Source organism: Allobosea sp. 10L422 (assembly GCF_056395345.1).
This window is the reverse complement of sequence record NZ_JBFTJI010000012.1, coordinates 1-193,490: the sequence shown is the minus strand read 5'-3', so window position 1 is coordinate 193,490 and position 193,490 is coordinate 1. Positions and strand designations below refer to the sequence as shown.

Annotated in this window: 178 protein-coding genes, 2 tRNA genes, 1 pseudogene and 2 riboswitches; of the genes and pseudogenes, 82 read left to right on the top strand and 99 right to left on the bottom strand. The window is 64.9% G+C overall.

What is annotated here, in order from left to right; translation table 11 throughout:
• From AC1DEZ_RS21725 to AC1DEZ_RS21700, 6 genes are all read left to right on the top strand, one after another.
• A partial coding sequence (locus AC1DEZ_RS21725; RefSeq protein WP_476780621.1) for a DUF3606 domain-containing protein occupies nt 1-228 on the top strand: 228 nt, incomplete at its 5' end.
• 79 nt (nt 229-307) lie between these two features.
• Nucleotides 308-553, top strand: a complete 246-nt coding sequence (locus tag AC1DEZ_RS21720; RefSeq protein WP_441512551.1) for a hypothetical protein — start codon at nt 308-310, stop codon at nt 551-553.
• 294 nt (nt 554-847) lie between these two features.
• A complete protein-coding gene (locus tag AC1DEZ_RS21715; protein WP_441512550.1) occupies nt 848-985 on the top strand; it encodes a hypothetical protein in 138 nt (45 codons plus the stop codon).
• 464 nt (nt 986-1,449) lie between these two features.
• Nucleotides 1,450-1,635, top strand: coding sequence for a hypothetical protein (locus AC1DEZ_RS21710; protein WP_476780620.1), 186 nt, complete (start codon nt 1,450-1,452; stop codon nt 1,633-1,635).
• A 297-nt stretch (nt 1,636-1,932) separates the two neighbouring features.
• Nucleotides 1,933-2,178 carry a hypothetical protein gene (locus AC1DEZ_RS21705; protein ID WP_441512549.1) on the top strand — a complete coding sequence of 82 codons (246 nt, stop codon included), beginning with the start codon at nt 1,933-1,935 and terminating at the stop codon, nt 2,176-2,178.
• A 144-nt stretch (nt 2,179-2,322) separates the two neighbouring features.
• Nucleotides 2,323-2,592, top strand: coding sequence for a hypothetical protein (locus tag AC1DEZ_RS21700; RefSeq protein ID WP_441512548.1), 270 nt, complete (start codon nt 2,323-2,325; stop codon nt 2,590-2,592).
• A 28-nt stretch (nt 2,593-2,620) separates the two neighbouring features.
• Here AC1DEZ_RS21700 and AC1DEZ_RS21695 read toward each other — a convergent pair whose 3' ends face one another.
• Both AC1DEZ_RS21695 and AC1DEZ_RS21690 read right to left on the bottom strand, forming a co-directional pair.
• A complete protein-coding gene (locus tag AC1DEZ_RS21695) occupies nt 2,621-3,637 on the bottom strand; it encodes a sensor histidine kinase (RefSeq protein WP_441512547.1) in 1,017 nt (338 codons plus the stop codon).
• A gap of 18 nt (nt 3,638-3,655) precedes the next feature.
• Nucleotides 3,656-4,414, bottom strand: coding sequence for an SOS response-associated peptidase family protein (locus AC1DEZ_RS21690; protein WP_441512565.1), 759 nt, complete (start codon nt 4,412-4,414; stop codon nt 3,656-3,658).
• Nucleotides 4,415-4,935: 521 nt separating this feature from the next.
• Here AC1DEZ_RS21690 and AC1DEZ_RS21685 point away from each other — a divergent pair.
• Both AC1DEZ_RS21685 and AC1DEZ_RS21680 read left to right on the top strand, forming a co-directional pair.
• Nucleotides 4,936-5,190: a hypothetical protein gene (locus tag AC1DEZ_RS21685; RefSeq protein WP_441512546.1), complete on the top strand. Its 255-nt coding sequence runs from the start codon at nt 4,936-4,938 to the stop codon at nt 5,188-5,190.
• 61 nt (nt 5,191-5,251) lie between these two features.
• Nucleotides 5,252-5,473, top strand: a complete 222-nt coding sequence (locus AC1DEZ_RS21680) for a DUF4167 domain-containing protein (RefSeq protein WP_441512545.1) — start codon at nt 5,252-5,254, stop codon at nt 5,471-5,473.
• A 389-nt stretch (nt 5,474-5,862) separates the two neighbouring features.
• Here the strand turns inward: AC1DEZ_RS21680 and AC1DEZ_RS21675 are convergent, their stop codons facing one another.
• Nucleotides 5,863-6,162, bottom strand: a complete 300-nt coding sequence (locus AC1DEZ_RS21675) for a PRC-barrel domain containing protein (RefSeq protein ID WP_441512544.1) — start codon at nt 6,160-6,162, stop codon at nt 5,863-5,865.
• Nucleotides 6,163-6,392: 230 nt separating this feature from the next.
• Complete coding sequence (locus AC1DEZ_RS21670; RefSeq protein ID WP_441512543.1) at nt 6,393-6,797, bottom strand: PRC-barrel domain-containing protein; 405 nt, start codon at nt 6,795-6,797, stop codon at nt 6,393-6,395.
• A 390-nt stretch (nt 6,798-7,187) separates the two neighbouring features.
• Here AC1DEZ_RS21670 and AC1DEZ_RS21665 point away from each other — a divergent pair, with 390 nt between their 5' ends.
• Nucleotides 7,188-7,679, top strand: coding sequence for a hypothetical protein (locus tag AC1DEZ_RS21665; protein WP_441512542.1), 492 nt, complete (start codon nt 7,188-7,190; stop codon nt 7,677-7,679).
• 176 nt (nt 7,680-7,855) lie between these two features.
• Here AC1DEZ_RS21665 and AC1DEZ_RS21660 read toward each other — a convergent pair whose 3' ends face one another.
• Nucleotides 7,856-8,350 (bottom strand): outer membrane protein assembly factor BamE, encoded by a 495-nt coding sequence (locus tag AC1DEZ_RS21660; RefSeq protein WP_441512541.1) that lies wholly within the window; start codon nt 8,348-8,350, stop codon nt 7,856-7,858.
• Nucleotides 8,351-8,530: 180 nt separating this feature from the next.
• Here AC1DEZ_RS21660 and AC1DEZ_RS21655 point away from each other — a divergent pair, with 180 nt between their 5' ends.
• The 6 genes from AC1DEZ_RS21655 (at nt 8,531) to AC1DEZ_RS21630 (ending at nt 12,772) form a co-directional block, all read left to right on the top strand.
• Nucleotides 8,531-9,031, top strand: a complete 501-nt coding sequence (locus AC1DEZ_RS21655; RefSeq protein ID WP_476780619.1) for a ubiquinol-cytochrome C chaperone family protein — start codon at nt 8,531-8,533, stop codon at nt 9,029-9,031.
• Entirely contained in the window at nt 9,021-9,578 is a 558-nt protein-coding gene (locus AC1DEZ_RS21650; RefSeq protein WP_441512539.1) for a YceD family protein, read from the top strand. Before AC1DEZ_RS21655 ends, AC1DEZ_RS21650 begins: the two co-directional genes overlap by 11 nt.
• 114 nt (nt 9,579-9,692) lie before the next feature.
• Nucleotides 9,693-10,751, top strand: coding sequence for a phosphate acyltransferase PlsX (gene plsX / locus AC1DEZ_RS21645; RefSeq protein ID WP_441512538.1), 1,059 nt, complete (start codon nt 9,693-9,695; stop codon nt 10,749-10,751).
• A 12-nt stretch (nt 10,752-10,763) separates the two neighbouring features.
• Nucleotides 10,764-11,741 carry a beta-ketoacyl-ACP synthase III gene (locus tag AC1DEZ_RS21640; protein ID WP_441512537.1) on the top strand — a complete coding sequence of 326 codons (978 nt, stop codon included), beginning with the start codon at nt 10,764-10,766 and terminating at the stop codon, nt 11,739-11,741.
• A gap of 189 nt (nt 11,742-11,930) precedes the next feature.
• A complete protein-coding gene (locus AC1DEZ_RS21635) occupies nt 11,931-12,245 on the top strand; it encodes an integration host factor subunit alpha (RefSeq protein WP_055726295.1) in 315 nt (104 codons plus the stop codon).
• Entirely contained in the window at nt 12,242-12,772 is a 531-nt protein-coding gene (locus AC1DEZ_RS21630) for a MerR family transcriptional regulator (protein ID WP_441512536.1), read from the top strand. Before AC1DEZ_RS21635 ends, AC1DEZ_RS21630 begins: the two co-directional genes overlap by 4 nt.
• 9 nt (nt 12,773-12,781) lie before the next feature.
• Here the strand turns inward: AC1DEZ_RS21630 and AC1DEZ_RS21625 are convergent, their stop codons facing one another.
• Nucleotides 12,782-13,396, bottom strand: a complete 615-nt coding sequence (locus tag AC1DEZ_RS21625) for a translation initiation factor 2 (protein ID WP_476780618.1) — start codon at nt 13,394-13,396, stop codon at nt 12,782-12,784.
• Between the two features lie 76 nt (nt 13,397-13,472).
• Between AC1DEZ_RS21625 and sugE the strand changes: the two genes are divergently transcribed.
• On the top strand, nt 13,473-13,790 hold the full coding sequence (gene sugE, locus AC1DEZ_RS21620; protein ID WP_441512534.1) for a quaternary ammonium compound efflux SMR transporter SugE: 318 nt from the start codon (nt 13,473-13,475) through the stop codon (nt 13,788-13,790).
• Nucleotides 13,791-13,800: 10 nt separating this feature from the next.
• Here the strand turns inward: sugE and AC1DEZ_RS21615 are convergent, their stop codons facing one another.
• The 3 genes from AC1DEZ_RS21615 to AC1DEZ_RS21605 all read right to left on the bottom strand — a co-directional run bounded on the left by AC1DEZ_RS21615 (nt 13,801) and on the right by AC1DEZ_RS21605 (nt 15,477).
• The gene (locus tag AC1DEZ_RS21615; protein WP_441512533.1) at nt 13,801-13,968 is read right to left on the bottom strand and encodes a hypothetical protein; all 168 of its coding nucleotides are present in this window, start codon (nt 13,966-13,968) and stop codon (nt 13,801-13,803) included.
• Between the two features lie 83 nt (nt 13,969-14,051).
• On the bottom strand, nt 14,052-15,005 hold the full coding sequence (locus tag AC1DEZ_RS21610; RefSeq protein WP_441512532.1) for a LysR family transcriptional regulator: 954 nt from the start codon (nt 15,003-15,005) through the stop codon (nt 14,052-14,054).
• A 46-nt stretch (nt 15,006-15,051) separates the two neighbouring features.
• Nucleotides 15,052-15,477 (bottom strand): DoxX family protein, encoded by a 426-nt coding sequence (locus AC1DEZ_RS21605; RefSeq protein ID WP_441512531.1) that lies wholly within the window; start codon nt 15,475-15,477, stop codon nt 15,052-15,054.
• Nucleotides 15,478-15,671: 194 nt separating this feature from the next.
• Between AC1DEZ_RS21605 and AC1DEZ_RS21600 the strand changes: the two genes are divergently transcribed.
• Both AC1DEZ_RS21600 and AC1DEZ_RS21595 read left to right on the top strand, forming a co-directional pair.
• Nucleotides 15,672-16,604: a ring-cleaving dioxygenase gene (locus tag AC1DEZ_RS21600; protein ID WP_441512530.1), complete on the top strand. Its 933-nt coding sequence runs from the start codon at nt 15,672-15,674 to the stop codon at nt 16,602-16,604.
• A 135-nt stretch (nt 16,605-16,739) separates the two neighbouring features.
• Nucleotides 16,740-17,363 carry an alpha/beta hydrolase gene (locus tag AC1DEZ_RS21595; RefSeq protein ID WP_441512529.1) on the top strand — a complete coding sequence of 208 codons (624 nt, stop codon included), beginning with the start codon at nt 16,740-16,742 and terminating at the stop codon, nt 17,361-17,363.
• Nucleotides 17,364-17,658: 295 nt separating this feature from the next.
• Here AC1DEZ_RS21595 and AC1DEZ_RS21590 read toward each other — a convergent pair whose 3' ends face one another.
• From AC1DEZ_RS21590 to AC1DEZ_RS21510, 17 genes are all read right to left on the bottom strand, one after another.
• A complete protein-coding gene (locus AC1DEZ_RS21590; protein WP_441512528.1) occupies nt 17,659-18,405 on the bottom strand; it encodes a class I SAM-dependent methyltransferase in 747 nt (248 codons plus the stop codon).
• Between the two features lie 234 nt (nt 18,406-18,639).
• Complete coding sequence (locus AC1DEZ_RS21585) at nt 18,640-19,566, bottom strand: DMT family transporter (protein ID WP_441512527.1); 927 nt, start codon at nt 19,564-19,566, stop codon at nt 18,640-18,642.
• 197 nt (nt 19,567-19,763) lie between these two features.
• Nucleotides 19,764-21,920 (bottom strand): sodium-translocating pyrophosphatase, encoded by a 2,157-nt coding sequence (locus AC1DEZ_RS21580; RefSeq protein ID WP_476780617.1) that lies wholly within the window; start codon nt 21,918-21,920, stop codon nt 19,764-19,766.
• Between the two features lie 212 nt (nt 21,921-22,132).
• Entirely contained in the window at nt 22,133-22,933 is an 801-nt protein-coding gene (gene allE, locus AC1DEZ_RS21575) for a (S)-ureidoglycine aminohydrolase (RefSeq protein WP_441512525.1), read from the bottom strand.
• A gap of 31 nt (nt 22,934-22,964) precedes the next feature.
• The gene (locus AC1DEZ_RS21570) at nt 22,965-24,167 is read right to left on the bottom strand and encodes an MFS transporter (protein ID WP_441512524.1); all 1,203 of its coding nucleotides are present in this window, start codon (nt 24,165-24,167) and stop codon (nt 22,965-22,967) included.
• A gap of 37 nt (nt 24,168-24,204) precedes the next feature.
• Complete coding sequence (thiL, locus tag AC1DEZ_RS21565; RefSeq protein ID WP_441512523.1) at nt 24,205-25,200, bottom strand: thiamine-phosphate kinase; 996 nt, start codon at nt 25,198-25,200, stop codon at nt 24,205-24,207.
• A complete protein-coding gene (nusB, locus tag AC1DEZ_RS21560; RefSeq protein ID WP_441512522.1) occupies nt 25,200-25,667 on the bottom strand; it encodes a transcription antitermination factor NusB in 468 nt (155 codons plus the stop codon). The genes thiL and nusB overlap by 1 nt, the downstream gene beginning before the upstream one ends.
• Nucleotides 25,664-26,173, bottom strand: coding sequence for a 6,7-dimethyl-8-ribityllumazine synthase (gene ribH, locus AC1DEZ_RS21555; RefSeq protein ID WP_441512521.1), 510 nt, complete (start codon nt 26,171-26,173; stop codon nt 25,664-25,666). Before ribH ends, nusB begins: the two co-directional genes overlap by 4 nt.
• A gap of 185 nt (nt 26,174-26,358) precedes the next feature.
• On the bottom strand, nt 26,359-27,006 hold the full coding sequence (locus AC1DEZ_RS21550; protein WP_441512520.1) for a riboflavin synthase: 648 nt from the start codon (nt 27,004-27,006) through the stop codon (nt 26,359-26,361).
• Entirely contained in the window at nt 27,006-28,136 is a 1,131-nt protein-coding gene (ribD, locus tag AC1DEZ_RS21545; protein WP_441512519.1) for a bifunctional diaminohydroxyphosphoribosylaminopyrimidine deaminase/5-amino-6-(5-phosphoribosylamino)uracil reductase RibD, read from the bottom strand. The genes AC1DEZ_RS21550 and ribD overlap by 1 nt, the downstream gene beginning before the upstream one ends.
• The gene (gene nrdR / locus AC1DEZ_RS21540) at nt 28,129-28,623 is read right to left on the bottom strand and encodes a transcriptional regulator NrdR (RefSeq protein ID WP_441512518.1); all 495 of its coding nucleotides are present in this window, start codon (nt 28,621-28,623) and stop codon (nt 28,129-28,131) included. Before nrdR ends, ribD begins: the two co-directional genes overlap by 8 nt.
• Before the next feature lie 42 nt (nt 28,624-28,665).
• Entirely contained in the window at nt 28,666-29,967 is a 1,302-nt protein-coding gene (gene glyA / locus AC1DEZ_RS21535) for a serine hydroxymethyltransferase (protein WP_441512517.1), read from the bottom strand.
• A gap of 502 nt (nt 29,968-30,469) precedes the next feature.
• On the bottom strand, nt 30,470-33,301 hold the full coding sequence (locus tag AC1DEZ_RS21530) for an autotransporter domain-containing protein (RefSeq protein WP_441512516.1): 2,832 nt from the start codon (nt 33,299-33,301) through the stop codon (nt 30,470-30,472).
• Between the two features lie 287 nt (nt 33,302-33,588).
• Nucleotides 33,589-34,833 (bottom strand): L,D-transpeptidase family protein, encoded by a 1,245-nt coding sequence (locus AC1DEZ_RS21525; RefSeq protein WP_441512515.1) that lies wholly within the window; start codon nt 34,831-34,833, stop codon nt 33,589-33,591.
• 299 nt (nt 34,834-35,132) lie between these two features.
• A complete protein-coding gene (gene ldtR, locus AC1DEZ_RS21520) occupies nt 35,133-35,645 on the bottom strand; it encodes a transcriptional regulator LdtR (RefSeq protein ID WP_441468360.1) in 513 nt (170 codons plus the stop codon).
• A gap of 264 nt (nt 35,646-35,909) precedes the next feature.
• A complete protein-coding gene (locus AC1DEZ_RS21515) occupies nt 35,910-36,350 on the bottom strand; it encodes a DUF6163 family protein (protein WP_476780616.1) in 441 nt (146 codons plus the stop codon).
• Between the two features lie 2 nt (nt 36,351-36,352).
• Entirely contained in the window at nt 36,353-37,408 is a 1,056-nt protein-coding gene (locus tag AC1DEZ_RS21510; RefSeq protein WP_476780615.1) for an enoyl-CoA hydratase/isomerase family protein, read from the bottom strand.
• A gap of 249 nt (nt 37,409-37,657) precedes the next feature.
• On the opposite strand from AC1DEZ_RS21510, the gene hemB reads away from it, so the two are divergent.
• Nucleotides 37,658-38,713, top strand: a complete 1,056-nt coding sequence (hemB, locus tag AC1DEZ_RS21505; RefSeq protein WP_441512512.1) for a porphobilinogen synthase — start codon at nt 37,658-37,660, stop codon at nt 38,711-38,713.
• Nucleotides 38,714-38,731: 18 nt separating this feature from the next.
• Here the strand turns inward: hemB and AC1DEZ_RS21500 are convergent, their stop codons facing one another.
• On the bottom strand, nt 38,732-39,370 hold the full coding sequence (locus AC1DEZ_RS21500) for a VOC family protein (RefSeq protein ID WP_441512511.1): 639 nt from the start codon (nt 39,368-39,370) through the stop codon (nt 38,732-38,734).
• Nucleotides 39,371-39,531: 161 nt separating this feature from the next.
• Here AC1DEZ_RS21500 and AC1DEZ_RS21495 point away from each other — a divergent pair, with 161 nt between their 5' ends.
• The 3 genes from AC1DEZ_RS21495 to AC1DEZ_RS21485 are packed head-to-tail and all read left to right on the top strand — an operon-like array spanning nt 39,532 to nt 42,687.
• A complete protein-coding gene (locus AC1DEZ_RS21495) occupies nt 39,532-40,872 on the top strand; it encodes a branched-chain amino acid ABC transporter permease (RefSeq protein ID WP_476780614.1) in 1,341 nt (446 codons plus the stop codon).
• A gap of 42 nt (nt 40,873-40,914) precedes the next feature.
• Nucleotides 40,915-42,159 carry a threonine ammonia-lyase gene (locus AC1DEZ_RS21490; RefSeq protein ID WP_441512509.1) on the top strand — a complete coding sequence of 415 codons (1,245 nt, stop codon included), beginning with the start codon at nt 40,915-40,917 and terminating at the stop codon, nt 42,157-42,159.
• 57 nt (nt 42,160-42,216) lie between these two features.
• The gene (locus AC1DEZ_RS21485) at nt 42,217-42,687 is read left to right on the top strand and encodes an RDD family protein (RefSeq protein ID WP_441512508.1); all 471 of its coding nucleotides are present in this window, start codon (nt 42,217-42,219) and stop codon (nt 42,685-42,687) included.
• Here the strand turns inward: AC1DEZ_RS21485 and AC1DEZ_RS21480 are convergent, their stop codons facing one another.
• A complete protein-coding gene (locus AC1DEZ_RS21480) occupies nt 42,688-43,518 on the bottom strand; it encodes a class I SAM-dependent methyltransferase (protein ID WP_476780613.1) in 831 nt (276 codons plus the stop codon).
• Nucleotides 43,519-43,664: 146 nt separating this feature from the next.
• On the opposite strand from AC1DEZ_RS21480, the gene AC1DEZ_RS21475 reads away from it, so the two are divergent.
• The 6 genes from AC1DEZ_RS21475 (at nt 43,665) to AC1DEZ_RS21450 (ending at nt 48,685) form a co-directional block, all read left to right on the top strand.
• Nucleotides 43,665-44,429, top strand: a complete 765-nt coding sequence (locus AC1DEZ_RS21475; RefSeq protein ID WP_441512506.1) for an arginyltransferase — start codon at nt 43,665-43,667, stop codon at nt 44,427-44,429.
• Nucleotides 44,430-44,542: 113 nt separating this feature from the next.
• On the top strand, nt 44,543-45,190 hold the full coding sequence (locus tag AC1DEZ_RS21470; protein WP_476780612.1) for an RraA family protein: 648 nt from the start codon (nt 44,543-44,545) through the stop codon (nt 45,188-45,190).
• A gap of 152 nt (nt 45,191-45,342) precedes the next feature.
• Complete coding sequence (locus AC1DEZ_RS21465) at nt 45,343-45,657, top strand: UxaA family hydrolase (protein WP_441512504.1); 315 nt, start codon at nt 45,343-45,345, stop codon at nt 45,655-45,657.
• Nucleotides 45,654-46,853, top strand: coding sequence for a UxaA family hydrolase (locus AC1DEZ_RS21460; protein WP_441512503.1), 1,200 nt, complete (start codon nt 45,654-45,656; stop codon nt 46,851-46,853). The genes AC1DEZ_RS21465 and AC1DEZ_RS21460 overlap by 4 nt, the downstream gene beginning before the upstream one ends.
• 123 nt (nt 46,854-46,976) lie before the next feature.
• Complete coding sequence (locus AC1DEZ_RS21455) at nt 46,977-48,002, top strand: DUF2336 domain-containing protein (protein WP_441512502.1); 1,026 nt, start codon at nt 46,977-46,979, stop codon at nt 48,000-48,002.
• A gap of 89 nt (nt 48,003-48,091) precedes the next feature.
• Nucleotides 48,092-48,685 (top strand): outer membrane protein, encoded by a 594-nt coding sequence (locus tag AC1DEZ_RS21450; protein ID WP_476780611.1) that lies wholly within the window; start codon nt 48,092-48,094, stop codon nt 48,683-48,685.
• A gap of 315 nt (nt 48,686-49,000) precedes the next feature.
• Here AC1DEZ_RS21450 and parC read toward each other — a convergent pair whose 3' ends face one another.
• The 3 genes from parC to AC1DEZ_RS21435 all read right to left on the bottom strand — a co-directional run bounded on the left by parC (nt 49,001) and on the right by AC1DEZ_RS21435 (nt 52,650).
• Nucleotides 49,001-51,247, bottom strand: coding sequence for a DNA topoisomerase IV subunit A (gene parC / locus AC1DEZ_RS21445; RefSeq protein ID WP_476780610.1), 2,247 nt, complete (start codon nt 51,245-51,247; stop codon nt 49,001-49,003).
• Between the two features lie 122 nt (nt 51,248-51,369).
• Nucleotides 51,370-52,131, bottom strand: coding sequence for a DNA repair protein RecO (gene recO / locus AC1DEZ_RS21440; protein ID WP_441512499.1), 762 nt, complete (start codon nt 52,129-52,131; stop codon nt 51,370-51,372).
• A gap of 135 nt (nt 52,132-52,266) precedes the next feature.
• Nucleotides 52,267-52,650 (bottom strand): tautomerase family protein, encoded by a 384-nt coding sequence (locus tag AC1DEZ_RS21435; RefSeq protein ID WP_441512498.1) that lies wholly within the window; start codon nt 52,648-52,650, stop codon nt 52,267-52,269.
• 116 nt (nt 52,651-52,766) lie between these two features.
• Between AC1DEZ_RS21435 and AC1DEZ_RS21430 the strand changes: the two genes are divergently transcribed.
• Nucleotides 52,767-53,612 (top strand): LysR substrate-binding domain-containing protein, encoded by an 846-nt coding sequence (locus AC1DEZ_RS21430; RefSeq protein ID WP_441512497.1) that lies wholly within the window; start codon nt 52,767-52,769, stop codon nt 53,610-53,612.
• On the opposite strand, the gene AC1DEZ_RS21425 is transcribed toward AC1DEZ_RS21430, so the two are convergent.
• From AC1DEZ_RS21425 to AC1DEZ_RS21415, 3 genes are all read right to left on the bottom strand, one after another.
• Nucleotides 53,609-55,825, bottom strand: coding sequence for a RelA/SpoT family protein (locus AC1DEZ_RS21425; RefSeq protein ID WP_476780623.1), 2,217 nt, complete (start codon nt 55,823-55,825; stop codon nt 53,609-53,611). The two genes, AC1DEZ_RS21430 and AC1DEZ_RS21425, sit on opposite strands and share 4 nt — an antisense overlap.
• 163 nt (nt 55,826-55,988) lie before the next feature.
• Nucleotides 55,989-56,378, bottom strand: coding sequence for a DNA-directed RNA polymerase subunit omega (rpoZ, locus tag AC1DEZ_RS21420; RefSeq protein WP_441512496.1), 390 nt, complete (start codon nt 56,376-56,378; stop codon nt 55,989-55,991).
• A gap of 87 nt (nt 56,379-56,465) precedes the next feature.
• Complete coding sequence (locus tag AC1DEZ_RS21415) at nt 56,466-58,175, bottom strand: ATP-binding protein (protein ID WP_441512495.1); 1,710 nt, start codon at nt 58,173-58,175, stop codon at nt 56,466-56,468.
• 231 nt (nt 58,176-58,406) lie between these two features.
• On the opposite strand from AC1DEZ_RS21415, the gene AC1DEZ_RS21410 reads away from it, so the two are divergent.
• Together AC1DEZ_RS21410 and acpS are read left to right on the top strand one after the other, a co-directional pair.
• Nucleotides 58,407-59,159 carry a pyridoxine 5'-phosphate synthase gene (locus tag AC1DEZ_RS21410; protein ID WP_441512494.1) on the top strand — a complete coding sequence of 251 codons (753 nt, stop codon included), beginning with the start codon at nt 58,407-58,409 and terminating at the stop codon, nt 59,157-59,159.
• A 52-nt stretch (nt 59,160-59,211) separates the two neighbouring features.
• A complete protein-coding gene (gene acpS, locus AC1DEZ_RS21405; protein ID WP_441512493.1) occupies nt 59,212-59,628 on the top strand; it encodes a holo-ACP synthase in 417 nt (138 codons plus the stop codon).
• 70 nt (nt 59,629-59,698) lie between these two features.
• Here acpS and aqpZ read toward each other — a convergent pair whose 3' ends face one another.
• Entirely contained in the window at nt 59,699-60,424 is a 726-nt protein-coding gene (gene aqpZ / locus AC1DEZ_RS21400; protein WP_441512492.1) for an aquaporin Z, read from the bottom strand.
• 245 nt (nt 60,425-60,669) lie between these two features.
• Between aqpZ and lepB the strand changes: the two genes are divergently transcribed.
• The 5 genes from lepB to AC1DEZ_RS21375 all read left to right on the top strand — a co-directional run bounded on the left by lepB (nt 60,670) and on the right by AC1DEZ_RS21375 (nt 64,478).
• On the top strand, nt 60,670-61,437 hold the full coding sequence (lepB, locus tag AC1DEZ_RS21395) for a signal peptidase I (protein ID WP_441512491.1): 768 nt from the start codon (nt 60,670-60,672) through the stop codon (nt 61,435-61,437).
• Entirely contained in the window at nt 61,434-62,165 is a 732-nt protein-coding gene (gene rnc, locus AC1DEZ_RS21390) for a ribonuclease III (RefSeq protein ID WP_441512490.1), read from the top strand. Before lepB ends, rnc begins: the two co-directional genes overlap by 4 nt.
• Nucleotides 62,158-63,075 carry a GTPase Era gene (gene era, locus AC1DEZ_RS21385; protein ID WP_441512489.1) on the top strand — a complete coding sequence of 306 codons (918 nt, stop codon included), beginning with the start codon at nt 62,158-62,160 and terminating at the stop codon, nt 63,073-63,075. Before rnc ends, era begins: the two co-directional genes overlap by 8 nt.
• 18 nt (nt 63,076-63,093) lie before the next feature.
• Nucleotides 63,094-63,639 (top strand): sugar O-acetyltransferase, encoded by a 546-nt coding sequence (locus AC1DEZ_RS21380; RefSeq protein WP_441512488.1) that lies wholly within the window; start codon nt 63,094-63,096, stop codon nt 63,637-63,639.
• A gap of 206 nt (nt 63,640-63,845) precedes the next feature.
• Nucleotides 63,846-64,478, top strand: a complete 633-nt coding sequence (locus AC1DEZ_RS21375; RefSeq protein ID WP_441512487.1) for a LabA-like NYN domain-containing protein — start codon at nt 63,846-63,848, stop codon at nt 64,476-64,478.
• Nucleotides 64,479-64,553: 75 nt separating this feature from the next.
• Here AC1DEZ_RS21375 and smpB read toward each other — a convergent pair whose 3' ends face one another.
• Genes smpB through dapA form a run of 3 tightly spaced genes read right to left on the bottom strand, consistent with a single transcriptional unit; the run spans nt 64,554 to nt 66,615 of the window.
• The gene (smpB, locus tag AC1DEZ_RS21370; protein WP_441512486.1) at nt 64,554-65,027 is read right to left on the bottom strand and encodes an SsrA-binding protein SmpB; all 474 of its coding nucleotides are present in this window, start codon (nt 65,025-65,027) and stop codon (nt 64,554-64,556) included.
• Nucleotides 65,024-65,671 (bottom strand): FMN-binding negative transcriptional regulator, encoded by a 648-nt coding sequence (locus AC1DEZ_RS21365; RefSeq protein WP_441512485.1) that lies wholly within the window; start codon nt 65,669-65,671, stop codon nt 65,024-65,026. The genes smpB and AC1DEZ_RS21365 overlap by 4 nt, the downstream gene beginning before the upstream one ends.
• 50 nt (nt 65,672-65,721) lie before the next feature.
• Nucleotides 65,722-66,615 (bottom strand): 4-hydroxy-tetrahydrodipicolinate synthase, encoded by an 894-nt coding sequence (gene dapA, locus AC1DEZ_RS21360; RefSeq protein ID WP_441512484.1) that lies wholly within the window; start codon nt 66,613-66,615, stop codon nt 65,722-65,724.
• A gap of 171 nt (nt 66,616-66,786) precedes the next feature.
• Between dapA and AC1DEZ_RS21355 the strand changes: the two genes are divergently transcribed.
• Both AC1DEZ_RS21355 and AC1DEZ_RS21350 read left to right on the top strand, forming a co-directional pair.
• Entirely contained in the window at nt 66,787-68,865 is a 2,079-nt protein-coding gene (locus AC1DEZ_RS21355) for a transglycosylase SLT domain-containing protein (protein ID WP_441512483.1), read from the top strand.
• Nucleotides 68,866-69,042: 177 nt separating this feature from the next.
• Nucleotides 69,043-69,936: an alpha/beta fold hydrolase gene (locus AC1DEZ_RS21350; RefSeq protein ID WP_441512482.1), complete on the top strand. Its 894-nt coding sequence runs from the start codon at nt 69,043-69,045 to the stop codon at nt 69,934-69,936.
• A 2-nt stretch (nt 69,937-69,938) separates the two neighbouring features.
• Here the strand turns inward: AC1DEZ_RS21350 and AC1DEZ_RS21345 are convergent, their stop codons facing one another.
• The 5 genes from AC1DEZ_RS21345 to AC1DEZ_RS21325 all read right to left on the bottom strand — a co-directional run bounded on the left by AC1DEZ_RS21345 (nt 69,939) and on the right by AC1DEZ_RS21325 (nt 81,399).
• Complete coding sequence (locus AC1DEZ_RS21345) at nt 69,939-70,640, bottom strand: hypothetical protein (RefSeq protein WP_441512481.1); 702 nt, start codon at nt 70,638-70,640, stop codon at nt 69,939-69,941.
• A gap of 9 nt (nt 70,641-70,649) precedes the next feature.
• Nucleotides 70,650-73,004, bottom strand: a complete 2,355-nt coding sequence (locus tag AC1DEZ_RS21340; protein ID WP_441512480.1) for an OmpA family protein — start codon at nt 73,002-73,004, stop codon at nt 70,650-70,652.
• Nucleotides 73,005-73,275: 271 nt separating this feature from the next.
• Nucleotides 73,276-74,664 (bottom strand): porin, encoded by a 1,389-nt coding sequence (locus AC1DEZ_RS21335; RefSeq protein WP_441512479.1) that lies wholly within the window; start codon nt 74,662-74,664, stop codon nt 73,276-73,278.
• A gap of 406 nt (nt 74,665-75,070) precedes the next feature.
• Entirely contained in the window at nt 75,071-79,387 is a 4,317-nt protein-coding gene (locus tag AC1DEZ_RS21330; RefSeq protein WP_441512478.1) for a translocation/assembly module TamB domain-containing protein, read from the bottom strand.
• On the bottom strand, nt 79,387-81,399 hold the full coding sequence (locus tag AC1DEZ_RS21325; RefSeq protein ID WP_441512477.1) for an autotransporter assembly complex protein TamA: 2,013 nt from the start codon (nt 81,397-81,399) through the stop codon (nt 79,387-79,389). Before AC1DEZ_RS21325 ends, AC1DEZ_RS21330 begins: the two co-directional genes overlap by 1 nt.
• 267 nt (nt 81,400-81,666) lie before the next feature.
• Here AC1DEZ_RS21325 and AC1DEZ_RS21320 point away from each other — a divergent pair, with 267 nt between their 5' ends.
• Nucleotides 81,667-82,935, top strand: a complete 1,269-nt coding sequence (locus tag AC1DEZ_RS21320) for a GGDEF domain-containing protein (RefSeq protein WP_441512476.1) — start codon at nt 81,667-81,669, stop codon at nt 82,933-82,935.
• A 52-nt stretch (nt 82,936-82,987) separates the two neighbouring features.
• On the opposite strand, the gene AC1DEZ_RS21315 is transcribed toward AC1DEZ_RS21320, so the two are convergent.
• A complete protein-coding gene (locus tag AC1DEZ_RS21315) occupies nt 82,988-83,743 on the bottom strand; it encodes a hypothetical protein (RefSeq protein ID WP_441512475.1) in 756 nt (251 codons plus the stop codon).
• Between the two features lie 131 nt (nt 83,744-83,874).
• On the opposite strand from AC1DEZ_RS21315, the gene AC1DEZ_RS21310 reads away from it, so the two are divergent.
• Nucleotides 83,875-84,396 (top strand): DUF4142 domain-containing protein, encoded by a 522-nt coding sequence (locus tag AC1DEZ_RS21310; RefSeq protein ID WP_441512474.1) that lies wholly within the window; start codon nt 83,875-83,877, stop codon nt 84,394-84,396.
• An 18-nt stretch (nt 84,397-84,414) separates the two neighbouring features.
• Here AC1DEZ_RS21310 and AC1DEZ_RS21305 read toward each other — a convergent pair whose 3' ends face one another.
• Nucleotides 84,415-85,680, bottom strand: coding sequence for an alkyl sulfatase dimerization domain-containing protein (locus tag AC1DEZ_RS21305; RefSeq protein ID WP_441512473.1), 1,266 nt, complete (start codon nt 85,678-85,680; stop codon nt 84,415-84,417).
• A gap of 245 nt (nt 85,681-85,925) precedes the next feature.
• Here AC1DEZ_RS21305 and AC1DEZ_RS21300 point away from each other — a divergent pair, with 245 nt between their 5' ends.
• The 6 genes from AC1DEZ_RS21300 to AC1DEZ_RS21275 all read left to right on the top strand — a co-directional run bounded on the left by AC1DEZ_RS21300 (nt 85,926) and on the right by AC1DEZ_RS21275 (nt 91,897).
• Nucleotides 85,926-87,059, top strand: a complete 1,134-nt coding sequence (locus AC1DEZ_RS21300) for an ABC transporter substrate-binding protein (RefSeq protein ID WP_476780609.1) — start codon at nt 85,926-85,928, stop codon at nt 87,057-87,059.
• A gap of 125 nt (nt 87,060-87,184) precedes the next feature.
• A complete protein-coding gene (locus tag AC1DEZ_RS21295; RefSeq protein ID WP_441512471.1) occupies nt 87,185-88,063 on the top strand; it encodes a branched-chain amino acid ABC transporter permease in 879 nt (292 codons plus the stop codon).
• Complete coding sequence (locus tag AC1DEZ_RS21290) at nt 88,060-89,064, top strand: branched-chain amino acid ABC transporter permease (RefSeq protein ID WP_441512470.1); 1,005 nt, start codon at nt 88,060-88,062, stop codon at nt 89,062-89,064. The genes AC1DEZ_RS21295 and AC1DEZ_RS21290 overlap by 4 nt, the downstream gene beginning before the upstream one ends.
• A complete protein-coding gene (locus tag AC1DEZ_RS21285) occupies nt 89,061-89,804 on the top strand; it encodes an ABC transporter ATP-binding protein (protein WP_441512469.1) in 744 nt (247 codons plus the stop codon). The genes AC1DEZ_RS21290 and AC1DEZ_RS21285 overlap by 4 nt, the downstream gene beginning before the upstream one ends.
• Nucleotides 89,805-89,904: 100 nt before the next feature.
• A complete protein-coding gene (locus AC1DEZ_RS21280) occupies nt 89,905-90,642 on the top strand; it encodes an ABC transporter ATP-binding protein (RefSeq protein WP_441512468.1) in 738 nt (245 codons plus the stop codon).
• 130 nt (nt 90,643-90,772) lie between these two features.
• Nucleotides 90,773-91,897 carry a zinc-dependent alcohol dehydrogenase family protein gene (locus AC1DEZ_RS21275; RefSeq protein ID WP_441512467.1) on the top strand — a complete coding sequence of 375 codons (1,125 nt, stop codon included), beginning with the start codon at nt 90,773-90,775 and terminating at the stop codon, nt 91,895-91,897.
• Between the two features lie 123 nt (nt 91,898-92,020).
• Here the strand turns inward: AC1DEZ_RS21275 and AC1DEZ_RS21270 are convergent, their stop codons facing one another.
• Nucleotides 92,021-93,454: an aldehyde dehydrogenase family protein gene (locus tag AC1DEZ_RS21270; RefSeq protein WP_476780608.1), complete on the bottom strand. Its 1,434-nt coding sequence runs from the start codon at nt 93,452-93,454 to the stop codon at nt 92,021-92,023.
• A 204-nt stretch (nt 93,455-93,658) separates the two neighbouring features.
• On the opposite strand from AC1DEZ_RS21270, the gene AC1DEZ_RS21265 reads away from it, so the two are divergent.
• Nucleotides 93,659-94,804: a CaiB/BaiF CoA transferase family protein gene (locus AC1DEZ_RS21265; protein WP_441512465.1), complete on the top strand. Its 1,146-nt coding sequence runs from the start codon at nt 93,659-93,661 to the stop codon at nt 94,802-94,804.
• Nucleotides 94,805-94,814: 10 nt separating this feature from the next.
• On the opposite strand, the gene AC1DEZ_RS21260 is transcribed toward AC1DEZ_RS21265, so the two are convergent.
• Nucleotides 94,815-95,441, bottom strand: a complete 627-nt coding sequence (locus AC1DEZ_RS21260; RefSeq protein WP_441512464.1) for a glutathione S-transferase family protein — start codon at nt 95,439-95,441, stop codon at nt 94,815-94,817.
• A gap of 113 nt (nt 95,442-95,554) precedes the next feature.
• Here AC1DEZ_RS21260 and AC1DEZ_RS21255 point away from each other — a divergent pair, with 113 nt between their 5' ends.
• From AC1DEZ_RS21255 to AC1DEZ_RS21240, 4 genes are all read left to right on the top strand, one after another.
• A complete protein-coding gene (locus AC1DEZ_RS21255) occupies nt 95,555-97,525 on the top strand; it encodes a bifunctional 2',3'-cyclic-nucleotide 2'-phosphodiesterase/3'-nucleotidase (protein ID WP_441512463.1) in 1,971 nt (656 codons plus the stop codon).
• Between the two features lie 125 nt (nt 97,526-97,650).
• On the top strand, nt 97,651-99,594 hold the full coding sequence (locus tag AC1DEZ_RS21250) for a putative bifunctional diguanylate cyclase/phosphodiesterase (RefSeq protein ID WP_476780607.1): 1,944 nt from the start codon (nt 97,651-97,653) through the stop codon (nt 99,592-99,594).
• Nucleotides 99,595-99,636: 42 nt separating this feature from the next.
• A complete protein-coding gene (locus AC1DEZ_RS21245) occupies nt 99,637-100,677 on the top strand; it encodes an aspartate carbamoyltransferase (RefSeq protein WP_441512461.1) in 1,041 nt (346 codons plus the stop codon).
• Nucleotides 100,674-101,597, top strand: coding sequence for a hypothetical protein (locus tag AC1DEZ_RS21240; protein WP_476780606.1), 924 nt, complete (start codon nt 100,674-100,676; stop codon nt 101,595-101,597). The genes AC1DEZ_RS21245 and AC1DEZ_RS21240 overlap by 4 nt, the downstream gene beginning before the upstream one ends.
• Here AC1DEZ_RS21240 and AC1DEZ_RS21235 read toward each other — a convergent pair.
• Nucleotides 101,555-102,292 carry an SIMPL domain-containing protein gene (locus AC1DEZ_RS21235; protein ID WP_441512459.1) on the bottom strand — a complete coding sequence of 246 codons (738 nt, stop codon included), beginning with the start codon at nt 102,290-102,292 and terminating at the stop codon, nt 101,555-101,557. The two genes, AC1DEZ_RS21240 and AC1DEZ_RS21235, sit on opposite strands and share 43 nt — an antisense overlap.
• A gap of 213 nt (nt 102,293-102,505) precedes the next feature.
• Between AC1DEZ_RS21235 and AC1DEZ_RS21230 the strand changes: the two genes are divergently transcribed.
• Nucleotides 102,506-103,051, top strand: coding sequence for a cytochrome b (locus tag AC1DEZ_RS21230; RefSeq protein ID WP_476780605.1), 546 nt, complete (start codon nt 102,506-102,508; stop codon nt 103,049-103,051).
• A gap of 114 nt (nt 103,052-103,165) precedes the next feature.
• On the opposite strand, the gene AC1DEZ_RS21225 is transcribed toward AC1DEZ_RS21230, so the two are convergent.
• The 4 genes from AC1DEZ_RS21225 to ccrA form a co-directional block, all read right to left on the bottom strand.
• Entirely contained in the window at nt 103,166-104,854 is a 1,689-nt protein-coding gene (locus AC1DEZ_RS21225) for an acyl-CoA dehydrogenase family protein (protein ID WP_441512457.1), read from the bottom strand.
• 95 nt (nt 104,855-104,949) lie between these two features.
• The gene (locus AC1DEZ_RS21220) at nt 104,950-105,828 is read right to left on the bottom strand and encodes a DMT family transporter (protein ID WP_441512456.1); all 879 of its coding nucleotides are present in this window, start codon (nt 105,826-105,828) and stop codon (nt 104,950-104,952) included.
• A 96-nt stretch (nt 105,829-105,924) separates the two neighbouring features.
• Nucleotides 105,925-106,584 carry a glutathione S-transferase family protein gene (locus AC1DEZ_RS21215; RefSeq protein WP_441512455.1) on the bottom strand — a complete coding sequence of 220 codons (660 nt, stop codon included), beginning with the start codon at nt 106,582-106,584 and terminating at the stop codon, nt 105,925-105,927.
• A gap of 76 nt (nt 106,585-106,660) precedes the next feature.
• Nucleotides 106,661-107,932 (bottom strand): crotonyl-CoA carboxylase/reductase, encoded by a 1,272-nt coding sequence (ccrA, locus tag AC1DEZ_RS21210; RefSeq protein ID WP_441512454.1) that lies wholly within the window; start codon nt 107,930-107,932, stop codon nt 106,661-106,663.
• 211 nt (nt 107,933-108,143) lie between these two features.
• On the opposite strand from ccrA, the gene AC1DEZ_RS21205 reads away from it, so the two are divergent.
• Nucleotides 108,144-108,446 (top strand): hypothetical protein, encoded by a 303-nt coding sequence (locus AC1DEZ_RS21205; RefSeq protein WP_441512453.1) that lies wholly within the window; start codon nt 108,144-108,146, stop codon nt 108,444-108,446.
• 3 nt (nt 108,447-108,449) lie between these two features.
• On the opposite strand, the gene AC1DEZ_RS21200 is transcribed toward AC1DEZ_RS21205, so the two are convergent.
• Complete coding sequence (locus AC1DEZ_RS21200; RefSeq protein WP_441512452.1) at nt 108,450-109,391, bottom strand: PLP-dependent cysteine synthase family protein; 942 nt, start codon at nt 109,389-109,391, stop codon at nt 108,450-108,452.
• 69 nt (nt 109,392-109,460) lie between these two features.
• Between AC1DEZ_RS21200 and AC1DEZ_RS21195 the strand changes: the two genes are divergently transcribed.
• Nucleotides 109,461-109,916 (top strand): MarR family winged helix-turn-helix transcriptional regulator, encoded by a 456-nt coding sequence (locus AC1DEZ_RS21195; RefSeq protein WP_441512451.1) that lies wholly within the window; start codon nt 109,461-109,463, stop codon nt 109,914-109,916.
• Between the two features lie 15 nt (nt 109,917-109,931).
• Here the strand turns inward: AC1DEZ_RS21195 and ubiG are convergent, their stop codons facing one another.
• The gene (gene ubiG, locus AC1DEZ_RS21190) at nt 109,932-110,693 is read right to left on the bottom strand and encodes a bifunctional 2-polyprenyl-6-hydroxyphenol methylase/3-demethylubiquinol 3-O-methyltransferase UbiG (RefSeq protein WP_441512450.1); all 762 of its coding nucleotides are present in this window, start codon (nt 110,691-110,693) and stop codon (nt 109,932-109,934) included.
• Between the two features lie 143 nt (nt 110,694-110,836).
• On the opposite strand from ubiG, the gene AC1DEZ_RS21185 reads away from it, so the two are divergent.
• Complete coding sequence (locus AC1DEZ_RS21185) at nt 110,837-112,075, top strand: aspartate kinase (RefSeq protein WP_441512449.1); 1,239 nt, start codon at nt 110,837-110,839, stop codon at nt 112,073-112,075.
• 76 nt (nt 112,076-112,151) lie between these two features.
• Here the strand turns inward: AC1DEZ_RS21185 and AC1DEZ_RS21180 are convergent, their stop codons facing one another.
• From AC1DEZ_RS21180 to AC1DEZ_RS21170, 3 genes are read right to left on the bottom strand one after another with little or no spacing between them, the layout of a single operon-like run.
• On the bottom strand, nt 112,152-115,274 hold the full coding sequence (locus AC1DEZ_RS21180; protein ID WP_441512448.1) for an efflux RND transporter permease subunit: 3,123 nt from the start codon (nt 115,272-115,274) through the stop codon (nt 112,152-112,154).
• Complete coding sequence (locus AC1DEZ_RS21175; protein WP_441512447.1) at nt 115,271-116,461, bottom strand: efflux RND transporter periplasmic adaptor subunit; 1,191 nt, start codon at nt 116,459-116,461, stop codon at nt 115,271-115,273. The genes AC1DEZ_RS21180 and AC1DEZ_RS21175 overlap by 4 nt, the downstream gene beginning before the upstream one ends.
• A gap of 15 nt (nt 116,462-116,476) precedes the next feature.
• On the bottom strand, nt 116,477-116,953 hold the full coding sequence (locus AC1DEZ_RS21170) for a MarR family winged helix-turn-helix transcriptional regulator (RefSeq protein ID WP_441512446.1): 477 nt from the start codon (nt 116,951-116,953) through the stop codon (nt 116,477-116,479).
• A gap of 197 nt (nt 116,954-117,150) precedes the next feature.
• Here AC1DEZ_RS21170 and AC1DEZ_RS21165 point away from each other — a divergent pair, with 197 nt between their 5' ends.
• Complete coding sequence (locus AC1DEZ_RS21165; protein ID WP_441512445.1) at nt 117,151-118,242, top strand: NADH:flavin oxidoreductase/NADH oxidase; 1,092 nt, start codon at nt 117,151-117,153, stop codon at nt 118,240-118,242.
• Nucleotides 118,243-118,325: 83 nt separating this feature from the next.
• Nucleotides 118,326-119,819: a carboxypeptidase M32 gene (locus AC1DEZ_RS21160; RefSeq protein ID WP_441512444.1), complete on the top strand. Its 1,494-nt coding sequence runs from the start codon at nt 118,326-118,328 to the stop codon at nt 119,817-119,819.
• A gap of 254 nt (nt 119,820-120,073) precedes the next feature.
• Here the strand turns inward: AC1DEZ_RS21160 and AC1DEZ_RS21155 are convergent, their stop codons facing one another.
• From AC1DEZ_RS21155 to AC1DEZ_RS21125, 7 genes are read right to left on the bottom strand one after another with little or no spacing between them, the layout of a single operon-like run.
• A complete protein-coding gene (locus tag AC1DEZ_RS21155) occupies nt 120,074-121,126 on the bottom strand; it encodes an ABC transporter substrate-binding protein (protein WP_441512443.1) in 1,053 nt (350 codons plus the stop codon).
• On the bottom strand, nt 121,123-122,325 hold the full coding sequence (locus tag AC1DEZ_RS21150) for an NAD(P)/FAD-dependent oxidoreductase (RefSeq protein WP_441512442.1): 1,203 nt from the start codon (nt 122,323-122,325) through the stop codon (nt 121,123-121,125). Before AC1DEZ_RS21150 ends, AC1DEZ_RS21155 begins: the two co-directional genes overlap by 4 nt.
• Nucleotides 122,322-123,710 (bottom strand): FAD/NAD(P)-dependent oxidoreductase, encoded by a 1,389-nt coding sequence (locus AC1DEZ_RS21145; RefSeq protein WP_441512441.1) that lies wholly within the window; start codon nt 123,708-123,710, stop codon nt 122,322-122,324. Before AC1DEZ_RS21145 ends, AC1DEZ_RS21150 begins: the two co-directional genes overlap by 4 nt.
• A complete protein-coding gene (locus AC1DEZ_RS21140) occupies nt 123,707-124,015 on the bottom strand; it encodes a (2Fe-2S)-binding protein (protein WP_441512440.1) in 309 nt (102 codons plus the stop codon). The genes AC1DEZ_RS21145 and AC1DEZ_RS21140 overlap by 4 nt, the downstream gene beginning before the upstream one ends.
• Nucleotides 124,016-124,020: 5 nt before the next feature.
• Complete coding sequence (locus AC1DEZ_RS21135) at nt 124,021-124,815, bottom strand: ABC transporter permease (RefSeq protein WP_441512439.1); 795 nt, start codon at nt 124,813-124,815, stop codon at nt 124,021-124,023.
• A gap of 11 nt (nt 124,816-124,826) precedes the next feature.
• Entirely contained in the window at nt 124,827-125,681 is an 855-nt protein-coding gene (locus AC1DEZ_RS21130) for an ABC transporter permease (RefSeq protein WP_476780604.1), read from the bottom strand.
• A complete protein-coding gene (locus tag AC1DEZ_RS21125; RefSeq protein WP_441512437.1) occupies nt 125,678-126,727 on the bottom strand; it encodes an ABC transporter ATP-binding protein in 1,050 nt (349 codons plus the stop codon). The genes AC1DEZ_RS21130 and AC1DEZ_RS21125 overlap by 4 nt, the downstream gene beginning before the upstream one ends.
• Nucleotides 126,728-126,901: 174 nt before the next feature.
• Here AC1DEZ_RS21125 and AC1DEZ_RS21120 point away from each other — a divergent pair, with 174 nt between their 5' ends.
• Both AC1DEZ_RS21120 and AC1DEZ_RS21115 read left to right on the top strand, forming a co-directional pair.
• Nucleotides 126,902-127,720, top strand: coding sequence for an IclR family transcriptional regulator (locus AC1DEZ_RS21120; protein WP_441512436.1), 819 nt, complete (start codon nt 126,902-126,904; stop codon nt 127,718-127,720).
• 90 nt (nt 127,721-127,810) lie between these two features.
• Nucleotides 127,811-128,125 carry an Rdx family protein gene (locus AC1DEZ_RS21115; protein WP_047580587.1) on the top strand — a complete coding sequence of 105 codons (315 nt, stop codon included), beginning with the start codon at nt 127,811-127,813 and terminating at the stop codon, nt 128,123-128,125.
• Between the two features lie 111 nt (nt 128,126-128,236).
• Here AC1DEZ_RS21115 and AC1DEZ_RS21110 read toward each other — a convergent pair whose 3' ends face one another.
• Genes AC1DEZ_RS21110 through thiO form a run of 4 tightly spaced genes read right to left on the bottom strand, consistent with a single transcriptional unit; the run spans nt 128,237 to nt 130,808 of the window.
• A complete protein-coding gene (locus tag AC1DEZ_RS21110) occupies nt 128,237-128,845 on the bottom strand; it encodes a thiamine phosphate synthase (protein WP_441512435.1) in 609 nt (202 codons plus the stop codon).
• Nucleotides 128,846-128,859: 14 nt separating this feature from the next.
• A complete protein-coding gene (locus AC1DEZ_RS21105; RefSeq protein ID WP_476780603.1) occupies nt 128,860-129,630 on the bottom strand; it encodes a thiazole synthase in 771 nt (256 codons plus the stop codon).
• A 1-nt stretch (nt 129,631) separates the two neighbouring features.
• Nucleotides 129,632-129,829, bottom strand: a complete 198-nt coding sequence (gene thiS, locus AC1DEZ_RS21100) for a sulfur carrier protein ThiS (protein ID WP_441512433.1) — start codon at nt 129,827-129,829, stop codon at nt 129,632-129,634.
• Nucleotides 129,813-130,808: a glycine oxidase ThiO gene (gene thiO / locus AC1DEZ_RS21095; RefSeq protein WP_441512563.1), complete on the bottom strand. Its 996-nt coding sequence runs from the start codon at nt 130,806-130,808 to the stop codon at nt 129,813-129,815. Before thiO ends, thiS begins: the two co-directional genes overlap by 17 nt.
• 77 nt (nt 130,809-130,885) lie before the next feature.
• A riboswitch (TPP riboswitch) is annotated at nt 130,886-130,987 on the bottom strand.
• 197 nt (nt 130,988-131,184) lie between these two features.
• Between thiO and AC1DEZ_RS21090 the strand changes: the two genes are divergently transcribed.
• The 7 genes from AC1DEZ_RS21090 (at nt 131,185) to AC1DEZ_RS21060 (ending at nt 141,760) form a co-directional block, all read left to right on the top strand.
• Nucleotides 131,185-131,275, top strand: a tRNA-Ser gene (locus AC1DEZ_RS21090).
• 67 nt (nt 131,276-131,342) lie between these two features.
• Nucleotides 131,343-133,175, top strand: coding sequence for a tyrosine-type recombinase/integrase (locus AC1DEZ_RS21085; protein ID WP_476780602.1), 1,833 nt, complete (start codon nt 131,343-131,345; stop codon nt 133,173-133,175).
• Between the two features lie 394 nt (nt 133,176-133,569).
• On the top strand, nt 133,570-134,451 hold the full coding sequence (locus AC1DEZ_RS21080; RefSeq protein WP_476780601.1) for a DUF6615 family protein: 882 nt from the start codon (nt 133,570-133,572) through the stop codon (nt 134,449-134,451).
• Between the two features lie 145 nt (nt 134,452-134,596).
• Nucleotides 134,597-136,024 carry an ATP-binding protein gene (locus tag AC1DEZ_RS21075; RefSeq protein ID WP_476780622.1) on the top strand — a complete coding sequence of 476 codons (1,428 nt, stop codon included), beginning with the start codon at nt 134,597-134,599 and terminating at the stop codon, nt 136,022-136,024.
• Entirely contained in the window at nt 136,025-138,715 is a 2,691-nt protein-coding gene (locus AC1DEZ_RS21070) for a Z1 domain-containing protein (protein ID WP_476780600.1), read from the top strand. It abuts the gene before it with no gap.
• Nucleotides 138,705-139,685: a PD-(D/E)XK motif protein gene (locus tag AC1DEZ_RS21065; RefSeq protein WP_476780599.1), complete on the top strand. Its 981-nt coding sequence runs from the start codon at nt 138,705-138,707 to the stop codon at nt 139,683-139,685. Before AC1DEZ_RS21070 ends, AC1DEZ_RS21065 begins: the two co-directional genes overlap by 11 nt.
• Nucleotides 139,685-141,760: an AIPR family protein gene (locus AC1DEZ_RS21060; RefSeq protein WP_476780598.1), complete on the top strand. Its 2,076-nt coding sequence runs from the start codon at nt 139,685-139,687 to the stop codon at nt 141,758-141,760. Before AC1DEZ_RS21065 ends, AC1DEZ_RS21060 begins: the two co-directional genes overlap by 1 nt.
• Nucleotides 141,761-141,876: 116 nt before the next feature.
• Here AC1DEZ_RS21060 and AC1DEZ_RS21055 read toward each other — a convergent pair whose 3' ends face one another.
• The 8 genes from AC1DEZ_RS21055 to AC1DEZ_RS21020 form a co-directional block, all read right to left on the bottom strand.
• Nucleotides 141,877-142,449, bottom strand: a complete 573-nt coding sequence (locus AC1DEZ_RS21055; RefSeq protein WP_476780597.1) for a recombinase family protein — start codon at nt 142,447-142,449, stop codon at nt 141,877-141,879.
• 239 nt (nt 142,450-142,688) lie between these two features.
• The gene (locus AC1DEZ_RS21050; protein WP_476780596.1) at nt 142,689-144,455 is read right to left on the bottom strand and encodes a UvrD-helicase domain-containing protein; all 1,767 of its coding nucleotides are present in this window, start codon (nt 144,453-144,455) and stop codon (nt 142,689-142,691) included.
• Entirely contained in the window at nt 144,448-146,517 is a 2,070-nt protein-coding gene (locus AC1DEZ_RS21045; RefSeq protein WP_476780595.1) for an ATP-dependent nuclease, read from the bottom strand. The genes AC1DEZ_RS21050 and AC1DEZ_RS21045 overlap by 8 nt, the downstream gene beginning before the upstream one ends.
• Nucleotides 146,518-146,539: 22 nt before the next feature.
• A complete protein-coding gene (locus tag AC1DEZ_RS21040; protein WP_476780594.1) occupies nt 146,540-147,901 on the bottom strand; it encodes a type II restriction endonuclease in 1,362 nt (453 codons plus the stop codon).
• Nucleotides 147,898-148,353 carry a very short patch repair endonuclease gene (locus AC1DEZ_RS21035; protein WP_476780593.1) on the bottom strand — a complete coding sequence of 152 codons (456 nt, stop codon included), beginning with the start codon at nt 148,351-148,353 and terminating at the stop codon, nt 147,898-147,900. The genes AC1DEZ_RS21040 and AC1DEZ_RS21035 overlap by 4 nt, the downstream gene beginning before the upstream one ends.
• Nucleotides 148,346-149,632: a DNA (cytosine-5-)-methyltransferase gene (gene dcm / locus AC1DEZ_RS21030; protein WP_476780592.1), complete on the bottom strand. Its 1,287-nt coding sequence runs from the start codon at nt 149,630-149,632 to the stop codon at nt 148,346-148,348. The genes AC1DEZ_RS21035 and dcm overlap by 8 nt, the downstream gene beginning before the upstream one ends.
• A 108-nt stretch (nt 149,633-149,740) precedes the next feature.
• A complete protein-coding gene (locus AC1DEZ_RS21025; RefSeq protein WP_476780591.1) occupies nt 149,741-150,010 on the bottom strand; it encodes a hypothetical protein in 270 nt (89 codons plus the stop codon).
• A gap of 259 nt (nt 150,011-150,269) precedes the next feature.
• Nucleotides 150,270-151,295, bottom strand: coding sequence for a hypothetical protein (locus AC1DEZ_RS21020; protein ID WP_476780590.1), 1,026 nt, complete (start codon nt 151,293-151,295; stop codon nt 150,270-150,272).
• Nucleotides 151,296-151,691: 396 nt separating this feature from the next.
• Here AC1DEZ_RS21020 and AC1DEZ_RS21015 point away from each other — a divergent pair, with 396 nt between their 5' ends.
• The 3 genes from AC1DEZ_RS21015 to AC1DEZ_RS21005 all read left to right on the top strand — a co-directional run bounded on the left by AC1DEZ_RS21015 (nt 151,692) and on the right by AC1DEZ_RS21005 (nt 155,205).
• Nucleotides 151,692-152,006, top strand: coding sequence for a hypothetical protein (locus AC1DEZ_RS21015; protein WP_476780589.1), 315 nt, complete (start codon nt 151,692-151,694; stop codon nt 152,004-152,006).
• Nucleotides 152,003-153,778 carry a hypothetical protein gene (locus AC1DEZ_RS21010; RefSeq protein WP_476780588.1) on the top strand — a complete coding sequence of 592 codons (1,776 nt, stop codon included), beginning with the start codon at nt 152,003-152,005 and terminating at the stop codon, nt 153,776-153,778. Before AC1DEZ_RS21015 ends, AC1DEZ_RS21010 begins: the two co-directional genes overlap by 4 nt.
• 323 nt (nt 153,779-154,101) lie before the next feature.
• Nucleotides 154,102-155,205 (top strand): DUF6538 domain-containing protein, encoded by a 1,104-nt coding sequence (locus tag AC1DEZ_RS21005; RefSeq protein WP_441512432.1) that lies wholly within the window; start codon nt 154,102-154,104, stop codon nt 155,203-155,205.
• Between the two features lie 140 nt (nt 155,206-155,345).
• Here the strand turns inward: AC1DEZ_RS21005 and AC1DEZ_RS21000 are convergent, their stop codons facing one another.
• The 3 genes from AC1DEZ_RS21000 to AC1DEZ_RS20990 form a co-directional block, all read right to left on the bottom strand.
• Nucleotides 155,346-155,678, bottom strand: coding sequence for a hypothetical protein (locus AC1DEZ_RS21000; RefSeq protein WP_441512431.1), 333 nt, complete (start codon nt 155,676-155,678; stop codon nt 155,346-155,348).
• A 309-nt stretch (nt 155,679-155,987) separates the two neighbouring features.
• On the bottom strand, nt 155,988-156,533 hold the full coding sequence (locus tag AC1DEZ_RS20995) for a GNAT family N-acetyltransferase (RefSeq protein WP_441512430.1): 546 nt from the start codon (nt 156,531-156,533) through the stop codon (nt 155,988-155,990).
• 14 nt (nt 156,534-156,547) lie between these two features.
• Nucleotides 156,548-158,917: an Orn/Lys/Arg family decarboxylase gene (locus AC1DEZ_RS20990; protein ID WP_441512429.1), complete on the bottom strand. Its 2,370-nt coding sequence runs from the start codon at nt 158,915-158,917 to the stop codon at nt 156,548-156,550.
• Nucleotides 158,918-159,155: 238 nt separating this feature from the next.
• Nucleotides 159,156-159,355, top strand: a riboswitch (cobalamin riboswitch).
• Between the two features lie 123 nt (nt 159,356-159,478).
• On the opposite strand from AC1DEZ_RS20990, the gene AC1DEZ_RS20985 reads away from it, so the two are divergent.
• Nucleotides 159,479-161,419, top strand: a complete 1,941-nt coding sequence (locus AC1DEZ_RS20985; protein WP_441512428.1) for a TonB-dependent receptor plug domain-containing protein — start codon at nt 159,479-159,481, stop codon at nt 161,417-161,419.
• Nucleotides 161,420-161,555: 136 nt separating this feature from the next.
• Here AC1DEZ_RS20985 and AC1DEZ_RS20980 read toward each other — a convergent pair whose 3' ends face one another.
• The 12 genes from AC1DEZ_RS20980 to AC1DEZ_RS20925 form a co-directional block, all read right to left on the bottom strand.
• Nucleotides 161,556-162,269: a cytochrome c3 family protein gene (locus AC1DEZ_RS20980; protein ID WP_441512427.1), complete on the bottom strand. Its 714-nt coding sequence runs from the start codon at nt 162,267-162,269 to the stop codon at nt 161,556-161,558.
• A gap of 12 nt (nt 162,270-162,281) precedes the next feature.
• Nucleotides 162,282-162,785, bottom strand: coding sequence for a nitrate reductase cytochrome c-type subunit (locus AC1DEZ_RS20975; RefSeq protein WP_441512426.1), 504 nt, complete (start codon nt 162,783-162,785; stop codon nt 162,282-162,284).
• On the bottom strand, nt 162,752-165,253 hold the full coding sequence (napA, locus tag AC1DEZ_RS20970) for a periplasmic nitrate reductase subunit alpha (RefSeq protein ID WP_441512425.1): 2,502 nt from the start codon (nt 165,251-165,253) through the stop codon (nt 162,752-162,754). The genes AC1DEZ_RS20975 and napA overlap by 34 nt, the downstream gene beginning before the upstream one ends.
• Nucleotides 165,250-165,537 (bottom strand): chaperone NapD, encoded by a 288-nt coding sequence (locus AC1DEZ_RS20965; RefSeq protein ID WP_441512424.1) that lies wholly within the window; start codon nt 165,535-165,537, stop codon nt 165,250-165,252. The genes napA and AC1DEZ_RS20965 overlap by 4 nt, the downstream gene beginning before the upstream one ends.
• Complete coding sequence (napF, locus tag AC1DEZ_RS20960; RefSeq protein WP_441512423.1) at nt 165,530-166,039, bottom strand: ferredoxin-type protein NapF; 510 nt, start codon at nt 166,037-166,039, stop codon at nt 165,530-165,532. The genes AC1DEZ_RS20965 and napF overlap by 8 nt, the downstream gene beginning before the upstream one ends.
• A gap of 9 nt (nt 166,040-166,048) precedes the next feature.
• On the bottom strand, nt 166,049-166,237 hold the full coding sequence (gene napE, locus AC1DEZ_RS20955) for a periplasmic nitrate reductase, NapE protein (RefSeq protein WP_441512562.1): 189 nt from the start codon (nt 166,235-166,237) through the stop codon (nt 166,049-166,051).
• A 355-nt stretch (nt 166,238-166,592) separates the two neighbouring features.
• Nucleotides 166,593-167,624 carry an alcohol dehydrogenase AdhP gene (gene adhP / locus AC1DEZ_RS20950; protein WP_441512422.1) on the bottom strand — a complete coding sequence of 344 codons (1,032 nt, stop codon included), beginning with the start codon at nt 167,622-167,624 and terminating at the stop codon, nt 166,593-166,595.
• A gap of 433 nt (nt 167,625-168,057) precedes the next feature.
• The gene (locus tag AC1DEZ_RS20945) at nt 168,058-170,346 is read right to left on the bottom strand and encodes a glycoside hydrolase family 31 protein (RefSeq protein ID WP_441512421.1); all 2,289 of its coding nucleotides are present in this window, start codon (nt 170,344-170,346) and stop codon (nt 168,058-168,060) included.
• Nucleotides 170,347-170,365: 19 nt separating this feature from the next.
• A complete protein-coding gene (locus AC1DEZ_RS20940; RefSeq protein WP_441512420.1) occupies nt 170,366-171,433 on the bottom strand; it encodes an ABC transporter ATP-binding protein in 1,068 nt (355 codons plus the stop codon).
• A 16-nt stretch (nt 171,434-171,449) separates the two neighbouring features.
• Nucleotides 171,450-172,520: a carbohydrate ABC transporter permease gene (locus tag AC1DEZ_RS20935; RefSeq protein ID WP_441512419.1), complete on the bottom strand. Its 1,071-nt coding sequence runs from the start codon at nt 172,518-172,520 to the stop codon at nt 171,450-171,452.
• Entirely contained in the window at nt 172,517-173,539 is a 1,023-nt protein-coding gene (locus tag AC1DEZ_RS20930; RefSeq protein WP_441512418.1) for a carbohydrate ABC transporter permease, read from the bottom strand. Before AC1DEZ_RS20930 ends, AC1DEZ_RS20935 begins: the two co-directional genes overlap by 4 nt.
• Nucleotides 173,540-173,544: 5 nt before the next feature.
• Nucleotides 173,545-174,822 carry an ABC transporter substrate-binding protein gene (locus AC1DEZ_RS20925; protein ID WP_441512417.1) on the bottom strand — a complete coding sequence of 426 codons (1,278 nt, stop codon included), beginning with the start codon at nt 174,820-174,822 and terminating at the stop codon, nt 173,545-173,547.
• Nucleotides 174,823-174,987: 165 nt separating this feature from the next.
• Here AC1DEZ_RS20925 and AC1DEZ_RS20920 point away from each other — a divergent pair, with 165 nt between their 5' ends.
• The 9 genes and pseudogenes from AC1DEZ_RS20920 to AC1DEZ_RS20880 all read left to right on the top strand — a co-directional run bounded on the left by AC1DEZ_RS20920 (nt 174,988) and on the right by AC1DEZ_RS20880 (nt 186,320).
• On the top strand, nt 174,988-176,019 hold the full coding sequence (locus AC1DEZ_RS20920) for a LacI family DNA-binding transcriptional regulator (RefSeq protein ID WP_441512416.1): 1,032 nt from the start codon (nt 174,988-174,990) through the stop codon (nt 176,017-176,019).
• Between the two features lie 425 nt (nt 176,020-176,444).
• Nucleotides 176,445-179,528 (top strand): formate dehydrogenase-N subunit alpha, encoded by a 3,084-nt coding sequence (gene fdnG, locus AC1DEZ_RS20915; RefSeq protein WP_476780587.1) that lies wholly within the window; start codon nt 176,445-176,447, stop codon nt 179,526-179,528.
• A 10-nt stretch (nt 179,529-179,538) separates the two neighbouring features.
• Nucleotides 179,539-180,459, top strand: a complete 921-nt coding sequence (gene fdxH, locus AC1DEZ_RS20910; protein ID WP_476780586.1) for a formate dehydrogenase subunit beta — start codon at nt 179,539-179,541, stop codon at nt 180,457-180,459.
• Nucleotides 180,443-181,138 (top strand): formate dehydrogenase subunit gamma, encoded by a 696-nt coding sequence (locus AC1DEZ_RS20905; protein ID WP_441512413.1) that lies wholly within the window; start codon nt 180,443-180,445, stop codon nt 181,136-181,138. Before fdxH ends, AC1DEZ_RS20905 begins: the two co-directional genes overlap by 17 nt.
• Nucleotides 181,139-181,204: 66 nt before the next feature.
• Entirely contained in the window at nt 181,205-182,125 is a 921-nt protein-coding gene (fdhE, locus tag AC1DEZ_RS20900; protein WP_441512412.1) for a formate dehydrogenase accessory protein FdhE, read from the top strand.
• 25 nt (nt 182,126-182,150) lie between these two features.
• The gene (gene selA, locus AC1DEZ_RS20895; protein ID WP_441512411.1) at nt 182,151-183,557 is read left to right on the top strand and encodes an L-seryl-tRNA(Sec) selenium transferase; all 1,407 of its coding nucleotides are present in this window, start codon (nt 182,151-182,153) and stop codon (nt 183,555-183,557) included.
• Nucleotides 183,544-184,305, top strand: a complete 762-nt coding sequence (locus AC1DEZ_RS20890; RefSeq protein ID WP_476780585.1) for a tetratricopeptide repeat protein — start codon at nt 183,544-183,546, stop codon at nt 184,303-184,305. The genes selA and AC1DEZ_RS20890 overlap by 14 nt, the downstream gene beginning before the upstream one ends.
• Nucleotides 184,302-186,119: pseudogene (gene selB, locus AC1DEZ_RS20885) on the top strand (selenocysteine-specific translation elongation factor); the annotation flags it as partial. The gene AC1DEZ_RS20890 and the pseudogene selB, both read left to right, overlap by 4 nt.
• Before the next feature lie 105 nt (nt 186,120-186,224).
• Nucleotides 186,225-186,320 (top strand) — tRNA-Sec (locus tag AC1DEZ_RS20880).
• A 483-nt stretch (nt 186,321-186,803) separates the two neighbouring features.
• On the opposite strand, the gene AC1DEZ_RS20875 is transcribed toward AC1DEZ_RS20880, so the two are convergent.
• Nucleotides 186,804-187,232 (bottom strand): DUF669 domain-containing protein, encoded by a 429-nt coding sequence (locus AC1DEZ_RS20875; protein WP_476780584.1) that lies wholly within the window; start codon nt 187,230-187,232, stop codon nt 186,804-186,806.
• 74 nt (nt 187,233-187,306) lie between these two features.
• On the opposite strand from AC1DEZ_RS20875, the gene AC1DEZ_RS20870 reads away from it, so the two are divergent.
• A complete protein-coding gene (locus AC1DEZ_RS20870; protein WP_476780583.1) occupies nt 187,307-187,564 on the top strand; it encodes a helix-turn-helix domain-containing protein in 258 nt (85 codons plus the stop codon).
• Here AC1DEZ_RS20870 and AC1DEZ_RS20865 read toward each other — a convergent pair.
• A complete protein-coding gene (locus AC1DEZ_RS20865; protein WP_476780582.1) occupies nt 187,561-187,776 on the bottom strand; it encodes a helix-turn-helix transcriptional regulator in 216 nt (71 codons plus the stop codon). The two genes, AC1DEZ_RS20870 and AC1DEZ_RS20865, sit on opposite strands and share 4 nt — an antisense overlap.
• 203 nt (nt 187,777-187,979) lie before the next feature.
• On the opposite strand from AC1DEZ_RS20865, the gene AC1DEZ_RS20860 reads away from it, so the two are divergent.
• The gene (locus tag AC1DEZ_RS20860) at nt 187,980-189,200 is read left to right on the top strand and encodes a hypothetical protein (RefSeq protein ID WP_476780581.1); all 1,221 of its coding nucleotides are present in this window, start codon (nt 187,980-187,982) and stop codon (nt 189,198-189,200) included.
• Nucleotides 189,201-189,413: 213 nt separating this feature from the next.
• Here AC1DEZ_RS20860 and AC1DEZ_RS20855 read toward each other — a convergent pair whose 3' ends face one another.
• On the bottom strand, nt 189,414-189,800 hold the full coding sequence (locus AC1DEZ_RS20855; RefSeq protein WP_476780580.1) for a hypothetical protein: 387 nt from the start codon (nt 189,798-189,800) through the stop codon (nt 189,414-189,416).
• A 172-nt stretch (nt 189,801-189,972) separates the two neighbouring features.
• Here AC1DEZ_RS20855 and AC1DEZ_RS20850 point away from each other — a divergent pair, with 172 nt between their 5' ends.
• The gene (locus AC1DEZ_RS20850) at nt 189,973-190,227 is read left to right on the top strand and encodes a DUF7696 family protein (protein ID WP_476780579.1); all 255 of its coding nucleotides are present in this window, start codon (nt 189,973-189,975) and stop codon (nt 190,225-190,227) included.
• Between the two features lie 9 nt (nt 190,228-190,236).
• Here the strand turns inward: AC1DEZ_RS20850 and AC1DEZ_RS20845 are convergent, their stop codons facing one another.
• The 5 genes from AC1DEZ_RS20845 to AC1DEZ_RS20825 all read right to left on the bottom strand — a co-directional run bounded on the left by AC1DEZ_RS20845 (nt 190,237) and on the right by AC1DEZ_RS20825 (nt 193,367).
• Entirely contained in the window at nt 190,237-191,277 is a 1,041-nt protein-coding gene (locus AC1DEZ_RS20845; protein ID WP_476780578.1) for a hypothetical protein, read from the bottom strand.
• A gap of 184 nt (nt 191,278-191,461) precedes the next feature.
• Nucleotides 191,462-191,671: a hypothetical protein gene (locus tag AC1DEZ_RS20840; RefSeq protein ID WP_476780577.1), complete on the bottom strand. Its 210-nt coding sequence runs from the start codon at nt 191,669-191,671 to the stop codon at nt 191,462-191,464.
• 497 nt (nt 191,672-192,168) lie between these two features.
• Entirely contained in the window at nt 192,169-192,396 is a 228-nt protein-coding gene (locus AC1DEZ_RS20835) for a hypothetical protein (RefSeq protein ID WP_476780576.1), read from the bottom strand.
• Between the two features lie 201 nt (nt 192,397-192,597).
• On the bottom strand, nt 192,598-192,981 hold the full coding sequence (locus AC1DEZ_RS20830) for a hypothetical protein (protein ID WP_476780575.1): 384 nt from the start codon (nt 192,979-192,981) through the stop codon (nt 192,598-192,600).
• On the bottom strand, nt 192,978-193,367 hold the full coding sequence (locus tag AC1DEZ_RS20825; RefSeq protein ID WP_476780574.1) for a glycoside hydrolase family protein: 390 nt from the start codon (nt 193,365-193,367) through the stop codon (nt 192,978-192,980). Before AC1DEZ_RS20825 ends, AC1DEZ_RS20830 begins: the two co-directional genes overlap by 4 nt.
• Between the last annotated feature and the right edge of the window lie 123 nt (nt 193,368-193,490).

Genomic DNA, 193,490 nt, shown 5'->3' with positions numbered 1-193,490 from the left:
GCAGACGGGCTGGCAGGACGAACTGCGCAGCAGGGAGAGGCCGAGATGGCAGAGACCGATTATTCCCGCGGCCCGCAGGATCACTCAGTTATCAACCTCTCCAGGGACCACGAAGTTAGGTATTGGGCCGACAAATTTGGCGTGTCGCAGGCTGCACTTGAAGACGCGGTGCGGAAGGTCGGTTCTTCGGCTCCCGCCGTCGAGGAGGAGCTTTGGAACGCCCGCTAGACAATGTCTGGTTGAGCGTTACCGCGCCGGGAACATCCTCCGCGGATCGAGGTTGTTGGGCAAAGCGGAGGAGGCAGCCGTGGCAAAGCAACCTGAATCTCTCGCCACTTTCTCGGCGACAGCGAAGAACGCCGGAAAGAAGCCCAAGGACGTTGCGCTGACGGCGACTCCCGAAACAATGCCCATCCCAACTGACCCAACGAAAAAGGCCGATGCTGCCACGAAGGTGTTGCGCGAGGGCGTGCTTCACCGGGACCAGGGCGCCGACAAGGCTATCGATGCATTACCCGATCGGACGCGCACCACGGGGAAGTCGCAACGCTAGCGAGTAATGCCCGGCTCAGGTCCCATTGCCAATCATCCCTACGCGATCATTCTAGAAACCGGTGACGAGCCGGTGGGCTGTCTGAAGCAGGTAGCGGTCGAGCTGTACAGCTCGACCGCTACCTTCAAGGCCAACGGTGGTGCTTCAGTCCGGCCGATCTCAGCTATTTCGACTGGGAATGGGTATATCCCGCCCCGTACAGGAGCAGGTTGAAGTAGCGGCTCTGACCCCAGACATCGCGTGAGCCTGACGAACTGCCGGGAGTCTATGTGCACGCCGTTCTTGGAAAGCGCGATGGCAGCACCGTTTCCGGTCACCTCGACGAGGGCGTTGTCCCCCACGCTCGACCTCATGCTCGAGCAAACGCCTGCGCATCTGTGGAAGCGTCGCGACGCCCTGACTGATCAAATGCTGATCGGCTTGGATGGCTGACTCACGCGCTTGTTACTTCTCGACATGTGCGCCCTTCACGTACCGCCCTGTTAGCGCGGCGATCTGATGTCTACTCCCCCGCGCCGGTTGCCGGCTTGGACGGAGCCATTTCGTCGTGCTCCCCAGAGGATGCTAACTTCGTTCGGTTCGGATCAATCGACACTTTGTCGAGGGAACTCTTGTCCGGTGTTCCCTGAATTGATCTTACCTTTTGCTCCTCTTCGAGGGAGAGCTTGTTCCCTTCTCCATCTCGCATGAGTGCCTCCGTATGTGCTGCTAGCCGTGCAACGAGCGGCTCGCTCGATGGTTCCGGATCTCCTCGCTCGCTCCTCGCGCGATCAACGATGCAAGCGTAACCGGCGCTCCCGCCAGATCTTGGTTTGCGAACACGTCGCCGAGAGGGGGAACGAGGTCGAGCTGCGCGCGTTCAGCCTCCGCAGCCTACCCAGGAGTTGGAGGGAAAGATGGCGAATGATAACAACCCCGCGGTCGAAAGTCTCCGGCAGGAGCAGAAGGCCCAACGGAAGGACGAGCGGGAATTGACCTCGGACCAAAAGCTCGAACGGGCGCTTAAGGATACCTTTCCAGCGAGCGATCCCGTGGCGGAGCAGGTTCCAACTACACCCGGCAGCGCGGAGGATCAGAAATGATCAGGGCAGCTTTTTCCGGCTTGGCGGGGGCCTGGATCGCGCGAAACGTTGAACAGGGAGAGATTCCCGAGAAGTTAGCGGTCCCGCTATCTCTCTTGGCGACCCGGCTTCCGACGCCCGTCATCCTCGCTGGCGCCATTGGCTATGCATTCTATCGGGCAAATTTGGAAGTACGGGCGCGGTTGGCGAAGGATATTTCGCCGAAACGGCGCGCACGACCGACAGCCCAAAGACCAAAGGCTCCTTCTCGCCGACCGTGGCGCCAGGCCCGGAAAGCCGAAACAAGCGGTGGTGGCAATGTTTAAGCTGTTCCGTGAAATGTCGATGCTAACATTCGAAGCTCAGCAGGCGATCTGGCTCAGGAGCATGAAGATCGCTACTGGCGGCGCGGCGGGAAAGCACGAAGCCAGTTTGATGGTAAAGGAGAAGGTTTCAGCCGCTCAGGCCGCGGTTATGAATGCGGCGACCGGGATGGCGCCGGTCGACATTGTCCGCGGATATCGGCGCAAGGTGCGCGCGAACATTCGGCGTTTGTCGAGATAGATGATGTCGATGCGGCGAAAATGGTCGAGCGACGTTTGCGGTCGCTGCATCCCGAGCGGGTAGAATACCTCTGAGGAAACGCCAGCTAGGCTAGGGAACCTGGTGCCGAAGGGAAGCGTTTGCTCCGGATAACTGGAGCATCTCATGAAACGTCGACTGATTGTGCTGGCGGCCGTGCTTGTCGTTGCCGGCGTCGCCATTGCCCAGACGATCCACCCACCGACCAAGGAAGGCGCCGGAGCGAAGCCTGATTCCGCGGAATCTCAGCGCGGTCGTATCCCCGAGCCGGCAGGAGCAAATCGCCCCGAGGCGCAGGGGGGCGCCAATTCCCAGCAGAACCGGGACTATGGGAAAGAGACGCAGCCGGAAGGTCAGAAATTGCACGAAGGCCAGCCGGCGAATGCGAAGCCTTAGCGGGCAAGACCCCTTGAGCAGATCGCGCCTATTTTTCCAAGCGAGCGATGGGGATCTCAAGTGTGACCACCAATCCTGACGATCGCCAATCAAACGTCATCTCCGCGCCCAATTGAGATTTCGCCGCCCGGTCGACCAACAAGCTGCCGAAGCCCCGCCGTCCCGGCATTTCGCCAATCGGGGGACCGCCGACTTCGCGCCACGTCAAACGCACGGTTCCGGCGGCGGTAGCAGCGTCAATCTGAACTGTTCCGTGGGGGGTCGAAAGCGCTCCATATTTGACGGCATTGGTGGCAAGCTCATGAATCACGAGCGCAACCGCCGTTGTCGAGGAGCGGCCAACCGCGACATTGTCACCCTGAGTACTTATTCGCTGATCCAGCTCGGCGTTATACGGCTCGATCAGCCTGGCGATAAGGTCGCAAAGATGGTCCGCGGGGCGGTCCGCGTTGCCATCCAAGACAATGCTGTGAGCTCGATAGAGAGCTCCGATTCGTGCAACGATGTCAGCGGCAAATTTCCGGGCGCTAGGCTCCGCCCGAGCTGACATTGTGATCAGACTGCCGATCACAGTGAAAACGTTCGAGATGCGGTGCTGCAATTCGCGAGCAATCAGTTCTCGCTGCTCTTCAGCCTGACGTCGGGCAGTGATGTCGATATGGGCCCCCACCAGCTTTAGGGGCCTTCCAAGCTCATCCCGTTGGATTTCTGCCTTGGCAAGTATCCAACGTACTTCCCCATCTGAGGGGCGAATGATCCGATACTCCGCCTCGTAGTCGGTCGCGGGGCTTCGGACACTCTGTTGAAAATGGTCGACGACCCGATCCCGGTCGTCGGGATGAATACGCGCAACCCACTCTTCGTGGGTTTCGTTCGCGGCCTCCGCTGGCAAACCATGAACTGCGAGATATTCAGGGGATCGCGTGTTGCGAAACGCGCCTTCCCACAAATCAACTTCGAGGCCACCGATCTGGCCGATACGCTGAACGCGCGCGAGCTCGGCTTCTCGGGATCGTAGCTGCCTTAAGGCTTCGTTCAACGGCAAGCAGCGCCCCCAGTGCTTTCAGAGCAAGAATACTTGCTTCGGTAACTCTGGTTCCGGGCTTTCGCCATCTTTTTTGACACCTCGGGCCACGATAGCCAGCGATCGGTCAGGGAGCGGACGCTGAAGCGAAAACGCTCGCTCCCATGGCGCGGTCATCCAGGTCTCGCATTCCTCCGGCGTCGTCAGGATGACGGGCATTGCCGTGGGATGGATCGCTTTCACCTCGGCATTCGGATCGGTGGTGAGGAAGGCATAGAGATCGGCTGTGACCTCCCCCTCCTTGACCTTGCGCACACTCCGCCACTGCGGCGTCCACACCCCGGCGAAGAATGCGGTTGGCCGCTCCTCTCCGAAGGCGAACCAGATGTCGCCGCCGGCATCCTTGTTGAACTCCGAGAAGGAAGTGAATGGCACCAGGCAGCGATTCTCGACCCCCAGGAACTTCTGCCAGTGCGAGTATTTCGTATCGCGGATATTCGTGTTGCCCGCGCTCGGCTCCATTCGGATCAACTCGGTCATATCGACGGCTTTGCCCTTCGCGGCGAATTTGTCCGCCCGCTGCTTTGCCGCCTTCTCGATGACGAAGAACGGGGACGGCATGCCCCAGCGCGCCATGGCAAGCTCAGGGACGCCACCTCCCGCCGGATTGCGGATCACCGGAGCAGTGTAGTCGGGGAAGATGCCCGGCTGCGGCACCACCTGCGCCGCTACGTCGAACTTCGCGAACAGCTTGCGCATCGCCTCGACGTTGCGGGTGTGGCTGTAGAGATTACACATCGTCACCGCCAATCGCCGACGCTCGATCGGCGCCGGCTCGGCCGGCAGCATGTCCGCCTTGCCGCCCTCGATCAAGCTGAGCCCCATCATTGGCGCAGGCCAGTGGGGGCGGTGACGCCTGCCATGGCGCGATCTCGGAGAAAAAGCAGAGACGCTGCACTGCCAGACATCCGCCGAGCCCTGGAGCCCTACCTTGAGTTCATGGGGCCGGAAGGCTGCGCTGTCAGGGAGCGGGTCGCCGCAGACCAGACTGGCACAATGGGTGGGGCTAATGCGAGCGGCCTGCAATTACCCGAGGTGGCCATGCAGATCACCACGCAGGCGAAGTATGATGTCGCGGTCAGCCGCATCCAGGAGCTGAGTGGCGCGTCGGAACATCCGAGGAGCGCCTCACTGCGACGCATCAAATGACATAGACAACCGGCGAGAATGGGCAGTTACTCACTCTGCAGTTGTCTCCATGCCGACGTTTGGGAATGACCGCAGCGGGGCGTTTTAGCGCCGCCAGGCGGAGACAAATCATGCATTCCGGGAATGGTACGCTCATCCTGAGTAGCGGGCACCGGCTCCGTGTCGTCTACAATTTCGGCACCGACCACGATGACGCTCGCGCTGGCTACTTGCTCTGCAACACGTCTGGCGTCGATCCGGTCGCGCTCCATGATCGGATGCATATGTTGTGCGACGACGGCACCAAGGTCGTCATGATGGTGACCCGAACGAGCGACCGATACCTCCTGATCACGGGGCGGGTCGCACCTCCGGCAGCCGCTTAAACAAGAAGAATGCCTGAGCCAGCAGATTGGCACCTCAGCCGTCTGAGTTATGGAGGGCAAGATGCATCTCACATCTCAAAGGCCGCGAAGTCGAAATGGGCGCAATCAATCGGACGCGCAGAGCGCGTGCGATCTTCAAGCGCGTTACGAACGCACCATCGCCTTGGCCCGTGGGGCGGAAGCGCTAGGTGACACGATTAATGCTGAACGCCTCTATCAGCAGGCCGATCACTATCGCCGGTTGTTGAACCAAAAGCCGCAAACCATTGGCGCGGTGCAATAAAGCGCTGGGCGGCCTGGCGGTAGGAAAAGACGCCGAGCCACACACGCCATGGGAGGGGGAAGACGGCAGCTCGGCGCCACGCCGCATCGAAGGCGCTCGGAGAGCTTGACCCCAAATCGTAAACGCCAGCCGAACGTCGACCGCGGATACATTCAAGAGCCAAAACGCAAAAATGGCCGCGCGCCATCGAGCCGAATGGCGGTCAGCGCGTGACGCGACGCGTCTCCCGCACGACCGTTGGCGCTGAAACCGCTCCCGCTGCTCCCCCGACGGACCGCGCCAACTGGCCCGCCCACTTCGGCGCCGGGCCGGCACGGCTGCGGCTCCGCCGACACTCTGCTCAGTCGTGCTGCAGGCGGTCGCGACGATCGCGGTAGTTCGCTGCTGCGCTAGCGATCAATATGCTCCGGCATCGCCTTGAGCTGCTCCTTGGTCCAGTTTGTGACGGCATGGACGTTGCCGTCTTCGTCGCGCATGAATTCAAGGTCGCTTATCGAGATCGCGACGGGCTTCGCGCCTATGCCCAAAAAGCCTCCGACATCAACGACGACCTGCGCCGTCGGTCCGGCCCCGTGGACATGCGAAACCGAGCCGATCTTTTCATCGCCAGGGCCGTAGATCGTCGCATCATCGAGGATGTCGGCAGTCAACTCGCTATCGGTTAGACGCGGATGCCTGGAATGGTCCATTGTCATCTCCCCTCGCTCAGAAGCGGATTGAACGAGCTGACGGCCTGGTCGTTCCTAAATGCCTGCGCCGCATGGCTAAGCGACAGAACGGGGGCAATGCTGTCGAGAGGCAGCGCTTTGCGACAATCGAAGTCCGGGAGGTTCGCCCGCGAAGGTGCCGACGTACATCCAGAGCAAGCAGCCCGGCCTCCACTCAGAGACCGGGCCGACCGCTGTCGAAAGGTCTCGACTTATCTCTTCCAGCGGCCCTCATACTTGAATTCCGGAGCAGCCTTCAGAGCGTCCTTCGTAGTGTCCATGGTCGCGGACCATTTCTTGTCGTTCTCCGAATAAACCACCTTCACCGCGGCCGGGGTCACCACGACATAGCGCTCACCGATACCAAGAAATCCGCCGACTGAGACGATTATTCCCGAGAGATGGCCGCCGCTGGAAACGACGAGGTCCTTGATCTCGCCAACATTTTCCTTGGCGTTGTTCTGCACGTTCAGGCCGATCAGGTTGCTGCTCAAAACATCCGTCGGCTGCGCTTTGATGTAGACTTCGCGCGTGGCAGTCGTCGCAGTCTGAGCTTGAGCCGCAGGCACTCCAGCAAACGCTGTGGCGAGAGCGATGGCGACGAGCGAATTACGCATCGAGAAATCTCCAAGGTGTTTTTCCATTGTGCGTCAATAACGTTCGCTCCTTGCGCTTGTTCCTTTCAACTCTCCGAGAAACGAGAACAAACCGATCATATTTCTGAGGCCGAGCAGTCGGGAACGAGCGTCGGGGTCGGCCACTCGTCAGGGAGGCTTGAAGCCAAAGCCCAGCGCTTCAAATGCTGTGGGATGAATTGCGCGATAGGCCGTCGTCCGCAGAGTGAAAACCAAAAGACCGTCGCAAACGGCGACGCGCCGACACGCCCTCCGCTATCCCCAGGCAGTTAAGACTCTTGGCGCTTTGCCGTTGCGTCAGTTTCGGTTCCTTCCGTATTTCGACGAGGTGCTGCAAGCCATCTCCATGGTTTGGCAAAAGAGACCCTCTCGATGTCCATCACTCGCATCGCCGCCGGCGCCCTCATGCTCGGGCTCCTCGCGTTTCCAGCGTTCGCCAAGAACTTCGCCGTCCCGGCCAAGAACCCGTCGATCACCATCACTCTTCCCAACGATTGGTCGACCGAGGAAATCGAGTACGGCTTCCAGGCACGGCCGAAGGATGAGGGGGTCTTCCTCTCCGTGGAATCCGCGGAAGCACGTCAGATCGACAAGATGATCGGCGATACCCAAAAATGGATGCGCGACAACAAGATCAAAGCTGTCGAGCCGATCAAGGCCGACATGAAACTCAACGGCATCGACTCGACGGTTTTCCAGTTCCGCACGAGTGACGAGAACGGCCCCACGACGGTCGATCTGATCCTGATGCCAGCGGGCAATAATCGCGTGATGATGTTGACCGTCTGGGGCAACGACGAGGAGCGCGGGACCAACGGCAAGGCGTTGGACGCGATTTTCGGCAGTATCAAGTCGATCAACTAAACGGCTTGCCTGGGGCTGAGCGGCTAAGGCGGCGATGGCTGCGCCAGCCGCTCAGGCTCCAGATCATAACCGTCCTTTGTTCGCGCCGGGTGCGCCGATTTGCAACCGCCCCGCACGGCAACCCACCCCGCGACCAGGGCCGCGGGGTTTTTCGTGTCTGGAAGCGAAGACCGAACTCAGCTGCCGAGCGGGTTGAACTTGGTGACGCCGCGGAAGAGGTTGCGCAGGAAGCTCTGCTCCTCGCCACCGGTCGCGGTGGTGCGGCCGATGAAGTCGAAGATCACGCCATCCTGCAGGCCGTAGCGGGCGATGCGCTCCACCTTGAAGCCCTTGTTGAAGTAGATCACCAGCACCTGCTGGTCGATGATCTGCGGATCCTGGAACTGGAAGCGACGCCGCACCGTTTGGCTGATGTAGTAGAAGGTGCGATTGCCGACGGTCGAGGTCGTCGAGGGCGTGCCGAGGATCTGCAACACGGACTGGACGTCCATGCCCGGCTTGATCTGCGCGACCAGCCCGTCGTCCATCACGAAGCCGCGGGTGAAGGTATCGTTCAAACCGGTCGAGGTGGGCAGCACGAAGCCGCCGGCGTCGGGCCCGCAGCCGGCAAGCAAAAGGGAAGAGGTCGCGAGGGCTCCGAGCAGAGCCGCGCGGCGGGTGATGTGGGTCATGCGGGCACGATCCAAGGCAGCACGGCTCAGGAAAACCCCAAGCCGCTTGTCAAAAGGGTGAGGGTTGGCGTAACGCCCGAGGATGGCTTTGGCAAGGCAAGGACGCCCGCATGAATGGCGGGCGGAGGCAAACAGGTGATTTTCGGGTTGTTTGGCAAGCGCGCCCAGCGGCGTGCCCCTGTGGATGTGTTGTTTGGGCGCGTCGCGGAAGCGTCGCGCCAGCCTGGCCTCTATCTGGCCGGCGGCGTTCCCGACAGCTTCGAGGGCCGTTTCGAATCGCTCACCCTGCATGTCCTGCTGGTGCTGCGGCGTCTGCGCGAACTGCCGTCCCCAGCCTCCGAGCTGGCGCAGGAGCTCGTCGATGCCTGCTTCGCCTATCTCGAACTGGGCTTCCGCAATGGCGGTGTCAGCGATATCGCCGTGCCCAAGCGCATGAAAAAGATCGGCCAGATGTTCTATGGCCGCGTCCAGGCCTATGAGGCCGCCCTGGCTCAGCCTGGAGTCGACGCCCTCGCCGACGCGTTGCGCCGCAATGCCTGCACGCCGGAGGGCGCCCCGCGCCTCGCTGCTTATGTCCGTGAGGCGCAGGCAGCCCTCGCGAGCTGCGAGCTCACCGCGCTTCTCGAGCGCGATCCCCTGTTCCCGGCCTTTCCCCATGAGGAGGCTCGCCATGACGCCTGAACACGCGCCGGCTTCTCCGCTGCGCCATCCCATCCGCGTCGAGGCCATCCGCCTGCGCGGCACCGAAACCACGGTCCGCGCCGAACCTGAGCAGTTCGCCGCGATCGCTCGGCTGCTTGGCCTTGCCTCGCTCGAATCCCTGGAAGCGCGCTACCTGCTCTCGCGCAATGGCGACCGGGTGAAGCTCGAAGGCCGGATTGCAGCGCAACTGCATCGGACCTGCGTCGTCACGCTCGATCCTTTCCCGGTCGAGCTCGACGTGCCGGTAAAGCTCGACTTCGCGCCCGAGCAGGAGGCAGAGGTCGCTGGGCGCCGCGCGGAACGGGACGATGCCGAGATCGACATCGAGGTGCTGCTCAACGAAGACGACCCGCCGGAGCCGATCCTCGACGGAGTCATCGATCTGGGTAGCGTCACGCTCGAATTCCTGGCGCTGGCGCTCGATCCGTATCCGCGCAAGCCGGGTGTGGATTTCGAAGCCCCGGCCGGCGAAGCCGGCGCGGAATCGCCTTTTGCTGCCCTCGCGAAGCTGAAACGCGGTGACTGAAACTTTCATCGGCCCTTGCGCGTCTTGCGGCATCCGTCCAAGTCGCTATTGTCCGGCCGGCCGTGAGCCGTCCCGGATCGAAGGTCGGCCATTTCCGGGATACGCCAGAATTCCATGACAAGACCGGTTACAATCGCGCTCGATGCGATGGGCGGGGACCACGGTCCCTCCGTCGTCATTCCAGGCGCTGCCCTCATGCTGGAGCGCCGCCCGGACGCCCGCTTCGTGATCTTCGGCGACGAGAAGCAGGTGCTGCCGCTGCTCGAGCAGCATCCGAAGCTCAAGGCGGTGACGACGTTCCATCACACCGATGTCTCGGTGAAGATGGACGACAAGCCGAGCCAGGCGCTGCGCTACGGCCGCTACAAATCCTCGATGTGGCGGGCGATCGACGCGACCAAGACCGGCGAGGCCGATGTCACCGTCTCCGCCGGCAACACCGGCGCCCTGATGGCGATGTCGAAGTTCTGCCTGAAGTCGATGCCGCAGGTCGATCGGCCGGCGATCGCGGCGCTGTGGCCGACGCTGCGCGGGGAGAGCATCGTGCTCGATGTCGGCGCCACCATCGGCGCCGATGCACGCCATCTCGTCGATCTCGCGGTGATGGGCGCGGCGATGGCCCGTGTCGTCTTCGATCTCGACCGGCCGACCGTCGGCCTGCTCAATGTCGGCGTCGAGGAGATCAAGGGTGTCGAGGCGGTCAAGGAGGCCGGCCGCATCCTGCGCGAGAGCAACCTGCCGCACCTCACCTATCACGGCTTCGTCGAGGGCGACGATCTCGGCAAGGGCACGGTCGATGTCGTGGTCACGGAAGGCTTCACCGGCAATATCGCGCTGAAGACCGCCGAGGGCACTGCCCGGCAGATCGCCTCATACCTGCGCGCGGCGATGAACCGCTCGCTCATGGCCAAGATCGGGTATATCTTTGCGCGTGGTGCCTTTGCAGCCTTGCGCGAAAAGCTCGATCCGCGCAAATCGAACGGCGGCGTCTTTCTGGGGCTCGAAGGCATCGTCATCAAGAGCCATGGCGGGACTGACGCCATCGGCTTCGCAAGCGCCGCCGAACTCGGCTATGAGATGGCGCGAGAAGATCTGATGGCGAAGGTCCGCGAGATGGTCGCCGCAAGCACGCGCCCCGAGCTGCCCGCCGCGCAGCCGGCCGACGCCGAATAGGGAACGGTTTCCTTGTCCATTCTGCGCTCACAAGTCGTCGGTTGCGGCTCCTATCTGCCCGCCCGCGTCGTCACCAATGCCGAACTCGCAAAACAGGTCGACACGAGCGACGAATGGATCGTCCAGCGGACCGGCATCCGCCAGCGCCACATCGCCGCCGATGACGAGCCGACATCGATCGTTGGTCTCAAGGCCGCGCAGGCGGCAATCGCTGACGCCGGCATCGATCCATCCGAGATCGACCTGATCATCGTGGCGACGGCCACGCCGGACCACACCTTTCCGGCAACCGCCACCCAGATCCAGGCGGCGCTCGGCATCCATGGCGGCGCCGCCTTCGACGTGCAGGCCGTCTGCTCGGGCTTCGTCTTCGCGCTGGCGACTGCCGACAAGTTCCTGACGACGGGCGGAGCCCGGGCGGCGCTCGTGATCGGCGCCGAGACCTTCTCGCGCATTCTCGACTGGGAAGACCGCGCCACCTGCGTGCTGTTCGGCGACGGAGCCGGTGCGGTCGTACTCAAGGCGGTGCCGGGAGAAGGCACCCTTGCCGACCGTGGCATCCTGACGACCCATATCCGCTCGGATGGACGCTACAAGGACAAGCTCTATGTCGATGGCGGCGCGGGCTCGACCAAGACGGTCGGCTTCCTGCGGATGGAGGGCAAGGAGGTCTTCCGCCACGCCGTGACCAATCTCGCCGAAACCGTGCGCCACACCTTCCAGCAGACCGGCCTCACCGGCGCGGATATCGACTGGTTCGTGCCGCACCAGGCCAACCGGCGCATCATCGACGCCACGGCCGACAAGCTCGGCATCAGCCATGACCGGGTCGTCGTCACCGTCGACCGCCATGGCAACACCTCCGCGGCCTCTATCCCGCTGGCGCTGGCGGAGGCGCACGCCGATGGCCGCATCAAGCCGGGCCAGCTCGTCCTGATCGAGGCGATGGGCGGCGGCTTCACCTGGGGCTCGGCCCTGATCCGCTGGTGACGCAGCGGCAGCAAATTCGCGAAAATTGTCACTTTTCGTCGCCAATCCGGGTTGATTCAGGCCAAATCCGGCTCCGCGAGGGCGCTTAAGGATTGACCCGCGCGGCGCGGACGCCTAGCGTCCGCCATCCGTAATGGCGAAAGGCCGGCGGTTGCCGCCGATGCCTGCAATACGCCTTGGAGGATATGAATGGCGGGGCAAACGGTCACTCGCGCGGATTTGTGCGAGGCTGTCTACCAAAAGATCGGCCTGTCGCGGACGGAATCGTCGAAACTCGTCGAAGCCGTGCTCGACGAGATCTGCGATGCGGTCGCGCGCGGCGAGAACGTGAAACTCTCGTCGTTCGGTTCGTTCGTCGTGCGAGACAAAGGCGAGCGAATCGGGCGTAATCCGAAAACGGGTGTTGAAGTCCCGATCGAGCCGCGTCGGGTGATGGTCTTCAAGCCCTCGAATGTGATGAAGGCCCGCATCAACGGGCAGAGTGGCGAGGGTGAGACTGAGTGAATCTGGAGTTCCACGCCGGCGAAACCGAGGCCGAATTGGACACCAAGAGCCCAGATGCCTTCCGAACCATCAGCGAGGTCGCCGAAGACCTCGACATTCCCCAACATGTGCTCCGTTTCTGGGAAACCCGCTTCAGCCAGATCAAGCCGCTGAAGCGCGGTGGCGGACGCCGCTACTATCGGCCTGACGACGTCGCCCTGCTCAAGGGCATAAGGCGCCTGCTCTATGGCGAAGGCTATACGATCAAGGGCCTTCAGCGCATCCTGAAGGAACAGGGGCCACGCCACGTCCAGGCGATCGGCCGCGGCGCCCCCATTGGCGCCGCCAGCGGAGCACTTGCTGCGGCTGCAGCCGAGTCCCCGTCCGCCATGCAGGCCGACGAGGCGGCCGGCTGGGTGCCGCCGCGTACGCAGATCGTGCCGGAAGGGCTCGACGACATCACCGTGCTGACAGCGGTGATGGATGAGCTCGGTGAATGCCGGCGCATCCTGGAACGCGCCCTGGAGCCGGCAGCCGACGCTTCCTGAGCCCGTCAGTCAGCTTTGCGGCGTTCCGTCATCGGCACCCGGCGTTTCGGTGCGCTCGCGGCGGGCGACCGGCTTGTGTTTCCGATGCCGGGCAGTTGCGGCCTTCTTTTGCGGCACCAGGCTCGCCAACACCGGGTTTGGATAATGCTCCAAGGTAGAGCCGGTTGCGGCATCGACGCCCATGCCGACGAGGCCGCCGACGAGAACATTCCCGGCGAAGCCCACGGCACCTGCCTCTGCGATGCGCGTCGAAACCGGAACCTGAACGTCTTCATAGCCATTCTTCGTAAAATTGACGACGAATTCCGATTTGCGGCTCACCTCCCAGGTACAGGGCGTGGCCGTGCAAGCGTGCCCGAGGGACGACCGCGCCTCAGCTCCCGCCGGCTCGCTCGTGATCGTCACCTGGCTCGTCGTTCCCCGCGTAACCGTCGCGCAACCGCCCAGCGCGGCCGCTGCGGCGGCCGCTACAAGAACATTTATTTTCAGCATGTTAGCCCCCTTCAACCCCACATGACAGCTAGGTGGGGCACAAGGAGACGTGCAAGCCTTGCGTGCAAGCCAGCTGTGCACAACTTGCACACACGCCAGTTTCTCCCGGTTGACGTCATCGGCCTGCAACATAGCTCAAGTCCGAAAATCGGCTCGCTCGCTCCCATCGGGCGCGGACGGCAGCGCCACATCGCTTGGGAGTGCCGGAATGCCTTGGCTCTATCTCTTTGTCGCGGGTCTGTTCGAGGTCGGCTGGGCGATCGGCCTGAAATACACGCAAGGCTTCACCCGGCTCGTGCCGACGCTGTTCACCGCGATCAGCATGGTCGTCAGCCTCGGACTTCTCGGCCTGGCGCTGAAGTCTCTGCCGGTCGGCACCGCCTATGCGGTGTGGACGGGCATCGGCACGATCGGAACGGCAATCCTCGGCATCATCCTGCTCGGCGAGCCTGCGACCGTCCTGCGGCTCCTCTGCATCGGCCTGATCGTCGCCGGCATCGCCGGGCTCAAGCTGGTTTCGCCCTGAGGGCGCCGGCTCAGCGGCGCCAAGCCTCGGGCCAGTAGCCCCCGCGATCCAGCGCGACGATCAGGATGACGATCGCGAGCGTAACCACGATCGTCATCAGCTTCGCATTCCACGGCACGCCCCGGCCGATCAACCAGATCAGGCTCAGGCCGATGACGAGAGGGACCAGGATCTCCATGACGGGATCGTAGCCCGCGCATTGGTCGCACGGCAATCCGCCCGCCGCTTCGAAGCGCCGCCCTGCCCCTCCGATCAGGCGCCTTACTCTGCAGGCAGTTCCTTCGGCGGCGGGTTGCGCCCGATCGGGAGTGCGCCCTCGATCAGCGGCCGCAGCTTCGCGACCTCGGCGGCAAGAAAATCGAGGAACAGCCGAACCCTGGGCGTGTGCCGCAGATCCGGATGGGTCAGCAGCCACAGATCGGCCGATAGTTCGGGATCGGGCGGCGCCAGCCGGGTCAGGCCCGGGCGGGTGTCGCCGATAAAGCAGGGCAGGAAGCCCACCCCGATGCCGGCTTCGACCGCCTCCGCGAGCCCCAGCACCGTGTTGAGCTTGTAGACCACGCGTTCGGGCGCGACATGGCGGGCAAGGTAGCGGACGGCGCTCAGCATGGTGAACTGCTCGCCGAGCGAAATCCAGCTGCGCTCCCACAGGCTTTCCACGCCCGGCAGCTCGGTATCGGAAAAATCGGCGGCACGGCCATAGAGCGCCCAGGCGATGCGGGCAGGCTTGCGGCCGACCAGCGTCTCCGGCGGATTGTCGGTGGCGCGGATCGCGACATCGGCGTCGCGCTTGGACAGATTGGCCGCCTGATTGCCGATCAGCATGTCCAGCCGGATATCCGGGCATTGCCGGAGAAACTGCGCGAAGAGCGGCGTCAGCAGGTCGACCAACAGGGAATCGTTGGTGGCAACGCGCAACTCGCCAGCGGGCTTGATCTCCTGCCCGGCGAGCTTGCGGGCGAAGGCGGTGATGTCGTCGTCGACGCGCCCCGCGAGCTGGACCATCTCCTCGCCGGTCGGCGTCGCGACATAGCCGCTGCGGTGGCGCTCGAACAGCCTGACGCCAAGCGCCTCCTCGATCTGGCCGAGGCGGCGGAAGACGGTGGAGTGATTGACGCCGAGCGCCGCGGCGGCTGCCGGCAGCGCTCGCTTCTCGGCGATGGCCTTGATCAGGCGAAAATCGTCCCAGGCCAAGGGTGTCGCGGATTGATTCATCCGCGCACTCTTGGCCAAGGTTTCGATCCCAGCAAGTGCCGTCGGCTCAGGCAATGGCGGGCTTCGCCTGCCAATCGCTGCGACCGGACTTCAGCGCCAGCGCGCCGTCGCCGATGAGGGCATGGGCGAAAGCGGTGAGCGCCAGGAAAGCGGGGTATTCCCAACCGCCATTCGGAGCGTTGAAGACCCAGCCGTTCGGGGCGTGCACCGAGAGGGCGCCGAGCAGGATCGGGATGAGCGCCAGCGAGACATAGCGGCCGTAGAAGCCGAGGAGGATGGCGATGCCGCCGAGCAGCTCCGCGAGCATGATCGGCCAGGCGAGAGCGCCCGGCAGGCCGACCTGGCCGAGGAAACCGGTGAAGCCCGCAGGGGTGAAGATCACGAGCTTCAGATAGGCGTGGGCGATGAACATCAGGCCGAGCGCGACGCGCAGGCTGAGGGCGCCGTAAGGAGCAAGACGAGAGTCGATCATGGTGGTGTCTCCTGAGAACGGGACCGGTTGGTCTCGGGTCAGGATTTTGGATGAGCACGCACGCAAATCAAATTGTAAATCGATGCATCTTACATTGCAACAATGCAATGAATTACCTCTGGCGCTTTTGCGGTTCCGGGCCAATCTTTCGGCCAACAGGGCAGCCGCCCCGCATTATCCGGAGGACATTCACCATGCAGACCAACGGTCTTCACCACGTCACCGCCATTTCCGGCCCCGCCCGCCGCAATCTCGACTTCTACACCCGCGTGCTCGGCCTGCGCCTCGTCAAGAAGACGGTGAATTTCGATGATCCCGGCACCTATCACCTCTACTTCGGTGATGCCGATGCGGCGCCGGGCTCGATCCTGACCTTCTTTCCGTGGGAGCATGCCGCTCCGGGCCGGCTCGGCGTCGGCGAGACCCAGGAGACCGTCTTCCGGGTTCCCGAAGGCTCGATCGGCTTCTGGGCTCACCGCTTCGTCGAGCTGGGCGTGCCGCATGAAGCGCCCGCCAAGCGCTTCGGCGAAAGTGTGCTCAGCTTCCGCGATCCGGACGGGATGAGGCTCGCCCTCGTCGGCCTGCCCGGCGTCGAAAAGGAGCCGGCCTGGTCCGAGGGCAACATCGCGCCGGAGAACGCCATCCGCGGCTTCCACAGCGTCAGCCTGCTGCTGGCCGATGCGGCCCCGACGGGTGCAATCCTGAGCGACGTCTTCGGCTTCACCGAAGCGGCTCGCGAGGGCACGCTGATCCGCTACGAGGCCAAGGGGACCGCGATCGGCGGCGTGATCGACCTGCGCGTTGCCGGCGGATTCCTGCCGGCCCGCCAGGGCGCAGGCTCGGTGCACCACATCGCCTTCCGGGCCGGCGACGACGCCGTACAGGAGGAGATGGTGCGTCGCCTCGGCGAGAACCACGGCATCCGCACCACGGAGCAGCGCGACCGGAACTACTTCCGCTCGGTCTACTTCCGTGAGCCCGGCCATGTCCTGTTCGAAATCGCGACCGACATCCCCGGCTTCGCGGTCGACGAGCCGGCTGCCGAGCTCGGGCGGTCGCTGAAGCTGCCTGCCGGCCTCGAGGCCCATCGCAAGCAGATCGAAGCGGTTCTGCCGGAGCTTGCCTGACGACATCCTGCCGCCCGGCCGCAATCGGCGGGCGGCAGGCGATCATGCGAGGCGGATGGCCCGGCCCGCAATCCCACCGCCCTGCCCGCCCTTGTCGGGGGCAGGACGGCTCCGCTTTCCGAAGGGAGAATGACCATGAGCGATACGAAGACCGATACGGACTTCATCCATGTCTTCGAGGAGGGCAGTGATCCCACCCGCAAACCGCTGCTGTTGCTGCACGGCACCGGCGGCGACGAACGCGATCTCCTCTCGCTCGGCCGCACGGTCGCGCCGGGCGCGAGCCTGCTTTCGCCACGCGGCAAGGTGTTGGAAGGCGCGGCCCCGCGCTTCTTTCGCCGACTCGCGGAAGGTGTCTTCGACGAGGTCGATCTGCGTCGCCGCACGGACGAGCTGGCGGATTTCGTGCTGCAGGCGCGGGAGCGTTACGGCCTTCCCGCCCCGATCGCGCTTGGCTTCTCGAACGGCGCCAATATCGCGGCGGCGATGTTGCTGCAGCGTCCGGAAGCTCTGGCCGGCGCGGCGCTGCTACGCGCGATGATGCCCTTCGCGGATGCACCACGCGGCAGCCTCAACGGCAAGCCCGTGCTGATCCTCTCCGGAGCGCTCGATCCGATCGTGCCGGCGGCCAATGCCGATGGCCTGGCCTGCCAGCTCGAGGACAGCGGCGCGCAGGTCGAGCATCGCGTGCTGCCGGCCGGGCATGGCCTCGGACAGGCCGATCTCGGCTTGCTGCGCGACTGGCTGGCGCGGGTCTGAGAAGGCGGCGGGTTTTCCCGCCGCCGCTTCGGCTGGTATCGTCAGCCCGTGAGCGGAACGATGATCGCCAAGGCCACGGCAACGACGACAAGCGCGCGCAGCAACATGGCGCGGTGGCTCGAAAGTGGAATATCCGACGTACGCGATAGAGCGTGCATGACCGACTCCCATCAACGCGACAACGGCCGATGGTGACCTAGCGTTAGGTTAGTTGGCAAGCAGTATCGCCCCGTTAAGCGTGGACAACCACGCTTTCAGGCCGGTTTCATCGTCAAAAGGCCTATCTGCGGCTGCTTCAACCCCTGTCCTTGCGCACGACGGCATAGGCGTAGGTCGTGACGAAGCTCCAGCCTGTCCGAGCCGCCAGCGCATTGAAGGCATGGTCGAGCTGCTTCAGGCCGGGCATGCGATCGAAATAGCCATGCCCCCAGAAGCGCTGGATGTGGACATCGGTGAAGCCCGCCCGGTTCAGCATGGGTGTGAGCAGTGCCGGATTGCCGCGGCACCAATCATAGAGAGCCGGAAATTTCGGGTCGCCTCCGCCGTCGCGCCGCGCCGGAAAGAGCGCGTGAACAATGGCCCGTGAGGCCGTCTCCGGCAGGATATGGTTCAGAGCGAAGACCGGCGCCCACAATGTCGGGAAGAAGGCGAGCGCGACACCGCCTGGCGCTAGCAGCGCGTGGATGTTGCGCCAGGCCTGCTCGACGCCGTCGATATGCTCGAAGACCATGCGCGAGACCATCATGTCGTAGCTTCCGCGCGCGACATCCGGCTCCGAAAGATCGCCGGAGATATCGAAGCAGGCCGTCTTCAGGCCCGGGGGCGTCAAGGCGAGCTCGCCGGCGTCGATATCATTGACGATGAATTCGATGCCGGCAGCTCCCGCCTGCTCCCTCGTGAACAGCGGATCGCGCCCGCCGCCGATCTCGCAGATGCGGCGCAGGCCGAACTGGCGCGCCAAGGCGAGGATCGTCGGCTCGTAATTGTCCCATGCCCATTGCGAGTGCCAGTCCGGCGCAATGCGGTCAAAGTACTCGGCCATCGAGCCCGTTGCGGGACCGGACGCTTGCGAGGCCGGCTGCAAGCGAGCCGGTGCCGTGCTTGCCAGGGACATGCTTGCCTTCGCCTCCGTGTGCCCACGCTTCGGCATGTAAAATGGCCCTGCCCTAAGACGCCTGCAATCCTAGCCTTAATCCAAGGTTAACCGAAGGGTTGCGGTCACCTGCGGCAAGGCCTCTCCGCATGAGGTATCCCCAACGAACGGCACAAGCCGGGCTCAGCGCGGCGTGTCCGCGCGCCGTTCGGGCAATGTCATCGCCACCACTCCGAGCACGACGAGGCCGAGGCCGGTCCAGGCCGTCGAGCTCAGCCTCTCCCCCAGGAAGCCTATGCCGATGGCCACGCCGATCGGCACGCGCAGATAGGACACGGCCGTCGTCCCGACCGAGCCGAGCGAGCGGATCAGGCGGAAATAGATCGCGAAGGCGAGCGCCGTCGAGAAGACCGAGAGCGCCAGCAGCGCCAGGATCGATTCCTGCGATGGCGCCAGCGTCCAGGGCCGATCCACGACCAGCGCCGCCGGGATGAGCAGAGCCGTGCCAGCCAGCATCGAGCCCGCAGCCGGCAGCAGCGGGTCCATGCCGGCGAAATTGCGCCCGAACAGGGCCGCGCAGGCATAGGCGACGGTCGCCGCGACGATGGCAAGTTGCGGCAGGACGGCATGGCCGAGGCCGGAGAAGGCGTCGACGCCGACGATCAAGCTGACGCCGGCAATGCCGGCGACGACCCCGATTCCCTTGCGCCAATCCGGGCGCTGGCCCGGCTTCAACACCAGCGAGATCAGGAAGACGAAAACCGGCGTGGTGCCGTTGAGAATCGAAGCGAGGCCAGCATCGACGCTGCGCTCGGCCCAGGCGATCAGGGTGAATGGCACGACGCTGTTGAGCAGGGCCTGCGTCAGAAAGCGCTGCCATGACGCCGCATCCCGCGGCATCCGCAAGCCACGCCAGCGAATGACGGCAAGCAGGATCAGGCCTGCTATCAAGGTGCGCGCGGCGATCAGGGTCAACGGCGGAATCGTCTCCACGCCGATTTTGATGAAGGTGTAGGAACCGCCCCAGAGCGTGGCGAGCACGAGCAGCAGGGCAAGTTCGGTGGAGCGGTTCGGCACGGCGGCCGGGCTATCGAGCGCTTGCGTGGACATGATCTCTCCTCGGGTTGGCGAGACCATGCCAGCAACTCTGCGCGACAGCATGCGGCAACACTACGGTTTCGGCCGTAGCTTCAGAGCGTGATTCAACGGCCTATGGGATTGAATCAATCGCACCCGATAAGCCTTTGCTAGAAAAGAAGAACCCGCGGCTTTCGCCGCGGGTTCGGTCGTCACGACGACGCCTTCGGTCAGGAATGCGCCAGGATCGCCAGCAGCAGCAGGGCGATGATGTTCGTGATCTTGATCGCCGGGTTCACGGCGGGGCCCGCCGTGTCCTTGTAGGGGTCGCCGACGGTGTCGCCTGTGACCGAGGCCTTATGCGCCTCCGAGCCCTTCATATGGCGCACGCCGTCCTTGTCGACGAAGCCGTCCTCGAAGCTCTTCTTGGCGTTGTCCCAGGCGCCGCCGCCCGAGGTCATCGAGATCGCGACGAAGATGCCGGTGACAATGACGCCCAGCAGCATGGCACCGACGGCAGCGAAGGCCTGGTTCTTGCCGGCGATGGCGTTGATGACGAAGAAGGTCACGACCGGCGCCAGGACCGGCAGCAGCGAGGGGATGATCATCTCCCTGATCGCGGCCCGGGTCAGCATGTCGACGGCGCGGCCGTAATCCGGCCGGTCCTTGCCCTCCATGATGCCGGGCTTCTCGCGGAACTGCCTGCGCACCTCCTCCACCACCGAACCGGCGGCACGTCCGACGGCAGTCATGCCCATGCCGCCGAAGAGGAAGGGGATGAGTCCGCCGAGGAGCAGCCCGACGACGACGAAGGGGTTCGACAGCGAGAAATCGACTGTGACGCCCTTGAAGTACTGGAAGSTGGTCGAGCCYGCCTTGTTGGCCTCGGCSAYGAAGAARTTCAGGTCCGAGGTATAGGCGGCGAACAGCACGAGGGCGCCGAGGCCGGCGGAGCCGATCGCGTAGCCCTTGGTGACGGCCTTGGTGGTGTTGCCGACCGCATCGAGCGCGTCGGTGGAGTGGCGGACTTCCTTGGGCAGGCCCGCCATCTCGGCAATGCCGCCGGCATTGTCGGTGACCGGGCCGAAGGCATCGAGCGCCACGACCACGCCGGCCAGCGCGAGCATGGCGGTCGTGGCGATGGCGATGCCGAACAGGCCGGCCAGGCTGTAGGCGACGATGATGCCGGCGACGATGACGATGACCGGCGCAGCGGTCGATTCCAGCGAGACCGCGAGACCCTGGATGACGTTGGTGCCATGGCCGGTGACCGATGCCTGGGCGATCGAGACGACCGGGCGCTTGCCGGTGCCGGTATAGTATTCGGTGATGATGACGATGCAGAGCGTCACGGCGAGGCCGACCAGCGCGCAGCCGAAGAGATTGCCTGAAGTGAAGCTGACGCCCTGCACGGTGGTGAAGGAGGCCGAGAAGCCGCCGAACATCAGATAGTTGACCACCGCGATCGCACCGACGGAGAGCACGCCCGCGGCGATGAAGCCCTTGTAGAGCGCGCCCATGATCGACTGGTTGGCACCGAGCTTCACGAAGAAGGTGCCGATGATCGAGGTGACGATGCAGGCCGCACCGATCGCCATCGGATAGAGCATCATTGTGCCCAACACTGGCTGGCCGGCGAAGAAGATCGCGGCGAGCACCATGGTCGCGACCAGCGTCACCGCATAGGTCTCGAACAGGTCGGCGGCCATGCCGGCGCAGTCGCCGACATTGTCGCCGACATTGTCCGCGATGGTCGCAGGGTTGCGCGGGTCATCTTCGGGGATACCGGCCTCGACCTTGCCGACGAGGTCGGCGCCGACGTCAGCGCCCTTGGTGAAGATGCCGCCGCCGAGACGGGCGAAGATCGAGATCAACGAGGCGCCGAAGCCGAGCGCCACCAGCGAATCGATCACCGTGCGGCTGGAGGGCTCGAAACCGAGATAGGATGTCAGGACGCCGTAATAGACGGCAACGCCGAGCAGCGCGAGGCCAGCCACCAGCATGCCGGTGACCGCGCCGGCCTTGAAGGCGACGTCGAGGCCCTCGCCCAGCGACTTCATCGCGGCCTGGGCCGTGCGGACGTTGGCGCGCACCGAAACGTTCATGCCGATGAAGCCGGCCGTGCCCGAAAGCACCGAACCGATCAGGAAACCGATCGCCACCCATTTGCCGAGCAGCCACGCGAGAACGAGAAAAAGCACGATTCCGACCATGGAAATCGTGAGATATTGGCGCTTGAGATAGGCTTGCGCGCCCTCGGCCACCGCGCCGGAAATCTCCTGCATGCGCTGGTTGCCGGCATCGCGCTTCATCACGTCGCCATAGGCCCAGATGCCGTAGGCTATCGACAGCGCACTCAATATGATGATGAGAAGCAGAGCTGACATTCGTTTTCCTGACCTTGAGCTTCCGAGCCGTCGGGAGCGCTGCCGCTCCTCTTTTGCAGCGTTGGACGTCAGGCAACGAAAAACGGGCCCTGAAGACTACAAGGCCCGCTCCGCGTCGCCAGTGTCAGGCGAATTTGTGGCAAGTTTCGGCGAAGAGCGCAAACGGCCACGCTTACAAATTTCGTCGAATGTCAGGCGAGCCTTGTCGCGCCTCAGAGTGCGACGTCGCGGTTGACGTTCTTGTAGAGCAGATAGCAGGCGTCGTCTTGGCCGGTCGGATAGAATTGCTGGGGGCAATAGCCGCCCATCCAGATGAAATCCTGCGCCCAGATCTCGTGCCATTCTTCGCCGAGCAAGTAGAGCCCCTGCCCTTCCAGCATGTAGAGGCCGTGCTCCATCACATGCGTCTCGACTGCCGGGAAGCAGACTCCAGGCTTGAACCACATCAGGTTCATCTCGAAGTCGAATCGCATGTCGCCATAGGGCAGCAGGAACTGGAAGCCGCGCCCTTCCTTGCCGGTGTGATTCGTCATCGGCACGGCGTCCTGATGCGACAGGATCGGCTCGGGCACGGCGAGGCCGGGGGCCGGCTCGTAGCGCTTGCGGAGCGCAAGAACGCGCGCCGGTCCCCCGCTCTCGTTGCGCAGCGTGAATAGCGTCGCCGGCGGGAGATAGGCGAAGCCGCCCGGTGCCAGCCCCCCTGCCGCCGCGCCGTCGATGGACAAGGCGACCTCGCCGGACAGGACGTAGAAGAAGTGCTGGACGCCATCCTCGCCGAAAGAAGCCGGCGTGCCGCCGCCCGGCGCGATTTCGAGAACATATTGGGCGAAGGCTGCGCCAAGGACCGGGGCGGCGAGCACGCGGACGATGGTGTCCTTATATTGCGGCAGGCGGCTGATCAGCACGCCTTCCGGCGGCATGAACGCATAGTTGGGGCGTACGACGCCGCGATTATGGCCAATCGCTCCCGGCGGCACGCGGCCGGTCGCGGGGGGAAACGCGCGGTTGCTCATCGGAAACTCCCGGAAGAAAGCGCCTCGCCCCTCAGGCGACGGCCGGACGCTGGAGACGCGCCCAGGCCACCATCGCCAGCGCGATTGCAACAGGCGGGAAGACGAGCCAGTTCACGCTGTCCCAGCCGCCATGGCTGAGCAGCCCGCCAGCCGAGAAGGAGGCGATGGCGACCGAGCCGAAGACGAGGAAGTCGTTGGCCGCCTGCACCTTCACCCGCTCCTCCGGCCGGTAGCAATCGGTCACCAGGGCAGTCGCGCCGATGAAGCCGAAATTCCAGCCGAGGCCGAGGAGGATCAGGGCCAGCCAGAAATGACCGACACTGAGACCGGTGAGGCCGACGACGGCAGCCAGTGCCGTCAGCACGAGACCGACGGATGTGATCGTGCCCTTGCCGAAGCGGGCGATCAGCCGGCCGGTGAAGAAGCTCGGCCCGAACATCGAGAGCACATGCCATTGGATGCCGAGGGCGGCATCGCCGACCGAATGACCGCAGGCAACCATCGCCATCGGCGCAGCCGTCATCACGAAGCTCATCAACCCATACGCAACCAGCGAGGCGGTGACGGAGGCGATGAACTTCGGTTGACGCATGATTTCGCCGAGCGGGCGCCCGCCACCGGAACGGACGGCCGCAACCCGCGGTGCACGGAGGCGGGAGACGATCAGGATGGCGATCAGCGCCAAGACGCCCTGCGCGAGGAAGCTCGCCGCGAACGGGGCCGAAGGCGTGAGATCGCGTGTCCAATAGACCGATTGCGGCCCGATGATGCCGGCGGCAAGACCGCCGAACATCACCCAGGAAATGGCGCGGGGCCGAAATTCCTCGCTCGCCGTATCGGCCGCGGCGAAGCGATAGCTCTGGACGAAGGAGCCGTAGAGCCCGCAGACAAATGTGCCGATGCAGAACAGCCAGAACAGGCGCAGCGTCGCACCGCCGGCGGCGAGGCTCGCTCCCGTTGCGCCGACGAGCGCGCCGATCAGATAGCCGCTGCGCCGCCCGATGCTTCGCATCACCATCGCAGCCGGAATTACTCCGACGGCGATGCCGAGCTGAAGCAGGCTGACCGGCACCGTCGCGAAGGCCTGGTCGGCGACGAGCTGCGCGCCGACGATGCCGCCGAGAGAAACGATGATCGCGGGATTGGCACCGCCGAGCGCCTGTGCGCCGGCCAGCACCAGAGCATTGCGCTTCGCGAGCCTGTCGCCATCGAGGACCGGAACATGCTGGTTCATCACAATGCCGCCTCGCGGTCGCAGTGACGCGCCGCTGTCAGAAGTGAGAGAAGGAGCCTTGCGCGAAACTGCGCAATCCACCCTTCTCGCGATATTCAACCACGCCGGCCTCTGCGGTGATCCGCCCGATCGGCGTCAGCGGAAGCATTGCCTCCTTTGCCGCCGCGATCAGAGCAGGATATTCCCCTTCTGAGGCCGTACAGAGAATTTCGTAGTCGTCTCCGCCGGTCCAGGCCAGTTCCGCCAGTGCGGGATCGGCCATGACCGCCGCGCGGACCGCCGACGAGAGCGGGACGGCATCGAGAGTGATCTCGGCGCCCACCCCCGAGGCCCTCAGCAGCTTGGCGAGATCACCGACAAGACCGTCCGAGACGTCCATCGCGGCCGAGGCGTGGCGCTGCAACGCCGTCGCAAGCGCATGGCGGGACTGCGGATGCAGATAGCGATCGATGAGGAAGGCGCGGTCCTCGGAGACGAGTGCAGCGACCCAGCCCGGTTTGTCCGGGCCGTGCACCTTCAGCCCAAGCGCGCCGTCTCCCATAGTGCCGGAGACGAGCACCACATCCCCCGGCTTCGCGCCGGAGCGCCGGACCATCCGCCCTGCCGGAACGGTGCCGAAGGCGGTGATCGACAGGGTGAGCGGCCCCGCCGTCGAGACGGTGTCACCGCCAATCAGCGGGCAGGCGGCGGCTTCGGCGATGCGGGCGAGGCCTGCCACGAAACCGGCGAGCCAGGCTTCGGTCCAGCCGCGCGGCAAGGCGAGCGTGAGGACGAAGCCCTCGGGCTTCGCGCCCTTGGCCGCGAGATCGGAGAGATTGACGGCCAGTGCCTTCCAGCCAATCGCCTCCGGTGGATCGTCGGCAAAGAAGTGCACGCCGGCGACCAGCGCATCGGCCGTGACGACGACCTCATAGCCGCGGCCCGGCCGCAGCAGGCCGGCATCATCGAGCAGCCCAAGCCCGCCCGGCCCGGCGATCGGCGCGAAATAGCGGGCGATCAGCTCGAATTCACCCGGGCGGGAGGTTTCGGACATCAGGCCGCCGGTGCGTCGAACTCGTCGGCGCGGAAGTCGCGGGCCATGCGGTCGAGCACGGCGTTGACCATGCCGATCTCGTCGCCCTCGTAGAAGGCGCGGGCGACCGCGACATATTCGGAAATGACGGCGCGAGCCGGCACGTCCTTGCGGAAGGCAAGCTCATAGGCGCCGGCGCGCAAGATCGCGCGGACCACGGCCTCGACCCGCTTCAGCGGCCAGTCCTTGGCCAGCAAATCGTCGACAGTGCGATCAACCAGGCGCTGCTCACGGACGACGCCGCCGAGAATGTCGCGGAAGAAGGCGATCTCCGCCTCCGGCAACTCGATCTCCTCGACCTCCTTGCCGATCCAGAAATGCTCGAACTCGGCCATCGCCTCGACGACGCCACGGCCGCCGATTTCCATCTCGTAGAGCGCCTGCACGACCGAGAGCCGCGCCCCGCGCCGCTTCTCGGCGCGGCTCATTGCGATTGCTCCACCAGGGAGCGCTTGTAGCGCAGCACGGCGAGCGCGGCTTCCGCCGCGCCACCGCCCTTGTTCATGTCCGAGCGGTTGGCACGGGCCCAGGCCTGAGCGTCGTTCTCGACGGTCAGAATGCCGTTGCCGAGCGGCAGAGCGAAGGCGACCGAGAGATCCATCAACGCGCGCGAGCTTTCGCCGGCGACGATGTCGTAATGGCCGGTCTCGCCGCGGATCACCGTCCCGAGCGCGACGACGGCTTCATAGGGATCGACGGCCTCGTCGGCGGCGCGCAGGCCGATGACGATGGCGGAGGGGATTTCCAGCGCGCCGGGGACGGTGACGACATCGACGCGGCAGCCGGCTTCTTCCAGCACGGCGACGGCGCCGGCCAGCAGCTCATCGGCGAGCTTGTCATAGAATCGCGCCTCGACGACGAGGACGCGGGCGCCGTCGATCTCGACGGCGGAAGTTGCGGCCTTATCGGCCGAGGTCTGCCGGGGTCCGGCCATTTCTTCTATCCTTCTTGCACACGGTCCAGTCGACGCGATCGGGCCGCACAGCGCTCGTCACGAGGAGCCATTTCGACAGAAATGGCGTCTCGAAGGATGATCCAGAGCGGGCTGGAACATCCGTCGAGACGCCGCTTCGCGGTTCCTCAGGATGAGGGCTCGAATTCTTGAGTTGAAGCAGGCTCTTACCCCTGCGGGCGCGCCTCCGCAAGCCGCGCGGCATACCGTGCCATCAGATCGACCTCGAGATGAACGGGGTCGCCCTCCTTGCGCTGTCCCCAGGTGGTGACGGCGAAGGAGTGCGGAATCAGCAGAACAGTGAAGACATCGTCCTCCACCGAATTGACCGTCAGCGAGGTGCCATCAAGGCAGATCGAGCCCTTGGTCGCGATAAAGCGGGCGAGCTCCTGCGGCGCGCGGATGTGGAAACGCGCGGTCGCGCCCCAGGGCTCGTCCGGGTCGGCCTCGATCGCATCGATCTTCAGGATGCGGGCGATACCGTCGACATGGCCGGTGACGAGATGGCCGCCAAGCTCCTCGCCGACCTTGAGCGAGCGCTCCAGATTGACCTGCGTGCCCGGCTCCCAATCGCCGACGGTCGTCTTCGCCAGCGTCTCCGCCGCGGCCTCGACCTGGAACAGGCAACCCATCGCGCCGTCCGTGCGGGGCCTCAGCGCCGTGACCGTCAGGCAGACGCCAGCGCAGGCGATCGAGGCGCCGATTGCGATGCCTTGCGCCTCATAGGGGCAGGCGATGGCGAAGCGCTTGAGGCTCGGCCCCTTGCGCTCAGCCTCCACGACCTCGCCGATGGCGGTGACGATGCCGGTGAACATCAGCCTCTCCTCACGAAATGCTCGAAACGGTCCTGACCGATCAGCCCGGTCTCGGCAAGGGCGTATAGATCGGGCGCGGCCAACAGCCCGGCAAGCCCCGGACGCACGGCAACGATGCCGGGCTGCCCCAGCGTTTTTGGCGAAGTGGAGACGATCACCTCGTCGGCAAGACCAGCCAGCGCCAGCTTCTCGCCTATGCGCGGGCCGCCCTCCGAGAAGACGCGGGTGATTCCGCGCGTGCCCAGCAGCGTCAGCGCTTCGCGCAGATCGAGATGGCCGTCGCTACCGGCCGAGACGCGCATGACCTCGACGCCGGCGGCGACCAGGGCCTCTTCGGGCTCGACCGGCGCGGTCTCTGCCGCGATGATCCAGACGGGCACCTCGCGCGCCGTGCGCACGAGCTTCGAGTCAAGCGGCAGGCGCAGATGCGTGTCGAGGATGACGCGGATCGGCGAGCGCGCGGCCAGACCGGGCAGGCGCACGGTGAGCTGCGGGTCGTCCGAGAGCACCGAGTTGACGCCGAGCATGATCGCATCGTGATGGGCGCGCTGCAGATGCACCCAGCCGCCGGCCACCGGGCTGGAGACTGCGATGGGCGTGCCCCCTGCCCCCCCGGCATAGCCATCTGCCGTGCGGGCGATCTTGAAGGTCACCATGGGCCGTCCCTGCGTGATGCGCAGGACATGGCCGCGATGGGCGCGCTGCGCCTCGTCCTCAAGCACGCCGACGGTGACCTCGATACCCGCCGTGCGCAGCAGCGCATGCCCGAGACCCGCGATGAAGGGGTTGGGGTCCGACATCGCCGAAACGACCCGCTTCACGCCCGACAGGATGGTGTGTTCGACACAGGGAATGCCGCCGCGCACCGAACGATGCGAGCAGGGTTCGAGCGTGACATAGAGCGTGCCACCCATCGACGCAGCACCGGCCCGCGAAAAGGCATGCGCCTCGCCATGCGGCCGCCCACCGGGCTGGGTCAGGCCGCGAGCAACGACGATCGGCCCATCGGGGGTGTCGCGGGTGATGAGGGCGCCGACGGAGGGATTCGGCCAGGTCGCGCCGAGATTGCGGGCGCCATAGGCGAGCGCCTGCGCCATGAAGGCGCGATCGACCGCGCTGCGGTCAGTCATCGGCGCGGCGCGGTGGGGCGGAGACGCCCTCCTCCTCGACGGTGCCGAGCTGGCCGAGCAGTTCCTCGAAGTCCTTCGCCTCGCGGAAATTCTTGTAGACCGAAGCGAAGCGGACATAGGCGACGTCGTCGAGGCCCTTCAGCCCCTCCATCACCAATTCGCCGATGGTCGAACTCGGAATCTCCGTCTCGCCCGAGCTCTCAAGCTGGCGGACGATGCCGTTGACCATGCGTTCGATGCGCTCCGGCGCGACGGGGCGCTTGCGCAGAGCATGCGCAATCGAGGTCTCCAGCTTATCCCGATCGAACGGCGCACGCCGGCCCGAGCGCTTGACCACCGTCAATTCGCGCAGTTGCACGCGCTCGAAGGTGGTAAAGCGGCCGCCGCAATCGGGGCAGACCCGGCGGCGGCGGATCGAGGCGTGGTCGTCGGTGGGACGGGAGTCCTTCACCTGCGTATCGAGGGAGCCGCAATAGGGACAGCGCATTCCGGTTCGCCAGCTTTTCTCAGAGCCCCTTCGAAACCGCCCTCAATAGATCGGGAAGCGCGCCGTCAGCGCCTTGACCTTGACCGTCACGGCCTGCTCGACCGCGGCATTGCCTTCCTCGCCATGGGCGGCAAGACCGTCGAGCACCTCGGCGATGAGCTCGCCGACCTGCTTGAACTCGGCGATGCCGAAGCCGCGCGAGGTCGCAGCCGGGGTGCCGAGGCGGATGCCCGAGGTGGTCATCGGCTTCTCCGGGTCGAAGGGGATGCCGTTCTTGTTGCAGGTGATGTGGGCGCGGCCGAGCGCGGCCTCGGCCGCCTTGCCGGTCAGCTTCTTCGAGCGGAGATCGACCAGCATCAGGTGGTTGTCGGTGCCGCCGGTGACGAGGTCGAAGCCCTTCGCCTTCAGCGTCTCGGCCAGCGCCTTGGCGTTGGCGACGACAGCGTGGGCATAGGTCTTGAACTCCGGCTGCAGCGCCTCCTGGAACGAGACCGCCTTGGCGGCGATGACATGCATCAGCGGCCCGCCCTGAATGCCGGGGAAGATCGCCGAGTTGATCTTCTTCGCCAGCGCCTCGTCATTGGTCAGGATCATGCCGCCGCGGGGGCCGCGCAGGGTCTTGTGCGTCGTGGTGGTGACGACATGGGCGTGCGGGAATGGCGAGGGATGCGCGCCGCCGGCGACGAGCCCGGCGAAATGGGCGATGTCGACCATGAAATAGGCGCCGACCTTGTCGCAGATCTCGCGGAAACGGGCAAAGTCCCAGTGGCGGGCATAGGCCGAGCCGCCGGCGACGATGACTTTCGGCTTGTGCTCGATGGCGAGGCGCTCCATCGCGTCATAGTCGATGGTCTGGTCGACGACGCAGACGCCGTAAGAGACGACGTTGAACCACTTGCCGGACTGGTTGACCGGCGCGCCATGGGTCAGGTGCCCGCCGGCGGCGAGATCAAGGCCCATGAAGGTGTCGCCGGGCTGCATCAGCGCCATGAAGACGCCCTGGTTGGCCTGCGAGCCGGAGTTCGGCTGGACATTGGCGAAGTTGCAGTCGAACAGCCGGCAGGCGCGCTCGATGGCGAGCTTCTCGGCGATGTCGACGAACTGGCAGCCGCCATAGTAGCGCCGGCCCGGATAGCCTTCGGCGTATTTGTTGGTCATCACCGAGCCCTGCGCCTCGAGCACCGCGCGGGAGACGATGTTCTCGGAGGCGATCAGCTCGATCTCGTCGCGCTGGCGGCCGAGCTCCAGATCGATGGCGCGGGCGATCTCGGGATCGGCGTCATGCAGCGAAGCGCCGAAGAAGGAGTTCGAGAGGTGCTTGTCGGCGGCGGCGTCATGGCTCATGGCGGGGCTCCATCGGCGCTGTATCATCGCCCACCAACGGCGTGCGACCCTGCGCGGCATGCGGTGCGAAGGCTTTGCGGAATCCGCGCGCGCGATCCCGCTGTCGCGGGTCCCGTAGCACTCGGGGCGCGCCTTTCCAAGCGTGAAGCGGATGACACGAGCGCAAGCAGCTCAAAAAATCCAAGGCGCCTCCCCGACCGACCAAGGAGCACGGCCCCGGGTCGCGATGACGGCCGGCCCGGAACCATGCCGGTGAAGACGAACGCTCCGCAAATTTAGGGCATCGCCTGCTCGGCTGCAGCGGTTTCACCACGAGTCTGCTCTCGGGCGCGCCGGCTTTCGCCGACAACCCCGAATCGGATGAGGCAACCGGGCTTCGCCTGCTGGCCGGCTCGCTTCTATCGGCGCCGGGGGACTGACATTCGCAGCCGGGCGAAAAGGGACGGCAAGGATCGCCAGCACCGCCGATCGTGCCGAACACATGATGCCGCGCGGTGGCCCGCTACCAGGTCGCGCGCAATCCCGCCGTCACGGCATGGGCGGTGTCATCCGCGTTGAGACGGACATCGTAATCGGCGATGAGCGTCACATTGCGGCCGGCCCGCGTCGACAGGCCGATGCCCAGGATCGCGCTATCGCGCGCCACCCGCGCGCCCTGCACGGCGAAGCTTGCCGCCGACGCCCCGATGAAGGCGGTGTCGAGGACGACGGCATCGTCGAGGAATTCGTGCTGCCAGCGGCCGCGCGCCTCGATCGCGATCCGGTTCGCACCAAGGTCGAACTGCCGGGTGAGACGGGCGCCGAGGCTGCCGAGCAGGCTCGATGCCGATTGCCAGCCGCTGGTCAGGCCGATGCTGCCGGCGCCGGTCTCGGCAAAGCCATCCTGCCGCACGTAGGTATAGCGCAGCCCGGCCAGCGGCTCGATCGTCGACCAGCCGAGTTCGACGGCATAGGCCGCCTCGAGAGCGCCGGTGAAGCGGTCGCCGCCGTAATCAGCGTCGGCTCGACGCGAGATGCCGCCGAAGCTGATGCTGCGCTGGCTCTCGAGATCGAGGCGGGCATAGCCGAGGACACCGTCGAGGCGCAGCGGCCCGCTCGCATAGCTGCCATAGAACGCGCCGTCATAGGCCTTGATGCTGCCCTTGCCGGCGAACTGCCGGAAATCGATATCGGTGCTGGACAGGCCGAGGCTGAAGCCGAGCAGCAGAGCGGGCGTGACCTGCCGATCGAAGCCGCCGGCCACGCCGCCGCCGCGGTAATCGGCGCCGCCGGCATTGGCATCGCCGCCGACCCTGCCGGCGAGGCCATAGCCACGCAGCCAGGCATTTTGGGAGGCCCCAGCCTCGCCCCAGGGTGCAGCCTGGCCGGAGGGCAGCCGCGCCAGCAGCGCCGCAGCCGGGCTGATTGCCCCACCCGACGCATAGGCCATCGCCGTATGCCCCGCCGTCGGCTCGACCTGGCCGGAGCGCAGATCGGTCAGGCGTTGCGCGATCATTCCGCCGAAGGGCGCGAAGCCGCCGAGTGCGATCGTACTGAGGCTGGCATGCGCCGCGCCCGAGAGGCCGGACAGCGCCGCGCGGGCGCCGTCGCGCGTGCCGGCGGCCTGGAGCAGGGTGGCCACGCCGCGCAGATCGGCATCGGCACCGACAAGGCCGCGCTCCAGAGCGGAGCCGGCAGCGCATTGATTGGCCGAGGCGCAGACGCCGGGCGCGTCGAAGGGGAGCGTACGGATGTCGAGATGCGCCGTGTTCGGCTCGTAGCGCAGGCTGGCCTGGACGAAGGGTGCCGAGCCGTCTCCGAAGGGACCTTCGACGCCTTCGAAGCGGCCGATGAGGCCCTGCCCGGCGGTGATCACCGGCATGGTCAGGAAGCGCGGCAGCAGTTGCGGGCCGCCGGCCAGCGCTACCTGACCGGCAAGGCTAGCCGTTCCCGTCACGGCGAGACGATTCTGCCCGCCCGTCGCGTCGAGCTGCTGGACCAGGAATCCGCCGGCCTGCTGCACATAGCTGCCGTTGACGGTCAGCGTCCCGACGCCGCGGTTGTTGCCGGCCCAGACCGCGCCGGCATTGTCGACATAGCCGTTGACGACGCCGGTGCCGGCAAGCGTGCCCGCCGGCGCGACGCTGGTGGCCGAGGCGATGCTGCCCATGACGGTGAGAAAGCCGCCCTCGACCCGCGTCGCGCCGGCATAGGCGCTGTGGCCGGTCAGGACGAGTTCGCCGTCGCCGCGTTTGACGAGGCCGCCTGCGCCGACAATATCGTTCTCGAAGAAGGCGACGCCGCCGGGCTGTTCGACGACGAAGTCGCCCCAGTCGAAGCGGCCGGGGCCGAGCACAGCCTTGCCGACATCGAGCAGGCCGTATCCGAAGATTTCGTCGACGCCCGGCGGGCCAATGTCCTTGGCTGTGCCGAGCAGGGTCTGGCGCACCTGGTCGGCGCTGAAGAAGGGAAACATCTGCCAGACCAGCGCCGCTGCGCCCGATACATGGGGAGCGGCGAAGGAAGTCCCGTAGACCCTGGAATAGCCGCCGCTGTTGTTGGCCACGACAATGGGATCGTTGGGATAAGGGTCGGGATACCACCAGTCGCCGCCGCCGGGGGCCGCGAGGCACCAGTTCTTCGCCACACCGCAGCGGTTGGTGTAGAACGGCTCATAATCGGGGCCGAGGGCCATAACCGCCAGCCAGCCGCGCTCCAACTCCGGGAAGAGATAGGGCAGCCCGGCCTCGGCGCTCGGTTGATTCCGGCCTTCATTCGCCGTGCCCCAGATGCTGAGAATTCCTGCGGCAACAGCGCGTCGATAGGCGGGGATGCCTGCCGGGTACTCCGACTGGTAGCTGCCGCTCGTGAATGCCGTAATCGGGCGTTCATCGCCGTAGCTGTTATTGATGATGCGGACGCCGCGCGCCTGCAGATCGGCATAGGCTCTCATCGTGAAAGCCACTTCCGTATATCCCAACTCGACTTCCGTTCCAGCGACGACGAGCGAGGCGCCGGGCGCGACCCCGTGCACGCCCTTGCCGTCACGGTTGGCGGCGATGACTGATGAAACGCTCGTGCCGTGCCCGCTGCGATCGATCGGCTGCGCCGTTTCGGTGGGATAGTCGTAACCCCCGGCATATCGGCCGATGAATTCAGGATGTGCGGCAAAGATCCCGGAATCGATGACTCCGATCAGCACCCCCGTACCATCGACGCCGCGCGCATAGGCATTCGCGGCGTTGATATAGTCGAGCCCCCACTGGGCCAAGTATTCGGGTGTGCGCCAGCTCTGGGGATCGGTGAGCGGGCCGCGCGACTGAGCCGCGGCGACATTCGTGAGAGCCGTCGACACCAGAAAGGCTGCAACGGTAGGCTTAGCCAGGAAATTCACGCAGCCCCCGAGACATCGGCGCAAGGCTCCATCCGGACGCGCCGGCTAAGAACCTGCCCACAGGCGGCCGGAGGGTCAACGCGAACCAGTGGCCGGCGCCTAGGCCGACAACGCATGGCTTCGGTTAGGGCCGCGGAAGCGCCGGGTGCTTTCTGTCACCTCGATCGCAGTGCGCCGCACTGGCTCCGGCCAGCAAAAAGCCCGCCGTCTCCGGCGGGCTTCATCGCTCTCGAGAGCCTCTCGGCCGTTCAGATGTCCTGATCGCCCTGAAGGGCCGCTACCGGCGCCGGGCCGAGGCCGTCCTTGTTGTAGATGTCGTCGCGGAACTGCACGCCGCCATCGGCCGTCGCCCACGCCGTGACATAGACCCAGTAGCAGGCCACCGGGTCGGAAATGCGGGCGTTGACGCGCTGCCCCGACTGAATGACCTCGTCGATCTTGGCGCGGTCCCAGCCGGGGGTGTTCTTCAACAGCCAGGCGACATAGTCGCGCACGTTCTGGACGCGCATGCAGCCTGAGGAGACGAAACGGTAATCGTCGCCGAAGATGCCCTTCGACGGCGTGTCATGCATGTAGACACCGTGCGGGCTGGGGATGTTGATGCGCACGAAGCCGAGCGAGTTGAAGTCGCCGCCCGGATCCTGCCGGAAGGTATAGCGCGTCGCCTCGTCCGAGTTCCAGTTCACGCTGGCGGGCGAAATCTCGCCGCCGCTCGGCGAGATGATGCGGATCTTGTTCTCGGCAAGATAACCCGGCTCCTTGCGCATCTTCGGGATCAGATCCTTGCGGATGATCGAAGCGGGAACCGTCCAGGTCGGGTTGAAATTGACTTCGGGAATCCGGGTCTGCAGCAGCGGCGACTGGCGGTCGATCTTGCCGACGCCGGCGGCGTGACGCGTCGCGACATGGCCGTTCTCGACGGTCTCCACCATCGCCGCGGGGATGTTGGCGACGACATAGCGGCCGCCGAGATTGCCGGACCAGGTGCGCAGGCGCACGACATTGGTCTCGAGCTGGCGGATGCGGCGGTCGATCGGGACGTTGAGCGCGACCACCGTGGCGCGGTTGATCGTGCCGGTGGTGGACAGGCCGACGCGCGACTGGAAGCGGCGCACACCTGCCTCGACATAGGAGTCATAGACTGCGCTGTCGCCTGCGGCCGCATCGAGGTCGCCGGTGACGATCAGGCGCTGGCGCAGAGCCACAACGCCCGGCCCCCTGGCGCCGACGCCCATGCGCTCCGGCAGCTGGACCTGCGGCCAGCCGCCACGGGCGGCGAGATCCCGATAGGCGGCGATCGCCTGCTCGGTAGCCTGCAGCGATTCCGGCGAAAGCATCGGCGTGGAGGAGCGGAGGACGGCGTTGCGCGGACCCGCATCGTAGCTCTGCCGCCACTCCGCCTGCTGGGCGAGCGCCGGGGCTGCGGCGGCCGTGGCGGCGCCCGAGAGCAGGGCCAACACGGTTTCGCGGCGAGTCAGGCTCAGTTGCGACATCTCATCCCTCTTCAAGACTTCACGCATGCAGGCAGGCCGCATAAAAACGTCGCCAAGAAGGCGACGCTGGCGCCGGACTGCCACAACAACCTCATGGCCGATGACGGTGTCCTAGCACGGTTAACGAGGCGTGATGACAGAGGCGAATTTAGGGCATGGCATGGTTTTGCCCCATGCATGGCAACAAAGTCACAGTCGATCCCGAAGCCCTGCGGGAATCGCGCCGACGCGGCCGAGACAGGTCCCAGCCGCGCAACAGGCAGGCAGATCGGCGAAGCCGTCGTTAAGCGACGGAGACGTCAGAGCTTGTAGCGGATCTGGTCGGTCCAGAAGCGCTCCAGGCGCAGCAGCGCGTTGTTCATGCGCTCGAAGTCATCCGCCGCGATGCCGCCGATCTGCTCGACGGTGCGGACATGCTTGTCGTACACGCCCTTCACGATATCGTGCACTTCGGTGCCCTTGTCGGTCAGGCTGATCCGGACCGAGCGACGGTCGATGCGCGAACGGGCGTGGTGGAGATAGCCGAGTTCGACCAGCTTCTTCACATTGTAGGACACGTTCGAGCCGAGATAGTAGCCGCGGGTGCGCAGCTCGCTGGCGGACAGCTCGGCATCGCCGATGTTGTACAGCAGCAGGGCCTGCACGCTGTTGACGTCGTCACGGCCGCGGCGCTCGAACTCGTCCTTGATGACATCGAGAAGCCGGCGATGCAGCCGCTCCACCAGGGTGAGCGACTCAAGATAAAGAGGCTTCACGTTGAGTTCGGCCTCTTTAGTCTTGGCAACATCCAAAGTCTTGACGCTCGCTTTCATGGTATATCCTGCCTGTTGTGTGTCGGCCAGGATTTGTCTCCCGGTCCGCTTCTGAAAAACACCATAAGCAGGGGCGGATGAAAACGAGTTTAAATATCAGGATGAATCAGGGATTTACCCCTTTGGGTGAATCGTAAGTGAAGCTAGAAACGCTTAAGCTAAAGCGATTCTTACCATGACTCGACGCAATCGAAGCGCTGGCCGCCGCGTTTGGAGCGCTGCGAGAACGCCGTGCGAGGGGAAGATCGTAGCGGCGATCGATCGCTACTCCGCCTCGTTCTCCGCCGCCCAGGTGGCGAGGAAATAGACGGCCATCAGCCCGACATAGAGCACTACGAGCCATGCCGTCATCGGCACGAAGCGCGGGAAGAAGAAGCCCAGCAACATCTGGCTGATCGCCGCCAGAAGCCAGAGCACGCCACCCCAGGTGGAAGTCAGCCAGAGGCCGACAGCAGCGACGAGGTCGATCACGGCGAAGTAGACGATGATGGCCTGATAGCTCAGCAGCCGGTTTTCGAAGGGCGGCTGCGGATTGCCGGGCAGGCCAAAGATCACGGCCCAGGCGGTGAGCCCCTTGGCGAGCCAGAAGGCCGAGAGCAGGCGCAGGAACCAGACGAGCAGGAGCTGCCACCGGCCTCGCCGCTTCTCGCCATCCTCGCCGGACCTCGCACCGCGCAGAGCCTCGCCATCGCCACCCAGACCCAAGCTCAATCCTCCAGCTCGAGTTCGTCGGCGCCGAGCGGCGCAAAATAGGCGTCGATATCGGCCTGCCTGACGGCATCGAGCGTCGCCGGCTGCCAGCGCGGCGCCTGATCCTTGTCGATCACGACAGCGCGCACGCCCTCATAGAAGTCATGGCCGCGCGCAATGCGCGACACGATGCGGAACTCGATACGCATCGCCTCGGCGAAATCGAGGCCGGCGCCACGCCGCATCTGCTCGAAGGCGATGGCGACGCTGGTCGGCGATTTGGTGGCGATGGTCTGCAGCAGCTTGGCTGCGAAGGCGCTGCCGCTGGCGGCGGCCTTGTTCAGGCCTGCGATCACCACCGGCAAGGTCTCCCCGCCGAAGGCATCTGCGATCACCGCGCGCTCAGCCTGCAGGGGGCCCGGCCCTCGCTGGAGACTGAAGGCGGCGAGGATCTCGTCGAGCGCGCCACGACCCGTCAGCGCATCGGCCAGTTCCGCCATCCGCTCGCTCGGCACGCCATGGGTGGCAAGCCCGACCGTGAGCGCATCGGCGGCGCCGACACGCTCACCCGTCAACGCCAGGAAGCGGCCGAAGCCGTCGTCGAGACGCGGCAGCGCATAAGTCGCGCCGACATCGGGGAAGAAGCCGATGCCGACCTCGGGCATGGCGAAGAGATAGCGATCGCCCGCGATGCGGTGGCTGCCATGCAGCGATATGCCGACGCCGCCGCCCATGACGATGCCGTCGATCAGCGCGACATAAGGCTTGGGATAAGTCTTGATGCGGTGATTGAGGATGTACTCCTCGCCCCAGAAGGCGAGCATCTCGTCACGTCGCCCGGCCTTGCCGCAATCATGCAGCCAGCGGATGTCGCCCCCTGCCGAGAAGGCCTTCTCGCTCGTGCTGATGACGACGATGCGGGTGACCTGCGGATCGTTCTCCCAGGCGTCGAGCGCGCGTGCGAGCTCGCGGACCATGCCGAGGCTCAGGGCATTCAGCGCATTCGGCCGGTTGAGCACCACGACGCCGGCGGCGCCGCGGATCTCGCAGATGATCTCCTGGTCCTGCGTCATGGTCCGATCCTGCTTCCGTGGGCAGCGGTTCTGGAAGGCGGGGGCAGGCTTGTCAACGCGACGGAACGGCAAGTGCGGCTTGGCCCCGCCGCACCGCTCGGCTCGGCGCGCCCTGCGCCCGGCTGGCAGCAGCCTTGCGACCAAGCGCCCTGTTTTGGAATGGTTCCGATGTGATATGTAAACGGCTTGCCGACATCGCCCCTTCGACGAATGCCGGGCCGTTTTCGTTCATCGCTTGAGGCAAAGTCCATGGAATCCCGGGTCGTGCGGCCTTTCCCCGCTCCGCAGTCGCATCAGGACGAGGCGCACGGCGCGCCGTCGCTCGGGCTCACCCGCCGGATGCGCCGCAACCGCAAGGCCGACTGGTCGCGCCGGCTGGTGCGCGAGTCGCAGCTCACGACCGACGACCTGATCTGGCCGATCTTCCTGATGGACTCGGCCGAGGCCCGCTTGCCGGTCGAATGGATGCCGGGCGTCGACCGGCTGAACATCGAGGAAGCCGTGCGGCAGGCGGCGGAGGCTGCGGCGCTCGGCATTCCGGCGATCGCGCCCTTCCCCTATGTCGACAAGGCGCTGCGCGATCCCACCGGCTCGGAAGCACTCAACACGAACAACCTGATGTGCCGCGCAGTGCGCGCCATCAAGTCGGCGGTGCCGCAGATCGGCATCATCTGCGACGCAGCGCTCGACCCCTATACCTCGCATGGCCATGACGGCGTGATGGATGGCGAGCGCATCCTGAACGATGCCTCGGTCGCAATCCTCGTCGGACAGGCTCAAGCGCTCGCGGATGCCGGGGCCGACGTGATCGCGCCCTCCGACATGATGGACGGGCGCGTCGGCGCGATCCGTGCCGCGCTCGACGGCGACGGCCATGAGGATGTGCAGATCATGGCCTATGCGGCGAAATACGCTTCGGCATTCTACGGCCCGTTCCGCGACGCGATCGGCACCAACGCCACGCTGGTCGGCGACAAGCGCACTTACCAGATGGACCCGGCCAATACCGACGAGGCGATCGCCGAGGTGATGCTCGATCTCGAGGAAGGCGCCGACATGGTGATGATCAAGCCCGGCATGCCCTATCTCGACGTGGTCGCGCGGGTGAAGGACCATTTCCGCGTGCCGACCTTCGCCTATCAGGTCTCCGGCGAGTACGCGATGATCATGGCGGCGGCGAACAATGGCTGGCTCGACGGCGACAAGGCGATGCTGGAGAGCCTGCTCGCCTTCAAGCGTGCCGGCGCCGACGGCGTGCTGACCTATTTCGCGCCGCGCGTGGCGAAGAAGCTCAAGGCGGGCTGAACACGCCCGTCGCAGCTGCTAGAACAGCTCCTTCAGGCCGGCAGGCGTATTGATCCGGGCGCGGTAGCGCAGGCTATCGCCTCCCGTGATGGTAGGCCCGCGGTCGAGCGCGAGCTCGCGATAGAACTCCATGAGTGCGGCGGCGTCGGGGTGTTCGAGCGAAAAGCCCTCCAGCCGCGCGCCCATATCCGCGATCGTCGCCATCGAACGCGGCTTGCCACGCCTGTCGATCAGCGAAGGGGCCGCACCGCCAAGGGGCAGGGAGCCGTCATCCGGGATCGCAAAATCGAAGGCAGGTTCGGACCAGGGGAGCGAGACCTTCTTGCCGAAGACATCTTCGCGGCCGGCGAGCATCAGATCGATCGCATCCGTCCTCGCCACCCAACCACGCAGACGGCGGCCCGCATCCCAATCGGCCCTGACCGATTTCTGATCGTCCAGGCCGAACCACCGCGCGCGAGCCGGCCTGACGCCATCGGGATCCAACGCCACGATCTCCAGATAGATCCCCTCCCCCAGCCGCAGCAGATGGTTATGGGTGCCCATATAGGCGTGGCGCTGGCCGAAGGGGACGTCGAGCTCCAGACAATCCCGAACATGCGCGACGCCTTCCGACAAGGTCGGCGCGATGACCGTAAGATGATCGAGATGGAGCATGGCTGAACCGGCAAGGGAGCGGAGATAGGATGCTATTCTAGGCAGGGACCGGCGACGTTTTCCAGAATCCGGCTCGATTGGCCAGCGACTCGTTCGGCTCGCGGCAAGCTCCGAGATGCGTGTGTTTCAAACCAACCGCGCAAGCGCTACCGTCGCGCGGCATGCGTCCGCTCATCTTGCCGATTCTGGCCGTTGTCCTGCTCGCCCTTGCGGGGTGCGGCGCGGATTTCGACACCGATCAGATGCGGCTCTGCCGCCAGGCGATCCCACCGCTCAATCCGCCGAATGCCCGCATCGAGATCGAGCGCGCCACGAAAGGGCCCGTGCCGCGGGCGCTGAGGCTGCTCTACAGGGTGCAACTGGGCGACGACATCTCGCGCCACCGCAGCATCGATTGCCTGTTCGCCGGGGAAGGCGGCGGCCCCGGTCGCGGCGCGCTGGTCGGTATCGCCTCGGACGGGCGCCCGATGGCCGATGCCAGCTTCTATCTGCTGCGCCGCTTTTATCTCGAGGACAGGGCCGAGCCGCCGCCTGATCCGGCCGCCCCCTCCGCCGAGAACCTGCCGGCGATCCCGATCTCGGTCGCCTACGGTTTTCAGCAGGGGCTGAGCGCCCTGCCGTCGGCGGCGATCTACAGTCTGCTCGCCGCGGCCTATGCCCTCGTCTACGGGCTGACCGGGCGGATCATCCTGTGTTTCGGCGAATTCGCGGCGCTCGGCGCGCTTTCCTCCGTCGTCGGCGTGGCGCTGCTGCTCTCGCTCGCGATCTCGACGCCGCTTTCAGGGCTCGTGGTGGCCTTCGCCGTTGCGATCCTCGTTTGCGCCCTGCACGGCTTCGCCATGGGCCGCTTCGTGCTGCGTCACCTCGAACGCGCCAGCGGCCAGCAGATGCTGATCGCCACGATCGGGCTCGCGATCGCGCTGTCCGAATATCTCAGGCTGGTGCAGGGTCCGGAACTGCGCTGGCTGCCGCCGGTGTTCAACAGCCCGATTCCCCTGGCCCATTCCGGGACCTTCATCGTCACCTTGAACCCGCTGGCGCTGGCGCTCGCCGTCATCGGCCTCGCCGTCACGCTCGGCCTCGTCGCGCTGATCCGCCGCACGGCCTATGGCCGGGCCTGGCGGGCCGTCTCCGACGATGCGCGCACTGCGGCCCTGTTCGGCGTCGACGCCCGCGCCGTGCATGACGTCGCCGTCATCATCGCCTGCGCCGTCTGCGGCATGGCCGGCGTCATCGTGACCGCGATCTATGGCGGCATGGGTTTCGCCGGCGGTTTCTCCCTGGGTCTCAAGGCACTCGTCGCCGCCATTCTCGGCGGTATCGGCTCGGTCAGCGGCGCGGCGCTGGGCGGCCTGTGCATCGCCATATTCGAAGCCGCGTGGTCGGCGACGCTGCCGATCGAACAGCGTGATCTCGCCGTCTACTCCCTGCTGGCCGTTGTATTGATCTTGCGCCCCGGCGGCTTCTTCGGCGATGCAGACCTGACACCGCGGCAAGTCTGACACGCACGAGCTTGACGACATGACACCGGGATGGAGCGCATCATGAGCGAAGCCTTCGCCATCACCCCCGAGGATATCGACGCGGCGGCGAACCGCATCGAAGGGCATGTGCTGCGCACGCCGCTCGTGCCGGCGCCGCGCCTGTCCGAGCTGACGGGCGCGACCGTTCTGGTGAAGCACGAGAACATGCAGGCGACGGCCTCGTTCAAGGAACGCGGCGCCGTCAACAAGTTGCTGACGCTCAGCGAGAGCGAGCGGGCGCGCGGCGTCATCGCCATGTCGGCCGGCAACCACGCCCAGGCGGTGGCCTATCATGCCAAGCGCTTCGGCATTCCCGCGACGATCGTGATGCCCGAGACGACACCGCTGGTGAAGGTCGAGAACACCCGCGCCCATGGCGCCCGTGTCGTGCTCCACGGCGAGACGCTCTTCGAATCCAGCCAGAAGGCGCATGAGCTTGCCGGCGCCGAGCAACTCGTCTTCGTCCACCCCTATGACGATGCAGCGGTCATGGCGGGCCAGGGCACGGTGGCGCGCGAGATGCTGGCCGACGAACCCGATCTGGACGTGCTGATCATCCCGATCGGCGGCGGCGGGCTGATGGCCGGCAACGCCGTTGCCGCCAAGGCGATCAAGCCCGGGATCGAACTCATCGGCGTGGAGGCCGATCTCTATCCCTCCTTCTTCAATGTCGTGCATGCGCAGAACCGGCCGATCGGCGGGCCGACCCTGGCCGAAGGCATCGCGGTCAAGACGGTGGGCCAACTCACCCTGCCGGTGGTCTCCAGCCTGGTCAGCGATATCGTCCTTGTCGGCGAAGACCTGATCGAGCGTGCGGTCAACGCCTATGCCAGCCTGCAGCACAGCCTCGCGGAAGGCGCGGGCGCCGCCGGCCTCGCCGCGATGCTGAAGGACCCGCAGCGCTATGCCGGGCGTAAGGTCGGGCTCGTGCTCTGCGGCGGCAATATCGACACGCGCCTGCTCGCCGCGATCATGGTGCGCGAACTCGAACGCGAGGATCGCATCGTCGCCTTCCGCCTGACCAGCAACGACCGGCCGGGCCTGCTCGGCAAGATCGCCAGCCTGCTCGGCGATGAAGGCGCCAATATCCTCGAGGTCAGCCATGGCCGCTTGTTTCTCGACGTGCCTGCCAAGGGCGTCTCGCTCGACGTCACCGTGGAGACGCGGGGCGAAGCGCATTCGCGCGCGATCGAGAACATGCTTGCAAAAAACGGCTTCGCGCCAAGGCGAATCCTGCCACGCGGCCTTGCGGAACCGATGCGCTGATCAAACATATCCGCTCGGGCTACGCATCCCGCGCGCCGATGAAGGATTGAAGTCTCGATGAGCGATACCCGCTACAGCCAGCCGATCACGGCTCTGGAGCAGCGCCCCTACCAGAACGTCAGCGGCGTTCTCGGATCGCGCCTGTTCGCCTGGCTCGTCGATATCGTCGTGCTGTTCTTCCTTGGCTGGCTGGTCGTCTTCCTGCTGTTCGTGCTCGGCATCGTCACCTTCGGCGCGACCTGGCTGCTTCTCCCGATCGCGGCGTTCGCGACGGCGCTGGGCTATGCCGCGCTGACGATCGGCGGGCGGCGTCAGTCCACCTGGGGCATGCGCGTCGCGGGCCTGAGGGTCGAGACCGCTAATGGCGGCCGCCCGGACGGGCTGACCGCCGCTGTGCATGCGCTGCTGTTCTACGTCGCCGCTGGCACTTTCCTGCTCTGGCTTGTCGACGTCGCCTGCGGCTTCGCTCGCGAAGACCGGCGCATGGGCCATGACCTCCTGACCGGGCTGGTCGTCGTCCGGGCCTGATCAGAAGCGAAAGCGCAGCAGGCGCGCCATCTGCGACAGCGCGGGAATCCATCCGAACATCTGGATGGTCGCCCGCGCCGTGAGCGACATCCGCGCGACCTGTCGTAGATCGTACCCGTTCGCGCCATAGCCCGTGAGCTCCTGAACGAGCTTGAGTCGGGGGAGTTGTCGCATCAGCTCCCGGGGATCATCGAGCGCCCAGTGCAGCGCCGCGCCGGTCGAGCGGATGGCGGGCTGCCAGGCGATCAGCGTGAGGCCCACCCGGCTATAGGCATCGAAGGCAAATTCGCCGCCGGGGACGTGCCCCATCACCCGCGCCAGCAGAAGCACCACCTCTTCCTCGGGCAGATAGGGCAACAGGCCCTCGGCGATGATAAGAGCTGGCCGATCCCGCGGCACCGCCTCGAGCCATCCCGACTCGATCACCGACGATCCCAGCAAGGTGCAGTTTTCTCGGTCCGCATAGAGGCGCTGCCGCAAAGCGATGACATCGGGGTAGTCGACCTCGAACCAGCGGATGCTGGCGGGGGGCTCAAGCCTGAGAACGCGCGAGTCGAGCCCGCAGCCGAGATGCAGCACGGTAGCTTCGGGGTGCCGGGCAATGAAATCCCGCGTCCAGCCATCGATCACATGCGCCCGCAAGGCGACGCCGATCATCAAATCCCGATCGATTCCGAGCCGCGCGAAGTCGTAGTCGACCCACCCCATCGCCTCCGCGGCGAAGCGATCCTTCAGGAGCGAGTCGGGCAAACGGCTCTCGCCTGCCTTCGCGCAGAGCGTGATCAGGAGCGTTTCCTTCGCTCCTCTGAGCGCCACTTTCTCGCCGGGCATTTCAACTCCCGAGGCCAATCCGTTCGCAGCCCAGTCGACGCCGGGAAGTTGTCGGCAGCAAGATCGCCGCACATGCCGCCTCGCGCTTGTTGCCGCCGCCACCGATGCTACATTGAAGGCGCGCAGCTTTTTCGGAGCCCGCCGACGTGACGCGCCCATTGCGGGACGCCCCGCAATTCTACCTCACTTCCCCAACCGCGTGTCCCTATCTGCCAGGACGCGAGGAGCGGAAGGTATTCACGCATCTGGTCGGCTCCCGGGCGCGCGAGCTCAACGATGTGCTGTCGCAAGGCGGCTTCCGCCGTTCGCAGAGCATCGCCTACCGCCCGGCATGCGAGATCTGCCGGGCCTGCATCTCCGTCCGGATCTGCGTCGACGATTTCCGCTATTCGCGCAGCTTCCGCCGGGTGCTGGCGCGCAACAGCGACCTGATCGGCGAGGCGCGGCCGCCGCAACCGCGCTCCGAGCATTATTCGCTCTTCCGCGCCTATCTCGACGAGCGCCATCCCGATGGCGGCATGGCGACGATGTCGGCCCTCGACTTTGCGATGATGGTCGAGGACACCCATGTCGAGACGCATCTCATCGAATACCGCCGGCGCGGCCCCGATTCGGGTTTCACCGGCCGCGGCGAGGGCGATCTCTTCGCCATGGCCCTGACCGATACGCTCAAGGACGGGCTGTCCATGGTCTACTCGGTCTATGATCCCGGGCTGGAGCCGCGCTCGCTTGGCACCTTCATGGTGCTTGAGCACATCGCCCGGGCGCGGCGGCTCGGCCTGCCCTACGTCTATCTCGGTTACTGGGTCGAAGGTTCGCCCAAAATGGCCTACAAGGCGCGCTTCCTGCCGCAGGAGCGCTTGCTGCCGCAGGGTTGGGAACGCGTCGACCGCACTGATTCAACCGATTGAAACGCATCAGCGACGCGCGCAGAACGCGCTTGCGACGCCCAGCCCCTCCCGGCACTGTGCCGCCAACGGCCAGCGCGGCAAACCCGCCGCGACAAATGCCGACCGGAGGAAACATGAGCGAAGACCTGACGCAGCGGCTGGAGCGTTGCTACACCGGCATCATCCACGACACGATGCGGGCGATGGGCCTGAGGGACTTCGTGCTGCCGCCGGAACTGCGTCCGCTCCTGCCCGGCCAGAAGCTTGCAGGACCCGCCTTCACCGTCGAAGGCAAGACCGGCGAATTCGACGCGCATGAGACGCTGCTCGGCTGGACCGGCCTGCTCTCCGCCGCCAAGTCCGGCCATGTCTGGGTCTGCCAGCCCAACACCAACGAGATCGCGCTGATGGGCGAGCTCTCGGCCGAAACGTTGAAGAACAAGGGCGTGCGCGGCTGCGTCATCGACGGGCTCTCGCGCGACACCGAATTCCTGGTCGAGATGGGCTTCCAGGCCTATTTCAAGGCCTACACGCCGCGCGACATCGTCGGCGCCTGGCTGCCGAAGGCCGTCGACGAGCCAATCAAGATCGGCGATGTCTGGATCCGGCCCGGCGACTACATCCTCGCCGATCGCGACGGCGTCGTCCGCATCCCCGCCGAGATCATCGAGGACGTTCTGGAGAAGTCGGAAACCGCGATCTCGGCCGAGAACAAGGTCCGTACCGCGATCCTCGCCGGCACGGACCCTCAGCAGGCCTACCTGCAGTTCGGCAAGTTCTGAGAGAGTTGCAGCCCTCATCCCGAGAAGCCGGGCAGCCGCGCCTCGAAGGATGATCCAGATGGTTCAGGAGCCTCCGCGAGCATCCTTCGAGACGCCATTCCAAGGGAATGGCTCCTCAGGATGAGGGCTCCCTCCCAGGAGGACTCGATGTCATGTCCCACGATCCGCGCCTCATCCTGCTCGATCCGCGCGACAACGTCCTGGTCGCGCGGGTGCGGCTGAAAGCCGGCGAGAGCGTCGAGACTGGCTCAGGTCCCGCAGCGCTGGACCGCGACATCGCGCTCGCCCACAAGATCGCGCGCCGCGCCATCGCGGCCGGAGAAAAGATCCTGAAATACGGCGCGCCGATCGGCGTCGCGACCGAGGCGATCGCGCCGGCCGCGCATGTCCATGTCCACAACATGCGCAGCGACTACACGCCGACCTACCATCTGGAAGATGAACGCAAGGCGGGAGCCTCGGCATGAGCGAGATGCGCGGCTATCTCCGGTCCGACGGGCGCAAGGGCATCCGCAACACCGTCGCGGTCGCCTATCTCGTCGAATGCGCCCACCATGTCGCACGCGAGATCGCCCTGCCCTGGCGCGAAGAAGGCGTCCATGCCATCGGCTTTCCCGGTTGCTATCCGAATTCCTACGCCGAGCGGATGATGGAGCAGCTTTGCACGCATCCGAATGTGGGCGCCGTGCTCCTAGTTTCGCTGGGCTGCGAGAGCTTCAACAAATACGCGCTGGAGCGGGCGATCCACGCCAGCGGCCGGCCGGTGACGACCATCATCATCCAGGGCACGGGCGGCACCCGCTCGTCTATCCGCGAGGGCCGAGCCTGGGTCGAGGAGCAGCGCATCGCGCTCGACGCGCAGGAGACGGTGCCGATGGCGGTCTCCGAGCTGGTCGTCGGCACGGTCTGCGGCGGCTCTGACGGCACCTCCGGCATCACCGGCAATCCGGCTGCGGGTCGCGCCTTCGACAAGCTGATCTCGGAAGGCGCCGCCTGCATCTTCGAGGAAACCGGTGAGCTGATCGGCTGCGAGCACATCATGGCGGCGCGCGCGGTCACGACGGAGCTCGGCGTGGAGCTGGAGAAGTCCGTCGCCAAGGCAGCGCGCTACTATGCGACGCTGGGCTATGGCTCCTTCGCCGCCGGCAACGCCGAGGGCGGGCTCTCGACCATCGAGGAGAAGTCGATGGGCGCCTATGCGAAATCCGGGGCATCGCCGATCTCCGGCCTGATCAAGCCCGGCGACGTGCCACCGCATGGCGGGCTCTACCTGCTCGACGTCGTGCCGGATGGCGAGGTGCGCTTCGGCTTCCCCAACATCAACGACAATGCCGAGATCGCGGAGCTGATCGCCTGCGGCGCGCATTGCGTGCTGTTCGTGACGGGCAGAGGCTCGGTCGTGGGCTCGGCGATCTCGCCCGTGGTGAAGATCTGTGCCAACCCGGAAACCTATCGCCGGATGTCCGAGGATATGGACGTCGATGCCGGGCGCATCCTCGAAGGCCGCGCAGGCCTCGACGCGATCGGCCAGGAGATCCGCGATCTCGTGGTCTCGCTCGGCCAGGGCGGCAAGACGAAATCCGAGGAGCTCGGCCATCAGGAATTCATCCTGACCTATAAGAGCTTCGAGCCGCTCGGCCCTGCCTGCCTGCCGGCAGGATGAAGGCCGACGTAGCCAGCCCCCCGAGAAAACCTGCCCGCCCTCCAGAAAAAGAGCGAGACGCCTTAAGAGTAAATCAAGCTCGGCCGGGCATGATGGCGCCGCTGCTTTGCCGTGGGGGCCTTCATGTTGCGTAACCTGACCCGGATGCCGGCCGACATGTCGTCGGATTCGCGCCGGCAGTTGCTTCATGCGGTCACGGATCTGTTCCTCCTCGATCAGGAACCGAGCGAGACCGTCAAGGAACACTACGGGGAGATCGCGACGACTTCGCTCGGCCAGCTCGGCGACGATGAGCGCAAGGGCTATGCGGACCGCGTGGCGAGCATGCCGACCCTGCCGAACAATGTCGCCGTTACTCTCGGCAGCGATGGCAATGCCGACGTCGCGCGGCTTGTCCTGACCCTTTCACCGGTTCTCACCGACACCGACCTCGCCGCCATCGCCGTCAGCCAGTCGCAGCAGCATCTCGTCGCCATCGCCGAGCGCGCGCGCCTCTCCGAAAGCGTCACCGACATCCTGGTCGAGCGTGGCGACCAGAAGGTGCTGCACACGGTCAGCGCCAATGAGGGCGCAGCCTTCTCCGACCGGGGCTTCGATCGGCTGCTCGAGCGCGGCCACGGCGACGCCGATATCACCGACGCACTGGCCCGCCGCTCGGACCTTGCGCCGAACCGCGCCCAGCGCGTCCTGCGGATCGTCGAGCAGTTCGCGGAAGGGGCCGCTCCCGGCGCGAGCGCAACGCAGGAGGCCGCCTCCCTCGCCCGCCAGGCGCGCCAGCAAAGGCTCGAGGTCAAGCTCCTGCTCTCCGATCTCGTTGCGAAGGTCCGGGAGGTCGACGATGTGCTGACCATGCTGGCCGACGAAGACCGTGCCTATCATCTCGCGCAGGTCCTCGCGCAGATCGCCGACATCACGATCGACCAGGCGCTGCGCGTGCTGATGCAGCGCGATGCCAGCGGCATCGCCGTCACCTGCCGCTCGCTCGGGATCGGCACCACGGCCTTCCGCGCCATCCTGCAATTGCGCGCGCGGCGGCTCTACTTCTCCTCGCGCGACATCGACGACGATGTCGATGCCTACGCCAAGCTGGACCTTGCGACCGCCGAGCGGACGCTGCGTTTCCTCAAGCTCCGGACGAAGATCGCCTGAGCGACCGTGGCCGCGCCACAAAACCGCGACATTCACCCCGCCTCATGCTAGCTTCCCGCAGGGCGCTTCTGCGCGAGGATGGCTTCGACGTGAGATTTCCGCTTCTTTCGGCTGCGGCGCTTTCGGTTCTTTTCGCGGGCGCAGCGCAGGCAGAGACCCTCCTGCCCCTCACCGGTTTCGCCGCCTTGCCGTCCTTCGCCTGGGACGAGCCGATGATCTCGCCGCGTTGGGAGGGCTCCTACGCCCGCATCTCGTCAGGCCTCCAGGTCACAAGCTCGAAGCATATGCGCACGAACGCCGGGCCGACCTTCGGGCTCGAGGCCGGGACGATGCGACGCGAGGGCAACTTCGTTTACGGCATCGTGGGCGCGATCGACTACGCCCCCGCGATCGGCGGCTATGGCTATCCGAGCTTCGGCAACGTGGCCTACACGCGCGACTTCGCCGGCGCCTTCCAGGTCAAGACCGGCGTGCTGGTAGCGCCTGACGTGCTGCTCTACACCAAGGTCGGGATGTCGGCCGCCAACGAAACCTGGCGCTATGGCGCAACGCCATTCTCGGCGCCCTTCAACCAGAGCGAAATCGCCGTGCGGCCCGAGGCTCGCGCCGGCGTGGAATGGGCCGTCACCGACAAGATCACGCTCAGCCTCGAAGCCGGGATCCTCGGCCGGCCGATCCGCTGAGGATTTGATTCAGGCGGCTGCTGGGTTGATTCAGGAAGTCTGCGTAAGTTCCTGACAGCATTGACATTTGACAATGAAGGCGCAGGGAACCCCTCTGCTGCATCGAAGTCGGCTGTTGACGGCCTCGACACTTCAAGCGCCGATCTCGGGCAAGCCCGAAGACAGGCGCAGGGGTGAGTGTAGGCCGTTGGACAAGCGAGACGAGCCCTCACCGCGGCAACCGTCAGGTCACGGCTAAAGCGCCAACGGCGGTTCTGCGTTGCGGTTCTCGCGACTTCTCTGCGAGCATGAGGACGTCCTACTGGCTAGGCGCCCTCACCCCCCGAAGGTATTGCTCTTCGGGAAGCCCTTGGGTGGCAGGCGCCCGGCCTCGGCGCGATGGCCGAGCCATTCCAGCAGATCGGCCTGCGTCACCGTCCAGGTCCGGCCGGAGGTGTCGAGCCAGGTCAGGCCGTCAGCGAGGTTGAAGGTCTTGGCGTCGGAGAGGCCGCCATCCTTGTAGCGCTGCAGGCGCACGCCCTTGCCACGGCCCATCTCCGCCACTTCCGAGATCGGGAAGCAGAGCAGCTTGCGGTTCTCGCCGATGATCGCGACATGGTCGCCATCAGCCGGCACCGCTAGCACGGCGACGTGCGTGCCATCGACATTCAGAACCTGCCGCCCCTTGCGGGTGTTGGCGACGACATCGTCGGCGGGAGCTACGAAGCCCCTGCCCTCGCTCGTCGCCATCAGCAGCTTGGAGCCCGGCCTGTAGGGGAAAGCGGAGACGATCTCGGCCGTCTCCTCCAGTTCGATCATCAGCCTGATCGGATCGCCGAAGCCGCGCCCGCCCGGCAGCTTCGAGGCGTCGAGCGTGAAGACCTTGCCGTTCGAGGCGAGCACAAGCACTTTCGCGGTCGTCTCGGTGAAGAACGCCGTCTGGAGCGCATCGTCGCCCTTGAAGGAGAAGCTGGAGCGATCCTGCACATGGCCCTTCAGAGCGCGGATCCAGCCCTTCTTCGAGATGACGACGGTGATGGGCTCGCGCTCGACCATGGCCTGGGTCAGGTCGATATCGGCGGTGTCGGGCATGTCGGCGAAGTCGGTGCGGCGCTTGCCGATCGCCGTCTCCGGGCCGAAGGTCTTCTTCACCTGGCGGATGTCCCAGGCGATCGTCTTCCACTGTGTCGCCTCGGAGCCGAGCAGCTCCTCGATCTGCCCCTTTTCCTTGGTCAGTTCGTCAAGCTCGGTCTTGAGCTGCATCTCCTCAAGCTTGCGCAATGCGCGCAGGCGCGTGTCGAGAATGGCATTGGCCTGAACCTCCGTGAGATCGAAGACCTTCATCAGCTCGATCTTCGGCTCATCCTCCTCGCGGATGATTTTGATGACCCGGTCGAGATCGAGATAGACGATCAACAGGCCGCGCAGGATCTCCAGCCGCTTCTCGATCTGGCCGAGCCGGAAGCGCGAACGCCGCTGCAGCACCTCGCGGCGATGGTCGAGCCAGGCGCGCAGGGCCTCCGAAAGGCCGAGCACGCGCGGCACGAGGCCGCCGGTCAGCACGTTCATGTTCATCGAAATGCGCGCTTCCAACTCAGAGAGCCGGAACAGCGATTCCATCATCAGRTTGGSATCGACAKYGCGGSYGCGCGGCTCGATGACGACGCGGATRTCYTCSGCCGAYTCGTCGCGCAGATCCGCGACCAAAGGCAGTTTCTTGTCGTTGAGCAGCTCGGCGATCTTCTCGATCAGCCGGCCCTTCGAAACCATGTAGGGGATCTCGGTGACGACGACCTGCCAGGCACCCCGCTCAAGATCCTCCTTCACCCAGCGCGCGCGGGTGCGAAAGGCGCCGCGACCGGTGCGATAGGTCTCCGCCATCGAGGCGCGGCTCTCGACGATGATGCCGCCGGTCGGAAAATCCGGGCCGGGCACGAAGGTCATGAGCTGCTCGGAGGAGGTCTCCGGGTGCTGGATCAGGTAGAGCGCGGCGTCGCAGAGCTCGGCGGCGTTGTGCGGCGGGATCGAGGTCGCCATGCCCACAGCGATGCCCTGCGAGCCATTGGCGAGCAGGTTCGGGAAGGCGGCCGGCAGGACGATGGGCTCTTCGTCCTCGCCGTTGTAGGTCTCGCGGAAGTCGACCGCGTCCTCGTCGATGCCGTCGAGGAGCAGGCGCGCGACCTCGGTCATGCGCGCTTCGGTATAACGGTAGGCGGCGGCGTTATCGCCGTCGATATTGCCGAAATTGCCCTGCCCGTCGACGAGCGGATAGCGCTGGGCGAAATCCTGCGCGAGGCGCACCAGCGCGTCGTAGACCGACTGGTCGCCATGCGGATGGAACTTACCGATGACGTCGCCGACGATGCGGGCGCATTTCTTGTGGACCTGGCCCGGATCGAGCCGCAGCAGCCGCATGGCGTGCAGGATGCGGCGATGGACGGGCTTCAAACCGTCGCGCGCATCCGGCAAAGCGCGGTGCATGATGGTGGAGAGCGCATAGGCAAGATAGCGCTCTTCGAGCGCCGATTTCAGATCGATGCGCTCGGATTCGTCCTCCGGCGGCGGATCGACCGGTTTGCCCATGCGTCTTCAGCCCTCGTCTCGTCGAAAATTCGCGCGGCTTCTATGGCACAGCGCGAATCAGCCCGCCAGAACAATGCAGGTACGCCGCCATGCGTGCAAACGCCGGCGCCGGCATTTTGCGCTCAATCAGTGGATGAATCCGCAGCGGGTGAATTCGCTGCGATGCGCGTCGCCAGTTCGATCAATCGCGCCCGCTCCGGCGGTTCGCGAAGCCCCCGAGGCTCGTAGAGGTGACGGCGCAGGAAATGCCCGGTCAGGGCGAAGCCCGCCAGAAGCTCGGCCGCGGACGGTTCACGCCCGCCCTGCCCCTCGACCAGGAAGGCCGGCAGCGCCAGCAGCCGGTCGAGATAGGGTTGCGCCGCCCGGCGGCTGACGGCCTTGCCCGATTTCGGCGAGACATGGCTGAGATCGTCGGGGGAGCCGGTCACGGCGCAGCGCGCAAGATCGAGCCCGAAGCCGAGTTCCGAGAGCATGGCGAGTTCGAAGCGCACAACCAGCGCCGGCGTGAAGCGCTGTTCGTCGAGATGAGCGATGAGGACGGCGAAGCCTTCGTAGAGGCCCGGATGCGGGTCCCGCTCAGGCAGCAGGCGAAGAAGCGCAGCGATCGTCCCCAGCCCGTAGAGCGCGACCGGGACCGCCATCAAACGGGCGGCATGCGAGGTCAGCAGTTCCACCCTGTACTCGCCGAGGTGTTCGTCGAGCCGGGCGCGCCATGTCACAGCGACATGATTGCCCGGCTGGAGCTGCGGCTGCGCCTTCCGCGAACGCCCGCCCCTGACGAGGCCGAGGTGACGGCCATGGTCGCGGGTCATCACCTCGAGGATCACGGCGCTCTCGCCATGAGCCTTGAGGCCGATGATCGTGCCTTCATCCGTCCATTCCATGGACAGGATTTAGGACAGGCGGGCGCAGGAAGAAACCGCGTCATGGCCGGGCTCGCCCCGACCATCGCGGAAACCGGCGCCCTCCCGCCCGGCACTTCCGGATCGACGCGACGCTTCCGCCAAGCAAGGTCGCTCTCAGGCCACGTACTGGGCGATTCCGCCCCCAAACGACCAGTCCTCGCGCTTGACCTCGACAAGGTTGATGAAGATGTCGTCCGGCTTCAGCCCGGGGTCGCGAGCAAGGTTCGCCGCGATCGCCGCATAAAGCTTCTTCTTCTGCGTCACGCCACGTGTGTTGGCCACCGTGATTTGGATGATGACCAGACCCGCACTGCGGTTGAAGCCGAAATAATTGGCATCGAAGACGAATTCGTCGGCGTCATGCTGATGCACGACGGCGAAGAGATCCTTCTCCGGCACCTCGAACGTCTCGCGCAGCGCCTTGTAGACACCGTCGATGATCGCCGCAGGTTCGGAAGCGGGCCGGCCGCGACGCATGGAAATCCGGATCAGAGGCATGGTTCTCTCCATCTGCGGTAGCCGGATGGCTGCCGGTCGATGGCCAGAAGCTAGCCTTGAATCATAAAGCAATAAACCGTATCGTACGAGATATCATAAATACGGATTTCTGATTTATGAGCACTCCTGCCCTCGATGTCGAAGCGGTTGCCGCCTTTCTTCAGGCCGCCGAATTGTCGAGCTTCACCCGCGCTGCCGAAGCGCTCGGCTCGACGCAGTCGCTGGTCAGCACGCGGATCAAGCGGCTGGAGACCACGCTCGGGAAGCTTCTTTTGCAGCGGCATCCGCGGCTGGTTCGGCTCACCTCCGAAGGCGAGCGCTTCCTGCCGGCCGCCCGCGCATTCCTCGCCGCCCACAGCCGGGCGCTCGCTGCCTTCAGCGAGGCGCCCGAGCGGATCGCCATCGGCATCAGCGAACAGGCGGCCGGCGCCGATGTGCCGGCCCTGCTCGCCCGACTGGCCGCGCGCGACCCCGACCTCATCGTCAATCTGCGCATCGAGCCGTCGAGCCAATTGGAGGCGGCTTATGAGGCGGGCGATCTTGATGCGGTGCTCGTGCGCAGGATCGGCGCCGGCAAGACCGGAGAGGTTCTGCGCGAGGACAATCTCGGCTGGTTCGCCTCTCCAGACTTGCCGCGCCGGGGCGACTCGCCGCTGCCGCTGATCAGCCTCGTCTCCGAGTGCCGCCTGCGGCAGCACGCCATCGCCGCGCTCGACCGGCGCGCCATAGGCTGGCGCGAAGCCTTCATCGGCGGCGGAATGGCCGCTGTGCAGGCCGCGCTTGCCGGCGGCTTCGGGGTCGCTGCGCTGGCAACCCGGGTCGCCCCGCCGGGCGCCGTCGATATCGGCGCGGATTGGGGGCTGCCGCCGCTCGGGCGCTCGCATGTCGTGCTGCGCAGCAACGCGGCCACGCCACGCGGCCGGGCCTTCGTCCGCGAGCTGGCAGCCGCGTTCCGGAACTAGCCGACCACCCGCTCGACGCGGCTTATCACGCGCTTCTCACGCAGCTCGCTGATGATCGCGGAGAGGTGCTTCAGATCCCAGACGGTGAGATCGATCGTGACATCGGTGAAATCCGGGTTCGGACGGTTCATCGAAACCGAGTCGATATTGCCGTCATGCTCGGCGATCGTCGTGGTAATCTGGGCGAGCGAACCTGGCTCGTTCAGCGACTTCAGCGCAATGCGAGCCGGGAAACGCTGCGGCACCTTGTCGTCGAGATCCCAACGCACATCGAGCCAGCGTTCGGGCTCGTTGTCGAAGGCGGCGAGCGCCGGCGACTGGATCGGATAGATCGTCACGCCCTCGCCCGGCGTCAGGATCCCGACGATGCGATCGCCCGGCACCGCGCCCCCCTGCGGAGCGAAGCGCACCGGCAGGTCACGGCCGAGGCCGCGGATCGGGATGGCGCTGTCGTCGGAGGGCTCCTCGCCCGGCAGTTTGAACTTCAGGTTTTCGCCCTGACGCAACTCGAACCAGCCTTTTCCGCTGGCCGCGGCGCCGGGCTTGGTCTCGGCCGAAGCGCGCTTCTCCGGCTCGAGATCGGGATAGACCGCCTTCACGACGTCGCCGGAATACATCTCGCCACGACCGACGGCGGCGAGCACGTCATCGACCGTGCTGCGGGCGAGGCGCCTGAGCGCAGCCTTGAGCTTGTCGTCGGAGAAAGCCCGCTCGGCGCGGGAGAAGGCACGTTCAAGGATCTGGCGGCCCAGGCCCGCATATTGCCGGCGCACGGCAGCGCGCGTGGCACGGCGGATCGCGGCACGGGCCTTGCCGGTGACGACGAGCGACTCCCAGGCAGCCGGCGGCGCCTGGCCCTCGGCGCGGGTGATCTCGACCTCGTCGCCGTTCTGCAGYTCGGTSAGSAGCGGCGCGATGCGTCCGTTGATCTTGGCGCCGACKGCGSTGTTGCCGACATCGGTATGGACGGCATAGGCGAAATCGATCGGCGTCGCCCCGCGCGGCAGGGCGATCAGCCGGCCCTTCGGCGTGAAGCAGAAAACCTGATCGTGGAAGAGCTCGAGTTTGGTGTGTTCGAGAAACTCCTCGGGGCTGTCGCCCTCGTTCAGCAAGTCGACGGTGCGGCGCAGCCACTGATAGGCGCGGCTCTCGTCGCCGAGCCGGATCGGCGCGCCGGGGCGGCCATCCTTGTAGTGCGCATGCGCGGCGATGCCGTATTCGGCGATGCGGTCCATGGTGTCGGTGCGGATCTGCAGCTCGACGCGGCTATGGCCGGGGCCGACCACGGTGGTGTGGATCGAGCGATAGTCGTTCTGCTTGGGCGTCGAGATGTAATCCTTGTAGCGCCCAGGCACCATCGGCCAAGTCATATGGACGATGCCGAGGACGCGGTAGCAATCCTCCGGCTTCTCGACGATGACGCGGAAGCCGAAGATATCCGAGAGCTGCTCGAAGGAGACTGACTTCCGCTCCATCTTCTTCCAGATCGAATAGGGGCGCTTGCGCCGCCCCGAGACCTGGGCCTGGATACCGCTGGCGGCAAGCTTCTCCTTCAGATCGCGCTCGATCTCGCCGATCACCTTGCCCTCGCGCGCGGTGACCTCCTCCAGCCGCTTGGTCACGGTGGCATGGGCTTCCGGCTTGATGTGGCGGAAGGAAAGCTCCTCCAGCTCCTCGCGCAGCTCCTGCATGCCCATGCGCCCGGCGAGCGGAGCATAGATCTCGATCGTCTCCTCGGCGATGCGCAGCCGCTTCTCGGGAGGGACGAAATGCAGGGTGCGCATGTTGTGCAGCCGGTCGGCGAGCTTGACCAGCAGCACGCGGACATCGTCGGCGATGGCGAGCAGCAGCTTGCGGAAATTCTCGCCCTGAGCCGCCTTCTTGGAGACGAGGTCGAGCTTCTTGATCTTGGTGAGGCCGTCGACGAGCCGGCGGATATCCGGCCCGAACATGCTCTCGATCTCCTCGAGCGTCGCGGCGGTGTCCTCGACCGTATCGTGCAGCACCGCTGCGACGATGGTGGCATCGTCCAGCTTGAGATCGGTCAGAATCGCTGCAACTTCGAGCGGATGCGCGAAGAAGGGATCGCCGGAGGCGCGCTTCTGGGTGCCGTGTGCGCGCATGGCATAGACATAGGCCCGGTTGAGCAGGTCCTCGTCGGTATTCGGATTGTAGCTCCTGACCCGGTCAACGAGCTCATACTGCCGCATTATGCCCATGCGGGCCCCTGCCTCGACATTCTCTTGTTGCAACTCATGATTATTTGCGCAGGCATGGACGGCAGCAAGGCGTTTTCCGGATGGCGGGCATGAAAAAGCCCGGCGGTGCCGGGCTTTAACTTCAAACTATGAACAATCGATTCACGCGGGCCGAGGATCAGTCCTCGTCGTCGGCGCTCTCGGTCGGCGGCACGAGGCCGTCGAGGCCGCGCAGCAGGTCCTCTTCGCTCATCCGGTCGAACTGGACTTCGCTGTCGGGCGTCGTTGCGCTGGCGGGGCTGGCGAGCAGCGGAACGGTCTCCTGCTCCGGCTCGTCGACCTCGACATGCTTCTGCAGCGAGTGGATCAGGTCTTCCTTGAGATCCTCGGGCTTCAGCTTCTCGTCGGCGATTTCGCGAAGCGCGACGACGGGATTCTTGTCGTTGTCGCGCGTGACGAGGATCGACGAGCCCGACTGGATCATCCGCGCGCGGTGGCTGGCGAGCAGCACCAGCTCGAAGCGGTTCTCGACCTTGTCGATGCAGTCTTCAACGGTAACGCGAGCCATGGGCGGCTTCTTCCGATCTCAGCGATGCAGGGGATAGGTTGAGCAGGCCCTTACAGCCAAAGCCGCCGGGATGCAAGAAATTCGCGCTCAGGCCCGCATGCGCCGGACCATGTCGTCCAGGGTCGGCTCCAGCCGGCCGCCGCCCTCGCCCGCGCGTCCGCCCATCGCCGGCAGCTCATGCGGCTTGAGCTCGGCGAAACGCATCCGCATCGTGGTGGCGACCCCCTCGCCGAAGGCGATCGCCTCGCGGTTGCCGATCGAGGAGAGGAAATTGATCGTGCTGGCCGAAGCGTCGGAAATCGCCGAGCGAATGATCTGCTGGTCGCGCTCGTTGGCCAGCCGCATGGCGAAGACGGTCGAGCACTGCGACAGGATGGTCGGGTCGAGTTCGCCCGGGCGCTGCGTGACCACGCCGAGATAGGCGCCGTATTTGCGCCCTTCCTTGGCGATGCGCGCGATCGCCTGGCGGGTTGGCGCGAAGCCGAGCGCCCGGTCGGACGGCACATAGCGATGTGCCTCTTCGCAGAGCACCAGGACCTCGCAGGCGCCCTGGCTCGCCATTGCGATGTCGAAGGCAAGCCGCGACAGCACCGAGGCGACGGCATTGACCACCTCGCCCGGCAGGCCACCGAGCTGGAAGGCGGTGATCGGCCGGCCATGCATCGGAATGCGGAAGATCTGACCCAGTATCGGCGCCACCGTCTCGTACATATTGGCGCGCCCGAACATGAAGCGGTAGCGCGGATCGGCGTGGAGCGATTCCAGCCGCACCTTCAGCGAGCGCAGCGCCGCCCTCGGCCAGCGCTGCTCGTGCAGGCCGATCATTTCGTCGATAACGGCAAAGGCGTCCTTCAGACGGTAAGGCGTCGATGCGTCGACACCGCCCGTCGACGGCGCCGGCTCCGAGCCGCTGCGCCCCGTGCCGAGATCGAGCGGACGCTTGAGCAGGCTCGATCCGAGGTCGCGCGCCAGTTCCTGACCACTGGGAACACGGTAGCGGGTTCGGGCTGCTGCGACGACCTCCCGCAGAATGTCCGGCTCGTCGTCCAGCGCAGGCCGGCCGCGAAAGACGATATCGGCAAACTCCTCCTGCTTGAACATCCAGAACGGCAGGTCGAGCGCATCGCCATCGATGGTCAGGGCGAGATCCGGAAAGGCGACGGAATATTCGTTGTGCGGATCGAGGATCAGAACGCGCAGGCGCGGGCGCGCCGCGACGGCACGGCGCAGCAGGAGCGAGACGGCGCTCGACTTGCCGACACCCGTGGTGCCGACGAGGGCGAAATGACGCGAGAGCATGTCCTGGATGCTGACGGTCGCGGCGATGCTGGCATCCTGCGTGACATGGCCGATCTCGGCACCCGTCCGGTCACCAAGGTCGTGAACGAGCGCAAGATCGCCGGCGCGGATGCGGTGAGCTATGGCGCCGATCGGCGGATAGGTGGTAATGCCGCTCTGGAAGCGCGCCGAGCCATCCGGCTTCTCGAGAACCTCGCCCAGAAACTCGACCTCGACCTGAATCGGGTTCTCGCCGTCCGTCCAGGCTGGCTCGACCGCGTGCAGCTTGTAGACCAAGGCCACGATGCGGCTTGGACCGAGATTGATCGAGATCATGCGGCCGATCGCCCAGGCGTCGCTTGCCTGCCAGCTGCCTGTCGAGACCGCGCTCAGGATCGTGGCACGCGATCCGTCGCAGGCGATCACCCGCCCAAGCGCACGCTCGGGCGGCTGACCGGCATTGCGTCGGTCCGGCGTAATGTCTGCATGGAAGGCCGCGTTATTTACGGTTAGTTGCATATCTCAACTAGCTCAACCAAAGGTTTAGTTGATTTATGTCTTGATATTGCAGCGCGCCGGTTACGATTACCTTCACGGAGACCGAACAACCATTCGCTGTTGTCAAATCAGCAATCGCGCCTGCGGATGGTCGCACAGATCACAAATCGTGAGGCCGCCATCACAATCCCTGCATTGAGCCGATGCCGTGCTTTCGTCTAAGCACGGGTAGCTTCAAAGAGGGCTTGCACAATGGCCGAAGGGCTGCGTCTCGGCGTCAACATCGACCATGTCGCCACGGTGAGGAATGCGCGCGGCGGTGCCCTGCCCGATCCGGTCCGCGCCGCCCATCTCGCCATCGCCGCAGGCGCTGACGGAATCACCGCCCATCTGCGCGAGGACCGCCGCCATATCCGCGACGCCGACATGGAACGGCTCGCCGCCGAGCTGACGAAGCCGCTCAATTTCGAGATGGCCGCCACCGACGAGATGATCGCGCTGGCGGAGCGCCTGAAGCCGCACGCGGCCTGCCTCGTGCCGGAAAAGCGGGAGGAGCGTACCACCGAGGGCGGGCTCGACGTCGTCGGGCAAGAAGAACAGCTTGCGCCACGCATCGCCCGCCTGAAGGCCGCCGGCTGCCGCGTTTCGCTCTTCATCGAGCCCGACAAGGCGCCGATCGCTATGGCGGCCAAGCTCGGCGCCCCCGTCGTCGAGCTCCATACCGGCAGTTGGTGCCATGCGGTTGCGGATGGCAGAACGGCCAAGGCGGAGGCCGAGTTCCAGCGACTTGCCGATGGCGCGGTTTATGCGGCCAAGCTCGGGCTTGAGGTCCATGCCGGCCATGGGCTCGACTACGACACCGCGCGCAGGCTTGCCGGCATACCGGCCTTCGTCGAGTTCAACATCGGCCACTTCCTGATCGGCGAGGCGATCTTCGTTGGGCTGGACGCGGCGATCCGCCGGATGCGGCAGGCGATGGATGATGGGCGCGGCACCGGAGGCTGACCGTTCCGGAAACCGGTTTCCACTTTCCCGGCCAATGCTCTAAACGCGGAGCATGATCCTCGGCATCGGCTCCGACCTCTGCGACATCCGCCGCATCGAGCGCTCCCTCGAGCGCTTCGGCGAGCGCTTCACCCAACGCGTCTTCACTGACGGGGAGCGGGCGAAGTCCGACCGCCGCGCGACGCGCGCCGCCTCCTATGCCCGCCGCTTCGCCGCCAAGGAGGCTTGCTCGAAGGCGCTCGGCACCGGCATGCGGCTGGGCGTGTTCTGGCGTGACATGGAGGTGGTCAATCTGCCGGGCGGGCGCCCGACCATGCGCCTGACGGGCGGCGCGCTTGAGCGTGTGAAAGCCATGACGCCGGCAGGTTTCGAGCCGGTCGTCCATGTCTCGCTGACCGACGACCCGCCACTGGCACAGGCCTTCGTCGTGATCGAGGCCCGTCCGATCATCGGCGATCGCCCGGCCTAGTTCCGCAGCCATGGAACAGGGAAGGCCGGTGCGGCGGCACCAGCCTTCCCTCAGCAAATGTCGAGCTGGCCTACTCGGCCGGCTGGGTACCGCTGACGACACCCTGCGGCTCGTCGCTCAGCCAACGATAGATTGCGCCGCCGAGCACGCCGCCGATGAGCGGCGCGACCCAGAACAGCCAGAGCTGCTGAATGGCCCAGCCGCCGACGAACAGCGCCGGCCCCGTGCTGCGCGCCGGGTTCACCGAGGTGTTCGTCACGGGGATGCTGACGAGGTGGATCAGGCACAGGCCGAGGCCGATGGCGAGCGGCGCAAAGCCGGCCGGAGCCCTGCCGTGGGTCGCSCCCATGATGATGAAGAGGAACATCATCGTCATSACGACTTCCATGAGGAAGGCCGAGGCCAGATTGTATTTTCCCGGTGAATGCTCGCCAAAGCCGTTCGAGGCGAAGCCGTTGGCGAGATCGAAGCCCGGCGCGCCGCGGGCGATCTGATAGAGAACGGCCGCGGCCACGATCGCGCCGACGACTTGCGCGACAATGTAGGGAACGATCTGCCCCACCGGAAAACGACCGCCTGCAGCGAGCCCGACCGTCACGGCCGGATTGAGGTGGCAACCGGAAATATGGCCGATGGCGTAAGCCATCGTCACGACGGTGAGGCCGAAAGCGAGCGAAACGCCGAGCAATCCGATGCCGACATTTGGAAAACCTGCAGCGATGACCGCACTGCCGCAACCCGCAAAAGTCAACCAGAACGTGCCGATGGCTTCGGCGACATATTTCTTCGTGCTCATGGTGATTCCCCCAAAGGTCGGAAACGCGGGAATGCTGTTCGTGAAACACGATATCGTCAACGCATCTAAGTGGGTATTCGCTCTGCGAATTTGGCCCATCTCCCGCCGTTTTCTCGCATTGTAATTGTTCTCACCATGTATTCGCCATCCGCCAGTATCATCTCACCAGACTGCTCTTGCGCGTTGTCGCAGGCGCGATAGTCGGCTAGACCGCGCGCTGGATTGCAGTCCCAGGAGCGCCCCGCGTGGCCAACGAAGTCGAAAGCAAGAACAAGACGACCAAGGAAGAGGGCGGCGTCTTCGAGACGATCAAGGTCGTCGTCCAGGCGCTCCTCATCGCGTTGGTCATCCGCACCCTGCTGTTCCAGCCCTTCAACATCCCTTCGGGCTCGTTGATCCCGACCCTGCTGATCGGCGACTATCTCTTCGTGTCCAAGTACACCTACGGCTATTCCAAGCACTCGATCCCGTTCAGCCCGCCGCTGTTCTCAGGGCGCGTCTGGGCGGCCGAGCCCAAGCGCGGCGACATCGCCGTGTTCAAGCTGCCGAGCGACAATTCGACGGATTACATCAAACGCGTCATCGGCCTGCCCGGCGACCGCATCCAGATGATCGACGGCATCCTGCACATCAACAACCAGCCGGTGAAGCGCGAGCGCATCGCCGACTATGTGACCAGCGACAATTGGGGCCGCAGCGTTCCGGTGATCCGCTACATCGAAACGCTGCCGAACGGCGTCCGCCACGAGATCATCGAGCGCGAGGGCGACACCGGCACCTTCGACAACACTCAAGTCTTCGTCGTGCCGCCCGGCCACTTCTTCATGATGGGCGACAATCGCGACAACTCGCTCGACTCGCGCGACCGCAGCGTCGGCTATGTGCCGTTCGAGAACTTCGTCGGTCGGGCCGAGATCATCTTCTTCTCGATCGAGGACGGCGCCTCGGCCTGGAAGATCTGGGAATGGCCCTATACGGTTCGCTGGAACCGTCTGTTCAGCACCATCAAGTGAGCAAGAGCAGCGAAGCCGCGCGCAAGGCGCCGGACACAGCGCGGCTGGAAGCCGCGCTGGAGCACAACTTCAGCGACAAATCCCTGCTGATCACGGCGCTTACCCATATGAGCGCCGAGGAATCGCGGCTGGCTAGCTATCAGCGCCTCGAATTCCTCGGCGACCGTGTGCTCGGCCTATCGGTCGCCGACATGCTGTTCCGGCGCTACCCGCAATCCGAGGAAGGCAATCTTTCACGCCGCCTCGCCGATCTCGTGCGCAAGGAGACCTGCGCCGAGGTGGCGCAGGGCTGGAATCTCGGCCATTTCATGCGGCTGGGCGATGGCGAGATCCTCGGCGGCGCCCGCAAGAACAAGGCGATCCTGGCCGATGCCTGCGAGGCGATCATCGGAGCGGTCTTCATCGACGGCGGCTACGAGGCGGCCCGCGCGCTGGTCGAACGCGCCTTCGGCGAGCGGCTGATGAAGCCGGTGCGCCCGCTGCGCGACGCCAAAACCGCGCTGCAGGAATGGGCTCAAGGCAAGGGCTATCCGACGCCGACCTACAGCGAGCGCGGCCGTTCGGGGCCGGACCATGCGCCGGTCTTCGTCGTTGCTGCAAAGATCACCGGGCTCGCGGACTCCGAGGCGCGCGGCCCCTCCAAGCGGCTCGCCGAGCAGGCCGCGGCCGAAGCCTTCCTGCGACGCGAAGGCCTGTGGAACGAAAACCCGGAAGGCGAGCATGTCTAAAACCGATCAACCCACGCGCTGCGGCTTCGTCGCGCTGATCGGCGCGCCGAACGCCGGCAAGTCGACGCTGCTCAACCAACTCGTCGGCGCCAAGGTCTCGATCGTCTCGCGCAAGGTGCAGACGACGCGGACGCAGGTGCGCGGCATTGCCCTGTCCGGCCCGGCGCAGATCATCTTCGTCGATACGCCCGGCATCTTCGCGCCGAAGCGCCGGCTTGACCGCGCGATGGTGACGAGTGCCTGGGGCGGCGCGACCGACGCCGACCTGATCGGCGTGCTGATCGACGTTGGCCGCTTCGAGCACGAGGAGAACACCGCGCTGCTGGAGAAGCTCGCCGAGCTGAAGCAGCCGAAATTCCTGATCCTCAACAAGATCGACACGGTGGCGAAGGAAAAGCTGCTCGAGATCACCACCAAGGTGAACGAGCGCGGGCAGTTCGAGGCGACTTTCATGGTCGCTGCGCTCACCGGCTATGGCGTGAAGGACATCCTGGCCTGGCTCGAAAAGCGCCTGCCGCTCGGACCCTGGCTCTACCCCGAGGACCAGATCTCGGATGCGCCCTTGCGCTTCCTCGCCGCAGAGATCACCCGCGAGAAGATCTTCGAGCGGCTGCACGATGAACTCCCCTACCGCTCCACGGTCGAGACCGAGAGCTGGCAGCAGAAGCCGGACGGCTCAGTCCGTATCGAGCAGACGATCTATGTCGAGCGCGAGGGCCAGCGGAAGATCGTGCTCGGCGAAGGCGGCCAGACGATCAAGGCGATCGGCCAGAAGGCCCGCGCCGAGATCGCCGAAGCGGCCGAGGCCAAAGTTCACCTCTTCCTGTTCGTGAAGGTTCGCGAGAACTGGAGCGACGACCCTGAACGCTATCGCGAGATGGGATTGGAGTTCCCCAAGGGCAAAGCCTGAGCTACGCGGAGGACGGCGATGCGCAGCGAGAGGGACAAGATGCTCGCGGGCGAACTGTACCGTGCGGACTGCCCGGAGCTTATCGCCGATAATCGCCGCATTAGCGACTGGATGGAGCGTTTCAACGCAACCACGGCCACGCCTGAGCAAAGGCCCGCATTGATGCAGGAGGCGTTTCGCCATGTCGGGCGGAGCGTCACCATCCGCCCGCCCTTCCATTGCGACTATGGCTACAACATCAGCCTGGGCGACGGCGTCTTCCTCAACTTTGGCTGCGTCATCCTCGATGTCGTCGCCGTGACCATCGGCGACGACACGCAGATCGGCCCGGGCGTCCAGATCCTCACCGCGGATCATCCGCGTGATCCCGCTCAGCGCCGGCAGATGCTGGAGTTCGGCCGCCCGGTCAGCATCGGGAGCAATGTCTGGATCGGTGGCGGGGCGATCGTCCTCCCCGGCGTCACGATCGGTGACGATGCGATCATCGGCGCGGGCAGCGTGGTCACGCGCGACGTGCCCAAGGGGCGGACGGCGCTCGGCAATCCCGCACGGCTGCGGCCCTGATCTCCCGAACAGTCGAACCCGAGAGTTGAGCCCGGTCGTCGGCGCGATCGAACGGCGCGACACTGCCGCAGCCGCATGGCCGCACTGCGTCAAGAAGCCACGGTTCCTGCTTGAACCTTGTCAAATTTCCTTCATGAACGACATTGTTCGAACGCCTTTTGCTTCCATCTTTATTGCTTGAAGTCATTTGAGCAGGAGTCATTGCCATGAACGGCGCACCGCGCATCGCGCTTTTCATCGACGGCGCCAATCTCTACGCGACCTCGAAGCAGCTCGGCTTCGACATGGATTATCGTCGCCTGCTGCGTGAGTTCCAGAGCCGCGGCAATCTGATCCGCGCCTTCTACTTCACCACGCTCGTCGAGAGCGAGGAATACTCCTCGATCCGCCCGCTCGTCGACTGGCTCGACTACAATGGCTACCGCGTCATCACCAAGGCAGCCAAGGAATTCACCGACGCCACGGGCCGGCGGCGCGTCAAAGGCAACATGGACATCGAGCTGGCGATCGAGATGCTCGAGCTCGCGCCGCATCTCGACCAGATCTACCTGTTCTCCGGCGATGGCGACTTCCGCCCGCTGGTCGAGGCAGTGCAGCGCAAGGGCGTCAAAATCTCGGTCGTCTCGACGATCTCGACCAACCCGCCGATGGTCTCGGACGATTTGCGCCGGCAATGCGACGAGTTCGTCGATCTTGCCCAGCTCATGCAGAAGATCGGGCGCGATCCGTCCGAGCGCAGCCCCCGCAGCGCCACGCCCGGCGCCCCGGCCGCACCCGGCAATCCCGCGCTCGAACGGCGCTACGGTATCCGCCAGGGCGACGAGCCGGTGGAAGGGTGAGGCTCCTTTTGGAGAGCTGCCGCCTCTTCCCTTCTCCCCCTGCGGGAGAAGGAGAAGCACGGCCCTGATCCAAGCCTACCCGCCTGTTTTCAAGATCCGCTGCTTGTCGCGGTTCCAGTCGCGGGTCTTCTCGGTCTCGCGCTTGTCGTGGAGCTTCTTGCCCTTGCCGAGACCGAGCTCGACCTTCGCCCTGCCCTTGTCGTTGAAATAGACCTTGAGCGGGATCAGAGCCATGCCCTCGCGCTGGACTGCGCCCATCAGCTTGTTGATCTCGCGACGATGGAGAAGCAGCTTGCGCGGCCTGCGAACCTCATGGTTGAAGCGGTTCGCCTCCAGATATTCCGGGATATGGGCGTTGAACAGGAAGAGCTCCTCGCCCATCGGGCCGGCATAGCTCTCACCGATCGTCGCCTTGCCGCCGCGCAGCGACTTGATCTCGGTGCCCTGCAGCGCGATGCCCGCCTCCAGGGTTTCCTTGATCTCGTAGTTGAAGCGCGCCTTGCGGTTGTCGGCGGCGAGCCGATAGCGGGCGGGATCAGGCTTCTTCATGCAGTTTCACTGAATCCGTGCTTTTTCACCAGCGAGGCCATCGCCTGCGAATCCGTTGCGGGATCGGCGCTCAGGCCGTCGAGGACGCCGAGCTTGTCGTCCTCGCGCCGGTTCTGGCTGAGTTTGAACTTGCCGATGATCGAGGCGATCTCGATCTCGACACCGACGATGCCACGCGCCTGCGCGACGATGAAGGGCTCCGGCGCGTCCGAGACCGCCCAGGGCTCGGTGCGGGGCGCCTCCTGCTGCTGCGTCAGCGACTCGAGCTGGGCACGCAGCCATGCCGGCTCTTCGATTGCCCGGGCGGGGCCGCGCACCTGGACGGTGACGTAGTTCCAGGTCGGCACGACCTTCCCGGTCTCGCGCTTGGTCGCGTACCAGGCCGGCGTGACGTAGCGCTCGACGCCAGTGAAGATCACCAGCGTCTCGGCACCCGCCGCGATCGCCTTCCACTGCGCGTTGGGCCGCGCGACATGGGCGCGCAGCACACCGTTCTCTCCCTCATCCTCGTGAAGGATAAAGGGAACCAGATTGGCGATAAGGCCGCCCTCGCCCACTGTCACCAGCGAGGCGAGCGGGTGCTGGCGAATGACGGCGTGGAGCTGCGCGCGGTCCTCGACCTTGAAGTGACTGGGCTCGTACATTCCGGATTTCCCTGGCGTCGCCGGGGCGACCGGACGAACGCAATCCCTATCTAAGCATTCAACAGCCCGGCGAAAACCATGGCGTCTCGGATCACCTTGCCGGTGGCCGGTGTCACCGGCATCAAGGGCAGGCGGATTTCCTCCTCGATGCGGCCGAGCAGCTTCAGGCCATGCTTGGCGCCGGCGAGGCCGGGCTCCTTGAAGGTCGCGTCATGGAGCGGCACCAGCCGGTCCTGCACCTTCAACGCCCCAGCGTAATCGCCCTTGAGCGCGGCCTCCATCAGATCGGCGCAGAGGCGCGGCGCGACATTGGCGACGACCGAGATGCAGCCATGACCGCCGGCAGCCATATAGGCCAGTGCGGTCATGTCCTCGCCGGAGAGCTGGATGAAATCCGGGCCCATGGCGTGGCGCTGCTGCGAGACGCGGGCGAGATTGGCGGTGGCATCCTTCACGCCGACGATGTTCTTGAGCTCATAGAGCCGCGTCATCGTCTCGACGGACATATCCACCACCGAACGCGGCGGGATGTTGTAGATGATGATCGGAATCCCGATTGCATCGTTCACCGCCTTGAAGTGCTGGTACATGCCCTCCTGGGTGGGCTTATTATAATAGGGCGTGACCACGAGAACGGCGTCGGCGCCGGCCTTCCCGGCATGAACGGCGAGATCGATAGCCTCGATCGTGTTGTTGGAACCAGCCCCTGCGATCACCGGAACGCGGCCCTTGGCCTGATCGACGACGATTTCGACGACGCTCTTGTGCTCGTCATGGGAGAGCGTCGGGCTCTCGCCGGTGGTGCCGACCGGGACCAGGCCGGTCGAACCGCTGGCGATCTGCCATTCGACCAGCGCGCGCAGCGTCTCCTCATCGACCTTGCCGGATTTGAAGGGAGTGACCAGAGCTGGCATCGAGCCGGTAAGGGCAATGTGCTTGGTCATCGGGCTGATCCTGAAGCGAAACGCGGGTTGTCGGGCCGCCACACATAAACCGTCGTTTGGTCAAGGCAAAGCCGGCAATGCATGAAAATGCGTAGCCTCATAGTTAAGCCTTCATCAACCCCCTTCCCCGACCATCGTTCCCGAATGCCTGCCCCAGGATGGAGACCCGCCATGGCCTCGCCTGCTGCCGCGAGGAGATTGATCGGCCTGCTGTTGCCTGCCGTGCTCTCCGCCTCGACCACACAGGCGGGTGACGACGGCATGCTGGCGAGCCAGCGCAAGCTCGCCATGATCGGCGACGTCGAGACCACGGGCGCGCTGCTGCCCTATCCGTCCTCCACCCTGCGGGGCGATGATGCAACCAATCTGGACGCCGTGAAATCTGCCGTCGCCGCCTATAGACGCGGCGCACTCGGCGAGGGTGATGAGCTTGCGGCGCGGATCGACGACCGCGCCGTTCGCACGCTGCTCGAATGGGTGGCGATCCACGCCAATGCCGGCACCGTGTCGTTCACGCGGATCGACGCCTTCCTGCGCGAGCATCCGAACTATCCCGCGACGACCCGTTTTCGACGCCGCGCCGAAGAGGCGCTGATCGCCGAGAAGAAGAGTCCGCTGATCGTCCGCGCCTTCTTCCACGGCCAGCAGCCGGTGTCGCCGGCCGGGCGGATCGCGCTCGCGCTCGCGCTCAAGGACGAGGGGCGAGCCGAAGAGGCTGCCGCCCTCGTGCGCCGGACGTGGCGCAAGGACCCGTTCGGGCAAGCGCTGGAGAAGATCGTCCTCAAGGAATTCGACGCCGTGCTGACGAAGGACGACCATCGGCAGCGTACCGAGCGCTTCCTGTTCAAGGACAATGACGGGGCAGCCTTGCGCAATGCCGCCCGGGTCTCGGCCGACTATGTCGTGCTGGCCAGGGCGCGGCTCGCCAGCGCCGGAGCGCGCCAGCCGATCCCCGAAAAGCAGATCGCGGCAGTGCCAGCCTCCGTCCGCAGCGACGTTTCCTTCGCCTTCCTGCGGGCGCAGCAGGCCCGCCGGGCCGACAAGCTCGACGATGCCGTCAAGGCGCTCGCCAGTGTTCCGCGCGACGCAGCCATGCTGGGCGATGGCGACGGCTGGTGGGAAGAGCGGCGCATCATCTCGCGCAAGCTCCTCGATGCCGGCCAGCCAGCGAAGGCCTATGAGGTCTCGGCTGGCCACGGCGCCGAGGACGCAGCGGAGCGTATCGAGGCGGAATGGCATGCCGGCTTCATCGCACTGCGCTTCCTGAAGAAGCCGGAAGTCGCGCTGAAGCATTTCGACGCCGCTGCCGCCATCAGCGAAACGCCCATCTCGGTCGCCCGCGCGGCCTATTGGCGGGGCCGCGCCTTTGAGGAGATGGGGCAAGCCGATGAGGCCAAGGCCGCCTTCGGCAAGGCGGCAGAGCAACCTGTCGCCTATTACGGTCAACTCGCGCGTGCGAAGCTGGGGCTGGACCGCCTGCCGCTCCGAAGCACTTCGGCCGCCGCCCTCGAGGGATTGCCGGGCCATCGCGGCGTGCGGCTGCTCTATCGCATCGGCGAGCGCGACCTCGCCACGCTGATGCTGAACGATCTGGCACAGCGCCTGCACACCACCGAAGCGCTGGAGGCGATCGCGGCAATCGCGCAGCGCGAAGCTGATGCCCGTGCGCTCGTCGGCATCGGCAAGGCGGCGCTGCAGCGCGGCTTCCCGCTCGACATGGCTGCCTATCCGGTCAACGGCATCCCGGAATTCGACGTGCTCGGCGACCCGATGGAGCGCGCCATCGTCCACGCCATCGCCCGGCAGGAGAGTGCCTTCGACCCGGCCGCGATGTCCGGTGCCGGGGCACGCGGGCTGATGCAGATGATGCCGGCGACGGCACGCGAGACGGCACGTCGTGCCGGGCTGCCCTTCGACTGGCAGAAGCTGGGCCAAGACCCGCTCTATGCGGCGCAGATGGGTGCAGCCCATCTCAACGACCTGCTGAAAGAGTGGCGCGGCTCCTACATCCTGACCTTCGCGGCCTATAATGCCGGCTCGCCGAATGTGAAGAAATGGATCGCCGCCTATGGCGACCCGCGCGACCCGGAGGTGGATGCCGTCGATTGGGTCGAGCGCATCCCCTTCTCCGAGACGCGCAACTACGTCCAGCGCGTGATGGAGAATCTGCAGGTCTATCGCGAGCGGCTGAACCAGCGCACCGCCTATCTGATCGACTACGATCTGAAGCGCGGCGGCAAGCGCGATTAGCCGCTGGCCCCTCACCTGCCCCGCCATCCCGGGCGCGGGCCAAGCGAGGACCTGCAACCCATCGCAGTCGCAGCGGCCTTCAACGGATTCCACATCGGCGTCGAGCTGCGAAAGCCGGCTTCCGCCCTCGGCCGGAGCATGATTAGGTGCGCGGGAGATAGCTTCCTCGAGTTCCGCATGATCCCGGCTTCCGCCTTTACCTCCCGCTTCGTCAGCGCTCGCGACGGTCTGAAACTCCATCTGCGTGACTATGGTCCGCTCGAAGGGACCGCACTTCCGGTCGTCTGCCTGCCGGGTTTCGCGCGCACGGCCGCCGATTTCCACGAACTGGCAATGGCTCTCGCGCAGGACGAGACCAAGCCGCGCCGCGTGCTGGCGCTCGATTATCGCGGCCGCGGGCTCTCGGATTACGACCGCAACTGGAAGAACTACGACATCCGCATCGAGCTCGACGACCTCATGCAGGTTCTGGTCGCGATGGGCATAGAACAGGCCGTTTTCGTCGGCACCTCGCGAGGCGGGCTTCTCACAATGGCGCTCGCGGCGGCCCGGCCGGCCGTGATCAGCGGAGCGGTCCTCAACGATGTCGGCCCGGTGATCGACGCGCGCGGCCTGTTGCGCATCCGCGGCTATGTCGGGAAATTGCCGGTGCCGCGCAGCTTCTCGGAAGGCGCCGAGATTCTGAAGCGGCTCTCCGACCAGCATTTCCCGGCGCTCAGCCAAGCGGAGTGGGAGATCATGGCCCGCCGCACCTGGACGGATCGGGACGGGCCGCTCAAGCCGGATTACGACACGAAGCTGATGAAGGTGCTGGAGGAGCTCGACCTCGAAGCGCCCCTGCCGGTGCTCTGGACCTATTTCGACGGGCTCAAAGCGGTGCCGCTGCTGGCGATCCGCGGAGCGAACTCCGATCTGCTGGCCGAAAAGACCCTGCAGGAGATGGCCGAGCGCCATCCCGACTGCGAAATCTTCACCGTCGCCGGACAAGGCCACGCCCCTCTATTGGGCTCGAGAGACATGGCCCGGCGCATCGGCAAGCTGATCGCGCGGGCCGAGCGTCGAGCGGCCTGACTTTAGGGTTTCGACGGCTCCTTCGTGGCCTCGCTGGAGATGGCTGCGACATTGCCCTGTCCGGCGGAGCCGTCGTCGCGGGACGTCTCGACCAGCCCCGCCTGGGCGCGAGCGGCAAACTCCGTCACGACGCCCGTCGCCAGAACCTTCGCCTGGCCGACCCAGTCTTCACGCTCGATGCGACCGGGAAAAGCAAGGTAACTGCCGACCCATTCGACGTTGTCGGGCGCCCAGGCGGCGATCTGCTCGAAATGCCAGATGCCGAGGCCGTGCAGGCGACCTTCATTCTGCCGGCCGACACCCTTGATCAGCTTCAGATCGTCGGCTTTTCCATCGCGAGCCACCGCCTGACCCGCGGGCCGACGGCCGGGCAGATCGGCCTCGTTCTCGACGGGCGGAAGCACATCGGCCGTCACCCGGGTTACGCTCACCGCTGTCGGCCTGTGAAACAAACTAGCACAGGCGCAACCTGCCCAGTACGCAGCGATGAATAGCAGCGCGGTCTCCAACCATGTCGCAACGGCCCCGTTGAGCCATTGGAACCAGGCCAGGGCTGCACCAAGGGCCCAGAACGCAGCGACAACCGTCCAGGCACCGTTCCACAGCCGGACTCTGCCGCCACCTTGGCTGATCCGGCCCATAGCGAGCCCAAGGCCGAAGGCGCCGAGCAGGAACCAAACGAACTGGCTGGCGAGATAGAGCATGACCGCCTCCTACTTCGCCACGGTGAACTGCACGCGGCGGTTCATCGCTTTGGCTTCCTGCATGTCGTAGGGCAGGATCGGGCGGGCGCTGCCATAGGCTTTGACCGTGAGCTTCGCGGGGTCGATGCCGCGGTGCGCGAGCTCCTCACGGACACGCGTGGCCCGGCGCAAGGACAGGTCCACATTGTCGAAGCCGCGCCGTTCGCCGTCGCGGTTGGCATGCCCTTCGATGGTCACCGAAGCGTCGGGGCACCTCTTGAGAATGGCCGCCGCCTCGCCGATTACTCGCTCGGTCGTCGCATCGAGTTCGACGACCGAGGTGCCCTGCCCGAACAACACGGCGTTGCGCCGGGTCAAGCCATCGAGATCGTTCTGGCAGCTCGCCGGCGGGTCGACGACGCAGCCGGTCTGGCGCAGGCTGATTGCGGCATCGGCCTTGAACCCCGCCGGCAGGCCGGACGCCGCGCTCGTCTCGATTTCGCTCCTGATCAGTTCGCGACAGGTCAATCCGCGGATGCTGACGCGATCATCCTCGATCGAAGCAGAGCCCAGATCCAACCTGAGCAGATCCGCGAGCATCACTCTCGCGGCAGAGCCGAAATCGGACGGCGCTCCCGGCACGACGACCAACCCGTCGTCGAGCCGATCCTTCAGGGGAGAATCGGCTACGACGGAACGGAGATTGGCGCGCGTTATTTCATCAGGAACATAACCGCTGAGCCGCAAGCCGGTGCGATCCATCGACAACGTCAGCCCATAAGGCCGCACCACGATGCCTTCCGGCAGAGACGCGACGGCAAGCCCTGCCGGAGCGCCGCGAGCAAGCAAATCATGCAGCGCCGCCAGGCCCGCCGCATCTGCAACCTCCCCGACTACGGCGAAGTCCTTGTCGCGGATCGTCACAGATCCCGACTTCAGCCGCGACAAGGCCTCAAGTGCGAAAGACAGCGATGCGGGAATATCGAGCTCGGAGCGCAACGCAGATTCGATGCTCATGCGGTCCTCGAGCGCTGCCTCCCCGAACAGACGCCGCGCCGCGGCCATTGCGTTGTCGCGCTGCGCCTCGCTCGCCACCACGCCGCCCAGTGAGACGCGCCCATCAGCGCGTCCAGCGTTCCAGTCGAGCGGCACCGGGGCTGCCGCTACCGGCGCGTCTGTCTGCCTGGCGGCTGACACGGGAGGCGCGCCCGATTGCTCACCAGCTCCGGAAGCGAGAGGGGCAGCGGAAGCCGAGGTGGGGCGATCGGCCGCGGGATTTGCCGGAAGTACGTCCTTCAGGATCAGGCCCGGCACCTCGGGCGGTGGCACGACGACAGGCGCCGGCGGCGGTTCCGGAGGACAATCGATCTCGACACGCGCGACCGAATCGGGACCGTCCTGCTGCGCAATCTGCAGGCGTAGCGACTGGCATGCCTCATAGCTGTCCGGTCCCTTGCCGGAGAGCGTATAGATGTCGCCGTCGAGCTCGGCCCTGCCTTCCCGAAGCCGAGCGAGGTCGGCCGCGGCGCGAGCGATCTTCTCCAGAAATGCAGACGGTGCGCCATCCCCCGGCTGCAATTCGTCACGCAACATGATCGCCGCCCCGAAGGCGCGTTGCACCGCCTGCAGGAGCTGCCTGTGGACCTCGTCGTTCGGGTAGTAGCCCCGCAGGACGAGTTCATCATCGGCGCGGTGCTCGGCGCTCCATCGATATGGTGCCACGATCGGGGGCTCAAGATCGCATTTCACGGCCTGGAAGCCAGGCCGCGCCAGCTGCACGATAGCAGCCTCGAGGGCCCGGAACGAAACGGGGCTCACGGCCCTCCCTTCGATGCAGAAGCGACTGTCGTCGAGCGCGATCCGTCCGGAAGCCAGTTTCGGCAGTTCGGCGATCATCGCGGCGGTCATGGCCCCGAAGCCGTCCGGCGCGCCGAACGCGATGGTCTGGCGATCGTCGACATGCAGGCCGGGCAGCGCCGCGCCTGCCGCAACGAGATTGGCTTCGGCCGTCTGGACATCCGGGACGAAGCCGCCGAGCGTAACGCTATCCGATAGCCGCCCGGCGAACCATGAATAGGGCTTCTGCGCAACGACCTGCGACAGACCGCCCAATGCCCGCCGCACGCCGAATTCGGCACGCAGATGCGCCATCGCGCGGGTTGCGCCGTCGGTCGACAGAACCTCGCCTGCAATCGTGACGTCGCGTCCCTCGACCTGCGCCACGACAGGACGGGCCCCTGGGGTCCGGCCGGCCACTGCCGCAACGGCCCTCACCGCGCGCGCGCCGACATCCTGCTCGATAGCTGCGTCCAGCCCGACATTCCCGGCTCCCCACAGCAGGACCAGTGGGATCAGACCCCAGAACCAGCGCGTCGGCTGCGACATGTCACGCCCCTATTCACCCGTTCCGGCCAATGCTCAGGCCCAGGCATCCGACAACCGCGACCGTTCCATTCTAACAATAATTCGCCTGACGATCCGCAGGCTTTGTTTTAAGCGCCGCCAAGCTTCACCCGATCCAAGCCGCCAACGCGAACGATGGATCGTCCCGATTCAACCGGATCGTGAAAGCCCCTCGGCCGCGGCGTGCTTCAATCCACAGGCAATAAAAAAGCCCCGGGTTTCCCCGGGGCTTCCGACTGAGATCGGAGACCGATCAGAAGTCGCGCTGGATGCGGAAGCGGCCAGCAACGGTGTCGTCGGACTTGATGCCGAGCACGCCGCTGCGGACGTTGTTGTTGCTGATGACACCGACCGGCGAATTGACGTCGAGATGCGAGTAGAGCACTTCGACACCGATATCGAGACCGGAGACCGGCGACCAGATCAGAGCGCCAGCGAGCAGGAACTCCTTCGGGTCTGCCGAACGGGCGAAGACGCCGTTGAAGGCTGCCGAGGCTGCGTCGTTGTACTTGAACTTCAGCTCAGAGTACGAAGCGCTGATCTCGGTGCGGATCGTCGGGGTGAAGAAGTGGCGGAACGCCGCAACAAGCGACCAACCGGTCGAGTTGTTGATGTTGCCGGTGATCGGGTTGATCGCGGCGTCGGCGAGCGTCAGGGCACCAACGCGGCCGAGACCGAGGCTGTTCGGCGACCAGCCGAGGTAGCCGAGGGCGCCGTCAGCATAGGCAGCCTGCAACCACAGAGCGTCGCCAGCGGCGAGCATCGGCAGGTTGATCTTCACGCCGCCCTGGATGGCCCAGACCATCTCATCGCCGTTGACCGCAGTGATGTTGGTCGCGGTGGCGTAGCTACGCTGACCGACCATACCGGACAGCTGAGCGGAGCCCCAGCCCTGATCGACGCGCAGCGAGGCGACGAGATCGGGGAAGTTCTGACCCTGAGCGGTAACCGCAATACCGCCGACGCCGGGGGTGAGCGGGTTGAAGATTGCGCCCGCGAGCTCGCGGCCCGAGGTGCCCGAGGTACGATCTTCAGCCGAGATCGTAGCCGAGAAGCCCGAACCGAAGGTCGCGGTGTAGGCCAGCAGGTTGACGCGCGAGTCAGCCGTACGGATCGAAGCGAAGTTCAGGTCCGAAGCGTAGAAGTCGAAGAACGACTGAGCGCGACCAGCGGTGATCGGGCCGAACTGCACGAAGGCCAGGTCAACCAGCGAGCCGGTCGAGGTGGACGACGGACCGCGGACGAGGCCGGGGACGGTCGAACCAACGTTGAACGGAGTCACGCCGCCAGCATTGTAGATGCCGGTGTTGTTGGTCAGCTCGTAGCGGATGAAGGTACGCAGGGTGCCGTAAGCGGTCTGCGTGCGGACGTCGACGTTCAGACGGCCACGGGCGCGGGTGCCGTAGGCATCCTGGAAGTCGCTGTAACGCGTGCCGATGGCGTACTCGGCGCGGACGCGGCCCGAGATGCGCAGGCAGGAGTCAGTGCCCGGGATGTAGAAGAAGCCGGCACCGTAGGCAGTGCAGACGCGAACGTATTCGACCGGAGCGGCCTTCCGCGAGGGAAGGTCGGCGGCCTGAGCCCCGGCGACCGCGGCGATGCCGGCGGCGGAACCGAGGAGGAGGCTCTTAACGAGCTTCATTTGGTAACCTCCAAAAGAGTTTCGAGACCCTCGGGCTTCAGCCTGCCCCCCGCCCCAGACTTTCAGCCTGATCGCAGAACCTGCCTATTCCCGGTCTTTCGCCCGCGTCACCGACCTATTTCGGAGGCGAGGACGAAAAACAGCGACCGGGAACGTCCCGACGCATTTCCACCATACGAATGCGCCCTCGCCGATCAACCATGATCCGCCGCCAAGGGCTGTGCATGGGGTGCTTTGAAATCCGGTGTTGCAGTCGAGCCACGCTTTGAAGCCCGAAATTTACGAAGCATTAACGCTCGACGGCCCGACGGGCTGGTTTTGAAGCGATCCAAAGGGGAAACATGAAGCCGGCGAGCCTTCCGGGCGGCGAATCTCGCGGTGCGTGATTCCCCGCCGCGCCGGCTGCTCAGTATTCCCACTCGGCGCCGATTCCGACGGCCGCGCTGCCGTCCGCCCCCGTCTCCGCCTGGAGCTTCAGGCGCTTCGTCACGTCGATGCCGACTGAGACACCGCTATCCTCGGGCTTCGTCCCCACCTTCACACCGATGGAGACATTGTCGCTGATGTAGCGCGAGGCCCCGAGGGTCGGGCCGCCTGCGCCCATCTGGATATCGAGATTGTCGACGCCGAGCGACTTGCGCAGCCGTTCGAAGGTGTCATCCCCGCCTCCGCCGGCGAACTGGGCTGCAGCCTGGGCAAGCTGCAGCGCCTGGAAGGGCGAGAGCGAGCCGGAGGCGCGGGCGAAAAGCAGCCGGGACAGCACCTCGTCCTGCGGCAATTCAGGTTGGGAGGTGAAGGCGAAGCTCGGCTGGTCGGCCGGGCCGCTGACGGTGATCCTTGCCGTCACGTCGCCCGCGCTGGTTTCAGCTACAAAGTCCAGTTCCGGAATCAGCCCTCCGGCGAAAGTGAGCCTGCCACGGCTGAAGTCGAGGCGTTGCGTGAGCACGCTGATGCGGCCTCGGCGCAATTCGAAGCCGCCGTTCAAGACCGGCGCCGAAGAGGTCCCGGCCACGCGGATCTCGCCGCCAAGTTCGGCATCGATGCCGCGGCCACGGATGAAGACCCGGCTGGGCGCCGAGACCGTCAATGCCAGCGTGGCGTCGAAGGGGGGCGCTGCTCGTCCGCGGCCGCGCGCCTCCCGTGCCTTGCGTTCTGCCGCGAGCCTTGCGGCAGCGGTCCCACGCGCATGGATGTGCCTGATGCCGTCGACCGGACGAAGCGAAGCCGGCAACCGATCGGGAACCGTGACCTCGAGCGAGACGATGTCGATGCGCCCGCCGAGCCGCGGACGCTGCGCCAGCGGACCGCTGATCTCGAGATCCAACCCGGCAACCGCGGTGACGAGCCCGCTCGAGACAAGTTGGGCACGATCGCCGCGGATGCGAATGTTGCCGGGGAATCCCGCGGCGGGGTCCACCTTGACCTGCCCGCTGGCCGTGATCGTGCCACCATTCGGCGCACGCGCCGAAGCGCGTTCGACGGTCAGATTATCGCCATTCGCCGCGACGCGGGCTTCGATGGCGTTAAGCCGGATCCCCTGCAGCGCATCCGTGAAGCTGCCGTTCGACAGGGTCGCGTTACCGCTCAACCGTGGCGCGGACGCCGTGCCTCCGGCGCGCATGTCGACGGCGACGCTGCCGGTCACGCGTTGCCCGTTCACGGCCAGCAGCGGATTGGCGAGCCCGGCATCGACGCGGCCCTGCGCGGCAAGATCGAGCGGCCCCGTCGCGTTGAGAGGCGCGGTTCCGCGCAATGTCAGGCTCGCGCCCCGGCCGGCATTCACAGTGGCGGAAACGCTGGTCGCATCGCCTTTGAAGGCCCCCTCACCCGCGATCTCGACTGGAGGCAAGCCTGCCTGACGCGTCTCGGGCGTCACGAGCTGGGCGATCCTCACCTTCCAGGGGCCGGCGAGATCGCCCGGCTTGCCCTTGACCTGCGCCTCGGCGTTCAGGGTGCCGGAGAAATTCAGACTGGGCGATGCGATGCGGGCGGCTGCGAGCGGCACGTCGCGGGCCGTGAAGCGCAGATCGAGCGTCTCACCGGCCCGGCCATCGAGCGTCACCTTGCCCTTGTCGATCGTCAGGGCGAGGCCGGCGATCTCGACCCCGGACGCCGGGAAGCTGAAGGTCGCGGGATTCGCGAGCGTGATCGCCCGGCCGTCGCGGCGGGCATCGAAGGAGGCGAGTTCCAGCTTGAGAGGCTCGCCGGGCACGAGCCGGCCGGCGCCTTTCAGGGCAAAGCCACGCGCATTGGCGCTCAGCGTGAAGGCGCTGGCGTCGGGCGCGCCTTTCGAGTCGAAGCGAATGGCGCTGATCGTCTCGCCGGCGGCGATGGCGCGATCGATGGCCACGGCCGCATCGAGCATCGGCCGGCCGTATATGTCGCGGGCGCCGATCTTCGCATCGAGCTTTTCGATCGAAACTGACGGCCCGGCGAGGCGCGAGCCCCGTGCGGTCAGGTCGATATCCTGCCGCCCATCCGGCGTGGCGAGGACGATGTCCGCGTCGAGCTGGCCGCCAAGCTTGGTCAGCGCCAGCGCCGACAGGTCATCGAGATTGCGCGCGGCCAGGGTCAGCCGCCCGGCCGCGCGGCTCGCCGGATCCAGCGTGAGACCTCCGTTCAGCCGGACCGAGCCGATCGACAGATCGAGGGTCGAGAGGTTCCAGCCGTCGTCGGGCTGGCGCGCCAGCTGGATATGGCCGGACGCCGGCTTGGCATCCACTTCGCCAGTCAGGTTGACGCTGGCGCTCAGTGCGCCCTGCAGATCCTTCGCGACCGCATCGACGGTCAGCCGCGGGATCGGCCGGGCGAGCGCAGTCGCATTGGCAATGGCGATGCGGGCGGTCGCGTCGAGCTTGTTCTGCGGGCCGGTGATCTCGGCGGTGATGTCGCCGCGGCCAGAGAGACGCGGGTCAGCGCGCTTGAGATCAGGCAGCGCAAGCGCCAGCTTCAGGCTGGATTGCTGCCGGCCGAGCGAGCCATCGGCGGTGAAGGCCGCATGCTGCCCGGCCACACGCAGGCCGTCCACCGTGTAATCTCCGGCAAGCGCATTGACACGCCCGGCCAGGGTGAGGTTGCCCGCCAGCAATCGGTCCACGACGGCGGTGCCGGTGGCGAGGTGCTCGGCCTTGCCATCGAGCGTCGCGGCGTAGTTGTTGAGACGCGGTGTCGCGTCGAGATCGGCCGTGACCTCCGCCCTGCCCCCGAGCGGGCGCTCGGCAAGTCCGCTAAGGCGCGAAAGATCTGGCAGGACGGCCTTGAGCTTGCCGAGCACACGCGCCTGTCCGAGCTTGCCCTTATAGTCGAGCTCGACGCCGGAGAGGGCGAGCTTCAACGTTTCGAAATCGGCTGTGCCATCGTCCTGGCCGACGCCACGCAGGGTAAAGGTGACCTTGTCGCCAACCGCGCGCGCGAGCGCCTTGTCGGTCAGCGCGACCCCGCTGGCCTCGCCGTCGGAGGTCAGCGTGATCCGGGTGCCCGGCTCGCCGATGGTCCCGGTCGGTGTCGCGTTGAAGGCGAGCGCGACCTTTCCGAACCGGCCGGCCGGCATCTTGGCATCCTGCGCGTCGAGGGTCGCGACCACGGTCGGGCCCGCAACGGGCCCGCGGATCGTCGCATCGAAGGCGAGCTTTCCGATCTCGGCGCCGGAGGCGACGGTACGGCCATTGGCATTCGGGCGCGAAGCCGCGCTGACGCGGATATCGAGCGTCTTGTCGGCGTTATAGCGGCCGAGCACGTCGAGACGCGCCAGCGCGGAGACCAAAGCGAGATTGCGGATATCGACGCCGCCATCGTCCCGAAGGCCGACCGCGCCGTCGAGGCGGGTCGAGCCCGCGAAGACCGGAGCAACCGGCGGCGGCATCAGCCCCTCGATGCGCGCCTCGAGCGCAAGCGCGAGCTGACGCTCGACGCCGGCGCGGTTGAGCGTCGCCGAGCCTTCGGCACCGATGGTCGGCCCTGCGGTGAAGGTCAGGTTCGAGCGGAAGGAGTCGAGCGGCCCGTCGCCGTTGAGATCGAGCTTCACCGGTGGCTCGCCTGGAAGGCCAGCGACCTTCGAGATCAACCCGCCGGCCGGCTCGTCGAGCTTGGCGGCGAGCCGAAGACGTGTCGTCTGCGGGACGAAGGCAAGATCGACGTTGAAGGTGCCGCCCATGTCGAGGCGGCGCGCCTCGAATTTGAGGTCGAGCCCTTCGCTCGGCGGACCGAGCGAAGCCGAGCCGGTCGCGCCAAGGCGCGCGGCGACGCCGAGAACCGGCTCACCCAAAGCCAGTTCATTGAGTTGGAAGGCGCGCAAGATCACCTTGAGCGGCAGCTCCGGCAGGATCGGCTCATTGCTCGCAGGCGCGGTGCCGGCCGGCTGCGGCGCGGGCCTGCGCAGCATCTCCAGCTTGCCGATTTCGAGGCGGTCGACATCGAGCCTGCGCAGAAGCAGCGCGCTGCGAGTCCAGATCAGGCGGACGCGATCGAGCCGCAGCCAGACGCCATCGCGATCCGACAGGACGATGTCGCGGATCTCCACATCGGAAGAAAGCGCGCCATTGACCTCGCCGATCGAGACCTGACTGGTGTCGCTGGACAGCGCCTTTGAGATGAGATCGGCGACGATGCCGCGATCGGTCTGTGCGTTCTGGGCGAAGCCGCCGAAATGGGCGGAGGCCAGGAACCCCGCCGTCAGCAGCAGGGCGAAGAGCGCCAGACGCGGCATGGTGAGAAGGCGGCGCATCAGAAGGCCTGCCCGATGCTGACATAGAGCGCGACCGGCTTGTCACCCTTGCGCGGGTTGAGCGGCGCCGCGACGTCGACCCGGATCGGCCCGATCCCGGTGTAGTAGCGCAGGCCAAGGCCGGCGGCCATCTGCAGCTGCTGCTTGCCGTCCGGGAAGCTCGATTCGAAAGCGGTTCCGGCGTCGAAAAAGGGCACGATGCCGATGGTCTCGGTGATCTTGATGCGCGCCTCTGCCGAGAGCTCCAGCAGGCTGCGCCCACCCACGACCTGATTGAACGGCCCCAGCGGCGCAATGCTGCGATAGGCATAGCCGCGCACGGAGCCGCCGCCGCCGGCAAAGAAGAGCCGCGTGGGCGGGATCTCGTTCAGGCTCGCGCCCGAGATCGAGCCGAAGCCGACGCGGCCGGCCAGGACATAGCGCGCGTCCTCGTCGAGTGCGTAGTAGGCGGAGACGGTCGCCTTGGTCTGGTAGATGCCGACCGTCGAGCCGAGGAAGGTCGGATAGGGCGCGAAGGACGCGTTCACGCGAAAGCCGCGCGTCGGATCGAGCAGGCTGTCGGTCGAATCGTATTTCACCGAGAGCGGAATGCCGACCAATGTGTAGGTTATCTGGCCGAGCACGTCGCTGGTCTGGCCGCGCTCGACCTCGAGACCGGCCTGGACCGAGAAGGTGTCGCTGAAACGGCGCATGATCGCGGTGGTCACATTGGCGTAGCGGGCCGTGTAGCCGCCATAGCGCTCGGTGCCGACGCGCTCGCGCGTTGCGACGCCGTCGATGAGCCAGTCGTAACGGCTGCCGCCCAATGCCGGCTTCAGGAAACTGAAGCCAAAGCGCCCGCCGATGTCGGATTCCTCGAAATCGCCGAAGCTCTTGATCTTCGTGCCGTCAATGCGCGGCGCCAGAAAGATGCTGCCCTCGAGCCGCAGCCGCTCGGCGCCTCCGAACAGGTTGCGGTGCTCCCAGTAGGTTTTCACCGTCGGGCCATCGATGGTCGAATAGCGGGCGGAGAAACCGAGCAGGCGCTTCGGCCGCTCGGTGACGTCGACGAAGATCGGCAGGTTGCCGGCGCGGTCGAGCTTGTCGCCCTCGCGGATGCGGACGGAACCGACAGCAGGGATCCTCGCGATCGAGCGGCGCATATCGGCCAGCGCCTTGGGCGAGTAGGGATCGCCGGGCTCGAGATAAATGAAGGAGCGGACCACCTCGGGCGGAATCTCGTCGGTCTGGCCAAGCGTGATGTCGCCGAAGCCCGCGAGCGGGCCGGGATCGAGGACGTAGGTGACGTCCATGATGCCGGTGGCGTGATCGACGACCGGCCTAAGCTCGACCATTTTGGCGAGCGGGTGCGACTGGGCGCGCATGTAATCGACCAGCGCCGCCTGCGCGCCGCGCAGCGCAGCCGAGGTCGCCGCCTCACCCTCTTTCAGCTTCGCGACCTTGAGCGGATCGGAGATCACGGCTCCTCCCGCCTCGTCGCGCTCGACCACGTCGATCTTGCGCAGGCCGAAGACCTTGCCCGGTCGGACCCTGATGGTGATCGGCACCGCATCGCGATTGCGATGCGCCTCCAGCGCCCGGATCAACGCCGCGTTCGGCTCTACCCCGAGCGTGAGCGAAACGCCGTCGACGACCATGGAGAGTTCGGCGTTGAAATAGCCCTGCGACCAGAGCGCATCGACGAGCGGGTTGAAATCGGCGGCCATGCGCCGCGCCAGCGTCTCGCCGTCCGGCGGCGCATCCTGGCGCAGCCGGTAGAGCAGAGAAGCGTCCTGCAGGGTACGGGTCAGCGCCTTGGCGTCTTCGGCATCGCCAAGATCGAAGTCGAGCTTGTAGGGCAGGCTCGACGCGCTCGCCGCCGGTGGCTCGTCCTTCTCGGTAAAGAGACCAAACACGTCCAGCGACGAAAGATCGAAAGCCCGGGCGGATTCAGCCTGCAGGCCCAGCAGTGTGGCAAACGCACATCCGCCGCTCAGCGCGACAGCACGCCCTGCCCTACGCCACAACCGCATCCGCCCTCCAAGCCACCCCGCCACGCAATCGAAACCGTGTCCGATACCCGCCGTCATCATAAGGCGGGAGCGAGCATGCGCAATGCTCAAGGACCTGTAATCCTTCGGCCTGCCCACCGGATTCGAAAGAGCCTGTCGTGAAAAGACTAAGCATTGGTTTTCAAGAGCACGAAGGTTAATAGCTGAAAGTCACCACCGTTGCCGGGTGCGCTATCGGGCTGAACACCGTTGATCCCTCGTTAGAACCAACCGTGATAGACACTCAGCATGCCCGGCACCCTCCTGCTGCTCACGCAAGCCCTGATCTATTTCGGCGTCATGGCCGCGCTGTTCCGGCTGCGGCACGTGATGGGGCTCGGCGCCTTCCTCTGCGCGCTCGGCGTGATGCACTTTCTGGAGACCTATCTCGCCGCCGTCTTCTTCATCGAACTGCCCTTCGGCCTGCTCTCGCCGGGCTCGACAGTGCTGTTCTCGGGCAAGCTCGCGATCATCCTGCTCTTCTATATCCGGGAAGACGCCGAGACGGTGCGGCAGCCGATCTACGGACTGCTGATCGGCAATTTCCTGATGGTCGCGCTGGTGGCGACCCTCAGGCTCTACGGCCCGCCGGTCACGCTGCCCGGCTACAATCCGGACCTCGTGCTGATCGATCAGATGGGCGCGCTGATGGTCTGGGGCACGACGCTGCTCTTCATCGATTCCATCGCGCTGATCCTGCTCTATGAGAGGTTGCGCCTGCTGCTGCCGCGATCGCTGGTTCTGCGCTCCTGCCTGAGCCTCGCGATCATCCTGACCTTCGATCAGGTCGGATTCTTCATAGGGCTGCATATGGTGACCGGCACGCCGCTCGGCGCGCTGTTCGGCGGCTGGGTGGCAAAGATGGGCGCAGCCGCGACCTATGCGATGCTGATGGGCCTCTATCTCAACCTGTTCGAACGCCGGACACCGGAACTCGCGCCGCAGCCGCTTTCAGACGTCTTCCACAAGCTGACCTACCGGCACAAATATGAGGAGCTGCTCGGCAAAAGCGGCCGCGATGCCCTCACAGGCGCGCTGACCCGTGAACGCTTCGAGACGCTCGGCCAGACCATTCTGGCGCGAGGCATCGCAACGCAGCGGCCCGTCAGCTTGGCGATCCTCGATGTCGATCACTTCAAGAGCATCAACGATCGCTACGGCCATGTCGTTGGCGACGAGGTACTCCGGCGCGTCGTGGAGTGCCTGCGCGCGGAAATCCGCAGCGACGATCTCATCTTCCGCTATGGCGGCGAGGAATTCGTCGTGCTTTGCGAGAACATGTCGCATCCCGCAGCGATGGTGTCAGCCGAGCGGATGCGGATCGCCGTCCACCGCACCTTGGCGCAGGAATTCGCAGGCGCCCCGACGATCAGCGTCGGCGTCGCCACCTTCCCCGACGACGCCAAGGATATTCGCGGCCTCGTCGCCCATGCCGATGCGCATCTCTACGAAGCCAAGCGGCAGGGACGCGACCGCGTGGTCGGCAACGAGACGCCGCCACAGGAGCTGAGCGCCTAGCGCCTGCGGAAAAGAAGGCGGCGGCAGCGCGTATGCCCGCCGCCCCCGTTTCTTATCGGAGCGTCAAAGAAACCGTCGCCAGCGGCGAGAGCTTCGTCACGACCTCGCCCTTTCCGGGCGAGAGCACGCCGCCGCAGAGGCTGCCGGTGGTGATGATCTGCCCGGCGCGCAGACTGCCGAGGTTATCGTGCTGGCGATTGGCCCAGGCCAGGAAGGGCACCATCGGATCGCCGTTGCCGTGGACGGCGGGCTGGTCATAGATCGTCACCCCGTTGAGCGAGATGAAGCAGCCGAGACCGGTGAGGTCATCGAGCGTCTTGATGTCGACCTCCGGGCCGAGGAAATAGCCGCCATGGCCCATCGCGTCGGCGAGCCAGAGCGGAAAGGCGACCTTGCCGTGCCAGTTGGCGAGGCGGCTCTCGACGATCTCGATGCCGAGAAAGGCCTTGTCGCAGCAGGCGAGCAGCTCCGCCCGCGAATAGGGCTGGGCCGGGCGGAAAGGCACGTCACGCACGAGCCGGAGCGCCAGTTCGATCTCGACGCGAAGCTCCGCCCCGATGGCGCCCTCGTAGACGTCGCCCGGCGCGAGATAGGGGCCGGGCATCAGGCCCGCGATCGCCGTGCCGTCCTCGGCGATGCCGACCTTCCACCCGGCATCCGGCAGGTTGAGCGCCCGAATGACGGCCGCCTGCGTCACGTGTCCATCAGCGATCGAATCCGGCACCGGCAGGGCTGCCGTCTCGATCAGGGAGCGGTCGCGGCGGGCCCGGACGAGCGCATCGCGCACGGTCTCGACAGTGGTCGGCATTGAATTCCCTCAGCATCGGGCAAGGCGGAGCGCCTTCGCCCTGCTAACGCAGCACCCAGAACGCGACAAGGCGCGCTGCGAAAAGGGGCCTATGCGATGGAACCTCCGGCCTTCTTCCCGGTTGCCGAAATATGACCTTGAAGCATCACCGTTTTCCGGGAGCGTTTGCGCTCGGCCTTGCCGGACTGGCGCTGGTCTCCAGTGGAATCGTCCGCGCTCAGCAGCCGATTCCCGCGCAGGACTTCGTCACGCAGACGGCGGTCGCCAACATGTTCGGCATGGAGTCCGCGACGCTCGCCCTGCACAAAACCAATTCCGCGGCTATCAAGGATTTCGCCCATCGCCTCGCCGACGATCATGCCGCGGCGACGAGCAGCCTGCGCCGCATCATTTCCAAGCGTTCCGACATCGCCCTGCCCGATCGCCCCGACGGCAAGCATCTCGACCTGTTGCGTGACCTCTCCGACAAACAGGGCGCCGATTTCGACAGGGCCTATGTCGATGCCCAACGCAGCGCGCACCGTGAATCGACCGTCTTGATGGAACGCTACGCCGGCGAGGGTGCCGACCCGGAACTGAAGAGCTTCGCCGCCCAGACGCTGCCGGTGTTCCGCGAACTTGAACGAAAGGCGAGAGAACTTCCGGCGCCATAGAATGGCCCGGCGTATCCGTCAGGCCTTGGATCGTTGGGCCGCATCGCGTTCGTAGACCGCGAGGAAGGCCTTGCCCATCAAGGAGCTTTCCGTCCCGATCAGAGTCCGAAGCACCTCGGCCCGGATCGCCTGAATCCGCCCGTTGTCCGGCGCGGCAGCGCCGGCAAGTTCAGCCAGTTCGACGGCCAGCCGTGTCTGCCCTTGCCCCGCAAGAACTTGGGCTCGCGCGGCCAATTTGTCCGCGCCTCCAGCGAGACCGGCCAGTTCGGCTGCCAGTTCCGCCGCGGGGGCGGGTTTGAGATGCGCCGCGCTCCCGTCAAACCAGCCTGCATAGAAGTGATAGATGCCCCGGACGAGGAACTCGGGATCGTCGTATTTCGCGAGGAGATAGGGCTTCGTGAGATATTCCGCAGGAACCTTCACGCCATGCAGGATCTCGTCGAGCGTGGCCCCCCGGTTCAGCAGCGCGAGCGTTTCGCGCACCAGGTGCTCAAGCGCTTCGGCACCGTCCTGGAGCATCTGCCTGGCCCGCTCCGCGCCGAAGACCACCGGCCCGTGCCCGGGGATCAGGATGTCGGGCTCGAGCTGCTCCATCCGCCGCAAGGCCGAGGCCCATTCTGCCGCATAGCGCTGGACCTTTCGCGGATTGCCGGCATTGGGGAAAACCCAGATCACGAAATCGCCGCTCGCCAGAACCCGGCGCTCGGGCAGCCAGACGAAGGTGGCGTCGTCCGTCTCCCCCCGGCCGTGGAAGAGCTCGATCCGCTCTCCGCCGATCGCGAGGGACAGCCTGTCGTCATAGACCTCGTCGGGACGGCGCTGGCCGATCGGATAGACGTAGCCGGGCTTGTCGAATTGCTGGCCCTGAACGAGGCTGTTGAAGCCGTGAGTGTCCTCGTAACGCTGCATGCGCCGCGCGACGTTGCGGTGGGCGACGATCCGCGGGCGCGGCCATCCTCGCGCATCCGCCTCCTCATCGATGACCTTGATGCCGCTGGTATGATCGATATGGCCGTGGGTGAAGATCACGGTATGGATTGGGCCATCGTCCCAGGAGCGGATGACATCCAAGGTCTGTTTGGCGGTGTCGGGCTTGGCGGTGTCGATCAGCACGAGGCCCTCCGCCGTGCGGATAGCCGTGACGCTACCGCAGAAATAGGTGGTGTGGACGGTGATGATGTTGTCGTCCACCTGCGTGATCGCGCCATGCGAAACCGCAGCGGTCCACTCTTCCATCGCGGCGGAGCCGTCCCAGAGGCGCTCGAACAACGGGTCCTGTTTCATGCGGGTTCCTCCGGCACAGCCATTCCTGTTTAGCACCATCGACCCGAGGCGACAGGCCGCCGGCGCCCCCTGCTGACAACCAGCGTCAGCGGCCCTCCTGACACCATCCCCGGCAAAGCGGAAACGCCTGCCCCACCCGGCCTCTTCGCCTCTGGACATCCCGGCCCAAAGCCCTGCAAGAAGCGAGCGGACGCCGCGGCTTGAAGATCGCGCGTGTGATGAGAAACGTTCGGGAGAAGCAGACAATGAAATCGCTCTGGGTCATGGCCGCACTCGGCGCCGCCCTCAGCCTGCCCGCGCAGGCGCAGGACAAGGTCAAGCTGGTCGACGTCATCGAATTGTCGGGCGCGGGCGCCGCCGCCGGCACCAACTGGAAGAACGGCGCCGACATGGCCGCCGCCGACATCAACGCCAAGGGCGGCATCCTCGGCAAGCAGGTCGAGATCGTCCATTACGACACGCAGACCAATCCGGGGAATACCCGCGCCGCCGTGCAGCGCGCCATCGACGAGAACGCCTATGCCATCCTCGGCCCGATCTTCTCGGGCCCGATCGGCGCCTCCATGCAGATCTCGCAGCGCGCCGAGATCGCCCAGATCGTCGGCGGCGAGGCGGCTGGGTTCACCCGCCAGGGCAACCCCTACATCTTCCGCACCTCGATCAGCCAGGCGGCGGCGATGCCGAAGATCGCCAAATACCTGAAGGACACCGTCAAGGCGGGCTCGATCGCCGTGGTCTGGGTCAATAATGACTTCGGCAAGGGCGGGCGCGACACCATCCTGCCCGAGCTGGAAAAGGCCGGCATCAAGGTCGCCGTCGACGTCTCGACCGAGCAGGGCCAGGCCGATTTCACCGCCGACGCGATCAAGGTGAAGAACGCCAATGCCGATGCCGTCTTCGTCTATCTGAACGAAGAGGAGAGCGCCCGCTTCCTGCGCGCCGCCAAACAACAGGGCATCACCAAGCCGATGATCGGCGAGACCACCCTGCTCGGCGCGAAGGTGCTGGAGCTGGCGGGTGACGCCGCCAACGGCGCGAAGGGCCATGTCGGCCTTTCCACCGACGCGCCGATCCCCGCATTGCAGGAATTCGGCAAGCGCTACCGCGAGAAATACGGCTTCTCCTCCGACCATAACGGCGTGAAGGGCTACATGGCCGTGTTCATGGTGAAATGGGCTACCGAGAAGCAGAAGAAGCTCGACAAGAAGGGCGTAGCCGACACGCTGCGTGGCGCGACCATCAAGGCGAGCGAGGAGCCGGGCATCCTGATGGATACCGTCATCGAGCAGAACGGCGACCTCGACCGCGAGAGCTTCCTCGCCGAAGTCGTGAACGGCAAGCAGGTGATCAACACCACCCTGCCGCGGATCAAGCCGTAGCCACCGAACGTCATTCCCGGGCGGCGCGCTACGCCGACCCGGGAATCTCGTGACGAGAAGACTGGTTTCCGAGATGGCCGGGTCAAGCCCGGCCATGACGTTGCAGACCCGAACCCAGATCAGCCATGGCCGAATTCATCGCCTATCTCATCGCCGGCATCGCCACGGGCTCGATCTACGCGCTCGCCGCGATCGGCTTCACGCTGGTCTGGCAGACCTCGCAGACGATCAACTTCGCGCAGGGCGAGTTCGTCATGCTGCCGGCCGTTCTGATCCTGCTCGCGGTCAAGCTCTTCGGCCTGCCGCTCTGGGCCGGCGGCCTCATCGGCATCGCAGTCTTCCTGCTGGTCTTCGGTGCGGGCTTCAAGCTCGTCGTCGTCGATCCGATGATCAAGCATGGCGTGCTGCCGCTCGCCATCGCCACCATGGCGCTCTCGATCATCATGAAGGAAGGCGCCAAGGATGGTTTCTCGGCGGAGGCGCAGAGCTTCCCCTCGCTGGTCCCCACGGACATGATCAACCTGCTCAGCGTATCGATCTCGCTGCAGCATCTCGCGATCATCGTCGTCGCCTTCGCCGCCATCGGCCTGCTGCAATGGTTCGTCGGCAGCACGAAGCTCGGCCGGCAGATGCAGGCGACGGCGCAGAACCCGACCGTCGCGCGCATTCTCGGCATTCCCGTCGAGCGGATGGTGCTGCTCACCTTCCTCCTCAACGCAGGGCTGGCCGTCGTCGCCTCGCTGCTGATCTCGCCGATTTATCTGGCGAAGTTCTCGAATGGCGAGACCATCGGCCTCTTCGCCTTCATCGCGGCCATCGTCGGCGGCTTCAACCAGGTGCGCGGCGCGCTGGTCGGCGGGCTGCTGATCGGCGTCGCGGATTCGCTCGCGGCAGCCTACATCTCGACGCAGTATCGGCTGGCCGTGCCGCTCGTACTGCTCGTCATCATCATCCTGGTGAAGCCGGAAGGATTGATGGGCCGCAAGGAGGAGCGCCGCGTATGAGCGCCCCCGCCGTCCAGAATTCCGCGGCTTCGCGTCGCCCGGCCCGCCGGATCGATGCCGCGCTGATCGCGCTCGTCCTCGGCGCCGTCATCCTCTGGTTCGCCCCGGTCGGGATGGGCCGCTACGGCACCTATGTGCTCTCGCTCTGGCTGGTGATGAGCATCGGCGTGATGGGGCTCAACCTGACGCTCGGCTATGCCGGGCAGAGCTCACTGGCGCAGGCCGCCTTCATGGGGCTCGGCGCCTATGCCACAGCGATCCTGACCACGAAATACGGCGTGAGCTGGTACGCCGCCTTCGCGTTGTCGGGCCTGCTGACCTTCGCGGTCGGCCTCCTGCTCGGCTTCCCGGCGCTGCGGGTGCGGACACATTACCTCGCCTTCGTGACGCTCGCCTTCTCGACGCTGATCTGGCTGCTCATCCGCAACGAACAGTGGCTGACCGGCGGCGTCTACGGCATCTCCAACATCAACCGGCCTGATTTCTTCGGCATCAAGCTGTTCGGCGCGCTGGAATTCCACCGCTTCGTCGTGGTCGTCACGCTGATCTTGTCGCTGAAGCTGTGGTGGCTGGTGCGCTCGCCGTGGGGCCGCGCCTTCACGGCGCTCCGCGAGAATCCGGTCCGCGCCGCGAGTCTGGGCATCGATACGCGCGCCTATACGCTGCTCGCCTTCGCCATCGGCTCGGCCTATGGCGGCTTCGCCGGTTCGCTCTATGCGCCGCTGGTCGAGTTCATCGACCCCTCGCCCTTCTCGCTGTCGCAGAGCCTGTTCCTGCTGCTGATGGTCGTTGCGGGCGGCTCCGGCTATCTGTTCGGGCCCTTCGTGGGTGCGCTGCTCGGCGTCGTGCTGCCGGAATGGCTGCGCTTCGCCGGCTCGCTCTACCTCATCATCTTCGCGACGATCGTGCTCGCATTGCTGGTCATCTGCCCGCAGGGCGTCTGCGGCCTCATCGAGCGCGGCTGGCTCGCATTGCGGCGCAATACGGGAGGCGCCCAATGAGCCCGGTCCTCGAAGTCCGCGACCTGCACAAGGCCTTCGGCGGCATCAAGGCCGTGAACGGCGTCTCCTTCTCGGTCAGGGAAGGCGAAATCCTCGGCATCATCGGGCCGAATGGCTGCGGCAAGTCGACCCTGTTCAACTGCATCCTCGGCCAGCTCGAACCGACGCAAGGCGCCGTGAAGCTCGACGGTCTGGACGTCACCAACATGCGCCCGTCCGCGCTCAACCGGCTCGGCGTCAGCCGCACCTTCCAGCTGCTGCAGGTCTTCCCCGAATTGTCGGTGCGCGAGAACCTGATCCTCGCCGGGCAGGAGCATCAGGGCTCGATGCTCGGCCGCCTGTTCGGTGCGCACGATGCAGGTCTCTCCGACAAGGCCCAGCAGATGATCGGCTTCTTCAAGCTCGGGCATCTCGCCGAGGCCAAGGCGGGCGGACTATCCTATGGCCAGCAGAAGCTGCTCGACGCGGCGATGGCCTTCATGGCGGGACCGCGCCTCGTGCTGCTCGACGAGCCCGCCGGCGGCGTCAACCTCACCATGCTGGGCGACCTCAAGGAGCGCCTGCGCGCGATCAATGCCGAACAAGGCGCGACCTTCGTGGTGATCGAGCACAACATGGATTTCGTGATGAGCCTGTGCTCGCGCGTGATCGTGCTGGCCGAAGGCAAGGTGCTGGCGGAGGGCACCCCGGCCGAGGTGCGAGCCAACCCGGCCGTGATCGAAGCCTATCTGGGACACTAGGGAACGTCATGCTCGGGCTTGATCCGAGCATCTCCTGCAAGAGATGCTCGGGTCTGCGCTGCGCTTCACCCGAGAATGACGCGGAAGAGGGCGACAAGGAATGACCACCCCCATCCTCGAACTCGACGGCGTAGTCGGCGGCTATGGCGCCATGACCATCCTGAACGGCACCAGCTTCGCGGTGAAGCGGGGCGCGATCACGACCGTGATCGGGCCGAACGGTGCCGGTAAGTCGACCGTGTTCAAGGCGATCTTCGGGCTGCTCAAGCTGCGCGAGGGCCACATCCGCTTCGGCGGCCGCGACATCACCGGCTGGAACCAGCGCAAGCTGCTCGAAGCCGGCATCTGCTATGTTCCGCAGGGCCGCAATATCTTCCCGGAGCTGTCGGTGCGCCACAATATCGAGCTCGGCGCGGTCGCCGCCGGCTCCGGCATCATCGATATGCCGCAACGGCTGGAGGCAGCGCTCGACCGCTTTCCGGCGCTCAGGCGCAAGGCCGATGCGCAGGCCTCGACGCTCTCCGGCGGCGAGCAGAAGCAGCTGGAAATCGTGCGCGGCCTGCTGCTCGACCCCCAGCTCGTGCTGATCGACGAGCCCTCGATCGGCCTCTCCCCGCTGATGGTGCAGGAGACCTTCGGCATCCTCAGGGAGTTGCGCGCCAAGGGCGTCTCGATCCTCATGGTCGAGCAGAACGCCCGCTCGGCGCTGGAGATTTCCGACGAGGGGTTGGTGCTCGAACTCGGTCGCACGCGCATGCAGGGACCAGCGGCCGAAATCCTGGCGGATCCACGTATTGGCCAGCTCTTCCTCGGCGGCACGCTGAGCGAAGTGGCCTGAACGGCGCCCGAATATCCTCCTCGTCATTGCGAGCGCAGCGAAGCAATCCAGGGGGAGCGAAAGCGGCACTTTGACAGCGGCGCCCTCTCCTGTCGGGATGGCGCCGGATCACGAGACCGGAGCTTGCGCCATGAAGATTCGCGCCGCCGTCCTGAACGCGAGCCCGGTTGCGGCGCCTTATGCGCAAAGCCGCCCGCTTGGCATCGAGGAGCTCGACCTCGCCCCGCCCGGCCGCGACGAGGTGCTGGTCAGGGTCCGTGCTGCCGGGCTCTGCCATTCTGATCTCTCGGTCATCAACGGCAACCGCCCGCGCCCGGTGCCGATGGTGCTCGGCCATGAGGCCGCAGGCGAGGTCGTCGAGACCGGCGAAGGCGTCGATGACCTCAAACCCGGCGACCGGGTGGTGATGGTGTTCGTGCCTTCCTGTGGCCATTGCGCGCCCTGCGCCGAAGGCCGCCCTGCCCTCTGCGAGCCCGGCAATGCCGCCAATGGGCGCGGCGAGATGCTCGGCGGCGGGCGCCGGCTCTCGGCTCATGGCCAGCCGGTGCATCACCATATCGGCGTTTCCGCCTTCGCAGAGCATGCGGTGATCTCGCGCCGTTCGCTGGTCAAGGTCGAGGCCGATATCCCGCATGAGATCGCCGCGCTGTTCGGCTGCGCCGTTTTGACCGGGGTCGGCGCCGCCGTGAATACGGCGCGGATCAAGGCGGGCGAGACGGTTGCGGTTGTCGGTCTCGGCGGCGTCGGGCTCTCCGCGCTGCTCGGCGCCATCGCCTGCGGCGCCTCGCGCGTCGTCGCCATCGATCTCGCGCAGGACAAGCTCGATCTCGCACTGGCGCTGGGCGCAACCGATGCCTTCAAGGCCGATACGCCGGATGTGGTCGAGGCGATCAAACAAGCGACCAAGGGCGGCGTGGATCACGGGCTGGAGATGGCGGGCTCGGTCAGGGCGCTCGACCTCGCCTACCAGATCACGCGGCGCGGCGGCACGACCACGACCGCTGGCCTCGCCAATCCCGCCCATACGCTCGCGCTCTCGCCGGTGCGGCTGGTTGCGGAGGAGCGGACGCTGAAGGGCTCCTATGTCGGCTCCTGCGTACCTTCGCGCGACATCCCGCGCTTCATCGAGCTCTACCAGAGCGGAAGGCTGCCGGTGGACAAGCTCTGGACCAGTTCGGGCAGTCTCGACGAGATCAACGAGGGTTTCGACGCGCTGAACGAAGGCCGGACGATCCGGCACATTGTGAGGATGTAACGGGTCACTGCCGTCATGCTCGGGCTGGACCCGAGCATCTCTTGAAGGAGGAGGCTCCCGCGCCGTCCTCGGCCTGAGATTCTCGGGTCGAAGCTGCGCTTCGCCCGAGAATGACGGCTAGCCTCAGCCGTGCTTGTGCACGATGGTCTTGGTCACCGCGAACTCCTCGAGCGCGATGAAGCCCTTCTCGCGACCGTGCCCGCTCTTGCCGGTGCCGCCGAAGGGCAGTTCGACGCCGCCGCCGGCGCCATAGCCGTTGATGAAGACCTGACCAGCGCGGACGCGCTTCGAAACGCGCTGCTGGCGCCCGCCATCCTTGGTCCAGACCGCGGCGACGAGGCCGTAATCGGTGCCGTTGGCGGCCTTGATCGCATCTTCCTCGTCATCGAAGGGGAAGGCCGCGAGCACGGGGCCGAAGACCTCGTCCTGCTCAAGCCGGTTGCCGCGCGGCACCGGGCCGAACAGGGTCGGCTGCACATAGAAGCCGCCATTCGGCACGCCCTGCGCGATCTGGCCCTGCGCGATCACCGGGATGCCGGCCTCGCGGCTCTGGTCGATGAAGCTCTGGACGCGGCCGCGCTGCTTGGCGTTGATCACCGGGCCACAGTCGAGGTCCATCTCCGGCGTGCCGGCCCGGAGTTTGGAAAATTCCTTGGCGACCGCGGAGATGACGTCGTCATAGATCGACTTCTGCACCAGCAGGCGGCTACCGGCCGAGCAGGTCTGCCCGGTGTTCTGGACGATCGCCTTGCAGGCGATCGGCACCAGCGCGTCGAGATCGGCATCCTCGAAGACGATCTGAGGCGACTTGCCGCCGAGTTCCAGCGTGCAGGGGATGAGATGCTCGGCGCAGGCATGCTGCACCATCTTGCCGACCTCGGGCGACCCGGTGAAGGACATGAAGCCGATGCCGTGATGGGCGGAGAGCGCCGCACCCGCCTCATGGCCGCGGCCCGCAACGATGTTGATGGCGCCGTCGGGGAAGCCGACCTCGCTCGCCAGCTCCGCGAGGCGGAAGGCGGTGGCACAGGCATCCTCGGCCGGCTTCAGAACCACCGCATTGCCCATGGCGAGCGAGGCGGTGAGCGAGCGGCCGATCATCTGCGCCGGATAGTTCCAGGGCAGGATGTGGCCGGTAACACCATGCGGCTCATGGATGACGCTGACATGATATCCGTTCAGGAAGGGAATGACGTGGCCGTGTACCTTGTCGGCGGCGCCGCCATAGAACTCGAAATAGCGAATGGTGGCGTCGATATCGGCACGGGCCTGGCTCATCGGCTTGCCGGTATCGCGTGCTTCCAGCTTGGCGAGCTCGTCGAAATGATCCTGCACCTTGAGCGCAAGCTTCGAGATCAGGCGCCCACGCTCGGCTGCCGTCAGCTTGCCCCAGGCGCCGTCGAAGGCGGCGCGCGCCGCCGTGACCGCGGCGTCAATATCCGCGGCGTTTCCGCAGGCGATGCGGGCGAACTCCTCGCCGGTCGCGGGGTTCAGCTTGGCGATGGTTTCGCCAGTCTGGCCAGGCACATAGCGGCCATTGATGAAATGTTGATTCATGTTCGTTCCCGATCGCTCTGGCCGAAGGCGCAGCCCCGGCGGAATCGGCAGGCAAGCTGCCGGCTGGCGGCCTCCGACGCAAGGCGGTAGCGATCCGGGCTCCCCCGCGACAGGCGCAGGGCCGGGCTGCCAAGGCAGATTTGACAGCGCCGCAGGGCATCGTTCTCCTCTGCGCGCAATCGAAGGATGAGGTCCGGATCGACCATGACACAGGCGCTCGAAGGTATCGTGGTGGTCGCGCTGGAGCAGGCGGTGGCCGCCCCCACGGCGACCTGCAAGCTCGCCGATGCCGGGGCGCGCGTGATCAAGCTCGAACGCCCCGAGGGCGATTTCGCGCGCGGCTATGACGGCTTCGCCAAGGGGCAATCCTCCTATTTCGTCTGGATCAACCGCGGCAAGGAATCGTGCCGCGTCGACCTGCGACGACCAGAGGATCTGGCGCTGGTGGGGGCGATGATCGCCGGCGCCGACGTCTTCATCCAGAACCTTGCTCCCGGCGCTGCGGAGCGTCTTGGCCTCGGCAGCGCGACGCTCCGCCAGCGTCACCCGCGGCTGATCACTTGCGACATCTCCGGCTATGCGCCGGGCACGCCGCACGAGCTTCGCAAGGCCTACGACCTGCTGATACAGGCCGAATCGGGGCTCGCTGCGATCACCGGCACGGCCGATTCCGGTCCCTCAAGGATCGGCATCTCGATCGCCGACATCGCCACCGGCCAGGCGGCCTATGCCGCCATCCTGGAGGCGCTGCTGCGGCGGGCCCGCACCGGCGAGGGTTCCGCGATCGCGCTGTCACTCTTCGACACGCTCGCGGAGCTGATGAACGTGCCCTACATCACGCGCCGGCATGGCGGGATCGAGCCTGCGCGCATCGGCCTCGCCCATCCCTCCATTGCGCCGTACGGCGTCTTTTCGCTGCTCGATGGGGAGGTGCTGATTTCGATCCAGAGCGAGCGGGAATGGCGCGTCTTCGCCCGCGACGTGCTGGAGAGCCCGGAGCTTGCGAGTGATCCGCGCTATGCTTCCAACGTCCTGCGGGTCGGGGCTCGCGCCGCGCTCGACGGCGAGGTTCAGATACGCCTCGGCCAGCGCCGTTTCGCGGACGTCACCGCCGCGCTCGACCGGCATGCGATCGCCTATGGCACGGTCTCGACGGTCGGCGGTCTGATCGCGCATCCGGCAGCCACGGCTGTGCCGGTTCCGACCCCGAACGGCTCCATCGAGATGCTGGCACCGCCGGTCATCGTCGACGGCCGGCGCATCGCGATGCGGCGGGTTCCCGCGCTCGGCGAGCATGATGCGGCGCTGCGGGCGGAATTCGCCGGCGCCGTGACGGCGACCGCCATCTGATCCGCCGCTTTCAAGCGGGCGGGACGAAAGGCTGCGAAACGTCCCGCAACACCGGCAACACTTCGAGCGCGGCGGCATGCGCCGCCAGTGCCGGGATATCCTCCTCCGCGACCAAGCCCGGATGCGCCTCCCTGATGAAGCGCAACGAGACAGCGACGGCGATGTCGGCATGGCTCATCGAACCGCCGAACCAACAGGGAGAAGTGCGGCTCGCCCGGTCACGCTCGAGCGCAGCGAGCGTCGAGAGGATCTGGCCGCGGCAACGATCCGCCCAGACGGCCGAGACCTCCTCGTGAAGCCGCAACTCATAGAACAGGCTGACGGCCTTCTCGGCTGCGCCCATGGCGAGCGCGACGACGCCGAGAATGTGGCGGCGCCTCGGACCGGCACGCGGGCAAAGCGCGCGTTCCTCCCCGGCCAGCTCATCGAGGCAGTCGATGATGCTGACGCTGTCGAACAGGACCTCGCCATCATCGAGCGCCAGCGTGGGCACCCGCATCAGCGGGTTGAAGGCGCGGACCCGGTCGCCTTCGCCGAAAACGGACCAGGGCCGATGCTCGAAGGCGAGGCCATAGAGCGCCAGCGTGATGCCGACACGGCGAACGAAAGGCGAGTCGTACTGGCCGATCAGGATCATGGCGGGCCTCGTTCATCATGTTCCGAAACGACGACGGGGCCTGCATCTTTCCCCTGTCATGGGCTTGCCGCAATGCTACCGTCCTGCTCCGTTGCGCGAAGCGGGAGCAGGGCATGGCACAAGGTCGTCGGGCGCGAGGTCACTATCTCAACCGGCGCGAGACGCTGAAGGCCGGAGCCGCAATCGTCGCGAGCGCCGCCCTGCCCGCTTCCGCCCAGACGCCGGCGCGGCTCAAACTGCGGGTGCTTGAAACCACCGATCTCCACGTCAATGTCGTGCCCTACGACTATTTTCGCGACGGGCCGGACGACACCGTCGGCCTCGCCAAGACCGCGAGCCTGATCAAGGTGGCGCAGGGCGAGGCCAAGAACAGCCTGCTCTTCGACAACGGGGATTTCCTACAAGGCTCCTCGCTCGGCGACTATGTCGCCTACAAGAAGGGGCTGAAGGCCGGCGAGACCCATCCGATGCTCGCCGCGATGAACGCCCTGCCCTATCTCTGCGGCACCCTCGGCAACCACGAATTCAACTACGGGCTGGAGTTCCTCGATCACGGCCTCGCCAAGGCCGAATTCCCGCTGGTCTGTGCCAATGTCGAGCGGGTCGGCGGCGGGACACTGGCCGATGCCTGGCGCCTGTTCGAGCAGAGCTTCGAGGACGAGGCCGGAAACCGGCATGTGCTGCAGATCGGCGTGATCGGCTTCGTGCCGCCGCAGATCATGCAATGGGACAAGGCGAATATCGACGGCAAGCTCGTCGCGACCGACATCGTCGATGCGGCCGAGAAGCATATGCCGGACCTGCTCGATGCCCAGCCCGACCTCGTCATCGCCCTCTGCCACTCCGGCATCGCCGGTGGCGAGCGGCGCGGCATGGAGGAGAACGCGGCGCTGCATCTTTCGAAGGTCGAGGGCATCGACGTCATCCTGACCGGCCATCAGCATCTGGTCTTCCCCGGCGGCAAGGCCTTCGACGACATTGCGGGCGTGGATAACGTCAAGGGCGCGCTGAACGGCAAGCCGGCATGCCAGCCGGGCTTCTGGGGCTCGCATCTCGGCATCGTCGATCTCGAACTGGAGAAGCGCGGCGAGCGCTGGAGAATCGCGGATTTCAAGGTCGAGGCAAAGCCGATCTACGAGCGCACGCCGGACCGCAAGATCGTGCCCAAGGCCAGTGCGGAGCCGGCGATCCTGGCGACGGTGAAGGCCGACCACGAGGCGACGCTCGCCTATATGCGCGAACCGGTCGGCAGCACCGCCTCCCCGATCAACTCCTACTTCGCCCTGGTGACGGACGACCCGTCGATCCAGATCGTCGCCGAGGCGCAGATCGCCTATGCCAAGCCATTGATGGCGCAGACGCGTTGGAAGGACCTGCCGATCCTTTCGGCGGCGGCTCCGTTCAAATCGGGCGGGCGCGCCGGTCCGTCCTTCTACACCGACATCCCAGTCGGGCCGCTGGCCCTGAAGAACATCGCCGACATCTACCTCTACCCGAATACGGTGCAGATCGTGAAAGTCACCGGCACCGAGATCAGGGAATGGCTGGAACGCTCGGCCGGAATCTTCAACCGCGTCGATCCTGCGAAGACCGAGGAACAACCGCTGATCAACCCGGCCTTCCCGGCCTTCAACTTCGATGTCATCGACGGCGTCGCCTATCGGATCGACGTCACGCAGCCCTCCCGCTACGACAATGACGGCAAGCTCGTCGCACCGAATGCGCACCGCATCATCGATCTCGCCTTCGCGGGTCAGCCGATCGACGAGCAGGCCAGTTTCCTCGTCGTCACCAACAATTACCGCGCCTCGGGCGGCGGCAATTTCCCGGGCACAAGGACAACGGTCGTTCTGGAAGCGCCGGACCTCAACCGCGACGTCATCGTCCGCCACATCGTCGGGCAGAAGGCGATCGAGCCGAAGGCGGACGGCAACTGGTCGCTGGCGCCGCTGCCGGCGGGCGTCAACGTCACATTCACGACCTCGCCGGCAGCCGCCGGCAAACTGCCGGCGAGCCTGAAGGCCGAGCCCGCGGGTGAAAGTGCGGAAGGTTTCATGAAGTACCGACTGGAAGCAAAAGCCTGAATACTAAGCGTAATTTGCATAAATTATCGGCGAACCCGCAGAAATCACATACCGTTCCTTAATAGGTTTTTATCGAGAATGGAGCGTTCGTCGGGTCAATTCGGACCTGATGACAGGGCGCTCCCATGATCGTTGATGTTCATGAAAACGACATCGCGATGAAATCCGAACTGGTGGCAGCGCTTTACGCGACACCGGGCACGATTCTCATCGGCACCGTGACCGTCACGGCGGTCATGATCGCGGCCGGGCTTTTGACCGGCAACGACCCCACCTTCTATGCGATGGCCGCCGCCATGGTTGGTATCGGCTGCTTCCGCCACATTTCGCACCACCACTACAAATCCATCCACCTCGCATCTGCGAGCGTCGGCGATATCGACCGCCTCGAGAAGCTCGCGATGGCCGGTGCCTGGTCGACGGCCGCCTTGATCGCAGCCTTCGGTGCCTACGCGATCCTGCGCTACACCCATGATCCCGTCGCGGTGCTAGCGATCGCACAAACCATCGGTTATCTCGCCGGCATATCGGGGCGGAACAGCTCACGGCCGATGATCCCCCGCGTTCAGGTTCTCGCGGTTGCAGTGCCGTTCACGCTGGCCCTGCTCTGGACGAAGGACCCGGCCTATCTGGTCATCGCGCTATCGGTGGCGCTGACCGCCGTGCTGACGTTCTCCAGCGCGCAAGTGATCCATCGGATCTTCCTTGCCCGGCTGCGCTCGATGCGCGAGCTGGAGCATCTCGCCGTCAACGACACGATCACCAGCCTCTACAATCGCCGCGGCTTCATGCGCGAGATCCGGACCATGGCGGCGGCCGGCGGTCCCGTGACGTTGATCTCGATCGATATAGATCGCTTCAAGGGCATCAACGACAGCCTTGGCCACGATGTCGGCGACGCGCTGCTGAAGGCGGTCAGCGAGACGCTGATCGCGGAATTCGAACCCTGCGACATCGCAGCCCGCACCGGGGGCGACGAATTCATGGTCGCGACCACGCGCAGCATCGACGGCGCGACGGCGCTGGCGGCCAGGCTCGTCATGCTGCTCGCGAGCCAACGCTTCATCGGCGGGCGCTACATCACGGCGACGGCCAGCATGGGGATTGCGCCCGCCGGTTGCGCGCCCTCGATCGAGGAGGCGCTGAAATGCGTCGATATCGCGCTCTATCGCGCCAAGCTCGACGGCAGGAACCGCTTCGTCGTGTATACCGCCGCCATTCGCGACGAGCATGAGGACAGCCTGGCGCTCGAAACCGAACTGCGGGAGGGGCTGCGCCGCGGCGAGTTCGAGCTGCAATTCCAGCCGATCTACAATCCGCGCTCCGGCTCGGCGACGCTGGTCGAGGCGCTGCTGCGCTGGAACCATCCTCACCGCGGCATGGTGCGCCCCGATATCTTCATTCCGTTGGCCGAACGGACGGGCCTTATCACCGTGCTCGGTTCCTGGGCGCTCGGAGAAGCCATGCGGACCGCCCAGTCATGGCCGCGCAGCGTCGGGGTCAGCGTCAACGTCTCGGCGCGTCAGTTCGATCATGGCCACGATCTCGTCGGCACGGTCGAGGCGCTGATCCGGATGAACGGCATCGAGCCGGCGCGCCTGACCATCGAGATCACCGAGAGCTCGCTGATCGACGACCCCGCCCATGTCGTCTCCCGCCTGATCGCGCTGCGGAAGCTCGGTGTGCGGATCGCGCTCGACGATTTCGGCACCGGCTACTCCTCGCTGAGCTATCTGGCGCATCTGCCGATCGACACCATCAAGATCGACCAGGCCTTCACGCAGGAAGTAGGCACCTCGCGCAAGGCCGATTCGCTGATGAACGCGATCACCCAGCTCGCACACGACCTCGAACTGCGCCTGATCGTCGAGGGCGTGGAAACGCAGGAGCAGCTCGAAATCATCAAAAAGCATGCCGTCCATGGCATTCAGGGGTTTGTTTTCGCTCGGCCGATGACAGCGGAGGAATTGCTGCCCATGATCGGCACTCGTGTAGCGACGGGACGGACGAGGGCAGGACGCTCACGCTCCGGCTGGCGCAAGCCGGATCGCTTCAGCCAGTTTGCCTGAAACGCTCCGGCTGCAGACGCCCGCGCGAGCCGGAGGCCTTGGATGCAGCGCCCGAACTATCCGAGCGGGAAGGATCTGCTGAGCGCCGACGCCGTTTCGCGCTTCGACCTCGACGACATCATCGAACGCGCCGAGCGGCATCTGCGCGAGGAGGAGATGGAAAAGGGAGGGCTTCCGCTTCCAGAGCAGCCACCGGCGCCGCGGAGACGCCCGAAGGTGATCGCCACCCTGTTCGACCAGCGCAGCACGCGCACGCGGCTCGGCTTCCAGGCAGCGGCCGCCCGGCTCGGCCACCAGTCGATCGACGCCTACGACACCGATCGCAGCCGCATCGGCAACACCACCGGCGAATCCATCGAGGACCATATCCGCACCGTCGAGCTCTATAGCGACCTGCTCGTGGTCCGCTCGCATCTGGAGGACATGCCCTATCGCGTCGGGCGGCTGAGCTACCTGCCCGTCATCAACGCCGGCAACGGCGCCGACGAGCATCCGAGCCAGGCCCTCGTCGACATCTTTTCCATCCGGCAGATGCGCGGCGACATCGAGACGCTGAGCATCGCCCTGTCGAGCGATACGCGGGCGCGCTTCGCCGTCTCCTTCGTCAAGATGCTGCGGATCTGCCCGCCCAGGCGCTTCACCCTGTGCTGCCTGCCCGACGTGCCGATCAATCCGGCGATGCGCGAGGCGATGACCGTGCTCTCCGACCTCGGTACCGCGGTCGGCACCGTTCACGACATCCGCCACACGCTCGATCATGACGTTCTCAGCATCCAGATGCAGGATATGAGCAAATTCGCGCATGCCTCGCTCGGCACTGAGGCCGTCGATAAGGAAAAAGAGAGCGAGCCCTTCACCCTCACCGCCCGCAAGATCCTGGATGCCCGCTCTGACACTCTGATCCTCAACCCTCTCCCGCGCTTCTCGGAGCTCGACCCCTCATGCGACAGCCTTCCGAACGCAGGCTATTTCCGCCAGGTTCAGCTTTCGGTGCCGATGCGGATGGCCATCCTGGAGCGCATGCTGCTGGGCATTCCCTGGACCGGCCAGGCCGACAATTTCCGGCGTTCTTCGGGTGGATGAGCGCCTATCTCGCCTCCTACCTCGCCATCGCCGTGTCGATCCGCCTTCTCGCGGGCTATCTCACCATCATCGAAATCGGCCTGCTGCGCTCGATCGGCAGCCTGGCCATCGCCGGCTCGATCGTCTGGGCGAGCGGCAGCGGCCGGCAGCACGGCTTTCTGCCCGCGAAGCCGCGCGACGACATCCTCCGCAGCGTGCTGCATCTGGCCGGCTCGCTGGCGCTGATCTGGAGCCTGTCGCATCTGCCGCTGGCGCTGGTCACCACCATCGAGTTCACCGGGCCGCTTTTCGCGGGAGTGCTGCTGTTCCTGACGCTTCGCCGGCGACCGGGTACGGTCCCCGCGCTGGGCCTGGCGCTCCTCGCGAGCGGCATCAGCCTGTTGCTGCTGAAGCTGAATGCCGTTCCCAACAGCGACATCGCGATCGCAATCGCAGCCGTCGCCGTCCTGACCACCACCAACCTCATGCTGGCCAGCCTCGCCGCCAATCGCAGCACCTTGTCACCTGCTCCTCTGGCTCTTCGTCCCGGAGCTGTGGTCGCCGCCGCCGCAGCCCTATCGACTCGCCTTCCCAGCGCCGGAACTGGCGGTGATCGGCGGGGCCGTGCTGGCATTGATCGTCGGCGGCTTCGTCTCGCAGGCTGCGCTGGCCAATGCATCGCGCCACGGCACTCCGCTCCAGCTGTGCAGCGCCGACACGTTGCGCGTGCCGCTGATCACGCTGGCAGCCTATTTGATTCTGGCGGAGCTGCCGCCGAAAGATCTGCTTCTGCCGGGACTTGTGGTCCTGTGCGGCGTCATCGTCGCCAGCCTGCCGCAGCAGGCTGGCTCCCGGGTGCGCCGTGGTCTGAACGATATGCCCGGCCGGCTCTCGCGGGTCAGTTCGCGATCTCGAAGACCACGTTGACCTGCGTGCGATAGGCGTTCTCGCCGGCCGCCAGCGGCACGAAGGCATCGCTTGCCGCCATCTTCATCGGCCCGCCATAGGGCATCGGACGCGGCAGGCTCGACTGCTCCTCGATCGTCAGGATCCGGCCGAGCTTGATGTCGGCCGCTTCCGCCAGCGTCCTGGCCCGGGCGACGGCGTCGGCGACCGCGAGCTTGCGCGCTTCCGTCAGCGTCGGCTTGAGATCGTCCTTCACGAAGACGATGCCGCCGCCCTGGTTGACGCCCAGCGTCACCGCCTTGTCGAGGATGGCGCCGGCATCCGCCAGCTTGCGAACGCGAACGGTCAGACCATTGCTGACGGCGTAGCCGGTGATCTTAGGCTCGACATTCCGATCCTTGCCCGGCTGGGCGAAGCGCGGCTGGATGCTCAGGCCCGAAGTCTGCAGGTCGCGCTCGGCGATACCAGCCTCCTTCAGCGCCGCCAGCACCTGCTTCATCGCCTCGCTGCTGGCGGTGAGCGCGGCGCGCGCCGTCTCGCCCTCACGCAGCACCGTCAGGTTGAGGATCGCCATGTCGGGCGCAACGCTGACCTCGCCCTCACCCGTCACGCTGATGCGCGCAGGCTGCTGGCCGGGCGGGTTCTGCTGGGCCATCGCAGGGGCGGAGAGCAATGCGGCTGCGCCGACAAGCACGGTCCCGGCCAGAGCGAAGGCAAGGCGGTTCGACATGATGACTCCTCGTTCACGCCCGGCCTCCGTGGCCGGGCGCATCATCCGAGCAGGGACATCTTGTCGAAATTATCACGACGAGGCCCGCAAACCCCGCGGATGGAGCGTCCGGGAGGGCCGGGATGACGAAGCGCGAAGATGGACGAATTGTAACTTTGATCTGATACGCAGCTCTCCTACATTGTAGCGATTCTAATCTAGGAGAGAGTGCCTTTGACCTCCGTCCCGATCGCCGCTCGAGAATCCTATGACCCAATCGCGCGGTTTCTCCACTGGTCGATGGCGCTCCTGATCGTCCTGGCCTTCCTGCTCGGACTGACGATCGATGCCTTCCCCAGCACCTGGAAACGGGCAGCGATCGAGAGTCACAAGGCCATCGGCATCCTGCTGATCGTCTTGCTGGTCGCGCGCTGCGGGTGGCGTCTGACACATCGCCCGCCCGAACCGGAAGCGTCGTCGCCTCTCCTCGCGGTCGCGGCGCGCCTCGGTCATGCCGGCTTGTACGTGCTGATGCTCGTCGTCCCGGTGATCGGCCTCGTCTATGCGATCAAACGCGGGCAAGGGCTCGATCTCGGCCTGTTCAGCATCCCGCCCCTGGCTGCGCCCGCACCGCGCGCCGAGACGCGGCCCATTCGCGAATGGCATGAATGGGCATCATATACGCTCATCGCGCTGGCGGTGCTGCATGCGGTCGCCGCGCTCTGGCATCATACGGTCCGCCGGGACGATACGCTTCGCCGCATGTTGCCGCTTCGGTAAGGAGCCCCCCGCCCCCCCGCGCGCCCTATCGACATAAAGCGCCGATCTATCCCGTCGTCCGGGCATCGGATTTTCCGAACAGTGGCTTCCACTTTTCAGTCCGATGCTCTGACGTCACCCTTCCACCAGCCGGCGCGCGATGACCTGCGCCTGGATCTCGGCGGCGCCCTCGAAGATGTTGAGGATGCGGGCGTCGCAGAGCACGCGGCTCACCGGATATTCCAGCGCGAAGCCGTTGCCGCCATGGATCTGCAGGGCGTTGTCGGCCGCCGCCCAGGCGACGCGGGCGCCCAAGAGCTTGGCCATGCCGGCCTCGAGGTCGCAACGCCGCTCGGCATCCTTCTCGCGGGCGGCGAAATAGGTGAGCTGGCGCGCGATCAGGATCTCGGCCGCCATCATGGCGAGCTTGTCGGCGACGCGCGGGAAGGCGATCAGCTTCTTGCCGAACTGGATGCGCTCCTGCGCATAGCGCAAGCCGAGATCGAAGGCGCACTGCCCCACGCCGATGGCGCGGGCCGCCGTCTGGATGCGCGCCGCCTCGAAAGTCTGCATGAGCTGCTTGAAGCCCTGCCCCGGCACGCCGCCGAGCAGGTTCTCGCGCTTGACCGCGAAGCCGTCGAAGGCGAGCTCGTATTCCTTCATGCCGCGATAGCCGAGCACCTCGATCTCACCGCCGGTTAGGCCGGCGACGGGAAACGGATCCTCGTCGTTGCCGCGCGGCTTCTCGGCGATCAGCATCGACAGGCCCTTGTAGCCGGGTTCCGAGGGATCGGTGCGGACAAGCAGCGTCATGATGTCGGCGCGGACGGGATGAGTGATCCAGGTCTTGTTGCCGCTGACCTTCCAGACAGCATCCGCCCCCTCGCCTTCCTGCACTGCTTTGGTGCGCAGCGACGCGAGATCCGAACCGGTATTGGGCTCCGTGAAGACGGCCGTCGGCAGGACTTCGCCGGAAGCGATCTTCGGCAGCCAATGCTCCTTTTGCGCGTCAGTTCCGCCGCAGAGGATGAGCTCGGCCGCGATCTCCGAGCGGGTGCCGAGCGARCCGACGCCGATATAGCCGCGCGACAGCTCCTCCGAGACGACGCACATCGAGACCTTCGACAGCCCCATGCCGCCGAACTGCTCGGGGATGGTCAGGCCGAAGACGCCGAGCTCGGCCATCTTCTCGACGACCGGCAGGGGGATGTATTCGTTGGCGAGGTGCCATTCATGGGCGTGGGGCGTGACCTCCGCGGCGCAGAAGCGGCGCATCTCGGAGCGGATCGCCTCCAGCGTCTCGTCGAGGCCGGGATCGCCGACGCTGTGGGAACCGTCGCTCTGGCTGAACAGGGCGACGAAGCGGGCGCGGTTCTCCGGGGTGTTGCCCTCGGCGATCAGCGCCTCGGCCGCATCCGAGCGGGCGGCTGAAACAGCCTTCTGCGAGAGGCCGAGCGCCGACAGGCGCACGATCTCGCCCTGGCTCATCGGGATGCCGCCAAATATCTGGGCGGCGTATTCGCCGGCGCCGATCCGCAGAGCATAGTCCTCGACGGCGCCGTAGCGCTCCTCGGCCTGAAGGCGCTCGCCATAGGCCTTGAGTTCGCGCAGCGCCGTGACATAGGTCGCAAGCCAGGACAGCCCATGGGCGGCATGCTGCTCCGCCTCGAGCCGAGCCGAGGAAATCCGGCCGTCGACGAGCACTTTCTGCCGCACAGCGGCGACAGCATCCTCGAACAGCCCCTCGAAGCCCGGCAGCGCAGCGGCAATCAGCGCGACCGCATCGGCTCGAGCCTCGGTTTTAGCGGCGGTGTTGGCGCTCATCGTTTCGGCCTCCCTTTGTTGCGACGCAGCATAAGAGGAGTTCCGGTGAAACCGAAATCCTCCTTTTTGCGGAGGAGCCGGCAATGACCGCCAGCCTATTTGCGGCTGGCGAGCGCCACGCCGAGCACGGTCACCGCCATGCCGCCGATCTGAAACGGCGTCAGCGTCTCGCCGAAGAGCATCCAGGCTTCCACGGCGACCAATGCCGGCACCAGATAGAGAAAGGTCGCGATGCGCGAGACCTCGCCGCGGCGGATCATGAACAGATAAAGCCAGATGCTGCCGATCGACAGCACGATGACCGACCAGGCGAGGACCAGCAGCATGGTCAGGTTCCATTCGATCCGCATAGGCTCGAACAGAAAGGCGAAGGGCACGACGATCAGCGCCGCCGCCGTGTATTGGATCGCGGTCATCGTGCGCAGATCCCCGGAGACGATCCGCGCCTTCTGATAGAAGGACCCGAAAGTCACCGCGAACATGCCACCGATATTAATGAGCATCGGTGCGAGCACGCCCCAGAGCGCGGCCGGTTCGACGCCGGCGAGCTGCGGCTCCAGCACCAGCGCAATGCCGAGGAAGCCGCAGGCGATACCGAGCCAGCGGATTCCGGAAATCCGCTCTCCGACCAGGGCCGGCGCAAACAGCGCCGTCAGGATCGGCTGCAATCCCGCGATCAGCCCGGAGATGGCCGCCGGCAACCCGTGGCGCACGGCCCACCAGACACCGGCAAGATAGATGCCGTGCAGCAGGATGCCGGTGACGGCGATGTCCAGCACGGCGCGCCGCCCGCGCGGCCAGGGCGCGCTGGTCGCGAGCGCTATCGCGGTCAGGAGGGCGGCAGCGCAGGCAAAACGGACGACGAGGAAGGTCAGGGCATCGGCATAGCGCGCCGAATAGCCGGCCACCACCCAGCCCGTGGACCACAGGAAGGTGAAGAGCAGCGGCATCGCGCGCAGAAGCAGGGGCGGCATGGGAACCCGCGAGGCAAACGGAAACGGCCGTCTCTAGCCCGGTTCCGCCGGACGCGACAGGCCGTCAGCGCCGCCAGGCCATGCCGGAGCCGCCTGTCAATCCCGGTCCGGAGCGCCCGGCGGGAAGAGCTTGCGGTAGGGCCGCGCCTCGTCGACCGCACGAGCGACGGAAGGCCGGGCCAGGAGGCGGCCCCGATAGGCGCGGGCGTGGCCGAAGGCCGTGTCGATCTCATGAACCCAGTCGGCATAGAACAGTGACGGAGCAGCCGCGCAGTCGGCCAGGGTGAAAGCCTCACCGCAAGCCCATTCGCGCTCGGCCATCGCCTCGTCGAGCCAGCGATAGGCATCGTCGAGCTGCTCGCGCGCCTGCGCCATGCCGTAGGGATCGCGCTCGCCGTCCGGCCGCAGATGGTCGAGGACGATCTTCTGCATCGGCGTCATCACATAGTTGTCGAAAAAGCGATCCATCATGCGCGCCCCAAGCGCGGCCTTGGGATCATCCGGCAGGAGCCGAACCGGCCCCGGATGATGGAGGTCGAGATGCTCGATGATGACGCTCGATTCCGCGATGGTCGCGCCGCGATCAACGAGAACGGGGAAGCGCTTCAGCGGCCAGAGGCCAACCCATTCCGCCCCGGCCTCCGGATCATCCGGACCGAGCACCCGATAGGTGAAGGGCGTCCCGTTTTCGTAAAGCGCGATCAGCACCTTCTGGCTGTAGGACGAGAAGGGATGGGCGTAGAGCGTCAATGTCATGGCTTCCTCCGACCGCTTGTTTTTCGCAAGCAGTCTGTAGCCAAACCGATTTCGCTTTGCAACCGGATACGCGCGCCTAGCCTCCCAGCGCCTCGGCGACATCCTCATAAGTGCGCAGCCCCGTGCGCGGAGCATAGACCAGCACGGACATGTTGCCGGGCGCATGCTCGTTCTTCCACATCTTGTGGTGGGCGAGCGGAATCTTGTCCCAGGGGAAGACCTCGGACATGCAGGGGTCGATGCGCCGGTCGATCACGAACTGGTTGGCGGCGCTGGCCTGCTTGAGATGGGCGAAATGCGAGCCCTGGACGCGCTTCTGCCGCATCCAGACATAGCGGGCATCGAAGGTGATGTTGAAGCCGGAGGTTCCCGCGCAGAACACCACCATGCCGCCGCGCTTGGCGACGAGGCAGGAGACCGGGAACGTCGCCTCGCCCGGATGCTCGAAGACGATGTCGACATCCTTCTTGCCGGTAATGTCCCAGATCGCCTTGCCGAACTTGCGGGCTTCCTTGGTCCATTCGGCGTATTCGGGCGAATTGACCTTGGGCATCTGGCCCCAGCAGTTGAAGTCCTTGCGGTTGATCACGCCCTTGGCGCCGAGGCCGAGCACGTAGTCGCGCTTGGTCTCGTCCGAGATCACGCCGATGGCGTTGGCGCCGGAGGCCGCGCAGAGCTGGACGCCGAAGACGCCGAGGCCGCCCGAGGCGCCCCAGACCAGGACGTTATCGCCCGGCTTGATGGCGTGCGGGGCATGGCCGAAGAGCATGCGATAGGCTGTCGCCAGCGTCAGCGTGTAGCAGGCAGCCTCCTCCCAGGCGAGGTGCCGCGGCTTCTGCATGAGCTGGCGCGACTGCACCCGGCAGAACTGGGCGAAGGAGCCGTCCGGCGTCTCATAGCCCCAGATGCGTTGGGAGGGCGAGAACATCGGGTCGCCGCCATTGCACTCCTCGTCGTCGCCATCGTCCTGGTTGCAGTGAACGATGACCTCGTCGCCGACCTTCCAGCGCTTCACCTTGGAACCGACGGCCCAGACGATGCCGGCGCAATCCGAACCTGCGACGTGGAAGGGAGCCTTGTGGACGTCGAAAGGTGAGATCGGCTGGCCGAGGCCGGCCCAGATGCCGTTGTAATTGACGCCGCCCGCCATCACGAGGAGCAGCACCTCCTCCTCGCCAATCGTCCAGGTCGGCACGACCTCGACCTGGAAGCTCTCCTGCGGCGGCCCGTGGCGCTCGCGCCGGATGGCCCAGGCGTACATCTTTTCCGGGACATGGCCCAGCGGCGGCAGTTCGTCGAGTTCGTAGAGATCCTTGAGCGGATTAACGGCGGCCTGCGACTGCGACATGGTCGTCCTCCCTGCTCTCATCCGTCCTTGACTGAGCCTGGGCGCGTCCTGCGGATGTGGGTGCCGATCATGCACCATATGCTGCGCTGCGCCATTGATCTAAGGAATTACACCGCGGCGCAAAATTCCCTGCCTCAGCCAGCCGGAGCGCTTGCGTTTTCTTCACGCTTCCAGGCGATCTTCGGTGCCGGCGCGGCCAGGAGAAGAACCCATGCGCAGTCTGCTGATGATGGTCGGCCTGCCTGATCTGCCGATGCTTTCCGTCATCCTCATCGTCACGATGATCGTTCTGACCGTACTCCTGTTCGGCTGGATTTCCGACCTGCTGCTCGGGAATGCCGGCTTCGGGACGCTCTTTAACGCCGGGCTCATCCTGATCGGCGGCTTTGCCGGGGCGTGGCTGTGGCATCGCTTCGGCGTTCCGACGCGCCTGGACCCCGACGCCTTGCGGGCAGCGATCGCGCTCGCATCGGGCCTGTTCCTGCTCGTGGTCGCGGCCGTATTCAGGCCCTAGACGTCAGTCCGGCAGCGCGGCGGCGAAGCTGTTCAGATACTTCATGCCGGTGTCGCACAGGACGGAGACGATCGTCGCGCCGGCCCCGAGCCGTTCCGCAAGGCGCAGCGCCGCGACGAAGTTTCCGCCGGTGGACGTCCCGCAGAACAACCCCTCCTCCCGCGCCAGCCGCAGCGCCATAGCCCTCGCCTCTTCGGTCGAAACCGGCTCGATCGCATCGACGAGATCGGGCCGCCAGAGCGGCACGACATAGCCCGCGCCGACGCCATCGATCTTGTGCGCGCCGGTCGGGCCGCCCGAGAGCACGGCCGATTCAGCCGGCTCGACCGCGACCAGCGCGACCGACGGCGTCAGCCGGCGAAGCGCCTCCCCGGTCCCACGCAGCGAGGCGGCGGTGCCGACGCTCTGGACGAAGCCATCGATCCGGCCGCCGGTCTGCTCCCAGATCTCCCCAGCCAGCCTGTTATAAGCGGCGAGCTGGTCGGTGTTGCGCATCTGGTCGGTCCAAAAGGCCCCGGTCTCGGCCGCGATGACGCGTGCGGCTTCGATCATGTCCCGCGTCAGCTTCTCGGTCATCCGGCCGGATTCGCTCGGGATGATCGTCAATTCTGCGCCGAGCAGACGCATATGGGTGAGCTTCTCGCGGGCGAAAGCGTCGGAGGTCACGATGTGCAGCCGATAGCCTTTCACCGCGCAGACTTGGGCGAGCGAAACGCCCGTGCTGCCGCCGGTATATTCGACGACGCTGCCACCGGGTTGGAGCCGCCCATCTGCTTCGGCGGCCTCGATCATGGCGAGTGCCATGCGATCCTTCATCGAGCCGGTCGGATTCTCGCATTCAAGCTTCAGCAGAATGCGGGCGCCGTTCTCGGGAAGGATGCGGCGTAGCGGGAGCAAGGTGGTGCCGCCGATGCGGCTCAGAATATCGGCGGGCATGGCAGGCATCGGAAACCTCGCGATCGGCAGGCAGTTAGATGTATATGCAATTATTGTATCTGCATGTAAATTGCTGGCATGCGAAGACTGCACGGATTGCGGGAAGAGGTGCGCCAGTTGGCGGCGAGCTGCGCCGGGCTGACAATCCGGCAGGCCGCGCGGCGCGTGACGCGGATCTATGACGAGGCGTTGAAGGATAGCGGGCTGAGCGTCGCCCAGCTCGGCCTGATGGCGGTGATAGCGACGAACGAAGACGACCGGATGGCGGCATTGGCGGAGCAAGCCGGGCTCGATCCCTCGACACTCTCGCGAAACCTCCGCGCTTTGGAGCGCGACGGGCTGATCGAGATCGCGACTGTCGAGCAGGATCTGCGCCGCCGTGCGGTCTGGCTGACGGAAGAAGGAGTCAGGCGGCTAAAGGCAGCTCTTCCGGCCTGGCGAGGCGCACAGGCTCGCGTGACGGCGACGCTGCCTCCCGATCTCCTCCAGCGGCTTGCAGCGGCCAGCGCCGCGATGGCAGCGCCGGAAGACTAACGTCAGAGCTAAACGTCAGGCCTGGCCGCTGCGGCTGGCGGCGAGCATGTAATTCACGTCCATGTCGCGGGCGGCGCTCCAGCGGCCGGTCAGCGGATTGAAGACCACGCCAGTCTGCGTGCCCAGCGTGAAGCCGTTGCCTTCGATGGCGCCGCCAAGTTCGGCCGGGCTCACGAACTTCTCCCAGTCATGCGTGCCCTTCGGCAGCCAGCGCAGCACATATTCGGCACCGACGATGGCCAGCGCATAGGATTTCAGCGTGCGGTTGATCGTCGCCATGATCAGCAGACCATCAGGCTTCACCGCCGCGCAGCAGGCGGCGATGAAAGCCTCGACATCGGCGACATGCTCGACGACTTCCATCGCCAGCACGATGTCGAAGCGCTTGCCGGAGGCGACGACCGCCTCGATCGTCTCCTCGCGATAGTCGATGGTCAGGCCGCTCTTCTCGGCATGGGCGCGCGCGACGCTGACATTGGTCGGCGCCGGGTCGAGCCCGGTCACCTCCGCGCCGAGCCGAGCGAGCGGCTCCGACAGCACGCCGCCGCCGCAACCGATATCGACCAGAGTCAGGCCTTCAAGCGCCCGCATCCGCTTCGGATCACGGCCGAAATGCGCGCAGGCTTCGTCGCGGACATAGGCGAGGCGCACGGGATTGAACTTGTGCAGGACAGCCATGGGCCCTTTCGGGTCCCACCAGTCGCGCGCGATCGCATCGAAGCGCGCGACTTCGGCCGGATCGATCGTCGATCCCTTTCGCTCAGCCGCAGCCGCCATGAACCCGTCCCTCGTTTATGCGATGCCACATTGACACCGCGCCTGACGCCCGTCATCTACACCCGCCCCGCCGCCAGTGCGAGGGCGACGTTTCGACCCGGCTTTTCCAGCCGGGGACAGCTATCGAGAGCCCGAATACCGTCATGGCCCGTCTGGTGATGAAATTCGGCGGCACCTCAGTCGCCACTGTCGAGCGCATCAAGAACGCGGCGCGGCACGTCAAACGCGAGTTCGACGCCGGCAACGAGGTCGCGATCGTCGTCTCGGCGATGTCAGGCAAGACCAACGAGCTCGTCGCCTGGTGCAAGGAAGCCGCGCCGCTCTATGACCCGGCCGAGTACGACACCGTCGTCGCCTCCGGCGAGCAGGTCACCTCCGGCCTGATGGCGATCGTGCTGCAGGAGATGGGGCTGCCGGCCCGCTCCTGGCAGGGCTGGCAGATCCCGCTCTATGGCTCGGACGCGCATGGCTCGGCCCGCATCGAAGGCGTCGACGGCGCCGGCATCCTCGCCGGCTTCGACCGCAATCGCGAGATCGCCGTCTGCTCCGGCTTCCAGGGCGTCAACCCGCGCACGCACCGCATCGTCACGCTCGGCCGCGGCGGCTCGGACACCAGCGCGGTCGCGCTCGCGGCCGGCCTCAAGGCTGATCGCTGCGATATCTACACCGATGTCGACGGCGTCTACACGACCGATCCGCGCATCGTCCCGAAGGCCAAGCGCATGGACAAGGTCTCCTTCGAGGAAATGCTCGAAATGGCCTCGCTCGGCTCCAAGGTTCTGCAGGTGCGCTCGGTCGAGATCGCCATGACGCAGCGCGTGCCGACCTATGTGCGCTCCTCCTTCGACGACCCCGAAAACCCCAATCCTGGCACCCTCATCTGCGACGAGGACGACATCGTGGAACAGCAGATCGTCACCGGCATCGCCTTCTCCCGGGACGAAGCCCAGATCACCCTCCGGCGCGTGGCCGACAAGCCCGGCGTCGCCGCGGCGATCTTCGGCCCGCTCGCCGATGCCAACATCAATGTCGACATGATCATCCAGGTCGTCTCCGACGATCAGGCGACGACCGACATCACCTTCACCGTGCCGACTGCCGATTACGAGCGCGCCAAGACGCTGCTCGAGAGCAAGCACGATGTGATCTCCTACCAGGAGATCCAGGGCGCGATCGACGTCGTGAAGATCTCGGCGATCGGCGTCGGCATGCGCAGCCATGCGGGCGTCGCGGCCCGCGCCTTCCGCGCGCTGGCCGAGAAGGGCATCAACATCCGCGCCATCACCACCTCCGAGATCAAGTTCTCGGTGTTGATCGACGCGGCCTATACCGAGCTCGCGGTCCGCACCCTGCACTCGCTCTACGGCCTCGACGCCGCCTGAGCATTCCGGACGACGACCTAAAAAAGACGCCGCCGGCTTCACGCGAAGCCGGCGGCGTTTGCGTTTTGATCCGACCTTACTCCGCCGGATGCGCTGCGTGTTCCGGCTCGCGCTTGCCGAAGAACAGCCGGGTCAGCCCGTCCGAAAGCCTGTTCATGTAGAGGAACAGGACGGGCGTGATGAACAGCGTCAAGACCTGCGAGATCATCAGGCCGCCGACAACGGCGATGCCGAGCGGCTGGCGCAACTCGGCGCTCGCGCCGGCGCCCAGCGCGATCGGCAGCGTGCCCATCAGCGCCGCCAGCGTCGTCATCAGGATCGGCCGGAACCGCATGAGGCAGGCCCGGTGGATCGCCTCCTGCGCCGACGCGCCTTCGCGCAACAGCACGAGGGCTACGTCGATCATCATGATCGCGTTCTTCTTGACGATGCCGATCAGCATCAGGAGGCCGATGATGGCGATGACCGAGAGGTCCATGTCGAAGAGCCTGAGCGCCCCGAGCGCGCCGATCGCGGCCGAAGGCAGGCCGGTCAGGATCGTCAGCGGGTGGATGAAGCTCTCGTAGAGGATGCCGAGCACGATGTAGATCGTCAGGATCGCGCCCGCGATCAGCAGCCCCTGGTTGGCCAAGGAATCCTGGAAGGTCTTGGCAGTGCCGGCGAGCGTGGTCGAGAGCGACTTCGGCAAGCCAATCTGCTCCTTGAGCGTGTTGATGCGGTTGACGCTGTCGCCGAGCGCCACGCCGGCCGGCAGATTGTAGGAAATCGTCACGGCGGGGAGCTGGCCGAGCTGGTTGACCGTGAGCGGGCCGGCCGTCCGCTCGACCCGGGCGACGGCACCGAGCGGGACCAACGTGCCGTTCTTGGCGCGCACCCGAATGGCGTTCAGATGCTCGGGCGTCCAGTGCTCGTTGGGATTGAACTCGACGACGACGTTGTAGTTGTCGCCGGTGGTGTAGATCGTCGAGACCTGCCGGACGCCGAAGCCCGAATAGAGGGTCGAACGCAGGATGTCGGCACCGATACCCAGCGCGTTGGCCTTGTCGCGGTCGATCGTCAGCGTCGCCTGCAGGGCGTTGTTCTGGAGATCGGTCGTGACGTCGGCGAAGATTGCACGATCGCGGCTCATCGCATCGGCGAGCCGCAGAGCCCAATCATTCATCAGCGCCTGGTCGAGCCCCTGAATGACGAGCTGGTACTGGCTCTTCGAGGCGCGTGCGCCGATGTTCAGGTTCTGGACCGGCACCATATAGGTGTTGATGCCCGCCACCTGTCCGAGATCGCGCCGCAGCGAGGCGAGCACCTCCTGCAGCTTGGGGCGCTCGTCCAGCGGTTTCAGCTCGACGAAGAGACGCCCGGCGTTCAGCGCGCTGCCGCCACCGCCATTGCCGCCGACCGACGAGGCGACATGCGCGACATAGGGCGACTTGCGAAAGATGTCCGCAACCTCAGACTGCAACTTCAGCATCGCATCGAACGAAATGTCCTGACGGGCTTCGGTCGAAACCTGGAGCTGGCCGATATCCTCCTGCGGAAAGAAGCCTTTCGGCGTCGTCTGCAGCAGCCAGACGGTGCCGGCCATCGTGAGAAAGAACGCGAGCAGCATCAGCGGCTGAAAGCGCAGGCAGAATTTCAGCCCACGGTCATAGCCCGCCAGCACTGCATCGAAGCCCTTCTCCAGCCAGCGGCCCAGCATGTTCTCTTCATGGTGCTCGGAGTAGCCCGAGAGCAGCCGCGAGCACAGCATCGGGGTCAGCGTCAGCGAGACGAAGGCGGAGGCGAGGATCGCGACCGTCACCACCACCGCGAATTCGTTGAAGATGCGGCCGATGACGCCGCCCATGAGCAGCACAGGGATGAAGACGGCGACCAGCGACAGCGAGATGGAGATAATGGTGAAGCCGATCTCGCCGGCGCCCTTCAGGGACGCCTCATAGGCCGAAAGCCCATCCTCCTCCATGTGCCGGACGATGTTCTCCAGCATGACGATGGCGTCGTCGACCACTAGGCCGACCGAGAGGGTCAGCCCGAGCAGCGAGATGTTGTCGATCGAAAAATCCAGCATGTACATCGCGGCCAGCGTCGCGATGATCGAGATCGGCACCGCCACGGCGGGGATGAAGGTCGCGGCGATCCGGCGCAGGAAAACGAAGATCACCATGATCACGAGCGCGATGGTGAGCAGCAGCGTGAACTGCACATCCTCCACCGCCTGGCGGATCGAGGTCGAGCGGTCGTTGAGCAGGGAGAGCCCGGCTGCGGCCGGCAGCTGTTCCTGGAAGGTCGGGATCATCGCCTTGACGCGATCGACGACTTCGACGGTGTTCGCGTCGGGCTGGCGTTGCACCGCCAGGACAATCGCCGGCATGCCGTCATAGGTGCTGCGGGTCTGGGTGTTCTCGACGGAGTCGATCACCTTGGCGACGTCGCCCAGCCGGACCGGCTTGCCGGAGCGCGTCGCGATGATGACGTTGGAAAACTGGGCGGCATTGGCGAGCTGGGTCTGCGCCTGGATGGTGAGCTGCTGGGCCGTGTTCTGGAGGGTGCCGACCGGCGTGTTGGCATTCGCGGCCGTGATCGCAAGTTGCAATTCGTCGAGGCCGATGCCGCGCGCCGCCAGCGCGGTCGGGTCGATCTGGATGCGGACCGCGTATTTCTGGCTGCCCCAGATCAGCACCTGGGCAACGCCTTCCACGGTGGACAGCGCCGGCGAGATGACCTGCTGGGCGAAGGCGTCCAGCTGCGACAGCGGCACGACATCGCTCTTCAGCGCCATCAGGATGATCGGCGCGTCAGCCGGGTTCACCTTGCGATAGCTCGGCGGCGTCGTCATCTCGATCGGCAATTGCCGGAGGGTGCGGGTGATCGCGGCCTGCACGTCGGCGGCGGCGGCGTCGATGTCGCGGTTCAGCACGAACTGGATGGCGATCGAGGTCGCGCCCTGCGAGTTCGTGGTCGAGATCGAGTCGATGCCGGCGATGGTGCCGAACTGCTTGACCAGCGGCGTCGCGATCGAGGTCGCCATGGTGTCCGGCGAGGCGCCGGGAAGCTGGGCGGAGACGTTGATGACCGGAAATTCGGCGCGCGGCAGCGCTGCGACCGGCAGGAAACGCCAGGCGAACAGGCCCGCCAGCACCAGCGAGACCGACATCAGGATGGTGGCGACCGGATGCCTGATGCAGAAGGAGGAAATGTTCATGAGCGCGCGCCCTCGGCCACCGGCGTGCTGGCCGGCGGCTTCTCGCTCGTTGCGGCGCGCTCGCGCACCCGCGTCCCCTGCTTCAGCCGCATCTGGCCGTCAATGACGACCCGCTCCCCCGGAGCGATCCCCTCGGACACCGCCGTCTTGTCGCCATCGCTCAGCGCGACCTTGATCTGACGCAGATCGACGGTCGAGTCAGGCTTCACCACGAAGGCATAGGGGCCCTTCTGCCCGGTCTGAACCGCCACCGTCGGAATCACGGCGATGCCCATCAGCGTTTCCGGGACGATCTCGACATCGACATACTGGCCGGGCCAGAGCGTGAGATCGTCATTGGCGAAGGCTGCCTTGGCCGTGATCGTTCCCGATGTCATGTCGACGGTCGAATCGACGAAGTTGAGCTTGCCTTCCGCCGGCGGACGGCCGGTATTCGGCACGCGGGCCGTCACCGCTATCGGTTTGGCGGCCGCGAGCGCGGCCTGCAGGGTCGGCAGCTCATGCTCCGGCATGGCGAAGGTCACGCGCAGCGGCTTCATCTGGGTGATGGTCAGCAGGCCCGTGCCGCTATTGTTGTTGCTGGCGTTGACGAGATTGCCCGGCGTGACCTGGACGGCGCCGATACGTCCGTCGATGGGGGCCGTGATCCGCGTATAGCTCAGCTTCAACCGGTCCGCGTCGAGCGTTGCATGGTCGCCCTGGATGCTGGCGGCGGAGCTGCGCTCGTCGGCGATTGCCTGGTCGACCTGCACCTGCGTGCCGGCATTGCGCGCCAGGAGCTGCTTATAGCGCTCGAGATCGGCGAGGTTGCGCGTATGGGTCGCCTCGTCGCGCGCCAGCATCGCCTCGTCCTTGGCGATCTGAGCCTTGATGTCGCGATCATCGAGGGTGAAGAGCAGATCGCCGGTCTTGACGAACTGCCCGTCTGTGACGTGCTGCTGCATGATCTGGCTGTCGATCCGCGAGCGCACGAGCACGCTCGCAGGCGTCTCGACGAAGCCGATGGCGCGCTTTCGCACCGGGAAATCGACCTGGACTGCCGCGGCGGAGGCGATCGCGACGGGCGCGCCATCTGCACGCCCGCGCGCCGCCTGCGCGTTTTCCGAGCCGTGCGAGCGCCAATACCAGACGCCCGCGGCCGCGGCCGCGACGAGCATCAGCCCGGTGACAAAACCTGAACGCTTCATGTTCGCCCCACTCGTTCAGGCGGTCTGGCCGGCGGAAGCCGGCATCTGCATCTTGTCTTCCCGCTGGGGGCGGGTCTGTTCACGGATCGTGGCCAGCGTATCCAGCGCGGAAAGGATCGATCTTTCCTCCACCCCGCCAAGAACCTCCTGAGCAATCGCGGTGCGCACCTCATCGAGGTCGTCGACCAGCGCCCGGCCCTCCGGCGTCAGGTAAAGGCGATAGGCGCGGCGGTCGGCCGGGTCCTCGCGGCGCTCGATCAGGCTCTGCCCCTGAAGCCGGTCGAGCAACCTTGCGAGCGAAATCGGCTGCAGATCCATCTGCTCGGCCAGTGCCGCCTGGTTCAAGCCTTCCTGCCGCCGCAAGCGGGACATCACGCCCCATTGCGCCCGCGTCGTACCGTGCTGGCGCGCACGCTGATCGACATAGGTCCGCAGCAGGCGGGAGGTTTCGACAAGCTGGAACATGAATTCCCGCCGCAGTGGTCGCTTCATACAGAATCTCCGGAACGTAAGCCTGCTTATCGTATGCCAGATTACGGCGGTTTCGCGGTCGCACAATGTCGAACGCGGAATCGTGAGCAGTGCCGCAGCGTGGCGCGCATCCGATTTGCAAGGCTTGCTCTGGCCTCACGGGGGAAAGCGCTTCTAGACTGCGTTCCAACCTTCCCTCTTTGAGAAGCCTTTCCGACATGAGCCAGCTCTTCAGCCCCTATCAGCTCGGCAGCCTCACGCTCGCCAACCGCATCGTCATCGCGCCCATGTGCCAGTATTCAGCGAAGAACGGCTGCGCGACGGACTGGCACACCATCCATCTCGGGCATCTCGCGCTTTCCGGCGCGGCGCTGCTCATCATCGAAGCCACCGCCGTGGAGCCGGACGGGCGCATCAGCCCGTTCGATGTCGGCTTGTGGTCGGACGAAACGGAAGCAGCGCTGGGCAAGGCACTGGAAGCCGCCCGCTCCTGGTCCGACATGCCGATCGCGATCCAGCTCGGCCATGCCGGCCGCAAGGCCTCGGTGGCGCAGCCCTGGAAGGGCGGCGGCCAGCTCGGCCTCGACGAGGGCGGCTGGCATGTGCATGGGCCTTCGGCGGTCGGCTTCGAAAGCTATCCGCGCCCGCCGCGCGCCCTCACCCGCGATGACATCGCCCGTCTCATCGAGGCATTCGCGGATTCGGCGCGGCGGAGCGTCCGGCTTGGACTCGCGGCGATCGAACTGCACGGCGCCCATGGCTATCTGATGCATCAATTCCTCTCGCCGCTCTCGAACAAACGCGAGGACGAGTATGGCGGCTCTCTCGAAAATCGCATGCGCTTCCCGCTGGAGGTCCTCGACGCTGTGCGCTCGGTGGTGCCGGCTGGCTTCCCTTTGGGCTTCCGCATTTCGGGGACCGACTGGGTCGAGGGCGGCTGGGATGTCGAACAGAGCATCGCCTTTTCCATGGCAGCCAAGGCACGGGGCGCCGACTTCATCCACGTCTCCAGCGGCGGCCTGTCCACGGCCCAGAAGATCCCGCTCGGCCCGAGCTATCAGGTCCCGCTGGCACGGGCCGTGAAGCAGGCGACCGGGCTTCCCACGATCGCCGTCGGCCTGATCACGGAGCCGGAGCAGGCCGAGGCGATCATAGGCACTGGCGAGGCCGATCTCGTCGGGCTGGCGCGCGGCATCCTCTATGACCCGCGCTGGCCCTGGCACGCCGCGGCGGAGCTGGGCGCCAGCGTCAAGGCGCCCGACCAGTATCTGCGCTCGCAGCCCCGGCAGTATTCCAAGCTGTTCGCCTGACCAGCATCCCCCTCGTCATTCCGGGCTTGCCCCGGAATAACGGCGCATTTCCATGCAGAACGATCCCCCGTTCAAGGACGCCCATGACCGCCTATTCCGACCTCGCCGCCCATTTCGGCCGCATCGCCGCGCTCTCCAACGCCATCGGCATCCTGCAATGGGACAACGACACGATGATGCCCAAGGGCGCCGCCGAAACGCGGGCCGAGAGCATGGCGCTGCTGCATGTCATGCGCCACGGACTGGCGACCGACGCCCGCATCGGCGGCTGGCTCGCGGATGCCGAAAGCGACGACAGCCTCAGCGCCTGGGAGAACGCCAATCTGCGCGAGGTCCGGCGCGTCTGGACGGTCGACACCGCGCTGCCCACCGATCTCGTCGAGGCATCGAGCAAGGCGATCTCGGCCTGCGAGATGCGCTGGCGCCAGGCGCGGGCGGATTCCGACTTCGGCGGCCTGCTGCCCTATCTCGGAGAGGTACTGAACCTGCAGCGCCAGATCGGCAAGGCGAAGGGCGAGAAGCTCGGCGTCTCGCCCTATGACGCGCTGCTCAACGACTACGAGCCCGGCGGCAGCTCTGCGAAGATCGACGCGCTGTTCGACGACCTCGCTGCCTTCCTGCCCGGCTTCACCCAGGACGTGATGGCGGTGCAGGCGCGCCGGCCGGCCCTGCCGGCCCTCGAAGGCCCCTTCCCCACCGAGACACAGCGGGCGCTCGGCCTGAGGCTGATGTCGGCTTTGGGCTATGATTTCGAGCGCGGGCGCCTCGATATCTCGACACACCCGTTCTGCGGCGGCGCCGACAACGATGTCCGCATCACCACGCGCTACGACGAGGCCGACTTCACCAAGGCTCTGATGGGCGTCCTGCACGAGACCGGCCACGCGCTCTACGAGCAGGGCCGGCCGCAGGGCTACATGAACCAGCCGGTCGGCGCGGCGCGCGGCATGAGCGTCCATGAGAGCCAGTCGTTGCTGATGGAAATGCAGGCCTGCCGCTCACGTCAGTTCCTCGCCTTCGCCGCCCCGCTGATGCGGGAGAGTTTTGGGGGTCATGGCCCGGCATGGGAAACCGAGGCGATGTGGCGCCGCTATACCCGCGTCGAGCCCGGCTTCATCCGCGTCGATGCCGACGAGGTCACCTATCCCGCCCATGTCATCCTGCGCTACAGGCTGGAGAAGGCGCTGATCGCCGACGAGATGCCGCTGGCCGAAATGCCCGCCGCCTGGAACGCCGGGATGAAATCCCTGCTCGGCGTCACCGTCCCGGACGACCGCGTCGGCTGCCTGCAGGACATCCACTGGCCGTCTGGCGGCTGGGGTTATTTCCCGACCTATACGCTCGGCGCGATGACCGCGGCCCAGATCTTCGACGCAGCCTGCCGGGCCGAGCCCGCTATCCTGCCCGGCATCGGCAAGGGCGATTTCAGCCCGCTCGTCGGGTGGCTGCGCGCCAATATCCACGGCAAGGGCTCGTTGCTCTCGACCGACGATCTGCTCACCGAAGCGACAGGCCGGCCGCTCGACGCCTCGGTCTTCAAGGCGCATCTGCGCCGTCGCTATGTCGAGGAGGTGTGACGGCCGCGACGTTTCCCGTCATGCTCGGGCTTGCCCCGAGCATCTCGTGATATGCGGGGTCCCTGGCCTCCTCCGGCAAGAGATCCCCGGGTCTGCGCTTCGCTCCGCCCGAGAATGACGCCCGTTGAAAGGATGGCCGTTTCTCGATTCTCCTCAGCGGTTTGAGCAAGTCGGCTGCGACGAAACGCGAATCCCTTAAACCAGAACGGCCGGTCCTTACGGACCGGCCGATGCTTTATCGGAAGAGTGTCGGCTCAGCGCTCGATCATCTTGTTCCAGCGGCTGTTCCACTCCGGGCGCTTGGCGTTGATCGCGTCCCAATCCAGCACCACGGCAGTCTTCATGTTGGTGTGGAAGGCCTCGAGCTTCTTCTCGGCGTCCGCCGTTTCGGCCTTGGCCTGCGGGTTCGAGGGCACGACATTGCCGGCCGCCAGCGCCTTCGACTGCGCCTCGGGCGAGAGCAGGTAGGCGGCGAGCTTCTGCGCCAGCTCCTGCTCCGAATTGTTCGCGATGACGCACTGCGCGACCATCAGCACGACCGAGCCTTCTTTCGGCTGGGCGTATTCGACCGGGATGCCCTTTTCCTTGAGGGTGGCGACGGCGGTCGGCGTCAGCGGGAAGATCGCGGCCTCGCCAGTCTGGACCATCTCGGAGATCTTGGCCGAGTTGGGGATGAACTCGAGCACGTTCTTGCCGATGGTGTCGCGGAATTTGCCGAAGCCCGGCTCGACATTGGCCTCGGTGCCGCCCTGGATGCGGTTGAACATCAGGAAGGCGTGCAGGCCGAAGGACGAGGCCGAGGCCGACTGGAAGACGACCTTGTCCTTGAACTTGGGATCGGCGAGGTCCATCCAGGAGGTCGGCGCCGCCCAGCCCTTCTCGTCGAACATCTTCTTGTTATAGGCGAGGCCGGTCATGCCCATGTCGATGCCAACCGCCATGTCGTCCTTCATGCGGGCGCCCTTGTCGAGCTGAGCCAGCCCGGGGCTGTCCTTCATCTTCTCGCAGAGGCCGGCGCCGATGGCGCGGACCATGACACCGTCATCGAGGAACATGATGTGCATCTGCGGCTTGTCCTTGGCCGCGGTCGCCTTGGCGAGGATGTCCGAGGAGGTGCCGGGCACCACCACGATCTTGACGTTGTTGGCCTTCTCGAAATCCGGGAAGACGGCCTGGGTGAAGGTTCGCTCGAAATTGCCGCCGTTCATGCCGACATAGAGCGTCTTGGTCTGGGCGAAGGCGCTGCCGGCAGCGGTCAGCGCGAGCGCGGCGACGGTACCGGCCAAGGCGGTGCGACGAGTGATCATGAGTGGGCTCCCCTGCTTTGCGGCTCTGATTGCGAACGCGCATCCGAGCCGTGGCTGATGCGGTCCTGACCCGCCGGCCCGGAAGGCCGGCTGAAACGGGCGATGGAAAAGGCTTCGATCGGCGTGGAGGTGCGGCCATCGCGGACAAGCTCGGCCAGCACCTCGCCGACGCCGGGCGCGATCTGGAATCCAGCGCCGGTGAAGCCGAAGGCGTGGATCAGGCCGGGCGTGGTGCCGCTGAAGCCGATCACGGGATTCCGGTCCGGCATCGACGCCTCGGTCCCCGACCAGAAGCGGATCGCCTGGGCATGGCGCAGCACCGGGAAGATCTCGGCCGTGCGGTTCATGATCGCCAGCGCCCCAGCGCCGCGCGGACGCGAGAAATCGGCATCGTCGAGCGGCAGGGCGCGTTCGCCGCCGACGACGCAATTGCCGCGCTCGACCTGCCGGGCATAGATGCCGCCGCCCTCCATGCCGATATTGACAGTCATCACCGGCGCCAGCGGCTCGGTGACGATCATCGAAGGGTAGATGCGCGAGAGCGGCACCGGCTCGCCGAAATCGGCAGCGAAGCGATCGGCCCAGGCACCAGCGCTATTGATGACGATGCTGGCCGTCAGGCTGACGCCCTCGCCGGCCTCCAGCGCGAAGCCCTCGCCGTTGCGCGCGATGCCGGTGACCGGCGTGTTCTCCAGCACATGCGCACCGGCACGCCGGGCGGCGCTGGCGAAGGCCGCCGAGACGAGACGCGGATTGGCATGGCCGTCGCCGGCACAGAGCGAGGCACCGAGGATGCTGCCGTCGATCCAGGGGAAGCGCTCGCGCAGGCCGTTATGGCCGATGAGTTCGAGGCCGAGGCCCTGATCGGCAACCTCGGCCGCATAGGCTTCAAGGGACGCCATGTCGCCCTCGCTGCATGCGAGCTTGAGATGGCCGGAACGCAGGAACTCGCCGTCGATGCCGATCAGTTCCTTGAGGCGTGGCCAGACGGCATGGGCACGTTGCGACAGCGGCAGCTGCTCGCGCGGGCGGCCCTGCCGGCGAACGCCGCCATAATTCACGCCGCTGGCCTGCGCGCCGCAGAAGCCCTTGTCGAGCAGGGCGACGCTGAAGCCCATATTGCGCAGGGCCAGCGCCGCCGAAGAGCCGACCAGACCGCCGCCGACAATGGCGACGTCGATGTCGAGATGCCGGTTCATTCTGCCGCCTCCGGCAGCTCGGCCGCCAACTGCAGGGCGAGCGGGATCGGCTTTACCGGAGCCTGCGCCCTCAGCCTGCCGATGGCAGCGATGGGCTTGCCCGTCGCGGCGGCCAGCACCTCGGCGGAAGCCGCAGCGCACATCCGCCCCTGGCAACGGCCCATGCCGACACGGCTCACCGCCTTCAGCCGATTGATCTCGCTGATGTCCAGTCGGCTCGCGGCCTCTCGCACCGTCCCGGCGGTGATCTCCTCGCAGCGGCAGAGCGTGGTGGCGTCGTCGATCGCCCCCGCCCAATGGGCCGGGAAGGGAAAGGCAGCTTCGAGCACGTCGCGCAGCCGGCCGATGCGGGCAAGCTCGGCTTCGAGCGCAGAAGCACGCGTCTTATCGAACGCCAGGCCGCTGTCTTCCAGCAGTGCCAGCGCAGCACGCTCGCCGGCCCGTTCCGCCGCATCGGCTCCGGCGATGCCGGCGCCATCACCCGCGAGATAGACGCCCGGGACCGAGGCGCGGCCGGCGGCATCCCGTGTCGGCAGCCAGGCACGATCGCGCTCATTGAAGCGGAAGGCGCAACCAGCGAGATCGGCGAGTTGCGCCTCGGAACGGAGCGCAAGGCCGTAGCCGACGCCGTCGCAAGCAAGGCGCCGCTCGCGGCCGCCTTCGCGCCAGGCGACACCGGAGACCCTGCCCTCGCCCTCGATGCGCAAGCCCTCGATGCCGGTGCGGATGGCGACGCCCCGCAGACGCAGCTCAGCGACGAAGCGCATTCCACGCAGCACGATACCGGGATCGAGCGGCAGGGCCTTGAGCAGGTTGAGCTTGGCAGAGCTGGGGGCGGCGTCGAGCACCGCCGCGACCTCCACACCGGCCTTCATATACTGCCAGGCGACGAGGTAGAGCAGCGGGCCGGAGCCGGCGAAGACGATGCGGCTGCCAATCGCGCAACCCTGCGCCTTGAGTGCGACCTGCGAGCCGCCGAGTGTGAAGACGCCGGGCAGCGTCCAGCCGGGGATCGGGAGGACACGGTCGGTGGCGCCGGTCGCGAGGACCAGTCCGTCATAGGTGGCCCGGCGGGTCACGCCGGCAACTGCGATGTCGGCGGTGCCGTCGCGCAGGTTCCAGAGCAGTGCCTGCGGCCAGTAGTCGATTTTGCCGTCGAGCGCGGCGAAGGCGGCGTGAAGCCGCCCGGCCTTGCCTGCCTCGGAGCCGTAAAGGTCCTTGGTCGAGCGGCCATCCTGCACAAGGCGCTGCCGATAGATCTGGCCGCCGCAGGCAGGCGCCTCGTCCACCACCAGCGGGCGCAGGCCGGCGGCGACCAGCGCCTCGGCGGCCCGAATGCCGGCTGGCCCAGCGCCGATGATCAGGGGTTGCGGACGCGTGCTCATGCCGCCCTCCCGACGCCGGTCACGATCCGCATTCCCGGCTGCAACGGCGTCGTGCAGGCGCGCAGGCGCTCGCCCGTCTCGGTGGTGACCCAGCAATCCTGGCAGGCGCCCATCTGACAGAAGCCGGCGCGCGGCTCACCGCTGAACTCGGTGCGGCGCAGGCTGTCGACGCGGTTCAGGATCGCACTCAGCAGGGTGTCGCCGGCCCGGCCCTCGCAGGGCTCGCCATCAAGGGTGAAGGCGATGGCTGCATGATCCTTGCGGGTGATGCGATGGAGCAGCGGCTGCTTCTGGTTCGAAGACATGGCGATCACTTCTGACCGACGAGGATCTTGTCGAGCCCGAAGGCGCGGTCGAGGATCAACATGGCGCCAGCCGTCAGCGCGATCATCAGGGCCGAAACCGCCGCCATCATCGGGTCGATCGACTCCGTCGCGTACATGTACATCCGCACCGGCAGCGTTACCGTCTGCGGCGAGGTGACGAAGATCGACATGGTCAGTTCGTCGAAGCTGTTGATGAAGGCGAGCAGCCAGCCACCGGTGATGCCGGGCAGGATCATCGGCGCGGTGATGCGCCGGAACACCGTCCAATGCGAGGCGCCAAGCGTCATCGCCGCCTGCTCGGCGCTGCGGTCCATGCCCGACAGCCCCGCCATGACCAGGCGCATCACATAGGGCGTGACCACGATGACATGGGTGACGACTAGCCAGGCGAAGGAGCCAGTCGCGCCGATCAGGGCGAAGAGACGCAGGAAGGCGACGCCCAACACCAGATGCGGAATGATCAGCGGCGAGAGGAAGAGCCCGTTCAACGCATCGCGGCCGGGGAAATGGTAGCGGTCGATGGCGAGCGCGGCGGGCACCGCGAGCGCGACGGAGAGCGTCGCGGCCAGCGTCGCCAGCCACAAGCTGTTGTGGAAGGACGGCACGAAATCGGGGTGTTTGAAGATCGCCTCGAACCAGCGCAGCGAGAAGCTCGTGGTCGGGATCGAGAGCGTGTTCTCCGGTGTGAAGGCGACGAGGCAGACGACGACGAGCGGCGCCAGCACGAAGGAGACGACGAGGCCGTGGAAGAGAAGCGCGACGGGACCGTTGCGATGCATGGCGCGTCCCCTCAGCCCAGAGCCCGGCGGGCGCGCGTCTCGACGAGACGGTTGTAGCCCAGCATGATGACGAGGTTGGCGGCGAGCACGATGATCGCGATCGCGGCGCCCAGCGGCCAGTTCAGCTCGGACATGTATTCGTCATAGACCAGCGTCGCCGCCATCTTGAGGCGCCGGCCGCCGAGCAGGCCGGGAATGGCGAAGGCGCTGGCCGAGAGACCAAAAACGATCAGGCTGCCGGAGAGCATGCCGAGCGAGACCTGCGGCAGCACGATCCGGCGCAGCGCCGTGAAGCGCGAGGCGCCGAGGCTCCAGGCCGCGGCCTCGACCCTCGGGTCGAGCTTCTGCAGAGACGTCCAGACCGGGATGACCATGAACGGCAGCATGACGTGGACGAGCGCGATCACGATCGCGGTCTCGGTGTAGAGCAGCCGGACGGGATTCAGGCCCAGCGACTGTAGCGCCTGGTTCAGCAGGCCGGCGGAACCGAGCAGCATGCTCCAGCCGAAGGCGCGGACCACCACCGAGACGAGCAGTGGGCCGATGATGACGAGCAGGAAGATCGAGCGCCAGGGATCGCCCATGCGCGCCAACACATAGGCCTCGGGTGCGCCGATCACGGCGCAGATCAGCGTCGTCAGCGCAGCCAGGCGAAGCGTGCGCCAGAAGATCGTGAGGTAATAATCGTCGGATGCGACGGTCAGGTAATGCTTGAGGGTGAAGCTGTCCTGGATGCCCGTGGTGTGATCATAGGCATGGAAGGACAGGATCACAGTCAGGATGAGCGGCAGGACCACCAATCCGAGGAACAGCAGCGTCGCCGGCGAGACGAGCAGCCATGGTGCCAGACCGCGCTGCCCGGTCATGCCGCCGCTCCCGCAGTCGCGACGACGGCACTGTCCGGCTGCCAGTGGAGCGCAACGCTTTCGCCTTCGCCAGCCGGCTCGCCACCCTGGTTCGGCGCCGAGACCAGGATCGGCCCGACCGGCGTCTCGACATTGAGGAGCCAATAGCTGCCGAGGAAGAAGCGGCTGGTGACCCTCCCGTCCAATAAACCCTGGCCGGCCGGCTTGAGCAGGATCTTCTCGGGCCGCAGCGTCAGGATAGCCGCAGAACCATCGGGCAGGCTCGCCGCCTCGCTGGGCAGCGCGACGCCGCCGGCCTCGGCCCTGCCCGCGCGCCAGACCGCATCGATGCGGTTCATCTTGCCGACGAAGGAGGAGATGAAGGCCGTCGCCGGGCGCTCGTAGAGGCGATAGGGCGCGTCGATCTGCGTCATGCGCCCCTGCTCCATCACCACGACGCGGTCGCTGATCGAGAGCGCCTCGGCCTGGTCGTGCGTGACCATGATCGTGGTCGTGCCGACGCTGCGCTGGATGCGGCGCAATTCGAACTGCATCTCCTCGCGCAACTTGGCATCGAGATTGGAGAGCGGCTCGTCGAGCAGCAGCACCGGCGGCTCGATGACGAGCGCGCGGGCGATGGCGACGCGCTGGCGCTGGCCGCCCGAGAGCTGACGCGGATAGCGCTCGGCAAAAGGCGCGAGATGGACGAGGCCGAGGATCTCCTTGACGCGCCGGTCGCGCTCGGCCTTGGCGACCTTGCGCATCTCCAAGCCGAAGGCGACGTTCTCAGCCACCGTCATATGCGGAAAGAGCGCATAGCTCTGGAAGACGATTCCGAGACCGCGGCGGCTCGGCTTCTCGCGGGTGATGTCGCGTCCGTCGAGGGTGATCGCGCCCTTGGTCGGCTCGACCAGCCCCGCGATCATCTGCAGCGTCGTCGTCTTGCCACAGCCGGAAGGGCCAAGCAGCGAGACGAACTCGCCCTTGGCGACGCTGAGATCGACATCCCTGACGGCGGTGAAGTCGCCGAAGACCTTGCTCAGCGATTGCAGCGTCAGGAAGCCCATGAACACCTCGATCGGCAGGCTTTCCGTTCGCCGGAAAAGCCGGACTGCGATGGCTCCAAGCAAAGGGAGACGACACAAATTCGTCAATCTTCAATTCCGCATTAGAGAATTTATGTTGACAAAATTTCTCTATGTAGAATTTTTATTGCTCCATTTCTCATCTGATTTTCTCAAATGCAAGCTGTCGACGAACCCGTTTCCTCGCTTCGCCGCGCGCTGGGGCTGTTGCGCATCCTGTCGAAGGGCGCTGGCGACGGCATGCGGCTGAAGGACATCGCGGAGGCTGCCGGCTGCGGCCAGCCGACGGCGCATCGCGCGCTGCGCGACCTGATGGCGGAGGGCTTCGTCGAACAGGCGGCGGGCGGCAAGCGCTACCGGCTCGCGCTCGATTTCTTCGTGATCGCCGCCCGCGCCGGACAGGCCGGTGGCCTGCGCGAGCTCGCCCGGCCCGCGCTGCTGCGGCTCTCGGCGACGCTGAGCGACACGATCTTCCTGCTCGTCCGCAACGGCTATGACGCGGTTTGCCTCGACCGGATCGAGGGCCCCTTCCCGATCCGCTCCTTCACCGGGGACATCGGAGGCAAGGTGCCGCTCGGCATCGGCCAGGGCAGCCTCGCCATGCTGGCCCATCTGCCGGAGGACGAGCGCGAGGCAGTGATCCGCTTCAACATGCCCCGCCTGCTCGATCGCGGCTTCTTCGATGAGGCCGCGTTGCGGAACGCCATCGCGACGGCCCGTGCGCAAGGCTCGGTCAATCTCAACACCGGCCTCATCCCTGGCATGGCCGGCGTTGCCGTGCCGGTCTTCGATGCGCGGGGGCGCGTCGTCGCGGCGCTCAGCGTCGGCACCCTCGCCGAGCGGCTGCGCGAGGACCGGCTGCCGAACGTCATCGCCATGCTACGCAGCGAGGCGGAGGCGCTGGGCGCCAAGCTCAATCCCTTCGACGTCGCACTGCGCTATCCCTCACGCAGCCTGAGCACGCTGGCGGGCTGACGGCGCCGGGCCGCCATGCGGCTTTCAGGCTTGCATCGCGGCGATGGAAGCGGGATGTCGGGGCGAACTCCTCTCGGATGGTAGCCTGTCATGACCCAGACCAAGCCCGCCCCCCGCATCGCCATCACCTATTGTTCGATGTGCAACTGGATGCTGCGCTCGGCCTGGCTCGGCCAGGAGCTGCTCTCGACCTTCGGGCAGGACCTCGGCGAGGTTGCGTTGATCCCGCGCACCGGCGGGATCTTCCAGATTCATTACGACGGCGAATTGATCTGGGACCGCAAGGCCGATGGCGGCTTCCCGGATTCCAAGGTGCTGAAGCAGCGCGTGCGCGACCGGCTCGACCCCGAGCGCAGCCTCGGCCATGTCGACGGCCACACGATGTCGGCGGAGGCGGAGAGCTGAAGCGCTGCCTCGCCGTCATGGTCGGGCCTGACCCAACCATCTCGGACACCAGCGCCTTCTTGTCATGCGATTCTCGGGTCTGCGGTTCGCTCCGCCCGAGAATGACGCCTGTCAGGCGAGGCGCCCGCGCGTCGCCGCGACCCAGGCCTTCAGGCGCCCCTCGGGATCGGCATTCAGCGTGATGTCGGTCACAGCTGCGACGATGTCGGCGCCGGCCTCGAAGACCCCAGGCGCGCGCTCCAGCGAGATGCCGCCGATGCCGACCAGCGGCAGATCGCCGATACGGCGCTTCCATTCGCCCAGCCGCTCCAGCCCCTGCGGGCCGAAGCGCATCTGCTTCAGAATCGTCGGATAAACCGGACCGAGCGCGACATAATCGGGCTTTGCCGCCAGCGCGCGTTCCAGCTCGGGCTCGTCATGGCTGCTGATGCCGAGCCTGAGCCCCGCCTTACGGATCGCATCGAGATCGGCCTCGTCGAGATCCTCCTGGCCGAGATGGATGAAGTCGCAGCCCTCGGCGATGGCGAGCTTCCAGTAATCGTTGACGACAAGCACGCAGCCGGCCGCGGCGCAGAGCGTCTTCGCCCGCGCGATCTCGCGTGCGACTTCGATCTCGGAACGATCCTTGACGCGCAGTTGCACCAGCTTGACGCCGAGCGGCAGCATCCGCTCCAGCCAGTCGGCGCTTTCGAAGATGGGGTAGAACGGATCGAGCTTCATGCGAGAGCAGACTTTCAGGCCAGGAAGGCTTTGCCCATGACGGGGGTGGAAGGAGCGGCCATGTCGCGCGCTTCGATCGGCTGCGCGGCGAAGGACTGGCGGCCGGCACGGATGGCAAGCGCGAAAGCCTCTGCCATCGCGGCCGGATCGCCCGCCTTCGCGACGGCGGTGTTGAGCAGGATGCCGTCATAGCCCATCTCCATCGCCTGCGCGGCGTGGGAGGGCAGGCCGATGCCGGCATCGACGACGAGCGGAATGTCGGGGAAGTGCTGGCGCATGCTGCGCAGGCCGTAGGGGTTGTTGAGTCCCCTGCCCGATCCGATCGGCGCGCCCCAGGGCATCAGCACCTCGCAGCCGGCATCGAGGAGGCGCCCGCCGACGACGAGGTCCTCCGTGGTGTAGGGAAAGACCTTGAAACCGTCATCGGCAAGGATGCGGGCCGCCTGGACCAGCGCGATCACGTCCGGCTGCAGCGTGTCGTCCTCGCCGATCACCTCGAGCTTGATCCAGTCGGTCCCGAAGACCTCGCGCGCCATCTGCGCGGTGGTGACGGCTTCCTTGACGGTGTGGCAGCCCGCCGTATTCGGCAGCACCCTGACGCCGAGCTCGCGGATCAGCGCCCAGAAGGCCTGACCGGCACCGCCGGCCGATTCCCGGCGCAGCGAGACGGTGACGACCTCGGCGCCCGAGCGCTTCACCGCCTCGGCCAGGATGGCGGGCGACGGATATTGCGCCGTGCCGAGGAAAAGCGGGTTCTGCGGCGCGAAGCCATAGAAGGATGCCATCTCAGCCTCCCTGCATCGGTGCGACGATCTCGATGCGGTCGCCCTCGCTCAAGGCGACGTCAGCCCGCTTGCGCGCCGCCACGAAGTCTCCATTCACCGCCGTCGCAACGATGCGGTCGGCAAAGCCGAGCTCGGCCAGCGCCTCGGCCAGCGTCTTCGCCGCGATCTCCTGCGGCGCGCCGTTAAGCAGCAAGGTCATGCAGCATCTCCGGTGTTGCTTGCGGGTTCAGCACGGCCTCCGCCGCCATCCGCGCCATGGCGGGGCTGAGCAGGAAACCGTGGCGATAGAGCCCGTTGACATGGATCACGCGGCCGCGGCGCGTCAGCCGCGGCAGGTTGTCGGGAAAGGCCGGGCGGGCATCGGTGCCGATCTCGACGACCTCCGCTTCGCCGAAGGCGGGATGCAGCGCATAGGCCGCGCCGAGCAGCTCCAGCATGGCGCGGGCGGAGATGCGGCTGCGCTCGCTGCTCTCGATCATCGTCGCGCCAACCATGAAGAGGCCGTCTGCGCGGGGCACGATATAGAGCGGGATGCGCGGATGCAGCAGCCGGACGGGCCGCGACAGCTGGATCTCGTCGCTCCGGAGGAGCAGCATCTCGCCCTTGACTCCGCGCAAATCGGGCAGGACATCGCGCGCCGCCAGCCCGCGGCAGTCGAGGACGATATCGGCATCGAGATCGGCCGGCTCGACCGTACTGCCGAAATGAAGGGCGGCCCCATTTGCGACGAGGCGTTCGGCCAGGGCTGCTATGGCTTGGCGCGGATCGAGATGCGCCTCGGCGGAGAAGAACAGGCCGCGCGAGAAGCGGCCGGCGAGATCGGGCTCCAGCCCGGCGATGGCCTCGCTGTCGATCTCCTCGAAATGGTCGGTGCGCTGACCGAAGCGGCGCAGCTCCGAACGGTCCCGGCTCGGCGCAACCACGAGCGTGCCGTTGCGAGCGACGCCGCCGGCATGGCGCTCCCACCAATCGGCCGCCTGCTGCCCGAGCCGAATCACCGGTTCTTCGGCGCTCTCGCCCTCGCACCAGGGCGCGAGCATGCCGCCGGCATACCAGGAACAGGCTTCGGCGCCGATACGCGGGCCGCGTTCATGCAGGACGACCTGCACACCCCGCGCCAGCAACTCGGTGGCACAGGCCAGACCGACGACGCCAGCGCCGACCACAGCAGCTGTCAGGACTGAGTGAGGACGTTCTGGCGTCATGCTTTCCCTGCTTCCGGGAAGGCAGCGGCCTGAGGCGCGAGCGAGGTGTCTGCGAGCCGAAGACCGTTCCCTTCGCCGGCATTACCCGGATCAGGTGCGATGGGTTGGCGCGAGCCACGCCTCTCAGCCTTTCGGCACCCCAACGGACAGCGCCAATTTAATGGCAGCGCCGCCGGGGAGCAAGCGGAGCCGGCGCAAGGCTCCGTTGCGGCGGCCTCGCACCTCCCGACCACGCCCTTCGCACGGGAGTGATCGGGAGGTGCGCCCGCGCGAATACACAGGTCGCGCGAAGGAAGTTGTCGGCGAGACTTGTCAAAGGCCTCTGCAATCGGGCATAGAGCCTCTCGCCGGAGACGTGGCCGAGAGGCTGAAGGCACTCGTTTGCTAAATGAGCATACCCCACAAGGGTATCGAGGGTTCGAATCCCTCCGTCTCCGCCACTCCTACCCTCTTGATTAATAAAGACAATTTTAAGCGCTGCCGGGCGAAATACACGGCGGCATACACATGGCTGGCTATCTCTGGCGTCGCGGGGGCCGATTCTGGTTCCAGATCGCTATTCCGATAGATCTCCGGGGAGCGTTCGGGAGCACTCCCGTTCGACTACCTCTGCCCTGTGACGATTATCGGGACGCGTCGCGTTATGCCCGTCGACTCGCCGGCATCGCCGAGAGCTGGTTCATGGAGCTGAAAAGGGAACGCTTCACGGGGTTGACCAAGCTCGCAGCCGAGCGAGGCGGGCTACCTAATGTGCGGGAGCGCCTGTATGATCAATTGGCCAAGGAGATCCGGGAGATCACGCGCCAGGTAGCTGAGCTCGACGATTTGCGTAAACCTCGCGCCGTCGGCAGCGATCGGGAGATGATCGCCCATCTGCAATACCGCAACAACGTCCTCGAAACGATCCTCGCGAATCTCGACGACAAAGCCAGGGCCATAGCCAAGGAGTATGCAGACTTCTTCGCCAAGGCAGGCGCAGAACGGGGGCGTCTGTATGAAGAGATGGGCGAATCTGAAGCGCATTTTACGTCAGAAGTCGCCGAGGCTTTCCATTCAGTCCGCCAAACGGAAGGTCGCCTTCAAACACTGCAAAAGCATGTTGCCGATGGCATCGGGCTTCAAAATTCCGTCACGCGGAAAGCCGATAGCGCGCTGGATGAGAACAAGCGCCTAGCTCTGGCTAATGCCGCATTGATCGAAAAATTGGATTACAAAGGCCCCCTTCTTTCCGCTTCGAAGCAGAATTTCCTCGACAACATGCGCATAAAGGGCGTGTCACGGAAGTTGGTGGTCGACGTAGAGACCAAAATCGATCTGTTCATGAAATTGATCAACGACAAGCCGGTTGGCAGCTATCTTGTCTCGGATCTGCAGAGATTTGCCTCGCGGCTGAGCTACCTTCCTCAGAAGCACTCAATCAGCCCCCGCTGGCGGGGCCGCGATGTTGTCGAGGTCATTGCTGAAAACGAGGAAAGGCGCTCCCCTCGCGTCGAGTACCTGACCGAAAACACCATCATCAACAACTTCGTTGGTCGGGTTAAAACAGCCATCCGCTGGCTCTGTATCGAGAACGGGGTCGATAACCCGTTCCGGGAGCAAATTCGGATCGTGGCGCCATCAGCGCGGTCATCCGTCATCCGTCACGGTTTCACGATCGAACAGGTCAACTCCCTGATCGAGCACTCAGCTTTTGCCAAAAAGGCCGACGAGGCTTGGCTTCCTATAGTCGCCCTCCTGACCGGCACCCGAATCGGCGAGTTGGTGGGGCTTTGCCCGGATGAAATCGAGCAGCGGAACGGCATCTGGGTAATGGACCTGACGCGCCAGGAAAGCGACTACCGGCCTTCGCCGCGCTCTCTGAAAACCGAAACCAGCCGGCGTTATGTCGTGCTCCATCGCAGGCTGATCGAACTTGGCTTTCACAAATGGGCTACAGATGAAAGGCGCGAGTGGGTCTTCGAGGACTTCCATCGTGCCAAGACGCCAGCCAACGCAGCATCAAAGCGGTTTCAACGCTTGTTCAAGCTCTGGGGCCTAACTGGACGCAACACGGAAGTTTTCCATGCGCTTCGGCATACATATAAGGATCTTGCGCGCGCCGCGGGGGTCGAGGAGCGCACGATTGCCCTCCAAACAGGCCATAGCCTTGATGGTGTGGCGATGAACTATGGCTCGAAGATGCTGCGCCCCGACGAGATGAAGCGGCTTTCGCAAATCGACTTGCCGACCGAGTGGAACCTTCAGCCCTATGAAGGCCTGCCTCTAAGGATTGCGGCCAACGACCCCAAAGCTCGGTACAAGAAGCGCTACCGCCGCCTGGCTGTGGATTTCGAACGCTGAGTTAGTCGCTAAGTCCGTTGGTGCTGAGGCTTTGTGGACCGCGCCGGGTTTCCCGGAGACCATTTCGTTTGAGTGACGCCGCCATGGCTGGCTCATCCAGCATGCCGTCGTAGCGTTCCTCAGCCTCGGCAGACGGGTCGCCGCGGATCTGCACTAGCAGCAGCGCACCAACTAGCGGCCCGGCTGCTCAAAAGGCATCGACCTCGTTTCGCGCGACGAAAGGCGATTGAACACCGATTGGTTGTGGATGCCTTTGCCCGAGACCTTGTGGATCAGAGGCTCGATAGCGGAGCCTAAGCCTACGATAGATCGAGGCCGACATGCCAACACCGTTCGAGACGAGCATGCCGGCTGGCGGCAACGTACAGGCCGACGTGGCTGAAAACGACTATCGATGATCAATTCTCTCGTTCACAGCCTTCTCCAACTCGGCCATGCGACGTCCGGGAACCTTGAATTCGCGCATCGCGACGACGTGCACGTCAGCTACGGCGAGGAAACGATCACGGAGACGAACCTGCTGGAGCTTCGGCGCCGACATCCGCACCGGATCCAGCTTCGGACTTTCTGTAAGAAGGACGAAGCGCTGAATGGTGCCGACTGGGAATGGCATATCCTGGGCCGTGCACGCCGGTTCTCCATGCGGGTGCAGGCGAAGCGTCTCCAGAAGGACGGTGTCCTGAAGGTCCACCATCGTGTCAAATCGTCCGGACGCCTCCAGCTCGACCTGCTCATTGAGGACGCCCAGAAGCACAAGCTAAAACCGGTCTATTGTCTCTACGCGCCTGCCAGTCGCCAAAAACGTTGGAAGGAGCCAAGCCCCTGGCCCGGCTTCAAGCCGTTTGAGCACGGGTGTCTGTTGGCCAGCGCCTATAAGGTGAGATCAAATGAACCCTCCGCTCTTGATGAGATAGAAAACCACTGTGTTCCATGGCATTTCCTCGCTCAGCGCCACGCCTTCTATCGAATGGAGCGTGCTACTAGACTGCGGCTTGGTACTGACGGGTCTACACTCAGTTTCCTCGCCACGTCGCTTGATGTTGCTCCGTTGCTCATAGGTTCCGAAATGGCGGATGGCAGCAGCGAGTTCCCCGACCTCGCCGAACTTAATGACCCTGACGACGATGGCGCAGGACGCGAGGGCGTATCTGCCGACTACCTGCCCTTCGATTTGTCTGCTGCCGACTATCTCGAACGCGGCATCATTGGAATGATTACTATCGACGCGCGCGGCTTGTTGCCGATTGAGCTGGGGGTCCAAAGGCGCGGCGAATGAATGCCATTATGATCATCGTCAGTGTCGATTCTAGCATTTTAACCAGCTGAGAGATGGCAGGCCGCCTTGCCCTCGACTGGCGAGACCGACAACCACGAGGCCCAAGTTGAGGTACTTGCACAATCCACCCGATGCAGCGTCGCTGATGACATCGGCTCGTAGCTTCGGAAACTATGATCTTTCGAGTGCACTTGCCGATTTGCTCGATAACAGCATCAAAGCTCGGTCACGCAATATCTCTATTCGCTGTGTGCGGACTGCGGATGGACCGGTGGTCCGGATCCTAGACGATGGGACTGGGATGACGGCTGACGAGCTGAATCGTGCGATGCGGCCAGCCAGCACCAACCCGGATGATGAGCGCGCACCTGATGATCTCGGCCGATTTGGATGGGGTATGAAATCTGCTTCCCTGTCACAGTGCAGGCACCTCGTCGTACTCACACACCATAAGGGGGAGCTCGCTGGCGCGTCTTGGGACCTTGACGACCTCGCCGACTGGAAGATGGGCATTCTGGACGACGAAGAGATCCGGGCCGGCGCGAGCGATCAGCTGATCGAGCGCGAGGGAACCGAGATCATCTGGTTAAAGTGCGATCGCTTGTCCGAGTTCGGCCAGGTGGCGACCAAAGGGTTCAACGACATCGTCGCCCACGCCAAACGACAGATCTCGCTTATCTTCCACCGTTATCTTGGCGGTGAGGAAGGACTCAAGAAGCTGAAGGTGACTTTCAACGGTGATCCTCTCAAGCCGGTTGACCCATTCCTTCGCGGACATGACGCGACGCAAGCGCAGCCGAAGGAGACGCTGACCCTAAACGGTCAGCCGGTTGAAGTGCAGGCCTTCATCCTGCCGCATTATTCCAAAGTTACGGAGGGCGAACACGAGCAACTTGGTGGCGAGGAAGGGTTCGTCCGAAATCAGGGTTTCTATGTCTACCGACAGCATCGGCTGATCATGCACGGCACCTGGTTTCGGCTTGTCCGGCACGGCGAGCTTTCGCAGCTGGTCCGAGTTGCTGTCAACATCCCCAATTCGCTCGATGCGATGTGGAAGATTACGCTCGACAAGGCCGACGCGCAGTTGCCAACCGGCCTTAAGAGTCGACTGAAGGACATCGTCGAAGGACTCAAACGCAAGTCAGTACGGGTTTTCCAGTCACGCGGTGGCCGGCTGCGAGAAGAGGCTGGCAAGACATCGGTTTGGGCAAAGTATGTCCGCAACGGCGAGCTGCGCTACTACCTCAACCGCGAACACCCGCTCATCGCGAGCATGCTTGAGGACGAAGATCAGGAGCGCGCCAGAAGTTTTGCTGCGGCGCTGGGCATCATCGAAGACTGTTTTCCGGTGATCAGTATCGGCGAAGATTATTCAGTCAGCCCTCACATGATGAACCAGAGCGCGGTGGACCGTGACACGTTTATCGACAAACTCGACGCCGCACTGCCGGCGCTTCTTCTTAGGGCAGAGGGCGATTTCAGAACGCTGCGCGAGATCCTCGCATCAACCGAACCTTGGTCTGCTCAGACCAGTCTCGTGACGCAGCATCTTAATGATAAAGGATGGCACTGAATGTTCGATAGTGAGCTCGCATATTTTCGTGCGTCCATCTCCCGGGATTATGGCGATTACATCGCTCAGGGCCTTGGACTGCCCGAGAGCGCCATCGGTGAGTTGGTTCGTGGCGGTCCTTTCCGGCACCTAGACGAGCCTGCAATCAACATGATCATACGGGAGTTGGAGACCAGCTTTACAGTTACGCAGCTGCGTGGCGCGGTAATCACGAAAGACCACCGGCCATGGCTAGCGTCAAAGCGCACCGATCTCGACTTCTACTACTGGAACCGTCTGCGCAAATTTTATCTCGAAACAGGCACTCTCCCCTCGCACGTACTGGCGACGTTGGATTCGGACACTGACGAGGTCCTCGACCAGTGTGGAAACCCGAGGGATGATTCATATGGCGCAGTTCGCGGCATGGTCATGGGCAACGTTCAGTCTGGCAAGACGACCAATTATTCGGCTCTAATATGCAAGGCGGCAGATGCCGGATATAGGGTAATCATACTCCTTGCCGGGATTACAAACTCCCTTCGCGCGCAGACCCAAGAACGCCTCGACGAAACTTTCATTGGCAAAGTCTCGATGTTTGGTGCTGCCGCCCAACAGTCGCTCCCTATCCAGAACTACTCACAGACGCGCCGAATTCCCTCCTATGGCACCACGCGGGTGTCGGATTTCTCCAGCGGTAAGGACGGCATCTACTTCGGCCTCGCCGGCCATCGGGAGCCGATGATCTTCGTCACCAAAAAGAACAAGGCGATCCTTGAGCGGCTGGCGGAATGGATTGAGAAACAGGGAGAAACTGGCGGCTACGACCTGCCGCTTCTATTGATTGACGATGAGGCCGACAACGCGTCCATCAACACGGCCAAGGACCCGAAGAGAACAACCGCCATCAACGGCATCATAAGGCAGATACTGTCGAGGTTCCCGCGATCGGCCTACGTTGGCTATACCGCAACGCCTTTCGCAAACATCTTCATCGATCCGGAAACTACGGAAGAGATGGAGAACGACGACCTCTTTCCCGGCAACTTCATCAAGGCACTTGATCCACCCAGCAACTACGCAGGATCGCACCGCATCTTCCGGGAAGGCGGCAATCTTCGTGACAGCATGGTGCGGATCATTACCGATTATCGGACGCTGCTTCCGCTCAGTCACAAGAGCAGTCTTATTGTCAGCGAGATCCCAGCCAGCCTGCAGCATGCCATTCGGGTGTTCTGCATAACGCGTGCAATCCGGGTGCTGCAGGGCAAAGGCAAGGCTCACTGCTCGATGATGATCAATGTGAGCCGCTTCAATGCCACCCAAGAGCAGGTTCTCGGCTTAGTCTACGCCTACCTCAACGAGATCAGGGATGCGGTGGCGGTTAACGCCGCGCTCCCACCCCAAGAGATCGACGATGAGGTGATGGCGGATCTCCACGCGAGCTTCGCAAAGGAATTCAGAGAGAGTGGCCTAGAGTGGTCCGACCTGCTGGTCGCCTTGAACGAGGGAGTCCAGTCGATTCAAGTCCGGACCGTTAACATGAAGGGCGGCAAGCTCGACTATTCGCTGCATAAGGCCGACGGCCTGCACGTCATCGCGATCGGCGGGCTCGCACTGTCACGCGGTCTTACGCTGGAAGGCCTAACGGTCTCCTATCTGCTTCGCAACGCGACAGCGAGCGATACGCTGATGCAGATGGCCCGCTGGTTCGGCTACCGGCCAGGGTACGAAGAGTATTGCCGGCTCTACTTGCCGCAGATTTCCTTCGATCACTATGAGTTTGTTGACGAGGCCACCGAGGAGCTGCGCAGCCAGATTAAGCGTATGGAGGCAGCGCGCAGGACGCCGCGAGATTTTGGCTTGAAAGTTCGCCAGAGTCCGCTCGCCATCCGGGTTACTGCGGCCAACAAGATGCGCTCGGCGGAAAAGCTGACCATTGCTCAGGATTATTCCGCGCGGCACATCGAAGGCTTCGCCCTCCCCAACGACACTGCCACGGGCATTAAGCACCGTGAGGCTGCCGAGGCCTTTCTCAATAGTCTCGGCGCGCCCGACGAGATCGACAAGGGCTACATCCGATGGTCGGCGAAAGGCCGTGCTGTTCTGGGGCTGCTGGAACAATTCCGCTTTGTCGACCACGCAGATCTCGCCGTCATTTCCGACCACTCGCTTTTTCATGATTATGTCGAGGATCGAGTGAATGACGAACTCTTGGATTGGGACGTAGTCCTGCCAATGCGCCAGACCGGCGATATGCAGCGCTTCGCAGGTCAGAACATCAACTTTCGATCGCGCGACCAAGGCACGGCTCGGAGCGGCGTATATCGAGTTTACGGGAGCAAGAACCGAGTGGCTGATCCGGGCGATGCGCAGATCGGACTCACCACTACCCAGAAGAAGCTCGCCGAAGAGCGCTACGAAGCGGGAGACTACAAGAAGGAACGCGCGGCCTGTTCGGTTCGTGAGCGGCCGATGATGCTGATTCACGCCTTCAATGCGAAGCTCAAGAGGGAGGAGGGCGAGAGCGACGAGGCGCTCATGCTGGACGTGCCGGTCGTTACCCTGTCCTTCTGCATGCCCGAGACCGCAAGGCCTGCGAAGGAGCGCACCTACCAAGTCAACGCTGTCTATCGCCAGCAACTTGAGCTCTACCTTGACGAAGGAGACGATGACGCCGAAGCGTTGGCGGAGGCTCAGGATGCTGAATGAGTGGGCACAGATCGTCGCGCCGGCTGAGGCGGGGGCCCGCAATGTCCGGCTCGCTGACAGCAGTCATCCCCTTGATTTCCGGATCGGCCGGGATCACCGCGCTCGCTATTTGTTCCAGCTAGACGGGGACTGTGCCGAGCCTGCTGGGCTTGACCTGCCAAAGATGACGGCGCTGACCTGCGACCTCGAACAGCTCGCCAACGGGCGGGCGCGCCTATCTCTGGTACTGGCGCACACGGCTGATTTCCTGAACTTTTCACTTCTGTGCACCAGCCTGATGCTCGCAACCGAAAAGCTCACGCCCAGCCAGTCGGCGCAGGGTCTTATCACCACGCTCGACGGGCTTCACCGGTGGCAGGAGATGCTTCGCCGGCGGGCCGACCGCATGCTCTCGAAGCCCGAGCGTATCGGACTTGTCGGCGAGCTTCTGTTTCTTCGCGATATCCTTGCCGAGCGGCTGGGCTGGCACAGCGCCGTAGCCTGCTGGAACGGGCCCGGCGGGCACGAGCAAGACTTCGTAGTGGGACGCAATATCTTCGAAGTGAAAACCCAAGTCGTCACCGCGGATCGGCGAATTATGATCTCATCGGAAGACCAGCTTGATCCGGTGCAAGGCCGCATTTTGCTGTGCAATCAGGGGCTGGCTCCCCTCGCTGCAGGCGCCCCCGCAGCCTGCACACTGAACACCTTAGTCGAGACCGCCCGCACACATGCCGGCACTGCCGGTTCGGGCACCGCCGAGCGCCTCGATATCGCGCTCCTCAAAGCAGGGTACGAGGAGCGCGACGAATACGACGAGGAGAGCTGGGTGTTGGTCGACCGCGCCTGGTATGAAGTCCGGGAAGACTTTCCACGCATCGAGCGAAGTGATCTGCGCCCGGGCGTCGAACAAGTGAGATATTCGATCCGGGTCAGCGACTGCGCGGCATTCGCGGTCGCGGTTGATAAAGCATTCGGGGGGATGGAATAATGAGCGATCTGCAGGGGGCGTTCGAGGAGCTTCGCGACGACATCATGCTCGAAGCGCAGGCGCGCGGCGTCTTCCAGCAGGAGGCGTTCTTTGAGCTGTATGCAGAGGCTGCTTCCGAAAACGGCGACACAATCGACCTTGAATATGCTCATAGCCGCCGCGAAGGAGGCAGTCGGCCGTACCGCATCGACGGCCATGCCTTCGATGCAGATCGCGGAACGCTCCATCTGGCCGTTTGTGACTATCGCGATGGCACCGAAATTGAAGCGCTTCAAAACGACCGACTGAGCTCGGCGCTGAAGCAAGCTGTCAACTTCTTCGAGAACGCCTGCTCTTCGTCATTCATTAACTCGATTGAGGAGACCAGTCCCGCATTCACTGCCGCCTATCCCATATATGTCTCGAGAGAGTCGATCCGCCGCCTTCGTGTCATCCTTTTTAGCAATGCGCGCCTCGCGACCAAGCGGCCGCCACAGGTCGCTGAGGAGGTTCGCAACCTGCCAGTTGTCTACAGCGTGCTCGACGCGACACGCTATTTTGACATCCAGAAGAGCTTCAAGTCGCCGGAGCCTATTGAGGTCGATCTTGTATCTGCAGCCGGAGCGCCCCTACCCTGTCTGAAGGCATCGACCGACGCCGCCGAGCATCAATCCTACCTGCTAGCTATTCCGGGCCATGTACTTGCGGACGTGTATGGTCTCTACGGGGCGCGCCTTCTGGAGCAAAACGTCCGGACCTACCTTCAGGCGCGTACCAAGGTAAACAAGGGTATTTTGGAGACGATCAAGAAGACGCCGGAGATGTTCTTTGCCTACAATAATGGGCTGACGGCGACGGCATCTGGGGTCGATCTTCGAACTCTTGAAGACGGACAGCTTGGCATCGCGGCCATCCAGAATCTCCAGATCGTGAATGGTGGTCAGACAACCGCCTCCATCCTTTACGCAAAAGATGTCGGCAAGGCTGCGTTGGAGCGTGTCCACGTGCAGATGAAACTGTCGGTCGTTCCGCCGGAACTCATCGAGCAGGTGGTGCCGAAGATATCGCGGTACGCGAACACTCAGAACAAGATTTCAGAAGCTGATTTCTTCTCCGGTCATCCCTTCCACCTGCAGATGGAGCGTTACTCGCGTATTCTGTCAGCCCCTCCCCAGGACGGAGCAATGACGGGGCACAAATGGTTCTACGAGCGCGCTCGGGGACAGTACCGTGATGGAATGGCCTATTCCTCCCCGGCCGAAAAGAAGAGATACCAGCTTGAATTCCCTAAGGAAAAACTGATCGAGAAAACCGATCTGGCAAAGTATGTGCTGACCTTCGAGCGCAAACCGCACATTGTTTCCCGCGCTGCTCAGAAAGCTTTCATGGCTTTTGCCGATGAGACGGCGAAGGCATGGAAGAGCTCGCCGACGCAGTTCAACGAAATTTGGTACCGTAACGCCTGCGCAATGGCATTGTTGTTCCGCTGGACCGACAAGTTCATTGCCGAGGCGGACTGGTACAAGGTGGATCGGGGCTACAAATCTCAGACGATTGCTTATACGCTTGCATGGCTAGCCCAGTACGTCGTTGACACAGGCCACGCCAAGTTGAACTGGACGCAGATCTGGAATACCCAAGCGGTGCCAGTAGAGCTTCAGCATCTGATCGCGGAGCTGGCACCCCAGATCGCCAATGCCATCCGCCGCACTCCACCCAACATAAGTGACGTCCGCGAATACTGTAAATTCGAGATCTGCTGGCAGTCGCTGAAGGCTGAAGCATTTGCAGTTTCGCCTCTTCCGGATTTCCTAGTGCTGGACTCCGACGACGCTAAGGAAGAAAAAAAGGAAGCGAGAGCTACTGCCCGAATGGACGCGGAGCTGGACATTGACATCCAGCTGCCGGCAATCGCGCCCAAGGCCGAGATCATTCGACTAACGGTCGAGCGGCGCGGCCTTTTATCGCCGAAGTCGGAATCCGGCCTCCGCAAGCTCGCCGCCATGAACTTCAATCTCGGCAGGCCAGAGAAGAACGCCATCAAGCTGCTGCTCAATCGAATGGCCGACGACGGGTTTCTTTGGCAGGAGCTCTAACGATCGTTAAAGCCGATACATAGCGCTACCTTTGAGGACTGAGGCCAACGATCGGCGAACTCGATACAAAATAGTCACCGCCTGCTGGGTGTGGATTTTGATCGCTGAGCTACGCGCTAAGGGCTATTTGCCCTGAGTGCTTGCGCCAAGCGTGAAATTGTTGACTGACTGACGTCGAACCACCGTGCCAAATCGGCCTGAGTGGCGCTTCCCGACGCTAGGGCCTCCAACGCATCATGGCGTTGATGCTGAGTGAGACTGCCAGGCCGACCCATATGCTGGCCTCGAGCCTTGGCGCGGGCCCGCCCCTCGCCAGTCCGCGCCCTGATCAGCTCCCGCTCGAACTCGGCGAGCCCTCCAAGTACGGTCAGCATCAAACGGCCGTGCGGGGTGGTGGTGTCCGCCCAAACATCGGCGAGGGACCGGAACCCGGCACCCGACTTTCCGATGCTGTCCAAAATATTCAGAAGATCGCGGGTTGACCGCGCAAGACGGTCGAGTCTGGTCACGAGGAGGCTGTCGCCGGCCTTTAGCACCTTGAGTGCTTTGGCCAGCTCTCTGCGATCGGTTTTCGCCCCGCTGGCAGTTTCGTAGAACACCTTTTCTACGCCGGCAGCCGACAGCACAGCCCGTTGCGCATCGAGCGTTTGGCCGTCTGTCGAGACGCGGGCGTATCCATATATCGGCATTCTGATGGCCTCCCAAGACATCTAATTTATGCAAGTATCTTTTGCATAAACTAAGTCCTTGAGAAACCGCGAACTTGGCGCTCATGCAAAAGTCTTGATTTATGCATAAAATTTGAGGCTGAAGGCTAGTGCTCAGACAGTCCTTGATTTCGAAAAGGTTCGCTCTGCGCTCATCGCGGCCTTTGAATCGTTAGCTTGCCGGCACGGGGCGCTATACACCGCATAGTATCGCTGCCGTGTCAGGTTTGCGCTGCCACAGGCTCTGCAGGCAAGGCAACAATATTATCAGCCCCAAACAGCGCCGTAAGACGCGCCATCGCATTCGCACTGAGCAACTGTGTAACCAAAATTGCTAAGCGGACCTTGGGCCGAGAGCATGCAACGTAGAAGAGATTGCGATTGTTCTCGAAGAACTCCGCTTTGTCGGCGGGCGGGCCGAGCTCAATCCATTCGAGCATCTGAGCGAAGTTGTATTTGTTCCAGCCGCGGCCGACGATCACCAGCACGTTCTCGAACTCGGCGCCCTTTACGCCATGTTTCGTGGCGAATGGGGTGTGTCCGTCTATGAAGCGATCAAGGGCGACCAGCTCAGCGTATGGGACTGCACGCAGTTTCCGGAGCTGAGTAACACGGCGGGGCTCTCCTTCGACAGGCTCGGGGCTGGCTTCGGTCAGCCGTCGTTCTGCGTCTTCGACTGGCTCCGGAAGACGCATATGCGGCTGTGCAGCGATAAAATCGACGACCTCGCCGATGGTCCCCGACGCGCGCAGGGCGATCAACGCAGTCATGGCGTCCGACCATGCGACCTTGTCGGCGTGCCTACGGATTCTTGGTGCGCTGGTTCCGAAACATCCGAACATATCACCGTAGCGCTTGGCCTCGAATGCGGCGCAGGCCGGCTCCAAGTGGTCGGTCAGAAATTTAATATGCGGATCGTCCTTCTTGAGCCAGGGGTCGTTGAACTGGCCGTAGATCGGCGGAATGCTGGAATACCCTTGCTCGCGTGCGAGCACGCTGTGGCTGAGCATAAGGATCTTGGTCGTCCCGACCGCGAAGTCCCAACCCTCAGCTGCAAGCCTCTGCTTGAGATGCGCGAAATACGCCTTGGCCGCTTCGGGGGTGGTATCGCCGGTCCAGTGTCCGCCGCCTTGTCCGGTCCGCCTGATGCCGGGCCAAAGATTGGTATGAAACACGCGCGCCTCGCCAGGAAGGGCTGGATCACGCGCCATCTGGGGCAGCGCCGGCCGCATTCGATTGAGCACTTGGACGATCGCGTCGGTGGATCGGAAGTTCGCATTCTTGTCGATCACCTCCAGCGCCGCATGCTCGACAAGGCCGCAGCCTTCGCCGTAAATCTTCTGCCAGTGGTCGCCGAAAAGCCCAAGCTGCGGACCTCCGCCCGTGTCCAGGAAGCCCGCCTTGATCGCTTCGACGAAGCCGGCGTCGGTGTCTTGATACTCGTCGATCAAAAGGATGGGATAGCGCGCCGTCAGGACAGACCGGAACTTGGGATAGGCTAGTGTCTGAATCATCAGGGCCAGCACGTCGTCGTGCCGTAGCGTGACCTGATGATCGCTGACGCTGGGATACCCCAATTCGTAATGGACGCGGCGGGCTCCGATGCCGCCGACTGGTTCGAGGCGTTCCGCCCAGCCCTCAAGCGCAGGTACGAGCGCACGCAGCGTCGACTGGAAACCGTGTAGAATGGACCAGCAAAAGCCGTGGATCGTATCGGGACGCACGGCAGGATGGGCCTGAATGCGCGAGATGATCTCGTCCTTGGCGACGTTGGTGTAGGTGATGCAGGCGACCTGCTGCCCGCGGCGAAGAAGCTCGGCGCCGCGACGGTCGATCAGGCTACGAAGCGCTTTATCGAGCGAGTACGTCTTGCCGGCGCCGGCGCCAGCTTCCAGACGGAAGCTGCGCCCATCTTCCAGACAGGCGAACATTCGTTCAAGAGCGACGCGCCCGGCGGCGTCTGCGGGATTCTCCGCTTCCTCAGCCATTCTCGCCCACCTCAGCCACGTTCACCGCCACGCCGGCGGCGTCTGCAACGATCTCGACCGCGACCGCCGGAGCTGGGGCCACGGGTGCAGGATTGCCCTCCGCCAGCCAGCGCAGTCCCTCAGCGATATATCGGGGAACGTTCCAGTCTGTGTGCTCGATCGCGTGCTCTAGCGCGAAGGTGGACTTCTTCTGATCCCCAGCCAGGGCATAGGCGGCCAGCGCTTGGTCGCCGCCCAGGGGGAAGCGCGCAGGATTGGCCAGGATGAAGGCGTCCTCGAAGCTTCGGCCGCACGGTCCCTCGGCCGCTTCCGGTATCTGGAAGGCGACGCGCCGAACGCCGGTCGTTTTGTCAGGCGCATTCTTTCCCAACAGCGCCTCGGGCGAAACATCGTCCCCGAACCAGGCTTTCAGGCATCCGTTACTGGTGAACACGCCCTCCGCGACCGGCACGGCCACGCGCTTCCCAGCATCGTTGGGCTTCACTGCGTCGATGTCGGTGATGATGAGGGTGCGCAATTCGAGGAAGGACAGGAGACCGAAGAAGCGGTGGGCATAGGCGCCGCCGACCTCCATCACTGTGAGATACTGGCTGCCGAGCTGCGGTTGCCCGGCGGCGGCGCTGTCGGTCTTGCGAATCATGGCCGGGAGCAGGATGCGCTCCGCTGTTCCCTCGATCAGGACCGCCTTGTCGGCGAAGAACAGATCGCACCGGGTCAAGGTTAGATACTGATGCAGGAACTCGCGATCCGGCTCGGGGGCGCCGCCCATGCCCTTGCGCAAATCCTTCACGAGTGAACGGCGCATGCCTTCGCCATCTGGGACCGAGAGGAAATAGCGCATGGCCTCGAACCGCGCTTCGTTCGCCATGTGGGGAGAGTGGGTGGTGACGACGAACTGGACCGGCCACGGCCGGTTCTCATTGAGCTGGGCGATGAAGGCGCTGGTGATTTGATCGAGCTGCCGGATGAAGACCTCCTGCATCTGGGGATGCAGGTGCGCCTCGGGCTCTTCGATGAAGATCAGGTGCACCCCGGCCGCGGTCGGCGTGGCCTGATATTCGCGGAAGAAACGCAGCAACTGGAGCAGCATATAGACGAGGTTGCGCACGCCAAGCCCATTGTAGGTTTCGGGCAGGGTCATGCCGTTGACGCCGACGTAGCGAACCTTGGTGTGATCGTTCAGTAGCTTCTCGACGTCAAAGCTGGTTTCGGTAACGAGGCCTGGATCGGAGAGGCCGGGATAGCCGAACAGGTCGAACGTCGGCAGGAGTGAGGTGAGCTTGGCGTTGAAGCCGTCATGTAGGTCGCTCTGGATTTGCTCCACGGCTTCCTTGAGCTGCTCGGCCGTCGTTCGCTTCTCTGGATCGACGGGATCGGTCAGAGCCGACTGAAAGAGCACCTCGACGACCTTCCCCAGCACGTCCCGCTCGCGATGCGTGTCGTCGTCGAGGCCGCGCTGCGCGTTGATGAAGCCGCCCCGGATCAGCGTCGTGAGCGTTTTCGGCTCCAGCGACTTGCGATTGGTCGGATCATTTGGATCGACGGCCTCCAGCGATGCCGCGTAGGCAGCTTGCACGCGGCTGCCCAACGCCCGAAACAGGTTCCGGCGGTTGATCGCCACATCATCGCCGACGGCGAGATCTGTGAAGAGCACTGCAGGCGCGGTTGGCCTAGGACCATAGGTAAGAACGAGTCTTGCGTCGCTGCTGTCCGGATCGAGATCGACGATGCACTCGCTCAACGGGCCGAGGTCAGGGGCGTCAATGTCGTAGGTGATGTCGATCGTGATCTTGATGGAGGGCAGGAGTGCGGCGACGTCGGGCGCAGGTGCCCCCGCGTTGCTTGCTTCAAATGCTGTCCAGAAGCACTCGTGGCAGCCTAGGGAAAAATCCTCGATCCTGAACGATGGTAACTTGTCGCCCAAAAGTCTCCGGAACAGCTCTGCAATCGATGTTTTGCCGCTATTGTTCCGTCCTACAATTAATGTAGTTCGATCCTCTAATCCAACTGTAATATCGCGCAACAATCGGAAATTTTCAATAGCAATATTTCTTATAAACATAATTTCTATATCTCCACGCCTCTCACCATTCACAAAGTCTTTGACGGATGGCTTCTTGGAAAAAGGCCTTGAAGCTTATGACATTTGTATGATCCGAATACTCGGTCATCTTGTTTGAAGCTGACTTCAGCGCTTCCGGTACGACGAGAGTGATGCCCATTGTTCGCATTTCTTCGATAGCATTTCCAGCTACGCTCTCGTCGACAGTGGCCAGAAACAGCTCCCGGCCCTTCATCTCGCGCTCTACCTGCTTCCACCGTTCGCGCAGAGTAGTCTTGGCGCTTAGGATAAGCCCTGCGGCTTTGCCCGCTGCCGGTTGGGTCAGGTGGGACAGAGAAGGCAGAATGAAGTCAGGGCGCTTCTTGGCCTCGATGACGACCTGCTTTTGAAACGGTACATTGCCATCAATAAGCATGCTTTCGATGTGATGCTCAAAGGAGTACCCAGCCCTAGATTTCCTTTGCTGCGCGGCCGACAACATCAGGGCGTCAATGTCGGGCAGCCTGTCGACAAGGGCGCGGATCACAGCAGCAGTTGTGAAGGAACCGCCATCGTCCCCGAGTACCAGCCTGACGAGCGCTACAGCCCGCTCCCGGCGCTGGTATTCCCGAAACAATTCCCATTCGACGCCGCGGCTGATTTCTCGCAGCGCGTCGCCGGGCGCTGTCATTAGCCAAGGGTCAAGGCTCCCTATACCCGCTCCCGAGAGCCATTTGGTTCTGGCCTCGTTGGCGAGCTGAACAGTGGCTGGCATGACAGCGTTCGTCTGGGCGAACTCCACGATCGTGCCGGCCAGCCAGGCCGCGATCACCTGGTCCGCAAATCCCAGAACTTTCTCCTGCTCCTGCCTGAGCTTCAGGCTGGGATCGAATACCTCGATGCGGAAGTCCGGCTGCATATCTAGAATATCCGCCAGCAGCAGGGCGTCATCTGACGTCGAATCGACTGTCAGACACTCGAATGTGGCTCCCTCTGCGTTGCCCCTGCGGGCCATCACGAGGAACGACGCTGGCGACAGGTCCCGAAACGCGGCCTTGGGGAGCCGCGTCATATGCGTTTCCGCCCCCTTGCTCGTGTAGTGGACCAGACGTGTATCGTCCCGCGTTTCCTCGACCTCGGGCCATTCGGTCCTGAAATAGACTTCCCGAATCGGCTCACCGCCTTTGTCGCCACGATCCTTTGTCACAAGTGGCGGGAAGAATCCGCCCTCGCGCTGAGGCGGTGGAATATAGACGCCAGCCTGATGTTTGTTAGCAAATCGTGCCCAGTCCCGGTCATTATTGGATAGCTTTTTGACCAGCACCTGATCACTTCGCCTCAGCACGTGCATGAGGAGTGAGGCGGTTTCGCCAACGGCGGGTTCGAATAAGTCCGCTTGGCTCATGCGAGGCCCCGGATTTCCAGCGTCGGCGCGTCGCTGCGCAGCCATGAGGCACAGGCGTCGATCACGTCTGCGAGCGGCAGCCGGGTCCTGCCCTTCAACGCGCACTCCCAGACCACGCCATGGCGCCAGCCGGCCGCCTCGAGCTGCTCGCCAGCGCGCTGGTCGACCTCCCGGTTCCGGCCGATCTTGGTCCGCCAGAACTCGTCGCGGGATGCCGGCCAGCGGAACAGGTGGCAATCGTGCCCGTGCCAGAAGCAGCCATGGGCAAAGAGAACGGCACGCCGGCGCGGGAACACCATGTCGGGCCGACCGGGCAATGCCCGGTCGTGCAGGCGAAACCGGAAGCCGACCGCATGCAGCCCTCTCCGCAGAATCATTTCCGGCCTGGTGTCACGCCCGCGGATGCCGGACATCATCCGGCTGCGCACCTCTGGCGAGACCGTGTCAGCCATGGGCGGCGATCGGCTCGGCGCGTTCACGAACATAGGCCTGGGGCGCCGGGCGCGCGGCCTGTTTGGCCAACGCGGCCTCGATGCAGGGACGCATGGCTGCGGCCACGAACTCAACCACCGGCACCACCACCGCATTGCCGAACTGGCGATAGGCCTGGGTGTCGGAGACCGGAATCCTGAACGGCCTGCCGGGGCGCTCGAAGCCCATCAGCCTAGCGCACTCCTGGGGCGTTAGGCGCCGGGGCCGCTGGCCGGGCTGATCAATCAGAACCTCAGATCCGTCCTTATAGTACCGCGCTGACAGGGTCCGGGAGACGTCCTTTGGACCAAAAAGGCTGAATCCGAAGCCGTTGCCGGCCGCGTTGTGCTTCTTCTTGTAGTCCTGGAGGTACTGCCAGAGCTTGGGGGTAAGGGTGTATTTCGGGTCGACCTGGTCAGGCGGCAGCAAGATCGATTCCAGCTTCGGCCCGCTTTCGGCCGACGGCAGCTTCAGCGCATTGAAATCGAAGTCGTTGGGCTCGCGGAAGCCGACGATGAACACCCGCTGACGCTTCTGGGGCACCCACGGCTCCGAGCTGATAACCCGGTGCTGCACCTGGTACCCCAGCTCGTTCTTCAGCACGTTCATTATGGTGGCGAAGGTCCGCCCGCCGTCGTGGCTCTCCAGGTTCTTCACGTTCTCGAGGAGGAATGCCGCCGGCTTGTGATGGGCGATGATCTGCGCCGTGTCGAAGAACAGGGTCCCCTGGGTGTCGCACAGGAAGCCATGCGGCCGGCCAAGTGAGTTCTTCTTGGACACGCCCGCGATCGAGAACGGCTGGCAAGGAAATCCGGCCAGCAGCACGTCATGCTCGGGAATGGTGCCCGGCTCTTTCGAGAAATCCCGGATGTCGCCCGCGATCGGATGGTTGTCCGGGAAGTTCATGGCGTAGGTCTTCTGCGAATGCAGATCCCACTCCGATGTAAACACGCAGCGCCCACCGATGGTCTCGAACCCCATGCGGAGCCCGCCGATGCCGGCGAACAGGTCGATGAACCGGAAAGCCGGCCGGCTGGCCTCGATCGGCGCACAGCGCCGCGCCACGGCCTGCTTCAGCGCCCGCAGGGCAAGGCCCTTCAGCTCACGCTCGCCGCTCTGGTACCGCTGGCCGGTGCGCAGCGATATTTCCAGATAGCTGCAGGTGTCCTCGAACGTCATGCCGGCCTGCTCATGCAGGCGGGTGAACTCGGTTTTCTGGCTGGGGCGCATGCGGGAGCCGATTCGCTTGGTCTGTGTCATTTGCCGACAGCCTGGCACCAGCCTTCCCGCCGGGCAATGCCAATGTTCGTGTATTGTTCTTTTTTGTGAGCAGGATTTAACAGGAGGTTTCGCTGCAGTTGCGGCTCCTCAGGCAAGACCCGTGGCCAGATGCCTCGGCACCAAGAGGTGCATGCGCTCCGATCCGTACGGCCAGAACACCAGAAATCGGTTGCTTTCCATTCCGGGCGCCGAGCAGACCAGCTCCACCGGCTCGTCGCGGATAATCTCGATGCCGCTGGCTTTCGCCTGGGCTGCCAAGAAAACCTCAAGGTCCGGCGGCGCCTCGGTCATCACCATGGCGGCCAGCGGATAATAGTCTTCACGGAAGGGATACTCGCCGTCCTGCAGCTTCTTCAAGGTCGTGGCTCGTGTCTAAGCGTCTATCTTAGCCGCGTCGACGCCCCTGTGCCACCCCAGCGGTCGGAAACCCGCCCTCTACGGAGAAGTCGGCATATCAGGCGCCAGTGGGCCGGGGCCGGAAAAATCGTGGATTCTACGGCCGGCTGGCGGCAATCCGTCGTCAACGTGACCGGTAAAAAAGTTAGCCGCAGGAGCGCCAGCATGGCGACGCCAAAGGCGGGACACGGGACCGACTGCCTCCGGCACGTTGCTCCACTCAGGCGGCGCTGCCGCCTGACGACCCCGAAAGCTTGGGCAGCACCTCGATCAGTTTCGAGGGCGAATTGTCCTGTCCGCTCGGACCCCGGGTGTATCCTGTTTCCTGCGGACTGAAGATGCAGGCTGCGGCATGCGTCAGCACGATATCGCGGCGATCCTCGCCGCTGGCGGCATCCGTGAGCGATTTGAAGGTCAGCAATGCGTTCTGGCGATGCCGGTTCACGATCCCATTATGCTTGTGCGAAAGGAAGTTACGGGCGCACAGGACGAGCATGTAAGCGATGACGCCGAAAATCAGCACTTTGCTCAAACCGACCTGAACGGCTTCGTAGGTCGTCGTCGGGGTGATGAACGGCACTTTATGAATGAACAGGCTGAGCACGGCAAAAATGCCCAGTCCGATCGCCGTCTTTACCGTATAGGATTGCCAATTCTGGGCCGATATTTCGTGCTTTTCGGCCTCGTCTTTGAAATAAATGGCCTGCTGCGACACGCCCTGTTCGGCTGCGACCTTCCTAACCTCGTCCAGGATGCGCTGCGCCTCCTCGCGGTCCTTGCCGAGCTGTTCCATGACCGAGCTAGCCTGGTCGGTTGCGGACTGCACGGCGGCTCTGGCATCTCGCTCTAGAGCGCCGAAATCCCGTTGGCGGCTAGTCAGATAACCAATTAGCGGATGGATAATCGAAAAAATCTGGTCGTAAGAGCTGGTTAATGACGAGATGTATTGCTGTCGAGTGGCCGCCGGGCTCCCGTCCGTGTCGGCCGAGAACTTCATGATGCTCTCCAGCGTGCTGAAGAAGCTATTCGCATTATCGCGGAGTTGCGTCAGCGGAGCGGTGGGAAGGTCTTTCAAGTGCTCAATAGGCAGCTGCTGGAAAAGCCTGATAATGCGCTCGGCTGGCTCGACAGCTGCGTCAAATGAAAGACTGGAACCCAAGACATCTCGCCGGGGGAGTTGCGACGAATCGAAGGTCTGAACCCGCTCTATCGATTTGGCTGCTTCTGCCAGAATATCGGCCGCCATATTCCCCCCGTGAAGCTATCGTTGTTGCACATTACCCTTCCGGCAACTCTCGTCCGCCGTAAAGCACATTCGACACGCTCAACTCTCGACCTTCGCCCGACAGGGGTTGTCATCTGACGCTCGAACCTCACGATCGCAGGTCGGAGAAAATGTTGTCGCGGTGCGTGCTGCGCTCCGCGAGGCGCGGGCCCGGGACGTTGCTCTAGCTACGACATTGCTTCAATAGCAGAATTTTCGTGGCCACAGACTCTTGCGAGCTGCATGCGTCGGATTCATCGTAATCCGTGAAGCGTGGGAACAGCCGATAAAAGGAATCGATTGTTGCCAGCCATGGCGGCCGTAGGCCGCCAGCTTCCCAGGGGGCAGGCCCCCGTGGACCCCCAAGGGAAGGAGCACATGGCTAAACGGCCCATTTTTGTGAAGTTCCGTGCAACCGAGGTGCAGCGTGGCAATTTGATCGACGCAGCCAGGCGCTCGGGCACCACCTCATCTGCGCTTCTGCGACGCTTCGTCGCCAGTCTGCCGAGGGGACCCCAGACGGAGTTCGGTCGCATGCGCGCCGAGTGGGCAGCGGTCCGTCAGGTCGCAAACCAGGTCCTGAACTTCGCAGACGAAGCCCGTCACCATGCCCCCGCAGCTGCGGAGCAAGTCAGGATCGCCGCCGGCAGTCTTCATCGGATGGCCAGCCGCCATCTGGGGCCGATCGAGTGATCATTAAATCCGAGCGCGTGGCGGCATCGGCATCGAGAACGCGGCTGGCCAACCATCTTTTCCGAGGCCGCGAGAACTCAACCATCGCCGTCCTGCGCGGCAGCGAGCGCGACTTGGCCGATCTCTTTCGCGATGCGCGCCAGCATGGCGCTCGCTATGGCGTGAGGCACTGGATCATCGCGCCGTTGCAGCCCGCCACTCGCGAGCAGGTATTCTGCATTGTGGATTCGCTGGCAGGCGAATTCCGTTTCGATGCCAGCCGGGCGATCTTGATCGAGCATGCCAAGGAGCGCGCGACAGAGGAAGCGTTCAATCGGCACTGGCACCTTTGCGTCGGCGAGGTGAATCCTGCTGATGGGAAAGTCCTGTCGAGTTCTCACGATCATCAGCGGCATGAATATGTCGCTCGGCAATCTGAGGCCGCGCTTGGCCACACCTTCCAGCTCGGCGCACATCATCTGAGCGTCGTCGCTCGCCTGCGCCGCGAAGGGAAGAACGCTGTTGCGGACGCACTCAATGCGAGCTTTCCGTTTAACGCCGATGAAGAACCGCCGCGTGCGGCGTTCACGCATGGCGGTCATCAGATGCTAAAGCGCGGTGGCATCGACCTGCCCGCCTTCCGGGCCACGGTCAAAGCCGCGTGGAACGCGACGAACGACGCCGACAGCTTGTGCGCCGTCCTTCACCAATCGGGCCTTTCCCTGATTGCGGGGGGAAAAACCGGCGAATGGGTCATCGAAGCCGATGGCCGGTTCATCGGCTCTTTGCGCCGTCTCAGCGGCGCGCGCAAGGCGGATATCACCCGGAAAATGGAGACAGGAAATGACGGCACAATCGAACGCAACCCCGACGGTACCTCAGATGATCCTCGCGGACACGAGGTCGTTGCGAGCGGACGTGGCGGCGCTGAAGGCCGCAGCGCTACTGCTGACGTCTCCGCAGCCGGATCAGGAGGTCTCGTCTCTCGAAACCATGATGCGCACATTGTCGGCGATCCTGGACGCGATAGCCCAGTTGCGGGAGAACGTCGCTGCGCTGAGCGCTCGGGAGGCGGAAGCGAAGCTGGGTCGAGCACTTCGGGAAGTTCTGAACGACAGCGACTGATCCAGCAGCTGCGAGACTTGAACGCCAGGTTACAGAGCGAGTCGATACGGGCTCAGGAATTGGCCATCAATCCTTGCCTTAGAGCGGAGGCATCCCTCGAGGCTGCCGAGCACTCAGCGCGTGCACGGTTCGAGAGGGCTCGAATCGAGGCGCACGCAGGCGACGTTACCGTTCCGGCTTTGGCGGCGGAGGCTAGGAGGGATCAGGCACAATCCGATGAAAACAAGAACGGCATTGATCAGATCCTCGGACAGTTGGAGCAGCTTGACCATCAGCATCGACACTTCCGGTTTTTGCCGTCTTGGCTTCGGCCGCGCTACGCAGCCGAGAAGCACCGCCTTCATCAGCAGCTGGCTGCACTTCAGAAATACTCGGCGCTGAGGCAGCTCAAGGCCTCCTCATCCCATCGCAAACTGCACGTGGCGACCGCGCAGCAAACCAAGAGGAAAGCGCAAGCCTTGGAACACCTCGCCGCCGAGAGCGCACGATGCCGTTCGGTCCTAGGATCCATCTCGATTGCCAAAAGGCTTCGGGCAATCTCAATCTTCTCCTTTCTCGCACCGGCGGCTTTGATGGCGCTCGTTCGGCGATTGGAGCGCCTGCGAGACAATGACTTGCCCGCGCTGCCGCCCGAAGCACCCGCCACACGGACTCCGACGCGCTTCTAAATCTTCTGCAACTCGAGCCCAGCCGGCCTGCCCACCTTTGCGGAGGCGGCTCGGGCATTGAGCGAAATGGGCCGTGGATACGTTTGGATCGAGGCGGCCGTCTGCTCGACATACGCTACACAGAGCGATACACAGCATAAGCGGTCAAAGTGCTTGGTTTCGTTTTTGAATCAAGGGGTTAACTTTTTGGCTGGGGCGCGCAGTTTCCGTCTCCGCCATTTCCCCTAAGCCCTTGAGTGTCCTGAAAAAGCGTTGTTCCCCAACGGCTTTTCACATACCTCTGCTACAAATCTTGCTACAAAATCGCTCTGGCAGAGGGCACGATGGCCGGCAAAATCAGGAACCTGCTCCCCCGGAATGGCCGATACTATGCTCGGCTAACGGTGCCCGCTCCGCTTCGCCCGATCGTAGGTAAGCGGGAACTGACTGAGCCCTTGGGGGCCGACCGCACCGTCGCGATTCGCCTGCTCTCTTCTGCGATCCATCGCATGCAGATGGAACTTGATCAGGCCCGCGACCGCGTGACAGCCCTCAACCCTGCCGCACCGTCCCGCCGCCGCCCCATGAGCGTTCGGCAGATGGCCCTCGCCCACTATGGCCGGGAGCTTGAACAGGACGATGCGGCCCGGAGCCTGCCGACCGGCTATGATCCGGCACACGCGGCGATGTTCCGCCCGACCTACTTTTACGCGCTTAAGAGGGCGGCGAGCGGTGGCGCTGAAGATGACGAGCTTGCCGCCCTAATCCAATGGGCCGTTGACGAGTTCGCGAATGATGGCAGCCCCGTTCCGGTCAAGGGCACCGAGGAATGGCGAACGCTCGCGCGGATGCTCGCCGGCGTGAAAGCCGAGACGATCGAAAACCAGAACCGGCGCGACCGTGGCGAGCCGGATGGTCCTGCCAAGCATCCAATGCTGATCCCGGCGACGGAACTCCCCTCGACTGTCGCCGAGGCGAAGCCGGCCTATCGGATCACCCGGCAGGACGTGCTGGCCTACAAGAACGCCCTGCTCGAAACCTCTGCGAACTATACGAAGCGCTTCCCCGACAAGACGCTCCCCGAAGCGATCCGGTCGAACAAGGCTCGCAAGGAGCCCTTCCCGACGCTCAACGCCACAACCATCAATGACAAGTGGCTATCCCGGCTCAGCGCCATGCTGACGTGGTGCGTCAACAACAGCGTCATTCCCGACACCCCCGCGAAGGGCGTCCGCGTCGATCAGAGCAATCGCGATCCTGACGAGGACCGCGACTATTTTCGCGAAGCCGACCTCCAGAAGATACTCGCCGCGCCCCTGTTCGATCCGTCGCCGAAGCTAACTGAAAAGCGTTGGGCGATGCTCATCGCGCTCTATAGCGGCATGCGCACATCGGAAAATTATATAGGATATTATACCTATTATAGGCTTTCGATCTTGATGAACTGACATTCATGTGTCAGAATCTTCGCCGTTGAGTTGGTGAAGGTCGAGTTGTGTTCCGCGAGTTAGTCGGCAGCGTAAAGAAGTCGCTTCGTTTCGGATTTGAGAGGAAGTCGATTCCCCTTTCTGATCCCGTCGTGGCTGAGCTATTCGGCGCGCTGCCGACTGCTTCTGGTGTTTCGGTTACTGCGCATACCGCCCTCAAGGTTCCCGCAGTTCTTCAGGCCGTGCGCCTGATTGCCGAAACTGTCGGCTCGCTTCCTTGCAAGCTCTATCGAGACGCTAACGGCAGCAAGGAGGCTGCAAAGGATCACACCGGCAACCGCCTCGCGCACAACCGCGTCAATGGCGTTGCGGATCACGTAGACGATGCCGCTCACCACGCGCCGGTCATCCACCCGTGGCACGCCATGCGAGAGCGGAAAATACGCCTCCATCTGCGCCATCTGACGCTCGCACAGCAGAAAAAAATCATCCATCACAGCATCCTCCCGGACACCGTGAATCACAGATCGATCCAAATTGGCAGGTCCTGAGCCTAGATTGCCCGGTTCTCCGCCAGATCATCGGAGTCTGCGATCAGGCGATCTGGCGATTCAGCGTACCGTCTTCTTGTCCCGATTTTCCCGGGAACCGCAATCCGCGTCTGCGACGCACGGCGCTGCGGCGGTGCACATTTGACCTGTCTCATATGGATGCTCCGGAAAATCGCTCGAGGCGGACGCTCCGTACCGGCTGCCAGGTCTCGATGATGCGCCTTCGGTCCTGCGCGGTGTCGAGCGGCAGGCTCAACCCGGCGGGATAGGCTGCGTAGCGCCCGCACCGAGCGACCTTTGAACCATGACGCTGTCGGACCATTTGCCATAGCGATAGGCGACCGCCGGCAGCAGGCCGACGCGGGCGAAGCCGAAGCGCTCGTGCAGCGTCAACGACGCCGTGTTCTCGGCGTCGATATAGCCGATCATCTGGCGGAACCCGGCGGCGGCGCAGGCGTCGATAAGGGCCTGCATCAGCAGCCGCCCGACGCCGCGGCCGAGATGTTCGTGATGGACGTAGATCGAATGCTTCACCGTGAAGCGGTAGGCCGGGCGTTTGCGAAACAGCACGACATAGGCATAGCCGACGACGTCGCCGCCCCGCGTCGCCACCAGATGCGGCAGCCGGCGGTTGCGCAGGTTCTTGCGCCGGTCGCGCAGATCGTCGGGCTCCGGCGTGCCGGTATCCTCGACGCCGGCCTCGATGCCGCGGCGGATATGCCGGCGATAGATCGCCAGCATCGGCTCGACATCGGTATCGCGCGACGGGCGGATGAGGATGGGGAGGTCGCTCTCCATGGTTTGTCGCGACCTCAGCCCTGGGCCTGCTCGCTGACGACATAGGTGTGGAGGCGCACCTGGCCGGCGGCATCGACCTCGCGATAGATGCCCTGAATCTCGACATCGAAGCCGGGAAAGGCGTTGAAGCTCGCCTCGAACATCTTGAGGTAGTCGATCATCGGCTTGGCCCGCGCGCAAAGCCTTTCGCCCGGGACGATGGTGGCGATGCCCGGCGGATAGACGACGAAAGGCGTCACCGCGATGCGGTTTTCGATGGCCCCGATCGGCAGGTAGTCGACATCGTTGCGCACAAGGCAGCGCGCCGCGTCATGCGGCGACATCGCCATCTCCGGCAGATGCTCGGGCGAGAACTGCCGGTTCTGCAGCCCGCTGACGTCATGGTCGCGGAAGAAGCGGTGCATCTCGCCGCAGAGATCGCGCAGCCGCACGCCGGCATAGCGGCCCGGCCGGCGGCGGGAGAACTCGGGGATGGCCTCCTCGAGCAGCGCGTTGTCGTCATGCAGCTTCTTGAAGGCGACGAGACCGCTGATCAGCGTGCCGGCCTTGCTCGCCTCGACGCCCGGCGTCAGCAGAAAGAGGAGCGAATTCAGGTCGTTCTTCTCGGCGACGATCCGGTTCTCGCGCAGGAACTGCGCGACGACCGGTGCGGGAATGCCGTGCTCGGCATAGGTCCCGCTCTCGCGGTCGAAGCCAGGCGTCAACAGGGTCAGCTTGTTGGGGTCGGTCATGGCGAAGCCCGACTCCATCCGCGTGAAGCCGTGCCAACTCGCATGGGGCGCGAGCTGCCAATAGGCCGGATTGCTTGCGAGCTGGTCGGTCGCGACCATTTCCCAGGCGACATCATGGACGGCGCCCTCGCGCGAGGCGTCGGCGATGCTGACCCGATCCGGCACGAAGGGCTCGAAGAACCAGCGCCGCTCGGGCCTCGTCTCCTTCTCCTCGAATTCGCGCCTGACCGCCCGGATCTTCTTGCGGAGCTCGATGCCGAGCCGGATCGTGTCGTCCCAGAGCACCTCTCCGGAACGGCCCTTCATCATCTGCGCGCCGACGTCGAGCGAGGCGAACAGCGGATAGAACGGCGAGGTCGAGGCATATTGCATGAAGCTCTCGTTGAAGCGCCGGTGCTCGACGCGCCGCTTCTGGCCCCTGATATGCCGATCCTTCATGTGGATCTGGGACGCCTGGCTGAAGCTCGCGAGCTGCTTGTGCGTCGACTGGGTCGCGATGATGCCGGGGGACTCCGGGCCGAGGCCGGAGAGGCCCATGGCGAAGCGGCCCGCATAGAGCGGATGGAACTTCATGAAGCCGGCCCAGGCTTCGTCGAAGAGGATGTAGTCGCAGAGGTGGCCGATCCGGTCGAGGATCATCTGCGCGCTGTGGATCGTGCCGTCATAGGTGCACTGTTCCACCACTGCGACCCGGAACGGGCGCGGCTTCCTCCAGGCGTCCGGGTCCTTGATAAGCGGATTGGTGCGGATGCGCTCGCGCAGCGCCTCCTCGTCGAAGCTCTCCCAGAGCATCGGGCCGATCAGCCCCCAGGCGTTGCGCGCGGTCGGGATATAGACCGGAATGCCCCCGGCGATCAGCAGCGCGCCGTGATGAGCCGCCTTGTGGTTGTTCCGGTCGAACAGCACGAGGTCGCCGTCCGAAACCAGCGCGGCGAGCGCGACCTTGTTGGAGGTCGAGGTGCCGTTCAGGACGAAATAGGTCTTCTCCGCCCCGAAAATTTGCGCCGCTTCCTTCTGCGCCTTCAGGGCCGGCCCCTCATGGGTCAGCAGGTCGCCGAGATCGAGCACGGAATTGTCGAGGTCGTCGCGGAACACAGCCTCGCCGAGATGCTCCATGAAGACGCGTCCGATCGGGCTACGGCTGTAGAAGACGCCGCCATTGTGTCCCGGGCAGGTCCAGAGATGGTTGCCTTCCTCGGCATAATCGACGAGCGCGCCGAAGAACGGCGTCTTCAGCGTCTCGGCATATTGCTTGAGACGGCTGATCAGGCTCTTGGCGATGAAGGGCGGGGTCTCCTCCGAGAGGAAGATATAGCCGTCGATGAAATCGAGCACCTCGACCGGTACGTCCTCGAAGCGCTTGCGGCGGATGAGCAGGATGATCGGAAAATCGAGGCCGCGCCGGCGCATCAGATTGATCAGCGCGGCAGTCTTGCCCTCAAGACCCTTCTTGCCCCAGTCGACCACCATGCAGCCGATGGCGGCATCGGTCTGGACCGCGATCTCGGCATCTTCGAGCTTGCGCGCCTTGACGACCTCGAAGCCCGAGCGCTCGATCTCCTCGATGATTTGGTTGAAGCGGATCCCTTCGAGATCCTCGGCATCGAAATTCGGCGTCGCGAACAGAAAGGTGAAGCGCCTGAAATAATCCATGCCGTCTCCGCTGGCGTGAACTTACGACACTGAGTGAGTCTTGCGACAATCCGGCGACCAACGATGCAACTGCATCAGCGAGGTCCCGGTGCCCCATCTTTCCCCGGAATTCAGGCCAAAGATGCGCAGCCCCGGCCGGAACGTCGGCTGGCCCGATCCCGTCTCGCCGGGGACTGTAGCAGATGGTGGTCTGCTGTCGCTGCAGCGCCAAGCCGGTTTGACGCGGCCGCATTTCCGCCCTAATCGTCGCCGCGACGGTTCCTTCACGGGATCAAAAGGGAACGCGGTGCGGGCGAATTTCTGCCCCATGCCGCGGCTGCCCCCGCAACTGTAAGCGGCGAGCCTTTCGCCAGACGCCACTGGGACCTCGGACCTGGGAAGGCGGCGTGAAGGCACCGACCCGCGAGCCAGGAGACCTGCCGTCAACCGTGGTCACACGCGAACACGTTCGGACGGGGTGCGCCGATCGCTGATTAGACTGTTTGCCGCCTCCCGCGCGGCCGATGGGAGATCGCGTTCGCGGTGACGTGCCACTGACGTCAACCGCCCGAGGTCTCCATCGTGAACGTCTTCTCTCCAGCCGCAGGACGCGGCCGCCTGCTGCTTTCCGCCTCCCTTCTCGCCCTCGCCTGCTCTGCCCCTGCCCTGGCGCAAAGCGACGCCGGCCCGGTCGCGCTCGACGAGATCGTGGTCAGCGCCACGGGGACGCCGACCCCGGCGCGCGAGATCGCGAGCTCCGTCACCGTCATCACTGCGAAGGAGATCGAGCAGCAGCAGCGCCGCACCCTGCCGCAGGCGCTCGCGACGGTGCCCGGCATGAACATCGTGCAGACCGGCGGGCCGGGCGGGCAGACCTCGGTCTTCATGCGCGGCACCAACTCGAACCACGTCAAGGTGCTCATCGACGGAATCGAGGCCAACGACCCCGCGACTCCCAATCGCTCCTTCGATTTCGGCTCGATGCTGACGGACGATATCGAGCGCATCGAGGTGCTGCGCGGCCCGCAGAGCGGCCTCTATGGGGCCAACGCGCTCGGCGGCGTGATCTCGATCACGACGAAGCGCGGCGAGGGTCCACCAAAGGCAACGGCACGCGTCGAGGCCGGCTCTCACGGCACATTCAACCAGTCTGCGGGCTTCAGCGGCGGCGACGACCGCTTCAACTACGCCTTCAACGCCGCCCACTTCCGCTCGGACGCGACCGATGTGACGCCACCGAACCTTGTCCCGCCGGGCCGGCGCATCAACCCCAATGCCTTCGACAATTACAACTATTCAGGCCGCGTCGGCGTTGCGCTCAGCGACACGCTGACACTCAACTGGATCGGCCGCTATCAAGACGGGCAGCTGCGTTTCACCAGCGACACCGGCTTCCCGAGCCGGCCTGCGCCCTATCGCTCGCTGCAGAACTACGCCCAGGCCTTCACCCGCGGCGAGGTCGTCTGGGACCCGTTCGGCGGGCGCTTCGTCAACACCTTCGGCGTCTCCTACACCAACCAGGACCGGGCAACGCGGACGGCGAACGGAACGACCGGCATCCTCGGCCTGCCCAACGAGAATCTGGGCGAGCGCACCAAGCTCGACTGGCGCGGCAATTTCGAGATCGCCAAGGGCCACAACCTGCTCATGGGCCTGCAATACGAGCGCGAGCGCCTGGATACGGGCCTCGTCGCCTCCAACGGCAACAAGGCTGGCTTCCTCGAATATCAGGGCAATATCCAGGACCGCTTCTTTCTGGTGGCCAATATCCGACGCGACGACGACGACAGCTATGGCGGCCACACCACCTACCGCATCGCCCCGGCGCTGATCATCCCCGGCACCGAGACCAAGCTGAAGGCGAGCTACGGCACCGGTTTCAAGGCGCCGACGCTCAACGAGCTCTTCGTCGACTATCGCCCCGGGTTCAATTTCCATGGCAATCCGAACCTGAATCCGGAAGAAAGCCGCGGCTGGGATGCCGGCTTCGAGCAGCCGCTTTTCGACCGGAAGCTGCAGTTCGGTGCGACGTGGTTCCAGAACGACATCGACAACCTGATCGTCACCAACGCCACCTTCGATTCCTATGCGAATGTCGGAAAGGCCAGAACCAAGGGCGTCGAGGCCTTCGCCGCGCTGGAGATTTCGCCGCAATTCCGCATCCGCGCCGACTACACCTTCACCCTCGCCAAGGACGAGATCGCGCGACAGGAGCTGCTGCGCCGGCCGCGACACAAGGCGAGCGCAACCGCGACATGGACGCCGACCGACAAGCTCACGCTCTCGGCGACGCTGCTCTACGTCGGCTCCTGGGTGGACGGCAATCGCGACTTCTCGGTCGCCCGAATGAACGCGAAGGGCGCGACGCTGGTCAATCTCGCGGCCGAATACAAGGCGACCGACAAGGTCACCGTGTTCGGCCGCATCGACAATCTCTTCGATAAGCGCTGGGAGAACCCCGTCGGCTTCCTGGTTCCGGGCCTCGGTGCCTTCGGCGGCATCAAGGTGGCCATCGGCGGCTGAGCGCGCCCCGCGCCCCGCGCGATTTTCGTGGCGTTGCCATGACGGCCTCCGCCGCCATGGCAATCGGCGTTGCGCCGGACGATGACACGCGCGACCGCCACGCCCGGCGCGGGCTGCCGCGAATGCGCCGGTCGATTCAGCGCTTCTCCATCTCCGCCAGATAGGTCCGCACGGCCCATTCAGGCCCGTGCCAGGAGGCGCTGCCCTTGCCCTGCAGCTCGGGCGCGTCCTTCCAGCCCGGCTCGATGCCGGTCATGTCCGGCAGCAGATGGGCGATGCCCTTGTGGCAGTCGATGCAGGTCTTCTCGCCGGTCACCAGGAAGCGGCTGTGGATCTCGGCCGCACGGCGCGTCTGTTTGGTGAAGTCCATCGCGACCGAGGAATGGCAGTTGCGGCATTCGAGCGAGTCGTTCGCCTTGAGCCGCGCCCATTCGTGCTTGGCGAGCTCGAGCCGGTGATTGAGGAACTTCTCGCGCGTCGAGATCGTGCCGAAGATCTTGCCCCAGACCTCCTTGGAGGCCTGCATCTTGCGGGCGATCTTGTCCGTCCAGTTATGCGGCACATGGCAGTCCGGGCAGGTCGCGCGCACGCCCGAGCGGTTCGAGAAATGCACCGTCGATTGCAGCTCCTGATAGACGTTGTCGCGCATCTCGTGGCAGGAGGTGCAGAACTTCTCGGTGTTGGTGATCTCCAGCGCGGTGTTGAAGCCACCCCAGAAGAGCACGCCCCCGACAAAGCCGCCGAGGGTCAGGAAGCCGAGCGGCAGATAGGCGCTCGGCCGGCTGATGATGCGCCAGAAGCGCACGACGACGCTCCAGCACCAGAGACAGAAGGATTTGAGTCTGGCCATGATCCGTCCCGCCTAAGGCTTCCGGCCGACGTCTTTGGCGTCCTGGAACCGGTTCTGGACGAGCGGCGCGACATCGGTCTGCTGGACATGGCAAGCGGTGCAGAAATAGCGCCGCGGCGTCACGTCGGAGAGCACCTGCCCGTCGCGATCCTGGAAATGGGTGATGCTGATCATCGGCGCGCCCGAGCCCTCGGTGAACTCACGCTTGTGGCAGTCCATGCAGCGGTTGGTGTTGAGAGTAAGCTGGTAGCCGTCGATCGAATGCGGGATCACCGGCGGCTGCTCCGGATAGTTCCGCATGCGCCTGACGTCGTCGACGATCGGCCGGCCCAGCGCCGGCACCCGTTCGAGCGCCATCGGGTCGGCCGTTCCAGTCAGCCGCGGCACGATCTTCACCGGCGCCCCCTCCTGCGAGAAGGCGGCGCCGAAGGCGAGGACGAGGCCCGCCGCCATGGCGGCCCCGAGGAAGGTCCGCGAGCGCATCAGCCCGAGACCGGTACGATCTTGACCGCGCATTTCTTGAAATCCGTCTGCTTGGAGATGGGATCGGTGGCGTCGAGCGTCGTCTTGTTGATGAGCTGGCTGGCGTCGAACCAGGGCACGAAGACCACGCCGGGCGGCATACGGTTACGCCCGCGCGTCTCGACACGGGTGCGCATCTCGCCGCGGCGCGAGATCACCGTGATCTCGGCGCCCTGGTTGAGTCCGCGCTTGCGGGCATCCTCCGGGTGCATGAAGCAGCGCGCGCCGGGGAAGGCCTTGTAGAGCTCCGGCACGCGCATGGTCATCGAGCCGGAATGCCAGTGCTCCAGCACGCGGCCGGTGACCAGCCAGAGATCGTACTCGGCATCGGGCGACTCGGCCGGCGGCTCGTAGGGCACCGCGATGATGCGGGCCTTGCCGTCCTTGTTGCCGTAGAAGTCGATGCCCTTGCCGGGCTTCACATAGGGGTCGAGGCCCTCGCGGTAGCGCCAGAGCGTCTCCTTGCCGTCGACCACCGGCCAGCGCAGGCCGCGGACCTCGTGATAGAGCTCATAGGGGCCGAGATCATGGCCGTGGCCCCGGCCGAAGGTAGCGTATTCCTCGAACAGACCCTTGTGGACGTAGAAGCCGAAATCCTTCGACTCCTGATTGTCGTAATCCGGGCTGATCTCGGAGAGCGCGAACTTGTCGACATTGCCGTTGCGATAGAGCACGTCGAACAGCGTCTTGCCGCGATAGTTCGGGTTGGCGTCGAGGATCTCCGCCGGCCAGACCTCCTCGGTGGTGAAGCGCTTGGAGAACTCCATGAGCTGCCAGAGGTCCGAACGCGCCTCGCCCGGCGCCTGCACGAGCTGGTGCCAGACATGGGTGCGCCGCTCGGCATTGCCGTAGGCGCCCTCCTTCTCGACCCACATCGCCGCCGGCAGGATCAGGTCGGCGGCCAGCGCCGTCACCGTCGGATAGGCGTCGGAGACGACGATGAAGTTCTCGGGGTTGCGGTAGCCCGGATAGGTTTCGTTGCTGCTGTTCGGCGCGGCCTGCAGGTTGTTGTTGACCTGGATCCAGTAGAAATTCAGCTTGCCGTCCTTGAGCATCCGGTCCTGCTCGACGGCGTGATAGCCGGGCTTCTCGGGGATGATCCCGTTCGGGACGCGCCAGATTTCCTCGGCATGTTTGCGATGCTCGGGATTGACCACGGTCATGTCGGCCGGCAGGCGATGGGCGAAGGTGCCGACCTCGCGCGCCGTGCCGCAGGCCGAGGGCTGGCCGGTGAGCGAGAACGGGCTGTTGCCGGGCTCGGAGATCTTCCCCGTCAGCAGATGCAGGTTGTAGACGAGCTGGTTGGCCCAGACGCCGCGCACATGCTGGTTGAAGCCCATGGTCCAGAGCGAGACGACCTTGCGCTTGGGATCGGCGTAGAGCTCGGCGAGCTGCTCCAGGAAGCCGGGCTCGACCCCGGTGAGGGCTGAGACCTTCTCCAGCGTGTAGTCCTTGACGAAGGCGGCATAGGCCTCGAAATCGATCGGCGTCGTCGCGGTGGGATCCGCAGCCTTCTTCGCCTTGACCTCGCGCGGGTCGTCGGGCCGCAGGCCATAGCCGATGTCGGTCGCACCCTTCACGAAGGTGGTGTGCTTGCCGACGAAGTCCTTGTTCACCCGGCCCGTCGAGATGATGTGGTTGGCGATGTAGTTCAGGATCGCCAGATCGGTGCCCGGCTTGAACACGATCGGAATGTCGGCGAGGTCCGAGCTGCGGTGGGTGTAGGTCGAGAGCACCGCGACTTTCACATGCGGCTGGCCGAGCCGGCGGTCCGTCACCCGCGTCCACAGGATCGGGTGCATCTCCGCCATGTTCGAGCCCCAGAGCACGAAGGCGTCGGCATGCTCGAAATCGTCGTAGCAGCCCATCGGCTCGTCCATGCCGAAGGTGCGCATGAAGGCGTAGGCGGCCGAGGCCATGCAGTGGCGGGCGTTCGGGTCGAGATTGTTGGAGCGGAAGCCGGCCCGCATCAGCTTGGTCGCGGCATAGCCCTCGAAGATCGTCCACTGCCCGGAGCCGAACATGCCGAGCGCGGTCGGCCCCTTGGCCTTAAGCGTCGCCTTGGCCTTGGCGGCCATGGTGTCGAAGGCCTCCTCCCAGGAGACCGGCGTGAACTCGCCGTCCTTGGCGTAGGCGCCGTTCCTCTTGCGCAGCAGCGGCTGGGTCAGCCGGTCGCTGCCGTACATGATCTTGGAAAGGAAATAGCCCTTGATGCAGTTGAGGCCACGATTGACGTCGGCCTTCATGTCGCCGTGCGTGGCGATGACGCGGCCTTCCTTGACGCCGACCATCACACCGCAGCCGGTGCCACAGAAGCGGCACGGCGCCTTCGACCATTTGATCTGCAAGGTGTCGACGCCGCCGCTGACCGGCTGGGCATCAGCCGGAACGCTCATATTGGCGGCAAGCGCGGCGACGCCAGCCGCCTGCGCCTTCAGCATCTCGCGACGGGACAGGGTCATGGGGTTACTCCGGGGTCGTCGAGGGTTTCGAGGTCTTCGATCTGTTCGAACACCATGTTGGCCGAGAGCACGCCGTCGATCAGGCTGATCGCGGCCAGCCGGTCGCCGATCACGCCGGTGCTCGATCCCTCCAGCACGATCACGATCTTGCCGTTCTCGACGCGATGGACCTCGGTCTCCGGCAACTCGCGGATGCGGGCGAGCACCGCATCGACACGCGCCGGCAGGGCCGAGACGACGGCGCTCGAAATGTGATGGAAGCGCGGGCGCGATGGCTCAGCCATGGGGTGTCTCCGACGGGCGCGCTCCGGCGCTGATGGCCCCGGCCGGGCAGCCCGCGATGCAGGCGCCACAGCCGCTGCAGAGATCGGCAGCCAGCTCCGGCACGGCCGGCCCGCCGAGCCGCGGACGAAAGCGGATCGCGCTCTCCGGACAGGCATCGCCGCAGCTCTGGCAGACGATGCCGCGGCTGGCGAAGCATTCCGCCCCGATCACGGCGACATGCTCAAAGGCGGACATGGCGCGATCGAAGACCGGCTCGGGGCAGGCATCGGAGCAGGCGCCGCAGAAGCTGCATTCGCCTCCCGTGAAATCGAGGGCGGCCCGGCCGGACTCGTCGAGCGCGATGATGTGCTGCGGGCAGGCGGGCAGGCAGGCGCCGCAACCGGTACAGGCCGCAGCGATCGACGCGGCGCGGGACCAGGGTGGGCGAACCCTGTCGGGCAATGAGAGGCGCCGGCCGGTCAGGAAGTTGCGGCGCCCGCGATCAATGGCGGTGCGTTCCATGGCCCGGCCTCAATGCGGAGGTCCGGGCGGACCGACAATCAGCTGGAACATCCAGACCAGGAAGCCGTAACCGCCGACGACACCGATCGCCACAATCGGCCAAATGAGCACCGCCAGCGTGAGGAAAGCCAGAAGTTCGGCTCGCCTTGTCGGCCTTTCCGAAGCGGTTTCCGGGCCACTCGCCCCCGCGGTCTCCATCGTCATCTCTCGTCCTTTCGCGTGCGGGGCGTTCACAAACCGCGCCGTCACCAGATTTGAGATCGAAGAAATAGAAACTGAAATACTGTTCCTTGTCTACTGTCGTCGTCGCCCGAAAACGCGCCCGCCTCAGGACCTTGATCTAGCGCAACACGTCTTCGCAACGGTCGCGGCCGCAATTGCTTGGCGCTGTTCTTGCTAAGCGGGCAACATATATCCCTCCGCCGACAAGACATTTCGTCTTTTCGGCGGCGGGACTGCGCTCAAACGGCACCTCCAGGATCGCGCTGCGCCGTTCGATCGATAACGTCAGGCCGGGCGTTCACCCCTGGCCTGAGATTGGGCCGCCCGGTGATCAGTTCGTCATGTCGAGCACGATGCGCCCTTCGATCTGGCCCTTGTGCATCCGATCGAAGATGTCGTTGATTTCCTCGAGCCTTGCCGTGGTGATCGTGGCCTTCACCTTGCCCTCGGCGGCGAAGTCGAGCGATTCCTGCAGATCGAGCCGCGTGCCGACGATCGAGCCGCGCACGGTGATGCCGTTCAGCACCATTCCGAAAATGTCGAGCGGGAAGCCGCCGGGCGGCAAGCCGTTGAGCGAGACAGTGCCGCCACGCGCCACCGCTCCGATCGCCTGCTCGAAGGCCTTGGGGCTGACGGCCGTCACCAGCACCCCTTGGGCGCCGCCGCCGGTCTCGCGGCGGATTACGGTGCCGGGATCCTCATTGCGCGCATTGACGGTGACGGTAGCGCCGAGGCGCCGCGCGAGATCGAGCTTGGCATCGTCGACGTCGATCGCGGCGACGTTGAGCCCCATCGCCTTAGCGTATTGGACCGCCATATGGCCGAGCCCTCCGATGCCGGAAATCGCGACCCAGTCACCGGGCTTGGTGTCGGTGACCTTGAGCCCCTTATAGACCGTGACGCCCGCGCAGAGCACCGGCGCGATCTCGTTGAAGGAGATGTTGTCCGGCAGATGGCCGACATAGTTGGGATCGGCGATGACATAGTCCGCGAAGCCGCCATTGACCGAGTAGCCGGTGTTCTGCTGGCTTTCGCAGAGCGTCTCCCAGCCGCCCAGGCAGTGCCGGCAATGGCCGCAGGCGGTGTAGAGCCAGGGCACGCCGACGCGATCGCCCTCCTTCACATGCTTCACGCCTGCACCGACGGCCGAGACATAGCCGACGCCTTCATGGCCGGGAATGAATGGCGGGTTCGGCTTGACCGGCCAGTCGCCTTCGGCGGCATGGAGATCGGTGTGGCAGACGCCCGATGCCTGGATCGCAACCTGGATGGCGCCGGGGCCGGGCTCAGGAACGGGCACCTCCTCGATCGTCAGCGGCTTGCCGAACATCCGCACCACGGCGGCCTTCATCGTCTTTGCCATGACCAGTCGTCTCCTTCGATGCAACACCCCTGAAGCAGGAACGGCCTGCTTGCGAGCGAATGGCTTGTTCGGTGCCGGCACAGTGCGGATGCGGTGTCTTCAGCGCGGCTTCGGCCCAATCGATCGAGAAATCATCAAATACTTGTCAGAAATAAGCGCCGACAATCGCGTTGTCCGCATGGATATCAGCAAGTATCAGCGCCGCCATTGACCGATATCAAACGAGATTTATCTCAGCCTCGTGACATCGTTTTCCGGCGTGCGCTTGCGGCGTGACGCAGGCAAGCTCTCTCGACGGGCAGGCTAGCTGAAACCGACGAGGCGTCAAACTCTGTCGTCCCGCCCGATTTTGCGGGCGGGTCAGAAAAAGAGAGCCCTCCAACCCGACATGAATCGGGCTGGAAGGCTCGGCATTTCCGCGGCGTCAGGCGCCTTAAACGGCGCCGTTCGCGCCGATGTGCCGGATCGCGATCCGATCGAACCGGGGCTCGGTCTCGCCCTCCTGATGGATTTCGATCTCGCCCCCCCGGACGCAGAAGCGGATGATTGTCCCGCCGGCGCCGCGCCAGTCGCTGGTCTCGCCATCGTCCTCGTAGAGTTCGCCGGAAGCGCCCTCGACGACCCCGCAGACGAGGAGCTCGCGCTGGTCGTCGATGCCTTCGGCGTTGCCGAGCGGGATCAGCGCGCCGGCGCGGACGAAGACCGGGAGGCGCCCGAGCGGCGCGGCGACCGTTGCAATCGCGCCACCGGCGAAATGCTTGCCTTCGTGCCAGTCATACCAGCCACCCTCGTGCTCCGGCAGGTAGACGCTGCGCTCACGGGCACCCTCCTCCAGCACGGGCGCGACCAGCACATCCGGCCCGAGCATGAACGCGTCGTCGGTCTTCACCGCTTGCTGGTCTTTCGGGAAATCCCAGAGCAGCGGGCGGATCGCCGGGGTGCCGTCGCGGCTGGCGCGCCACATCAGCGTGTAGAGATAGGGCATCAGCCGGTAGCGCAGCGAGATCGCCTCGCGCACCTGCGGCACCATCTCCGGGTACATCCAGGGCAGGTTGACGACGCCGTCGTCGTTCCAAGAGTTCATCACCATGCGCGGCCACAGGGCGCAGAATTCGTTGAAGCGTACGAAAAGCTCGGGGCCAGGCGTCGGGCCATGGAAGCCGCCGACATCGTGGCCGATGCTGAACATGCCCGACAGGCTCATATTGAGGCCTTGCGTCAGGTTGTAGCGCAGCGTCTTCCAGGCGGTCTCGTTGTCGCCCGACCAGGTCTGCGCATAGCGCGAGATGCCGGCGCAGCCGCCGCGGGTGATCGCATATTGCCGCTTGCCGGGCTGGCGATCGGCCTGCGCCTCATAAGAGAGCTTGGTCATCAGCAAAGGCTGGGCGGGCCGCGCCAGCGCCTGCCGGAAGGGGCGGCCGTCGCCATCGCAGACGGCATCCTCGTCCCAGATCTCGTATTCGTTGTTGTCGTTCCAGACCGTGGTGAAACCGTAATCGAGCAGCGCTGTCTCGATGCCGCCCCGCCACCAGGCACGGCCCTTCGGGTTGGTGTAGTCGAGATGGAAGCCGAGCCCATCCCAGAATTGGGCAACGGCCGGCGCGCCGGTCTTGCCGTCCTTGACCAGGAAGCCGTCGTCGAGCGCTTCCTGCAGGCGCGGATGGTCGTCCAGCAGGCAGGGCTTGAGATTGGCGACCGTGAAGATGCCGGCATCGTTCAGCCGCTGCATCGTCGCCTTCGGGTCGGGGAACTTGTCGCGGTTCCAGTTGAAGGCGTAGCGGCGATGGCCGATCTGGGTGTAGCCCGAGCCGAAATGGAAGCTGTCGCAAGGGATGCGATGCGTCTCGAGCTTGCCGATGAAATCGCTGATGCGGGCATCGGCATCCGGCGCATCCGCGATCGCCATCGAGGTGACGCCGAAGCCGAAGGACCAGAGCGGTGCAAAAGCCTGTCCGCCGGTGAGCCAGGAGAAGCGCCTGACGACATCCGGCACGGCCGGGCCGGCGATGACGTAGTAGTCGAGATCACCGTCGTCGCCTTTCCAGGAGCGGAACAGGCCGTGGTAATTGTCGAGCGTGCAGCCGAAATCGACGCTGCCGGTCGAGAGGTTGTCGTAGTAGAGACCATGCGCGCCCGTCGGCCCATCGACGATGAAGAACGGCAGCATCTTGTAAAGCGGGTCGGAGAGTTCGGCGTCGAAGCCGCAGGGGTCGACAGCGTCGATGGCGAAGCGGCGGCCGGTTCGGTCGAGCGGGCCGGCCTTGTCGCCGAGGCCGTAATGCCGCTCAGTGTAGTCGCGCGCCATGAAATGCGCGAGCGCGCCGGTGCGCGGCGAAACCAGATAGGCCTGGGTCGTGCGGTCCTGGAGGAAGGGCTTGTCCTCGCCGTCGCGGCGCCAGGCGATGCTGAACGGCTCAAGTGCGATCTCGGCCGTGAGGCCGCCGGCGGACAATGTGACCTTGCCGCTCCCCTCGCTGACGCTCGCCTTCGGGCAGGCGAAGCCGGCGAGGCTGTCGCGCGGACGGCCCTCATAGGGCGGCTCCAGCCCACCGGGCGCGATCGACCAGCCGCGATCGAGCCGGTAGCCGTCCTGCGGCTTCAGCGTCACCCGGCCGATATCTCCTTCGAGGATACGCACGGCGAGCGTATGGCCGAGCCCGACATCGAACAGGGCGGCTTCGCCATCGCGGCCGAGATAGCGGCCTTGCGTGAGGGCTTTCATAGGGATCTCTCTCGGAGTCTCAGGGTCGGACCGCGTGGCCGGCTTCGTCGAACAAGTGCAGGCTCTGTTGCGGGAAGGCGAGTGGAACCACGTGGCCGCGCTCATGCTCGCTCTGGCCGTCGAGCCGGAGTGTGATCTGCGGCAGGCCGGCGCTAGCCCCGTAGAGGTAGCTCTCGCCGCCAAGGCGCTCGACCAGATCGACGGCAAGCGGCAGCCCCTGCCCTTCCGGCGCCAGCGCCAGATGCTCCGGCCGGATGCCGAGCGTGATCTTGGCTCCAGCGGCAAGGCTGCCGGTGGCGCAGGCGACCTCATGGCCTCCCTCGCCCAGCGCGACCTTACCCGCTGCGGTCACGCGGCCGGGCAGGAGGTTCATGCGCGGCGAACCGATGAAGCCGGCGACGAAGAGGTTGTCGGGGCGGTTGTAGAGTTCGAGTGGCGTGCCGATTTGCTCGATCCGCCCGCCCTGCAGCACGACGATACGGTCGGCCAGCGTCATCGCCTCGACCTGATCGTGGGTGACGTAGATCATCGTGCCGCCGAGTTCGGCATGGAGCGCGGCGAGCTCCTTGCGGGTGGCGACGCGCAGCTCCGCGTCGAGGTTGGAGAGGGGCTCGTCGAAGAGGAAGATCTTGGGGTCGCGCACGATGGCGCGGCCGATGGCGACGCGCTGGCGCTGGCCGCCGGAGAGCGCCTTGGGCTTGCGCTCGAGATAATCGGTCAGCCGCAGCATCTCAGCCGCGCGCTTCACGCGCTTGTCGATCTCGTCGCGCTTGAAGCCCATGTTCTCCAGCGCGAAGGCCATGTTCGCGTAGACGCTCATATGCGGATAGAGCGCATAGGACTGGAACACCATGGCGAGTCCGCGCTCGGAGGCGGGCAGACCGGTGACATCAGCGCCATCGATCGCGATCGTGCCGCCGGTGATCTCCTCCAGCCCCGCAATCGAGCGCAGCAGGGTCGACTTGCCGCAACCGGAGGGGCCGACGAACACGACGAACTCGCCGTCGGCGACAGCGAGGTCGATGCCGTGGAGCACCGTCGTCGCGCCATAGGCCTTGCGGACGGCGGAGAGCTTCAGTTCGGCCATGCGGAACTCACTTCCCTCATTTCATGCCGGTGTTGGCAATGCCGGTGGTGATGAAGCGCTGCAGGAAGACGAAGACGAGCGCGACCGGCAGCAGCGTCACCACGGTCATCGCGAGCAGGTAGTGCCACTGCGTCTGCAACTCGCCCTGGAAGGCGTTGAGGCCGATCTGCAGCGTGTAGGCCTCGGTCTTGGTCAGCACGGCGAGCGGCCAGAGGAACTCGTTCCAGCGCCACATGATCGAGAAGATCGCGAGCACGGCCAGCGCCGGCATGGCGAGCGGCATGACGATGCGCCAGTAGATCTGCCACTCCGAGGCCTTGTCCATGCGCGCTGCCTCGATCAGATCGCGCGGCAGAGTCAGCATGTACTGGCGCAGCAGGAAGACGCCGGTCGGTGTCGCGGCTCCCGGCAGGATCACCGCCCAGAGCGAATTGACGAGACCAAGCTTGGTGATGACCAGATAGACCGGCACGAGGATGATGGTGATCGGAATCATCAGCGTGCCGACAACCATCAGCATTACCGCCGTCTTGCCTTTGAATTCGTAGATCGACAGGGCATAGGCGGCCATCGAGTTGATGATCAGCGTGATGATCGTCGCGACCAACGTGACGAAGACCGAGTTCCAGAGGAAGCGGGTGAAGGCGAAGCGCTCCAGCGGCTCGGTGTAATTCTCCGTGGCGAGCTTGAACTCGCGCACGGGCGTGCGCTTGTCGATGGGGACGCGGATCGTCTCGCCCGGATTGGCCGGATCGACCATCTGTGCCTGGATGCCGATGCGGCGCACCTGTGCGAGCACGCGCTTGCTGCCATCGGGCATCTCGACCTCGAAGAGCGGCAGCTTCTGGGACTGGCCGGGAACGACCACTTCCTTCTGCGACATCGGCAGCAGCGAAGGCGGGAATTCGAGCAGGCCGGCCTGGGTCTTGAACGAGGACATTCCGAGCCAGAGCACCGGCCCGAACATCAGCACGACGCCGACGAGGAGATAGGCGTAAGCCGCGATGTCGGTCCAATGCCAGCGGCCGGGTTTGCGGCGCGCGGTCATCATGGCGACGGCCTTGTTGGCGTGAACAGCCTGGCTCATGCGGCCCCCTTGCGGCGACTCGCCGCGAGCTGGGCCAGCGTCAGCGCGAAGAGCACGACGCCGAGCACCACGGAGGCCGCCGCCGCCAGACCGAAATTCTGGACCTGATTGGCGAAGGCGGTCTCGTAGATGTAATGCACCACCAGCAGCGTCGCGGTGCCCGGCCCGCCGCCGGTGAGCACGAAGACCTCGTCGAAGGTCTGCACGCCCTTGATCAGCGCCAGCACGATCACGACGATCATGTTCGGCCAGAGCAGCGGCAGAGTGATGCGCCAGAACATGCGCCAGCGCGGCGTCGCGTCCATCTCGGCGGCTTCATAGAGATCGGCCGGGATCGCCTGCAAGCCGGCGAGCAGGATCAGCGTGTAGAAGCCCATATGGGCCCAGACCGAGACGAAGACGATCCAGAACATCGCCCAGCTCGGATCGACCAGGAAGAGGATGCGCTCGCCGCCGAGCGAGGTGATGGCGGCGTTGAGCAGGCCGTCGCGCTGGAGAATCCATTTCCAGGTCAGCGCCACCACCACCGGCGAGAGCAGCACCGGGAAGAAGTAGACGGCGCGGAAGAAGCCGCGCGCCCGGATCTTCATGTTCAGAACGACGGCGGTCAGGAGCGAGAACAGCACCATCGCCGTGACCTGAAAGGCGGTGAAGCGGGCGGTGTTGTAGACGCCGCGCCAGAAATGATCCTCGCGGCAGGACGATGGGTCGAGGAAGGAGCCGCAGTCGAAAAGATAGGCGTATTGCTGCGCCCCGACATAGGGCCGCTCGGTCGGGAAGAGCCCTGCCCCGCCCGTCACCGAGAAGATGAAATTGATGACGAGCGGCAGGAAGACGAAGAGCGAGAAGAAGGCGAGGTTGGGCAGAATGAAGACATAGGCCATCCGCCGCTCGCCGATCAGGCGCTGGAGCGCCCGCATCGGCCAGTCGACGAGACGCATGAGCAGCGCGAGCGGCGCGGCGAGAGTGCCAGCGGCGCCCGCCCCCTCGCGGCGCGGGTTCATGTCGGCGGAGGCCATCCGTCTTACTTCTTACGCTCGGCGATCTGCTGGGCGATGTCGGATTCGATCCGCTTGAAGGCCTCGTCGAGCGTGCCTTCACCCGAGATCGCCTGGCCGAGACGGCTGATCGTCGCGTTGAAGATGACGCGGTTGTTGACGTAGCCCTGCAGCTTGTAGGCGACCGGCGAGAGCTGCGCGACCTGATCCGAGAAGACCTTGAGCGCGGCCTTGGCCTGCGGCTTGGCATCCTTGTAATCGAGGCCCTTGGCGGCGATGCCGAGATGGCCGGGAACGAAGAGCGAGCGGGCATAGAACTCGCTCAGCACCGACTCGCTCGCCAGATAATCCATCACCTTGGCGACGGCTTCCGGGCTCTTGGTCGTCTTGATCGCGACGAGGCCGGCGCCACCCGGCATGCCCGAGCAATTGCCCGCGCCGCAAGGCGAGGGAACCGCGACCCAGTCGAAGGCATCGCCGACCGTCTTGTCGAACTGGGCGATCTGCCAGGAGCCGGAGTGGTACATCACCACCTGGGCGTTCTTGAACTCGTCATTGGCGCCGCGATAGGCGGTGCCGGAGACCGAGCCCCAGAGCTCCTTCTTCATCACGCCGTCATTGTGCCAGTCATAGACCCGCTTGGCGGCGCGCTTGAAACCCTCGTCGACCACCGCGGGCTCGCCCTTGTCGTCGAAGACCTTGGCGCCCTCGGAGACAGCGACCGAGAAGAAGCGGTGGCCGGAACGGTCCATCGCCAGCGGGAACGGCGCCTGGACCTTGTCGGCCACGGCCTTGGCCGCCTTACCCCAATCCTCCCAGGTCGCCTTCGCACCGGGCATGGCGATACCGGCCTGCTCGAACAGCGTCTTGTTGACGAAGGGGCCGGTGACGGTGAGCTGCGTCATGAAGCCGGTGATCGCGCTGGAATCACCCTCAGGGCGCATCCAGGGCAGGAACGGGCCGAAATTCTTCTCCCAGTAGGAGGCGTCCTTCAGATAGGGGCGCATGTCGAGCGCATAGCGGGCGATGCCCCCGAGATCGACGACGCGGGCGATGTCCGGGCCCTGCCCCGAGGCGAGCTGGACCGGCAGATTTTCGGTGATCGCCTTATAAGGCACCTGATCGAGGACGACCTTGATGTCCTTGTTCTGAGCCTCGAAGCGCTTCAGCAGATCGGAAACGACCTCGCCCTCATTGCCGTCGGAGTACCAGGCGATACGCACCGTGGTCTGGGCGAAGGCCCCGCTACCGGCGACGAGGCCAACCGTCAGCGCGAGCGCGGAAATCCACTGCTTCCTCTGCATCTGCGTTCCATCCCTGAATGACGACGCCTCAACGAGCGTCTTGACAACTACTAAGGCAAACGTTTGCCTTGCTTGTCAACGGGCGACGCGCACGCCATTGCTGCGTGCGGCCGGCTTATGCCCACCCACCGGCGTCAATGCCGTGCGAAGGGATCGGGGAGGATCATGACGGCGAAGGCCGCAAGACCGCAGCAGAGCCTGGCGTCGCTGGCGACCGTCGCGCACGACACCGGCGTTTCGGTCGCGACCGTTTCCCGGATCGTCAACGGCAAGGCCGGCCGGGCTTCCGCCGATACGATCGCCCGGGTCGAGGAAGCCATCCTCCGGCTGGGCTACCGTCCGAACCCGGTCGGGCGGGCACTCAAGCGCCGGGCCAGCCGCGTCGTGGCGATGCTGGCGCCCAATCTCGACAATCCCGCCATGGCCGCGATCGCAGTCTCGACCGAAGCCGCGCTGCGCGGCGCCGGCTTCGTGATGATCCTCTGCGACACGCATGACCGGGCCGATCTGCAGGACGACTATCTGCGCGCGATGCGTGATCAGTTCGTCGCCGGCTATGTCATGGTTAGCGCAGTAAGCAGCCCCGGCCTTGCCGACGCATCGAAGCGCGGCGATCCGATGGTCTTCGTGGCGCGGCGCAACCCGCTGGGCGGTGGGGCGTATGTCGGCATCGACAACCGCGCCGCCGGAGCGGACGCAGCCGATTACCTGCTCGCGCGGGGCATCGACAGCACGGCCGTGCTGATGGCGGCCGAGAACGCCTCCAGCACAGCCGAGCGTGCCGACGGCTTCGTCGACAGACTGATCGCGCGCGGGTTTGGGGTCGATCGTATCCGCCGTGCGAGCGCGCCCGGCCTGTCGCATATCGAGATCGGCTATGCCGCCGCGCGGAATATGGTCGCGGCCGGCGGCTGGCCGGACAGCGCCCTCTGCGTCAGCGACATGATCGCCTACGGCGCCTATCGCCTGGCGGCCGAAAGCGCCGTCGCCATTCCCGAGCGCTGCGCGCTGATCGGCATCGACGGCAATGCGATCAATCGCTGGATCGCGCCCTGGCTGACCTCGATCCGCATCCCCTACGAGCATTTCGGCCAGTACGTCGTCGCGCAGCTCAGATCATTGTGGAGCGGCGCAGCGACGCAGGAAGTCAATGTGCCTCATGACCCGCCACCGATGATCGAACGGCTCAGCGCCTGATTCCGTCCACGGAACAGCCTCGCATGGTGCGGGGCCGCAACGGCCCGCCGCCCCGCAAGTCACGATCGCGTCATGTGGCGTACCGCGCGCGCTCCGGCCGGCGCGCCCTATCGATCTCTTCAGCCTCGGATCATCACGCAACGCTCGCCGCTTCGGAGCCGCAGGGGCGCTCACAAGAGCTGCTAAACACCTGTATAACTTCGATATAGCGGATCACGCTCCAATCTTGCGAAGCGACACCCGCGAGCCCCTGGAGCCACGACGGCGCGCAGCGTTCCACCTCGCGCTCTCCCGCAACCGAGGCGTACGCCTAAAGTCTAGCATCGCGTGCCATTGCCCAGCGGATGGGCAGCTTGACGCCCTCAGGGCAGAGTTTCACTATTCCAAAGAGGAACAAGACGCTCTTGTTCGCCTGGGAGGTTGAGATGCTGCATGAGCTCTCGCGTCGCCAGTTCCTGAAAGCCGCAGGCGCGGGTCTGGGCGGTTCTGCCGTCGCCGCGCTGGGGTTCGGGGGTGCCGAAGAGGCGCTTGCCCAGGCCGTGCGGCCCTTCAAGCTGGCGCGCACCACGGAAACGCGAAATACCTGTCCGTACTGTTCCGTCGCCTGCGGCGTGATCATGTACAGCCTGGGTGACAACTCCAAGAACGCTCACCCGGCCATCATCCATATCGAGGGCGACCCGGACCACCCGACCAATCGCGGCACGCTATGCCCGAAGGGGTCCGCCCTCCTCGACTTCGTCCATTCCGAGACGCGCACCAAATTCCCGCAATATCGCGGGCCCGGCCAGCGCGAGTTCAAGCAGATCAGCTGGGGCGAGGCGCTCGACCGCATCGCGCGGCTGATGAAGGATGACCGCGACAAGAACTTCGTCGCCACCAACCAGGACGGCGCGACGGTCAACCGCTGGCTGACCACCGGTTTCCTGGCCGCTTCGGCGACCACCAACGAAACGGCCTTCCTGACCTACAAGGTCGTGCGAAGCCTCGGAGTCTTGGCGTTCGACAACCAGGCGCGTGTTTGACACGGACCGACGGTGGCCAGTCTGGCCCCAACATTCGGTCGCGGTGCGATGACCAACTCCTGGACGGACATCAAGAACACCGACCTCATCATCGTCATGGGCGGCAAYGCCGCCGAGGCGCACCCTTGCGGCTTCAAATGGGTCACTGAGGCCAAGGCTCAGCGTGGCGCCAAGCTGATCGTCGTCGATCCGCGCTTCACGCGCACGGCCTCGGTCGCCGATTTCTATGCGCCGATCCGGCAAGGCACTGACATCGCCTTCCTGCTCGGGGTGATGAAGTACCTGATCGACAACGACAAGATCCAGCACGACTACGTGCGCATGTTCACCAATGCGCCCTATATCGTGAAGGAGGGCTTCAGCTATCAGGACGGCCTCTTCACCGGCTATGACGAGGCCAAGCGCGACTATGACCGCTCGACCTGGGAGTATGAGCTCGGTGCGGACGGCTATGTGCAGGTCGATGAGACGCTGCAACATCCGCGCTGCGTTTACCAGCTCCTGAAGAAGCATACCGCCGTCTATACGCCGGAGATGGTCGAGCGCATTTGCGGCACGCCTAGGGACAAATACCTGGCAATCTGCAAGATGATCTCGGAGTGCTCGGCGCGCGACAAGACGATGACGTCGATGTATGCGCTCGGCTGGACGCAACACTCGAAGGGCTCGCAGAACATCCGCTCGATGGCGATGGTGCAGCTGCTGCTCGGCAATATCGGCGTGCGCGGCGGCGGCATGAATGCGCTGCGCGGCCACTCCAACATCCAGGGTCTGACCGATATCGGCCTGATGTCGGACCTGATCCCGGGTTATCTGGCGATACCGAAGGACAGGGAGGTCGATTTCGCGACCTATATGTCGACGCGCGGCTTCAAGCCGTTGCGCCCCAACCAGATGAGCTACTGGCAGAACTACAGGAAGTTCATGGTGAGCTTCCTGAAGTCGATGTGGGGCCCGGCCGCGACGGCGGAGAACGATTTCTCCTATCAGTGGCTGCCTAAGCTCGACGTGCCCGGCTACGACATGCTGCGCACCTTCGACCTGATGTATCAGGGCAAGGTCAACGGCTATTTCTGCCAGGGCTTCAATCCGCTCTTGTCCGCGCCCAACCGGGGCAAGATCACGGCGTCGCTGTCGAAGCTGAAATTCCTCGTGGTGATGGATCCGCTGCAGACGGAGACAGCGCGCTTCTGGAAAGACGAAGGCGTCCATAACGACGTCAAGCCGGAGTCGATCCAGACCGAGGTCTTCGAACTGCCGACGAGCTGCTTCGCCGAGGACGAGGGCTCGCTGGTCAATTCCGGCCGCTGGCTGCAATGGCACTGGCCGGGTCAGGAACCTCCGGGCGAGGCCAAGGCCGACACCTGGATCATGGCGCAGCTCCACATGCGCCTGCGGGCGCTCTACCAGAAGGAGGGCGGGGCCTTCCCCGACCCGATCGTCAATCTGCACTGGCCCTATCGCGATCCGCAGGACCCGCAGCCCGACGAAATGGCCAAGGAGCTGAACGGCTACGTCGTCTCCACCGTCGCGGACCCGGCCGATCCGAACAAGGTGCTGCTGGAGAAGGGCAAGCAGGTCGATACCTTCGGCCAGTTGCGCGATGACGGCTCGACCGCCTGCGGCTGCTGGATCTATTCGGGCAGTTGGACCGAGCGGGGCAATATGATGGCCCGGCGCGACACCAACGATCCCGGCAATACCGGCGCCTATTCGAACTGGGCSTTCKCCTGGCCRGCCAACMGGCGCATCCTYTACAAYCGCGCCTCSGCCGATATCGACGGMAAGCCSTGGGATCCSAAGCGCARGCTGATCGARTGGAAYGGCACGGCCTGGACCGGSTWCGACGTGCCGGACATCGCGCCGACGGCCAAGCCGCAGGATGTGGGCCCGTTCATCATGAACCCCGAGGGATCGGCCCGCCTCTTCGTTCGCGGCATGATGCGGGACGGCCCCTTCCCGGCGCATTACGAGCCCTTCGAAAGCCCCGTCGTCAACGTGACGGCGCCGAAGATCCGCGGCAACCCGGTCGCCCGCATCTTCAAGGAAGACCTCGCCGCGCTCGGAACCTCGGACAAGTTCCCGTATGCGGCGACGTCCTACCGCCTGACCGAGCACTTCCACTTCTGGACCAAGCATGTCTGGGTCAATGCGGTGCTGCAGCCGGAGTTCTTCGTCGAAATCAGCGAACAGCTGGCGGCGGAAAAGAACATCCAGAAGGGCGGGTGGGTGAAGGTTTCCTCCAACCGCGGCTCGGTCTATGCCAAAGCCGTGGTGACCAAGCGCATCAAACCGCTGATCTGCGATGGCAAGACCATCCATGTGGTCGGCATCCCGCTCCACTGGGGCTTTACCGGTGCGGCCAGGAAGGGCTTCGGCCCTAACAGCCTCACCCCGTTCGTCGGCGACGCCAACACCGATACGCCCGAGTTCAAGGCGTTCCTGGTGAATGTCGAGCCGTCCAACGGGCCAGCGGTCAGCTAGGGAGGGTCCGATGGCAGGATTGCAGAGTCAGGACTTCGCCCGCATCTCGGCGACCACTTTCAGGCCGCCGGACGTCCGCCATGATTTCGAGGTGGCGAAGCTCATCGACGTCTCCAAATGCATCGGCTGCAAGGCGTGCCAGGCGGCCTGCCTCGAGTGGAACAATCTGCGCGAGGAGATCGGCATCAACCGGGGCGTCTACGACAACCCGCATGATCTGACGCCGAACACCTGGACGCTGATGCGGTTCACCGAGTGGGAGAACCCCGAGAGCGGCAATCTCGAATGGCTGATCCGCAAGGATGGCTGCATGCATTGCGCCGATCCGGGCTGCCTCAAGGCCTGCCCGGCCCCTGGCGCGATCGTGCAGTACAACAACGGCATCGTCGACTTCGTCTCGGAGAACTGCATCGGCTGCGGCTATTGCGTGAAGGGCTGCCCCTTCAACATCCCGCGCATCAGCCAGTCCGACCACAAGGCCTATAAATGCACGCTCTGCTCAGACCGGGTCTCGGTCGGCCAGGCCCCGGCCTGCGCCAAGGCCTGCCCCACCGGCGCGATCGTGTTCGGCACCAAGCAGGCGATGCTCGACCATGCGCAGACGCGGCTGACGGATCTCAAGTCCCGCGGCTTCAGGAACGCCGGCATCTACGATCCGCCGGGCGTCGGCGGCACCCATGTGATGTATGTGCTGCATCATGCCGACCAGCCGCAGCTCTACGCCAACCTGCCGGCGAACCCGCGGATCAGCCAGGTGGTCGAGCTCTGGAAGGGGCTGACCAAATATRCCGGCATGGCAGCGGTGGGCTTCGCCGCCRYSTTCGCCTTCGTCCATGCGACGGTGGCGCGACGCAACGATGTCAGCCGCGCTGAGGATCGCGAGGCCGAGCATCTGATCGACGAGGAGGCTGCCCGTGGCCGTGAGGCGTGAAGAGGAGCGCACGACCGTCGACCGCTATCCCGGCCGCGTGCGCGTCAATCACTGGATCACCGCGATCTCGCTCATCCTGCTCGCGTTCAGCGGTGCCGCGCTGTTCCACCCCACGCTGTTCTTCCTGTCGAGCCTGTTCGGCGGTGGTTCCAACACGCGGGCCCTGCATCCCTGGATCGGCGTCGTGCTGCTGGCGAGCTTCGCCATCCTGTTCATCCAGATGGTCCGCTACAATTTCTGGACGAAGGCCGATACCCGATGGATGGGCCATATCGGCGAGGTGATGTCGGGCCGGGAGGAAAGCGCCCCGGAAGTCGGCAGGTACAATGGCGCCCAGAAGATCGTCTTCTGGCTGATGACGCTCCTGATCCTCGTTCTGTTCGGGACGGGCCTGATGATCTGGTACGAGTATTTCGGAGCCAGCTTCACCATCGAGCAGCAGCGCTTCGGCCATATCATCCATGCGCTCGCAGCCATCGCGATGCTGCTCGTCGTCATCGTCCATATCTATGCCGGCTTCTATGTGCGCGGTACGATCAACGCGATGACCGAGGGCAAGGTGACGGGCGGCTGGGCCTTCCGGCACCATCGACTCTGGCTGCGGCACGAGGCGCGGGAGGGCGTGATCGACGAACGTCAACTACCGCCGCGCGGCCACAGCGCCGGCCCGGCCGAATAGATCCGATTGCGGGACGGCTCCGGCCGCTCCGCCTCCCGTGACCGGTGCGGTTCGAGAGGACAGTGAATGAGTGACGATCCGGGCTTCGCCGCCTTCGAAGATGTCGGTATCGCCGAACGCGACAAGCCGCCTTTCGTCAGATTGCCGAAGCCGGAAAGCCTGTTCGGCCTGCGCGCGATGCGCTTCGCGGCGCTCGCTCCGGGCCATCAGCTCGAAGCCTATCTCCTCTTCCTCTCCGAGCTTTCGAAGGTGCAGGACAAGCTGGCGCGCGAGCTGCCGCCCCCTGCCCTGCCATCACTGGCGCAGATGCGCCAACGCGCCGGCCACGCGATGCCGATCCTGCCGCGTGAGGAGTTGGCCGACGATCCCACCACTTCGGAAGCCTTTGCGCGGCTCGTGACGCTGCTCGCCGATGTCGCGATGCCCGATCTCGCCCGCGCCGCGCTCGATCGTGCCGGCAAAGCCGACGACGAAGGTCGGCGGGCGATGTTCGCTGCGGTTCTGGCGGATGCCGTCCCGGTCGAGGCCTTCGCCGAGCACATCTTCGCCGCGGCGGCCGTGCAGATCGTCGCGGCGCAACGCGCGGCGCAGCTCGACCCTGTCCTGCCGCAACCTGTCGCCGACGGCGTCTGCCCCTGCTGCGGTGGACCGCCCGTCAGCAGCACGGTGGTCGGCGACGCCAATATCGAGGGCGTGCGCTATGTCCAGTGCTCGCTCTGCGCGACGCAATGGAACCATGTCCGGGTCAAGTGCGTCTCGTGTGGGTCGACCAAAGGCATCGCCTATCAGGCGATCGAAGGCATCGCCGATACGATCAAGGCCGAGATCTGCGACGAGTGCCGGACCTATGTGAAGATCCTGAACCAGCGCAAGGACATGGAGTTGGAACCCGTAGCGGACGATGTCGCAAGCCTCGGCCTCGACCTGCTGGTGAAAGAGGCCGGCTGGCGGCGCGCGGGAGTGAACCCATTCCTGCTCGGCTACTGATCAAGCGTCTCCCGGAGGGAGCCTGATGAACAAGCCCGAACGCTTCCGCCCGCCATCGGTTGACACCGTGCTGCACAGTGCCGGCGGCGAACTCGCCATCGCTCGCCATGGACGGGCAGCGGCCACCGATGCGATCCGGCAGGTTCTGGAGCAGTTGCGTGCCGGCGGCCAGCCGCCCGCCGCCTCCCTCGAACAGGTCAGCCGCATGGCGCTGGATTGGCTGGAAGAGCGCGGGCGGCCCTCGCAGCGCCCGGTCATCAACCTGACCGGCACGGTGCTGCACACCAATCTAGGCCGCGCCCTCCTCGCCGAGGAGGCGATCGAGGCCGTGGTCACCGCCATGCGCGCGCCAACCAATCTCGAATACGAGATCGAAGCCGGTCAGCGCGGCGAGCGCGACGCCCATGTGCGCGATCTGATCCGCGAACTGACAGGCGCCGAGGATGCGATCCTCGTCAACAACAACGCCTCGGCCGTACTGCTGGTGCTCAACACCCTCTCAAGGAACCGCGAGGCCATCGTCTCGCGCGGCGAGCTGATCGAGATCGGCGGCGCCTTCCGCATGCCGGACATCATGGCGCGTGCCGGCGCCGTGCTGCGCGAGGTCGGCACGACGAACCGCACGCATCTCAGGGACTATGCCGAAGCCATCGGCCCTGAGACGGGGCTGCTGATGAAGGTTCACACCTCGAACTATGTGGTGCAAGGCTTCACCGCCGAGGTGGAGCCGGCGGCGCTGGCCAAGCTCGCAGACCAGCACGGCCTGCCCTTCGTCGACGATCTCGGCTCGGGCACGCTGATCGATCTGTCGCGCTGGGGTTTGCGCAAGGAGAAGACGGTCCAGGACGCGCTGAAGGGCGGCGCCGATCTCGTCACCTTCTCCGGCGACAAGCTGCTGGGTGGGCCGCAGGCCGGCATCGTCGCCGGGCGCAGGGATCTGATCGCCAAGCTGGCGAAAAACCCGCTGAAGCGGGCGCTGCGCCTCGACAAGCTCAGGCTGGCGGCGCTCGAAGCCACGCTACGGCTCTACCGCGATCCCGACCGCCTGTCGCAGCGCCTGCCGACGCTCAGGCTGTTCACGCGGACGGCGGCGGAACTGCGAACCGCAGCGGAGCGTCTCCTGCCCGGCCTCATCGGCTCGCTCGGCCCAAGCTGGCAGGTCGAGGTCATCGACTGCGCCAGCCAGATCGGCTCCGGCGCGCTGCCCCTGGAGACGCTGCCGAGCGCTGGTCTTGCGCTGCGCCCGGCCGGCAAGACGACCGGTTCGGCCATCGAGAAGCTGGCTGCGGCCTTTCGGGCCGTCCCGGTGCCGATCATTGGAAGGATCGCGCAGGGAGCGCTGATCTTCGACCTGCGCTGTCTCGAGGACGAGGCGCTTTTCGCCGCGCAGCTCGCTGCGCTAAACGCGGAGCCGAGCAATGGGCTGGCTTGAGCGCTTCTTCCGCAAGGATTCCATGGGCGTGCCCGAGAGCGGCCATGATGTGGCGGCGGCCATGGCCGAGGCGGCCGCCGCTGTCGAGCGCTGCGATCATGCGGCCGCGCTCGCGATCTGGGGTCCGCTCGCCCATGCCGGCTTCAGTCGTGCCCAGAACAATATCGGCGCCTGCTTCGCCGAAGGCTACGGCGTCGACCGCGACCCGGCGCTGGCCCTGCGCTGGCTGACGCTTTCAGCCGAGGGCAGCGATCCGGTCGGGCAGCGCAATCTTGCGGCCCTTCATTTCAAGGGCGATGGCGTTGAGCAGAACGACGACGAGGCGCTGCGCCTCTACCGCCTCGCAGCCGAACAGGGCGACGCCCCCGCCCAGGACATGCTGTCGTGGATGTTGCTGGAAGGCGGGCGCGTCACCGATCGCGCCGAGGCTCTGCGCTGGGCGCAGGCCGCGGCCAAGAGCGGGATAGCCACCAGCATGACCAGGCTCGGCATGATGCATCACGATGCGCTCGGCGTTGAGCGCGACGCGACGCTGGCCTCGCAATGGTGGCAGCGCGGGATGGCGGCAGGGGACCCGGACTCCGAAGCGATGCTCGGCGCCGCGACCCTGCTCGGCCAGGGCGTGCCGCAGGATGCCGGCCGCGCGCTCGCCCTCCTGCTCGCCGCCGAGGCGAAGGGCAGCCTGCTCGCGGCTCCCTTCATCAAAGCCGCACGGGTTGCCGCTGCCCCGGCGGAGGCCGGGTCATGATCATCGGCACGGCCGGTCATATCGACCACGGCAAGACTTCGCTGGTCAGGCGACTGACCGGCGTGGATACCGACCGGCTGAAGGAGGAGAAGGCGCGCGGCATCAGCATCGCGCTCGGCTTCGCCTATTGGCCGCAGGCGGACGGCAGCATCATCGGCTTCATCGACGTGCCCGGCCACGAGAAGTTCGTCCATACGATGCTGGCCGGCGCCTCCGGCATCGACCTGCTTCTGCTCGTCGTGGCGGCGGATGACGGGGTGATGCCGCAGACGCGCGAGCATGTCGCCATCGCCCGGCTGCTCGGCATCGGACAGGCTGTCGTGGCGCTCACCAAGGCGGATCTGGCCGATCCGGATCGGTTGGCCGCTGCCACAAACGAGATCGCAAACCTGCTCGCCAAGACGCCCTTCGCGGAGGCGCCGATCCTGCCCGTCTCGACCGTGACCGGTGACGGCATCGCCGCGCTATCTACATTGCTTGCCGAGAAAGCGCATGCGAGCCGGCCGCAGCATAGCGATGGCGCCTTCCGCCTCGCCGTCGATCGCTGCTTCACCCTCCAGGGCACGGGCACGGTGGTGACCGGCACCGTGCTGTCCGGCAATGTCGCCGTGGGCGACAGCGTCATCGTTTCGCCGGCCGGGACAGTGGCACGTGTGCGCTCGGTCCACGCCCAGAACCGCCCGGCCGAGCGCGGCGCAGCGGGAGATCGCTGTGCGCTCAACCTCGCCGGGCCGGGCATTTCCAAGGACGCCATCCGGCATGGCGACATCGTGCTGGTACCCTCCCTTCATGCACCGACACTGCGGCTCGATGCAGAGGTTACGGTGCTGCCCACAGAGGCGAAGCCGCTGACGATGTGGCAGCCGGTGCGGCTGCACCATGCGGCGGCGGAGGTCGGAGCGCGCATCGTGCTGCTCGGGGAGGAGATCGTCCCCGGCGCCACGGCTCCCGTTCAGCTCGTCCTCGACACCCCTCTGGCCGCCTCGGCGCTCGACCGCTTTGTGCTGCGCGACGCCAGCGCCTCGCGCACCATCGGCGGCGGACGCATTCTCGACCTCCGCGCGCCGGAGCGCCGGCGCCGCAGCCCGGAGCGGCTGGCACAGCTCGCGGCGCTCGGGCTGTCCGACCCGGCCGAGGCGCTGCGCGCGCTCCTGTCCCTGCCGCCGCATCACATCGACCTCGACGGTTTCGTCCGAGATCGCGCGCTCGGAGCCGCGGCGAACGGCGAACTGGCTGCCGGGCTTGGTCTTGTCCGGATCGGCTCGCTCGCGATGCTGCCCGAAAACTGGCGGGACCTCTCGCAGGCGACGGTCGAGCGGCTCGACGTCTGGCATGCCGAGCATCCCGATTTGCCCGGCATGGGCCTGGAGCGCTTGCGCCTTGCCGTCGCGCCACGCCTGCCTGCGCCGCTCTTCCGGATGGTGCTGGGGCGATTTGCCGATAGCGGCTTGCTCGTCATGGCCGGTTCATGGGTCCGGCGCCCTGAGCACGAGGTCAGGCTCTCGCCCGAGGACGAGGCGCTCTGGTCGCGGATCGCGCCGCTGATCGATGCGCAGGAGCGGTTCCGGCCTCCGCGCGTGCGCGATATCGGCCAGATGCTTGGCCACCGCGAAGAGGACATCCGCCGCTTGTTCCGGCTAGCTGGCCGGCGCGGCGATGTTCACGAGGTTGCGCTCGACCACTTCTTCCTGCGGGCGACCTTGACCGAGATGGTCGGCATCGCCGTGGAGCTTGCAGGCACCGATCCGGCCGGCTTTAACGCCGCGCAGTTTCGCGACAGGCTCGACAACGGCCGAAAGGTGGCTATCCAGATACTCGAATTCTTCGATCGTCATGGCCTCACCATCCGCCGCGGCGATCTCAGGCGCATCAACCGGCAAAGGCTCGATCTGTTCGGCCCGCAGCCGGGGATGCCCGATGGAGGAGAAGCGTCCCCGGTGGGGCGTCCGGACTTCAAATCCGGGAGGGGCCGTCAGACGGTCTCTGGTGGGTTCGACTCCCATTCTCTTCCGCCACACTCTTTGAAATAATTAGGATTTTAGCTCGACCTCCAGAACAATCATAACGCCTCACCTAACGGCCAATGACGCCATTTTGGCCAGCAGGAAGCCAGCCACCGTTGCCGAGAGCGGGCCGCGCGCGGCGCAAATCCAAGTCGCGTGTTGGATTTGATAGCGCTCGCTCGTCCGGAAGGCGTAAGGTCGTGCGTCAGGAGGCTCGATATGCATGAGCAACACGCCGACAACGACGACGTCCGGTATTTTCTGCACGTATCAACCTCCCACGAATATCGAGAGGCACTGTCGCGAATCAGAGTACTGGACGGCGCGAAACGGGCGAGCCCTGAGGGTCGCGAGCGCGAGGCGCTGGAACTCGCCGTCTCCCGCTTTTTGATGGCAGCCGAGCCCCCAAAACACTAGGCGCAAACCCGCCCCCTGCAGAGAAGGCCTTGTTGCGGCGCGGCGGCAATGGGTTGCTATCGGTCGCTGGCCCGGCGTCTAGGCGGCCCTCCGGAGTTCGGCGGGCTCGTTACGGGTATAGACGTAGTCCCTGATGTAGTTCTCCGGATCGCCGGTCTCGTGGTGCGGCTGGATGCCGATACAGACGTCAAATGGAGTCCAGTGCAGATCGCTGGTATCCTTCGGCGCAAGCACGCCGGTTGCGCGACGTAGGGCCGCAAACTCGCGCTGGCCGATTTCTTGCGCAGCCTCGTCGGCGTGCTCGAGGGTGTAGTTGATGTAGAACGGTCGTGCGTCGTACTCGCCGCCGACGATCTGCGCCTTGCACTTCAAGACCATGCCGGTGCCCGATTTGGTCGCCGTGTACTCGCTTTCCACGATTTCCATCTGGTATTCACCCGCCGGGAGGGGCGTGTAGCCAGAACTCGGTTCGGCGTCGGGATTGTAGTTTCCGCCAATGCTAGCCATGTCTGTTGCTCCCAAGGTGTCGATGTGATACATTTAGCTCACAGAGAACCCTTAGTCAACCCCTATGGTTAAAAATGATACCTATGGATCAGCTAGTGACAGGACGGCAGATCGCGGCAGCGCGCGCTTTGGCCAACATCTCGCAAGCAGCGCTCGCCGCAAACGCAAACATCTCAGTCCCTACGCTCAAGCGGATGGAAGCCAGCGACGGGCGGGCCGTCGGGATGAAGAATAACGTCGTCGCGGTCATCAGCGCTCTTCAGGCCGCCGGCATCCAGTTCCTAGCCGACGGCGACGTGGCTACCGGCCCGGGGGTGGCGCTGAGGGGCTAGGAGCCTTCTTCAGCCTGCGTATACGGCAGGGAGGCCATCCAAGCGTCAACCTCAGACTCGCGCCAGGCGATTGTGTTTCCGCCTAACGTGACCGGCTTTGGCAGAGAGCCGTCCTTCACCTTGAAATAGATGGTGGTGCGGCTTAGGCCGATGCGGGCCTTGAATTCAGGCATCCGAATGAGGCGGTCTGGCCGGGTTGTCAGCGTATCCATAGCGCATCTCCTGTGACGGGATGCCAAGGCTAACGAACGCAGTTGGGCCGGCCATGCATTGAGGAAAGTTGTTCGCTGTATCCACAGCACATACCAACAATGGCGGGAACCGTACCAGACACCGAACCCGCTCGACTCGCTGGTATTCCTCGTGATTATGCGTCTGCGCTTGTACCCAATATCTAGGCCCATTGCTGCAAATCATGGATCATCAACCGCGCGAGCTTCCCCCGGGCGTCTTTGCCGTTCGAAAGCCCAGAAAGACCTACTGGTACTACACGCCGAACCGCGGCAAGCCGAACGAAGGCGAGTGTAGACGCCTGCCGGAATACGGCACGCCTGAATGGCACGACGAGATTGAGGGTATCCGACGGGAACAGGACGGCGTACCTGCCCTCTACGACATGCGCTCTTTGGTCAGAGACTACAAGCTGACGGCGAGGTGGGGTCAGCTAAGCGAAAACACGGTCGGCACCTACGAGAGCGCTACGAAGCCGATCCTGGCAGCGTGGAAATACCGCCGGCCTGGCGACGTCTCCATTGCCGACGTCTCGGCGCTCGTGGAGAGGCTTTCAGACCGACCATCCACGGCCAATATGACGCTCGTCATGGCTAGGAAGCTCATGAAATACGCCGTTCAGAAGGGGCTGCGGAAAGACAACCCGGCACGGGACGTGGACACGTTGGATGAGGAAGGCAACGGCGCGAAGCCGCTGACGCCAGAGGCATGGTCCGCGCTAATGGCGCCGGAATGCCCGACGGCGGTGCAGCGACTCGGCATCCTTGGGCGCGCCACCGGTCAGCGCATCTCAGATCTCATCACAATACGCCCTGCCGACCGCGACGAGGATGGCATCGGCCACAAGATCAAGAAGCTCCAGAACAAGCCACATTGGAGCCTGCTGACAGCGGAGCAGATCGCGGAAATTGACGGCTGGGGAGCGGCTGGGAACGAGCCCTATATCCGCCGTCCAGACGGCAGGGCGTACAACACCGACCGCCTCCGCGACGCCTGGAACGCCTATGCAGCGAGTGACCCCGGCGCTCCCCTTCGAGGGTACACACCACACGACCTGCGCGCGACCAAGGTCTGCGACGAGCGTATCAGCGGCAAGACGCACCAGCAGATTGCGGCCATGGTCGGAATGTCGATCGGCAAGGTGATGCACTACAGCAAGCACATTGACCAGAGACTCGTAGCTCGAGGTGCGGCACGCGGAGAGGCACCTGCGGTGTCTAGCCCCGGGCCGCTTGGTCGGATCTATGACTTGGCCGAGGCAGCTGCTTATTTGCGCGTGCCTGCGGATGATGTTGCCGCACTGGCGCGAGCAAACGGGATTGGCGCCGTATTTGGCCAATTAATCCGTTTCGGCGAGGACGATGTTAGGGCGTTGTGGGAGGCCGCTAGGCACGCGGCCCCATGATCCGCGCCAACGGATTCACTATTGCCCACGCCTTCTTGGCTCTCGTGTTCGTCGCGGGTGGATGGCTGAGCGGGGCTTGGCGCTGATCAGCGAAGGTTACTATGGGACTATTTGCATAGCGCTGGGACGATTCGACAAATCAGAACGGATCATGAATCGTGAGGGATGAAGCTGAACGCAACTCCAACCAGACGATTGGCGCCAGCTACTTCTTCATTGACCGTACGCGTCGTCTGCTTGGTCTCCGATCGGGTCGCGCTCCTCGACCTCGAATTCCCGGCACTCGAAAAGGGGGATATCCATCCACGGCCCTGTCGCTTGGAGTCCACGAGATTCAGCATTGCTGATCACAGCGCAGATGAGGTCGTCGGCCGCCTTGGCGATCGAAGCGATGTTCGCGTTGACCTCGGCCGCGTCAGTATCGTCCAGTTCGCCCAAGCTCCGGATGCTCGTGACGTCCGAGAGCCGATCGGCAAAGGCGCTGGCGAGCAACTGGACCTCGTCGACCGTGTCGACCCATCCTTGGGTTGCGCTGTAGGCGCGATAGGTTGGCAGAACGCGGAGATCGAGGACGCCCTGACGCTCATCGTCGCGCGGCATCGCCCGGCCGCTGATGGTATCCGAGGGTAGGCCCGATCGAAGAATTCGCTGGGCACACATGACGCAACTCCCACTCGACGGAGTCGAGAACGGGATGACGGTGGAATCGTTCCTTGGTCGGCCGGGCTCTGCTGGTCTACCCCGGTGCGACGACGAACCGCGATTCGAGCCGATGCCCTACCCGCCTGACAACCCGCCTATAACCTTCTCCATCCTCTCCGGCCGCGAGGTCTCGACCTGGTCCGAGGAATGGAAACACGAGTGCGAAATCCGCTACCTCGCCGGCATGAAGCTCGGGGATCGCAACGAAGCTCTGGACGGCGTGAAGGATGGCCTGCGCGGTATCAAGAGCATCCGCGAGGAGAAGCCCGTGCCGCATCTCCGTGCAGAGATCGACCGCTATGCGGCATTGAAGGCCAAGGGTTGAGTTGGCCCTTTACCGTGCTTCGCTATCGGATGCCGCCCCCAACTTTGGAGGCACCGTTGCAGTGCGCGCCAATGCTTCCGCCGGAGAAGCGCGCATTCTTGTTTGAAGGGCGACCAGGTCGGCCAAATCGGCGGCCAGGATTGCTTCCCCGGATCCGTCGCGCAATTCGCCATCTGTGGAGTTCGCCCATTTGACCGCAGCCGTGCGTTTATCAATCAGGCGCGTAATGATGCGCCACTTATCGCCCGCCTGCCGAACGCTACCCTCCACAACGTACTGGTGCGCGACCTGATAACTGCGCGGTCTAGTCAACGGGTCGGCCGGGCCGTCTCTTCCAAAAACCCGCAACTGCTTCTGCTGCGCGAGACGGTTCAGAACCTCCTCGGACAGAGCAGCGGCGAATGTAACGCTCTCTGGCGACGATGACAGGCTAACAAACGGCCTTACGATAATCTCCGGAGCGGCCGTCACCTCGGTTGTTGGTAGCTGCGGCGCTGAATCATCCCTTATAGTCCGCATCGCGACGGCGAGAAACAGCGTTAAGCCGAGCAATAGAACGCAAGCCGCGACCGATGGCGCGCTGGCAATCTTCTGGAAATTGAAGCTCTCGACCCAGCTTTCTCCATTCGGTCGATCTAATTCTTGCTCAGGCGCAAGCTGCTTTCCGCCGTGGCGCCAGCGGAATGTGGGGACGTAGCTTCCCTTTGCGACCTCGATGACAACTTCGTCGCCTTTGCCTTCGAGCAAATAGTATCGCTCCAAGGCACGCCTCAGGCGGCCGGCTTCAATCCGCACGACCGGATCATTCATCGCGTCAAAATCTTCGTTTCGGCCAAATACCGCTATCGCTATCGCATAGGCCTTCAGCCTTGCTTCTCTCCCGGAGAGAGTTTCACTGACGATGTATCGAAGGAATGATCGAACCCGATCTGGAGCCTGGAAATCGACGCTGTGCAGTATCAGTTCCAATTCGGCGCAAACAGCGTCTGCGCCCGGAACCTCCCCGGATGATGCGCAATTTATCTGAATCAATTGCCTTGATTGTTCCACGGTAACCCTCCGCGAACCATCAGAATTTACTAAATTAGCAACTAAAGCCCAATCATAACGCAACCAAAAACTAAGCGAAATATGATCCTAGGCCAAGCTGGAGCTTATGCGACCAGCAAAAGAATAGCTAAGAGAAAGATGCCTATCCAGCCGCGCCATGTGAAGTCAGGGCGGTGACGAAGCCTTACCCCTCGTTCTTCGCCCGCTGGTGGAGATGACGCAGCAGCCCTTCCTGGCTCCCGGCGGCCTCGATGATGATGTCGAGGGCCGCGAGAGTGACGTCCTTTTTGGAGGCGTCAGGGTGGGCTTCGCGGACCGCTCGCAGGAGATCCTTCGCATCAGGATAATGGTGCGACAGTCTCAACAATGTGCCCTGGATGGACGGGTGCGTCATAGCCGGCTCTGCGCTTCTGGATTGGACTATCGAGCATGACACCAATGGGGCTCATCCAAAACGCAAAAAGCCCGGGCCGCCGAGGCCAGCGGGGCCAATGCGCCTCTATCCGCGCCATCACAGCTCTAGGCTGAAGCTGTCGAAGAAGGCGTTGCCCTCCCGCCCACAATCAGCAAATCTGCTGGTCTGCGGGAGGGCTTGTCATGCGTACGCCCGACAACTCAGAGGCCTCAATGGATCGGATCAACGGCGTTCTGATCCGGGCGGCTATCGTGGTGGCTGTAGCGGCGGTTGTGGTGCTGCCCCTGGCTCTTCGCTGAGAGCTATCTGGCGCGCCGCGCTCTCAAATAAGAAAAGGCCCCGCCAGCCGGAGCTGACGGGGCCAAGTTTAGGGAGGAAACGCCCGAAGGCAGCCGGTTGGGCCGGCCAAGCCATCTTGCGGCGGTCAGCCGCTCGATTTCGGGGGCATCGGGATAGCTCGGGCGAGCCGCCCCGCTCTACCGCGGCGTGACGGAAAGCCACGGAAAGAACATGGACAGCTTGGCCGACACAAAGCCGCCGATCGCTGCCATGGCGAGGATAGCCCACCGTGCCCCCTTGGCCTGCAGCAGCAGCGCGTGCATCTCGTCGACCTTCTTGGACACGCCTTCCAGCTTCTCCGTCAGGTGCTCAACGTCCGCCTCGAGCTTGATTGTCCGGTCGCGGGTATCGGTCTCGACGGTCATCGCGGCACCGGCAGGCCAATAGTCGCCACCGTTGATCGATGGAGCGCGCCGCAGGACACAAGCTCGCGCCGATCACGCCCCCAGAGCGACACGACATCCTTTTGCGTCAACCGGCGCCGCGGGATGGCTACGGGCCGGGGGCAGTCACTCCGTTGCGCCGCGGTCAATTCCGGCACAACCAGCTGCGTTCTCACAACGGGCCTATCGGATTGTGTCGAGCAGGCTGCCGCGCTCAAGGCTAAGGCCACAGCCATCGCCATCCGGCAATTCCGCATTCTTCTTCTCCAGTTCGTCAAATGCGGTCTTTGCCTGCGTTTCGGCCTCCGCTCGTTCGGTCTCAGCCGCAAGAACGCGGCGCGACATTTCCAGACGCTCGCGTTCTGCGAGCGCGTTGCTCTCGGCGATTTGCGTCACCCAATAGCCCCGCTCAGCGGACACGGCGGCCTTAACCGCCCTCTCCTGCGCCGCGTCGATCGCTGCCATTCCGCGCCAGAAGCCGAAGGCGACGATTGCCAGGACCATGCCAAACACAGCCAGGCGGGCACCGATGCCGCCTAACTTTTCAACCAGCCAAGCCCAGATCAAAGCCCGGCCTCACACAGTTCCTGCTCGCCGATCCGGCTCGCGTCGCCGGTCGTGCGGCGCTTGACGAGGCCAATCATGACCTTCCCCGCGGCCCGATTGAACGCGGTCGCCGCCCTGCAGCTCTCTTCGTACTGCCCTGCTTTACCCAACCGCGCCGCCGTTGATTTGCACGCCGCGCCGGTGCCGATGTTGTAGGACAGCGAGTTCATCATGCCGCGCCACGACAAGGGCTTGGAATCGAACCCGGGCACGCACGCGATCAGTTCTTTGCGGAACTCCATCAGCCGCCGGGAAAGGCGCGCGTCACACCCGGCCGGTGTTTCCACCATGCCCTTGGTGACGCCCTTCGTGTCGCCATCGTGATCCGCCCCCGCCGGCTGGTCCAAGGTGATTGTTAGTGGACGGTTGGTCTCGACACCAGCGCGGGCGGCGTAGCTGGTCCGGGTTGCGCAGCCGCCCTCGCGGTCATGGCGGGGATGAAGACCTCTGGCGCGGGAGGCTTGTATCCT

Bases quoted from the DNA above. Each gene is read 5' to 3' on its own strand.
- selA (WP_441512411.1), top strand. From the start codon at position 182,151: ATGAACAAGCCCGAACGCTTCCGCCCGCCATCGGTTGACACCGTGCTG.
- AC1DEZ_RS21605 (WP_441512531.1), bottom strand. From the start codon at position 15,477: ATGATCGACTCTCGTCTTGCTCCTTACGGCGCCCTCAGCCTGCGCGTC.
- AC1DEZ_RS21205 (WP_441512453.1), top strand. From the start codon at position 108,144: ATGCGCAGTCTGCTGATGATGGTCGGCCTGCCTGATCTGCCGATGCTT.
- AC1DEZ_RS20980 (WP_441512427.1), bottom strand. From the start codon at position 162,269: ATGGCCAGACTCAAATCCTTCTGTCTCTGGTGCTGGAGCGTCGTCGTG.
- AC1DEZ_RS21040 (WP_476780594.1), bottom strand. From the start codon at position 147,901: ATGAGCCAAGCGGACTTATTCGAACCCGCCGTTGGCGAAACCGCCTCA.
- AC1DEZ_RS21415 (WP_441512495.1), bottom strand. From the start codon at position 58,175: ATGCAACTAACCGTAAATAACGCGGCCTTCCATGCAGACATTACGCCG.
- hemB (WP_441512512.1), top strand. From the start codon at position 37,658: ATGGAATCCCGGGTCGTGCGGCCTTTCCCCGCTCCGCAGTCGCATCAG.
- AC1DEZ_RS21435 (WP_441512498.1), bottom strand. From the start codon at position 52,650: ATGCCTCTGATCCGGATTTCCATGCGTCGCGGCCGGCCCGCTTCCGAA.
- AC1DEZ_RS21510 (WP_476780615.1), bottom strand. From the start codon at position 37,408: ATGACGCAGGACCAGGAGATCATCTGCGAGATCCGCGGCGCCGCCGGC.
- AC1DEZ_RS21380 (WP_441512488.1), top strand. From the start codon at position 63,094: ATGCGCAGCGAGAGGGACAAGATGCTCGCGGGCGAACTGTACCGTGCG.
- AC1DEZ_RS21220 (WP_441512456.1), bottom strand. From the start codon at position 105,828: ATGCCGCCCCTGCTTCTGCGCGCGATGCCGCTGCTCTTCACCTTCCTG.
- rpoZ (WP_441512496.1), bottom strand. From the start codon at position 56,378: ATGGCTCGCGTTACCGTTGAAGACTGCATCGACAAGGTCGAGAACCGC.
- AC1DEZ_RS21280 (WP_441512468.1), top strand. From the start codon at position 89,905: ATGACCACCCCCATCCTCGAACTCGACGGCGTAGTCGGCGGCTATGGC.
- AC1DEZ_RS21585 (WP_441512527.1), bottom strand. From the start codon at position 19,566: ATGTCCACGCAAGCGCTCGATAGCCCGGCCGCCGTGCCGAACCGCTCC.
- AC1DEZ_RS21180 (WP_441512448.1), bottom strand. From the start codon at position 115,274: ATGAACATTTCCTCCTTCTGCATCAGGCATCCGGTCGCCACCATCCTG.
- AC1DEZ_RS21500 (WP_441512511.1), bottom strand. From the start codon at position 39,370: ATGCTCCATCTCGATCATCTTACGGTCATCGCGCCGACCTTGTCGGAA.
- ribH (WP_441512521.1), bottom strand. From the start codon at position 26,173: ATGGCCGGACCCCGGCAGACCTCGGCCGATAAGGCCGCAACTTCCGCC.
- AC1DEZ_RS21455 (WP_441512502.1), top strand. From the start codon at position 46,977: ATGTTGCGTAACCTGACCCGGATGCCGGCCGACATGTCGTCGGATTCG.
- AC1DEZ_RS21070 (WP_476780600.1), top strand. From the start codon at position 136,025: ATGTTCGATAGTGAGCTCGCATATTTTCGTGCGTCCATCTCCCGGGAT.
- AC1DEZ_RS21660 (WP_441512541.1), bottom strand. From the start codon at position 8,350: ATGACCCACATCACCCGCCGCGCGGCTCTGCTCGGAGCCCTCGCGACC.
- AC1DEZ_RS21610 (WP_441512532.1), bottom strand. From the start codon at position 15,005: ATGAATCAATCCGCGACACCCTTGGCCTGGGACGATTTTCGCCTGATC.
- AC1DEZ_RS21045 (WP_476780595.1), bottom strand. From the start codon at position 146,517: ATGTTTATAAGAAATATTGCTATTGAAAATTTCCGATTGTTGCGCGAT.
- AC1DEZ_RS21345 (WP_441512481.1), bottom strand. From the start codon at position 70,640: ATGCTCTATCTCGCCAGCCAGTTCGTTTGGTTCCTGCTCGGCGCCTTC.
- AC1DEZ_RS21685 (WP_441512546.1), top strand. From the start codon at position 4,936: ATGCATTCCGGGAATGGTACGCTCATCCTGAGTAGCGGGCACCGGCTC.
- AC1DEZ_RS21600 (WP_441512530.1), top strand. From the start codon at position 15,672: ATGCAGACCAACGGTCTTCACCACGTCACCGCCATTTCCGGCCCCGCC.
- AC1DEZ_RS21160 (WP_441512444.1), top strand. From the start codon at position 118,326: ATGACCGCCTATTCCGACCTCGCCGCCCATTTCGGCCGCATCGCCGCG.
- AC1DEZ_RS21000 (WP_441512431.1), bottom strand. From the start codon at position 155,678: ATGGATGATTTTTTTCTGCTGTGCGAGCGTCAGATGGCGCAGATGGAG.
- AC1DEZ_RS21240 (WP_476780606.1), top strand. From the start codon at position 100,674: ATGAGCGCCTATCTCGCCTCCTACCTCGCCATCGCCGTGTCGATCCGC.
- AC1DEZ_RS21140 (WP_441512440.1), bottom strand. From the start codon at position 124,015: ATGTCTTCGAACCAGAAGCAGCCGCTGCTCCATCGCATCACCCGCAAG.
- AC1DEZ_RS21145 (WP_441512441.1), bottom strand. From the start codon at position 123,710: ATGAGCACGCGTCCGCAACCCCTGATCATCGGCGCTGGGCCAGCCGGC.
- AC1DEZ_RS21665 (WP_441512542.1), top strand. From the start codon at position 7,188: ATGTCCATCACTCGCATCGCCGCCGGCGCCCTCATGCTCGGGCTCCTC.
- AC1DEZ_RS21305 (WP_441512473.1), bottom strand. From the start codon at position 85,680: ATGAAACAGGACCCGTTGTTCGAGCGCCTCTGGGACGGCTCCGCCGCG.
- AC1DEZ_RS20840 (WP_476780577.1), bottom strand. From the start codon at position 191,671: ATGACGCACCCGTCCATCCAGGGCACATTGTTGAGACTGTCGCACCAT.
- AC1DEZ_RS21150 (WP_441512442.1), bottom strand. From the start codon at position 122,325: ATGAACCGGCATCTCGACATCGACGTCGCCATTGTCGGCGGCGGTCTG.
- nrdR (WP_441512518.1), bottom strand. From the start codon at position 28,623: ATGCGCTGTCCCTATTGCGGCTCCCTCGATACGCAGGTGAAGGACTCC.
- AC1DEZ_RS21300 (WP_476780609.1), top strand. From the start codon at position 85,926: ATGAAATCGCTCTGGGTCATGGCCGCACTCGGCGCCGCCCTCAGCCTG.
- AC1DEZ_RS21700 (WP_441512548.1), top strand. From the start codon at position 2,323: ATGAAACGTCGACTGATTGTGCTGGCGGCCGTGCTTGTCGTTGCCGGC.
- AC1DEZ_RS21130 (WP_476780604.1), bottom strand. From the start codon at position 125,681: ATGACCGGGCAGCGCGGTCTGGCACCATGGCTGCTCGTCTCGCCGGCG.
- nusB (WP_441512522.1), bottom strand. From the start codon at position 25,667: ATGAGCCGCGCCGAGAAGCGGCGCGGGGCGCGGCTCTCGGTCGTGCAG.
- AC1DEZ_RS21195 (WP_441512451.1), top strand. From the start codon at position 109,461: ATGCGAAGACTGCACGGATTGCGGGAAGAGGTGCGCCAGTTGGCGGCG.
- AC1DEZ_RS21105 (WP_476780603.1), bottom strand. From the start codon at position 129,630: ATGGCATCCTTCTATGGCTTCGCGCCGCAGAACCCGCTTTTCCTCGGC.
- AC1DEZ_RS21085 (WP_476780602.1), top strand. From the start codon at position 131,343: ATGGCTGGCTATCTCTGGCGTCGCGGGGGCCGATTCTGGTTCCAGATC.
- plsX (WP_441512538.1), top strand. From the start codon at position 9,693: ATGACAAGACCGGTTACAATCGCGCTCGATGCGATGGGCGGGGACCAC.
- AC1DEZ_RS21355 (WP_441512483.1), top strand. From the start codon at position 66,787: ATGGCCTCGCCTGCTGCCGCGAGGAGATTGATCGGCCTGCTGTTGCCT.
- AC1DEZ_RS21595 (WP_441512529.1), top strand. From the start codon at position 16,740: ATGAGCGATACGAAGACCGATACGGACTTCATCCATGTCTTCGAGGAG.
- AC1DEZ_RS20850 (WP_476780579.1), top strand. From the start codon at position 189,973: ATGCCCTACCCGCCTGACAACCCGCCTATAACCTTCTCCATCCTCTCC.
- ribD (WP_441512519.1), bottom strand. From the start codon at position 28,136: ATGACTGACCGCAGCGCGGTCGATCGCGCCTTCATGGCGCAGGCGCTC.
- AC1DEZ_RS20855 (WP_476780580.1), bottom strand. From the start codon at position 189,800: ATGCCGCGCGACGATGAGCGTCAGGGCGTCCTCGATCTCCGCGTTCTG.
- AC1DEZ_RS21365 (WP_441512485.1), bottom strand. From the start codon at position 65,671: ATGTACGAGCCCAGTCACTTCAAGGTCGAGGACCGCGCGCAGCTCCAC.
- AC1DEZ_RS21055 (WP_476780597.1), bottom strand. From the start codon at position 142,449: ATGCCGATATATGGATACGCCCGCGTCTCGACAGACGGCCAAACGCTC.
- AC1DEZ_RS21285 (WP_441512469.1), top strand. From the start codon at position 89,061: ATGAGCCCGGTCCTCGAAGTCCGCGACCTGCACAAGGCCTTCGGCGGC.
- AC1DEZ_RS21590 (WP_441512528.1), bottom strand. From the start codon at position 18,405: ATGGCCGAGTACTTTGACCGCATTGCGCCGGACTGGCACTCGCAATGG.
- AC1DEZ_RS21705 (WP_441512549.1), top strand. From the start codon at position 1,933: ATGTTTAAGCTGTTCCGTGAAATGTCGATGCTAACATTCGAAGCTCAG.
- AC1DEZ_RS21050 (WP_476780596.1), bottom strand. From the start codon at position 144,455: ATGGCTGAGGAAGCGGAGAATCCCGCAGACGCCGCCGGGCGCGTCGCT.
- AC1DEZ_RS21235 (WP_441512459.1), bottom strand. From the start codon at position 102,292: ATGTCGAACCGCCTTGCCTTCGCTCTGGCCGGGACCGTGCTTGTCGGC.
- AC1DEZ_RS21075 (WP_476780622.1), top strand. From the start codon at position 134,597: ATGACATCGGCTCGTAGCTTCGGAAACTATGATCTTTCGAGTGCACTT.
- AC1DEZ_RS20870 (WP_476780583.1), top strand. From the start codon at position 187,307: ATGATACCTATGGATCAGCTAGTGACAGGACGGCAGATCGCGGCAGCG.
- AC1DEZ_RS20875 (WP_476780584.1), bottom strand. From the start codon at position 187,232: ATGGCTAGCATTGGCGGAAACTACAATCCCGACGCCGAACCGAGTTCT.
- AC1DEZ_RS21715 (WP_441512550.1), top strand. From the start codon at position 848: ATGGCAGCACCGTTTCCGGTCACCTCGACGAGGGCGTTGTCCCCCACG.
- AC1DEZ_RS21015 (WP_476780589.1), top strand. From the start codon at position 151,692: ATGGCTAAACGGCCCATTTTTGTGAAGTTCCGTGCAACCGAGGTGCAG.
- acpS (WP_441512493.1), top strand. From the start codon at position 59,212: ATGATCCTCGGCATCGGCTCCGACCTCTGCGACATCCGCCGCATCGAG.
- allE (WP_441512525.1), bottom strand. From the start codon at position 22,933: ATGAGCAACCGCGCGTTTCCCCCCGCGACCGGCCGCGTGCCGCCGGGA.
- AC1DEZ_RS21465 (WP_441512504.1), top strand. From the start codon at position 45,343: ATGTCCCACGATCCGCGCCTCATCCTGCTCGATCCGCGCGACAACGTC.
- AC1DEZ_RS21310 (WP_441512474.1), top strand. From the start codon at position 83,875: ATGACCTTGAAGCATCACCGTTTTCCGGGAGCGTTTGCGCTCGGCCTT.
- AC1DEZ_RS21080 (WP_476780601.1), top strand. From the start codon at position 133,570: ATGATCAATTCTCTCGTTCACAGCCTTCTCCAACTCGGCCATGCGACG.
- AC1DEZ_RS21625 (WP_476780618.1), bottom strand. From the start codon at position 13,396: ATGTTGCAGGCCGATGACGTCAACCGGGAGAAACTGGCGTGTGTGCAA.
- AC1DEZ_RS20940 (WP_441512420.1), bottom strand. From the start codon at position 171,433: ATGGCCGAACTGAAGCTCTCCGCCGTCCGCAAGGCCTATGGCGCGACG.
- AC1DEZ_RS20890 (WP_476780585.1), top strand. From the start codon at position 183,544: ATGGGCTGGCTTGAGCGCTTCTTCCGCAAGGATTCCATGGGCGTGCCC.
- AC1DEZ_RS20925 (WP_441512417.1), bottom strand. From the start codon at position 174,822: ATGCAGAGGAAGCAGTGGATTTCCGCGCTCGCGCTGACGGTTGGCCTC.
- AC1DEZ_RS21615 (WP_441512533.1), bottom strand. From the start codon at position 13,968: ATGGAGATCCTGGTCCCTCTCGTCATCGGCCTGAGCCTGATCTGGTTG.
- AC1DEZ_RS20990 (WP_441512429.1), bottom strand. From the start codon at position 158,917: ATGGATTATTTCAGGCGCTTCACCTTTCTGTTCGCGACGCCGAATTTC.
- AC1DEZ_RS21250 (WP_476780607.1), top strand. From the start codon at position 97,651: ATGATCGTTGATGTTCATGAAAACGACATCGCGATGAAATCCGAACTG.
- fdhE (WP_441512412.1), top strand. From the start codon at position 181,205: ATGAGTGACGATCCGGGCTTCGCCGCCTTCGAAGATGTCGGTATCGCC.
- AC1DEZ_RS21200 (WP_441512452.1), bottom strand. From the start codon at position 109,391: ATGCCTGCCATGCCCGCCGATATTCTGAGCCGCATCGGCGGCACCACC.
- AC1DEZ_RS21350 (WP_441512482.1), top strand. From the start codon at position 69,043: ATGATCCCGGCTTCCGCCTTTACCTCCCGCTTCGTCAGCGCTCGCGAC.
- ubiG (WP_441512450.1), bottom strand. From the start codon at position 110,693: ATGGCGGCTGCGGCTGAGCGAAAGGGATCGACGATCGATCCGGCCGAA.
- AC1DEZ_RS21495 (WP_476780614.1), top strand. From the start codon at position 39,532: ATGCGTCCGCTCATCTTGCCGATTCTGGCCGTTGTCCTGCTCGCCCTT.
- thiL (WP_441512523.1), bottom strand. From the start codon at position 25,200: ATGTCCGAAACCTCCCGCCCGGGTGAATTCGAGCTGATCGCCCGCTAT.
- AC1DEZ_RS21035 (WP_476780593.1), bottom strand. From the start codon at position 148,353: ATGGCTGACACGGTCTCGCCAGAGGTGCGCAGCCGGATGATGTCCGGC.
- napE (WP_441512562.1), bottom strand. From the start codon at position 166,237: ATGGAGACCGCGGGGGCGAGTGGCCCGGAAACCGCTTCGGAAAGGCCG.
- AC1DEZ_RS21170 (WP_441512446.1), bottom strand. From the start codon at position 116,953: ATGAAGCGACCACTGCGGCGGGAATTCATGTTCCAGCTTGTCGAAACC.
- AC1DEZ_RS21065 (WP_476780599.1), top strand. From the start codon at position 138,705: ATGCTGAATGAGTGGGCACAGATCGTCGCGCCGGCTGAGGCGGGGGCC.
- AC1DEZ_RS21245 (WP_441512461.1), top strand. From the start codon at position 99,637: ATGCAGCGCCCGAACTATCCGAGCGGGAAGGATCTGCTGAGCGCCGAC.
- ccrA (WP_441512454.1), bottom strand. From the start codon at position 107,932: ATGTCGCAGTCGCAGGCCGCCGTTAATCCGCTCAAGGATCTCTACGAA.
- AC1DEZ_RS20835 (WP_476780576.1), bottom strand. From the start codon at position 192,396: ATGACCGTCGAGACCGATACCCGCGACCGGACAATCAAGCTCGAGGCG.
- AC1DEZ_RS20920 (WP_441512416.1), top strand. From the start codon at position 174,988: ATGACGGCGAAGGCCGCAAGACCGCAGCAGAGCCTGGCGTCGCTGGCG.
- AC1DEZ_RS21215 (WP_441512455.1), bottom strand. From the start codon at position 106,584: ATGACATTGACGCTCTACGCCCATCCCTTCTCGTCCTACAGCCAGAAG.
- AC1DEZ_RS21470 (WP_476780612.1), top strand. From the start codon at position 44,543: ATGAGCGAAGACCTGACGCAGCGGCTGGAGCGTTGCTACACCGGCATC.
- AC1DEZ_RS21265 (WP_441512465.1), top strand. From the start codon at position 93,659: ATGACACAGGCGCTCGAAGGTATCGTGGTGGTCGCGCTGGAGCAGGCG.
- AC1DEZ_RS21690 (WP_441512565.1), bottom strand. From the start codon at position 4,414: ATGTGTAATCTCTACAGCCACACCCGCAACGTCGAGGCGATGCGCAAG.
- AC1DEZ_RS21175 (WP_441512447.1), bottom strand. From the start codon at position 116,461: ATGAAGCGTTCAGGTTTTGTCACCGGGCTGATGCTCGTCGCGGCCGCG.
- AC1DEZ_RS21120 (WP_441512436.1), top strand. From the start codon at position 126,902: ATGCAAGCTGTCGACGAACCCGTTTCCTCGCTTCGCCGCGCGCTGGGG.
- AC1DEZ_RS21430 (WP_441512497.1), top strand. From the start codon at position 52,767: ATGAGCACTCCTGCCCTCGATGTCGAAGCGGTTGCCGCCTTTCTTCAG.
- AC1DEZ_RS21155 (WP_441512443.1), bottom strand. From the start codon at position 121,126: ATGATCACTCGTCGCACCGCCTTGGCCGGTACCGTCGCCGCGCTCGCG.
- AC1DEZ_RS21650 (WP_441512539.1), top strand. From the start codon at position 9,021: ATGACGCCTGAACACGCGCCGGCTTCTCCGCTGCGCCATCCCATCCGC.
- AC1DEZ_RS21330 (WP_441512478.1), bottom strand. From the start codon at position 79,387: ATGCGCCGCCTTCTCACCATGCCGCGTCTGGCGCTCTTCGCCCTGCTG.
- AC1DEZ_RS21185 (WP_441512449.1), top strand. From the start codon at position 110,837: ATGGCCCGTCTGGTGATGAAATTCGGCGGCACCTCAGTCGCCACTGTC.
- AC1DEZ_RS20995 (WP_441512430.1), bottom strand. From the start codon at position 156,533: ATGGAGAGCGACCTCCCCATCCTCATCCGCCCGTCGCGCGATACCGAT.
- AC1DEZ_RS21340 (WP_441512480.1), bottom strand. From the start codon at position 73,004: ATGTCGCAGCCGACGCGCTGGTTCTGGGGTCTGATCCCACTGGTCCTG.
- AC1DEZ_RS21255 (WP_441512463.1), top strand. From the start codon at position 95,555: ATGGCACAAGGTCGTCGGGCGCGAGGTCACTATCTCAACCGGCGCGAG.
- AC1DEZ_RS21525 (WP_441512515.1), bottom strand. From the start codon at position 34,833: ATGTCGCAACTGAGCCTGACTCGCCGCGAAACCGTGTTGGCCCTGCTC.
- AC1DEZ_RS21485 (WP_441512508.1), top strand. From the start codon at position 42,217: ATGAGCGATACCCGCTACAGCCAGCCGATCACGGCTCTGGAGCAGCGC.
- AC1DEZ_RS20865 (WP_476780582.1), bottom strand. From the start codon at position 187,776: ATGGATACGCTGACAACCCGGCCAGACCGCCTCATTCGGATGCCTGAA.
- AC1DEZ_RS20930 (WP_441512418.1), bottom strand. From the start codon at position 173,539: ATGGCCTCCGCCGACATGAACCCGCGCCGCGAGGGGGCGGGCGCCGCT.
- AC1DEZ_RS21635 (WP_055726295.1), top strand. From the start codon at position 11,931: ATGGCGGGGCAAACGGTCACTCGCGCGGATTTGTGCGAGGCTGTCTAC.
- AC1DEZ_RS21670 (WP_441512543.1), bottom strand. From the start codon at position 6,797: ATGCGTAATTCGCTCGTCGCCATCGCTCTCGCCACAGCGTTTGCTGGA.
- recO (WP_441512499.1), bottom strand. From the start codon at position 52,131: ATGGAATGGACGGATGAAGGCACGATCATCGGCCTCAAGGCTCATGGC.
- era (WP_441512489.1), top strand. From the start codon at position 62,158: ATGTCTAAAACCGATCAACCCACGCGCTGCGGCTTCGTCGCGCTGATC.
- AC1DEZ_RS21275 (WP_441512467.1), top strand. From the start codon at position 90,773: ATGAAGATTCGCGCCGCCGTCCTGAACGCGAGCCCGGTTGCGGCGCCT.
- AC1DEZ_RS21125 (WP_441512437.1), bottom strand. From the start codon at position 126,727: ATGGGCTTCCTGACGCTGCAATCGCTGAGCAAGGTCTTCGGCGACTTC.
- AC1DEZ_RS20945 (WP_441512421.1), bottom strand. From the start codon at position 170,346: ATGAAAGCCCTCACGCAAGGCCGCTATCTCGGCCGCGATGGCGAAGCC.
- AC1DEZ_RS21115 (WP_047580587.1), top strand. From the start codon at position 127,811: ATGACCCAGACCAAGCCCGCCCCCCGCATCGCCATCACCTATTGTTCG.
- AC1DEZ_RS21335 (WP_441512479.1), bottom strand. From the start codon at position 74,664: ATGAAGCTCGTTAAGAGCCTCCTCCTCGGTTCCGCCGCCGGCATCGCC.
- AC1DEZ_RS21060 (WP_476780598.1), top strand. From the start codon at position 139,685: ATGAGCGATCTGCAGGGGGCGTTCGAGGAGCTTCGCGACGACATCATG.
- AC1DEZ_RS21480 (WP_476780613.1), bottom strand. From the start codon at position 43,518: ATGCCCGGCGAGAAAGTGGCGCTCAGAGGAGCGAAGGAAACGCTCCTG.
- AC1DEZ_RS21375 (WP_441512487.1), top strand. From the start codon at position 63,846: ATGAACGGCGCACCGCGCATCGCGCTTTTCATCGACGGCGCCAATCTC.
- AC1DEZ_RS21270 (WP_476780608.1), bottom strand. From the start codon at position 93,454: ATGAATCAACATTTCATCAATGGCCGCTATGTGCCTGGCCAGACTGGC.
- AC1DEZ_RS21460 (WP_441512503.1), top strand. From the start codon at position 45,654: ATGAGCGAGATGCGCGGCTATCTCCGGTCCGACGGGCGCAAGGGCATC.
- napF (WP_441512423.1), bottom strand. From the start codon at position 166,039: ATGGAACGCACCGCCATTGATCGCGGGCGCCGCAACTTCCTGACCGGC.
- AC1DEZ_RS21320 (WP_441512476.1), top strand. From the start codon at position 81,667: ATGCCCGGCACCCTCCTGCTGCTCACGCAAGCCCTGATCTATTTCGGC.
- dapA (WP_441512484.1), bottom strand. From the start codon at position 66,615: ATGACCAAGCACATTGCCCTTACCGGCTCGATGCCAGCTCTGGTCACT.
- AC1DEZ_RS21135 (WP_441512439.1), bottom strand. From the start codon at position 124,815: ATGCATCGCAACGGTCCCGTCGCGCTTCTCTTCCACGGCCTCGTCGTC.
- AC1DEZ_RS21675 (WP_441512544.1), bottom strand. From the start codon at position 6,162: ATGGACCATTCCAGGCATCCGCGTCTAACCGATAGCGAGTTGACTGCC.
- sugE (WP_441512534.1), top strand. From the start codon at position 13,473: ATGCCTTGGCTCTATCTCTTTGTCGCGGGTCTGTTCGAGGTCGGCTGG.
- glyA (WP_441512517.1), bottom strand. From the start codon at position 29,967: ATGAGCCATGACGCCGCCGCCGACAAGCACCTCTCGAACTCCTTCTTC.
- ldtR (WP_441468360.1), bottom strand. From the start codon at position 35,645: ATGAAAGCGAGCGTCAAGACTTTGGATGTTGCCAAGACTAAAGAGGCC.
- dcm (WP_476780592.1), bottom strand. From the start codon at position 149,632: ATGACACAGACCAAGCGAATCGGCTCCCGCATGCGCCCCAGCCAGAAA.
- AC1DEZ_RS21295 (WP_441512471.1), top strand. From the start codon at position 87,185: ATGGCCGAATTCATCGCCTATCTCATCGCCGGCATCGCCACGGGCTCG.
- AC1DEZ_RS21680 (WP_441512545.1), top strand. From the start codon at position 5,252: ATGCATCTCACATCTCAAAGGCCGCGAAGTCGAAATGGGCGCAATCAA.
- AC1DEZ_RS21110 (WP_441512435.1), bottom strand. From the start codon at position 128,845: ATGAAGCTCGATCCGTTCTACCCCATCTTCGAAAGCGCCGACTGGCTG.
- AC1DEZ_RS21550 (WP_441512520.1), bottom strand. From the start codon at position 27,006: ATGTTCACCGGCATCGTCACCGCCATCGGCGAGGTCGTGGAGGCTGAG.
- AC1DEZ_RS21710 (WP_476780620.1), top strand. From the start codon at position 1,450: ATGGCGAATGATAACAACCCCGCGGTCGAAAGTCTCCGGCAGGAGCAG.
- AC1DEZ_RS21570 (WP_441512524.1), bottom strand. From the start codon at position 24,167: ATGAACCAGCATGTTCCGGTCCTCGATGGCGACAGGCTCGCGAAGCGC.
- AC1DEZ_RS20965 (WP_441512424.1), bottom strand. From the start codon at position 165,537: ATGGCTGAGCCATCGCGCCCGCGCTTCCATCACATTTCGAGCGCCGTC.
- AC1DEZ_RS21490 (WP_441512509.1), top strand. From the start codon at position 40,915: ATGAGCGAAGCCTTCGCCATCACCCCCGAGGATATCGACGCGGCGGCG.
- AC1DEZ_RS21290 (WP_441512470.1), top strand. From the start codon at position 88,060: ATGAGCGCCCCCGCCGTCCAGAATTCCGCGGCTTCGCGTCGCCCGGCC.
- adhP (WP_441512422.1), bottom strand. From the start codon at position 167,624: ATGGCAAAGACGATGAAGGCCGCCGTGGTGCGGATGTTCGGCAAGCCG.
- AC1DEZ_RS21260 (WP_441512464.1), bottom strand. From the start codon at position 95,441: ATGATCCTGATCGGCCAGTACGACTCGCCTTTCGTTCGCCGTGTCGGC.
- AC1DEZ_RS20860 (WP_476780581.1), top strand. From the start codon at position 187,980: ATGGATCATCAACCGCGCGAGCTTCCCCCGGGCGTCTTTGCCGTTCGA.
- AC1DEZ_RS20935 (WP_441512419.1), bottom strand. From the start codon at position 172,520: ATGAGCCAGGCTGTTCACGCCAACAAGGCCGTCGCCATGATGACCGCG.
- AC1DEZ_RS20975 (WP_441512426.1), bottom strand. From the start codon at position 162,785: ATGCGCGGTCAAGATCGTACCGGTCTCGGGCTGATGCGCTCGCGGACC.
- thiS (WP_441512433.1), bottom strand. From the start codon at position 129,829: ATGACCTTGCTGCTTAACGGCGCGCCGCAGGAGATCGCGGCGAAGACG.
- smpB (WP_441512486.1), bottom strand. From the start codon at position 65,027: ATGAAGAAGCCTGATCCCGCCCGCTATCGGCTCGCCGCCGACAACCGC.
- AC1DEZ_RS21020 (WP_476780590.1), bottom strand. From the start codon at position 151,295: ATGGCGGCCGATATTCTGGCAGAAGCAGCCAAATCGATAGAGCGGGTT.
- AC1DEZ_RS21410 (WP_441512494.1), top strand. From the start codon at position 58,407: ATGGCCGAAGGGCTGCGTCTCGGCGTCAACATCGACCATGTCGCCACG.
- AC1DEZ_RS21005 (WP_441512432.1), top strand. From the start codon at position 154,102: ATGGCCGGCAAAATCAGGAACCTGCTCCCCCGGAATGGCCGATACTAT.
- napA (WP_441512425.1), bottom strand. From the start codon at position 165,253: ATGACCCTGTCCCGTCGCGAGATGCTGAAGGCGCAGGCGGCTGGCGTC.
- AC1DEZ_RS21315 (WP_441512475.1), bottom strand. From the start codon at position 83,743: ATGCCGACCACTGTCGAGACCGTGCGCGATGCGCTCGTCCGGGCCCGC.
- AC1DEZ_RS21165 (WP_441512445.1), top strand. From the start codon at position 117,151: ATGAGCCAGCTCTTCAGCCCCTATCAGCTCGGCAGCCTCACGCTCGCC.
- AC1DEZ_RS21325 (WP_441512477.1), bottom strand. From the start codon at position 81,399: ATGCGGTTGTGGCGTAGGGCAGGGCGTGCTGTCGCGCTGAGCGGCGGA.